The sequence below is a fragment of the Scandinavium sp. UTDF21-P1B genome (assembly GCF_040750395.1).
In the GTDB taxonomy this organism is placed as follows: Bacteria; Pseudomonadota; Gammaproteobacteria; order Enterobacterales; family Enterobacteriaceae; genus Scandinavium.
In genome coordinates, this window is the sequence record NZ_JBFLVD010000018.1 from 1 (window position 1) to 230,686 (window position 230,686).

Below are 230,686 nucleotides of genomic sequence, written 5' to 3' on the forward strand. Positions count from 1 at the left end.
CGTTTTGCAGGGATGCTTACAGCCAGTGCTTTTAGCGCCGCAGAGATATTCATCGTCATTTCTCCTTTAATATTCGATATGAACGATAATTTTTCTAATCCTTATATTGAGTTTATGATCGCTCAATGCCTACGAAATGATGATTAATGAATTAGAAAAACTAATTTATTTTTCTTTGCCTTAGAAAATCTCAATCGTGATCTTCCGCACAAATCGCTACTCTGCCGCCATCTGTGACGGGGGCAAGCATGCTGCTACATATTCTCTACTTAATTGGTATCACCGCCGAAGCGATGACCGGTGCGCTGGCCGCCGGACGCCGCCGGATGGACACCTTTGGCGTCATCATTATTGCGACTGCCACTGCGCTGGGCGGTGGCTCCGTTCGTGACATTCTGCTCGGTCACTATCCACTGGGCTGGGTGAAGAACCCTGAGTATGTCGTGATCGTCGCTGTCGCCGCTGTTGTTACTACCATTGTTGCTCCGGTGATGCCTCATCTGCGCCGCCTGTTTCTGGTTCTGGATGCTCTGGGCCTGGTCGTGTTCTCCATTATCGGTGCGCAGATTGCGCTGGATATGGGTGAAGGCCCGATTATCGCCTCTATCGCTGCGGTCGTTACCGGCGTCTTTGGCGGCGTGCTGCTAGACATGTTCTGTAAGCGTATCCCGCTGGTCTTCCAGAAAGAGCTGTATGCCGGCGTCTCTTTCGCTTCAGCAGTGCTCTACATCGCTTTACAGCATTACGTCAGCAGCCATGATGTTGTGGTGATTGCCACACTGCTGTTTGGTTTCACGATGCGTATGCTGGCGCTTCGCCTGAAGCTGGGTCTGCCTGTCTTTCACTACAAGCACAGCGCTCACTGATCCTGGAAGCCCGGCACGCCTTGTGCTGCCAGCCATCCCCCAAGCTCGCGAATCTGCGGATTGGCCAGCCAACGTAGCAGTTGGCTGGTTTTTGCTTTGCCCATTCCAGGCAGGGTTTGCCACTCCTGCTCTGACATTCTCAGAACCTGCGACCAGCGCTTCGCCGACAGCGCAGGAAATGCTTTTTGATTCAGCGGTATCGCCAGCGCCTTTAACCACTGAATAAACGGCTGCTGTTTTACAAGATCAAACTTATGCCACAACAGGTTCGCTCTTTCTGGCGAAATGCCTGGCGTTTGCCGCAGCTCCGTTTCGCTTAGCGTCATCCAGGAAAAAAGATGTTCTAAGCGGTGTGTTCGCATAAGCTGCCGCCACAGTGCTTCGCCAACGCCATTTATATGCAGCTGCTGACCTGCCCACATCAGCCGGGACAGAAACTGAGGCTGGCATGCAGGAGAAGCCCGGTAGCAGCTCAGCGTGTTATAGGAAACTTGTGGCGGTTCGGGTTTGACTCTCTTTGTGCTTCTCCAGGCGACATCATCAATGCGCGGAATGCCCTGACCGGCGAGGCTGATGTTCAGCCTGTCGCCCGGGACAATATCCAGCTCTTGCCAGCGCCTGATCGAACCCACATTGACCCGGCGAACCTGCTTATCATCCAGCATGACAGGCTCAAGCAGAGCCACGACGGCTATCTTACCGGTTCGCCCAACGGCGAACTCAATCGACTTCACTTCGGCAATCTGCGTGGCGGGAGGATATTTCCATGCTGCAACCCAGGTTCCCTCTCCCGGCTGCCAGTATTTACTCTCCGGCTCGCTGGCCGAACGTATGACCACGCCATCCGTTGCGAATGGTAAAGGCGTAGTGAACCAGCGCTGTCGCTGTTCTTCGACATCTGAAGGGCTGTTCACTGGGAGGGAGTACTGCGCCGCCAGAGGAAAGCCAGCCTTTTGCAATAAGGCCAGTTTTTGAGGAAAGGCTGCCGGGCCGTCTGGCCAACCCCAGACAAATAACCCGAGCGAGGCCAGCATTTCTGAGTCGGCTTTACGCAGTAAAGCCCCCGCGACTTTTGCTCGTGCGTTCATGCCGCCCATCTGCTTTTGAATATGTCCTTGTTCCTGAAGAAAAAGCTCACCCTGCAGGACACTGTTGGTCAGCAGGCCCTCAACGCGTTTTGGTACTGCGGGAATGCGCTTCACTTTTGCCGTCCAGTTTTCTCCGGAGAGGCCATTTCCGCGGCTGATCGCCTGCATCAGATTCCCGTCCCGGTAAACTAAAGTGACGGCCACGCCGTCTACTTTGGGTTGCACCCACAAATCCGTTTTTCCTGCCATCCACTGCGCCAGCGCCTGACGGTCTTTGAATTTACGAACTCCCGTGTGTGCCACCGGGTGCAGGGTTGATCCATTAAGTGCCGGGATAGGCGGTTCCGTAACATCCTGGCCAAAGCAGCGCTGCCAGGCTTTTAGCTGTTCTTTCAACTGATCGAATTCATCATCACTGACGCCGCTGCTCCCGGATTGCCAGTAGGCCATATTCCAGGTATCTGTCTGCTTTTGCAGTCTGGCAATTTCCTTGGCGGCTCTGGCTTCAGGCCATTCAGGACAATCGGCTTGGACTGAAAACGCCTGACATGCCAGCAATGCCGCAAAAATCCTTCTTATCCCTGTCATTTCGCTTCTCCTGCTTAATTGGGAGAGGTTGTAACGTGAAGATGAATCGTCTGCGAGGCGGCTTTTTGGGGATTGCGAAGCGTCTTCAGAGGAAAAGCGTTTGTTGCGGTAACTCAGCAAAAAATCGGGAAAGCAGTACGCAAAAGGGAAGAAACTGACGCAAAAAGTGTGACAAAGGCTACGTCACGCAGCGGCGACGTGTATAATAGGCTCGTATGTAGACTTTCTTTCGACTCACATACACAAGACTCTCATGGCTCAAGGCACGCTTTATATTGTTTCTGCCCCTAGTGGCGCGGGTAAATCCAGCCTGATTCAGGCATTGCTGAAAACCCAACCGTTGTATGACACCCAGGTTTCTGTTTCACACACCACGCGCGCGCCGCGTCCGGGTGAAGTGCACGGTGAACACTATTTCTTTGTCGATCATGCCGAATTCAAAACGATGATTGGCCGGGATGCGTTTCTTGAGCATGCGGAAGTTTTTGGAAATTATTACGGCACCTCTCGTGAAACCATCGAGCAGGTGCTGAAAACCGGTGTAGATGTGTTTCTCGACATCGACTGGCAGGGCGCGCAGCAAATCCGCAAAGCCATGCCGGAATCGCGCAGCATCTTTATTCTGCCGCCCTCGAAAGAGGAGCTCGACCGTCGTTTGCGCGGCCGTGGCCAGGACAGCGAAGAAGTCATCGCTAAACGTATGGCGCAGGCCGTTGCCGAAATGAGCCACTACGCCGAGTACAACTACCTGATTGTGAACGATGATTTTGATACCGCCCTCGGCGATTTGAAAACCATCATTCGGGCTGAACGTCTGCGCATGCGCCGCCAAATGCAGCGCCATGACGCTTTAATCAGCAAACTATTGGCAGACTGAACCCACATTCAGTATCATGCCCAGTCATTTCGTCACCTGTGGAGCTTTTGAAATATGGCACGCGTAACTGTTCAGGACGCTGTAGAGAAAATTGGTAACCGTTTTGACCTGGTACTGGTCGCCGCGCGTCGCGCTCGTCAGATGCAGGTAGGCGGTAAAGATCCGCTGGTTGCGGAAGAAAACGACAAAACTACCGTTATCGCTTTGCGCGAAATCGAAGAAGGTCTGATCAACAACCAGATCCTCGACGTGCGCGAGCGCCAGGAGCAGCAAGAGCAGGAAGCCGCAGAACTGCAGGCCGTTACCGCCATTGCTGAAGGTCGTCGTTAATTAACTCTGCGGGTCGCCCTTGTATCTGTTTGAGAGCCTGAATCAGCTGATTCAATCTTACCTGCCGGAAGACCAGATTAAGCGTCTCCAGCAGGCGTACCTCGTTGCACGTGATGCCCACGAGGGACAGGCACGTTCAAGCGGTGAACCCTATATCACGCACCCGGTTGCTGTTGCCTGCATTCTGGCCGAGATGAAACTCGACTACGAAACGCTGATGGCTGCGCTTCTGCATGATGTGATCGAAGATACCCCCGCCACCTATCAGGACATGGAACAGCTGTTTGGCAAAAGCGTTGCCGAGCTGGTGGAAGGGGTGTCGAAGCTTGATAAGCTCAAGTTCCGCGACAAGAAAGAGGCGCAGGCCGAAAACTTCCGCAAGATGATTATGGCGATGGTGCAGGATATCCGCGTCATTCTCATCAAACTTGCTGACCGTACCCACAACATGCGCACGCTGGGCTCGCTTCGCCCGGATAAACGTCGCCGCATTGCCCGTGAAACGCTGGAAATTTATAGCCCGCTGGCGCACCGTTTAGGTATTCACCACATCAAAACTGAGCTCGAAGAGCTGGGTTTTGAAGCGCTGTACCCGAACCGCTATCGCGTCATTAAAGAAGTGGTAAAAGCCGCGCGGGGCAACCGTAAAGAGATGATTCAGAAGATCCTCTCTGAAATTGACGGTCGTCTGCAGGAAGCGGGCATTCCAAGCCGCGTCAGCGGTCGGGAAAAACATCTTTACTCCATCTACTGCAAAATGGTGCTCAAAGAGCAGCGTTTTCACTCGATCATGGACATCTACGCGTTCCGCGTCATCGTTCATGATGTCGACACCTGCTATCGCGTGCTCGGGCAGATGCACAGCCTTTACAAGCCGCGTCCAGGGCGAGTGAAAGACTACATCGCCATTCCGAAAGCGAACGGCTATCAATCTTTGCACACCTCCATGATTGGTCCGCACGGCGTGCCTGTTGAAGTGCAGATTCGCACCGAAGACATGGACGTAATGGCGGAAATGGGTGTGGCTGCACACTGGGCTTACAAAGAGAACGGCGAAAGCAGCACCACGGCGCAAATCCGTGCCCAGCGCTGGATGCAGAGCCTGCTCGAACTCCAGCAGAGTGCCGGTAGCTCGTTTGAATTTATTGAGAGCGTAAAATCTGATCTCTTCCCGGATGAGATTTATGTTTTCACCCCGGAAGGCCGCATTGTCGAACTTCCCGCGGGCGCAACCCCCGTCGACTTCGCCTACGCCGTGCATACCGATATCGGCCATGCCTGCGTGGGCGCACGCGTCGACAGGCAGCCTTATCCGCTGTCGCAGCCGCTGACCAGCGGGCAAACGGTAGAAATCATTACCGCACCTGGTGCCCGTCCGAATGCCGCGTGGCTGAACTTTGTTGTCAGCTCCAAAGCGCGTGCTCGTATTCGCCAATTGCTGAAAAACCTGAAGCGCGATGACTCCGTGAGTCTTGGCCGTCGCCTGCTGAATCATGCACTGGGCGGAAGCCGAAAACTGGCTGAAATTCCTCAGGAAAACATCCACCGTGAGCTGGTGCGCATGAAGCTTGCCACGCTTGACGATCTGCTGGCCGAAATTGGTCTTGGCAACGCAATGAGCGTGGTGGTGGCGAAAAACCTTCAGCAGGGTGAAGCCGGTGCAGCACAGCCTCCGGTGCCTTCTGGTCACGGTCATCTGCCCATCAAAGGCGCAGACGGTGTGCTGATCACCTTCGCTAAATGCTGTCGCCCAATTCCTGGCGATCCGATCATCGCCCACGTCAGCCCGGGTAAAGGGCTGGTTATCCATCACGAGTCGTGCCGAAATATTCGCGGTTACCAGAAAGAGCCCGAAAAATTCATGGCCGTGGAGTGGGATAAAGAAACCGAACAGGAATTTATCACCGAAATTAAGGTGGATATGTTCAACCATCAGGGTGCGCTGGCGAACCTGACCGCCGCGATCAACACCGCCTCATCGAATATTCAGAGCCTGAATACGGAAGAGAAAGATGGCCGTGTCTACAGTGCCTTTATTCGTCTGACGGCACGCGATCGCGTTCATCTGGCCAACATCATGCGCAAAATTCGCGTTATGCCGGATGTGATTAAAGTCACCCGTAACAGAAACTAGTGTTATGAATTCACAGCGTTACGCGCGTATCTGTGAGATGCTCGCCAGGCGTCAGCCTGACCTGACGGTCTGCATGGAAGAAGTTCATAAGCCTCACAACGTCTCGGCAATTGTCCGCACGGCAGATGCCGTAGGCGTGCACGAAGTTCACGCTGTCTGGCCAAAAGGTGGCATGCGCACCATGGCCTCCACGGCTGCGGGCAGTAACAGCTGGGTCCAGGTTAAAACGCATCCAACCATCGGCGAAGCCGTCGCCATCCTTAAAGGCCGCGGCATGCAAATTCTTGCCACTCATCTCTCTGATAAAGCCGTTGATTTTCGCGATATCGACTACACGCGTCCGACCTGCATTTTGATGGGGCAGGAAAAAACCGGCATCACTCAGGAGGCGCTGGATCTGGCAGACCAGGACATCATTATCCCGATGACCGGCATGGTACAGTCGCTGAACGTCTCCGTGGCTTCTGCGCTTATTCTTTACGAAGCCCAGCGCCAGCGGCAGAACGCCGGAATGTATCAACGCGAAGAGAGCACGTTGCCCGTCGATGAACAGCAGCGTCTGCTGTTTGAGGGCGGTTATCCGGTTCTGGCGCATGTCGCCCGGCGTAAGCAGTTGCCTTATCCACCCGTCAACGAACGTGGCGAAATCGAGGCGGATGAAGCCTGGTGGGCCACCATGCAGGCGGCGAAGTAAGCCATGAAGGGCCGTCTGCTGGATGCTGTGCCGCTAAGTGCGCTCACGGGCGTTGGCGCGGCGCAGACCAGCAAACTGGCTAAAATCGGCCTGCATAACGTGCAGGATTTGCTGCTACACCTGCCGCTGCGCTACGAAGACCGAACCCATCTCTACCCAATCAACGACCTTCTGCCCGGCATTTACGCCACCGTAGAAGGCGAAGTCCTGAACTGCAACATCACCTTCGGTGGCCGCCGGATGATGACGTGCCAGATTAGTGATGGCACAGGCATCCTCACCATGCGCTTCTTTAACTTCAATGCGGCGATGAAAAACAGCCTCGCTACGGGCCGACGCGTGCTGGCCTATGGTGAAGCTAAACGCGGGAAGTATGGCGCGGAAATGATCCACCCGGAATATCGGGTTCAGGGTGACATGAGCGAGCCAGAGTTACAGGAAACGCTGACGCCCGCCTACCCGACGACCGAAGGCGTGCGTCAGGCCACGTTGCGCAAACTGACCGATCAGGCGCTCGATTTGCTCGACACCTGCGCTATCTCCGAATTGTTACCCCCTGAACTGGCACAAGGGCTGATGAGCCTGCCGGAAGCCCTGCGTACCTTGCACCGCCCACCGCCAACGTTACAGCTTGCGGATTTAGACAGCGGTCAGCACCCGGCGCAGCGCCGCCTGATAATGGAAGAGTTGTTAGCACACAATCTCAGCATGCTTGCCCTGCGTGCAGGTGCTCAGCGCTATCATGCTGAGCCGCTGGGTGCGAAAGATGAACTGAAAAACGGCCTGCTTGCGGCACTGCCGTTCAAGCCTACGGGTGCACAGGCACGCGTGGTGGCTGAAATCGAAAAAGACATGGCAAAGGACATTCCGATGATGCGCCTGGTTCAGGGCGACGTGGGTTCCGGGAAAACGCTGGTCGCAGCCCTTGCCGCTTTGCGCGCCATTGCGCACGGTAAGCAGGTCGGGCTGATGGCTCCGACGGAACTGCTGGCCGAACAGCATGCCAATAACTTCCGCAGCTGGTTTGCGCCGCTTGGCATTGAAGTGGGCTGGCTTGCCGGGAAGCAGAAAGGAAAAGCGCGCCAGGCCCAGCAGGAGGCCATCGCCAGCGGTCAGGTACAGATGGTGGTTGGTACGCACGCCATTTTCCAGGAACAGGTACAGTTTAACGGCCTGGCGCTGGTCATCATCGACGAACAGCACCGCTTCGGCGTCCATCAGCGCCTGGCGCTGTGGGAAAAAGGACAGCAGCAGGGCTTCCATCCGCACCAGCTGATCATGACCGCCACGCCCATCCCCCGCACGCTGGCAATGACCGCGTATGCCGATCTCGACACGTCCGTTATCGACGAACTGCCGCCGGGAAGAACGCCGGTTACGACAGTGGCCATTGGCGATACGCGGCGTCACGAAATTATCGATCGCGTGCGTAACGCCTGCACGCATGAAGGCCGCCAAGCATACTGGGTATGTACGCTGATTGAAGAGTCGGAATTACTGGAAGCGCAGGCGGCAGAAGCCACCTGGGAAGAGCTGAAAATCGCCTTGCCGGAGCTGAATATCGGCCTCGTTCACGGTCGAATGAAGCCCGCCGAGAAGCAGGCAGTCATGCAGGCGTTTAAGCGGGGGGAACTGCATTTGCTTATCGCGACGACGGTGATTGAAGTGGGCGTGGACGTACCCAACGCCAGCCTGATGATCATCGAAAACCCGGAGCGTCTGGGTCTGGCACAGCTACATCAGCTGCGCGGGCGCGTTGGGCGCGGGGCCGTTGCTTCCCACTGTGTACTACTCTATAAAGCACCGCTGTCGAAAACGGCACAAAAGCGCCTGCAGGTGCTTCGTGACAGCAATGACGGCTTTGTGATTGCGCAAAAGGATCTGGAAATTCGTGGTCCCGGCGAACTCCTTGGAACCCGCCAGACGGGGGCGGCGGAATTTAAGGTCGCGGATTTGCTGCGCGATCAGGCGATGATCCCGGACGTTCAGCGCATAGCCCGCCATATTCACGAAAAATACCCGCAGCAGGCGCAGGCGCTTATCGAGCGCTGGATGCCGGAAACCGAACGCTATTCCAACGCGTAGCCCTGCGGCTGCGCGCAATTTTATCTTCCACAATGAGTACGTTATGAGACGAGAACTTGCCATCGAATTTTCGCGTGTGACCGAGGCCGCAGCGCTTGCGGGTTACAAATGGCTGGGCCGTGGTGACAAAAACACCGCCGACGGCGCTGCGGTAAACGCGATGCGCATCATGCTGAACAAGGTCAATATCGACGGTACCATCGTCATTGGCGAAGGCGAAATTGATGAAGCACCGATGTTGTTTATCGGCGAGCAGGTTGGCACCGGCAATGGTGATGCGGTGGATATCGCAGTGGATCCCATTGAAGGCACCCGCATGACGGCAATGGGCCAGGCGAATGCGCTGGCCGTGCTGGCGGTGGGTGACAAAGGCTGCTTCCTGAACGCGCCGGATATGTACATGGAAAAGCTGATTGTTGGTCCGGGCGCGAAAGGCGCTATCGACCTGAATTTGCCGCTGGAAGAGAACCTGCGCAACGTTGCTAAGGCGCTGAATAAGCCTCTGACTGAGCTTACCGTCACCATTCTTGCTAAACCGCGCCACGATCGGGTCATTGCCGATATGCAAAAGCTTGGCGTGCGCGTCTTCGCTATTCCTGATGGCGACGTGGCGGCCTCTATTCTCACCTGTATGCCGGACAGCGAAGTGGACGTACTTTATGGCATCGGCGGCGCGCCGGAAGGCGTTGTTTCCGCTGCGGTTATCCGCGCGCTGGATGGCGATATGCAAGGGCGTCTGCTGGCGCGCCATGATGTCAAAGGCGATACGCCGGAGAACCGTCGCATTGGTGAGAATGAGCTTGAGCGCTGTGCGGCGATGGGCATCGAAGCCGGGAAAGTGCTGCGGCTGGATGAAATGGCGAAGAGCGATAACGTGATTTTCTCCGCCACCGGGATCACCAAAGGCGATCTGCTTGACGGCATTACCCGCAAAGGCAATATCGCCACCACTGAAACCCTGATGATTCGCGGTAAGTCACGTACCATTCGCCGGATTCAGTCCATTCATTATCTGGACCGTAAAGACCCGGAAATTCAGCGCCACATCCTGTAATACATTTGTCCACAAGAGCTTTCCAGCCGGTTAAGGGCTGGAAATCTTCCTCTCGCCTGGCGAAGATAGGCACATCAACGCAGCGAGGAGAAGATCATGGCGGATTGGGTTACAGGTAAAGTTACCAAAGTTGAGTACTGGACGGATGCCCTGTTCAGCCTCACCGTGCATGCCCCTGTTCATCCTTTTACGGCCGGCCAGTTCACCAAGCTTGGGCTGGAAATCGACGGCGAGCGCGTCCAGCGCGCCTATTCTTACGTCAATGCGCCGAATAATCCCGATCTTGAGTTTTACCTGGTCACCGTCCCTGAAGGCAAACTGAGCCCGCGCCTTGCGGCGCTGAAGCCGGGTGATGAGGTGCAGGTGGTCAGCGAAGCTGCCGGCTTCTTCGTTCTGGACGAAGTGCCGGACTGCGAGACGCTCTGGATGCTGGCAACCGGCACCGCGCTTGGGCCATATTTGTCGATTTTGCAGGAAGGTAAAGATCTGGCGCGCTTTAAAAACCTCGTGCTGGTTCACGCCGTGCGTTACGCCGCCGATTTAAGCTACCTGCCGCTGATGCTGGAGCTGCAAAAGCGCTACGAAGGGAAACTGAGGATTCAAACCGTCGTGAGCCGCGAAAGCGTACCAGGTTCGCTGACGGGCCGAGTGCCAGCGCTGATTGAAAGCGGGGAACTGGAAGCGGCAGCCGGTCTGACGATGACCACGGAAAACAGCCATGTGATGCTGTGTGGCAACCCGCAGATGGTGCGTGATACGCAGCAGTTACTGAAAGATTCCCGGCAGATGGCCAAACATTTACGCCGCCGACCGGGCCATATGACCGCTGAACACTACTGGTGATCAGCGGTATTTGACGTCCAGCGTCTCTTTGCCGTACTTGTTTTCTCCCTGGGTGCCAACGAACGCGCCCAGGTCAATCAGCATCATGACCATGATAATCGTCGGGAGCAGCCGCCCGACGGCCCACGACCAGACGCCCGGCAGAACGGACCAGTTTCCGGCCAGCAGCATCCACGCCAGAATCATTAGCAGCGCCCAAATGCCCGAGCGGCCCCGGTCGTGCAGGCGTTTTACGGTCACGGCCGCCGTGGGCCAGAGCAGGCACACCAGCGCAAAGGCGGCGGTTTGCAGATTCAGCCAGCCGTTTCCTGCCAGGGTAAACAGCACAATCATCGCCAGTACCCAAATGCCCATCCACATCCAGAAGTCGCGGCGCCCGATGCGCCCGTTAATTGAAAATAACCATTGCTGCAGGGTCATGGAAAATTCCTAATTGTCATCATGTCGCGTAGTTTACCCTGAAGTGGTCTCTTTTTGACAAGCGGGGCAGTTTACCGTTTTAATCGTCGTCGTATAACAATCTTAGGTAACAGACATGACAAAATGGCTGATGGTGTGTTTTCTTGGGCTGACTGCGCTTGTGGTCAGCCCATTTGTGCTTTCGGCTGAAACTACAGACGCCACCACCGCGCCTTATTTGCTGACAGGCTCGCCAACGTTTGATCTCTCCATCAGCCAGTTCCGCGAGAAATTTAACGCCGACAATCCCACGCTGCCGCTGAACGAATTTCGCTCCATCACCACCAACCGCGACCAGCTGACGCTGACCCGCGCCGCCAGCAAAATCAATGAAAACCTTTACGCTTCCACCGCGCTTGAGCGTGGCACGCTGAAAATCAAATCAATGCAGATAACCTGGCTGCCCATTCAGGGGCCGGAGCAGAAGGCCGCCAAAGCGAAGGCGCAGGAGTATATGAGCGCAGTTCTGCGGGTGTTTACCCCGGCCATTACCAAAGCGCAGAGCCTGCAGAAACTGCAAAAGCTGCTGGTGGCGGGTAAGAGCAAAAGCTATTACACCGTCAGTGAGGGTGCACTGCGCTATGTGGTGGCAGATAACGGTGAAAAGGGGCTGACCTTCGCTGTTGAACCGATTAAGCTGGCGCTATCTGAGACGCTGGAAAACAACAATAAATGACAAAAAGCAAAGCCTTTCCAGCGCCGAATCTCTATACTGTTTCACAGACCATGCCGCGCCTTACGGGCGGCCATCTTCCTTTATTCGCTTTTCAAAGCGTGGAGAATTCAAATGCGACATCCTTTAGTGATGGGTAACTGGAAACTGAACGGCAGCCGCCATATGGTAAACGAGCTGGTTGCGAACCTGCGTAAAGAGCTGACCGGCGTGACCGGCTGTGACGTAGCTATCGCCCCACCAGAAATGTACATCGACCTGGCAAAACAGGCCGCTGGCGGCAGCCATATCAACCTGGGCGCGCAGAACGTTGACCTGAACCTGTCCGGCGCATTCACCGGTGAAACCTCCGCAGAAATGCTCAAAGATATCGGCGCGAAATACATCATCATCGGCCACTCTGAGCGTCGTACCTATCACAAAGAATCCGACGAGCTGATCGCCAAAAAATTCGCCGTGCTGAAAGAGCAGGGCCTGATCCCGGTTCTGTGCATCGGTGAAACCGAAGCAGAAAACGAAGCGGGCAAAACTGAAGAAGTTTGCGCACGTCAGATCGATGCCGTTCTGAAAACCCAGGGCGCAGCCGCTTTTGAAGGCGTGGTTATCGCTTACGAACCAGTTTGGGCGATCGGTACCGGCAAATCTGCGACCCCAGCGCAGGCTCAGGCCGTTCACAAATTCATCCGTGAGCACATTGCTAAAGCCGACGCGAAAGTGGCTGAGCAGGTTATCATTCAGTACGGCGGTTCCGTGAACGCAGCTAACGCCGCTGAACTGTTCACCCAGCCGGACATCGATGGCGCGCTGGTTGGCGGTGCTTCCCTGAAAGCAGACGCTTTCGCGGTGATCGTGAAAGCAGCAGAAGCCGCTAAACAGGCTTAATTTCCCGCCATGCGAATAAAACCCGGACAGCGCCTGCGCTTCCGGGTTTTTTTATAGTTTCCCCAGCACCTGATACCACGCATAATCCAGCGGCACCAGCAGTAGATAGCTCGCCACCGCCAGCGTCAGACACAGCAGCATTCCGGCCCTGGCCGGCACTTTTCCCAACGCCATCGCGACCACAATCGGCGACGCCTGATAGGGCAACAGCGGCGTGGAGTACCCCAACACCTGAATCATGATGACGCTGAGCAGAGGAAAGCCCGTCGCATCGGCAAAGCTTTGCGCAAAGGTGGTGTAGAGCGCCGGTACGCCGTTGGCGGTCATAATGAAGTTCAGCGCGGTAGTGATGCCGGTCAGCGCCAGGAAACTGGTAAACGGGCGTTGTGCATCGAGCGGCATCACCTGCAACAGCGCCTTACCGACTGCACCACCAATGCCGGTTTGCGTCACGGTGATGGCGAGTCCCAGGATGCCCGCCACGTAAATACAGGTTCGGATATTCACACCCGCTGCAAACTCTTCACCGCTGATGAAGCCCACCCGTGGCAGAAGCGTTACGCAGGCCGCCGCTAAGCCCGTCCACGCCGGGCCAATGCCGTGCCAGCTTTCGCTAACCCATAGCCCCAGCACGACGGCCAACAGCCACGACAGGCGCTTCTCTGCCGCGCTCATCGGCGCTGGTGGAGTGACATCGCCCGGAGGATGTGGTTTACCGGGGAACAGCCAGCAAATCAGCGCCACCAGCAGCGCGCCTTTCAGCCAGCCAAGTACCGGCGTGTGCAGCAGCAGATAAGGCAGATAGTTCAGATGAATGCCATATGCGCCCTCTGCCGCGCCGCTCATCACCAGGTTTGGAACGTTGGCCGGTAAAATGGTGGCGGAGAGCTGAAAGGTGCCGAATCCCACGGCCAGCGCCAGGCCATACCAGGCGCGACTTCCTTCCGCTATACCTGCTCGTGATGCCATCGCCGCCACAATCGGCATCAGTAACGCAATGCGTCCCATGTTCGAGGGCATTACGAACGCCAGCGCATAGCTGAGCAGCACCACGCTTGCCACCATGTGAAACCATGAATCCGTTAGCTTCGCCGAAAGCGCGCGCGCAGCGCGGTCGGCAAGGCCCGTTTTGCGGATGGCGATGCCGAGTACAAATCCGCTGAACACCAGCCAGAATGCCGAAGAGGCGAAGCCGCCAAAGATAACGTCCGGTGGGGCGATTTTGGCCGCCATCGCCACGGTAAAAAACAGCAATGCGGTGATGAATTCTGGCAGAAGCGACGTTGCCCAGAGCACGATCGTGACGCCAACAATCAGCGAAGGCAGAAAAAGCGGGTGGGATAGCCAGAGCGACATACCTGTCTCCTGTCGTTTTTTTCAGCAAGTCTACGACGACAGGAGAGAGAGGTAAACGCCAGAAATGAGGGGGTTATTGCAGAATCGTGCAGCGATGATCCTGAATTTCCTCCGCAGAGGCGCGGTTTAAGGTCAGCAGATTGCGTTCCGTTGCCAGCAGGACGAACGTACCGTCATTCTGCTGCGCCATAGCCAGCGCGAAGCGGCCCATATGGTCGCGGGCTTCCGGTACTTCTTCGGCCAGCATCAGGAACGGACTTTTCTGCGCCAGCTCGTTTTCCGTCACGCGGCGGGCAAGATAGCGGTGATTACGCAGCCCGTCGGGTAGCGGCAGCCAGCGACTGCTGATCGAGGCCATGCTGGCATTAAGCTGTTCACGTACGTCCGGGCGCAGGCAAGAAATATGAATATGAAAATGATTCTGCGTACGGCCGGTGCGGGAATTTAGGGTCAGCGATACCGCTGAATCGGGCACAGGTGAACCGTGGCGGGAGCTCATCACCTGCCGGTTCTGCCAGGCCTGCCAGAAGAAGTTAGGCGTATGCGGGTTCAGCAACAGCGGACTTTCAGTGCCGTTAATACGATAAGTCGGCATTAGCAGGTATTGCAGCGGGCCGTTGCGGTCTTTAAACAGGACATAGCCGCCCTGCAGATTAACTGCTTCGCACGGCGCGGGGGACTGATTCTGCTGCTGGTTCGGCACGCACTGGTCAATAACAAAATGGCGCAACGCATTGGGATTGCCCGAATGCAGCCAGTACCAGCCTCCGGCAGCCGCTACCACGATAATGATTGTCAGAGTCAGATACTTGATGCGCTTCATTTTCGTTCCCTGTGAATGTTCGTGAGCGAAAGGTTAACGCAAAATGATGACCAAATAAAAACGGCCCCGCAGGGCCGATTTTATTAACGTGATTATCGCTGACTAATCTGATCGAAGGTGCCGCCGTTAGAGAAGTGCTCTTTCTGCGCTTTCGTCCAGCCGCCAAATTCCTGATCGATAGTGAACAGCTTCAGCTTCGGGAATTCGCTTTCGTATTTCTTCGCCACTTCTGCATCCCGCGGGCGGTAGTAGTTTTTCGCCACGATATCCTGGCCCTGTGGCGAATAGAGATACTTCAGATAGGCTTCTGCGACGGTGCGGGTGCCTTTCTTATCAACGACTTTGTCCACCACGGAAACGGTCGGTTCGGCCAGAATCGATTCGCTTGGGGTGACGATTTCAAACTTGTCTTTGCCCAGCTCGTTGGTGGCCAGCAGCGCTTCGTTTTCCCAGGCAATCAGCACGTCACCAATCCCGCGCTCCACGAAGGTATTGGTAGAGCCACGAGCGCCGGAATCCAGCACTTCGACGTTTTTATACAGAGCCTTCACGAAATCCTGTGCTTTAGCCTGATCGTTGTTGTTGTGATGCAGAGCGTAACCCCATGCCGCCAGATAGTTCCAGCGCGCGCCGCCGGAGCTTTTCGGATTCGGGGTGATCACCGACACGCCTGGTTTAACCAGATCGTTCCAGTCATGAATTTGTTTCGGATTGCCTTTGCGCACCAGGAATACGATGGTTGATGTGTACGGCGCGGAGTTATCCGGCAGGCGCTTGAGCCAGTCTTTATTAATGCGGCCACGTTCGGCGATGGCGTCTACGTCGTAGGCCAGCGCCAGCGTCACCACGTCGGCTTCGATACCGTTGATCACTGACGTGGCCTGCTTGCCGGAGCCGCCGTGCGACTGGCGGATGACGACATTGTCGCCGGTTTGCTGTTTCCAGTAGGCGCTGAAGGCCTTGTTATAGTTGTCATACAGTTCACGAGTGGGATCGTACGACACGTTAAGTAACTGAATATCTTTTGCCAGAACGCCGGCGGATGCCAGCAGAAGCGTTAACCCCAGGCCAAACTTGTTCATCGACCGCTCTCTTTTTTGTGGTGGTGTGATGCTGGTAGCCTGCCAGAAACCAAATCAATGATTAAAGAATAAAAAAAGATTGGTTATAACCATATGCAATAACACTCCTGCTGTTTCCCCCCGGAGATAAAGTTGAGAGAGGGCTGTGGTTGCCAGCTCTTCTTCAGAAAACTTTATATGTGATCGGACAGGCAGGGAAATTTCTTATTTTCGAGCCGTGCAATCATTCATGAAAGTTCGCAATGCATATCTCATGGTGAGTGGAAAAAACTTTTTTGAAAATAAAAGAGAATGAACGATCTGTGCTGTTTTTATTTTATCATTACTGATGAATATGACCCTTTCATCCTGCCTGTATTTTTAGGAAAATTCATATGAACTCGTTAAATTTCAGATCGAATGATGAAATTTCTTATTACCCTTTCATCATATAACCCTCCCCTTTTAATTTAGGAATATTCATGCGACTTTGTGAAAATTCAGATCGAATTATAGGGTTTCCCATTTGCAATGCATTAATAATGCTTCAACCGTAACGGTTAATTGCAAAAGGCTAATTGTCAGGTTATTCTAGCCGCGCTCGCTGCATGCAATACATTGCATGAAATAAATCGCAAGAAATACATGGCCTCAAGGGTTGGCTATGGCTTCAGGTCACTGAAAAATAATATTTTTTACTTCAACTTTCGCAGAAACAGCCTTCATGAAAGCACACTCTATATGTAACGACAGAATATGATGAAGAAATACCGAATTAAACAAGTCGTATCAGTATTATTTTCGCTATTGCTCGCGGGCTGCACGGTGATTCCAGGCCAGCATCTTAGCACCTCGGGGAAAGCACATATAGAGACGCCAGAAGGCCATTACGATATTAATAAACTGGTGAGCATTTACCCTTTGTCGCCTCAGCTTATCGAGCAGTTACGCTCTGCTCCCGTCATTTCGCGTCAAAACCCCGGGCTTGAATCGCTTATCGGGCGTTATGAATACCGTATTGGCGTGGGTGATGTGCTTATGGTTACCGTTTGGGACCATCCGGAGCTGACTACTCCTGCAGGGCAATATCGCAGCGGGAGCGATACGGGCAGCTGGGTGAAATCTGATGGCACTATTTTTTATCCCTACATTGGCAAAATAAAGGTTGCGGGGAAATCACTGGATGAAATTCGGGACCAAATAAGCCGTGGTCTGGATAAGGTTATCGAAAGCCCGCAGGTAGACGTCAGCGTCGCCTCGTTTCGTTCACAGAAAGCTTATGTTACCGGTGAAGTATCAAAGTCAGGCCAGCAGGCGATCACTAACGTTCCGCTTACGGTTATGGATGCCATCAATGCCGCCGGTGGTCTGACGGCCGACGCCGACTGGCGTAACGTCGTGCTCACCCACAACGGTACCGATACCCGAATTTCGCTGTATGCTCTCCTCCAGAAAGGTGATTTAACGCAAAACTACCTGCTTTATCCCGGAGACATCCTTTTCGTGCCGCGCAATGACGATCTCAAAGTCTTTGTTATGGGTGAGGTAGGTAAACAAAGCACGCTGAAAATGGACCGCAGCGGCATGACCCTCGCGGAGGCGCTGGGCAGCGCCGAAGGTATCAGCCAGAGCATGGCAGATGCTTCCGGGGTATTTGTAATTCGCCAGAAGAGCAAAAAGGATGACGGTAAAATCGCCAATATTTACCAGCTCAATGCGCAGGACGCTTCCGCCATGGTGCTGAGCACAGAATTCCAGCTTCAGCCCTACGACATCGTTTATGTCACTTCAGCGCCGCTGGTGAGGTGGAATCGCGTGGTATCTCAGCTGGTTCCCACCATCTCCGGCGTTCACGATCTGACCGAGACCGCCCGCTATTTCCGCACCTGGTAACGCCGATGCCGAGCAAAATTCTGGTGGTTTGTACGGGGAATATTTGCCGCTCGCCAATGGGAGAGCGGTTCTTCCGGGTTCTGCTACCGCATAAAAAGATTGATTCTGCCGGGACGGCCGCACTGATCAACCACGGTGCCGATGCAGACGCTCAGCGCATGGCAAAAAAATTCGGCATCTCGCTCGACGGGCACCGGGGGCGCCAGTTCACGCCGGAGCTCAGCGTCAGATATGACCTGATTCTGGTGATGGAAAAAGCGCACTTAAGACAGATCGCCCACATTGCGCCAGAGGCGAGAAGCAAAGCCATGCTGCTTGGATACTGGTTCAACCAAATGGACATTCCCGACCCCTGGCACAAAAGCGATGAAGCCTTCGACCATATCTTTCAGCTCATTGAGCGGTCATGCCAGGCCTGGGCCAGCAAATTCACCGGTTAACTTTAGGAAATCACTCGATGTCTTCTGCATCAACCGCAACCCAAAAGCCTCAGGAGAGCGTCCGGGAAATCGATCTGCTTGCTCTCTTAGCTGAACTTGCCGAACACTGGAAGTGTATTGCTTTCGTCACGGCTTTGTTCACGCTGGTTGCTCTGCTTTATGCCTTATCCGCAACGCCTCTCTACCAGGCCAATGCGCTCATTCAGATTGAACAAAAGCAGGGAAATGTGTTGTTGGGCAGCCTGAGCCAGATGCTGCCCGATAGCCAGCCGCAGTCAGCTCCCGAAATTACCCTGCTGCAGTCACGCATGCTGCTTGGCCAAACTGTCGATGCGCTGAATCTTCAGACGCAAATCATGCCGAGGCAGATGCCGATCGTCGGCAAAATAATGTCAAAAATCACGGCTGGTGAGCCAATGGAGATCAAAATTGCGGGATTTGAGCTGCCCATGACCAGTACAGGGAGTGCAACCGCAACGCTGAAAGTCATTTCAAAGCATGAGTATCTGCTCTCAGGTGAAGGGTTCGAGATTGCCGGCCAGACGGGAAAGCCGCTGCAAAAAGAGGGGGTTTCCCTTCTGGTGACGGCCATCAATGCTGAACCCGGATCCAGATTTACGCTCATCCGATACACCCGTCTGAAAGCCATTACCGATTTACAGAAAGCCTTTAGCGTCCAGGAACGAGGCAGAGATACCGGGATGCTCGACCTGACGATGGTCGGCGAAGATCCGGAGCTGATTACGGCGATTCTCAACAGCATCAGCGACAGCTATCTCGCACAGAATATCGCCCGCCAGGCCGCGCAGGACGCAAAGAGCCTTGAGTTTCTTGACTCGCAATTGCCGAAAATACGCAGCGATCTGAATAGTGCTGAAGACAAGCTCAACGAGTACCGCAAACAGAAGGATTCCGTTGACTTAAATATGGAAGCCCGGTCAGTACTTGAACAGATAGTCAACGCCGACAATCAGCTCAACGAGCTGACCTTCCGGGAAGCAGAAGTGTCGCAGCTGTACAAAAAGGATCACCCGACCTACCGGGCCTTAATGGAAAAGCGTCAAACGCTGCAAAACGAAAAAGTAAAGCTGAACAAGCGTATCAGCGCCATGCCAGCCACTCAGCAGGAAGTACTGCGCCTGAGCCGTGATGTCGATTCCGGCCGCGCCGTCTATTTACAGCTTCTGAATCGTCAGCAGGAACTGAACGTGGCTAAATCCAGCGCGATTGGCAACGTCAGGATCATTGATGACGCCATCACGTTACCTAGCCCTGTCAAACCGAAAAAGGCGCTTATTGTTCTTGTCGGTATGATGATGGGAGGCGCATTTTCCGTAGCGGGCATTCTGCTAAAAGCGGCGCTTCATCAGGGGCTGGAATCTCCTGAACAGCTCGAAGAGGGAGGGATTAGCGTTTACGCCTGCGTGCCTTACTCTGAATGGTTGGGCAAACATAGCGGCAGAAGCAAAAAGAGCACGCCCGATATCCTTCTGGCAACGCAAAATCCGGCAGATATTGCGATAGAGACTATCAGAGGTCTGCGTACCAGCCTGCACTTCACCATGATGGATGCGAGGAACAACCTGTTGATGATCTCCGGTGTAAGCCCGGGCTCAGGGAAAACCTTTATCAGCAGCAACCTGGCAACCGTGGTGGCGCAAACGCAAAAAAGGGTCTTACTGATTGATGCCGATATGCGAAAAGGTTATTTACATCAGCTGTTTGGCGTGGAAGAAACTCCCGGGCTTTCCGACATTCTCAATGGCAAAGCTACCTTTGCTCAGACCGTTGTCACCCTTCCGGAAGCGGACATCGACTTCATTACTCGCGGGCACACGCCTTCCAACCCGGCGGAACTGCTGATGAGTCCGGGCTTCAAAAGTTTACTCGATGAAGTGTCGCCTCTGTACGATCTGGTCATCATCGACACGCCGCCAGCGATGGCGGTGACAGATGCAACAGTGGTGGGCCGCTATACGGGCACCGTTTTGATGGTCGCGCGTTTTGAAGACAATACAGCCAAAGAAGTTATTGCCAGCACGCGCCGGTTTGAACAGGATGGCGTGTCAGTTGAAGGATGGATCCTGAACGGTATCCGCAAGAAAACCAGCGGCTATTATGCGTACGGTTACAGCCCCCATCCTTACGCTTATCACGATAAAAAATGAGTAAACGCTGGCAGCAAAACAAAACACCCTTCTGACGAAGGGTGTAGTGGGAAATCAGACTTCTTCCATGCGGCCCAGCAGCGCCTGTAAACGCTCCTGCCAGCCGTGCTGCTGTTCTTTCAGCTGGTTGTTTTCGCGTTCCAGATCTTCGCGGCTGTGCGCAGCGTTCTGCACTTCCTGAGCCAGCGTATTGTTCTTCTCTTTCAGCTCTTCGATTTCCATCTGCAGCAGGGTGATGGTATCAATCGCCTGCTGTACTTTAGATTCCAGTTTCTCAAACACTTCTAATGACATCGTCATACCTCTCCTGAATTTGCAAGGCGTTGATCTCGGCCCGGAACCCCGGCGACGCCTTAACGAAAATAAGCGCACTGCTGTGCCTCGATTGTATGGAGCGCCGTGCTCCCTGTCCAGCGCCGGGGCGCGCAGATTGCGGTTTGCAACACTTTTCAGCCTCGTCCTGGAACGTTCGCCGCAAAATCCCCTCAATTGTTAATCTGTTCGTTACATAAATGAGCCCGCTTGCGGATTGACAACGGTCAAAATGCGCACTTCATCGCGCGAAAACGCTCATTTTATTGACGAGTTACACAGATTTTGATTTCGATATTTCTCGTTTTTGTTCGTTAACGATAAATTAACACTATGCCTACATGGCAACATGGCCGTCTCCGACCTCCATGTTCACAATAATCATTAATCCATCAGTCTTCAGGATCCGATCATGAGTCAAACATCAACCTTAAAAGGCCAGTGCATTGCCGAGTTCCTTGGTACCGGGTTGTTGATCTTCTTCGGTGTTGGATGCGTGGCCGCGCTAAAAGTTGCAGGCGCGACCTTCGGTCAATGGGAAATCAGTATTATCTGGGGCTTAGGGGTGGCGATGGCCATTTACCTGACCGCAGGGGTTTCCGGCGCACACCTTAATCCGGCCGTTACCATTGCCCTCTGGCTGTTTGCCTGTTTCGACAGGCGTAAAGTTGTTCCCTTCATTGTTTCGCAATTTGCTGGCGCGTTTTGCGCAGCGGCGCTGGTTTACGGGCTTTATTACAATCTTTTCATCGACTTCGAACACTCGCACAATATGGTGCGCGGCAGCGTCGAAAGTCTGGATCTGGCAGGCATTTTCTCCACGTATCCCAATCCGCATATCAATTTTGTGCAGGCCTTCGCGGTAGAAATGGTCATTACCGCTATCCTGATGGGCGTTATTCTGGCGCTGACGGACGACGGCAACGGCGTACCGCGCGGACCGATGGCACCGCTGCTGATTGGTTTGCTGATTGCGGTTATTGGTGCATCCATGGGGCCGCTGACCGGCTTTGCGATGAACCCGGCGCGTGACCTTGGCCCGAAAACGTTCGCCTGGCTTGCCGGCTGGGGCGAAGTGGCCTTTACCGGCGGCAAAGACATTCCTTATTTTGTGGTGCCGCTGTTCGCACCGATTGTCGGCGCATCGCTCGGTGCCTTCGGCTATCGCAAGCTGATTGGCCGCCATTTACCGTGCGACGTCTGCGAGGTGGAAGAGAAAGAGACCACCGCCAGCACCACACAACAGAAAGCTTCGCTGTAATCTGACTACGGGACTTAGCATTATGACTGACAAAAAATACATCGTTGCGCTCGATCAGGGTACAACCAGCTCCCGCGCCGTTGTCATGGATCACGACGCCAATATCGTCAGCGTTTCGCAGCGCGAATTCGAACAAATTTATCCGAAGCCAGGCTGGGTTGAGCACGACCCGATGGAGATCTGGGCTTCGCAAAGCTCCACGCTGATTGAAGTGCTGGCGAAAGCCGATATCAGCTCCGACGAAGTGGCTGCCATCGGCATCACCAACCAGCGTGAAACCGCCATTGTCTGGGATAAAGAAACCGGCAAGCCGATTTATAACGCCATCGTCTGGCAGTGCCGTCGTACCGCTGATATCTGCGAGCAGCTCAAGCGTGATGGCATGGAAGAGTACGTGCGCAAAGCGACAGGTCTGGTGATCGACCCGTACTTCTCCGGTACCAAAGTGAAGTGGATACTCGACCACGTGGAAGGCGCTCGCGAGCGTGCCAAACGCGGTGAGCTGCTGTTCGGCACCGTCGACACATGGCTTATCTGGCGTATGACCCAGGGCCGCGTGCACGTTACTGACTACACCAACGCCTCGCGCACCATGCTGTTCAACATCCACGATCTCGACTGGGATGACAAAATGCTCGATGCGCTGGATATCCCGCGCGCCATGCTGCCGGACGTGCGCAAATCCTCCGAAGTCTATGGTCAGACCAACATCGGTGGTAAAGGCGGCACGCGTATTCCCATCGCCGGGATCGCCGGTGACCAGCAGGCGGCGCTGTTCGGCCAGCTGTGCGTTAAGGAAGGGATGGCGAAAAACACCTACGGCACCGGCTGCTTTATGCTGATGAACACCGGTGAAACGGCGGTGAAATCCGAGCATGGCCTGCTGACGACTATCGCCTGCGGTCCGGCCGGTGAAGTGAACTATGCGCTGGAAGGTGCGGTGTTCATGGCGGGCGCGTCCATTCAGTGGCTGCGCGACGAAATGAAGCTGATTAACGACGCGTTCGATTCCGAATATTTTGCTACCAAGGTGAACGACACCAACGGTGTGTACGTGGTTCCGGCCTTCACCGGTCTCGGCGCACCGTATTGGGATCCATACGCTCGCGGGGCAATCTTCGGCCTGACGCGTGGCGTGAACTCCAACCACATCATTCGTGCGACACTGGAATCCATCGCCTACCAGACGCGCGACGTGCTGGAAGCGATGCAGGCGGACTCGGGTATTCGACTGCACGCCCTGCGTGTGGACGGCGGCGCGGTTGCCAATAACTTCCTGATGCAGTTCCAGTCAGACATTCTCGGCACGCGCGTTGAGTGTCCGGAAGTGCGTGAAGTCACAGCGCTTGGCGCAGCGTATCTCGCCGGGCTGGCGGTTGGCTTCTGGCAGAATCTGGACGAGCTGAAGGAGAAAGCGGTGATTGAGCGTGAGTTCCGTCCGGGGATTGAAACCACCGAGCGCAACTACCGCTACAGCGGCTGGAAAAAAGCGGTTAAACGCGCGATGGCGTGGGAAGATCACGAGTAGCTGCAAGGGCTGAATGCCCGGTGGCGCTTGTGCTTACCGGGCCTGCAAAGCAGCACATCGCGTTGATATCGCAGGCCGGGCAAGCGTCAGCACCGCCCGGCTTTTTTATTAGCCAAACATCGACAGCATCAGTACAAAGCAGGTATAAGCCCTCAAAGCGGCGGCCCTTCGTCAGAACCTGAAAAAGCAGAATAAAGGACTGTAGGCTTATTCATCCTTAGTCTATTGAAGGCAACCGTTTGCTTTTGCCTGGCAGTCCGTTAAAATCCCCCCTTTTCCACCACGGGATTGCCTCTGAAAATGTCAGTGAACACCATCGAAGCTGAAAATGCGCAACCGATTGCGCAGAAAAATAACAGCGAGCTTATCTACCGTCTTGAAGACCGCCCACCGCTGCCACAGACGCTGTTTGCCGCCTTCCAGCACCTGCTGGCGATGTTTGTCGCGGTGATCACACCGGCGCTGCTGATTTGCCAGGCGCTCGGTTTACCGGCGCAGGATACGCAGCACATCATCAGCATGTCGCTGTTTGCTTCAGGCGTGGCGTCCATTATTCAGATCAAAGCCTGGGGGCCGGTGGGCTCCGGTCTGCTTTCCATTCAGGGCACCAGCTTTAACTTCGTCGCGCCGCTTATTATGGGTGGCACCGCGCTGAAAACCGGCGGTGCAGACGTACCGACGATGATGGCGGCGCTGTTCGGCACCCTGATGCTGGCGAGCTTCACCGAGATGGCGCTTTCCCGCGTGCTGCATCTGGCGCGCCGTATCATCACGCCGCTGGTGTCCGGCGTGGTGGTCATGATTATCGGCCTGTCGCTGATTCAGGTGGGGTTGACGTCTATCGGTGGTGGCTACGCCGCAATGGCCGATCACAGCTTCGGTGCGCCGAAAAACCTGCTGCTGGCGGGCATCGTGCTGGCCATTATCATTGTGCTGAACCGCCAGCGTAATCCGTACCTGCGCATCGCCTCGCTGGTGATCGCCATGGCAGCAGGCTATGCCGCCGCCTGGGTAATGGGTATGCTGCCGGAAACGGCGACGACCAACAGCCCGATGATAATGGTGCCGACGCCGCTCTATTATGGCCTCGGTATTGACTGGAACCTCCTGCTGCCGCTGATGCTGGTGTTTATGATCACCTCGCTGGAAACCATCGGCGACATTACCGCCACCTCCGACGTTTCCGAGCAGCCCGTCTCCGGCCCGGTCTATATGAAGCGCCTGAAAGGCGGCGTGCTGGCGAACGGCCTGAACTCCTGCGTTTCAGCCATCTTCAACACCTTCCCGAACTCCTGCTTCGGCCAGAACAACGGCGTGATCCAGCTGACCGGCGTTGCCAGCCGCTACGTGGGCTTTGTGGTGGCGCTGATGCTGATCGTACTCGGCCTGTTCCCGGCGGTGAGCGGCTTCGTGCAGCACATCCCTGAGCCCGTTCTTGGCGGCGCAACGCTGGTGATGTTTGGCACTATCGCCGCTTCCGGCGTGCGTATCGTTTCCCGCGAGCCGCTGAACCGTCGCGCAATCCTGATTATCGCGCTGTCGCTGGCCGTCGGCCTTGGCGTGTCTCAGCAGCCGATGATCCTGCAGTTCGCTCCGGACTGGCTGAAAAACCTGCTCTCCTCCGGCATCGCTGCGGGCGGTATTACCGCCATCATCCTGAACCTGGTCTTCCCGCCAGAGAAGAACTGACCTGCATCACGGCGGCGCTCTGCGGGCCGCCGTGAAACCTTCTTATACGAATCCCTCCTTGAGGATTGCGCACAAATCGTGCATAACTCCCTTATGTGCCCTTCACAGGATGGAAGACGATGAAATTTATCGGGAAGCTGCTGGTCTGGCTGCTTATCGCGCTGCTGCTGGTTGTGCTGGCGTTTTATTTTTTGCTTCAAACCCGCTGGGGGGCGCGTGAAGTCAGCGGCTGGATTTCGGCCAATACCGATTACCACATCGCCTTTGACGCGATGGATCATCGCTTCTCTTCTCCCTCGCACGTCCTGCTGAGAAACGTCACCTTTGGCCGAGACGGCAAACCCGCCACGCTGGTTGCCAAAACGGTGGATATTGGCCTCAGTAGCCGCCAGCTTACCGATCCGCTGCACGCCGACACTATCACCCTCCAGGACGGCACGCTGAACCTGTCGCCTTCTACCGCGCCGTTCCCGTTTGAAGCCGATACGCTGCAGCTCAGCAATATGGCGTTCAACAGCCCGGAAACCGGCTGGGCGCTGAGCGCGCAGCGCGTCACCGGCGGCGTCTCGCCGTGGGTACCGGAAGCGGGGAATGTGCTTGGCAAGCAAACGCAGATTCAGATGAGCGCAGGCTCGATGACCCTGAACGGTATTCCGGCGGAAAACGTGCTGATTCAGGGCAGCATCGATAATGGCGTGGTCACGCTTGGCACGATTGGCGCAGACATTGCGCGCGGCTCGCTCACCGGAAATGCAAAGCGCAACGCCGACGGCAGCTGGCTGGTCGACAGCCTCCGCCTGACCGACATCCGCATGCAGAGCGACAAATCCCTGAAAGATTTCTTTGCCCCGCTGACCACCGTCCCGTCGCTCACTATCGGCAGCCTGGAAGTGACGGACGCGCGCCTGCAAGGGCCGGACTGGGCAATTGCTGATTTAGATTTCAGCCTGCGCAACCTCACCCTGAGCCAGGGCGGCTGGAACAGCGACGGCGGGCGCCTGTCGATGAACGCCGACGAATTTATCTATGGCTCGCTGCATCTGCTTGATCCGATTTTCAACGCAGAGTTTTCGCCACAGGGCGTGGCGCTGCGCCAGTTTACCTCGCGCTGGGAAGGCGGCATGGTGCGCACCTCCGGAAACTGGTTACGCAACGGTAATGCGCTGGTGCTGGATGACACCGCTATCGCCGGGCTGGAATACACCCTGCCGTCGAACTGGAAAACATTGTGGATGGATCCGCTCCCCGCCTGGCTGCAAAGCGTGACGTTGAGCAAATTCACCGCCAGCCGCAACCTGGTGATCGACATCGACCCGGCCTTCCCGTGGCAGGTTACTTCTCTGGATGGCTACGGCGACAACCTGCAGATCGCGAAGAACGGAAGCTGGGGCGTGTGGAGCGGTAATGCTGCGCTGAACGCCGCCGCTGCTACTTTTAACCGTGTGGACGTGCGCCGTCCTTCGCTGAAGCTGGTCGCCAGCCCGTCTCAGGTGAACATCACCGAACTGAGCGCCTTCACCGAGAAAGGGATTCTGGAAGCCACGGCAGGCGTGTCGCAGCTGCCGCAGCGTGAAGCCGCCATCAGCCTCAACGGTCGCGGCGTGCCGCTGAATATTCTTGAAGCCTGGGGCTGGCCGGTGCTGCCGATTAGCGGCGACGGTAATCTTCAGCTGCGCGCCAGCGGGAAGGTGCAGGCCAGCACGCCGTTAAAACCGACCGTTAGCGGGCAGCTGCACGCGGTGAATATGAACAAGCAGGAAGTGACGCAAACCATGACCAACGGCGAAGTGACTACCGCGACGCCGGTTGTGCCAGCGCCTACGGAGGCGGCTCCGGTTCCCGCCGCTCCGGCACAGTAATTTCCCCCTCACCCTGACCCTCTCCCTCAGGGAGAGGGGATAAACCTGGTTTCGTCTTCGACTCCTGCTCCCATTCCCTCAGGTAAAACCGATTCCCGCTTCGACCCCTGTCGTCTTTTCTCCCTCGCCCCTGTGGGGAGAGGGCCGGGGTGAGGGGAACAGGCCGCACTTTCTTCTCCCTCTTCCCGCTGGGGAGGGTCCGCACCGATAGTTGCCAAAACGTTAAATGCGTCACAGTTAAAATGCTACACTGCGCAACTTTCCTTCCGAAATTGCGCAGGTGAACGATGAGCGAATGTACCGAAACCCTTCCTCGCAGTGAGGCGTTGACCCGCCCAAACTGGTCGGCGGTCTTTGCCGTCGCGTTTTGCGTTGCCTGCCTGATTACCGTTGAATTTCTGCCGGTGAGCCTGCTGACGCCGATGGCGCAGGATCTCGGTATTACCGAAGGTGTTGCGGGCCAGTCGGTCACCACCACCGCGTTCGTGGCGATGTTCGCTAGCCTGTTTGTCACGCATATCATTGGCCGCACCGACCGTCGCTATGTGGTGATCCTGTTCTCCGTGCTGCTGACGATATCCTGCCTGCTGGTGTCGTTTGCTTCCAGCTTCAGTCTGCTTCTGCTGGGCCGCGCCTGTCTGGGGCTGGCGCTCGGTGGCTTCTGGGCCATGTCTGCGTCACTGACGATGCGCCTGGTGCCCGCACGCCTCGTGCCGAAAGCGCTGTCGATTATTTTTGGTGCGGTGTCTATTGCGTTGGTGATCGCTGCCCCGCTCGGCAGTTTTTTAGGCGGCATCATCGGCTGGCGCAACGTCTTTAACGGTGCGGCTTTGATGGGCCTGCTATGTGTTCTCTGGGTATGGAAAGCGCTGCCGTCGCTGCCGGGAGAAAGTGGGCAAAAGGCCAATATGTTCGGGTTGTTAAAGCGTCCGGGCGTGCTGGCCGGGATGACGGCCATTTTCATGGCCTTCGCCGGGCAGTTTGCATTTTTCACCTACATTCGCCCGGTGTTTATGACCCTTGCCGGGTTTGATGTCGACGGCCTGACGCTGGTGCTGCTGAGCTTCGGGATTGCGAGCTTTGTTGGCACGTCGCTGTCCGCGCCGATCCTCAAATACTCGGTGAAAGCGGCGCTGGCCTGCGCACCGCTTATTCTTGCGGTGAGTGCAGCAGTGCTGATTTTGTGGGGAAGCGAGAAAGCCGTGGCGGCCACGGTAGCCATTGTCTGGGGCTTTGCCTTTGCGCTGGTGCCGGTTGGCTGGTCAACGTGGATCACCCGCTCGCTCTCGGACCAGGCAGAAAAGGCGGGGTCGATTCAGGTGGCGGTGATTCAGCTCGCCAACACCTGTGGGGCGGCGATTGGCGGCGTGGCGCTCGACCATTTCGGCCTGCTGTCACCGCTTATGCTTTCAGGTTCGCTGATGCTGCTCACCGCGCTGCTGGTGGCGACAAAAGTCCGGATGAAATAACCCTTTCTGCCCGGATCACATATCCGGGCACTGAATCTGCCCGATGGCATTCCAGTAGTTCTTCTGGTTATTCCGATCCAGCGCGATGGTCGCGTCGCGAACGTGCATTTTGTTCTCTTCACTGGCGAGAATTTTATTGCTGAAGTCAGCGTCGCTCATGTTTTTGCCCGGGGTGCAGGTTTTCTTCACGTCCTTCATCACCTGCTGCTTTTGCTGCTCAAACTGCAGGCTCTTCATCGGCGAATCGGCGAACGCCGCCGGGACGGCCAGCGTCGCCAGTAAACACAGAAATGTAACGGTTTTCATTACGTAGCCCTTCTTCTGCAGCATCATTCCTTAACTCTATATCCTCGCATCCTGATGCGCAAATTTTCGCCAGATAATTTATTTTTAAATCAGTGAATTAGGAAAATTATCGTCCAAAGGCATGATTGACAGCCTCTGCCGTCAACCAAGCCGGGCGTGACGACGCGAATCCAGCGAAATCAGGATAACCGAGGAGAGGATCAGCAGCGTGCCAATCCAGTCCGGCAGCGCGAAGCTGACGCCGAGCAGCAGCACCGATAAAAACGCGCTGCTCAGCGGTTCGGCACAGCTGAGGATGCTGGCTTTCGGACCACCGATCATCTGCGCGCCTTTCAGATAGAGACTGAACGTCAGCGACGTGCCAATCACCACCAGATAGAAAAACGCCAGTAGCAGGCTGCCGTTAATCACAAAATGCATCCCGTCGCCCGCATAAAACGGCAGCAAAAACGCCCCGCCGATAAGCATGCTCCAGCCAACGATCGGCAGCGTGCCATAGCGCGCGATAAGCGTCGAAGGATAGGTAGTATAGAAGGCGGCAGCGAAGGCCGACGCGATGCCCCAGAACACCGCAGCCGGAGAAACCGAAAGCGAAGTCGGATCGCCGTGGGTCACCAATAAAAATGTGCCGATAAGTGAGGTGAAAATGGCGGCAAACACCAGCCCGCCGGGGCGGGATTTCCGCGCGAGGGCGAACCAGGCCACGATGATCGTCGGCGACAGAAACTGAAGCACGGTCGCCGTCGCGGCGTTGGATTTTTCGATGGTCATCAGGAAAGTGAGCTGCACCGTCAGCGCGCCGACGAGGGAAAACAGCAGCAGGCTCAGCGCATCTTTGCGGTTTTTCAGGATGCGGAAAATGTTATCGCCGTGGACGAAGCCGAGCATCAGCAAAATCAGCCCCGCGAAAATCAGGCGCACCATCGTCAGGAACGGCGACGACATCTGACTCTGCTCCATAATGTACTGCGCACACACGCCTGAACTGCCCCAGAGTATGGCGGCGATCAGCACGTTCAGCATCCCTTTGCGGGTGGCTCCCATCTTGTCCTCAACAACCTGATAACGTTGCGGCGATGATAGCACAGGGTGGAGCGGACCGATTGCCGCCCTCTGATTTAGGGTAGTATGAGCTGTCGAAACCATGATGAGAGAGTGTGGCGATGAAAATCGAGGTAAAAGAGCAGATTACCCCTGAGGATCAGGAAGAATTACTGGATGGATTACGCGCCTTTAATCGTCAGTTTATCGATATCAGAGACTGGTACAGCCTCGGCGTCTACGCCCGCGATGATAACGGTGTGATGCTCGGCGGCCTGATTGGTAAACGCAAGGGCGACTGGCTGTGCATTGATTTTCTGTGGGTCAGCGAAGCGGCGCGCGGCACCGGCCTTGGCAGCGAGCTTATCCGTACTGCTGAAGCGCGCATTCTTGAATGGGGCTGTCGCCATATGCTGGTCGATACCGCCAGCTTCCAGGCGCTGCCGTTCTACCAGAAATGCGGCTTCACCCTGCACAACAGCATTCAGGACTTCCCGTATCAGGGCATGCAGCGCCACTACCTGACCAAATCGCTTTAACCGCCGATTCCCTGATCCATGATCGCCAGCGCATGGCGTACGATGGCGTCGGGGGAGATGTTTTTCATCCGCTCATCGGTGCGCAGCCGGGAGAACGGCACCAGCACCAGGCTAATCAGCGTGGTGATGAGCAGCTCCGGCGACAGCGAGCGATTCAGTTTCCCGCTCTCCTGCCAGCCGGTGATGATGCTCAGCATTTTGTGGAACTTCTCATCGCCGAAGCGGGCATGCATATGCTGACGCAGAATCGGCATCTCGCCAATCATCTCCTGCATCCACAGCGGTGCGAACCAGTCGTTTTGCTCCGCGAGCTCCGCCAGCACTCTCACCATCAGCGTTAGTGACCTTACCGGGTCGTCCGGATATTCGCTGAACGCCAGGCTAATACGATTGCGCAACGGCATAAAACGCTCTTCGAGCAGCCTGTCGACCAGCGCTTCTCGGGAGGTGAAATAGTAGTGCAGCATTGCCGGGGTGACGCCCGCCTCTTTGGCAATCGCGTTCAGCGACACGCGCGCGATGCCCTGGCGGGCAAACAGCATCAGCGCGATGTCCATCAGCTGTTCCCGGTTGTCGGCCCCGGCTTTCTTCCCGCGCGGGCGACCGGGACGGCGTGGATTATCGGATTGTTCTTTGTCTTTCTGTGCTGACATTCGCGGAGGATCCCTTGACCGGATTCATAACTTACATGAATATTAATTGTGCATTTAATTAATTTCAAGTGAGCCTTCTATGGCGTCTCAACCCATGACTCAATCCGGACACGTTCCGGCCACCGGCGTAAAATCCATTCGCCTGCTGTTCAGCGCCCTGCTGCTGGTGATGCTGCTTTCGGCGCTGGACCAGACCATTGTCTCGACCGCGCTGCCGACGATTGTTGGCGAACTCGGCGGCCTCGATAAGCTGTCGTGGGTGGTCACGGCCTACATTCTGACCTCCACCATCGTGGTGCCGCTGTACGGCAAGTTTGGCGATTTGTTTGGCCGCAAGCGGGTGCTGCAAATCGCCATCGTGCTGTTTCTGGCGGGCTCCGCGCTGTGCGGGTTGGCGCAGAACATGACGCAGCTGGTGCTGATGCGTGCGCTGCAAGGGCTGGGCGGCGGTGGCCTGATGGTGATCAGCATGGCGGCAGTGGCGGACGTGATCCCGCCCGCCGAGCGCGGGCGTTATCAGGGGCTGTTCGGCGGCGTGTTTGGCCTGGCGACGGTCATCGGCCCGCTTATTGGCGGCTTTATCGTTCAGCACACCTCCTGGCGCTGGATTTTCTACATCAACCTGCCGCTCGGCCTGTTCGCGCTGCTGGTTATTGGTGCGGTATTCCACAACACCGGTAAGCGCAGCGAGCACCAGATTGACTGGCTGGGCGCACTTTATCTCAGCATGGCGCTGCTGTGCATCACGCTGTTTACCACCGAAGGCGGCACGGTGCGCGAATGGAGCGACCCGCAGCTGTGGTGCATTCTGGCCTTCGGCCTGGTCGGTATCGCCGGGTTTATCTATGAAGAGCGCCTGGCGTATGAGCCGATCATCCCGCTCTCGCTGTTCCGCGACCGCAGCTTCCTGCTGTGCAGCCTGATTGGCTTTATCATCGGCATGTCGTTGTTTGGCTCCGTCACCTTCCTGCCGCTCTATTTGCAGGTGGTGAAAGACGCGACGCCGACCCAGGCAGGCTTGCAGCTGATCCCGCTGATGGGCGGCCTGCTGGTGACGTCGATTATCAGCGGGCGAATTATCAGCCGCACGGGGAAATATCGCCTGTTCCCGATCCTCGGTACGCTGCTCGGCTTCTGCGGTATGGTCTTGCTGACCCGCATCACTATCACCTCGCCAACGTGGCATCTGTATCTCTTCACCGGCGTGCTCGGCATGGGCCTTGGGCTGGTGATGCAGGTGCTGGTGCTGGCGGTGCAGAACTCCGTTGCGCCGAATCTTTACGGCGTGGCGACCTCCGGCGTAACGCTGTTCCGCTCGATTGGCGGCTCCATCGGCGTGGCGCTGTTTGGCGCGGTGTTTACCCACGTTTTGCAGTCGAACCTCTCGACGCTGCTGCCGGAAGGCGCAGAGATGCCGCGCGGGATGAACCCGGTTGCCGTACATCATCTGCCGGATGCGCTGCGCGCCGATTATCTGGATGCTTTCGGCGCGGCTATTCATGCTGCCTTCCTGATGGCTGCATGCATTATGGTGCTGGCGTTCGTGCTGTCGTGGTTCCTGCGGGAATCGCCGCTGCGGAAGTCGCACCACTGATCTCCGCCGGGAAGTTTCCTCTTCCCGGTTTCGTTTTCTCACGGTTGTGCCAGGATGAGGGAACATTATTGCCGGAGGATCACCATGCCTGAGTCACGTCCGCCTTTCCCCCCGTTTACCCTTGAATCTGCCATCCAGAAGGTCCGCGCCGCGGAAGACGGCTGGAACAGCCGCAATCCGGAAAAAGTCGCGCTGGCCTACACGCCGGACAGCAGCTGGCGCAACCGCAGCGAGTTTGTGGATGGTCGCGATGCCATCGTCGCGTTTCTCGACAGAAAATGGCGTAAGGAGCTGGAGTACCGCCTGATCAAAGAGCTGTGGGCATACACCGACAACCATATCGCCGTGCGTTTCGCCTACGAATGGCACGACGACAGCGGCAACTGGTTCCGCTCTTACGGAAATGAAAACTGGGAGTTTGACGACAACGGCCTGATGAGCAGGCGTTACGCCTGCATCAACGATATCCCGATTCAGGAGGGGGAACGCCTGTTCCACTGGCCTCAGGGGCGCCGTCCGGACGATCACCCTGGCCTCAGCGCGCTGGGGCTTTGAGGGAATGAGCGGGGGTTTTTCCCCCGCTAACTGACTGCACTTGCCGATATATCTCGCCTACAGTGGTGCCTGACATCTCATAATTCAAAACGATGAAAGGTACGTTTATGCGCAAAATGAACACGTCACTCTGTCTTCTCGCCCTTTGCCTGGGCTTCTCACTGCAGGCCAGCGCGGCTAACGACTGCGGCGTACCGCAGCTCACCACCTGCCCGGCGCCGGTGGATGCCAGTCTGCCAGACGTAAAAGATATGCTGACCTGGGACCAGCAGCAGCGCGTGATTGGTTTTCGTAACGACTATCGCTCCTACGCGGGCGACGTGTTTAAGGCCAGCAATCCGCAGCCAATCCCGGTGATGGCGCACTCGCTTAGCGGAGCCACCTATGAGTATCAGGGCCAGCGCTACGATCTTCAGGATTACATTAAGCGTAACGACGTGACCGGGATGATGGTTATCAAGGACGGCAAGGTGGCGTATCAGTATTATGGCCACGGCAATACGCCGACCACGCTGTGGACGTCGCGCTCAGTCGGGAAATCGGTCGTTTCTACGCTGGTGGGTGTGGCGGTAAAAGAGGGCAAAATTGCTTCGCTGGACGATGAAATCGTCAAATACAACCCGGACGTCAAAGGTACCGCGTGGGAACACGTGACCGTACGCCAGCTGATGCAGCACACCTCTGGCGTAACCTGGAATGAAGACTACACCAACCCGCAGTCTGACTTTGCGAAACTCACCCAGTGTGAGGCCAACAAAGATACCTACGACTGCGTGAACGCGCTGGTGAAAGATCCGAAACGTCCGGCGTATGCCAAACCGGGCGTAGCGTGGTCTTACTCCTCCGGCGGCGCATGGCTGCTCGGCGACACGCTGGAGAAAGCCACCGGTAAATCCCTTGCTCAGAACCTCCAGGAAAAAATCTGGCAGCCGTACGGCATGGTGCATGACGGCGTATGGCACAGCTACCAGCCGGGTAAACATGATGTGGGCGCGCACGGCTTCAACGCCACGCTGGAAGACTGGGGGAAATTCGGCTTGTTTATCATGAACAACGGCGTATTGCCGGACGGCAGCAAAACGCTGCCGGATAACTGGGTCAAAGATGCCAGAACCTGGAATAAAGCTGACAAATCCGTTTCCGCTGCGCACCCGGACGGCACTTACGGTTACCAGTGGTGGAACAACAGCGTGCCGGCCAACGCGAAAGACGTCAGTCCGAAAGAGGGCCTGGCAAGCCAGGATACCATGTGGGCGTTGGGCATCTTCGGCCAGGTGATTACGGTCAACCCGGCGCAAAAACTGGTGATCGTGCAGTGGTCCGCATGGCCGAAAGCGGAACCGTCCTTCAGCGCCCAGCCGCTGGAAGCGTCGCTGATGTTTAATGCGATAGCGAATACGCTGGCGAAATAATTTGGCCAGATACGTAGGCCGGACAAGCGTCAGCGCCATCCGGTATGCTTTCAGCCCGGCGGCGCATGGCTTGCCGGGCCTACAAACTGCACCAGGCAATTCCCTCTCCCTTTGGGAGAGGGCCGGGGAGAGGGGAAACACCTCACCTTATTCACCCGTTATCGCGTTTTCGTCTTAACCATTCCTTTTCGTTTTTATCCCCGCCGCAGCAAAATCGCTATAGTCATTTTTCATCCAGGAACACTTTATTAAACAAGGAACTCCGGCGTGAAACTCTCCCTTCCTCATTTTGGCGCACTGCTGCTGGCGGGCCTGCTGCTCGCGGGCTGCGACCAGAAAAGCGATAGCAGTAAACACATCAAAGTTGGCGTGATTAACGGCGCGGAACAGGACGTTGCCGAAGTGGCGAAGAAGGTCGCCAAAGATAAATATGGCCTCGACGTCGAGCTGGTTGGGTTCAGCGGCTCGCTGCTGCCAAACGACGCCACCAACGCCGGAGAGCTGGACGCCAACGTGTTCCAGCATCGCCCGTTCCTGGAACAGGACAATAAAGCGCACAACTTCCACCTGGTGGCGGTCGGCAACACCTTCGTCTTTCCGATGGCGGGCTATTCCCGCAAGATCAAAACCGTTTCGGAGCTGAAAGACGGCGCGACCATCGCCATTCCGAACGATCCGACCAACCTGGGCCGCGCGCTGTTGCTGCTGCAAAAAGAGAAGCTGATTACCCTTAAACCGGGCAAAGGCCTGCTGCCGACGTCGCTCGACATCAGCGACAACCCGCATAACCTGCAAATTATGGAGATGGAGGGCGCGCAGCTCCCGCGCGTGCTCGACGACCCGAAGGTAGATGTGGCGATCATCAGTACCACCTACATCCAGCAAACGGGCCTGTCGCCGGTGCATGACAGCGTGTTTATCGAAGGTAAAAATTCGCCTTATGTGAACATCATCGTTGCCCGTGAAGACAACAAAGACGCGGAGAACGTGAAGGAATTTATGCAATCGTATCAGTCGCCGGAAGTGGCAAAAGCGGCTGAAAAGATCTTTAACGGCGGGGCCGTGCCCGGCTGGGAATGAGTGAGTCATCTGTAGCGCAAAGGGCCGGCGGGATGCTGGCCCGCTTTTTTTTAACACTGGCGCGGATTTTGCAAAATCCTCAGGGCTAATTGTTAAAACCAGAAAGGACCGGAAGTTGAATATAACCGAACTTGGCACGAAATCGGATTTTATTGCCAGCAAACGTCAGCAGCTACAGATGCAATGGAAGCACTACCTGAATACGCTGATTCAGGGCATCACCCTGTCGAAAACCCCGCTGCACCTGACGATGGAGCATTCAGCAGAGAACGCGCTGCGCTTCACGCTGTTTGAGTACTATGCCCTCGAAATCCGCTTGGCACGCGGCTTCCACACGCAAACTGTGCAGTACACGTTCGAGCAGGAAAATGGCGAAGTGATCATGCTTGGTGAAGCCACGCTGACTGGAGAAGGGCTTATCAACGATCGGATCCACGTCCGCGACCGACAGAACGTGCTCGAGCATTATCTTGAGCTGATCGCCCCCGTCTATGACATGCTTTATCGCGCCACGCAGCCAGATGCCCCTGTCGAACGGCTTGCAGTAGATGTCGAAAACTGTCGAAACGCGTCGAATCTTGTGATGGGATGACGCTTTAACGTCAGCCGGGCCAGCATTCCGCTGACCCGGTTTCTGTTTTTACGAACACGTATAATTGTACGGCCCCGGCTGACAAGGGCGCAGCCACGACTGAATACGGTCCTGTTCAAAGGTGTACATCCCGCCGGAGAACGGATCGACAATCAGCCAGCCCGGCACGCCAAAGAAAATGATATTGCCGAAGGTGTACCAGTGGCTGAAGCGCATGCTCAGCGGCACGAGGGTTGAGTGATACCCTTCAGCTTTTACCGCCAGGCTGTATTCAATCTTCCCAAAGTAGCTGCCATCCGATTTTTTCAGCGTAACCGTCTGCGGCGTGGTGCCCGTCGCCACAATCTGCCCGTGATTATCGGTAATGGTGAAATACGCGCTGGAAGGGGTGCTCTCAACGGTGACCTGTTCCGTGCTGTTGCCGACCAGCGAGGCACAGCCGGTGAGTAGCGGAAGTAACAATAAGACGAGTAATTTTTTCATGCGGGCGCTCCATCGGTGAATATGGTTAAGAGCGACACAATGGGGTGGGGAGTTAAACCGGCAGCGCGGTCATTCTTTCTGCGCATGCGCTGCCGTTTATGTAAGAAATTACTTAACCGCAGCCAGCCTTTGTTGAATGTCCGCCAGAGCTCTGTTTGATTCGCGCAATTCTTCAATCAGCCTCTGTTCTTTCAGGCTGTCGGCCATCAGAACAATGCAGCCGTCCATCACTTTCGCCGCAATATGGTGCCCGATATTGAATCCTGCTTCGCGCATCCACTTGCCACAAATCACCAGATTCGGCGTAGTACGATCCTTACTTCGTGGGCGATATCCCACAATGAGCCTGCGTGTGGTTCCGATTACCGAACGGTCTGAGGTAGAATGCTTGTCAGCCATAATCAACTCCTTGATAGTTGGTGCGGTTAGATGCCTGACAGTGTTCCCGCACTGCCAGGCATCGACAAAAAAATAGATTTCATGTGGTAGGTACCACATGAATATAACCTACCCTAAGTGGTACCTACCATGCAAGAAAAAAAGAAAGCCGAATTCGACCGTAAAAAAAGCACCATGAAGAACATCCGCTTTGAAGATGAGCTTTTAGAGCAGATTGAGAAAGCAGCTGGAAAGGGAAATTTCAGTAAGTGGGTAAAAGAGGCTTGTATCGTGAGGCTTCGTAAGATTAAAGAATGCTGAGTGCACAACAGATGCACTCAGCGCTGGGTTAAAACTTATACTTAAGCCAATCATAAAAGCATATTAATTTCCTGAAGTAATATTTCTTGTTGCTACTCATTAGCCGTGTGTAATTGTCTACTATGTATTTTTCTAATAAATCAAGATCAACATTATCATGATATGGAGCAAGGGTAAGAAATGCTGATTCACTTGCTGCTTCAATAAATTCAGCAAAATCTAAATGTTGATACTTTTCGAAAGACTTAACTGCTCCAGAACTGAATACAGCTGGAACATTTCTTTTTAAGTAGAAATCTAAATCTAATCCTGACTCTTCATATTCACCAACTGATGTAACACCCATCTGGGAAATATATTTAAATATTGGAATGAAATGGCATTTAGTTCCAAGTTGTCGAACTGTTATCTTGAGAACTTTCTCGGGCGAGAAGTCTTTATTGTTATAAATTATATCTTCAAAGATATCAAGTAATGTAAAGGAACGATATCCAGTTTCCCCTACTTTACCTATTACTCCAAGACCAAAAACTATCTCTATATTTTTCTGGTCTTTAATATTGTCATAATCTATTACGGCTATTTTGCTTTGTGGATTTTGACTTTGAACGATTTCATAAACCTGCTCTCTGCAAAATCTCAAAACTCGGGCCGGAATCTTCCTCTCAAAATTATGAATTGAACGATATACAGAGGAGAAATCAGCAGTCTTTATTATTTTAACAGGAACTTGCACATTATTGAAATGCATGTAAGATGTTTCAATGGTAGGGCCGCTTGATGGTTCATTAATATCAAGAAAAATTAAGTTCTCTCTAAGCTTTTCTAATTTATCTGAACCAATACAAAGTGATATGGATTTTAATAAAGCGCGGATATTTTCATCTGAGATAGAATAACCAATAAATATAACGGGGTGCTCTACAAATATCGTTATTAACTTTGATGCTAGGTAAGCATTCTTGTTATTATAATCATCATAATCTTCGTTAGTTAAAATCAAACTTTCTGGTTTTGAACTACAACCATGGATTTTGTAAATCTCACCTATGTTATAGGTATTTGAGAATAGTAGCTCTTCTTGTCCGATGTATGTGGTATACCCGTCAAATATGTTTTCAATGAGCAGGTCCCAATTGGTAGTTATGATCCCATCTACATCGCAAGCCTTTAGTAATTAAATTTCCTGAGAGCTGTCTAGTGTGCCAAGACTTTCAGAAGTTTTATTCTTAAGATGCTTACTTATTTCATAGCGCAGCGGTGAGGTTTTATTCTTTACATAGGGAGCATAAATTTCCCGGCTAGTAGCATAGTCATCACTTGTCCACCATAAATCATGAAAGTCATCCGCTATGAGTTGTGCTGACAAAGGAATATCTCCATTTGCACTACTCTTATAATATGCATATGGTTTTCCCATGACACAGAATCGTTCTAATAAACCTTCCCAATCTTCCAACCCCATATATCGTCTGGAAAAGCCAGATCCAAGGAATAAAAATGGGCCAGATGTTCTGTGTGAGAATAAACTATTTAATTCTTCCTCAATGTTCATTATTAACTTCACCTTCATTAATGATCAGAAGTTTGAATTTTCCATGAGTGTTGAGATTATTCTATTTGGAGAGAGTTTTACAATATAATCTTAGAAATGCTATTAAAAAATAGGGAATTTTGGCGGAAGATCACAGGAGTCGAACCTGCCCGGGGCCGCTGGCGGTCCCATCTGGATTTGAAGTCCAGCCGCCTCACCGGAGACGACGACCTTCCGCGCCTCGATTGCTACATGGAGGCGGGCGCATTATAGCTACTTTCAGGCAGTTACCCCACTCTTTGATGTAAATATTTCGCCTGTCTGTGTAGCAAATCATCACCTCTGACATAAACCTCTACAAAATCCGCGAGTTACATTTTTACACATTCTTCGCATGAATCTTATCTGCCCGTTGCAGGCGTTCGACGTAGTCACAGTGCGACGTGCGCGAACGCATCTGGCTGCTGGATGCACCGCCGTTTACGCTGCGATTTGTCCTCTCGTGGGAGAAGGAGGGAGGAGAATATTCGCCAAACGGTTTTGCATGTTCCCCCTCACCCTAACCCTCTCCCCAAAGGGGCGAGGGGACAGATCGGAGAGGGTATAAAGTTGTGCAGCCAAGGGTTCTGACTCCCTCTCCCGTGGGAGAGGGTTGGGGAGAGGGCATCAGCCCGCGCGAAGGTTAAGCGGCATCCCCGCGCGCAACGGGTGCCAGTGAGGCGGCCAGATGCTTCGCCTCCTGTACCAGCGAATCCCGCGAGATTTCCCCGATGGATTTCGCGCCGGTGAGCGTCATGGCCACCTTCATCTCTTTCTCAATCAGGTCCAGCAGGTTGGTCACGCCCGCGCGGCCCTGGCTTGCCAGCGCATACAGGTACGCGCGGCCCAGCAGCACGCTGTCTGCGCCGAGCGCAATCATGCGCACCACGTCGAGGCCGTTTCGAATACCGCTGTCGGCGAGAATGGCGATATCACCTTTCACTGCGTCGGCGATGGCTGGCAGGGCGCGTGCGGAGGAGAGCACGCCGTCCAGCTGGCGGCCGCCGTGATTGGACACCACAATGCCGTCTGCGCCGAAGCGCACAGCATCGCGCGCATCTTCCGGGTCGAGGATCCCTTTGATCACCATCGGGCCATCCCAGAATTCACGGATCCATTCGAGGTCTTTCCAGGAAATCGACGGATCGAAGTTGTTCGCCAGCCAGCCGATGTAATCTTCCAGCCCCGTCGGTTTGCCGAGATAGGCGGAGATATTGCCTAAATCATGCGGGCGTCCGTTTACGCCAACGTCCCATGCCCACTGGGGATGCATCACCGACTGCCAGTAGCGGCGCAGTGCGGCGTTCGGGCCGCTCATCCCGGAATGGGCATCGCGGTAGCGCGCGCCCGGCGTGGGCATATCCACCGTAAAGACCAGCGTGGAGCAGCCCGCTGCTTTGGCGCGCTCCAGCGCGTTACGCATAAAGCCGCGGTCGCGCAGAACGTAGAGCTGGAACCACATCGGGCGTTTAATCGTCGGGGCGACTTCTTCAATCGGGCAGACGGAGACGGTGGAGAGCGTAAACGGAATGCCTTTGGCGTCCGCTGCGCCCGCGGCCTGCACTTCGCCGCGCCGGGCGTACATGCCGCACAGCCCGACAGGCGCCAGCGCAACCGGCATGGAGAGCGTCTCATTGAAGAGCTTCGTTTCGAGGCTCAGCTCAGACATGTTCTTCAGCACGCGCTGGCGCAGCGCCACCTCAGAAAGGTCGGCCACGTTGCGGCGCAGAGTGTGTTCGCTGTACGCGCCGCCGTCGATGTAGTGAAACAGGAACGGCGGCAGGATACGCTGGGCAGCGGCGCGGTAGTCGCTGGCGGCTGAAATGATCATCAGTGGTTCTCCCTTGAATTATGGTCGCCGGGCAGGCGAGTGATCCGCGCCTGGCGAGCCCGATCTTCATCAAACTGTTTAATGGTGGTGTGCACGAAGCCGAGGTGCGCCATCATCGCCTGGCGCGCCCCTTCGGCATCGCCCGCCAGAATGGCGTCCAGTACCGCCTGGTGCTGTTCGGTGAGCTTCGCGAAAACGGGCGGCACGAGATACATCCGCTGGCGGCTCTGCTTCACGGACGATTGCAGCAGGTCGAAGAACCCGCGCATGGTCTGGAGCAGCACCACGTTGTGTGAGGCTTCGGCGATGGCGAGGTGGAAGCGCACGTCGGCCTGAGAGGCCAGATCCGGATCGTCGCTCAGGGTGGCTTCAAAGCAGAGGCGGATTTTCTCTTTATCGGCTTCGGTGGCGCGCAGGGCAGCATGCCAGGCGGTGCTGGCCTCAATGGCGTGGCGGGCTTCGAGAATATCGAAGCTGTAGTCCGGGTCGTCGGCGAGGAGGCTTTTTAGCGGCTGGACGATGTTCTGTTCCGACCAGGGCTCGTGCTGCCAGCGCACGAAGGTCCCGCCGCCGCGACGGCTTATCAGCAGCCCTTCGCTGACCAGTTTCGCCAGCGCCTCCCGCAGCGAGTTGCGGGAGACGCCGAGCTGTTGTGCGAGCTGGCGCTCGGCGGGGAGTCGCATCCCCGCCTCCAGCCCTTGTTCTTCAATCAGCGTCCGCACACGGGTTGCAACCTCGTCTGACAGACGCCGGGGTATCACTATCATGGGATCATCCAGGTTAAGACGTAGGCCTGAAGCGTAGTAATCATGCCCACCATACAGGTGAAAATCAGGCTGTGTTTGACCGTGAAGCGGAACAGGTCAGACTCTTTCCCGACCAGCCCCACCGCCGCACAGGCAATGGCGATGGACTGCGGTGAAATCATCTTCCCGGTTACGCCGCCGGTGGTGTTTGCGGCAACCAGCAGCACGTCTGAAACGCCAATCTGCTGGGCGGCCGTCGCCTGAAGTGCGGCGAACAGCGCGTTCGATGAGGTATCAGACCCGGTCAGGAACACGCCGAGCCAGCCGAGGAACGGCGAGAAGAACGGGAACGCGCTGCCGGTATGGGCGAGTGCCAGCGCCAGCGTTGACGACAGCCCGGAATAGTTAGAGATGAACGCGAACGCCAGCACCATGCCAATGGAGTAAATCGGCAGCGCCAGGTCTTTCAGCGTGTGGCCAAAGGTGACCACCGCATCTTTCGGCTTCATGCGCAGCCAGACCACGGAGAGCAGTGCGGCGAACAGGATGGCGGTGCCGGTAGCGGAGAACCAGTCAAACTTATAGACGGCTGCATACGGCGTAGCTTCGTGAACCACCGGCGGCATGCGGGCGACCATTTTGTCGAGGAACGGGACGGAGATATTGACCACCCAGTCGTACAGCGCACCGCCCGGGGCGAACAGCGCTTTAAACGGTGGCACGCTCCAGATTGTCACCGTCGCGGTCAGGAACAGGAACGGCGACCAGGCGCGAATAATCTGCCCGGCGGTGTATTTTGTACGTGCCAGCGTCATGTCGACCTGCGAAGCGCCCACATCGCCGAAGCGGAAAATACGCACCGGCTGCCAGCGCTTGAGAAACAGCGTCAGGCACACCAGAGACACCAGCGAGGAGATAATGTCCGGCAGCTCCGGGCCGATGAAGTTAGAGCTGAGATACTGGGCAATGGCGAAGGAACTGCCCGCTACCATCACCGCAGGCCAGGTCTCCTTCACGCCGCGCCAGCCGTCCATAATCGCCATGATCCAGAACAGCACGATGATTGTCAGGAACGGCAGCTGGCGGCCCACCATCTGGCCGATTTCAAAGCTGTCGAGCCCCGTTACCTGGCCCGCGACCAGAATCGGAATGCCCATCGCGCCAAACGCGACCGGGGCGGTGTTCACAATCAGGCACAGGCCCGCGGCATAAAGCGGATTAAAACCAAGGCCGACCAACAGCGCAGCGGTGATCGCCACCGGTGCACCAAAGCCTGCGGCCCCTTCCAGAAACGCCCCGAAGGAAAAGCCAACGATCAGCATTTGCAGGCGCTGGTCCGGGGTTATCGACAGAATTGATGAGCGGATAATGTCGAACTGACCGGTCTTCACCGAGATTTTGTAGACGAAAACGGCGGCGATAATGATCCACGCGATTGGCCACAGCCCGTAGAAGAAGCCGTAAACCACGGAGGCCAGGGCATGATCCACCGGCATTTTGTAAAACAGCAGCGCGACAACCAGCGCGATGGCGACGGTATAGCTCGCGGCGACGTAGCCCTTCAGCTTGAGCTTAATCAGCGCGAAGAAGAAAAAGAGGATAGGCAGAGCGGCGATCAGGCTCGACAGCCAGATATTGCCCGCAGGGTCGTAGTTTTGTTGCCAGAGGTTCATGCAGGTCTCCTGAGAACCACTCAGCGTCGAGGCAGGTGAATCTGCGTTCAGCTCTGCGTCATACGTTATGTAAAAGTGGTCCTGCCAATATTGTGATGTGAGGGTAATGCCAACGAATGGTTAATCATATGTTGCGTTTAAGCAATGCATATGTTTCGTGAGTTGCGGGTTCTGTGAAGGGATGGGCAGATTAGGTTGGATTGGTAGGGCCAATTTGATGGGTGGTGAATGCCCTCTCCCGGAGGGAGAGGGAACCGTTCATCGCGTTGACTTTCGCCCGCAGGAAAGGGGGAGCGCTGAGATTTGTCTTTCTCCCTCTTGCCGGGAGAAGAGTCAGGTGCGGGATTTTGTCTTTCTTTCTCTTGTCGACATAAGCGTCAGATGCAGGGTTTTTGTCTTTCTCCCTCTCCCTTTGGGAGAGGGGAGGGGAGAGGGCATTCTCCAGCGAAAATCAGAACTCCGTCTTGGCAAACCCGGTCATTTCCTGCAGGCCCATCTCGCGGCCCAGGGCGGTCATCGGGTGAACCACCACCAGACCACGGACGGATTTCTTCAGCTTGCCCATATCGGCCTGCTCTTTTTTAGTGATGGCGCGGCGGAACGGCAGGTTGGCCAGCTTCTGCGCTTCTTTACTCAGCTTCTGAGTATGCACTTCGCGCAGGCGGGCGATTTCGGTTTCCAGCGTCTCTTTCTCTTTTTCGAGTTCGGCGTACTTCTCGGCATCATCAACCAGAGAAAGGGTTGGCTGCTGGTGGCGGATGGCGTCCAGGCGGTCGCTCAGGCGTTTGATTTCGTTCTTTTCGATTTCTTTCATGGTTGCGGTTTTAATCAGTAAAAGGGGTTCAATGCTCAATAGTATGCGCGGTGAGCGTCGTTCCTGATAGTCAATTATCGCTACTCGAACGATTACGCCGGGCTTTAATGCGCAAGCATCATGCATAATATATTGAAAAATAAGTTTAATTTGTGAAGTGTCTGCGCGATCGCATTTTTGCCTCTTAACCACACAAAAAAGCACATTTTCCCCAACGTCTGCGAGGGGGTTGCCCAGTCTTAAAGGAGACAACCGTAAAGGAGGTGTGTGATGGCTAAGTTGGGCGAGAACGTACCGGGAATCCTCGATAAAGCGGTGGATTTCATGGCCTCCAGCCAGGCGTTTATGGAGTACCTGAAAAAATCCCCACGCATTAACCGCATCCCTGAACAAATTCCGGAGGAAAAAGCCGCACTGTTTCGTGAACGACTGGACTATTACAGGAACCTGTATAAACCGATGTGCGAGCAGGAAGAGAGCGAAAGCGAGAGCTGAACGATTTACTTCTGAAAGGCTTTTTTCAGGCTGATCCGTGAAATCAGCTCTGTGAGGGAGAGCACCATCGTTGAGCGAACCATCTGCTGATAGCGTTGTTTTTGCATGGCGTAGAATTCGGCATCGCTGGTGTCAAAAACGGGCTGCGGCGGCAGGGCGCTAACGCAGTGCAGCTCGCCAAAGGGCCCCAGAATTTCATCGTCGGTGAAAGCGTATTCGCTGCCGTCGTGATTCAGCTCTTCGCGCAGCGCCATCAGCAGCTCGGCGTCTTCGTATTCCGCACGGCTTATCACGCCGAGGCCGTAGATAAGCTTCAGGCGCACCGACAGATCGCCCAGCGGACCTTCGCCGTCCAGCAACGGTTCCACTGCGTATTTCACCGCGTAATCGTCTTTGCGGAAGACCTGAAGCACCAGCATGTTCACCGCCTCGGTTAACAGCTCAACGGCGGCGATCAGAAAGCTTCGTACGGTTTTGCCAGCATTCAGACGCTCAAGCACACGGTTTTCAAAGGCTTGCGTTTGTTCCATTATTGCCTGCATATCTGACAATCTTTTGTTGAGGTGCTGCTCAATGAGCAGCACCGGGTCCTGCATCATGCGCTCGCTTTATAGGCCGCGACCGCCTGAGCGACCACATCGCTGTTGGCATCCAGCCCGGAGACCTGCGCCAGTGCGGCCTGTGGGCCTTTCTCGTCGATAAGCGCAGCCAGTTCCTGTGCCTGCGGATCCTGTTCGCTGCGATAGTGCATCGCGCTGGCAATGCCTTTCACCAGATTGTCGTGCGGCAGGCCGTATTCCAGCGTACCGAGCAGCGGCTTAATCAGGCGATCGCCCGCGCTCAGCTTACGCAGCGGCTGGCGGCCCACGCGCTCAACGTCATCTTTCAGATACGGGTTCTCAAAGCGACCGAGGATTTTCTGGATGTAGGCGGCATGTTTATCGGCATCAAAACCGTAACGCTTGATCAGCACCGCGCCGCTCTCGTCCATCGCGCCTTTCACTACGGCACGGATGTTGTTATCAAGAATGGCGTCGCGGATGGTCTGATGGCCCGCCTGCTTACCGAGGTACGCGGTTATAGCATGCCCGGTGTTCAGGGTGAAGAGCTTGCGTTCCACAAATGCCATCAGGTTATCCGTTAATTCCATGCCCGGGATGTTCGGCAGCGCGCCTTTGAACTGGCTCTTGTCGACAATCCATTCGCTGAAGGTTTCCACGGTCACTTCCAGCGGGTCGTTAGTGGCGGACTCTGACGGCGGCACGATGCGGTCAACGGCGGAGTCAACGAAGCCCACGTGCTCTGCAACCCACGCTTTATCTTCTTCTGCCAGTGCGGCTTCAACATGGCCCTTCAGCTGCGTGGTGCCGCGCACCATGTTTTCACAGGCGATGATGTTCAGCGGCGCGTCGTTGCCCGCGGCTTTACGTTTCGCCAGGCCTTTGGCAATCGCCGGCGCGATGCGCTCAAGCACAACCGGGCCGACGGCGGTGGTTACCAGGTCGACCTGGGCAATCAGATCAACCACATCGTCGCCGATGCTGCTGACCGCGTTCACGCCGGAGACGGTCTCCACCTGCTCGTTTTCACCGACCACATGCACCTGATAGCTATGACGCGCATTCAGGGCATCCAGCACCACCTGATTCACATCGGCGAACGTCAGCGTAATACCTGCATCGGCCAGCAGTTTGCCGATAAAGCCACGTCCGATATTACCTGCGCCAAAATGTAATGCTTTCATAGTGTTAACCTTCATCAATGTTTTTACCCGAGAGGGCTCGGGTGAGGGACGGCGAGTGATTCCCCTCACCCGAACCCTCTCCCCGCGCGGAGCACGAGAAGAGGGAGGGAGAACTTACCCGGCTTTGTTACCGGAAATCAGGGCCAGCACTTCTGCAACGCTGTTGGTGGTTGCCAGACGCTCAATAACGGATTCATCGTCCAGCGCGTTGGTCAGGCTGGTGATGACGTGGATGTGTTCGTTATTGCGGGCCGCGATACCAATGACCAGGCGGGCAATGTCGTCCGGCTCATCGCCAAATTTCACGCCATCCGGGTACTGGCAGAATACCACACCCGTTTTCAGCACACGGTCTTTGGCTTCGATGGTGCCGTGTGGAACCGCGATGGACTCACCCAGGTAGGTCGGGGTCAGTTTTTCACGCTCCAGCATTGCTTCCACGTATTCCGGCTCAACGTAGCCGCCTTTCACCAGTTGCTCACCGGCGAAGCGGATGGCTTCTTCTTTGCTGAAGGCTTTGCAGCCGAGGAAGATGTTTTCCGCGCCGAGCTTGAACAGATGACTGTCGTCCTGCTCGAAGCTGCCCTGCAGGGTTTCGCGCACTTTCACTTCGTTATCTTCATGACGCTGTGCCGCCACCAGACGCTCGGTCAGGCTGGTGTAGAGGCCGCTGTCGAGGAAGTTGGTCAGCGAGATGTGCTGAGCCTGCGGCACCTGGCGCATTGCACGCTCGGTCAGGTCGCGGTGAGTGATCACCAGGTCGACGTCCGGCGGCAGGTTGTTGATCGCGCTGTTGGTAACGGAGATGTTGGTGAGACCCGCATCCGCGACTTTCTTACGCAGCACGCCTGCACCCATTGCGCTGGAGCCCATACCGGCATCGCAGGCAACGATGATTTTGCGCACGTGGCTCAGATCGTTGGTCACATCGCCCGCCGTCAGCGGCGATGCTGCACCTTTAGACTCGGCTTTCATGTCCTGCATACGACGGGTTGCCGCTTCGATATCGTCTTCTTCTTTTACCTTGCTGGTTTTCAGCAGGATGGAAGAGACCACGAAGGAGACCGCCATGGCTGCAAAGATAGCCGCGATGTTGGCGAAGTATGCGCCTTTCGGGGTCATTGCCAGTACTGCCAGGATAGAACCTGGGGAAGCCGGAGACACCAGGCCACCGTTCAGCACGCTCAGGGTGAACACGCCGGTCATACCGCCGAGGATAACGGCCAGGATCAGACGTGGGTTCATCAGCACATAAGGGAAGTAAATTTCGTGGATACCGCCCAGGAAGTGGATGATAGCCGCGCCGCCTGCGGACTGTTTCGCGCTACCGCGACCGAAGAACATGTACGCCAGCAGGACGCCCATACCCGGACCCGGGTTCGCTTCAATCAGGAAGAAGATGGACTTGCCGAGGTCATGAGACTGCTGAATGCCCAGCGGCGAGAAGATACCGTGGTTGATGGCGTTGTTGAGGAACAGGATTTTCGCCGGTTCAACAAAGATGGATGCCAGCGGCAGCATGTCGTGGGCAACCATAAAGTTAACGCCCGCCGCCAGAATTTTGGACAGTACTTCAACCGCAGGACCAATGCCGAGGAACGCCAGAATGGCGAGGATCATCCCGATGATACCGGCGGAGAAGTTGTTCACCAGCATTTCGAAACCGGACTTGATCTTGCCGTCTACCCAGACGTCGAAGCGTTTAATCGCCCAGCCGCCCAGAGGACCGGCGATCATCGCGCCGAGGAACATCGGCATATCGGCGCCGACGATAACGCCCATGGTAGTAATCGCACCAACCACGCCACCGCGGTCACCGCCAACCAGACGACCACCGGTATAACCGATGAGCAGTGGCAGCAGATAGGTAATCATTGGGCCGACAAGCTTCGCCAGCGTTTCGTTTGGCAGCCACCCTGTTGGAATGAATAACGCGGTAATGATACCCCACGCGATAAACGCGCCGATATTTGGCATTACCATGTTGCTGAGGAAGCGACCAAAGCTTTGCACCTTGATCTTGAAATCGGATGACATAACAACACCCCTTCTTATGTGTTTGCTGACGCGCGGGAATGAAGCCCGAGGTTTCTTGTTAATTGGCGGCGGAAATAGCCGGACCCTGTAGATGATGCGAAATCTGGCACTGAATCGATAAACTGTCCAGCGCGCGCCCCTTGGTGTGATCTAAGTCACGTTAATATAGGGTGTCATGTCGTAATTGAAGTGATCATCGTCACAAAATGGGGGTGTAAAAAAAGTACTAAGCGCAAAAAATCGCCCCGACAAGGCTGTTAATGTGATGTTAATCACATTTATGCAGCGATGCTTTGTTGTTAATGTGTGACTGGCATCACAATATATTTTCATCCGGAGAACGCCGATTGTGACCCGGCGCAAACTCTTCTCCGCACCGGGCAACGCCTTGTAACTCCCTTACAGTGCCTCGTTTTTTATTCTTCACCCGATTGTTGGCATAAAGATGACAATTTCACTGCCAACCCGAACCTGCCAGGTCATACTGAAGGATTCTCTTTTTGTTGGCGAAAAGGACAGAGTGATGAAACTGATTGGCAGCTATACCAGCCCGTTTGTGCGCAAGATTTCCGTTCTCCTGCTGGAGAAGGGCATCGCGTTCGAGTTTATCAATGAGATGCCGTATAACGCGGTAAACGGCGTGGCGAAGTATAACCCGCTGGGGAAAGTCCCTGCGCTGGTCACCGACGACGGCGAATGCTGGTACGACTCACCGATCATTGCGCAATACATTGAGCTACTGGATATTGCGCCTGCGCTGGTGCCGCGCGATGCCAAAGCTGCGCTGCACGTGCGTCAGCTGGAGTCCCTTGCCGATGGCATTATGGACGCCGGGCTGGTTTCAGTGCGCGAACAGGCGCGCCCGGCGGCACAGCAATCCCCCGACGAGCTTCTTCGCCAGCGCGAGAAAATCAGCCGTGGTCTGGACGCGCTGGAAGGATTTGCCGCCGACGGTACGCTGAAGGCCGATGAGCTGAATCTGGCAACCATTGCCGTCGCCTGTGCCGTGGGATATCTCAATTTTCGTCATATCTCGCCGGGCTGGTGCGCCACTCGACCGCATCTGGTCAGGCTGGTGGAAGCCCTCTTCCAGCGCGACAGCTTTGCCCGCACCGAGCCGCCTAAAGCCTGAAGTGAAGGTTTCCCTCTCTTTCCGGAGAGGGAGCCAGCCCTCTTTTATATTCATAAAATGAATATAAACATTATTGTTTATGTATGATCTTTCTTAATGAAAACGCACCACGCAAGAATATATTTTCCCGGCTGATTGTCTTTTAAGGTGATTTCCCTTCGTTATATTGTGGGTGATTTTGCTTATATAAGAATTTTCATGCTCAATGGTTAAATATCACATTGCGAATAATCTTAAGGCTAAATGAGTTTGGCTTTTGGGCCTGTTTTAAAGCCGATAAAGATATTCCAAATAATGTCTGAGTGTGTTGAAATGTGCCGTGAGCGTACAAAATAAAAACAGCATAACAAAATACCTATCAGGATTTCAGGATGAAAGCGTTTCGCCTGCTGGGGGCTTTATTGGTCGTCAGCCAGCCCGTGTTTGCAGCCCCTTTGTCACCCGCTGACAGAGACACTATCGATCAACAGCAGCAGCAATTATTGCGGCAGAACCAGCAACAGCGAGAGTCGCTGGAGCGCGCCACGCCCATTGTCCGCCCGGCAGCGCCGGTACTGCCTGCCACGCCATCGGGGCCCTGTTTTACCATCCAGCGCATAGTGCTGGATGGCTCTACGCTGATAGACGAACGCCAGCAGCAAAAATTAGTGCAGCCCTGGCAAGGCCAGTGCCTGGATATGGCACGAATTAATGAACTCACTAATAACGTTTCCGACTGGTATATCAGCAGAGGATATATCACCAGCCGCGCTTTTCTGACCGAACAGGATTTACGCTCAGGGGAATTACGCTTAGCCATTCTGGAAGGAAAGCTTGAGAAGATCCGCATGGACGGCGCGCCAGAGCGCGAGCTGAAAATGGCCTTCCCGGGTCTCCAGGGCAAAATTCTTAACCTGCGTGATATTGAACAAGGCATGGAGCAAATTAACCGCACGCGCACCACGCCTGTTCAGATTGAAATATTGCCGGCTGATAAGCAGGGCTGGTCTGTGGTGCATCTGACCGCCACGCCGGAATTTCCCCTTTCGGCCTCCGTGAGCTTCGATAACAGTGGACAAAAAAGCACGGGCGTCGGGCAGATTAACGGCGGGCTAACCGGTAACAATTTGCTGGGTCTGGCCGACAGCTGGTTCGTCAGCGGCGGGCGCAGCAGCGCGTTTTCGCATTCAAAAGATGCACAAAATTTTGCGGCGGGCGTCAGCGTACCCTACGGCTACAGCCTGCTGGATTACAGCTACAGCTGGAATAACTACCTCAGCACTATCGATAACAACGGCTACCTCTGGCGCTCGAGCGGCGATACCGAAACGCACCGCGTGAATCTGTCGCACGTGCTGTTCCGTAACGGTGATATCAAAACGGGCGTCTCCCTGGGCTTAAGCCACCGCATCAACCGCAACTATCTCGACGATGTTCTGCTGGAAAGCAGCAGCCGCAAGCTCACCAGCCTGCTGTTTGGCATGAACCACACCCAGAAGATGTTCGGCGGCGTGGCAACCTTTAACCCGACCTTCAGCCGCGGTATGCCATGGTTGGGCGCTGAAAGCGACGGCAGCAAAAACGGTGATTTACCGAAAGCACAGTTCCGCAAATGGAGCCTGAACGCCAGCTTCCAGCGCCCGGTGGCTGACAATCTGTGGTGGCTGGCGAGCGCCTACGGGCAGTGGTCGCCGGACCGCCTCTACGGCAGTGAACGTATGACTATCGGCGGCGAAAGCTCGGTGCGCGGGTTTAAAGAGCAAACCATTTCCGGCGATAACGGTGCCTACTGGCGAAACGAGCTCAACTACACCCTGTTCACGCTGCCGGTCATCGGTCAGGTCAGCGCGCTGGCGGCCCTCGACGGCGGCTGGCTGCACTCTGACAGGCTGGATCGCTATTCCGCGGGCACCCTCTGGGGCTCGGCCGCCGGGCTCAGTACCGCCAACGGCCACGTTTCCAGCTCGTTCACCGTTGGGCTGCCTCTCGTTTACCCGGACTGGCTCGGCCCGGATCACGTCACTGTTTACTACCGCGTTGCCGTCGCGTTTTAAGGGATTATCGTCATGAATCAGCCTCCCGTTCGCTTAACTTACCGTCTGCTCAGCTACCTGGTGAGCGGCCTGCTCGCGACGCAGCCTTTGCTGCCCGCCGTTGCCGCCACGCTGACGCCAACGGGCAATACCTCCACGGATAAAGCGGCGAACGGCGTGCCGGTCGTGAACATTGCCACGCCGAACGGAGCCGGGATTTCGCACAACCAGTTTAAGGACTACAACGTCGGCAAAGAGGGGCTGATCCTCAATAACGCCACGGGCAAGCTCAACCAGACGCAGCTTGGCGGACTGATTAGCGGCAACGCTAACCTGAAGACGGGCAAGGAAGCGAAGGGCATCATCAACGAAGTGACCGGCGGCAACCGTTCACAGCTTCAGGGCTATACGGAAGTGGCGGGTAAAGCGGCGAACGTGATGGTCGCCAACCCGTACGGCATCACCTGTAACGGCTGCGGGTTTATCAACACTCCTCAGGCCACCCTGACCACGGGGAAACCTGTCTTTGACGCCAGCGGCAATTTACAGGCGCTGGACGTGAAAAAAGGCAGCATCACCATTGAGGGGCAAGGGCTGGATGCCAGCAGCAGCGATGCGCTGTCGATCATTTCCCGCGCAACGGAAGTGAACGCCGCCATTCATGCTAAGGATTTAAAAGTGGTTGCCGGGGCCAACCGTGTTGGCACAGACGGCAGCGTGCAGGCGCAGCAGGGCGAAGGCAACGCTCCCACGGTGGCGGTGGATACCGGCGCGCTGGGCGGGATGTATGCCAACCGCATTCATCTGGTGTCCAGCGAGAAAGGCGTCGGGGTTAACCTCGGCGACCTGAATGCCCGCCAGGGCGACATTACCCTCGATGCCAATGGCAAAATCACCGTGCACAACAGCCTCGTCAGCGGGGCGCTGTCCGCCAAAGGTGAAAGCCTCGCGCTGACGGGGGATCATAAAGCCGGTGGCACTATGTCGCTGAGCAGCCAGGGTGACATTGCCCTGAGCAACGGCTCGCTGAACAGCGACGGCGACCTCGTACTGAACGCTAACGGCACGATTTCGCACGCCAATGAAAAGCTGACCGCCGGACGCGATGCAACGCTTACCGCGAAAAACATCAGCCAGGATGCCGCCAGCCAGATTAACGCTGCCCGCGATATCGCGGCTAAAGCCAGCGATACGCTGCAAACGCAAGGGCAGATGACCGCCGGGCAAAACCTGACGATAAGCGGTAACACCCTGACCCAGGACGGCAAGCTGCTGGCGCATAACAGCGCTCAGCTGAATGTCGGCACGCTGAATAACAGCGGCTCCGTTCAGGGGGCTTCCCTGAGCGTGGGCAGCTCCATGCTCAGCAATTCGGGTTCCCTGCTGAGCGGCGGCAATCTGACCGTCAGTACGAAAGATTTTACCCAAAGCGGCAGCACCGGCGCGAAGGGCAAAGCGGACATCACCGCCAGCGGGAAGCTGACCAATACCGGCTCGCTGGTGAGCGACGATGCTCTGGTGCTGAAGGCGCAGGATGTCGCGCAGAACGGCGTGCTGTCCGGTGGTAAAGGGCTGACGGTCAATGCGCAGACCCTGGCCTCCGGCAAAAATTCGGTGACGCACAGCGACGCCGCCATGACGCTGAATACCGCCACGGCGACGCTGGACGGCGAAACCAGCGCGGGTGGCGATCTTCAGCTTCAGGGCGACAGGCTCACCACAGCGGCGAGCGCACAGCTTCAGAGTGGCAACAATCTTAGCCTCAGCGCGCGGGAAGCCACTCTGTCGGGAACGCATGCGGCACAAAAAGCCATGACGGTTAACGCCCGCGAAAAGCTCACCCACAGCGGCAAAAGCAGCGCGGCATCGCTCAGCCTTAATGCGCCAGAGCTGACCAACAGCGGCGTGCTCGTGGCATCCACCCTGAATACTCAGTCGCAAACTCTCACCAACAGCGGCCTGATGCAGGGCGACAGCGCCTTGCTGATTGGCACACAAAAGCTGGATAACCAGCAGAACGGCACCCTCTACAGCGCCGCAAATCTGACGCTGGAGATTCCGGACATCCGCAATAGCGGGCTTATCACCAGCGACAAGGGTTTAACGCTAAGCACAGGCTCTCTCAGCAACCCGGGCAAAATCATTGCTGACACGCTGAACGTCAAAGCGACCATGCTGAACGGCGACGGCCTGTTGCAGGGAACCGGGGCGCTGATGCTTGCCGGTGATACGCTCTCGCAGGGGAGCAACGGGCGCTGGCTGACGGCGGGCGATCTCTCCCTTAACGGCAAAACGCTGAATACTGCAGGGACCACGCAGGGGCAGAACCTCACCGCTCAGGCGGATAGCTGGACTAACAACGGCTCCGTGCTGGCAACCAGCAATCTCAACGCTACGCTGGGTGCCTCTCTGCTCAACAATGGCGATCTGATGAGCCAGGGCGATTTCGGGCTGAACGCGCCCCTGCTGACCAACCACGGCAGCATCCTCTCGTTAGGCGAAATGTCGCTCGCCGGAACAACCTTCACCAGCGACGGCGCGCTTCAGGGTAATACGCTTTCACTGCGGCAGAGCAGCATCGACAACAAAGGATCGGTTATTGGCCTGAACGGCCTGGCGTTAAACAGCACTGGCGCGTTGAACAACAGCGGAGACCTGCTGAGCCAGAAATCACTGACGCTGAACGCAGGAGACGTGACCAACAGCGGTCGGCTTCAGGGGCAGAACATCATCTTAGACGGCAGCAGCCTCAAGAACAGCGGTGCGATTCAGAGCGCACTCGATCTGGCCCTGACCCTGAGCGGCGACGTTATCGCCGCCACCGGCAGCAAAATCACCGCCCTGGGCGACGCCCGACTGACCGGCAAAGCGCTGAGCAACCAGGGATTAATCAGTGCGAAAACGCTGGAGGTGAAAGGCGATTCGCTCAGCAACGGCGGCGAAATCAGCGGCGTTAACGGCCTGAGCGTGACGCTCAGCGGTAACCTGCAACAGCAGGGCAAAATGCTGACCGGCGGGCTGCTTAACGTTAACGCGAAAGACATCAGCAACAGCGGGCAGCTTCAGGGGGCTGATACCCAAATCAGCGCCAGCTCGCTTACCAACAGCGGACGCGTGCAGGGCGACAGCGGCCTGAGGCTCACCCTGCTGAATGCCCTGACCAACCAGGCCAGCGGCGTGCTGCTCAGCCAGAACGCATTAAGCCTCACCGCGCCCGTGCTGACCAACGACGGCACCATTCAGGGCAACGGTAAAACCACCCTCAGCGCGGCAACGCAGGCCCGCAACGGCGGCAAAATTCTCTCCGGCGGCGATCTGACCTTCACCACGCCAGACTACAGCGGCAGCGGCTGGCTACAGGCCACGAACCTGGTGCTGAACATGGCGAAACTTGCCGGTAACGGCACCGTAATAGCAGCGAACCAGGCGATGCTCACCGGTAACAGTTTGACCAACGGCGGCACCTTCCAGGCCGCACAGCTGAACGTCAACGCGCAGACCATCACCAACACCGGCACGCTGCTGGGCAATCAGGGCCTGACGCTCAAGGGGAACAGCCTCAACAACGCGGGCGGGAAGGTGTTCAGCGGCGGGGATATGCTTGCCGAAATGGTCTCTCTCAGCGGCGCGGGCCAGCTGGTGGCGCTCGGCAACCTGACGCTGAAGCTTACTAACGGCTTTACCACCCAGGGCGTTATCGCCGCGAACAAGCAGCTCTCCATCAGCAGCCAGGGCGATATCACCAACGGAGCCACATTGCAGGGCAACGGCATCACGCTGAACGCGGCGGGCAAGCTGACCAACAACGGGCAGCTGACCGCAGGCAGCGGCACCACGGCGTTGAGCGGCAGCCAGATTGCGATGAACGCCAGCGGCAGCCTGCAGGCAGGCGGAGACGTCAGCCTGACCAGCCGGGGCAATATCACTCTCGGCGGTTTTACCGGCACGGCGGGCAGCCTGGCGTTAACGGCGGCCGGGTCGATCGTTAACACCGCGCTGCTGTATGCGGGCAACAACCTTTCGCTGTTTGCCAACAGTATCCAGAACCTGCGTGGCGATATGCTGGCGGGCAATAACCTGGTGATGCAGAAAGATGCGCAGGGAGCGACAAACTCGGAGATCATCAACCGTTCCGGCACGATTGAAACAATTCAGGGTGATATAACGATAAATACCTCACATCTGCTAAATGAACGTGACGGACTGGAGGTGACAGAAACCCATACAGATGGCTCAACAGCTATTGAGGGAATAGGTGATGAAGTCATCTATGTCGATATTAGCGAGCTTGAGGAAGGCAGCTATGGGCTGAATAAATATCGTGATTACTATGAAAGGTGTACTGGTGGAGCCAACGGTAACGACCACTGTGATACTCGTGAGTGGGATCAGTACTACTACGCTATGACCGAAACGTCGGCTAATCAGCGATTTATTCAGGATCAGCATCGTATTGATGTTACCAGCCGAGGAGGTGTTTCACGGATCTCAGCTGGACATGATCTGGTAGTAAATGCAGGGCGCCTGGATAACCTTGCCAGCTTGCTTATGGCGGGACGAAATGTAGCGCTTTCTGGTGATTTGTTGAACAATCAATCCTGGCAAGCGGGAACTGAAACAGTGTACTGGCAGTATAAATATGTTCCGTACACAACCTGGACAGAAAAAAGACCCGACTACGCGGATCCGTTGCTGGATTTGGCGGGTCCCATGCCCTGGACGGATGGATACAGCTCAGCAGAGGCTCCAACATCCTCCAGCATAAAATTCATTTTTCAGGGCAGGGAAACTGAAACGGCCTTAGGAGATATCTACCGGTCCGTTATCCAGGCTGGCGGCACTGTTAAAGCCACTTTCACCAGCGATATCAGTAACACCAATACAACCGCTAACGCCGGGCCGGTCAGCAACACCATCGTTGCTCCGAACCTCAACACGCCTTCAGCGCAAAACATCGGCGGCGGCGCGAGCCAGCAGGCGCTGGCGGATGCCGGAACCCAGGCCATTACCGGCCCTGACTGGAAAGACACCACCGCCAGCCAGGCTATCGGCGGCGGCACGGGGCTGGCTTCAGGCGGTATGGATGGCAACTATCCTCTGCCTTCCGGCAACAACGGCTACTTTGTGCCGTCCACCGATCCGGACAGCCCGTATCTGATCACCGTTAACCCAAAACTTGATGGTCTGGGTCAGCTCGATCCGTCGCTGTTTGGCGATCTGTATAAGCTGCTGGGCATGAGCCCGGGCGCGGCCCCACGTGAGACGGGCAGCCAGTACACCAACGTCAGTCAGTTCCTCGGTTCGTCGTACATGCTGGGCCGCCTCAGCCTGAACCCGGACAAAGACTATCGCTTCCTCGGCGATGCGGCGTTTGATACGCGCTATGTGTCCAACTATGTGCTGAATCAGACCGGGACGCGCTACATCAACGGCCTTGGCTCCGACCTCGACCAGATGCGCTACCTGATGGATAACGCCGCCGATGCACAGAGTTCGCTTGGCCTGAAGTTTGGCGTCGCGCTCACCGCCGACCAGGTGGCAGCGCTCGACCACAGTATCCTGTGGTATGAAACCGCGACCATTAACGGCCAGACCGTGATGGTGCCAAAAGTGTATCTGTCGCCAAAAGATGTGACGGTGCAGAGCGGCAGCGTGATCGGCGGCAACAACGTGCAGCTGGCGGGCGGCAACGTCACCAACAGCGGCAGCTCGCTGCTGGCGCAGAACGGTCTTACCATCGACAGCAGCAACAGCCTGAATAACCTTAACGCAGGGCTTATCAAAGCGGGCGGCGGGCTGGACCTGAGCGCGCTGGGCGATATCAACAACATCGGCTCGTCCATCAGCGGCAAAACCGTCCAGCTGGAAAGCGTGGGCGGCAGCATCAACAACATCACCCAAACGCAGCAGTGGAGCGTGGGCGATGACAGCCGTCGCGGCAGCGTGCATATCAGCGGTACCGACGTCGGACAAACCGCCTCCATCAGCGCCAGCGATGGCCTGTACATGGCGGCGGCAAACGACATCAACATTACCGGGGCGAAGGTGAGCGCGGGTGGTGACCTCGCCATGGGCGCAGGCAATAACATCAACATTGCCGCCAACCAGATAACCGATAACAGCAGCCGGTCGGGCTTCCGGAGTCAAAAAGACACGGCTTCGTCATCCACCTCAAACCAGGGCAGCAGCATTACGGCGGGCGGTAACGCAGTGATGCAGGCGGGCAACGACCTGAACGTCACGGCGAGCGCCATCGACGCAGGTAAAACCGCGCAGCTGGTGGCGGGTAATGACCTGAACCTGAACGCGGCGGGCAACGGACAGACCAGCCGCACGGGCGGCAGCGAAAGCCATCAGAGCAGCGCCGACAGAACCACCGTTTCAGCGGGCGACAACGTGACGCTGGTAGCCGGGCGGGACGTTACCAGCCAGGCGGCAGGCATCGCAGCGGAGGGGAACGTTGGCATCCAGGCCGGACGTGATGTGAACCTGCTGGCGGAAGCCACCACCACGGGCAGCAGCAGCCACAGCAGCAAGAAAACCGTTATCGACGAATCCGTGCGCCAGCAGGGCACCGAAATCGCAAGCTCCGGCAACACCACGATTATCGCCGGACGCGACGTAAACAGCGAAGCCGCACAGGTGACCGCCAGCGGTGATATCGGCGTGGCGGCAGGCCGCGACGTGAACCTGACCACGGCGACGGAAAGCGACTATCACTACAAGGAAGAGACGAAGACCAAAAAAGGATTCCTCAAAAAAACCACTACGCACACTATCGACGAAGAGAGTGCGACGTATGAGAAAGGATCATCACTCAGCGGAAATAACGTCTCTGTCACTGCCGGAAATGATGTGACGGTGAAGGGATCCTCGATCATTGGTGACGGCGATGTTGCCCTGAAAGCGGGCCATGATGTCAATGTTGTGGCAGCGACAGACGAGCAGTCTTCGTATCATCTGAAGGAGAAGAAAAAGAGTGGCCTGATGGGGAGCGGCGGTATTGGATTTACCATCGGAACTAACTCCACCCGCCACCAGGTCAACGAAGATGGCACGACGCAAAGCCAGAGCGTCAGTACCGTCGGCTCCACGGGTGGCAATGTCAGTATTATTGCAGACAGTAAAGCGCATATCAGTGGTGCAGATGTTATCGCGGCCAAAAACCTGAACGTTGTTGCCGGGGAAATTGCCGTTGACCCAGGCAATGACCTGCTTCGCCGTAAAGAAACGTATGAGCAAAAGCAAAGTGGCCTGACGCTGTCCGTTTCTTCCGCTATCACTGATGCGGCAATGGCGGCGAATAACGCCATCAGGCGTGGCAGCGAAGTGAGCGACGATCGTCTCAAGGCACTTTATGGCGTAAAAGCCGCGCAGGATATGTGGGTTGCTGGCTCGGGTGCGGCTTCTGTGGCGGGTGGTGCTGCCGGAGGAGACATGAATGCCGTCCGCGTGGAACTGAATGTCGGCTCCAGCAAAAGCACGTACACCTCTGAACTGAAGCAGAATGAAAGTCGTGGCAGTACCCTGACGGCAGGAGGCGACGTGAATATGGTCGCTACCGGGCAAAATGGGACCAGCGGCGATTTGCATATTACGGGCAGCGGCGTCACGGGGAATAACGTGACGCTGGTGGCACAGAATGACCTGTTGCTTGATGCAGCCTCTGACAATCGTGAGCAAAAAAGCTCAAACAACAGCAGCGGATGGGCTGCGGGAGTGCATGTCTCGGTTGGCAAGGAAACCGGGATTGGCGTTCAGGCTAGCGGCTATCAGTCTAAAGGCGGCGATGACGGGAAAACGACTGAGTACGTAAATACCCGTGTTAACGCCCGTGATGAACTGAGCATGAGCAGCGGACGCGACACGGTCATTGCCGGTGCGCAGGCGCTGGGCGACAAAATTACGGCCGATGTAGGCCGCGACCTGCTGGTGAGCAGCCTTCAGGATACCGATGACTACACCAGTTGGCAGAAGGACGTCAGTGGCGGAGCCAGCTTCACATTCGGCAGCATGTCGGGTTCCGCTTCACTCAGTATCAGCAACAGTAAAACCAAAAGTGAGTATGCGAGCGTCGGCGAGCAAAGCGGTCTGTTTGCAGGGGATAAAGGTTTTGATATCACCGTCGGCAAGCACACGCAGCTTGATGGTGCTGTTATCGCCAGCACGGCGACGGCAGATAAAAACTCGCTGGATACGGGCACGCTCGGCTGGCGTGATATCAATAACAGTGCCGAATACAGCTCAGACACAAAAGCCATCATCGGCGGGTACGCTGGCGACAAGAACGGAAGCGGCGGTGGCGCGATCCCGATTATCGGCATCGGGGCGCATGATGATGCGTCGGGTACGACCCGTTCGGCGATTGCAGATGGCACGATCACTGTTCGTGATAAGGAAAATCAGCAGCAGGATGTGGCTGATCTGAGTCGCGACACGGATAACGCCAACGGCCATATCGATAAGATCTTCGACAAAGAAAAAGTTCAGGAGCAGCAGGAGCTGGCTGGCCTGTTCGGGCAAATGGCGAACCAGGCTGCGGGCGATCTCGGCGCTGCAATGGGCTGGGGTGAGTACAGCGCAGAGAAAGCTGCGATTCACGGCGTTATTGGCGCGCTTCAGGCAAGCCTTGGCGGCGGTAATGCCCTGGCAGGCGGCATGGCAGGCCTCAGCAGCGAAGCCTTCGGCAAAATGGTCATGGATTACCTGGGCAGCCACACCTCACTCGGCGAAAGTGAGAAGGGCGCAATTGTTCAGTGGGCCGCAGTGGTAAGTGGTGCCGCCGTCGGTGGAGTTATTGCCGGAACGAACGGGGCACAGTCGGGTGCTGCGGTCTCGGTGGATTCGGTGCGCAACAACTTCCTGAAACATGGAGAGCCAGAGAAGTTCACCAAGCGGCTGGAAGAATGTAAAGGTGATGCAGACTGCGAGCAAAGTGTCAGAAAGGATATGGCGCAAACATCAGCGGATAATATTGCTGAGCTCAAAGGCTGTTGGGATTCCGGTGATCTGGCCTGTGTGGGGCAGATCCGCAGTGAAATTTCCCTGGACCCAGACACCTACACTCAGCTTCGTATACAGGATGTCATGGCTGGTCGAAGCTATGAAGATTCGGCGAAGTGGTATGCTGATATCGTTGATAATTGTGCCGGGAAATGTGGTTGGCTTGAAGCTTCTCTGCTAAAAACTGGAGCAGATGGATTAGGGAATTTAGCTTATGGGGCTTTGGGTACGGGGAGTGTATCGAAACCGAATCAAACAGTTAAACCAACTGATTCAACTAATACCCAAGGGATATCTGAACCTGTATCCCCGAAAGGTTATAGTGTTGACCCTAATAAGTTTGATTACTTTTTTGGTAAAGTAACTTCGGGAAATGCCCATAATATCGAGAGGTCTGCTCAGAACTTGAAAGATCTCACAACGCTGGGTATAAGTAATGAACAATCACTGATTAACGTTTTCAATAGAGCTGCGAGTGAAGGTGTTGTGGTTACTCAAAAAACTAATAATTTTGGAACAACTGTGACAAAAAGTATTACTGTTTCAGACAAAGGTGCTATTAATGTTAGTTTCTTCTATCCTGGAGGAGATCTAAGTGCTACACCTAAAATTACAACTTTAATTCCTAAGATCTCAGGGAAAGGAAAATGATTACAGTAGAATCAGTACCATTTGATGTTTTCATGAAAAGCAATGTTCCTGTTCTTTTCCATGATAAAGATTATGCAAGGCAATACTATTATATATTATTTAACAATGCTGAGGTTGGGAGGTTCTCTGCTCAAAGCGAAATCTCACCCATTGTAGAGTACTTGGAGGATGCTATCGCAATAGGTTGTGATCAATTCGTTATTTTTATCAATTGCAATGACTTTTCTTTATTGTCAGTAATGAATCTGCCAAGTTTTTTCTACTATTTTAAATTGTCAGGAGGCTATTTTTTTGTAATTTGTGAAGTTGATATCATCATGATCGAGCCTCCTAATTTTACCGAAGCTAAAACTTTTAACTTTGTAAGTTATATTGATCATGTAGATATTTGTGGTAAAAACATTACAGTATCTTTTCTTGATGGTTCGAAGGGTGTATTTATTATATGAAGTATTGCTAGCGTGGAGTAATGTTGGAGAATAATAATGATCCGGACCAACCACCTAGGAAAATGGAAACCTTTTCCCGAAAGATTTTAAAATTGACACATCTTGGATAAAAAAATTAACGAATGTAACTGGGAAGTGATTGATGGTTTTTCATCACCTTACGAATATAATCGATTTGTTATATGGATTGATGATCAAGTAAAAAATGGGACGGTAGCTCAGATTCCTGTTATGGAAAGCTATGCGGGGTCGGCTTTTGAAGAAAAGTGGTTCAAATGCTTGAGTTCATCTGATATATGGAGGCTGGTCGCACCTCAAGCTCCATTTCTGGGCTATTGGGGACCGATATAGAGGGTAATTATCAGATAGACCCGCCTTTCACTAAGGCGGGATATTATGGGGTTTATATCTTTTCAAGAGCTAACTTAGCCGCCACACCTTGCAGAAACAACATCACCTGCTGCTGTTCTTTTTCAGGTAAATGTGTGGTGCTGTTAAGCACTTTCATTAATGGCGTCGCAGTTGGGAGAGCAGTAATAACCAGGCAACCCGGCATTACCCGAACATCTAATTTTGTGCCTGTGGTAAACCCGGCTTCCTCCATCCAGGTGCCGTTCAGGCGCAGGCTGGCGCTTCGGGTGTAGCGTTTAGTTCGGTTAGTTTTGCGGTCGTAATGACGAACGCTGACGTAGCTGACCGTCATATTCCTTAATACCTTGGGCTCTGCTTTTCTGGGCAAGCTGCGATTGTTATTTTTGCGTACTGGTTCGTGTTTTTCTGTATTACCTGCCAAAAATTTCGAATGTGTTTTGGCAATAGTGATTACTGGTTTAGAATTGGTGTCAGCCATATTCAACTCTCCGTTAGTTGTCTGTGGTCAGCGACATGAAAGTGCTGGTAACACTTTCATGTCGCGCTTATTAATGATTGATATTCAGCCTTTAAATGCTTCTCTTTTATTACATGTATTAGATTTATTTGTGCCTATTATACCTTGCTGAATAAAAATACAGTACTGGCTTAATGAGCAAAGTTAATATCTGCGAGGCGGCTTCAGGAAATATTACTGATTAATGTAACGTTGCATTCTTAGTTGTTTCTGTAAATAAATGCCTAGGTGTTAAAAGACAGCATTGGGCAACCGTTGACCTGACGGAACATAACCCGTCAGACGGTGAACAGACGTACATGCCCCGTTTATCGTATGAAAAGTGAGCATGACAGCTGTAGTAATGGTGAGTATGATTAAATCCTACTTACTGGAGAAATGGATTACCAATGAGAACAACACAGCAGATGAGCATCACGCTGCCAAATGAAATGGCGGCGCAGGTGAAAGCTCGGGTTGCCAGCGGTGAATACGCCTCGGAAAGTGAAGTCATCCGTGAAGGGCTTCGCGCGCTAATGGCACGAGATAACGCAGTGGAAAAATGGCTGAATGAACAGGTCGTTCCCGCATGGGAAGCCCTGCAAAGCGGCGAAACAAAAGGCCTCAGTGGTGACGACATCAGGAGCAGACTTAAAGCCGAGCATAAGAGGGCTACCGGAGAGGAATAATGGATTACAGGGTGGTGTTCGCACCAGAGGCTGAAGAACAACTTGCTGAGTTGTACAGATATATAGCGAAAGAAGCCACACCCGATACTGCGCTGAGATATACAGAAAACGTTATTAGTTACTGTGAATCACTGGAGCGGTTCCCCCACAGGGGGAACAGGCGCGATGATATCCTGCAGGGACTCAGAGTCACGAACTACCGTAAAAAAACGGTCATAGCTTTCATCATCGATGATGAAAGAGTCACAGTGGCAGGTATATGGCACGGAGGGCAGAACTACGAGAACAACATGTCTTCTGATGAACCGAACTAAAGCACAGATGCTGGCTGAAAGGCCAGCCTGTGGCGCACAGCCAGGCTTCACCCAGCCCCCGCATTAAGCTGCCTGATATTTCCCTTTTCACCAAAACCCCGCGCCAGCGCATTGAGAGGCGCAGCATTCATCAATATGATTAAGCCAAAAGCTCCTCTCCCGTCGGGAGGCGGCAGACAACAGGCTTACTCATGAACACTGAAAACCCTTCGCTATTCAGTCAGATCCCGGCCACCGATCGCCTGCTGCGCGATCCTGCTTTTACCGTGCTGGTCGAACAGGCCGGGCACAGCCAGGTCGTGGCCGTGCTGCGTCAGATGCAGGACGAGGCCCGCGCGGCGATTCGCGAGAATGGTACGCTGCCGGACTGGTGTCAGAACTGGCCGCAGGCCGCCGCCTTGCGGCTGGCCGCTGATGCACAAACCCCGCTGCGTCCGGTGTTTAACCTCACGGGCACCGTTTTGCACACCAATCTCGGGCGTGCGCTTCAGGCTGAGGCCGCCGTCGAGGCCGTCGCCCAGGTGATGCGTTCTCCGGTGACGCTGGAATATTCGCTGGATGGCGCAGGGCGCGGGCATCGCGACAGCGCGCTGGCGGAGCTGCTCTGCCGCCTGACGGGCGCGGAAGACGCCTGTATCGTCAATAACAACGCTGCGGCGGTGCTGCTGATGCTGGCGGCGACGGCGGGCGGCAAAGAAGTGGTGGTTTCGCGCGGTGAGCTGGTGGAAATCGGCGGCGCGTTCCGCATCCCCGATGTGATGCGCCAGGCGGGCTGCGTGCTGCATGAAGTCGGCACCACCAACCGCACCCACGCGCGGGACTACCGCGCAGCCATTAATGAAAGCACCGCGCTGCTGATGAAGGTCCACACCAGCAACTACAGCGTCGAAGGCTTCACCAAAGCGGTGGACGAAGCGGAACTGGCGACCATCGGGCAGGAGCACGGCATTCCCGTGGTGGCCGATTTGGGCAGCGGTTCACTGGTAGATTTAAGCCAGTACGGCCTGCCGAAAGAGCCCATGCCGCAGGAGCTTATCGCCAGCGGCGTGAGCCTGGTGAGCTTCTCCGGCGACAAGCTGCTCGGTGGCCCGCAGGCGGGGATCATCGTCGGCAAGCGGGAGCTTATTGCGAAGCTGCAATCCCACCCGCTCAAGCGTGCGCTGCGGGCCGATAAAATGACCCTGGCGGCGCTGGAGGCCACGCTGCGCCTCTATCTGCACCCGGAAAAACTGGCTCAGGCGCTGCCAACGCTGCGTTTATTAACCCGCGCTGAAGATGAAATCCATGCCCTGGGTGAACGCCTTCTGCCTTCGCTTCAGGCGCAGCTTCCGGACTTTACCGTGCGGCTGGAGCCTTGCCTGTCGCAGATTGGCAGCGGCTCGCTGCCGGTCGATCGTTTACCTTCTCAGGCCCTGACGTTTACCCCCAATGACGGGCGCGGCGCGTCGCTTGAATCGCTTGCCGAACGCTGGCGTCGCCTGGCGCTTCCCGTCCTCGGGCGCATTTATGACGGGCGCCTGTGGCTCGACCTGCGCTGCCTTGAGGATGAACCGCGCTTTCTGGAGAACCTGCTGAAATGATTATCGCCACCGCCGGGCACGTCGACCACGGCAAAACCACGCTGCTGGAGGCCATCACCGGGGTGAACGCCTCGCACCTGCCCGAAGAGAAAGCCCGCGGCATGACCATCGATCTGGGCTACGCCTACTGGCCGCAGCCTGACGGGCGCGTGCCGGGGTTTATCGACGTGCCGGGCCACGAAAAGTTTCTGGCGAACATGCTGGCAGGCGTCGGCGGCATCGATCATGCCCTGCTGGTGGTGGCCTGCGACGACGGCGTGATGGCCCAGACCCGCGAGCATCTGGCCATTTTACAGCTGACGGGCAAGCCGACGCTGACCGTAGCAATGACCAAAACCGATCGCGTGGATGCGGCCCGTGTCGCCGAAGTTCGCCAGCAAATTCTGGATGTTTTGCGTGAATACGGGTTTGAGAACGTTTCGCTGTTTGAAACCGCCGCCACGCAAATGCAGGGCATTGATGAGCTGCGCGCCCATCTTTTACAGCTGGCCGAACGCCAGCACGTGGAGCATCAGCGCTTCCGGCTGGCGATTGACCGTGCCTTCACCGTAAAAGGCGCAGGCCTGGTGGTGACCGGTACTGCGCTGTCGGGTGAAGTGAATGTGGGCGATACGCTATGGCTGACGGGTGTGAACAAGCCGATGCGCGTACGAGGCCTGCACGCGCAGAACCAGCCGGTTGAACAGGCCCGCGCCGGGCAGCGTATTGCGCTGAATATTGCGGGCGATGCGCAGAAAGACGATCTGACGCGCGGCGACTGGCTGCTGGCGCAGCAGCCGCCTGAACCGATGGAACGCGTGATTGTCGAGCTGCACTGCCACACACCTCTGAGCCAGTGGCAGCCGCTGCATATCCACCACGCGGCGAGCCACATTACCGGGCGCGTTTCGCTGCTGGAGAACAACCTGGCGGAGCTGGTGTTCGACACGCCGCTGTGGCTGGCAGACAACGACCGCCTGGTGCTGCGCGATATCTCAGCCCGCGTGACGCTTGCGGGCGCACGGGTGGTGACGCTCAACCCGCCGCGTCGCGGCAAGCGCAAGCCGGAATATCTGAACTGGCTGGCAACGCTCGCCGATGCCGGAACCGATGCGCAGGCGCTGGAGATACATTTACAGCGCGATGCGGTTCGCCTGAGTGAGTTTGGCTGGGCGCGACAGCTTAACAACGAAGGTCTGACTGAAATGACCGCGAAGCCGGAATTGCTGCGCGCGGATGACAGTATTCTCAGCGCCACACTTGCCGCACGCTGGCAGGAGAAGCTGCTGAACGCGCTGACGATTTATCACGATCAGCATCGCGATGAGCCAGGCCCGGGCCGCGAACGCCTGCGCCGCATCGCATTGCCGATGGAGGATGAGGCGCTGGTGCTGGCGCTGCTGGAGCAAATGCGCGTGTCAGGTCTTATCGCCAGCCATCACGGCTGGCTGCATCTTCCGGATCACAAAGCCGGGTTCACCGACGAGCAGGCCGCGCTGTGGCACAAAGCCGGGCCGATGTTTGGTGACGAAGCGTGGTGGGTGCGTGATTTGGCGCAGCAGGTGGGTGCGGATGAGCAGGAGATGCGCGTCACGCTGCGGCAGGCCGCGCAGCAGGGCAAGATTACGGCGATCGTCAAAGATCGTTATTACCGAAACGATCGGATTGTGCAGTTTGCTGCACTGATCCGCAAACTGGATCAGGAACGCGGCTCAACCTGCGCGGCAGATTTCCGCGACAGCCTGAACGTCGGGCGCAAGCTGGCCATTCAGATCCTCGAGTATTTCGACCGCATCGGCTTCACGCGCCGTCGCGGCAACGATCATCTGCTGCGCGACGCGATGCTGTTCCCTGACGACGGTGACCGCTCTTAAAACCACGATGCCGGATGGCGCTTCGCTTATCCGGCCTACAGGTGTCGTGCTCTTGTAGGCCCGTGCAAGCGTTAGCGCCGCCGGGCAATCTCAGTTAATGCGCAGCCGTAGAAGCCCCCGGCGCACCCGCTCTCACAAACGGCGGGCGCGTAAACCAGATAATCACGATCAGCCCCATAAAGCCCCAGCCAAGGATCCAGAAGTAATCGATGGTCGACATCATGTAGGCCTGCTGGGTGAGGGTCTGGTCGATAATCGCAAAATGCTGCTGCGTGGGGCCACCCATCTTCTGCACGTAATCCACCGCTGCCGGGTTGTACTGCGATACGCTCTCCGTCAGGTTCGCGTGGTGGAAAATCTCCCGGCGCTGCCAGATCCACGTAGTGAGCGATGAAGCGAACGAACCGCCCAATACGCGGAAGAACGTTGCGAGCCCCGAGCCTTCCGCCACTTCGTTACCGTGCAGGTTCGACAATACGATCGTGGTCAGCGGCATAAAGAAGAACGCCACGCCAATCCCCATGAACATCTGCACGCCCGCGATGGTGCGGAAGTCTACGTCGGTGTTGAACTGCGCACGCATCAGGCACGAAACGCCCATCGTCAGGAATGAAATTGAACAGAGCAGGCGCAGGTCCACGCGCGTGGCGTAGCGGCCCACAATCGGCGTCAGCAGCAGCGGCAAGAAGCCCATCGGTGCGGCGGCAAGCCCGGCCCAGATGGCGGTATAGCCCATCTGCGTTTGCAGCCACTGCGGCAGAATAATGTTGATGGCGAAGAACGCCGCGTAACCGAGCATCAGCGCCAGCGTGCCGATGGCGAAGTTGCGGTCCTTAAACAGGCGCAGGTTGACGATTGGATGGCGTTCGCCCAGCTCCCACATCACGAAGCTGACCAGGCTGATGGCAGACACAATCGACATCACGATAATCGGCGTTGAAGAGAACCAGTCTTCGTCGTTGCCCTTATCCAGCACCACCTGCAGCAGCCCGATGCCGAGCACTAGCAGCATAATGCCGATGTAGTCGATGGGCGACGACTGGGTGGTTTCTTCACGCCCGCGCAGCTGCGTCCACACCACGATGGAGGCGAAAATCCCGATCGGCACGTTGATGTAGAAGATCCACGGCCAGGAGTAGTTGTCGGTGATCCAGCCGCCGGTAATCGGCCCGACAATCGGCGCGACGACCGTCACCATCGACAGCAGCGCCAGCGCCATGCTGCGCTTCATCGGCGGGAAAATCACCAGTAGCAGCGTCTGACACATCGGGAACATCGGCCCGGCGAAAAAGCCCTGCAGCGCGCGGAAGATAATCAGCTCCGTCATACTGTGGGCGAAACCGCACAGGAATGAGGTCAGCGTGAAAAACATCACCGAGGCGATAAACAGCCGCAGCTGGCCGAAGCGACGGGTAAACCAGCCGGTAAGCGGCAGGGCGATAGCGTTACACACCGCAAAGGAGGTAATAACCCACGTGCCCTGATCGGCGCTTACCCCGAGGTTGCCGGAAATGGTCGGCAGCGCCACGTTGGCGATGGTGGAGTCCAGCACCTGCATGAAGGTGGCCAGCGACAGCGCGAGCGTCGCCAGAAACAGGCTGGGCGGCGTAAAGGCCGCCTTAGGCTCTGACATAGCGTCTCTCTTAGCGCTGGGCTACAGCACTGCTGTTGTCATGCAAAATTTTGGCGACCAGCTTGTCGGCAGCGGTCATCGGCGTGTCGTATACGTCAGTGGTAAAGCGCGGTTTCTCCACCGTTTTCTGCGGCAGCAGATGACCGTCGGCGTCGCGGATATCCACCTTCACGTTCATCGACAGGCCGATACGCAGCGGGTGCTTCTGCATGTCGTGTTCATCAAGGGCAATACGTACCGGCAGACGCTGCACAATCTTGATCCAGTTACCGCTGGCGTTCTGGGCTGGCAGCAGCGAGAAGGCGCTGCCGGTGCCGATCCCCAGGCTCTCAATCACGCCGTGGTACTGCACGTCATCGCCGTACAGGTCGGCATTCAGCGTCACTTTCTGGCCAAGGCGCATGTCCTGCATCTGGCTCTCTTTGAAGTTCGCGTCCACCCACACTTCCTTCAGCGGCACGATGGCGAGCAGCGTGGTGCCTGAAGTGACCCGCATGCCGAGCTGTACCGCGCGTTTGGCGACGTAGCCGCTTACCGGCGCAACGATGGTGGCGCGGGAGTTATCGAGATAGCGCTGACGAAGCGTGGCAACGGCGGTTTTGATTTCCGGATGCTGGTCGATAACGGTGTTATCAATCATCGCCTGGTTCGTTTTCAGTGCCTGTTCGGTGGCCAGTAAATCGCTCTGCGCGCTGGTTACGGCATCGCGGTAGTGGGCCAGATCTTCCCTGGCAATTGCCCCGGAAGCGGCGATTTTCAACCGGCGGGCGTAGTCACTCTGCGCGGTTTGCAGGGCAACTTTTTTCGCGGCCACCTGCGCGCGGTAGTTATCCGCGGTGCTGTACAGGCCGCGAACCTGGCGCACGGTGCTGGCGAGATCGGCTTCGGCCTGCTGCAACGCAATTTCGGTGTCGCTCGGATCGAGCAGCACCAGCGGCTGGCCCTTCTGCACAAAATCCCCTTCATCGACGCTGACCTGGGTGACGGTGCCCGCAATCTGCGGCGTCAGCGTGACCTGGTTGCCGTTGACGTAGGCATCGTCAGTAGACTCGTAATAGCGGGCATAAAGCAGATACCAGGCGAGGCAACCTGCCGCCGCCAGCATCAGCACGAGGAACAGGATCGCAAAGTTGCGTTTGCGTTTACTCGGGCGTTTTTCAGGTGCCGGAGCGGTATTTTCCATAGACATAGCGTGTGGCCTTTATTAGCGATGGGGGGCCGTAAATTCATCCGGCAGCATTTTTATCAGCAGGTGAGTCAGCTGGTGCGATTCTTCCGTGGTCAGGCGAGCGGTTAACTCGCCCAGAATGGTTTTCAACGCCTCATTTTGAAAGGTTTCGCACAGCGCCTGGCCTTTGGCGGTCAGCGCCAGGATCACCTGACGTTTGTCCTGCGGGTTGGGGTGGCGCTCAATCAGATCGCTCTTCACCATCCGCTCTACCATCCGGCTCATGGCACCGGTATCCATTTGCAGGCTTTTGCAGATTTCTGCCGGGCTGGTATTACCTTTAAATATATTAATCAACACCTTAAATTGCGGAGCGGTAATGCCGCTGCCGGAAAAATAGTGGCCGATAAGCTGGTCTTTAAACTGGTTTGCCAAATGGAACAACAGGCCAAGGTGCAGGTTTTTGTCAGAAGAAGCGGTGGAAGAAGTCATGATAGCTGCCTGGTCAGTAATTAAAATAATGATTACTGCCTGGTCATGAATTGTCAAACAGCGTCAGCGTAAAGCACACAGATTGACAAACGGCCGCTGGAAGCGGAATTGCGGTGAGTGTCGGAAAATAGCGAGCGGGTTGCATTGCTGCACAGGTTGTTTGCGTGATGCTTTCAGGAATGAAAATTTGAAGGGATAAGGTGCCTGCCAAAATGCGTTATTGTGATGCCCTTAACTGATGTTGTGTATGGTGTGTATAATCATCTGAGGCAGGTAACGTGACCAGTGCAGAAGTCATCAGGATCCTGAAAAAGAACGGCTGGATAGCGTGCAGGACGAAAGGAAGCCATCATCAATTCCAGCATCCTGAACGGCCGGGTCTGGTCACGGTTCCACATCCGAGGAAAGACATCAAACCGGGTACGCTGGCGCAAATATGGCGTCAGGCCGGGCTTAAACACTAACGTTCAGGAGCAAAGCATGTTCTATCCGGCTTATATCCATTCTGATGCTGACGGTAGCGCCAGCGGATTCTTTCCCGATGTGCCGGGGTGCTATTTCGCGGGTGATTCGCTCGATGAAGCCTTTCAGGATGCAAGAAGCGCGCTGACCGCCCATTTCGAAACGCTGTGTGAGATGCAGCAAGATATCCCCGTACCCGGCGTGATGGAGGTACATCTGACCACGCGGCCAGAAGAGTTTCAGGGCGGGCAATGGCTGCTGGTGGACATCAACATGAACCAGTTCGACGGGCGCAGCGAGCGAATTAATATCACCCTGCCGCGCCGACTGTTGGTGAAAATTGACAGCTTCGTGGGCGAGCACCCAAATTTCAGCAACCGAAGCGCGTTTCTTGCCGAAGCCGCACGTCGGGTGTTGCTGGGGTAACTTACCCCTGTTCAACGGCGCCCGTACTGCTGACTGTCGGGCGAATCAGCGCAGATTGTTAAAGTTCCAGGTGACCGTCAGGCTGTAGCGCCAGTCGCGGCTGTGGTTGTCGGTCGGCACATCGCCGACCGGCTTTGCCGCTTCAACGGTCACGCTGTAGTGTCGGTTATCGCCAACCATGATCCCGGTGGCAATTGAGCCGAGGCGCTGGTGCGGCAAACCCGGTTGGTTAAACCAGGTTTGCGCCGTGTCCGCCAGCACATAGGGCTGCACCGTGGCGAGCCACGTGCTCTCTTTACGCATGTGCAGATAGCGCAGCTCCACCTGCCCGCCGTAGCCATAATCGCCGCTGGCTTCGCTGTCCTGATAGCCGCGCCCGAAGCGCTGCGCGCCAAAACTGACGCGCTCGGGTTCCGGCAGGTCATTGTCCGACCAGTCACCTTCCCATGAGGTGGAGAGTTTCCATTTTTCGCTTATCATCCAGGCCGTATCCACGTTCCCTTTCCATAGCGTGAAGTTCAGGTCAGTATTTTGCGCCGGGGCGGCGTCTGCACCGAGATCGTTAATACCCTGGCGTACCGCAAAGCGGCCGCTGAGGCTGGTGGTGGCGAACGCCTTCACGCCGTTGACGCCAAACTCCAGCGCCGGGTAGCGCACGTGCTGATGCTGCGCGTCGAGGCCATACTTCTGCCCGGCAATATTCGCCTGGAGATCGTAATCGTTGCGTTTGTCGGTGTAATCCATGCCTCCGGTCAGGTTGAGCTGCTCTTTACCGGTAAGGATCAGCGGGTAGCCAAAGCTCACGCCGCCGTTGTACTGCGTCGTTTTTTGCCGCGCGTTAATGGCGATGTCGTTGGGCAAATAGAGCAGCGGCGTGAAATCCCGCGGGTTCTCATGGTAGTAGCTGCCCTTCAGCTGCATGGTCAGCCCTTCGTCATTGAGAAACTGCTGCCAGTTCAGGCCGAGATAGGTTTTGCGGGTGTCCTTGTCGAGCGGGATCAGCGTGGCAACACCAAGCTGATCGCCGTAGCTCGTCAAATTACTCAGCGTGCCGTTAACCAGCGCCAGGTTCTGCCCTTTGCGCGTATCCAGCGTCGAGGAGATATCCCAGATATGCGGCTGTAGCCCGGTGACCTGCATGGCGGCGGCCCCGTAGATATTCTTCGGCAGCTGTGCGCTGGTATCGACGGGCACGCCGGGCGTGCGGGTCATCAGCTGGCTGTAGCGATCGAAGGTGTCCTGGGTCAGCGGCTTCTCCGCCAGCCGTTTCAGCCGTGCGGCGATATTCGGGTTGTTGGTGTTGATATCACTGTGGGCCACGTAACCTTCGACCAGCACAATTTTGATATTGCCGTTCTGAAAGTTGTTATCGGGCAAAAACGCATACGAAATCGGGTAGCCGTCGGCTTTATAGCGAGCGGTAATGTCATTCACCAGCCCAATGATGGTTTTCAGCGGTACGGTTTTTTGCGCGTAGGGACGGAAGGGATCCAGCAGTGATTTCAACGGATAAACGGTACCGCCGATAAACTGGATATGCCCGACCTGAATTGGTGTATCCGGCGTCAGCTTTGATTCTGGTTTTTGTATCGTGACTTTGGGTTCAGGGCGCGGTGCTGCGGGGGGCGCAACGTCGCGTGAGGCTTTCGCCGGGTTAGTGGGATCGATCAGTGCGGGCAAGGTATCGGCGCGGGCAAGGCTTAGCAGAAGCAGCCCGGGCAGCGCGTAATAAAGTTGCTGTTTCATGTGTGCAATCCCTGTTCTGAGCCCCGTCTGCGCGGGTCGTCACTGCTGTGAAATGTGCCCCCTTTGCGGGGGCACAGAACATCTGTCTTAGTTTTGTTTCGGTTTCAGGATCCCGCCGACAAGCGAGTTCAGGCCACCGAGCGGGTTGTTGTTGGTACTGCTCTGGCTGGTTGTGGTCGTTGTGCCTGCGTTAGCGGTCACGCCTGCGGTCAGGTTATTAACCGTGGTGTCGACGGTGGCAACCAGACCGTTGTTATTGGTATTAACCGAGGCGTTAGCTGAGACGTTGCCGCTGCCGGCCGGGGTGGTTGGTTTCACCAGGCCGCCGGTATCCGTTACCGTCTGACCGACGTTAGTGACGACCTGACCCACGCCGTTCAGCCCGGAATTGCTGGCGCTGACGTTGGTGCCGATCTGACCCACGCTCGTACCTACCTGAGTCAGCAAACCGTTCACCGGTGCGCCAAGTCCGGTCGTGGTGCCGACCTGTTGCGTCACGCCCTGCACGCCGCCGAGTGTTTTATTCACGGCGCTGGTTGCATCGGTGGTCACTTTGGTCACGCCCTGACTATCCACAACGTTGGTCAGGCCGGTGCCGGTGTTGCTCACCAGCTGCCCGTGCTGTTCACGACGTTGCCAGCCACGCCGGTTACGCCGCCAAGCGGTGTGCCGGAGGTTGAGCTTGCCAGATCCGTGCCGACGGTCGAGACGGTGTTACCCAGCGAGGTCACGGTTGTGGTGACGCCTTTGGTCGTGGTGCCCAGGCCGTTAGCATTGGCGGGGTTGCCAATGCCTGTCGTGACGCCCGTTCCGACGGTAGAGACCGCATTGCCTACGCCGCTAACCGTGGTGGAAACGGTTGAGGTGACCGGGTTATCCGTCGGCAACTGGCTGCCCAGGCTATCGACGGTGTTGCCGACCGAGGTGACGGTTTTGCCGGTATCGCTGAGCACGTTATTCAGCGCAGCTGTAGAGGTGCCGCCGGAGCCGTTGCCGGTTCCATTACCACCTCCTGCGCCTGTTCCGTCTCCGCCAGTGCCGGTTCCTCCGCCTCCGGTTCCTGTGCCACCACCACCAGTGCCTGTTCCTCCGCCTCCGGAGCCTCCGCCGCCGTTGTTGGCGGTTGTGCCACCACCGCTGCCGTCGTCAGAACCCGAGCCGCTGCTGCCGGTGGTGGGATTATTTTTCGCGGTGGAGTGTGAACCTCCGCCGCTGCCGCTGCAGGCAGAAAGAGAAAATGCGAGCAGTACCGCCACTGCGATAACGCTTAAGTGGCTAACGTTATTCGAGGCCATAACAATACTCCATTGATTAAAACGCCGGGCGGCGTATAGATCAGTGTAAGAGGAAATTAATGGGTTGTGCCTGTGAGGAGGGTGAAGACACGGATAATAGCAATGACGTTTTTTTATAAACCGGGAGAATAAAATGAATGCTTTTTATAGTGGTTGAAAATCAGCTGTTTAAATCATTGCGTTCATTTAAGTGCTGCTAAATTCATGTGTCGGAAATAAAGCGCTCATTAATTCATCGAATAATTTGAGATAATTCTTAATGGCGTGAAGGGAATATTGTTATCAGGATATATCCTTAATTAACGATATCGATCACGGAAAAAATGGGCTCCTGAAATTCGGAGCCCACTATTATTTAACATCCGCTTTCGGCCCAGGCTTTTTCTATTTCTTCGGCGAGAATTTTCACCCCGGCTTCGATTTTTTCCGTTTCCGGAACGTAATTCATACGCATGCACTGATGCGTATGTGGCCAGGGTTTGTCGAGACCCGGGAAGAAGAAATCACCCGGCACCATCAGCACGCCGCGTTTCTTCAGGCGCTGATAAAGAATTTCGGTGGTGATCGGCAGGTCCTTAAACCACAGCCAAAGGAAAATCGCACCTTCCGGTTTGTGGATCAGGCAGCGCTCTTCCGGAAGGTAGCGACGAATAATCGCAATGGTTTCCTGTACGCGCTGATAATAGAACGGCTTGATGACCGTCTCGGACAGGCGCAGCAGGTCTTTACGCTTGATCATCTCGCACATCATCGCCGGGCCGATGCCGCCTGGCGCAAGGCTGATAATGCCGTTCATGTTGCTGATGGCGCTGATGATTTTCTCGTTAGCAATGATGATGCCGCAGCGGCTGCCCGGCAGGCCAAGCTTGGAAAGGCTCATGCACAGCACGATGTTCGGGTTCCACAGCGGTCGTGCTTCGCTGAAGATGATGCCCGGGAACGGCACGCCGTAGGCATTATCAATGACCAGCGGAATACCGTGCTGATTGGCCAGCACGTCGAGCTTCATTAACTCTTCGTCGGTGATGACGTTGCCCGTCGGGTTAGTTGGACGGGAAACGCAGATCATCCCGGTTTCTTCGGTGACGTGCAGGTGCTCAAAATCAACGTGGTATTTAAACTGGCCCTCCGGCAGCAGCTCGATATTCGGACGCGCTGAGACAAACAGATCGTCTTCCAGACCGGAATCGGCATAGCCGATATACTCCGGCGTCAGCGGGAACAGCACTTTGCGCACGCTGCCGTCGGCGCGGCGACCTGCGAAGAGGTTAAACAAGTAGAAAAACGCGCTCTGACTGCCGTTAGTCAGTGCAATATTCTGTGGTCCGATATCCCAGCCGAGCTCTTCGCGCAGCATCTGTGCCAGCGCGGACAACAGTTCGGATTTCCCCTGCGGGCCGTCGTAGTTGCACAGCGCCTCGGTGGCTTTGCCGCTTTCCAGCATCTCTGCCAGCAGATTGTGGAAGTAGTCATTCATCTGCGGAATTTGCGCCGGGTTACCGCCGCCGAGCATGATGGCGCCTGGCGTGCGCAGACCATCGTTAAGATCTTCCATCAGGCGGGTGATACCGGAATGACGGGTGAATTTGTCGCCGAAAAGTGAAAAAGTCATATGCAGGTGTTCTGTCGATCTTCTGGGTAGGGGCTAACCATAACCCCTGCGACTGTGAGGTGCAAACGGGTGAATGGATTCAGTGCCGGTTATTTATCCTGCATACATATGTCAGGGTGGAATAACCCTCTGTTTTAACGCAGAGGGTAAATTCAGTCTGCTTTTCCCGCCCATACCACCATTATTTTGTCGTCGCCGTGTTGGCGAACGAAACCATAACCTTGCGGTAAGGAGAGTGTGGTCTGGCTGCCTGCCCCAACGGCGGGATGGCGGGCGCGGAACTGGCCAAGTTTCTGCCAGTGCGTCACCGTGGCGGCTTCTTTTCCGCTGACGTCCTGCCAGTTCATATCCGAACGCGTGCCCTGAAGCGGGTCGGAACCGGTCGGGCCAAACGGACGGGCGGATTCATCACCGTAAAAAATCTGCACGGCGCCTGGCGCCAGCAACAGCAGTTCGGCGGCTTTGCTGCCACCTTCGCGGAACAGGCGCGTATCGTGCGAGGAAAGATAGCTCAGGACGTTGAACTGTTGCAGCTTGTCGGCCATCTGCTGCCAGGTCAGGTCGATATTCGCCAGGCAGTCCACGGCTTTGGCGGCCTGATCCTGATAATCGAAGTTGATCATCGCGTCAAAACCGTGGCGGTAATACTCGCTCTGCATCACGCCGTGCCCCCACGCTTCGCCGGTCATCCAGAACGGGGCTGCGTCCAGAACTTTGTCGGGATTGGTTTTTTTCCACTCTGTCAGCGCCGTCGCGGCCTGGGTTTTCAACTGATCCCACGCCGGAAGCTCAACGTGTTTGGCGGTATCCACCCGGAAGCCATCAATGCCGTAATCGCGTACCCACTGGCTCAGCCAGTGGGTCAGGTAATCCCGGGGTGTGAAGCCTGCAATGACTCTGGCGGCGGTATCGGGTTTGTGCTGATAAAAAATGGGCAGGCCGGATGCCACGGTAGATTCGGTTTTGAGATCGGGAAGGAAGGCCAGCGACATGGTCAGATCGTCAAAGCCGGGATTGTCGTAATCGCCGATATCGGTACGGATCCACTTTTTCCCCCACCAGTTGGCCCACGCGGTTTTGTCGCTGAAGTTGATGTAGTCGTTGAAGCTGTGCCAGCTCTGGCCCGGTCCGGGCTTCCAGTCAGTCCAGCGCTTTCCGAGCGTCTTATTCAGCTCGTCACCCTTAAGGTAGAGCGCGCCAAACTGGTATTGCTGCATATCCGCGAGCGTGGCGTAGCCGGTGTGGTTCATCACGACGTCGAACAGAATGCGGATGCCGCGCTTGTGGGCCTCATCGACAAGGCGATGCAGGTCATCCTCCGTACCCATATTGGCGTCGAGCTTTGTCCAGTCCATCGGATAATAGCCGTGATAGGCATAATGCGGGAAATCACCCTTGGTACCGCCGCCCACCCAGCCGTGAATTTGCTCCAGCGGGGAGCTTATCCACAGCGCGTTCACCCCAAGCCGCTGGAGATAATCAAGCTTGCTGGTGAGGCCCGGCAAGTCGCCACCGTGGAAGGTGCCGATCTCCTGCAAACCATCCTTGTGGCGGCCATAGCTGCTGTCGTTCTGTGGGTTGCCGTTCACGTAGCGGTCGGTGAGCACAAAATAGACGGTGGCGTTGTGCCAGCTGAAAGGGGCAGGCTGGCTGGTTTGTGCATTTTCCAGCAGCAGAAGCCCGTTGCTGCTCTCCGCAGGCTGGAGCGTTATTTTGCCGCCGCTGACGGTGGCCGTCTGCCCGCTGTAAAAATCGCGGACTTTGCTGCCTTCTGCAAAGGTTTTGGCTACATCAAGCGTTAGCGGTTTGCCATTCCTGCGTGGGCACTGGCGAACCTCTACTTTTGCACTGTCGCTGGCCTCACTTTCGACGCTCAACATCAGCGTAGGCGTGCCGGAACGGGTGTCGATCGTCAGGGTGTAAACCCCATCGCGAAACAGTCGCCACTGTGGAGCGCCACCCTGACAAGGCTTAAGCGAGAGCATTTCATTGAGTTTTATCGCGGAAGCGGGCTGCCAGCACTGTTGGTCAAAATTTAATGTCAGAGGGCGCGTACCCTTCGCCAGCGATTTTTGACTGATGAATGTTCCGCTGCCTTCAGGCGTGAAAGCGGGAAAGTCCGGCGTGCTCCAGGCGGCAGCGGCTATGCCGGGCAGAAGCAGCAGGGTCAGAGCAGCAAGTTTCATTCCGTTCACCTGTGTCAGTTTTTGGGCATTTTGCCAGCCGGTACGATGCCATCACTCCTCCTTTGGCTGCATTTAGGGGGATGACGACGCAGGGTGAGCGATCGGGCTCTAATCAGCGCAAAAATTTCTGCGATAAAGCCTGCAATTTCAGCGCCGTGAGCCGAATGAGAGTCTTTTATGCGTGACATTGTTTCGGAATTAGACTATTTCTTGGGGTGCGCTCGCAGGGTATTTTTGGTACAATTCGCGATTCATTTCGCAGTTATGTGAATAATTCAAGACGTTGGACTGATTTAATCCGACCAGGAGACCTGATGATATCGACTCCCATTCGACGATATGGGGCCACGATACTCATGTTACTCACCTGTATATTTTCAGGTGGCGTGCTGGCAAAGACGCACACAGCAACAACGAGTCACAAAGCCCCGGTAATAAAGGCAAGCAGTAGTAGTAAGGTTAGCAGTAAACAAGAGTATTCTCGCAATAGTGCAAAGAGTAGTTCACTTCCTGATTTGCGAAAATACCCTTCCGGAACACCTCGTAAAAAAGCGTTTCTCCGGACCGTAATGCCTTATATCACCAGCCAAAATGCGGCTATCACCGCCGATCGTAACTGGCTTGTTTCCAAGCAGTATGACGCTCGCTGGTCGCCTTCTGAGCGTGCGCGCCTGAAGGATATTACTAAGCGCTATAAAATCAGCTGGTCCGGGAATACGCGTAAAGTGCCGTGGAACTCGCTGCTTGAGCGTGTGGATATTATCCCTGGCAGCATGGTTGCGACCATGGCCGCAGCCGAAAGCGGCTGGGGTACGTCGAAACTTGCCCGTGCCAACAATAATCTGTTCGGCATGAAGTGTGTCAAAGGCAAGTGCCAGGCGGGTAACGGGAAAGTGAAAGGGTACTCGCAGTTTGAATCGGTGAAAGAGTCGGTTGAAGCTTACGCGGTGAATCTCAACACCCATCCGGCCTACAACTCTTTCCGTAAGTCCCGTGCGCAGCTGCGCAAAACGGACCAGGAAGTGACCGCCAGCGCCATGATCCACAAGCTGAAAGGCTATTCAACGCGCGGTTCAAGCTACAACAACTACCTGTTCAGTATGTACCAGGATAACCAGCGTCTGATTGCCGCGCATATGTAAGGCGGAAAGATTGCCCGGCAGCACTCCGTTAGCACGGGCCTGTGAGAAGTCTTGTAGGCCGGGTCAGCGAAGCGCCACCCGGCATCAATCACCGCTCAGTATCCTGAAACGCCTTCCATCGGAAGGCGTTTTTGTTTTCTGACTTTTTGTTTTTTAAATAAGGGTTTCCCCAAAACGTTCCCGGTATTCCTTCGGCGTGGTGTCGTACTCTTTTTTAAATACCGAATAGAAATACTGTAGCGACGGATAGCCGCACATCTGCGAAATTTCGTTAATAGACAACGAAGTGGATACCAGCAGACTGCGTGCTTTTTCCAGTTTCTCACTGTGGATCACCGCGTGAATGGTTTCCCCCACCTCTTCCTTAAATCGTTTTTCCAGATTTGAGCGCGAAATCCCGACCGCATCCAGCACCTGCTCCACCTTAATACCCTTGCAGGCGTTGTTGCGGATGTAGTGCATGGCCTGAATCACCGCCGGGTCGTCAAGGGAACGGTAGTCCGTAGAGCGGCGTTCGATGACGCGCACTGGCGGCACCAGCAGCCGCTGGAGCGGCAGGCGTTCATTATCCAGCAGGCGATGCAGCAGTTTTGCCGCCTGATAGCCCATCTGGCGGGTGCCCTGCGCCACGGAGGAGAGCGCCACGCGTGACAGATAGCGGGTCAGCTCTTCGTTATCGATACCAATGACGCAGAGCTTCTCCGGCACCGGAATGTGCAGATGCTCGCAGGCCTGCAAAATATGGCGCGCACGGGCGTCGGTGACGGCGATTATCCCTGTTTGCGGCGGCAGCGTTTGCAGCCAGTCTGCCAGACGGTTCTGAGCATGCTGCCAGTTTTCCGGGGCCGTTTCCTGGCCCTGATACACCACGCCGCGGTATTTTTCCTTCGCCACTATCTGGCAGAACGCGTGCTCTCGCTCCACGGCCCAGCGCTTGCCGCTGGAGGCAGGCAGGCCGTAAAACGCAAAGCGATGCACGCCTTTTTCTTTCAGGTGCAAAAAGGCGCTCTCCACCAGGGCATGATTGTCCGTGGCGATATAATGCACCGCCGGGTAGCTGTCCGGATGGTGATAAGAGCCGCCAACGCCGACGATAGGGACGTCCACATCGGCGAGCATGGCCTCAATGATTGGGTCGTCAAAATCAGCAATCACGCCATCGCCGAGCCACTCTTTGATGTTTTCAGTACGGGCGCGAAAATCCTCTTCAATAAAAATGTCCCATTCCGACTGCGACGCCTGTAAATATTCCCCCACGCCCTCCACAACCTGGCGGTCGTAGGCTTTGTTGGCGTTGAATAACAGCGTGACCCGGTGGCGCTTTTCAAACATGTTTTGCTTTCCTGAAGAGGCAAGAATGGCGATACCCGCGGGTGTCGCCATGGTAGCGGAAATGGCTGCGATCAGGCTCGCCGCTTGGTGGCCGAGTCCATCCACACCGCCAGCAGCAAAATGGCGCCCTTAACGATATATTGCCAGAAAGTCGGTACGTCCATCATGCTCATTCCGTTGTCCAGCGCGGACATAATAAACGCCCCCATTACCGCACCCGCGACGCTGCCCACGCCACCCGCCAGGCTGGTGCCGCCAATGACGCAGGCGGCGATAGCATCCAGCTCGGCAATGTTCCCTGCCGAAGGCGAGCCTGCCCCCAGACGTGAGCTCAGGATCAGCCCGGCGATAGCCACCATCAGGCCGTTGATGGCGAAGACGGCGAGCTTCGTGCGCTCCACGTTAATGCCCGACAGGCGCGCTGCTTCAAGATTGCCGCCAATGGCATAGATGCGGCGGCCAAACGCCGTACGGGTTGCCATAAACATGCCCGCCAGCAGAAGCAGGGCGAGAATGAGCACCGGGGTGGGCACGCCGCGATAGTCGTTCAGCATCCAGATGGCCCCAAGGGCAATCACCGCAGTTAACGCCTGGCGACCCACGACGCCAGTGGACGCTGAATTCGTTAACCCCAGAGACTGGCGGCGCATGCGCCCACGCCACTGCCAGGCGACAAACGCCATCAGCCCGACAACGCCGATGATGAAGCCGACGCCGTCCGGCAGGTAGCTCTGACCAATTTGCGACATCGCCGGGCTGGTAGGGGAAACGGTGGTGCCGTTGGTGATACCAATCAGGATGCCGCGAAACGCCAGCATCCCGGCAAGCGTGACGATAAACGACGGGACTTTGCGGTAGGCGACCCACCATCCGTTCCATGCACCGAGCACCAGGCCCAGCGCCAGAGTGACGATAATCGTCAGCGGCAGAGGCCAGCCCAGCCAGACGTCAAAAATTGCCGCCGCGCCGCCGAGCAGGCCCATCATCGACCCGACCGACAGGTCGATTTCCGCCGAGATAATCACAAACACCATACCCACCGCCAGAATGCCGGTGATGGCAGTCTGGCGCAGCAGGTTCGAGACGTTACGTGCGCTGAGGTACGAGCCGTCGGTGGTCCAGGTAAAGAACAGCATGATGATAACGATCGCGGCGATCATCACAAATACCTGCAAATTAAGCGTCTTTAGCCCCGCAAAGGCGGCGGGCGCTGACGCATCCAGCTTCAGTTCAGACGGCGTGTTTTTCGACATGGCGTTCACTCCTCAGGGCCGCTTCCATCACTTGTTCCTGGGTCAACTGATGGTTGACCAGGTCCGCTTTCAGTTTGCCTTCGTGCATCACCAGCACGCGGTCGCTCAGGCCCAGCACTTCCGGCAGTTCGGAAGAGATGACGATCACCGCTATGCCCTGCTGCACCAGTTGATTAATCAGTTTGTAGATTTCGTATTTCGCGCCGATATCGATGCCGCGAGTGGGCTCGTCGAGGATCAGAATGCGGGGGTTAAGCAGCAGGCAGCGGGCTAAAATGGCCTTCTGCTGGTTCCCGCCGCTGAGGCGGCCAATCGCCAGCTCCGGTGAGGAGGTTTTCACCTTCAGCCGGGAAAGGGAGTTCAGGATGCAGTTTTGCTCTGCTGCATCGTCCAGTGCGCTAAGCGGCCCCGAAAACTGGTCGAGCGCGGCGAGGGTAATATTTTTCCCCACCGCCATCACCGGCACGATGCCGTCTTTTTTACGATCTTCTGGCACCATTGCGATGCCGTGGGCAATCGCCTGCTGACAGTTAGCGATGTTCACCGCTTTGCCGTCGATAAACACTTTGCCTTCCCAACGGCCACGCCAGACGCCAAACAGGCACTGTACGGCCTCAGTTCTCCCCGCACCGACAAGACCCGCGATACCCAGAATTTCTCCGCGCCGTAGTGAGAAGGAGATGTCATTGACCCGTTTAATATGACGATTTACCGGATGCCAGGCGGTGAGGTGCTCAATACGGAGGATTTCGTCCCCCGGCGTGTGAGGTTCGTTCGGGTAAAGGGCCGTCAGCTCACGGCCGACCATCATGGTGATGATGTCGTCTTCGCTCATGCCGGTGGCGTCCCGGGTGCCGATATGTTGGCCATCGCGGATCACGCAGATGGTATCGGAAATAGCCTTCACCTCGTTAAGCTTGTGGGAGATGTAGATGCAGGCGATGCCATGGTTTTGCAGGTCGCGAATAATATTCAGCAGCACAGCGGTTTCCTGCTCGGTGAGCGAGGCCGTGGGTTCATCCAGAATCAGCAGCCGGACCTGTTTGTTCAGCGCCTTGGCGATTTCGACCAGCTGCTGCTGCCCAAGCCCTAAATCACCGACGCGTGTGTCGGGCGAAATGGCAAGACTGACCTGGGCGAGCAGCTTTTCGCAGCGCAGGGTCATCTGATCGTAATCAAGAATCCCGTGGCGGGTGATCTCTGCGCCTAAAAAGATGTTTTCCAGCACGGTCAGATGCTTAACCAGCGCCAGCTCCTGGTGAATGATGGCAATGCCCCGGCGTTCAGTGTCGCGAATGTGCCCTGCCTCCAGCGGCTCCCCGGCAAAGATAATCTCACCTTCGAAGCTGCCGTGCGGGTAAATACCGCACAGCACTTTCATTAGCGTCGACTTGCCTGAACCGTTCTCGCCGCACAGGGAAACCACTTCCCCGGCGTTCAGGCGCAGGCTGACGTTGTCTATCGCCTTCACCACCCCGAAGGTTTTGGTGATGCTTTTCATTTCAAGTAAATAAGGCATGGCGGCTCCACGTCATGTTCCACGTTATAAGCAAATGCCCCTCCTGAGAGGGGCCGCGGAATTACAGTTCACTCTTTTTGTGGAAACCGTCTTTAATCACGGTGGCGTCAATATTGGTTTTATTGACCTCAATGGGTGTGAGCAGGCGCGCGGGCACTTCTTTCAGGCCATTGTTGAGCGTGGCGTCTGATTTCGGCTGCTGACCGTTGCCAAGCTCAACCGCAATTTCTGCGGCGGTGGTGGCAAGCTGAGTAATGGGTTTATATACGGTCATCGTCTGGGTGCCCGCAATAATGCGTTTTACGCCAGCCAGGTCGGCATCCTGGCCGGAAATGGCGACTTTCCCTGCCAGGCCCTGCGCGCTCAGCGCCTGGATTGCGCCCCCGGCAGTGGCATCGTTGGAGGCGACGACAGCATCAATTTTGTTGTTGTTGGCGGTCAGCGCATTTTCCATGATTTTTAGCGCGTTTTCCGGCAGCCAGCCGTCGGCCCACTGATCGCCCACGACTTTAATTTTGCCGTTGTCGATATACGGTTTTAAGACTTTCATTTGCCCGGCACGGAACAGCTTCGCATTGTTATCCACCGGTGATCCGCCCATCAGGAAGTAGTTACCTTCAGGGACTTTATTAATGAGGCTTTGTGCCTGCATTTCACCGACTTTTTCGTTATCAAAGGAAATATAGAAATCAATATCAGCATTATTAATCATACGGTCATAGGCCAGCACTTTAATGCCTTCCTGTTTTGCTTCTTTAATAACGTTGCTTAATGCCTGACCGTTGTAAGGAATAATGACTAATACATCCACGCCGCGGTTAATCATATTTTCAATCTGCGACATTTGCGTTTCTTCATTGCCGTTAGCAGATTGTACAAATACTTTTGCACCTAAAGATTCGGCTTTATTCACAAAGATATCACGATCTTTTTGCCAGCGTTCAAGACGCAGGTCGTCGATCGCCATGCCGATTTTGACTTCCTTAGCGATACCCGCAAAGCTTGTCAGCAGCAGCGAGGCGCAAAGCGTGAGGCAAAGTTTTTTCATTTTCATCATCGTAGGGCCTTTTGTCGGTACGTAGGGGTGATACTGGTGAAAAAAGAAACAAGCACGATGGACACGCTGCAAATTTTTAGCACGGTCGAGATTTATGGCAATTACAGATTTTTATCTTCTGATTACGATATTTGGTTTATTTTCCGAATTATGACCGCGATCGAATTTTAAATCGTTTCAGCCTTTTGTTGCATGGATGTATGGAAGCGCGATCGTAAAAGAAAAGCGTGGCGGATATTTTGCGAGCCAGCGCACGTTTGTGGATTCTCTTAATCGCAGTGTGAAATAACGTAATTGAGCAACCGCAAATCAGGTAACAGTATTACTGCACAACCTGGTATTCGCCGCGTCTAATGGAGTTCAATTATGCAAGCTTATTTCGACCAACTCGATCGTGTTCGTTATGAAGGCCCGACATCGCAAAATCCGCTGGCTTTTCGCCACTACAACCCGGACGAGCTGGTGCTCGGCAAGCGCATGGAAGATCACCTGCGGTTCGCGGCGTGCTACTGGCATACCTTCTGCTGGAATGGCGCAGATATGTTTGGCGTGGGCTCGTTTGACCGCCCGTGGCAGCAGCCCGGCGAAGCGCTGGCGCTGGCAAAGCGTAAGGCTGACGTGGCGTTTGAATTCTTCCTCAAGCTGAACGTGCCGTACTACTGCTTCCACGACGTAGACGTGTCGCCAGAGGGCGCCTCGCTGAAGGAATATCTTAATAACTTTGCGCAGATGGTCGACGTGCTGGCCGAAAAGCAGCAGCAAAGCGGCGTGAAGCTGCTGTGGGGTACCGCCAACTGCTTCACCCATCCGCGCTACGGCGCAGGCGCGGCCACCAATCCGGATCCGGAAGTGTTCAGCTGGGCCGCCACGCAGGTGGTGACGGCAATGAACGCCACCCATCAGCTCGGTGGCGAAAACTACGTCCTGTGGGGCGGGCGTGAAGGGTATGAAACGCTGCTGAATACCGACCTGCGCCAGGAGCGCGAACAGATTGGCCGCTTCATGCAGATGGTGGTTGAGCACAAACACAAAATTGGCTTCCGCGGCACGTTGCTTATTGAGCCGAAACCGCAGGAGCCGACCAAGCACCAGTACGACTATGATGCGGCGACCGTTTATGGCTTCCTGAAGCAGTTTGGTCTGGAAAAAGAGATTAAGCTCAATATCGAGGCCAACCACGCGACGCTCGCGGGCCATTCGTTCCACCATGAAATTGCCACGGCTATCGCGCTGGGGCTGTTCGGCTCAGTGGACGCCAACCGCGGCGATGCGCAGCTTGGCTGGGATACCGATCAGTTCCCGAACAGCGTGGAAGAAAATGCGCTGGTGATGTATGAAATTATCAAAGCGGGTGGTTTTACCACCGGCGGCCTGAACTTTGATGCCAAAGTGCGTCGCCAGAGCACAGATAAATATGATCTGTTCTACGGTCATATTGGTGCTATGGACACCATGGCGCTGGCGCTGAAGGTGGCGGCCCGCATGATTGAAGACGGTGAGCTGGATAAGCGCGTGGCGCGCCGCTATGCGGGCTGGAATGGTGAGCTGGGCCAGCAGATCCTGAAAGGGCAGATGTCGCTGACGGACATTGCAAAATACGCCGAGCAGCATAGTCTTGCTCCGCAGCACCATAGCGGGCACCAGGAGCTGCTGGAGAACCTGGTTAACCATTATCTGTTTGATAAGTAATACCCGATCGCCCGGTGGCGCGATGCTTACCGGGCCTACAAAATCTGTAGGCCGGTGCAAGCGTAGCGCCGCCCGGCACGTTGATTATGGAGAAGCCGCTATGTATATCGGGATCGACCTCGGCACATCCGGGGTAAAAGTCATTCTGCTCAGCGAGCAGGGTGATTTGTTGGCTACGCAGACGGAGAAGCTCACGGTCTCGCGTCCGTTTCCGCTGTGGTCGGAACAGGATCCTGAGAGCTGGTGGCGGGCTACGGATAGCGCAATGAAAGCGTTAGGCGCTCAGCATTCTCTCGCCGGAGTGAAAGCCCTGAGCATTGCCGGGCAAATGCATGGCGCAACGCTGCTTGATAAGCATCAGCGCGTGCTGCGTCCGGCCATTTTGTGGAACGACGGGCGCTGCGCTGAAGAGTGCGTCATGCTTGAAAAGGCTGTCCCTCGCTCGCGGGAAATTACCGGCAACCTGATGATGCCTGGCTTTACGGCACCGAAGCTGCTGTGGGTACAGCGCCATGAACCAGATGTGTTCCGCAAAGTGGATAAGGTGCTGTTGCCAAAAGATTATCTTCGTCTGCGCATGACCGGCGATTTCGCCAGCGATATGTCGGACGCGGCGGGCACGATGTGGATGGACGTGGCAAAGCGCGACTGGAGCGACGAGATGCTTCAGGCGTGCGGCTTAACGCGCGATAACATGCCTGCCTTGTTTGAGGGCTGCGACATCACCGGCGCGCTTTTGCCGTCGGTAGCCCAGGCCTGGAATATGCCTGCGGTGCCCGTTGTTGCAGGCGGTGGCGATAATGCTGCGGGTGCAGTTGGCGTCGGCATGGTCGACGCGGGCCAGGCCATGTTATCGCTGGGTACGTCGGGGGTTTATTTTGCCGTCAGCAACGGTTTTCTCAGCAAGCCTGAGAGCGCGGTGCACAGCTTCTGCCACGCCTTGCCCGGCCGATGGCATCTGATGTCGGTGATGCTAAGTGCAGCCTCATGCCTTGACTGGGCCGCGAAACTGACCGGGATCGGCGACGTTCCTGCACTGCTGGCTGCCGCACAAACGGCAGATAAAAATGCCGATCCGGTGTGGTTTTTACCGTACCTGTCCGGCGAGCGCACGCCACACAACAACCCGAATGCGAAGGGCGTCTTTTTCGGTCTGACCCATCAACATGGCCCGGCGGAGCTGGCGCTGGCAGTACTGGAAGGTGTGGGCTTTGCGCTGGCGGACGGTATGGATGTTGTTCACGACTGCGGCATTAAGCCAGACAGCGTGACGCTGATTGGCGGCGGTGCCCGCAGTGCCTACTGGCGGCAAATGCTGGCGGATATCAGCGGTATCGCGCTGGAATACCGTACCGGTGGCGACGTGGGGCCCGCACTGGGTGCCGCGCGCCTTGCTCAGCTTGCCCTGCATTCCGGTAAACCGTATACCGACCTGCTGCCGCAGCTCACGCTGGAGCAGACGCATCAGCCTGATGCGCCGCAGCATGCCGCCTATGCGCCACGTCGCGAAACCTTCCGCCAGCTTTATCGGCAGCTCAAGCCGCTGATGTCCTGAAGCAGCGTTTAGCTGTCCTTTTTTGACCTTATCAGGCCGCCTGTTCGTGTCCACAATGGCTCTACACCGACACGAACAGGAGTCTGACTATGTCCCGCACCGCATTAATTAACATTGATACCCAGCAGTCCTTCGAGCATCGCGCCTTCTGGCAAACCGCCGATTTTCCTGCCTTCCAGGCGTCAATGCTGGCGCTGATTGCAGGCTGTCAGCAGCGTAACGTGCCCGTTGTGGATATCTTCCACGTTGACGATCGGGGTGTCTTCTCGCTTGAGAGTGGTTTCGTTAAGCCGATGTCCTTTTTACGTCATCAGCCTGATGTGGTTTTCCACAAACACGTCCATAATGCTTTTACCGATACCGGGCTGGATTTCTGGTTACGCAGCCGCGACATCAATCATCTGATCATCTGCGGCATGCGCACCGAACAGTGCTGTGAAACCACCACGCGCGTGGCTTCCGATCTGGGCTACGAGGTGACCTTTGTTACCGAAGCGACGCTGACCTTCCCGATGACCCACAAAGGCGTTACGCTGGATGTTGAAACGTTGCGCCACCGCACTGAAACCGTGCTGGCCGGGCGCTTTGCCACCCCCAAAACCGTTGCGGAGACGCTTGAATCGCTATGACCACTGACGTCTGGTTCGTGATGCTGCCCGGAGTGCTGTCGCTGGATATGACCGGCCCGGCAGAAACGTTCGTGCTGGCGGGGGAGGCGTTTCGCCTGCACTACATCGGGCCAGACGTGGAAGTACCCACCTCCATCGGCATGACGATGGGCAATATTCAGCCGCTGCCGGACAGGCTTCCGCCGGGCAGCCTGCTGGTGCTGCCCGGCGTCTGCGATTCAAACCACTTCTTTTCCACGCCGCAGGCAGAGCTGGCCCGCCGTTGGCTGACGCGCCAGCAGCCGCAGCTGCATGCGCGGGAGATCGCGCTGATGTGCGTCTGTTCCGGCTCGCTGCTGGCGGCGAAAGCCGGACTGCTGCACGGCGTGCAGTGCACCACCCATCATGATGTGATTTCACGCCTGAAGGCTGCGGCACCAGGGGCGATCGTTAAAGAGAACCGCATTTTTATTGAGGATAAAGGCATCTGGACCAGCGCCGGGATCACCTCCGGTATCGATCTGGCGCTGCATCTTATCAACCGGTTATACGGCCCGGAACGAGCAATGGCGGTGGCGCGGGAGATGGTGGTGTGGTTTCGTCGCTCCGGGGATGACCCGCAGCTTTCGCCCTGGCTGCGCTACCGTAACCACCTGCATCCGGCCATTCACCGTGCGCAGGATGCATTAACCGCAGCTCCACAACGTGCCTGGCCGCTGGTGGACATTGCCGGGCAGGCGCACGTCACGCCGCGCCATCTGACGCGGTTGTTCAGGCAGCATCTGGGCATCAGCGTGCGGGATTATCTGGAGCAGCTCCGGCTGGCGCTCGCTGAACAGCAGCTGTTGCAGGGGCGCGGTATGGAACAGGCGGCGCTGGCGGCAGGGTTCACCTCGGCACGCCAGCTGCATCGCGCCCGTTCCCGGGCGTCAGCTCACCAACCGACGAGCGTCGAGCCGCTGCACCAGCATTGAGAGCAGCAGGCTGCCCGCCACCGTGGCGCAGAAAATCCACAGGATATCGAGCAGCGGCCAGCTTTTCAGCTCAATGCCGCCTGAACGCAGCGCGTGGATGATCAGCGCATGGAAGCCGTAAATCCCCAGAGAATGCTGCGAAATGAGGCTTAATCCGGGCAGTTCGCGGCTGTCCAGCGTGTTTTTCACAAAGGTGAATAACGTGACGGCGCAAATAAACACCATCGGCCCGGCGTAGAGATACCAGGTATCGGCGAAATTGCCACGCCATTTCAGCTCGTGCAGCGTACCGCGTGAAATAATCCAGACCGATGCGACAAACAGGCCCGCGCAAAGCAGCGTCAGCGGCTTTTTATCGGTGTTCATCATCCCCAGCGCACGGCCTAAGAGGCCATAGAGCACGTAGTAAAACGTGTCGCCGTCGATATACAAATTGACCGGCAGCCATTCAAATCCGCCCGTTTTCACCGGCACCGTGTTGGGGTTAGCGACCACGCCGAGCACGACCATCAATGCCATCAGCATCCAGCCGTTGACGCTTTTCACCTGAATTAAGGGAGAAAGTAGGTAAATCACGAAAATTGCGAAGAAAAACCACAGATGATAGAACACGGGCTTTTGCAGCAGATGCTTCAGCGACAGCTCCGCGTTGATGTGGGTGAACAGCAGGATGTAAGCCAGCGCGATGGCGCTGTAAAACAGCAGGCACAGGCCGATACGCAGGAAGTGACGCGGCGCGGCGCTGCGTTCACCAAAAAACAGGTAGCCGGAAATCATGAAAAAGAGCGGCACGCTGACGCGGGAGGCGGAGTTAAGCAGATTGGCGATATCCCAGTTGAGCAGGCTGGTGCTGTGGGCGTTGGTGACATACCAGGTGGTGGTATGGATCATCACTACCATCAGGCAGGCAATCCCTCGCAGGTTGTTAATCCAGCTAATCTTTCCTGACATCGGTTCCTCAGTTCGGTGCTAAAAAAAGTCTGACCGGCGCGTCCGGCCATTGTCCCTCTGGAAAAATCTGAGTTTACCGCGGATGGCTTGTCGACCAGGGAACGGATTCGCAGAATGCAGAGTCAGAAAAACACTCTAGTCTTAAAAGTGACAATAACAGGCAAAGAATAAGGCCGTAACGAAAAATGATGATGAAGTATTTCCTGGCGCTGCTGATGGCTGCGCTACTTGCAGGGTGTAGCGCGCCAAAAGCGCCGGAGCAAAAAGCGCAAAGGGCGAAAATCGATTCGACCCGTTCGCTGAATATGGAACAGCTTTGCAAAGACAAAGCGGCAGAACGCTATAACACGGGGGCACAAAAGGTTGACGTCACCGGCTTCGAGCAGTTTCAGGGCAGCTACGAGCTTAAAGGCTATACGCCGAAGAATGAGAGCTTCGTCTGCTCTTTTGATGCTGATGGCCAATTTTTGCACCTTTCGATGCGCTAAGCAGCGAGGATGCAGGAGGGAAATGCCCGTCATTTCCCCACTATTCCCTCAATTTTCCTGCAACAACTGTCATTCATACTGTATATCTCGCAGCCAGCGGGTATACTTGACCCTTCCTTAATTCCACACGTATCCAGCACGAAAAATATGCAAAAGTTTGATACCAGGACTTTCCAGGGCCTGATCCTGACCTTACAGGATTACTGGGCTCGTCAGGGCTGCACCATTGTTCAACCACTGGACATGGAAGTCGGCGCTGGCACCTCCCATCCGATGACCTGTCTGCGCGCGCTCGGCCCGGAGCCGATGGCGACTGCTTACGTGCAGCCGTCCCGCCGCCCGACCGATGGTCGCTATGGCGAAAACCCGAACCGTTTACAGCACTACTATCAGTTCCAGGTGGTGATTAAGCCATCGCCGGACAACATTCAGGAGCTGTACCTCGGATCCCTGAAAGAGCTGGGTATGGACCCGACCATCCACGACATCCGCTTCGTGGAAGATAACTGGGAAAACCCAACGCTGGGCGCCTGGGGTCTGGGCTGGGAAGTGTGGCTGAACGGCATGGAAGTGACGCAGTTCACCTACTTCCAGCAGGTTGGCGGCCTGGAGTGTAAGCCGGTGACCGGCGAAATCACCTACGGTCTGGAGCGTCTGGCAATGTACATTCAGGGCGTAGACAGCGTTTACGACCTCGTCTGGAGCGACGGCCCGCTGGGTAAAACCACCTACGGCGACGTGTTCCATCAGAACGAAGTGGAGCAGTCCACCTATAACTTCGAATACGCCGACGTCGACTTCCTGTTCTCCTGCTTCGAGCAGTACGAGAAGGAAGCACAGCAGCTGCTGGCGCTGGAAAACCCGCTGCCGCTGCCTGCCTATGAGCGTATTCTGAAGGCCGCGCACAGCTTCAATCTGCTCGACGCGCGTAAAGCCATCTCCGTCACCGAGCGTCAGCGCTATATTCTGCGCATTCGCACCCTGACCAAAGCCGTGGCAGAAGCCTATTACGCTTCCCGTGAAGCCCTTGGCTTCCCGATGTGCAACAAGAATAAATAAGAGGCGGCCATGTCTGAAAAAACTTTCCTGGTGGAAATCGGCACCGAAGAGCTGCCACCAAAAGCCCTGCGCAGCCTGGCGGAATCCTTTGCTGCGAACTTCACTGCTGAGCTGGATAACGCCGGTCTTGCCCGCGGCAACGTTGAGTGGTTCGCTGCTCCTCGCCGTCTGGCGCTGAAGGTCGCTGGCCTTGCGGCGGCGCAGCCCGATCGCGAAGTTGAAAAACGCGGCCCGGCGGTTTCTGCGGCGTTTGATGCCGAAGGCAAACCGAGCAAAGCGGCTGAAGGCTGGGCGCGCGGCTGCGGCATCACCGTAGACCAGGCCGAGCGCATGGCAACCGACAAAGGTGAATGGCTGCTGTATCGCGCCCATGTTAAAGGCGAAAGCGCAGAAGCGCTGCTGCCGAACATGGTAGCGACGTCGCTGGCGAAGCTGCCTATTCCGAAACTGATGCGCTGGGGCGCGTCCGACGTGCAGTTCGTGCGTCCGGTTCACACCGTGACCCTGCTGCTGGGCGATAAAGTTGTTCCGGCAACGATTCTCGGCATCGACTCCGATCGCGTGATCCGCGGCCATCGCTTTATGGGCGAGCCGGAATTCACCATCGATAACGCCGATCAGTACCCGCAAATTCTGCTGGAGCGCGGCAAAGTTATTGCTGACTACGAAGCGCGTAAAGCCACCATCAAAGCGGATGCTGAAGCCGCAGCACGCAAAATCGGCGGCAACGCCGATCTGAGCGAAAGCCTGCTGGAAGAAGTGACCTCGCTGGTGGAATGGCCGGTTGTGCTGACCGCGAAGTTCGAAGAGAAATTCCTCGCGGTGCCTGCGGAAGCGCTGGTCTACACCATGAAAGGTGACCAGAAGTACTTCCCGGTCTACGGCAACGACGGCAAGCTGCTGCCAAACTTCATCTTCGTGTCGAACATCGAATCCAAAGATCCGATCCAGATTATCTCCGGTAACGAGAAAGTGGTTCGTCCACGCCTGGCGGATGCGGAGTTCTTCTTCAACACCGACCGTAAAAAGCGTCTGGAAGACAACCTGCCGCGCCTGCAAACCGTGCTGTTCCAGCAGCAGCTCGGCACCCTGCGTGACAAAACTGACCGCATTCAGGCCCTGGCGGGCTGGATTGCCGGGCAGATTGGCGCAGATGTGAATCATGCAACCCGTGCAGGTCTGCTCTCCAAGTGCGACCTGATGACCAACATGGTGTTCGAATTTACCGACACTCAGGGCATCATGGGCATGCACTATGCGCGTCACGACGGCGAAGCCGAAGACGTGGCCGTTGCGCTGAACGAGCAGTATCAGCCGCGCTTCGCGGGTGACGATCTGCCGTCTAATCCGGTTGCGTGCGCTGTCGCGATTGCCGACAAAATGGATACCCTCGCGGGCATCTTCGGCATTGGCCAGCATCCGAAAGGCGATAAAGACCCGTTTGCGCTGCGTCGTGCCGCGCTTGGCGTACTGCGTATCATCGTTGAGAAGAACCTGAACCTCGATCTGCAAACGCTGACCGAAGAAGCGGTGCGTCTGTACGGCGACAAGCTGACCAACGCGAAGGTTGTGGATGAGGTCATCGACTTTATGCTGGGCCGCTTCCGTGCCTGGTATCAGGACGAAGGCTTCAGCGTCGATACCATCCAGGCCGTGCTGGCGCGTCGTCCGACTCGCCCGGCAGACTTCGATGCGCGCATGAAGGCGGTTTCGCACTTCCGTACGCTGGAAGAAGCGGCGGCGCTGGCGGCAGCCAACAAGCGCGTGTCCAACATTCTCGCAAAATCCGAAGAGACGCTGAACGATACCGTTCATGCCTCCGTGCTGAAAGAAGCCGCAGAGATCAAGCTGGCGACCCATCTGGTTGTCCTGCGCGATAAACTGCAGCCGTTCTTCGCCGAAGGCCGCTATCAGGAAGCGCTGGTTGAGCTGGCCGCCCTGCGTGAGCCGGTGGACGAGTTCTTCGAGAACGTGATGGTGAATGCCGAAGATAAAGACGTGCGTATCAACCGCCTGACGCTGCTGACTAAGCTGCGTGAACTGTTCCTGCAGGTTGCGGATATTTCGCTGCTTCAGTAATTGGTTTTCCGCATGTCAGAAACCCGCCACTCGGCGGGTTTTTTTATGACTGGGGTTTTACGACAACGCGGGGGAATATTCGTGTTTTTACGAGCCTCCACGCAGATTCTCTCTGGCGACAGCATACTGTGTATGCCTGCGTGTTAGCATGAGCTGGCATTGTTGCTCAACTGTCCTTTCACTGCGGTGGAATGGTTATGTGAGCAAATTTTGCTCATAATGACAGGTGCAGTTTACACGTGTAATAAGGGGGGCCGGTATGCCAGTCGTGCATGTTCGACATAAAAAAACGGTGAGCGTCACGCTTGAACCTGGATTACTTCAGCAGGCGCGCGATGCGGGACTCAATCTCTCAGCGGTGCTGACTGACGCGTTGAAGCAGGCGATTGATGCCTCAGGGAATGAACGCTGGAAACAGGAAAATCGGGCCGGGCTGCAGGAGCTCAACCTGATTTCCGATGAGCATGAGCTCCTGTCCGATGATTTCAGGACGTTTTAGCGATGCAGTACGTTGTCTATCGTAATAACGGGAATCGTCAGGCCTACCCTTATTTGCTGGATGTTCAAAGCGACATCATTGAAGAACTTAACACCCGCATCGTGATCCCTCTGTATCCGGTGAGCAGGTTAACCGCACCGCCTGTCCGGCGCTTAACGCCCATTCTGAACGTTGAAGGGACAGACTATCTGGTGATGACCCATGAAATGGCCAGCGTGCGGATGGCCCAGATTGGGGATCAAGTGATGAATGCGCGCCCCTGGCGGCAGAACATTAAAAATGCGCTGGATTTTGTTTTTGATGATTTTTGAACGATTCCTGCCAGCGTATTTGCTGACGGAAAACAAAAACCCCCGTACTGGCGGGGGCTGATAAAGCGGTAATGCTTTCAGACGGGCTGTTTACTACCGGCAAGATTTGCCTGAATTAAGCGCATCAGCATCAGTTCGGAGGCCGTCGGCTTTTCTCGTCTTGATTCCCACTCCTGCACCATGCTCACGCTGACGCCCATTGCGCGGGCGAAATCATCAATCTTTAAACCGGAGCCTTTACGCAGTTGCTCAAACTCGGTAAAGGCAGTGGGCTTTTGTGTCAGGGTAATACGTTGTGAATCGTCTTTAAAAACAATGTTTTCCAGACTACTCAGCAGTTCAGACATCGGATCTTTATATTCCATTGAGAACTCCTCTGGAGGGCCTAATGAGATTGTTATTTTTGGCAAGCTCATTAAGCGTAGTCAGTAAAAAGGATGAGGTGTTGTCACGGGAGTGATTATTCGTGCGATATATTTTCCCTGACGCGTTTCAGCCAGATGTCCGCCAGAACTAATTATCTGATAAAGAAACGGGAAAGTTGTTCAGCACTTTTTTTGTAAATCGACAGTAAAAAAACGCAAAAGGGCGGGCGTGATGTCCCGTGTCCGCGATCAGGCTTTTGCGTTGCCTTTGGTCGTAGAGCGTTGTTCAACAACGTGCTGGTCGGGGGATGCGTACGATTATCGTACCGCGTGGGGAAGAAACAGCCATGGTACTGCATAAACGGCCATTAATTCATGGCGTTATCTAATGCATGTTGAGGAAGAGAAATCTTATAAATTGTGATGAAGGCAATAAATAACTAACCTTTTCCGCGATGATGACAGGCCGGTGACTTTTCCCTCCAGGAATGCAGGAAAGAGTATCCTGTAAGGCTTACCTCGACTATCCTTGTCAGCGTCAGGCACGTGTGTGCCAGTTTGCGCTTTTTTGGCTGAAGGAGTATGAAAATGGCGACAGGAAAGTCCTGCTCTCGCTGGTTTGCGTCCGTGGTGGCGTTATTGATGGTAGTTAGCCTGAGTGGGTGTTTCGATAAAGAAGGCGATCAGCGCAAAGCGTTTATCGACTTCCTGCAAAATTCCGCGATGCGGAGTGGGGAACGTCTGCCGACGCTGACCACCGATCAGAAAAAGCAGTTTGGTCCGTTCGTCTCCGATTATGCGGTGATCTACGGCTATTCACAGCAGGTGAGCCAGGCGATGGATGCAGGTCTGCGTCCGGTTGTCGACAGCGTGAACGCCATCCGCGTGCCGCAGGATTACATGACTCAGCGCGAGCCGCTGCGTCAGGCGAACGGTGCACTCGGCGTCCTGAGCCAGCAGCTTGAAAACGCCAAAATGCAGGCCGATGCCGCACACTCTGCCCTGAAGCAGAGCGACGATCTGAAACCTGTGTTTGACCAGGTGTACAACAAGGTGGTGACCCAGCCTGCGACTGCGATGCAGCCGCTGATCCCGGCCGCACAGATCTTCACCCAGCAGCTGGTGCAGGTGGGCGATTTTGTCGCACAGCAGGGCACGCAGGTGAGCTTTGTGGCGAACGGCATTCAGTTCCCGACCTCGCAGCAGGCAAGCCAGTACAACTCGCTGATTGGCCCACTGGCTTCCCAGCATCAGGCGTTTAACCAGGCCTGGACCGCGGCGGTTAACGCCACGCGTTAATGTGCCGATAGTGCCCGGTGGCGCTGTGCTTACCGGGCCGACAAACTTATCCGGCCTACGCGTAGGCCCGGCAAACGCAGTGCCGCCGGGCAATTCCCTCTTAAAGCACCTGCGGATTGACGCAGTTCGTCTCCACTTTTCCGTTCAGCGCATTAATCAGGTTATCCACCGCCGTTTTCGCCATCGCATAACGCGTTTCATGCGTGGCAGAGCCGATATGCGGCAGCGCCACTACGTTTGGCAGCTTCAGCAGTTCTGAAGAGACCGGCAGAGGTTCCTGCTCGAATACGTCCAGCCCTGCGGCATGAATGTCGCCGTTTTTTAGCGCGCCGATCAGCGCTTGTTCGTCCACCACCGGGCCGCGGCCTGCGTTGATGAAAATCGCCGTTGGCTTCATCTGCCTGAACTGCTTCGTGCCGAACAGGTGACGGGTTTCTTCGGTCAGCGGCAGAATCGAGCAGACAAAATCCGCTTCCTGCAGCAGCGTGTCGAGGTCGCAATGGCGAGCGTTGAAACGTTCCTCAGCCTCTTTATGCTGGCGACGGGCGTTGTAGAGCACCGGCATGCCGAAGCCAAAATGCGCGCGCTGCGCCAGCGCCAGGCCAATACGCCCCATGCCGACGATGCCGATGGTTTTATGGTGTACGTCAGTGCCGAACCAGTCCGGGCCGATGCCCTTTGTCCACTCACCTGCTTTGACGCGTTCGGCCACTTCAACAACTCTGCGGGCGCTGCTCAGGATCAGCGCCATCAGCGTGTCGGCAACGGTTTCGGTCAGCGCGGTCGGCGTGTGCATCAGCAGGACCTTGCGGGCATTTAGCGCGTCGACATCGAAATTGTCATAGCCCACGGAAATGGTGGAAGTGGCGCGCAGCGCGGGCATTTTTTCCAGCAGCTCAGCCCCCACTTTTTCGCTTGAGCCGAGCAGGCCCACGGCGTTTTTAAACGCGTCGGCATGCTGGTTAACGGTCTCTATGCTGAGATTTGGAACCCTGATAACCGTAAAGTTTTCCTCAAGGCGGTGTTGCAGATCGTCAGGTAATGACTTGTAGAGAATGACGGATGGTTTCATTTCTCTCTCCATTTTAAAGGGTTCAGGCGTGGCGTGCGCCGACGGGGATTTTTTGATTATTAGCAGGCTTAACAATTAAAGTCAGCCACACGGAGACGAAAAGCGCTACCCCCATAAAAATGTAGGAGGCAGACGGCGAGCCGGTTGCGCCGTTGAGATAGCCGACAAACCACGAGCCGAAAAAGGAGCCCAGTGCGCCCATGCTGTTGATAAGCGCCATCGCACCTCCGGCGACGTTGCGCGGCAGCATCTCCGGCACAATGGCGAAGAACGGTCCGTACGGGGCATACATGGCGGCACCGGCAATCACCAGCAGGCTGTAAGAGATCCAGAAGTGATCGGCCCCTACGGCCCAGGAGCCGATGAAGGCGAGGCCGCCAATCAGCAGCAGCGGCCAGACAAACAGCTTACGATTCTGCAGTTTGTCAGACGCCCAGGACGCGAGGATCATTGCAACGGTCGCCGCCAGATAAGGCACGGCGGAGAGCCAGCCCACTTCAACCATGCCTAAGTTTTCCCCGCCGCTGCGAATAATGGACGGCAGCCACAGCACAAACCCGTACACCCCGATGCTCCAGGCGAAATATTGAATGCACAGCAAAATCACGTTGCGCGAGCGGAAGGCCTCGCCATAGTTACGTACCGCTTTGATACCCTGCTGCTCGCGGTCAAGCTGTGCCTGTAGTTCGGTTTTCTCTGCCTCTGACAGCCAACCAACCTGCGTTGGTTTGTCTTTGACCAGCACCCACCAGCAGAAGGCCCAAATCACCGCCGGAATGCCCTCGAAGATAAACATTTCACGCCAACCGAAGGACTGAATCAGGTAGCCGGAGACCACTGACATCCACAGCACCGTCACGGGATTGCCGAGGATCAGGAAAGTGTTGGCTCGCGAGCGCTCCGAGCGGGTAAACCAGTTGCTGATGTAAATCAGCATCGCAGGCATCACGGCGGCCTCGACGATCCCCAGAATGAAGCGGATCGCGGCCAGCATCGGGATGTTGCTGACCATGCCGGTCAGCGAGGCGCAGCCGCCCCATAAGATCAGGCAGACGAAAATCAGTTTGCGCACGCTGCGGCGTTCGGCGTACACCGCACCGGGGATCTGGAAGAAGAAGTAGCCGAGGAAGAACAGCGCCCCAAGCAGGGAGGAGACGCCTTTGGTGATGCCGAGATCGTTGTTGATGCCGGCGGCGGAGGCAAAACTGAAGTTTGCGCGGTCGAGGTACGCCAGGCTGTAGGTGATAAACACGATAGGCATGATGTACAACCAGCGTTTCGTTGCATGGCTTGAACGGTTCATATGCGAGCCTCTGTTGTTGAGGTAGGTGCCACCGCCGTTTGTAGGGGACAGGGTAGCGTTTTTTTTCGTTTTACGGCCAGATTGCAGTCTGGTTATGCCTCGCCGAGCGCTTCCCGGGTGGGCAGGCCTTCGCTGTCGCCCTGTACCTGAATTGCCAACGAGCCAATTTTGTTGCCGCGAGTGACGGCCTGCGGCAGCGTTTTGCCTTCTAGCAGTGCGCTGATGACGCCGACGGCAAAACCATCGCCAGCGCCGACGGTATCGACGACGTTCTCTACTTTCAACGCCGCTACGGCACCACGTTCGCCGTCCTGGCTCTGATACCATGCGCCGTCAGCGCCGGTTTTGATGATGACTGCCTTCACGCCGCGGCTCAGGTAAAACTCAGCAATCCCTTCCGGCGTGCGTTCCCCGGTGAGGATCGAGCCTTCTTTCAAACCGGGTAGAACCCAGTCCGCTTTGCAGGCCAGCCGATTAAGCTTCTCGCGCATCTCGCTTTCACTGCGCCAGAGCACCGGACGAAGGTTGGGATCGAAGGAGATCGTTTTCCCCTCCCGTTTCATCTCGCTGGCGGCATGATCCAGCAGCGCATAAGCGCTGTCTGACAGACCGGCGGCGACGCCGCTAAGGTGCAGATGGCGGGCACGGGCGAAATGTGAAAGGGTAAAATCTTCCCGGCTGAGATGGCTGGCAGCCGAACCTTTGCGGAAGTATTCCACGATGGGATCGGTTCCATTTTCAGCTTTCGATTTGAGCTGGAAACCGGTCGGATAGCGTTCATCCATCGTTACCCCCTCCCGGTTGATTCCTTCCTGTTGCAGCGAATCCAGCACGAACTGTCCGAAGCTGTCCGTGCCGACGCGGCTCACCCAGCTGACGTTTAGCCCCAGGCGTGCCAGGCCGATGGCCACGTTCAGTTCAGCTCCGGCCACGCGTTTAATAAAGCGATCAACCTGGTGCAGCTCGCCGGTGTTCTGGGCGACAAACATCGCCATGGCTTCGCCGATGGTGATGACATCCAGTACCTGTTTCATGGTTTACTCCTCGCGCAGCCAGCGGACATAGTGACGGGTGACGGCGACCAAATCGTCGCCTTCCAACGGAAACTCAATGCCGCGTGGAACGTCGCCCGGCAGGCTATCGAGCAGCGCCGCCCAGCGTGGATCGCGGTCCGGTACGTCAGCGCGCCAGCTGGTGTGATGGGGTTCAGCGGCTTTAACATGCACGTAGCCCACACCGGGAGCTAACAGGCGAGAGGCCTGTTCAGGCGACTCACCCAGCCATATCCAGTTGCCCATATCAAACGTCAGCCTGACGGGCAGGCTATGCACGCCAACCGCCGCCAGGAAGCGCTGCATTGGCGCCAGTCTGCCGTGCTCGCTTTGGTCATTTTCGATAACCAGCGGCACCGGGCTTTCGGCCAGCAGCGTGCGCAATGAGGTCAGTTCATCTGTCTTTCTGAAATGGCCGAGTGAAAGCTTCAGCCACAGTGCGTTCAGGGCGTGGGCTTCATCAAGCAGAGCGGGAAGGTGGGGGTTAAGGCTACCGTCATCGGTAAACAGCGCCTCTGGGGCGGAGTAGCAGGCCAGCAGGTTGTGGTGCGCTATTGCCGTTGCCAGCGGTGGCAGGCGGTCAATATCCTGCGGGCTCAACAGCTCACGGCGGATTTCGACGCCATCGGCACCGGCCGCGGCAATAATGGGCAGCACGGCGGCTTGCCCGCCCAGGGACCTGATTCGGTCATGGCCATAGGCGGCAGTGACGACGATGATTTTTCTTGTCATCCGGTAACTCCAAAGCGTATTGAGCGGGGTTTCTCTTTACTACGCTAGATGGAACCGGTTCCAAAGAAAAGTCAGGGCTGGCTGTTTTATGATCGCCATCACAAGGGAATTAGCGGCGGGTGGATCCGCGCACGATCAACTCGCCGGAGAATACCTGCTCGCGGATCGGTTCGTTGCTGCCTTCGATCCGCCGTACCACCTGTTCTACGGCGGCATGGCCAATTTTCCAGGTCGGCTGTTTGAGGGTGGTAATGCCGACGCCCGCCAGTTCAGCCCACTCCAGCTCATCAAAGCCCAGCAGACCGATGTCGCTTCCCCAGTGCAGGCCGAGACGTTTAAGGGAGCGCGCCACCAGCAGCGTCAGCGCGCCGTTGGCGGAGATCACGGCTTTACGCATTCCGCGATGAGCGGCGTGGAACTGGCGCAGGGCGTTATCAATCAGCGCGCCATCATTCAGCGGCACTTCCACATTCTCGGCTCTGATATCCGGATAGCGGGCAAGCGTGGCGCGAAACGCGGCCAGGCGCTCCCGGCGTGTGTTGACGCTTCCGAGCGGTTCGCTGATGAACAGCAGTGCTTCAAACCCTTGTTCAACAAGGTGTTCGGTAGCCGTGGTGGCGGCCTGGTTGTTATCCAGTCCCACCACGTCGCAGGCGAAATCAGGAATTTTTCTGTCGATGAGTACCATCGGCAGCGCTGACTGTTGCAGGCGGTTCAGCCCCTCTTCATGCATGCCCACGGCGTTCACCACGATCCCTTCCACCTGGTAGCTGCGCAGCAGGTCGAGGTAATGCCGCTCCTGGTCAACTTCGTTATTGGTGTTGCAGACCAGAGGCGTAAAGCCCTGCTCGCGGCAGGCGGCTTCAATACCGCTCAGCACGTTGACGGAGTAAGGGTTGGTGATATCGGCGATGATCAGGCCAATCAGCCGGGTTCGGCCATGCTTCAGGCCGCGCGCCATCAGGCTCGGACGGTAATCGAGAGCGGCAATTGCGGTTTCAATACGTGCCAGCAGGGCATCGGACAGCAGATGTTTTTCGCCGTTGAGGTAGCGTGACACGCTGGTTTTGCCCGTTTTTGCAGCTTTTGCCACGTCGCTGATGGTCGCTCGCGCCTTGTTCGCCATGAGGGGTTCCTTCGCCTGAATGTGTGAACACCTTAGCGTGAAAATGGGCGATGGCAAGCGGTTAATGCCGGGGGGAACTGGGGGAAACGTAAGCCGGGGGCGATTGCCTCGCCGCCCGACATAATGGTTACTGTAACGGACTCAGCGTAATCTCTACGCGACGGTTCTGGGCTTTGCCTTCCGCCGTGCCGTTGCTGGCGATCGGATTCGCCGGGCCCATTCCGCTGGTGCGGATGCGGTTAGCCACAACGCCCTGAGTGATCAACGCGCTTGCAACGGAGTCTGCACGCTGCTGAGACAGGCGCATGTTCAGATCCTGGCTACCGGTGCTGTCGGTGTAGCCGACCACGTTGACGGCCGTCTTTTGATACTCTTTGAGCACCATTGCCACGCCGGTAAGGGTGTTGGCACCCGCCGGTTTCAGGTTGGCGCTGCTGCTGTCGAAGGTGACGTTATTGGGCATATTCAGCACGATGTTGTCGCCGTTACGGGTGACGCTGACGCCGGTGCCCTGCATTTTTTCGCGCAGTTTCGCTTCCTGCACATCCATGTAATACCCTGCGCCGCCGCCGACGGCAGCACCTGCTGCGGCACCAATCAGCGCACCTTTGCCGCGGTCTTTCTTCGACGACGACAGCATGCCGATACCCGCCCCCGCCAGCGCGCCAATGCCTGCGCCAATACCGGATTTGCCCGCTTCGCGCTCGCCGGTATAAGGGTTGGTGGTACAGCCGGAAAGGGCCAGTGCGCCGCTGACCATAGCAGCAATCACGATTACGCGTTTTTTCATCTTATTTCCTTAATCCTTTTTATTCTTTGCCACGACGAACGTGGCGGTTGATTATGACGCGGGATTGCGAGGAAAATTCCCGGAGCAATCCTGAAATATGTAAATAAATGGAACGCTGATGAAAAAATTGGCGTCGCAACACCTGCATTCGTAAACCAGGAGCCTGTTTTGGCCAACTCATCCGCAACAAAAACCGTTCTGACCGCCGCCCACTGGGGGCCGATGCTGGTCGACACCGACGGCGACACCGTACTGGCCTCGCGCGGCGCGCTTTCCGGCACGTTTGAAAACTCCCTGCAAAGCGTGGTGCGGGATCAGGTGCACAGTAAAACGCGCGTCCGTTACCCGATGGTGCGCAAAGGATTTCTGGCTTCGCCAGAAAATCCGCAGGGCGTGCGCGGAGAGGATGAGTTTGTTCGGGTGAGCTGGGATGAGGCCCTGGATCTGATCCACACGCAGCATAAAAGAATTCGTGAAACCTACGGCCCGGCGTCGATTTTCGCGGGCTCCTACGGCTGGCGTTCGAACGGGGTGTTACACAAAGCCGCCACGCTGCTGCAGCGCTATATGAGCCTGGCGGGTGGTTATACCGGGCATTTGGGGGATTACTCCACCGGGGCGGCGCAGGCGATTATGCCTTACGTCGTTGGCGGCAATGAGGTCTATCAGCAGCAGACCAGCTGGCCGATGATTCTGGAACATACCGACGTGGTGGTGCTGTGGAGCGCCAACCCGCTCAATACGCTTAAGATTGCCTGGAACGCCTCCGATGAGCAGGGCATTACCTTCTTCGACAGGCTGCGGAGCAGCGGCAAACGGCTGATCTGCATCGATCCGATGCGATCGGAAACCGTCGATTTCTTCGGGGAGTCGGTGGAGTGGATTGCCCCGCATATGGGCACCGACGTGGCGCTGATGCTCGGAATAGCGCATACGCTGGTGGAAAACGGCTGGCATGATACGGCGTTCCTGGAACGCTGCACTACGGGCTATGAACAGTTTGCGCTTTACCTGACGGGTGAGCGCGACGGCGTGGCGAAAACCGCCGAGTGGGCGGAAGAAGTTTGCGGCGTAAAGGCAGCCAAAATCCGCGAACTGGCGAAGCTGTTCCATGAAAATACCACCATGCTGATGTCCGGCTGGGGCATGCAGCGTCAGCAGTTTGGTGAGCAAAAGCACTGGATGCTGGTCACGCTGGCGGCGATGCTCGGGCAAATCGGCACGCCGGGAGGTGGTTTTGGGCTTTCGTACCACTTTGCCAACGGCGGCAACCCGACGCGTCGTGCGGCGGTGCTGGCCTCAATGCAGGGCTGCGTGAAAGGCGGAACGGATGCCGTCGATAAAATCCCGGTGGCGCGCATTGTGGAAGCGCTGGAAAACCCGGGTGCGCCCTACCAGCACAACGGCATGGACCGCCATTTCCCGGATATTCGTTTCGTCTGGTGGTGCGGCGGGGCCAACTTTACCCATCATCAGGATACCAACCGCCTGATTCGCGCCTGGCAAAAACCGGAGCTGGTGGTCATTTCCGAATGCTTCTGGACCGCGGCCGCGCGCCATGCGGATATCGTTTTACCGGCGACGACCTCGTTCGAGCGCAATGATTTGACCATGACCGGCGACTACAGCAACCAGCATCTGGTGCCGATGAAGCGCGTGGTGCCACCGCGCGACGAGGCGCGGGATGATTTAGAGGTGTTTGCCGAACTCAGCGAGCGCTGGGAAGCGGGCGGCCGCGAACGTTTTACCGAAGGGAAAAGCGATCTCGAATGGTTAGAGACCTTCTATGAGATAGCCGGACAGCGCGGTGCCAGCCAACAGGTGACGCTGCCGCCGTTCCGTGAATTCTGGGAAGCGAATGCGCTTATTGAAATGCCGGAGAGCGAACAGAGCGCGCAGTTCATCCGCTTCGCGGCCTTCCGCAAGGATCCTCAGGCCAACCCGCTGAAAACAGACAGCGGCAGGATTGAAATCTATTCGCAGCGCATCGCCGGATTCGGCTATGCCGACTGTCCGGGGCACCCGACGTGGCTTGAGCCTGACGAGTGGCACGGCAATGCGCAGCCCGGCCAGCTTCAGCTGTTGTCTGCACATCCGGCGCACCGTTTGCACAGCCAGCTCAATCACACCTCCCTGCGTGAGAAGTATGCCGTGGCGGGGCGCGAGCCTTTGACGTTAAATCCTGAAGACGCCAGGGCGCGCGGCATCAGCGATGGCGATCTGGTGCGCGTCTGGAACTCACGCGGGCAGGTGCTGGCCGGAGCGGTGGTGTCCGGGGGGATCCGACCGGGCGTGATTTGCCTGCACGAAGGCGCGTGGCCGGATCTGGATCGTGAGGCCGGTGGCATCTGCAAAAACGGCGCGGTGAACGTGCTGACCAAAGACATCCCCAGCTCGAAGCTGGGGAACGGCTGTGCGGGGAATACGGCGCTGGTGTGGCTGGAGAAATACCACGGGCCGTGGCTTCCGCTTACGGCATTCGATCCGCCTGCCAGCGCATAAGCCAGGTCGGCTGCTGAGTGTCATCCTGCCATGCGCTGTCTTCAATACGAAAGCCCTGCGCATGGTAGAAATTCACTGCCCGGCTGTTCTTCTGGTACACCTCAAGGCTTAAATCCGGGTAGCGGTCGCAGATAAATGCGAGTAGCGCCCGGCCAATGCCGCGCCCGATGCTGTCAGGGGCGACAAACAGCGCCCCAATAAAGCGCTGATCCATCACGCTGATGAAGCCTTTCACGTTGCCTTCCTCTTCCCAGACCCACGTGTGCGAGGCGGGAAAATAGACGTCGCGCACCAGCGGCTCGCTGTCATGCCAGTAGCTTTCTTCAATAAACGGATGGGCATAGATGGTGCTTTCGAGCCACAGCGCCAGCAAAGGGCTGCGATCGTTATTTTGCCATTTGCGGATCATCATCGCCTCCGGGATAGCAGAAGCAGCCGGTAATATGGTCGTTGACCAGTCCGCAGGCCTGCATAAAGGAGTAGCAAATCGTGGTGCCGACAAATTTGAAGCCGCGCTTTTTCAGCGCCTTCGACAGCGCATCCGAGGCGGGCGTGCTGGTGGGGATTTCAGCGAGGCTGGCGGCATGGCTCACCTGCGCGTGGTTATCGACAAATGACCAGACGAAATCCGCGAAGTCTTCGCCGTTGGCCTGCATCGCCAGATAAGCGCGGGCGTTGCCGATAATGGCCTGAATTTTCCCGCGGTGGCGAATGATACCCGCGTTGAGCACCAGTTTCTCTACGTCGGCTTCGTCCATAGCGGCGACTTTTACCGGATCAAAGTGGTGGAATGCTTCGCGGTAGTTTTCACGCTTTTTCAGCACCGTTATCCACGAAAGCCCGGCCTGCTGGCCTTCAAGGCAGATCATTTCAAACAGCTTTTGGTTATCCCTCTGAGCTACGCCCCATTCGCTATCGTGGTAAGCCATGTAAAGCGGGTCTGTACTTACCCAACCGCAACGTTCCATCTGATTCTCCCACTTTTTTGATGTCTCTGAAGAAATGTACAACCTGCCTTGACGACAGAAATAAAATGGCAATATTTAGTAATACGCAGTTGCGAAAAAAATCATAACAACAATGCCGGGTTCGGCTCTTTCGGAGTCGCAAAAATGATCGTTAAGAATTGCAATGGCTTTCGGGGTTGTGTCTACCCGGCTTCTGTTTTTGTGTGGATGTCTTTTGTGACATCGGCATTCGCCTGGCAACAGGAATATATCGTTTCTGACCCGCAAAGTAATACGCCTGAACGCTATACCTGGGATAGCGATCACCAACCGCGTTATGACGACATTCTCGCGGAACGCATCAGCGCCGCGCAAATGCAGCCTGGCGTTGCCGTGAATCATCCTGATGAGACTCCGCTGGACGCCACGCGCACGTTAAGCGTGGGCTGGAATATTCCCTTAAGCGCGATGTTCACCACCGGCCCGGTGGCAAGCTGGCATTATGACGGCTCGGCGACTTCTGTCTGGAATGAATTTGGCGACAGCGATACCAGCACCACGGCGCTGACCGATCCGATGTGGCACGCCAGCATCAGCACGCTCGGCTGGCGCTTTGACTCGCAGCCGCTGTGGGGCGTGCATCCCTGGGCGCAAATTAGCTACAACCAGCAGTTTGGCGAGAACCAGTGGAAGTCGCAATCGGGCCTGAACCGGACGCCTACTTCCACGCAGGACGGCAACTGGGTTGACGTTACGGTTGGGGCCGATATGCTTTTAAATCAGAACGTTGCAGCCTATGCTGCCTTATCTCAGGCGGATAACATGAGCGTCAGCGCCAACTATCTCTACGTTATGGGCGTCAGCGCTCGTTTCTAACATTTCATAAACGCTTTTAGCACACTTTTATTCCCATCTTATTACAATGATGACGCGCTTTAGCGTGATAGTGACCGCTCACGTTCGTACTTTTTTCTTTTCGGCAATGTCATTCATTCTGCATTCAGTGCATTTCATTCCGCGCTGGCGGCAGTTCATGCCTTTTTTAACCTGCCATGAAGTGCACTTCGTTATTTTAAGCAGCAGTTAATCTTCATAAGGCAACTCTGCGATGAACGCTGCAATCCGTCCTTCTACCCGCTGGCTGACGCTGATCGGGACCATCATCACCCAGTTTGCGCTGGGGTCAGTTTATACCTGGAGCCTGTTTAACGGCGCGCTGTCCACCAAGCTGGATGAACCGGTAAGCCAGGTGGCGTTTTCCTTCGGTCTGCTGAGCCTGGGTCTGGCGATTTCGTCCTCCGTGGCCGGTAAGTTACAGGAACGATTTGGCGTGAAGCGTGTGACCATGGCGTCCGGCATTCTACTTGGCGTCGGTTTCTTCCTCACCGCCCATGCCAATAACCTGATGATGCTGTGGCTGAGCGCCGGTGTGTTGGTGGGGCTGGCGGACGGAGCAGGGTATCTGCTGACGCTCTCCAACTGCGTTAAGTGGTTCCCGGAGCGCAAAGGGCTGATTTCGGCGTTCTCCATCGGCGCCTATGGCCTCGGTAGCCTCGGCTTCAAGTTTATCGACAGCCAGCTGCTGGCAAGCGTTGGTCTTGAGAAGACCTTTATGATCTGGGGCGCAATTGTGCTGGTGATGATTGTCTTCGGCGCGACGCTGATGAAAGACGCCCCGCTGCAGGAAGTGAAAACCCATAACGGCGTAGTAGATAACGACTTCACGCTGGCACAGTCGATGCGTAAACCGCAGTACTGGATGCTGGCGGTAATGTTCCTGACTGCCTGCATGAGCGGCCTGTACGTGATTGGCGTGGCGAAAGATATTGCGCAGAGCATGGTCCATCTCGACGTGATGACCGCGGCAAATGCGGTGACGGTGATTTCCATCGCTAACCTGAGCGGCCGTCTGGTGCTCGGTATTCTTTCCGATAAAATCGCCCGCATTCGTGTGATTACAATTGGTCAGGTGATTTCGCTGGTGGGTATGGCGGCGCTGCTGTTCGCTCCGCTGAATGCCGTGAGCTTCTTTGCCGCGATTGCCTGCGTGGCATTTAACTTTGGCGGCACCATTACCGTGTTCCCGTCGCTGGTCAGCGAATTCTTCGGTCTGAACAATCTGGCAAAAAACTATGGCGTGATTTATCTCGGTTTCGGGATTGGCAGCATCTGTGGTTCCATCATCGCGTCGCTGTTCGGTGGGTTCTACGTGACGTTCTGCGTGATCTTCGCGCTGCTGATTCTGTCTCTGGCGCTGTCCAGCACCATTCGTCAGCCAAACCGTGAGACGCTGCAGGAGGCGCACGCCTGATTTCACCGCTTTTTATCCGCGAGTAATACATTCACGGAATAAATCTTCCCTCGGGGGGCAATTATTTTTGTAAATATTGCCCCCGATCGCATTTCCTGATGACACTTTTCCCGCATGTCATGGTCTACTTGTTGCGCTTATAGACGTTTCTCATAACTGTTTCTTACGCGATTCCTTAATCTGCTTACCGTCATGCCGACGGCTAAGTCGGTTTTTTATACCCCTTTTCCCAGGGTTTGCTTGCATGAATTACATTAAATCGTTAACGCAACAGCGGCTGTGCTTGTTCCTGGCGCTGTATATCGGCCTGTTCCTGAACGGTGCCGTGCTCATCAGACGCCTGATGGGCTACCTTGAAGATCTGACGGTCAGAAATGGGATTTTTGCCGTCATCGAAATCTTTGGTTCGGTTCTCGCTACCTTCTTCCTGTTACGACTGCTCTCGCTTTTTGGCCGCCGTCCCTGGAAGGTGCTGGCCTCGCTTGTGGTGGTGATTTCCGCCGCCGCCAGCTACTACATGACGTTTATGAACGTGGTGATTGGCTACGGTATCGTTGCTTCTGTCATGACTACCGACATCGATTTGTCCAAAGAAGTGGTAGGGCGCGGCCTGATGATGTGGACCGTGCTGGCAAGCCTGCCGCCGCTGTTCTTCATCTGGAGCAACCGCTGCCGTTACACGCTGCTGCGTCAGCTTCGCACCCGCGGTCAGCGCCTGCGGAATATCGCCGTGGTGGTGATGGCAGGGCTGCTGGTCTGGGCACCGATTCGGGTCATGGAGCAGCAGCAGAAGAAAATCGAAAAAGCCACCGGCGTGGATATGCCAAGCTACGGCGGCGTAGTGGCGAACTCTTATTTGCCCTCGAACTGGCTCTCAGCACTGGGCCTGTATGCCTGGGCACAGGTGGATGAATCTACGGATAACAAATCCCTGATCAACCCGGCGAAGAAATTCACCTATGTGGCGCCGGGCCATGAGCTGGATGACACCTATGTGGTGTTTATCATCGGCGAAACCACCCGCTGGGATCACATGGGGATTCTGGGTTATGACCGGAACACCACGCCAAAATTAGCGCAGGAGAAAAACCTGGTCGCCTATCGCGGCTACTCCTGCGATACCGCAACGAAGCTCTCTTTACGCTGTATGTTTGTCCGTCAGGGCGGCGCGGATGATAATCCACAGCGAACCCTGAAAGAGCAGAATGTCTTTGCCGTTCTGAAGCAGCTTGGTTTCAGTTCCGACTTGTTCGCGATGCAGAGTGAGATGTGGTTCTACAGTAATACCATGGCCGATAACATTGCCTACCGCGAGCAGATCGGCGCCGAGCCGCGCAACCGTGGCAAAGATGTGGACGACATGCTGTTGCTGAACGAGATGTCCCGCTCGCTGGAAGGGCATCCTAAAGGTAAGCATTTGATAATCCTGCACACTAAAGGATCTCACTACAGCTACTATCAGCGCTACACCCGTGATTTCGCTAAATGGGGGCCTGAGTGCGTGGGGATTAACAAAAACTGCAGCAAGCAGGAGCTGATGAACGCCTACGACAACTCGGTGCTGTATATCGATACCTTTATCAGTCGTGTGTTTGACCAACTGCGGGATAAAAAGGCGATCGTGTTCTATGCCGCCGACCATGGTGAATCCATCAACGAGCAGGAGCATCTGCACGGTACGCCGCGCAAGCTCGCGCCGCCGGAGCAGTTCCGCGTGCCGATGCTGGTCTGGATGTCGGATAAGTATCGTGAAAACCCGGCGAATGAACAGGCGTTCCAGCATCTGAAAGCGCAGGCTGAAATGAAGGTTCCGCGTCGCCATGTGGAGCTTTACGACACCATAATGGGCTGCCTCGGATACACCTCGCCGGACGGCGGTATCAACGAAAACAGCAACTGGTGCCGCGTTCCGGCAGGCGGGAAATAGCGGGCTGGCGAGTTTCTCGCCGATCGACCTGGCTTTTGGCGAAAAGGGATTGACGGGGTAGCATCGCAGCAGTAAGATGCGCTCCGCATTCGGCGAGTAGCGCAGCTTGGTAGCGCAACTGGTTTGGGACCAGTGGGTCGGAGGTTCGAATCCTCTCTCGCCGACCACATTTGAAAAGCCGCTCTTTTGAGCGGCTTTTTTACAACTGTAGCTTGACGAGGATGAGAAGCTCCGGGGCTATCGTCGGGTGGCGGCTTCGCCTTACCCGACCTACGAAACTGCGGCCTTTGTAGGCCCGTGCAAACGCAGTGCCGCCGGGCAATATGAGCAGAATAGCAAAAACCCCCTGTTCACCCCACATCCCGCCGTCAGCTCACCGTTTTGTGACATATTCCATTGTATTTTTTTATATTTGATAAGCTCAAATCTTGCGTTACTTATGGATAAGCTCAGCATTTTCACCTGTGCGTTTTAACGTTCACGCTATTAATCGCTCAGATAATCGCCATTCTGCCAGAAATTTTTAGTATTTCGCGCAATTGTTAATCACTGGTTATTGCAAGGTGTGAAGATGATTGTGCTGCTGTTAAGCGCGTAGCATAAATTTCCCTGCTGAAAATACCCTGTCGAAGTTTTTTTAATCTTTGTCAGTGGTTTCTCACCGCTGATGTAAATCCCGGTTACCTGTATTGACGTTTGCACATCTTGTTGACAGATTGTAGGGCATGAGGGGCATTTCAGGGAGAATCTGCGCTGCTACTCAGCCGCTCTTCTGAAAGGAATCTCCAACCCTTTTAACGCCTTCGGGCACTACCGACCAGACCGGGTAAAAAATAAATAAAGGCCTGGCGGAAATACACAACAAACAAACATCACATTTGGAGCAGAATAATGAGTATTTCCTTGAAAAAGTCAGGGATGCTGAAGCTTGGTCTCAGCCTGGTGGCTTTGACCGTTGCGGCAAGCGTGCAGGCCAAAACCCTGGTTTACTGTTCTGAAGGCTCGCCGGAAGGCTTTAACCCACAGCTGTTCACCTCTGGTACGACTTACGATGCGAGTTCTGTACCGATCTATAACCGTCTGGTCGAATTCAAAACCGGTACCACCGAAATCGTCCCGGGTCTGGCTGAGAAGTGGGACGTCAGCGCCGACGGCAAAACCTACACTTTCCACCTGCGTCAGGGCGTGAAGTGGCAGGACAACAAAGATTTTAAACCGACCCGCGACATGAACGCGGACGACATCGTCTTCTCCTTCGATCGTCAGAAAAACGACAAAAACCCGTACCACAAAGTCTCTGGCGGCAGCTACGAATACTTTGAAGGCATGGGCCTGCCGGATCTGATCAGCGAAGTGAAGAAAGTGGACGACAACACCGTTCAGTTCGTGCTGACTCGTCCGGAGTCTCCGTTCCTCGCGGATCTGGCAATGGACTTTGCGTCCATTCTCTCCAAAGAATACGCAGACAACATGCTGAAAGCCGGTACGCCGGAGAAAGTAGACCTGAACCCAATCGGTACTGGTCCGTTCCAGCTGCTGCAGTACCAGAAAGACTCCCGTATTCTGTACAAAGCGTTCCCGGGCTACTGGGGCACCAAGCCGCAGATCGACCGTCTGGTCTTCTCCATCACGCCTGATGCATCCGTGCGTTATGCCAAACTGCAGAAAAACGAGTGCCAGGTTATGCCGTACCCGAACCCGGCTGACATTGCTCGCATGAAGCAGGACAAAAACATCAACCTGCTGTCTCAGGCTGGCCTGAACGTGGGCTATCTCTCCTTCAACACCGAGAAGAAACCGCTGGATGAAGTCAAAGTTCGTCAGGCGCTGACCTACGCGGTGAACAAAGAGGCGATCATCAAAGCCGTTTATCAGGGCGCTGGCGTTGCCGCGAAGAACCTGATCCCACCAACCATGTGGGGCTATAACGACGACGTTAAGGATTACACCTACGATCCGGAAAAAGCGAAAGAACTGCTGAAAGAAGCGGGCCACGCCGATGGCTTCACCATCGACCTGTGGGCGATGCCGGTTCAGCGTCCATACAACCCGAACGCTCGCCGTATGGCTGAGATGATTCAGGCTGACTGGGCGAAAGTAGGCGTGAAAGCCAACATCGTGACCTACGAGTGGGGCGAGTACCTGAAGCGTGCGAAAGCCGGTGAGCATCAGTCTGTGATGATGGGCTGGACCGGTGATAATGGGGATCCGGACAACTTCTTCGCGACCCTGTTCAGCTGTGCGGCAGCGAAAGACGGCTCCAACTACTCCCGCTGGTGCTACAAGCCGTTTGAAGACCTGATTCAGCCAGCGCGTGCGACCGACGATCACAACAAGCGTATTGAACTGTACAAGCAGGCTCAGGTTGTCATGCATGACCAGGCTCCGGCGCTGATCATCGCTCACTCCACCGTGTACGAGCCAGTGCGTAAAGAAGTCAAAGGCTATGTGGTTGATCCGCTTGGCAAGCACCACTTCGAAAACGTCTCTGTCGAATAATAAGTACCTTGCCTGATTCCCTCTCCCCCTTGGGGGAGGGAACGGGCTTCTTCTCTCCAAATTGGGGAGAGTCTGATGAGCAATACGACGTACCGTCGCCAGGCTGTACGTTATGAGAGAGAGTACGTGTTATGTTGCAGTTCATCCTCCGACGTCTGGGATTAGTCATCCCGACCTTTATCGGTATTACCCTGCTCACCTTTGCCTTTGTCCATATGATCCCCGGCGACCCGGTGATGATTATGGCGGGCGAGCGCGGTATTTCCCCTGAGCGTCACGCCCAGCTTCTGGCCGCATTGGGTCTTGATAAGCCGATGTGGCAGCAGTATCTCAACTATATCTGGGGCGTTCTGCACGGCGATTTAGGCATTTCGCTGAAAAGCCGCCTGCCGGTGTGGGACGAGTTCGTTCCACGTTTCAAAGCTACGCTGGAACTTGGCGTGTGCGCGATGATTTTCGCCGTGGCCGTGGGCATTCCCGTCGGCGTGCTGGCTGCCGTTAAGCGTGGATCCATATTTGACCATACCGCCGTGGGCCTCGCGCTGACTGGCTACTCCATGCCTATCTTCTGGTGGGGCATGATGCTGATCATGCTGGTGTCGGTGCAGCTGAACCTCGCGCCGGTATCCGGGCGTATCAGCGACTCGGTGTTCCTCGACGATACGCTGCCGTTGACGGGCTTCATGCTGATTGATACCGCCATCTGGGGCGAGCCGGGCGACTTTATCGACGCGCTGGCACACATGGTGCTGCCTGCGGTGGTGCTCGGCACCATCCCGCTGGCGGTCATCGTGCGTATGACCCGTTCGGCGATGCTGGAAGTGCTCGGTGAAGACTACATCCGTACCGCGCGCGCCAAAGGCCTGACCCGTATGCGCGTCATCATCGTTCATGCGCTGCGTAACGCGATGCTGCCGGTGGTTACCGTTATCGGCCTGCAGGTCGGCACGCTGCTGGCCGGCGCCATCCTGACCGAAACGATTTTCTCCTGGCCGGGCCTTGGGCGCTGGCTGATTGATGCCCTGCAGCGCCGTGATTACCCGGTCGTTCAGGGCGGCGTCCTGCTGGTGGCGACGATGATTATCCTCGTTAACCTGCTGGTCGACCTGCTGTACGGCGTGGTGAACCCGCGTATTCGTCATCGGAAGTAAGGGGCCATCATGTCACAAGTCACTGAATCTAAAGTTGCTGCACCGGTGCCTATGACCCCGTTGCAGGAGTTCTGGCACTACTTTAAACGTAATAAAGGCGCAGTCATCGGGCTGGTGTATGTCGTCGTGGTGATGTTTATCGCGATCTTCGCCAACTGGCTGTCGCCGTACAACCCGGCGGATCAGTTCCGTGATTCGCTGCTGGCTCCGCCGTTCTGGCAGGAAGGCGGCAGCTTCGCGCATCTGCTGGGCACCGATGACGTGGGTCGCGACGTGCTCTCGCGTCTGATGTACGGCGCCCGCCTGTCGCTGCTGGTGGGTTGTCTGGTGGTGGTGCTGTCGCTGGTGCTGGGGATTGTCCTCGGTCTGGTGGCGGGCTACTTCGGCGGCATCGTCGATAACATCATCATGCGTGTCGTCGACATCATGCTGGCGCTGCCGAGCCTGCTGCTGGCGCTGGTATTGGTGGCGATTTTCGGCCCGTCCATCGGCAACGCCGCGCTGGCGCTGACCTTCGTGGCCCTTCCTCACTACGTGCGCTTGACGCGTGCCGCAGTGCTGGTGGAAGTGAACCGCGACTACGTCACCGCTTCCCGCGTGGCGGGCGCCGGCGCAATGCGCCAGATGTTCGTCAATATTTTCCCAAACTGCCTCGCGCCGCTGATTGTTCAGGCGTCGCTCGGCTTCTCGAACGCCATTCTCGATATGGCCGCTCTTGGCTTCCTTGGCATGGGTGCGCAGCCGCCAACACCGGAGTGGGGCACCATGCTCTCCGATGTGTTGCAGTTCGCGCAAAGCGCCTGGTGGGTCGTGACCTTCCCGGGTCTCGCTATCCTGCTGACGGTGCTGGCATTTAACCTGATGGGCGACGGTCTGCGTGACGCGCTGGATCCCAAACTGAAGCAGTAAGAGGCACGAGATGGCGTTATTAAATGTAGATAAATTATCGGTGCACTTCGGTGACGAAGGCACCCCGTTTCGCGCCGTGGACCGCATCAGCTATAGCGTAAAGCAGGGCGAAGTGGTCGGTATCGTGGGTGAATCCGGCTCCGGTAAATCCGTCAGCTCGCTGGCGATCATGGGGCTGATTGATTACCCGGGCCGCGTGATGGCGGAAAAACTGGAGTTTAACGGTCGCGACCTGAAGCGCATTTCCGAAAAAGAGCGCCGTCAGCTGGTGGGCGCGGAAGTGGCGATGATCTTCCAGGACCCGATGACCAGCCTGAACCCGTGCTACACCGTCGGCTACCAGATTATGGAAGCCATCAAGGTACACCAGGGCGGCAATAAGAAAACGCGCCGTCAGCGGGCCATCGATCTGCTGAATCAGGTCGGTATTCCCGATCCGGCATCGCGCCTGGACGTTTATCCGCACCAGCTTTCCGGCGGGATGAGCCAGCGCGTAATGATCGCGATGGCGATTGCCTGTCGGCCAAAGCTGCTGATCGCCGATGAGCCGACGACGGCGCTCGACGTGACCATTCAGGCGCAGATCATCGAGCTGCTGCTGGAGCTTCAGCAGAAAGAGAACATGGCGCTGGTGCTGATCACTCATGACCTGGCGCTGGTAGCGGAAGCGGCACACAAAATCATCGTGATGTACGCAGGCCAGGTAGTGGAAACCGGGGCCGCGCAGGATATCTTCCGCGCGCCGCGGCATCCATACACCCAGGCGCTGCTGCGCGCGCTGCCGGAATTTGCGCAGGACAAAGCCCGTCTGGCCTCGCTGCCGGGCGTGGTGCCGGGCAAGTATGACCGCCCGAACGGCTGCCTGCTTAACCCGCGTTGCCCGTATGCGACAGACAAATGCCGCACGGTAGAACCTGAACTGAATCTGGTGGACAACGGTCGCCAGTCGAAATGCCACTTCCCACTCGATGATGCCGGGAGGCCAACCCTATGAGTACGCACGAGGCCACCTCGCAGCAGCCGCTGTTGCAGGCTATCGACCTGAAAAAACACTATCCGGTGAAGAAGGGCATGTTTGCTCCGGAGCGCCTGGTAAAAGCCCTTGATGGGGTTTCATTCACCCTTGAGCGCGGGAAAACGCTGGCGGTGGTCGGGGAATCCGGCTGTGGGAAATCCACGCTGGGTCGTCTGCTGACGATGATTGAAGTCCCGACCGGCGGCGAGCTCTACTATCAGGGCCAGGATCTGCTGCAGCACGATCCGCACGCCCAGAAGCTGCGCCGCCAGAAAATCCAGATTGTCTTCCAGAACCCGTACGGTTCGCTGAACCCGCGTAAGAAGGTGAGCCAGATTCTGGAAGAGCCGCTGCAAATCAACACTACGCTCAGCAAAGCGGAGCGCCGGGAAAAAGTGCTGGAGATGATGGCGAAAGTCGGCCTGAAAACGGAGCACTACGATCGCTATCCGCACATGTTCTCAGGCGGCCAGCGTCAGCGTATCGCCATCGCGCGTGGTCTGATGCTCGATCCGGACGTGGTGATCGCCGACGAACCCGTGTCTGCGCTCGACGTTTCCGTGCGTGCACAGGTGCTGAACCTGATGATGGATTTGCAGCAGGATATGGGGCTGTCTTACGTCTTCATCTCTCACGATTTGTCGGTGGTGGAACACATCGCCGATGAAGTGATGGTGATGTACCTGGGCCGCTGCGTGGAGAAGGGCACCAAGGATCAGATCTTCAACAATCCTCAGCATCCGTACACTCAGGCGCTGCTGTCCGCGACGCCGCGTCTGAACCCGGACGAGCGCCGCGAACGCATTAAGCTGACCGGCGAGCTGCCAAGCCCGCTGAATCCGCCGCCGGGCTGTGCGTTTAACGCGCGCTGCCGTCGTCGTTTCGGGCCGTGCACGCAGCTTCAGCCACAGCTGAAAGACTACGGCGGCCAGCTGGTGGCTTGTTTTGCTGTGGATCAGGATCAAAACGCCGAGAAGCCGCTGGTGTAGCGATTCAGGCTAAAGAAAAAAAACCGGAGCCATGTCATGCGCTCCGGTTTTTTTATGCTTCATGATTACTGCGGATAAGGCACCCAGTCGCCGCCGTTCAGGCGCACGTACGGTTTGCCCTGATACTGAATCACCACGGCGTTGGAGTTCTCCGATACCGGCGCGGTTTGCGGCAGGTTACTGGTGTATTCATCCCAGTTCACGCTGTCGGCGGTAAACATCTTGCCGTCGACGGCACGGGCTACCAGTTCCGACACCGCCAGCAGGCTGCTTGGCTGATCGATTTCAATCGCCGCGCCCTGATGCGGTGCCTTCAGGCCGAAGAATTTAATGGCCGTTGGCACGTTGGTGATGTGCGGGCTTGGGATATCACGCAGGCCGGAAACCTGCATTTTATCGCCCTTCAGCGCGCCACCGTGTTCCGGCACTATCACTACCATCACTTTGCGGCCCGACTTTTCCAGCTCGTTAAAGAAGGTATTCAGTTCATCGAACATCTTCTGGGCACGCACTTTATAGTCTGCGGTTTTGCTTTGTCCTGCGAAGTGGTTGCCGTCATGCAGCGGCAGAGTGTTGTAGAAGGTCGCGGTGCGGGCACCTGGTTCCTTCAGCTCTCCCTCATTCCAGTGCTGCAATACGGCGAGATCGTCATAGACCGGCGAGCCGTCGAAGGCGACAAGGCTCTGCTGCAAGCCTTTCTGATCCATCAGCGGAGCCTGCATATCGCCGTAGTTGCGCATCTCTTTCAGGAAGTCGCCGAACACGCCGTTGTGGCCGAGCATCAGCTGCGTTTTAAAGCCCAGCGCCGCGAGGTTATCGAACAGGTAGCACTGCTTGCTCGCCGGAGAGTAGAGATCGGTATGCGACGCCTGACCGCAGCTTGCGCGCAGCAGACGAATCGCCGCCGGGCCGCTGTAGGAGGTCGCAGAGTTAAAGTTTTTGAATACGATATCGAAGTGCGACCACAGCGGGTGCTGCATCAGGCCTGCGGCTTCGATGTCATCCCAGGAGAGGGAGCAGATGTTAATCACCAGCAGCTCAAAGGGTTGCGCATCGGCGGGCAGCGAGGCCGGGAAGGGGGTCTGCCGCTTCTGCTCTGCCGCATAGAAGCTCGAAAGCCAGGCGTTCAGGTTAGCTGACGTTGGCGGGGCGGTTTGCGCCGGGATATCGCCAACCACCGGTTTGGCGTTGGCCGTTGCGACGGTGGCTGCCGCGGTCGCGCCTGAGGTCGTTACGGTGCCGGTTGGTTGACCCCCGGGGAACAGCGTAAAGCTCGGGCCGACAAGCGTGATGAAGTTAAGCCAGACCATGATCAGCACGGTAAACACCGTGACGCGCACCCACTGGGATAAAAACAGCCAGGCGACCAGCAGTACGAAGAACAGCCCGACCATCTGCCAGTTGATAAAGCGAGTCACCAGATCAACGAGATACCCCATGCTGAAGCCCGCGACCTCCGAACCCTGGCTCAGGATACTTTCCGGGCCGGGCAGCCAGGTGTCATGCCAGAAGAGGGCGAAGCCTATCGGAATGGCAATCCAGTGGCGGAGCTTGTGCAGCTTGCTGTTGGGGATTGGCAGCAGCAGGAACGCCATAAATACCAGGTTCTGCATGGCGTGAAAATTGAGATAGCCCGCCCACAGCAGGCCGAACTTTGCCAGAAAGTAGAAGTTCCAGCCGGAAAGGCCGCGCCAGTATTGCCAGAATGACGACGGGGAAACGGCGGTGTGAGTTGGGTTAGTCATCGTTTTGTTTTGCCTTGGCGTTTACTTCCCGGCGCAAAATGCCTGCCGGTTTAACGTAACGGGGTCTGAAAAATATCAACCGGAGGGTGGTTTCAATGCGACGCAGGAAATGACGTGCCATATATCCCAGCGGGAAAAAGATCAGAGCGCATAATATAACCAATTGAATAATATCAGTAATTGACATCATATGGGCTCTTCTCCTTGCGCATCAGCCAGGCGTCGTGGTTCCGGATAGCGCCGCCAGCTGCGGCCATTGTGGATGGCATTCACTACGGTGTTCTTTTTGGTTGTTAGCGGCAGCGGCGCAGTCCAGCGATCGGCAGTGACCGCCTGCATCTGAACAATTTCTGCGGTGATCTGTTTATCCTCGAACCAGATCACGCGATTGGAGAAAATATCGCCCGTCGGCAAGGGGAAAATGTGGTTCAGGGCGGTGTCCAGATCGTTAATGCGGCAGAAGGTTAAGAACATCACCAGCCGGTTGTCGCCAATGGTCATGATGTCGCCGACGCGGTTGGGGCGGCATAGCGTCAGCGCCTGTTCGACGCGCAGGCCCGGCACGGGGCGCAGCGCCACCATCACCCCTTTATTATCGGCAGGCAACAGTGGATTGTTCATGATGTTGTGCACGGCCTGGCAGAAGGTGTCCCATTTTTGATAGCCACGCAGTTTCAGCGGCTGAGTCATTGCCAGCAGCGTGCTGATTTCGTCCGGTACGTGGCGCTGGAACTGCTGCTTCTGCACGCTTTCAATCAGCGTCAGGCAGCGCGAGAGAGGGGCGTTCCAGGGGATGACCAGGTTTGCGCCGCAGCCAAGCAGCAGGCGTTCATCCGTAGCGCGCAGGCTTGCGGTAATTTCTCGCACCACAATTTTCATGGCGCTGCCGCGCTGGCGGCGCAGGGTGTGAATATCGTGCGCCAGCTGTTCTATCTGGCTGGTCTGCTCCACGGTGAAAATGACGGTAGCGGCCTGAGCGGAGCGGGCGGCGTTGAAGACGGCATCGTTGGTGTCAAAGACGGACCAGTATTCGGACAGCGGCGGTGCGCCTTCGAGCGCGCTATTGGTCGAGAGCACATCTTTCTCATCGCTGCGTGGCTGAACGACGGCCTCTTGCTGTTCCGCCAGCTGCCAGGTGTTTCCCTTATAGCTCACCTCAAGCTGCTGGCGAGCACTGACGCCTTTTTCATTGGTCCAGAAAGCGATGTCGAAAAGATGGCTGTCGCCCTGAAAACGCAGACTGGCGAGACCGGCGAGAGATTGATATTCCGCCATCAATAGTGAAAGTTGTGAGTCTGTATTGTTACCGGGATTTAAAAGAAGTAACGAGCAACGATAGTATTTGGCCCAGCTCTGGGCATTATTTAGCCATTTCTTGATTTTCTCTGCCCCGATATTCTGCCAGACATCATTGGAGCACAGAAGGATAAATAAATATCCTGTCGGATCTAATGAACAAAGTAGATCCCGGCGTAGCGAGTATAGACCACTTTCATTTTTTGGCATGTTGAAAAGACGTATTTTTTCAGGACCGTGAGATGCATTTAGTTTTACTATCTTGTGCGGCTTTTCTCCCATTGTAATCGCGGCGATTTTGGCGGCAGAAGGCTGTGCCGAAATCGTCTGATTCATCAGGCTCACGGCATCTTCGCGACGTTCAACATTAATCCACCACACGCCACCCAGCGGCATATGACTGACTTCGTCCCATAAGGACTGGATTCCAAGTGAAAATACAGGGTCCACGGTGTCCCTCGTGTGCAAATATGGCTATCTATTAGTTTACTAGCAAAAGGGTCAGATTAAACCTAACATTGAAATTAAAGAGTAACAGATTTAGCATGTAAACGAATTTCCTGGTCGGACATAGTGTATCTAAAAGGTGAACTCGTGTTTTGGTTTCTTGAGTCCGGGAAATGTCCGCCACGTTTATCCAAGTACTGTCCGATAAAGGGTCAATGATATGTCTGAAAATGAACTCCGGACACCGTCAGATACTACGCCTGGTTACACCTTCCAAAATGATTTTTTGGCTTTAAGTCGGGCATTTTCATTGCCTGAAATAGATTACACCGATATTTCCCAACGCGAGCACCTCACCGCCGCATTCAAGCGTTGGCCATTGCTGGCAGAGTTTGCGGAACAAAAATAAGGAAGCCAGAATGGCCATTTTGGGTTTGCAGGGCCTGCGAGGCGGCACGGGAACGACGTCGCTGACCGCCGCGCTTGGCTGGGCACTACAGATGCTTGGCGAGTCCGTCATCGTGATGGATGCCTGCCCGGACAACATGCTGCGCTTTTTTTTCAACGATGATATTGCCCATCGCGACGGCTGGGCGCGTGCGCTTTTAGACAATAAAGAGTGGCGTGATACGGGGATGGGGTACACTTCTCAGCTCGATTTTCTCCCTTTTGGTCAGCTATCTGTTACGGAACGCGTAAATATCCCTCTTTTGTCCCCGCTGAACCAGGCTGCAGAGATTGTGCGGACGCTGCAAAAACAGCGCCCGCATCAGTGGTTACTCATCGACCTGCCTCATGAAGTGACGCCATGGACGCAGCCGCTCGTCGAAGCCTGCCAGCACGTACTGACGATCGTTAATCCAGATGCCAACGCCCATATTCGCCTGCATCAGCAGGCGTTACCTAAACACGGGCACATTCTTATCAACGATTTGCGTATCGGTAGCCATATTCAGGACGATCTTTATCGCATCTGGCTTAAGAGCATGCCGCGCATGTTGCCGGTGGTCGTTCATCGGGATGAAGCCATTGCCGAATGCCTGGCTGCGAAGCAGCCGCTGGGTGAATATCGCAGCGATGCTCTGGCGGCGGAAGAGGTCGTCACACTCGCTAACTGGTGCCTGATGCACTATGCCGGCATGCATGCAGGCGTGGAGCAGACAACATGATTCGCCTCACCGCTCTGCTGCTGGCCCCTGAAGCCGGGGCGCGGTTGCGTGCGCGTTACCTTGACTACCGTCAACATAAAGCCTCGTGGCTCGCGGCGACGATGGGCTGCCTGTGGGTGGCACTGGCCTGGATCTTCCTCCCCCTGGAACTCCCGCGCTGGCAGCGCATTCGTGCAAACCATGCCGCATTTTATCCGCACATTAACGCCCATCGCCCGCGGCCTCTCGACCCGCTGCGCTATCTGTTGCAAAGCCTGTGGCTGGTGGTGACCCGGCCCGTTGACGAGAAGAAAAATGTCGACTGGAAAAGGCTGAAAACCATGACCAGCGCGCGTGGGCGCTACCATCAATGGATGGAAGATTTGCCTGAAAGGATGAGCAAGAAAACTGCCCACCTTGACCATAAAAAAGAGCTGGCGCACGTCAACCCAAAAACGCGAAAAATCATTCTTGGGGTTGTGGTGTTCTGTTCACTGCTGCTGGCGTTGGTCTGCGTGACGCAGCCGTTTAACCCGCTGTCGCAGTTTATCTTCCTGCTGCTGCTGTGGGGCGTGGCGCTGCTGGTACGCCGGATGCCGGGGCGCTTCTCGGCGCTGATGTTGGTGGTGCTGTCGCTTACAGTCTCCTGCCGCTACATCTGGTGGCGCTACACCTCGACGCTGAACTGGAATGACCCCGTGAGCCTGGTGTGCGGCCTGACTCTGCTGTTCGCCGAGGCTTACGCCTGGATAGTGCTGGTGCTCGGGTATTTCCAGGTTATCTGGCCGCTGAACCGCATGCCGGTGCCGCTGCCGAAAGACATGGCGCTTTGGCCGTCGGTGGATATCTTCATCCCGACCTATAACGAAGACCTGAACGTGGTGAAAAACACCGTGTACGCGTCGCTCGGGATTGACTGGCCGAAAGACAAACTCAAAATCTGGATCCTCGATGACGGTGGGCGCGAAGAGTTTCGCCAGTTTGCCAAAGACGTTGAAGTGGAATACGTTGCGCGAACGACCCATGAGCATGCAAAAGCAGGCAACATCAATAACGCGCTGAAGCTGGCGAAAGGGGAGCTTGTTTCCATCTTCGACTGTGACCACGTGCCGACGCGCTCCTTCCTGCAAATGACCGTCGGCTGGTTCCTGAAGGACAAAAAACTGGGCGTCATGCAGACGCCGCATCACTTTTTCTCTCCCGATCCGTTTGAACGTAACCTCGGGCGCTTCCGTAAAACGCCCAACGAAGGCACGTTGTTCTACGGTCTGGTGCAGGACGGCAATGACATGTGGGATGCGACGTTCTTCTGCGGTTCCTGCGCGGTGATCCGCCGTGGGCCGCTGGATGAAGTCGGTGGTATCGCCGTGGAGACTGTTACCGAAGATGCGCACACGTCGCTGCGCTTACACCGTCGTGGCTATACCTCTGCCTACATGCGTATTCCACAGGCGGCGGGGCTGGCGACAGAAAGCCTGTCAGCACACATTGGGCAGCGTATTCGCTGGGCGCGCGGGATGGTGCAAATTTTCCGTATGGATAACCCGCTGTTTGGTAAAGGCCTGAAGTGGCCACAGCGCCTCTGCTATGCCAACGCCATGCTCCACTTCCTCTCCGGCGTGCCGCGGCTTATCTTCCTGACCGCGCCGCTGGCGTTTCTGCTGCTGCATGCCTACATCATTTACGCACCGGCGCTGATGATTGCTCTTTTCGTCCTGCCGCACATGATTCATGCGAGCCTCACCAACTCGAAGATTCAGGGCAAATACCGCCACTCGTTCTGGAGTGAAATCTACGAAACCGTACTGGCCTGGTACATCGCGCCGCCGACCATTGTGGCGTTGATTAACCCGAAAATCGGCACTTTTAACGTGACGGCGAAGGGCGGCCTGGTGAAAGAGGAGTATGTCGACTGGGTGATTTCACGGCCCTATCTCCTGCTGGTTATCCTCAACCTGGTTGGCGTAGCCATGGGCATCTGGCGTTATTTTACCGGCCCTGAGAATGAAATTTTGACCGTCTGGGTCAGTATCGTGTGGGTGTTCTATAACCTGATTATCCTCGGCGGCGCGGTGGCGGTGTCCGTGGAAAGCAAACAGGTGCGTCGTTCCCACCGCGTCGAGATGAGAATGCCGGCGGCGATTGCCCGCGAAGACGGACATCTCTTCTCCTGTACGCTGCATGATTTTTCTGACGGCGGCGTCGGCCTGAAAATTAACGGTAAGGCGCAGGTGCTGGAAGGACAGAACGTCAGCCTGCTGCTCAAACGCGGCCAGCAGGAGTACGCCTTCCCGATGCAGGTCACTCGTGTATTCGGTAGCGAAGTTGGCCTGAAGCTGCTGCCGATGTCGACGCAGCAGCATATTGATTTTGTTCAGTGTACGTTCGCCCGCGCCGATACCTGGGCGCTGTGGCAGGACAGCTATCCGGAAGACAAACCGCTGGAAAGCATGCTGGACATTTTGAAACTGGGGTTCCGTGGCTATCGCCACCTTGCGGAGTTCGCGCCGCCTTCGGTGAAATTTATCTTCCGATCGCTTCTCTCTCTCGTCGCCTGGATTGTCTCTTTCATACCGCGTCGCCCGGAGCGCAGCGCGGTAACGACACTCCGTGAACCGGCACTGGCTCAACAATGATGACTATACGATGAAAAGAAAACTTTCCTGGATGTGCGCAGCGGCTGTGGGCATGAGCGCTTTGGTCCCCGTGACCACCTTCTCTGAAACTACGGTGGCGACCCCCGCGACGGTCGACCCCACCATTACCGACCCTGCGGCGGTCAATGCTGACGCCGCTACCGCACCTGCGGTGGTTGAAAGCTCTCCGTCGCGGGACGTGAAGCTCAGCTTTGCGCAGATTGCGCCCGCGCCGGGCAGCATGGTGCTGAGAGGCTCAAATCCAACCGGTTCGGTGCAGTTTGGCACCCGCAGCGATGAGGTGGTGTCGAAAGCGCTGCTGAACCTCGTCTATACGCCATCGCCATCGCTGCTGCCGGTGCAGTCGCAGCTGAAGGTTTATCTCAACGAAGAGTTGATGGGCGTCCTGCCTGTCACCAAAGAGCAGCTGGGCAAAAAAGTGATGGCTCAGGTGCCGGTCGATCCGCTCTACATTACCGACCTGAACACCGTGCGGCTGGAGTTTGTCGGCCACTACCGCGACGTATGTGAAAACCCGGCCAGCACCACGCTGTGGCTGGATGTGGCGCGTAACACCTCGCTGGATTTGACCCTCCAGCAGCTGGACGTGAAAAACGACCTGTCCCACTTCCCGATCCCGTTTTTCGACGCCCGCGACAATCGCCAGCTCAATCTCCCGATGGTCTTTGCAGGCGCGCCTGACAGCACTCAGCAAAAAGCCGCGGCGGTCATCGCCTCCTGGTTTGGCGCACGAGCAGGCTGGCGCGGGCAGACATTCCCGGCGCTGTATAACCAGCTGCCGGACAGAAACGCCATCGTCTTCGCCACCAACGATAAGCGCCCGGACTTCCTGCGTGATTATCCGCAGGTGCAGGCTCCAACCATCCAGATGATTAACAACCCTGAAAAGCCATATCTGAAGCTGCTGGTGATTTTCGGGCGTGACGACAAAGACCTGCTCCAGGCGGCGGAAGGTATTGCGGCGGGCAATATTCTGTTCCGTGGCGACACCGTCACCGTCGACGAAGTGAAGTCGCTGCTGGCGCGTAAACCCTACGATGCGCCGAACTGGGTGCGCACCGACCGCCCGGTCACCTTCGGCGAACTGAAAACTTACGATCAGCAGCTGCAGTCCAGCGGGCTTGAACCGGCGTCGATCACCCTGTCGTTAAATCTGCCACCGGATCTCTATCTGATGCGCAGCAACGGCATCGATATGGATCTGAAATATCGCTACACCCAGCCGGCTATCAAAGACAGCTCGCGGATGGATATCAACCTCAATAACCAGTTCCTGCAGTCGTATAACCTGAGCAGCAGCGATGAAACGAAGGGCCTGCTGCTGCGTCTGCCGATTGTGCAGGGGCTGCTGGACGGCAAAAATGAAGTATCGATTCCGGCGCTGCGCCTGGGGGCCGCCAACCAGCTGCGCTTCGACTTCCAGTACATGAACCCGATGCCCGGCGGAACCATTGAGAACTGTATAACCTTCCAGCCGGTGAAAAATAACGTAGTAATTGGTGACGATTCCACGATCGATTTTTCTGACTACTATCACTTCCTGGCGATGCCGGATCTGCGTTCGTTTGCCAACGCGGGCTTCCCGTTCAGCCGCATGGCGGATCTCTCCGATACGCTCATCGTGATGCCGAAGGATCCGACGCAGGGCCAGGTCAGCACGATGCTGGACACCGTAGCAACCATCGGTGGCCAGGTCGGTCTGACCGGCGCAAACCTGAAGCTGACCGACGATCCTGTCGAGATGCAAAAGCATGATGCAGACATCCTGCTCATCGGTAAGATCCCGGAAAAACTGAAAGACGACCGCCATATCGACCTGCTGGTCAATGCTACCCAGAGCTGGGTGAAAACGCCGCAGCGGCATAACGAGCTGGCCTCGGTAAGGCTCGACGATGACGAACGTCAGCCGATGGCGCAGGCTACCGTCAGTTCGAAAGGCCCGATGGCCGCGATCGTTGGCTTCCAGTCGCCGTACCACGATCAGCGCAGCGTCATCGCCCTGATGGCCGACAGCCCGCGCGGCTTTGAGCTGCTGAACGATGCACTGAACGACAGCGGCAAGCGTGCGGCGATGTTTGGCTCCGTTTCGGTGATTCGTGAGTCCGGTGTGAACAGTCTGCGCGTGGGCGATGTCTATTACGTTGGCCATCTGCCGTGGTATGAGCGCGTGTGGTTTGCGCTCTCCAACCACCCGATTTTATTGTCCATTCTTGCGGCGCTGAGCGTTGTGCTGCTGGCGTGGGTGCTGTGGCGACTGCTGCGTATCCTGAGCCGCCGCCGCCTGGATCCGGATGATGAGTAAAAGATGATGAAAGGCGTACGCCAGGGATCCCTCGCGCTACTTCTGCTGGCTACGTTGCAGGCCTCAGCCGCCTGCGACTGGCCCGCGTGGCAGCAGTTTAAACAGGATTATATCAGCGACGGCGGCCGGGTGATTGACCCGAGCGACGCCCGCAAAATTACCACTTCGGAAGGGCAGAGCTACGCGCTGTTCTTTGCCCTGGCCGCCAACGATCGTGAGGCGTTCGCCTCGCTGTTCAACTGGACGCAGAACAATCTGGCGGAGGGCGATTTAAAAGCGCGTCTGCCCGGCTGGCTGTGGGGCAAAAAAGGGAACGACAGCTGGACGGTGCTCGACGGCAATTCCGCGTCTGACGCCGACGTCTGGATTGCCTGGTCGCTGCTGGAAGCAGGCCGCCTGTGGAAGATGCCGGACTACACCGCGACCGGCAAAGCGCTGCTGTCGCGTATTGCCAGTGAAGAAGTGGTGAAGGTGCCGGGGCTGGGTTCAATGCTGCTGCCGGGCAAGGTCGGCTTCGCGGATGACGCGGGCTGGCGCTTCAATCCCAGCTATCTTCCGCCGCAGCTTGCCAGCTACTTCGTACGCTTCGGCGCGCCGTGGAATGCGCTGCAGGCCACCAATTTACGCCTGCTGCTGGAAACCGCACCGAAAGGCTACTCGCCCAACTGGGTGCGCTTTGACAAGAAAAAAGGCTGGCAGCTGAAGCAGGACAAGACGCTTGTTGGCAGCTATGACGCCATCCGCGTTTATCTGTGGACCGGCATGCTTAATGATGCCGATCCGCACAAGGCGCGGCTGCTGGCGAAGTTCAGGCCGATGGCGACCCAAACAGAAAAGGCGGGGCTACCGCCTGAAAAAATTGATATTGCCACCGGGAAGGTGGAGGGCAACGGCCCGGTGGGCTTCTCTGCCTCGCTGCTGCCGTTTCTGCAAAATCGCGATGCCCAGGCGGTACAACGCCAGCGTGTCGCCGATCGTTTCCCCGGCAATGACGCCTATTACAGCTATGTTCTGACCCTGTTCGGGCAAGGATGGGATCAACATCGTTTTCGTTTCACCGCCCGCGGTGAACTTCTACCTGACTGGGGCCAGGAATGCGTAAGTTCTCATTAAGTTTACTCAGCCTTTCGCTCGGCATGACGCTGATGCCCCTGGCGCACGCCGATTCGTCGGCGCAACAGCAGCTGCTGAACCAGGTACGTCTTGGCGAGGCGGCTAAACGTGACGATTTGGTGCGCCAGTCGCTCTACCGTCTTGAGCTGATTGCGCCGGATGACCCGCAGGTGATTGCCGCCCGCATGCGCTATGAGCTGCGCCAGGGCGATACCGCGGGCGCGAAAAAGCAGCTCGATCGTCTCAAAACCCTCGCGCCGGATTCTGATGCCTATAAAACCTCGCTGAGCGAGATGCAGATATCCAGCGGCGATGGCCGTCAGGCGCTGCAGCAGGCGCGTTTGCAGGTCACAACCGGGCATATCCCTGAGGGGATCGCGCTGTATGACAAGCTGTTCAACGGCACGCCGCCGGACGGCGATTTGGCCGTTGAGTACTGGACGGCGGTGGCGGGTTTGCCGGCCCGCCATAACGAAGCGGTCAATAAACTCAAAGCCCTGAATGCCCGATCGCCGGGCAACGTCCAGCTACAGACGACGCTTGCCAAAATGCTGTTCAGATATAATCGCAACGACGAAGGCTACGCGATGCTTGAGCAGATGGCGAAGTCTAACGCCGGGCGCGGCACGGCGGCAGACATCTGGTACGATCAAATCAAAAACCAGCCGGTCAGCGACGCCAGCGTGAAATCCCTCCAGCGTTTTCTGACGCTCTTCACCACCGGCGACCTGGCCGACGAAGCGCGCGGGCAGCTTGCGAATCAGCAAAAACAGCTCGCCGATCCGGTATTCCATGCCAAAGCGCAGCAGCAGGCGAAAGCCGCAGAAGTGGCGAAAGTGGATGCCAGCAAGCCGCAGGCCTGGCAAATCGTCTGGCCGCTGATTCGCAAAGGCGATGCGGCGCTCAAAACAAATCATCTCGATCAGGCACAGCGTTTTTATCAGCAGGCGCAGCGCGTGGACGGCAGCAACAGCTACGCGGTGCTGGGGCTTGGCGATGTGGCGATGGCGCGCAAAGACAGCGCTTCGGCCGAGCGCTACTACCAGCAGGCTTTGCGCCTGGACCGTACCAACAGCAGCGCGGTGCGTGGCCTGGCGAATATTTATCGCGGCGAGTCGCCGGAAAAGGCGACGGCGTTTATTAACGGACTTTCCGCCAGCGAGCGTAAAAGCATTGACGATATCGAGCGCAGCCTCACTAATGACCGCCTGTCGCAGCAGGCTGAAGCGCTGGAAAGCCAGGGACGCTGGGCGCAGGCGGCGGAAATTCAGCGTCGTCGGCTGGCCCTCAACCCCGGCGATGTGTGGGTAACGTATCGCCTGGCAAAAGATCTCGCCAGCGCCGGGCAGCGCAGCGAAGCGGATAATTTAATGCTGAATCTGGCGAGGCAGAAATCGGGCGATCCGGATCAGGTCTATGCGTACAGCCTGTATCTTTCCGGCAACGGGCAGGATATGGCTGCGCTGTCGCATCTCAACCGGCTTCCGAAGAGCCAGTGGAACGATAACATTCGGGAGCTGGACAACCGGTTACAGGCCGATCGGATCCTGCAAAAAGCCAATCTGCTGAGGGATAACGGTCATGAAGAGCGGGCGATTGCTCTGCTGAAACAGCAGCCTCCGTCCACGCGGTTTGATTTGACGCTGGCGGACTGGGCGCAGCAGCGCGGCGATACGGGCACCGCCGTCACTCAGTACAGCGCGGTACTGGCGAAAGAGGCCACTAACGACGATGCTCGTCTTGGCCTTGCAGAAGTGTATGCCGCCGATGGCAATCAGGCTGCGGCTCGTGAACAACTGGCCCAGGTTAAAACCCCTGCCGCGAATGAGACGCCGTCGCTGAATACGCAGCGCCGCATGGCAATGGTGAATGCCAGCGTTGGCGATAATGCGAAAGCACAGCAAATCTTCAACAGCATTGTGCCGCAGGCCAAAGCGCAACCCGCCTCCATGGAGAGTGCGCTGGTGCTGCGCGATAATGCGCGTTTCCAGGTCGGGAGCGGCGATCCTCAGCGGGCGCTGGAAGGCTATAAAGATGCAATGGTTGCCGCTGGCATCACGCCAACCCGACCTCAGGATAACGACAGCTTTACCCGCCTGACCCGCAACGACCCAAAAGACGACTGGCTTAAGCGCGGCGTGCGCAGCGATGCCGCCGATCTCTATCGTCAGCAGGACGTGAACGTGACCCTGGAGCACAACTATTGGGGCTCCAGCGGTACCGGCGGCTATTCGGATCTCAAAGCGCACACCACCCTGCTTCAGGTGGACGCGCCGCTGGCGGATGGCCGGATGTTCTTCCGCAGCGATTACGTCAACATGAACGCCGGGAATTTCTCTACCGAAAGCGGCGGCGGCTATTCGCCGAAGTGGGGTACCTGTTCTGAACTGACCTGTTTTGGCGGCGACAAGAGCCAGAGCGACAGGGGCGCGAGCGTTGCAGTAGGCTGGCGCAACGATACCTGGAACATGGATATCGGCACCACGCCGATGGGCTTCGACGTGGTCGATGTGGTCGGCGGCCTGAGCTACAGCGACAGCATTGGCTCCCTCGGCTATACGCTGGAAGGCCACCGCCGTCCGATCTCCAGCTCGCTGCTGGCGTTTGGCGGGCAGAAAGATCCTAATACCGGCACTACCTGGGGCGGCGTGCGCGCCAATGGCGGCGGCGTCAGCCTGAGCTACGACAAAGGCGAAGCCAACGGCGTCTGGGCTTCCTTAAGCGCCGACACGCTGACCGGTAAAAACGTGGAAGATAACTGGCGCGCTCGCTGGATGGCGGGGTATTACTACAAAGTCATCAACGAAAACGATCGCCGGGTCACCGTCGGCCTGAGCAACATGATCTGGCACTACGACAAAGACCTCAGCGGCTACACGCTCGGCCAGGGTGGGTATTACAGCCCGCAGCAGTATCTGTCGTTTGCGGTACCGGTGAACTGGCGTCAGCGTACGGAAAACTGGTCCTGGGAGCTTGGCGGTTCGGTATCATGGTCACACTCGAAGACCAACGCCCAGGCGCGTTATCCGCTGCAAAACCTGCTGCCCGCCAATTTTGAAGGCGGCAGCATCGTTGATGAAGGCAGCAGCAGTAGCGGCACCGGCTACACGGCCCACGCGCTTATCGAGCGGCGCGTGACGTCGAACTGGTTTGTCGGCGCGGCGATAGATATTCAGCAGGCGAAGGATTACACCCCAAGCCATGCGTTACTGTATGTGCGTTATTCTGCCGCGGGCTGGCAGGGGGATATGGATCTCCCACCGCAGCCGTTAATCCCTTACGCGGACTGGTAAACAGATTCGCCTTAAATACGTTTTCTGCCATCCCGATGAGCAGTCTCTTAGCGTATAATGTGCCGAAAATCACGTAACGCCGGGCTTAACTATGCTAACCCGGCGTTATCGTGATGCGCCTGAGGGCGTGGTTTTACTCTGGGGAGAGTTCATTTGCGCGTCAGTCGCTCACTCACAATTAAACAAATGGCCATGGTGGCAGCTGTCACCATGGTGTTCGTGTTCGTCTTTTGTTCCATTTTGATGTTCCATTTTGTGCAACAAAACCGTTATGCCACTGCCACTCAGCTGGAAAGCGTCGCCCGCGCCGTCCGCGAGCCGCTCTCGGCCGCCATCCTGAAAGGCGAGATCCCCGAAGCCGAAATGATTTTGGGCCGAATTAAGCCCGCCGGGATCGTGAGCCGCGCCGACGTCGTGCTGCCGAACCAGTTCCAGGCGCTGCGGATGCGCTTTATGGAAGAGCGCCCGGTGCCGGTGATGGTGACTCGCCTGTTCGAGCTGCCGGTGCAAATTTCTCTGCCCCTCTATTCGCTGGAGCGCCCGGCCAACCCGCAGCCGCTGGCCTATCTGGTGCTACAGTCGGACTCTTATCGCTCTTACAAATTCGTCATGAGCGCCCTTGCGACGTTAGTGACTGCTTACTTACTTTTAGTGTTGATGTTGACCGTGGCCATCACCTGGTGCATCAACCGGCTAATCGTAAGGCCACTGCGTGCGCTGGCCCGCGAGCTGAATGATGTTCCGCCGCAGGAGCGTGTCAGTCATCAGCTGACGGTGCCGCGCCTGCATCATGATGATGAGCTGGGCATGCTGGCGCGCAGCTATAACCGCAATCAGCAAATCATTCTGCGACAGCACGAAGAGCTGCTCAGTCATTCCACTCGCTCTCCGGTTTCGCATCTGCCGAACAAAGCGTTTTTGCTGGCGCTGCTTGAGCAGACAGTCGCTCATAAAGAAACTACTGCGCTGATGATCGTTGCCTGTGAAACCTTGCAGGACACCGCGGGCGTGCTGCAGGAGAGCCAGCGCGAGATGCTGCTGCTGACGCTGGCGGAAAAACTTAAATCAGTGATTTCGCCGCGCATGGTGCTGGCGCAGGTCAGCGCCTATGACTTCGCGATTCTGGCGCACGGCGTGAAAGAACCCTGGCATGCGATTACATTAGGTCAGCAAGTACTCACTATCGTAAATGAGCGTCTGCCGTTACAGGGCATTCAGCTGCGCCCAAGCGCCAGCATCGGGATCGCGTTGTTTCACGGCGACCTGAGCGCTGAGCAGCTCTATCGTCGGGCCATTTCTGCCGCCTTTACCGCCCGTCGCAAGGGTAAAAATCAAATTGAATTTTTCGATCCCGCGCAGATGGAAAAAGCGCAGCAGCGGCTGACCGAAGAGAGCGATATTCTTTCCGCCCTCGACAATCAGCAGTTCGCCGTGTGGCTGCAGCCGCAGATTGATATCACCAGCGGCAAGGTGTCCAGCGCCGAAGCGCTGCTGCGTCTGCGCCAGGCGGACGGCAGCTGGGAACTCCCGCCCGATTTGATTGAGCGCATCGAATCCTGTGGACTGATGGTCACCATCGGCTACTGGGTGCTGGAAGAGGCGTGCCGCCAGCTGGCAGCGTGGCAGAGCCGCGGCATTATGCTGCCGCTGTCGGTGAACCTCTCGGCCCTGCAGCTGCTGCATCAGGATATGGTAGCCGATATGCTTGAGCTGCTGAATCGCTATCGCATCGCGCGAGGCACCCTGGTGCTTGAAGTCACTGAAAGCCGTCGTATTGACGACCCGAAAGCTGCCGTTGCCATTCTGCGCCCGCTGCGAAACGCCGGGGTGCGGATTGCGCTGGATGATTTTGGCATGGGCTACGCGGGGCTGCGCCATCTTCAGCATATGAAGTCGCTGCCGGTGGATATCCTCAAAATCGATAAAATCTTCGTTGAGTCGCTGCCGGATGACACCAGCATGGTATCGGCAATTATTCAACTGGCCCGTAGCCTGAATCTGAGTATTGTGGCGGAAGGTGTGGAAACGCAGGCCCAGCTGGCGTGGCTGAAGTCGGCCGGCGTGGACGTTGCTCAGGGCTTCCTGTTTGGCCGCGCAACGGCGCCGGATGTGTTTGAAGAGACCTGGCTCTCATCTTTCCGGACGGATGATGCAAGCGCGTAATTGCGTTGCGCGCTTGCGCGAGCCAGCTCAAAGTTTTTAACATTTTCTGCATGATTTGTTTCTGCATTGTTTACTGGATGTTATTTTAAAGCCGCAGGCGAATAAAAACCCTACGTAGCCTGTGGTTTTATCTTAAGGACATCCTATGAAAACCTCTCTGTTTAAAAGCCTCTATTTCCAGGTCCTGACGGCGATTGCAATCGGTATTCTGCTCGGCCACTACTACCCGGAACTGGGCGCGCAAATGAAGCCGCTTGGCGACGCCTTCGTTAAGCTCATCAAAATGGTTATCGCTCCCGTTATCTTCTGTACCGTCGTCACCGGCATTGCAGGGATGGAGAGCATGAAAGCCGTCGGCCGTACCGGCGCGGTGGCACTGCTCTATTTTGAAGTGGTCAGCACGCTGGCGCTGATTATCGGCCTGATTATCGTCAACGTCGTGCAGCCGGGTGCGGGCATGAACGTCGACCCGGCGACGCTGGATGCGCATGCGGTGGCGGTCTACGCCGAGCAGGCAAAAGATCAGGGCGTCGTCGCCTTCCTGCTGGATGTGATCCCGTCGAGCGTGATCGGTGCGTTTGCCAGCGGCAATATCCTTCAGGTCCTGCTGTTTGCGGTGATGTTCGGCTTTGCCCTGCATCGTCTGGGCAACAAAGGCCAGCTGATTTTCAACGTGATTGAAAGCTTCTCGCAGGTCATCTTCGGCATCATCAACATGATTATGCGTCTGGCCCCGATTGGCGCTTTTGGCGCGATGGCGTTCACCATCGGCAAATATGGCGTCGGCACGCTGGTGCAGCTCGGCCAGCTGATTATCTGCTTCTATATCACCTGTATCCTGTTCGTGGTGCTGGTGCTGGGTTCCATTGCCCGGGCGACCGGCTTTAACATCTTTAAGTTCATCCGCTACATCCGCGAAGAGCTCCTGATCGTGCTGGGTACGTCCTCTTCCGAATCTGCGCTGCCGCGCATGCTTGATAAGATGGAAAAGCTGGGCTGCCGTAAATCGGTAGTCGGGCTGGTGATCCCGACGGGTTACTCGTTCAACCTCGACGGAACCTCTATCTACCTGACGATGGCGGCGGTGTTTATCGCCCAGGCCACCAACAGCCACATGGATATTTTCCATCAGATCACGCTGCTTGTGGTGCTCCTGCTCTCTTCTAAGGGGGCCGCCGGAGTGACGGGCAGCGGCTTTATCGTGCTGGCCGCGACGATTTCCGCAGTGGGCCATCTGCCGGTGGCGGGCCTGGCGTTGATTCTGGGCATTGACCGATTCATGTCAGAAGCGCGCGCGCTGACCAACCTGGTCGGCAATGGCGTGGCGACTATTGTGGTGGCCAAATGGGTGAAAGAGCTGGATTCGAAGAAGCTGGACGACACGCTCAATAACCGCATTCCCGCTGAGAAAGCACAAGAAATTTCCCAATAATCCCGCAACTTATCCCTCATATCTGCCCGTAGTCACTTGATGGACTACGGGCTCCTGCGCATAATTGACCATATTTTTCGTAGAACGTGTGACATTTCATCTTTTACACGGTCTAAACGACGTATTTAGCTCATCAAGATGCGCATGAGTTTTTTTATTACCCGAGATCGTTCGGGTATATAACCAGGATTGTTGATTCAGGGGTTTACATGCAGGGCACAAAAATTCGACTCATAGCGGGCGGTATGCTGATGATGGCTGCCGCGGGCTATGCGCAAGCAGAAGCGCTCCAGCCGGACCCGGCATGGCAACAGGGAACACTGGCGAACGGTTTTCAGTGGCAGGTTTTAGCCACGCCGCAGCGCCCGAGTGACAGAATTGAAGTCCGTCTCCAGGTGAACAACGGTTCACTGAGCGAAATGACGCCGCAGGCGGGCTACAGCCACTTTATCCCGCGTCTTGCGCTGACGCAGAGCGGCAGTTTGCCGACGATGCAGGCTCGTTCGCTGTGGCAGCAGGGCATCGATCCCCAGCATCCGATGCCGCCCGCCATCGTCTCTTACGATTACACCCTTTTCAGCCTGAGCCTGCCGAACAATCGCAATGACCTGCTGAAAGAGGCGCTGACCTGGCTCTCTGACGCCAGCGGCAAACTCAATATCACCCCGGAAGCGGTGAACCATGCGCTCGGCGGTGAAGATATGGTGGTGACCTGGCCGCAGGATCCGAAAGAGGGCTGGTGGCGCTATCGCCTGAAGGGGTCAACGATGCTTGGCCACGATCCGTCTGAGCCGATGAAGCAGCCCGTCGATGCCGAACAGCTGAAAAGTTTCTACCAAAAATGGTACACGCCGGATGCGATGACGCTGATCATCGTCGGCAACGTTGACAGCCGCACCGTGGGCGAACAAATCAATAAAATTTTCGGTGAGCTGAAAGGCAAACGTGAAACGCCTGCGGTGGTACCGACGCTGGCGCCGCTGCCGACGAAAGCCGTCAGCATCATGACCGACGCGGTGCAGCAGGACAGACTGGCCATCATGTGGGACACCTCGTGGGCACCCATTCGTGAATCCGCTGCGCTGCAGCGCTACTGGCGTGCCGATCTGGCCCGCGAAGCGCTGTTCTGGCACGTGCAGCAGAACCTGAGCAAAAGCAACGTCAAGGATATCGGCATCGGGTTTGACTGCCGCGTACTCTATCTGCGCGCCCAGTGCGCGATCAACGTTGATTCCCCGAACGATAAGCTGAACGCGAACCTTGGCCTGGTGGCTCGGGAGCTCGCGAAAGTGCGTGAAGAAGGGCTGACGAAAGAAGAGTTTGATGCCCTGATTGCGCAGAAAAATCTGGAGCTGCAAAAGCTGTTTGCGACCTATGCCCGTACCGACACCAATTTGCTGATTAGCCAGCGCATGCGTGCTTTGCAGAACCAGGTCGTGGATATCGCACCGGAGCAGTATCAGAAGCTGCGCCAGGAGTTCCTGAACTCACTGACGGTGGAGAGCCTGAACCAGGATCTGCGCCAGCAGCTGTCGCAGGATATGGCGCTCATCCTCCAGCAGCCGAAAGGCGAGCCGGAATACAGCATGAAAGAGTTGCAGGCGACGTGGGATAAGCTGATGGTGCCACCCGCGGCTCCGGCCACCTCGGCGGCTGAAGATCGTCAGGACGTGACGGATATTCCGCCGGCTCAGTAAGTCAGTAATGCCCGGTGGCGCTAACGCCGACCGGGCCTACGAGCTATTGTAGGCCGGGCAAACGCAGTACCGCCCGGCAAAATGCCGCAATCAGACAGGCATTGCCTCACGAGGAATGATCGCCCCGCGATACTGGATCACTGTGCTGGCGGTCAGGTGCCCACGTTGTGCGGCGGCTTCTGCATCACCGCCGGTCAGGCGTACCGCCAGATACCCTGCGCTAAAGGAGTCGCCCGCTGCGGTGGTATCCACGACTTTTTCTTTTGGCAATTTCACCGCCGGAACTTCCACCACGCTTTCGCCCGCCAGCGATACCAGGCAAGACTCTGCGCCGCGCTTAACCACAACTTCGCTCACGCCAGCTTCGTGCGTACGGGCAATCACTTCATCGACCGGCTTCTCGCCCCACAGCGCGTCTTCGTCATCCAGCGTCAGGAAGGCGATATCGGTGCAGGCCAGCATCTGCTGATAGGTCTGCTGAGTCTCTTCACGACTGGCCCACAGGCGAGGACGATAGTTGTTATCAAAAATGACCTTTCCGCCGTTGGCGCGGCATTCGTGCAGCAGGGAGAACAGCTTCGCACGGCTGGCAGGGCTCAGAATCGCCAGGCTGATGCCGCTCAGATAGAGGTAATCAAAGGTCGCCAGCTCTTCGCAGATCGCCGCCGACTGTTCGCTTTCGAGCCAGAATTTCGCCGCCGCTTCGTTGCGCCAGTAGTAGAACGTGCGCTCACCGGTGTCATCGGTTTCGATGTAGTAGAGGCCCGGCATGCGGTCGGCCATGCGCTGAATCAAATGTGTGTCGACGCTTTCATTTTCCCACGCTTCCAGCATCTGCTGGCTGAAGCTGTCGGTGCCGAGCGCGGTGACATAACTCACCTGTAAATCAGCCTGCGCGACCTGGCGGGCAATGTATACGGAGGTATTAAGCGTATCGCCGCCAAATCCACGGTTTACCCGCGAGCCCTTCTCTGACAGCTCAATCATGCATTCGCCAATGACGGCAATTTTTTCAGACATAGTCGTCAAGCCTTATCGAAATCGAAAAATTAGCGGTAGTGTGCGCTGCGGCTGCGGAGGGGTCAACTATATTAAAACAACGTTCCATTATTTTTTTGAACTGACGCCGGTTCTGCTCCAATCCTCCGCGTACAGAAATGCAAAATGCCAAAGGTGAACATAAAGTTCTCACTTTAAGCGCCGATAACCCAATGACGAGTTCCGATAGATTTCCCTTTTACAGGACAGCTGAGATGAAGTTAAAGCAGGTTATCCAGCGGCTAAGCATTCCCGATGCAGGCATTGAAGGCCTCCAGGAGCGGCGCTATTGGCTGGAGTGTGAGCGTGCTTATACTTACCAGCCCATCTACAAAACCGATGGCTCTCTGATGGCGGTCGAAGTACTGACCGTGGTGACCCACCCGGATCACCCCAGCCAACGTATCGCGCCGGACCGCTATTTTGCAGAGGTGGCTGTGCGTCAGCGTATCGACGTTATCAAAGAGCAATTGGCGGTGCTGACGGCAAAACGTACCTTCTTCACCGATAACGGGATCCTGGCATCGGTGAACGTTGACGGCCCGACGCTGCTGGCGATGCGTCAGGATCCGTCGCTGATGGCGCAAATTGAAGGGATCCCGTGGCTGCGCTTTGAGCTGGTGGAGCACATCCGGCTGCCGCAGGATTCCTCTTTTGCTTCACTGTGCGAGTTTGGTCCGCTGTGGCTTGATGATTTCGGTACCGGTATGGCGAACTTCTCGGCGCTAAGTGAAGTGCGGTATGACTACATCAAAGTTGCCCGCGATCTCTTCATCATGCTGCGCAAAACCCCGGAAGGACGCAATCTGTTCGAGCTGCTGATTCAGCTGATGAACCGCTATTGCCAGGGCGTGATTGTGGAAGGGGTTGAAACCCTGGAGGAGTGGCGTGACGTCCAGCAATCCCCGGCACACGCGGCACAGGGCTATTTCCTGTCCCGTCCCGTCCCGCTGTCCACCCTCGAAGAAGTGATGCTTAATCTGGCCTGATCTGCCGTCCTTTCTGTCAGCCTCAGCTATAGTCATGAAAGGTGAGGCAAAACAGGAGCGTTTACGGCATGACAAAAACCAGAAAGGTTTTAACCATCACTTTGGCGACGATAGTTCTGCTGATCGTCGTGCTCTGGATAATCATTGCGACCTTCGACTGGAATCGCCTGAAGCCCACCATCAATCAGAAAGTGTCGGCTGAGCTGAACCGACCCTTCGCCATTCGCGGCGATTTAGGCGTGGTCTGGGAGCGGCAGCCTGGCGAAACCGGCTGGCGAAGCTGGGTGCCCTGGCCGCATGTTCATGCAGACGACGTTATTCTTGGCAACCCACCTGATATTCCTGAGATAACCATGGTGCATCTGCCGCGCGTGGAAGCCACTTTGGCCCCCCTGGCGCTGCTTACCAAAACCGTCTACCTGCCCTGGATCAAGCTCGTGCAGCCGGATGCCCGCATTATTCGCCTGTCGGAAAAAACCAATAACTGGACGTTCAACCTTGCTTCCGCCAGCGACAAGCAAAGCAACGCCCAGCCTTCGTCCTGGTCCTTCCGGCTCGATAACATTTTGTTCGATCGCGGGCGGATCAAAGTGGACGATAAAGTGACCCGGGCGGACATTGAGATCTTCGTCGATCCGCTTGGCAAACCGCTGGCATTCAGCGAAGTGACCGGTGAGAAAGGTAAAAGCGACGGGCCGAAGCCGGGCGACTATGTGTTTGGCCTTAAGGCCGATGGGCGCTACAACGGTCAGCCGCTAACCGGCACAGGGAAAATTGGTGGGATGCTGGCGCTGAAAAGCGAAGGCACGCCCTTCCCGGTGCAGGCGGATGTCCACTCCGGCAATACGCGGGTGGCGTTCAGCGGCACGATTAACGATCCGATGAAAATGGGCGGCGTGGATTTGCGCCTGAAATTCTCCGGCGATTCACTTGGCCAGCTGTACGACCTGACGGGTATCTTGTTGCCGGACACGCCGCCGTTCGAAACGGACGGCCATCTGGTGGCAAAAATCGACACTGAGAAAGGCTCGGTATTTGACTACCGAAACTTCAACGGGCGCATTGGCGACAGTGATATTCACGGCACGCTGAAGTACAGCATGACCAAACCAAGGCCGAAGCTGGAAGGCGATATGGAGTCGAAGCAGCTACGGCTTGCCGATTTAGGTCCGCTGATTGGCGTGGATTCGGGCAAGGGCACCAAAAAGAAAGAGGTGCAGAAAGATCCCCAGCCCGCCGGGAAAGTCCTGCCATACGAGCGATTCGAAACGGATAAATGGGACGTGATGGACGCCGATGTACGCTTTAAGGGCGGCAGAATCGAACACGGTGGGACTTTGCCGCTCAGCGATCTCTCCACCCACGTGATCCTTGAGCGCGGCGATTTGCGCCTGCAGCCGCTGAAGTTCGGCATGGCCAACGGCAGCATTAACGCCAGGATCCACCTGGCAGGGAATAAAAAACCCATGCAGGGCGAAGCGGATATTCAGGCCCGGCGGCTGCGGCTGAAAGAGCTGATGCCGAACGTCGAGCTGATGCAGAAGACCCTGGGTGAAATGAACGGGGATGCGCAGCTGCGCGGCACGGGGAATTCCGTGGCGGCGCTGCTGGGTTCCAGTAATGGTAACCTGAAGCTGCTGATGAACGACGGCGTGGTCAGCCGCAACCTGATGGAAATCCTTGGCCTGAACGTCGGTAACTTCATCGTCGGGCAGATATTTGGCGACGACGAAGTGCGTGTGAACTGCGCGGCGGCAAACGTGGATATCCGCAACGGCGTGGCGCGACCGCAAATACTGGCGTTTGATACGGAAAACGCGCTGATTAACGTTACCGGCACCGCGAGCTTTGCGACAGAGCAGATGGATTTGACCATCGATCCGGAGAGTAAGGGGATTCGTATCATCACGCTGCGTTCACCGCTGTACGTACGCGGCACCTTCAAAAATCCGGATTACGGCGTGAAGCCCGGCCCGCTGATTGTACGCGGTGCGGTGGCGGCCGCGCTGGCAACTCTGGTGACGCCTGCGGCGGCGCTGCTGGCGCTGATTTCCCCGTCAGAAGGCGATGCGAATCAGTGCCATGTGATTTTGTCGCAGATGCGGAAGTAGCGGTTTCCCTCTCCCTGAGGGAGAGGGGGAATAAAGGGTAGGCCGGGTAAGCGTTCGCGCCACCCGGCACAAAGGCACTTAAAGCGACTGATGCTTTGTCTCGTGCGTCAACACCAGCGCGATCAGCGTCAGGGCTGCCATTGAGGCCAGATAGTAGCCCACATACGCCAGGCCATAAGCGCCGGTCAGCCAGGCGGCGATGTACGGCGCCACGGATGCTCCCAGAATCGACGACACGTTATAGGAGAAAGATGCCCCGGTGTAACGCACTTCGGTCGGGAACAGCTCCGGCAGCAGCGCGCCCATCGGGCCGAAGGTCAGGCCCATCAGGCTCAGGCCAATCAGCAGGTAGGCCATAATCAGCGCAGGATCGCCGGAGCCCAGCAGCGGCTGGAACACGAACAGGCCAAACAGAATAATCAACGAGGTGATGGTAATCATGCTCCTGCGGCGGCCAAAGCGGTCGGCGAGCAGACCTGCAATCGGCACCATCACGCCAAAGCCAATCACCGCCATCATCAGCATCCACAGCACTTCGTTACGGGGTAAGCCCAGACCATGCGGCACCACCGCGGTGCTGTAGGTCATGGAATAGACGGTCATGATGTAGAACAACGTGTAGGTTGCCAGCATGATGAAGGTGCCGAGAATGGTGACGCGCAGGTGCTTGCTGAGCAGCGTGCCCATCGGCACTTTCACCTGTTTTTTCGCAGCGGCAACTTTGGCAAACACCGGTGTCTCATGCAGCGAAACCCGAACGTACAGGCCGATGATCACCAGCACCGCAGAGAAGATAAACGGTACGCGCCAGCCCCAGCTCATGAACTGTTCGTCGGTCAGCAGCCAGGAGAGCAGCAGGAACGTGCCGTTGGCGAAGAAGAAGCCGATTGGCGCCCCAAGCTGCGGGAATGAGCCATACAGCGCACGCTTTTTCGGTGGGGCGTTTTCCGTCGCCAGCAGCGCCGCGCCGCCCCATTCACCGCCAAGCCCTAAACCCTGACCAAAACGCGCCAGCGCCAGCAGCATCGGCGCCAGAATGCCGATGGTCTCATAGCCCGGCAGCAGGCCGATAACGACCGTAGAAATACCCATTGTCAGCAGAGACGCTACCAGCGTCACTTTACGACCCACGCGGTCGCCAAAGTGACCAAACAGCGCAGAGCCAATCGGACGCGCGACGAAGGCGATAGCGAAGGTCGCCAGAGACTGCAGCGTGGCGGCGGTTGGGTCGCCCTGCGGGAAGAAGATATGCGGGAAAACGATCACCGCGGCGGTGGCATAAATATAGAAGTCAAAGAACTCGATGGCGGTGCCAATCAGCGAGGCGACCACGACTTTATTGCGTGAATTGACCGGCGCGATGTCCTGTGAATTTTCGAGTGTTGTGGTGGCAGCATTTTGCATAGCATTTTCTTATTTTTGGCGAACGAACGGCCATATTACGCATAGCAAAAGCCGCATTTCAATGTGTAACAAAGCGAGGGGGAGGGTGAAAAATCGGCAAAAAGCGGATAATTTTCAGGCTGGCAGATTCACATCTATGAAATGCTTCACATAAATAATTAATTAGCAGATAAAACCAGTTTTTGGTTAAAGAAAAGTTACCGTCTGGATTTATCTGCTAATAAGGTGCATTGGGGTGAAATTTCACCCCAATGTGAGGTTCAGCGATGGGTTTTGCCCGGCATTCGCGGGTCGTCTTTGTATTCGGCGGTAGCAATCCAGGCGGCGCAGAATAGCGTCAGGCGGGCGAAGAAATAAAAGAACGCCATCAGCCCCAGTACTGAGCCAAAGGCCGCACCAGACGGTGACTTGACCAGCGCGGGCAGCGTCCAGGTCATGATGATTTTGATCACCTCAAAGCCGATTGCCGCAATAAACGTCCCGCGAATCAGCGCCTTTTTGCGCGGGCGGTGGCGAGGCAGACGCCAGAATATCCAGAAGAACAGCAGATAGTTGGCGAAAATAGAGATAGCCAGGCCAATCAACCGCCAGGCGGGCTTCAGCCACTCAATGTAGTCGAGATAGAGCGCCGAGATGATCATCTGCTGGGCTGCCCCGGAAATGGAGGTGATCGAGAGCGTGACGATCAGCGCCACCAGCAGACCAAGCAATGAGATGAAATCGCGGAAGTACTTCACCCAGATTTTTTCCTGGTCCTGGGGCGTACGCTCCCAGACATCGCGCGACTGGGCGCGGATAGCCTCGCGCAGGTTGCCCATCCAGTTAATCCCGGAGTAGAGCGCCACCAGCAGGCCGACGATGCCGACGGTGGTACGCTGCTGCACGGCGGTGTTGATGGTGTTTTTCAGGGTTGCAGCGAGCGTCGGGTCGCTGACGTTAGTCAGGATCTTGTCGAAGATGTCCTGAAGCAGCGTCGGGTGTGAGGCGAGAATAAACCCGCCTGCGGCAAAGGACACCATCAGAATCGGAATCATCGACAGGAAAGAAAAGTAGGTGATGGCTGCACCAAACTGGTTGCCAAGCCTGTCGTTGAAGCGTTCTGCGGCGCGAATCAGGTGAGCAATAATGGGCTGGCGCTGTACTTTTTGCGCGGTGCCCGTCGCTTTGTTCAGCGCACCGGCGGCACGCTGTTTGAGGCCGCTATCAACGGGCTCTTCGGTGTCCATTTTCCTGACGGGATCGTAATCAAGATCCTGCGTGGGGCGTTTTGCGTCGTTATCCGGCGTCATCAGGTGCGTATTCCTTTCTTTTACAACAAAATGAAATTATAGCCGATGAGGTGCTGATCATTTTCTGAAAGCTCACGGATGTCAGTCCACGTAGCTTTTGAGGATCTCCGTCAGCCACTCCATAAACAGATGAACGCGGCGAGAAAGGTTGCGGCGGTGCGGATAAATCAGCGAGACCGGCATCGGCTCAGCGCGGTGCTGCGACAGAATCTCCACCAGCTTGCCGCTGCGCAACGCTTCTTTCACACCGATGCGCGGGACCTGAATAATTCCCAGCCCCGCCAGGCAGGCCGCGTGATAGGTTTCGGTGCTGTTCACCGTCAGTATGCCGCCTGTTTTCAGCCAGCGCGTTTGATTGTCCACGCTGATTTCAAAACCCTGCGGGCGTACGCCCAGGTTGGTGGAGTAATGGACCAGCGCGTGGCTTGCCAGATCGTCAAGCGTTTCCGGATAACCAAAACGCGCCAGATAGTCCGGACTGGCGCAGTTGACGACGGTCAGTTTGCCAATGGGGCGTGCCACTAATCCGGAATCTTTTAGTATGCCCACCCGCACCACGCAGTCGAATCCTTCCCGAATCACATCCACCAGGCGGTCGCTGCTGCTGAGCTCCAGTTCGATGCCCGGATACTGCTGTAAAAAAGCGGGCAGTTTGGGAATGACTAAATTTCGCGCAACGCCAACGGGCATGTCCACGCGCAGTCGTCCGCTGATGCTGGTGGGGTCGTGCTGGAACATACCGTCAAGTTCGTCGAGGTTGCTCAGCAAATCTTTTGCCCGCTCGTAATAGACCATGCCGTCCTGCGTGAGCTGGACGCGGCGCGTTGTGCGGTGCAGCAGGCGGATCCCGAGCAGGTTTTCCAGCGCCTGAACCTGACGCGATACGCTACCCTTTGGCAGGCCCAGCGTATCCGCAGCGCGGGAAAAACTCTCCAGCTCCGCAACGCGAATGAACAGTTGCATTGCGTGTATTTTATCCAAAGCAAACGCCTTTTGTTGTTATCAGCGAAACAATGAAACGTATTTTGCTCTCTTTATTGATTATACATCACCTAATAAGCTTCTTCTCACTGTTCACCTGTCTGAAATGAGGTTGGTTATGACACAACGTATTGCTTTAATCACCGGCGGCAGCCGCGGTCTGGGGAAAAATGCGGCGCTGAAGCTGGCGGCGAAAGGAATTCATGTTCTGCTGACGTACAACAGTAATCAGCAGGAAGCACAAAAAGTTGTCGCTGAAATCGAACAATTTGGCGTGAAAGCGGCGGCATTGCAGCTGAACGTCGCCGATAGCGCAAGTTTCGAAAAATTTGCTGAACAGGTGCAGCAGCAGCTACAGCACACCTGGCAGCGCAGCACGTTTGATTATTTAGTAAACAATGCGGGCATCGGTCTGTACGGCTCCTTCGCCGAGACCAGCGAAGCGGTGTTTGATGAGTTGATGAATATCCATTTCAAAGGTCCGTTCTTCCTCACCCAGCGCCTGCTGCCGATGATTCAGGACGGCGGCCGTATCCTGAACGTCTCTTCCGGGCTGGCTCGTTTTGCTCTGCCGGGCTTTGCGGCCTACGCCTCAATGAAAGGGGCGATGGAAGTGCTGACGCGCTATCAGGCCAAAGAGCTGGGCGCGCGCGGTATTTCGGTCAACATTATCGCGCCAGGCGCAATTGAGACGGACTTCGGCGGCGGCCGCGTGCGGGATAACGCCGAGATGAATCAGCATATTGCTGCGCAAACAGCGCTTGGTCGCACGGGCCTGCCGGATGATATCGGCGGAGCGATTGCGGCGCTGCTGAGCGATGAACTGGGCTGGATGAACGCCCAGCGTATTGAAGTCTCCGGCGGGATGTTCCTGTAACGCATGTTGTTTGTGCCGGGTGGCGCTGACGCTTACCCGGCCTACGTTGCTGGCGTTTTTGTACCGGGGGGTGCCGACGCTTACCCGGCCTACGCGGTGGGTGTTGTTGTTGCCGAACGGTGCTAAGGTTTAACCGGCCTGCCTGGTTTGGTTTTTGTTTAACGTTCATATTCGCGCCGTAATAACCCCATCAGCCAGTCATTGTGCCATTCCCCGCTGAGCCAGTAGCTCTCACGCAGCTCGCCTTCCAGCACAAAACCCATTTTCTCCAGCACCCGGCGCGATGCCCAATTTCCGGCTGTGACGGTCGCCGTCAGCCGTCTGAAGTCACCTTCACTAAAGGCATAATCACACACCGTCCGCAGCGACTCGGTGGCGTAACCTTTACCCTGCGCGCCAGGCGCAAAGAGAAAACCAATCTCCGCCATGGTTCTCTCGCGCTGAATAAAACCCGTTAATCCCAGCGGCTCGTGGGTGCCGGCGTCACGCACTATCAGGCAAAGCCAGTGCTCTGCTCCTGGCGACCAGGGCGTAAGGCGCACGTCAAAGGCCTCGCGAATCTCCGCTTCGCTTAGTGCGTCCATGACCTTGCGCATCACCACTCTGTCATCTGATAAAGCGACAGAAAGAAAGGCCAGTCCGCTTCTTTCAACATTTCACAGCGTAGCCGTGGCGTGGTGAGGATTATCATCGTGTTTACTCCGGGGCTTTTTATCGGTTTATAGGCGGATTAGCCCTGCCTGTTGTGCGGTAAGCTACTTTGTAACCGTCTAAAAATAAAAATAAAACCCTGTATCTGGCAGGGATACCTTAAGCCTTGAGAAGGAAAACAGATGCACACGGCATCGCACTACTCTGGTGATCAGTTTGAACACTGCCTGGGCGTGATTCGTCAGGCGGCCACTGAGATTCTGTCGCTGCTTAACGTCCATGGCGCGGAGGCAAAGGATCCTCGCTGGTTTCTGGAGCAGCTTGAACAGGCGCGCCTGAACCTCGGCGGCTGGGCAAACGTGGCCCGACGGCTCAAACTCAACGACGCCCAAATCAGCGATTTCACCCTGCAGCTGCGCCATTTGCAGCAAATCGTGCCGGTTTATGAGCGCGGACAGGCGGTGACGGACAACCAGCTGATTGCTGCGCTACGGTTCGTGGCGGCGCTGGAGTTTGTGCGCCAGCAGCAGCCTCTTCTGACGTTTCCCTCGCTGCCGGGCGAAGACGGTAGCGACCGTCAGGAGCAGGCCCAGCGGCAGATGCGGGCGATGACCCTGACGCTGAAGGCGCTTATCGGCCAGGCCTTTCCCGATGCGATGAGGCTGAATGACTCGCTGAAGCTGCAATTTGGCGCGGACAGCGTGCGACGCTGGCTGGCAAACGGTGATACCGGGGATATCCTCTCCGGGATGTTGTTCAGCGAGCTTGCCCTGCTCATCGTGGATAAAAAGGCGTTTGCCCGCCACTATTCGCCTTTGTTTAATTCTGCCGCTGCGCTGACGTTGTTTGCTGAGCAGCGCGTTACGCTGCATGCGTTTCTGGAGGATTGCCGGGTGATGCGCAACGCCATTCTCGCCCGGCGCTCGCTGACCACCACGGAAATGGCGCTGATCGACAATTACCTGCATCAGATTACCGGCCCGGTTCTGCATGCGTTTGAACAGGGCAGAACGCGGGTCAATCCGATGGCCTTTACTGCGGTCGACAGCAATGAGCTCAATCATTTCTGGGAGAATGCACGCAGCCGTGACCGTGCCCTGGGCGGCGACAACCAGCCGGTGCGTGAAAGCATCGAGCCGCCGAAAAAAATTCAGGTGCGAAACCCGCAAGAGCGGCACCAGATGATTTCCACCGTACTGTGGGGGGCGGTCGGCGTGGCGATGCTGGGAATGGCGTTTGCCGCGCTGTGGCTGTTTAACAGCACCGCCCCTGTAGAACAGGCAGCGCAGGCCAGCGAATCTTTGGTGGATGCCCCGGAACGGGAAACGCCGTCGCCGCGTGAAAAGCTGGCGAATATGGGCATTACCTGGGATGTGAACAGCCTGCGTTCGGCCATCGATCGCAATGATACGCGAGTCACAACGCTGTTTTTACAGGGCGGAATGACGTGGCAGCTGGCATGGACGGAACAGGCGCAGTCTTTCCGCTACGATGAAGTGCTGGAGCTGCTGCTGCGCTATCGCCTGCAGATGGATGAACCGAAGCCCTGCCGCCGGTTTATCAACACGCTCGGTCACGCTATGGCGAGCGGCGAACCGCTCACTTCTGTGCGCAAATCGTATTTGCAGGCCTTCTGCGCGACGCCCGCAGTGGTGGAGCGCCAGCGCTATAACGTGTCTCAGGCAAAGCTGCGCGCCGATGCGACGCCGGATGCGCAGCATAAAAAATGGCTGAGCATACAGTCAGCCATTTACGATGCGATTGATTAATTCACTCACGGTTCGCCATAGAGGCCCATCAGGCGGCGCACCACGCCGTTGGTCCAGCCGAAGCCGTCCTGCAGCGGGTATTCCCCACCGCCCCCTTCGCGGGGCGTGCTGCTGGCGATGTGATATTTCTCAATCAGCTTATGATGGCGCTGATAAAAATGGTTCACGGTGGTCAGCCAGCTGCGGGCAATCTCATTGCCTAAAGCGTCGTTGCCGTAGAGCTTAAAGCCCTGAATGGCCATCCACTGCAGCGGCGCCCAGCCGTTGGGGAAATCCCACTGTTCGCCGCTCTCGTACTCGGTGGCGAGGATCCCGCCCTGCGTCAGCAGGCGCGTGCGCACTGCTGTATCCAGCTTATCGGCCTGCTCATGCGTCGCCATGCCGACATACAGCGGCACCACGCTGGCAGCAGAGAACAGCCCTAATTGTTCGCGCCGCCAGTCGTAATCACGATAGCAGCCTTGCTCGTCATCCCACAGATAGCGGGTCACCGCCGCCCGGCGCTCGCTGGCTTTATGGCGGAATTCCGCCTCGGTTTCACGGTCGCCTTTCGCACCGGAAATGTTGGCAATCGTATTTTCAAGCTTGAACAAAAACGCGTTCAGATCGATGGGAATGAACTGCGTGGTGCGGATACTGGCAAGCCTTGTGCTGTCGCGTAGCCAGCGGGAGGAGTAGTCCCAGCCGGATTCCGCACCTGCACGGAGATCGCGATAGACCTCGTTCGGTGGGCGACCAGAATGGCGGGCGGTTTCAACGTCCTCAGCCCAGGACTCGTCGCGCGGCGTGTCGCGGTCGTCCCAGTAGCGGTTAAGCAGCGAGCCGTCCGGCATGCGCACCACGTGGCGCCAGGCCTGGTTCGGTAGCAGGTTACCTGCTCCGTCCATCCAGAACTCATACTCCATCTTCAGGTGGTCCAGATACCGCTTCGCCCCGCGCACGCCGTCCTCTTCAAACAGCTCCACCATCAGGGCAAACACCGGTGGCTGCGAGCGGCTGAGATAGTAAGTACGGTTTCCGTTAGGAATATGACCGTAGCGCTCGATCATCCAGGCGAAGTTATCTGCCATGCACTTAAGCAGATCTTCGCGGCCGCTTTCCGCCAGTCCGAGCATGGTGAAGTAGGAATCCCAGTAATAGGTTTCGCTGAAGCGTCCGCCCGGGACGATATAGGCCTGGGGCAGCGCCAGCAGGGAAGACCACGGAATATGATCCTGCGGCTCTCGGGTCAGCACTGACCAGAGCGTGTCGATGTGCTCTTTCAGCGTGCTGTTGGGATTGGAGACGTACAGATCGCCGTCCGTCGCCGGCAGCCAGAAATGCTCCTCAACAAACGCCCGCAGATCAAAACCGGGCTGGCGTTTCCGTTGGCGAAAGCGGATCAGAACGTCCAGCGGATCCATTTTCGGCGCGCAGTCGGGGAAGGTTTTGCTGTCAGTGAAGATCCGCGCTTTCTGCACGCGTTCAAACAGCTCAAGGTAACGGTCGGCGGGCGTCAGCGCATCGGAGGCGGGCATCCCCTCTATCATCTCCGGTTCGGGCTCGACCTCGGATATGTCATCCAGTTTTAACTCGCACGGATCCGTGAGATAGCTGAGCTCAGGCTCGATGGCCTGCACTTCGTCGGTGTCCGGGTTACGTAATTTCTGGTTGAGCATAGCGATAAAAACCTCCGGATAACGTCAAAACTAAGGTGCCATAATATTGGTGCTTAATTAAGCGTAGTCATTCGCTTCGGTCTCAGGAGGGAAAAGCGTGCTCTTAGTCACGTTTATGTGCTTTTTTTCTCAGCACTTGTTTCCGATAACGCGCCGTTTTTTAAGAAAAAATCGGTGAAACGGTTGCGAAAAGCCGCCCTCTCACTTTCAGAGCTTTCACTTTGCAACAAAGCGTGAATATCGATAAGGTCTGCCCTCCACAGACCAGCGCACATGATGCCTTTGACTCAACGGGAAGGTTCGCATTGAAAGGGTTATTACTCCCTGGGCTGATGACGTGCGTTTTGCTCTCCGGCTGCTCCGGCACGCTGTCGCAAATGAACATGCCTTCCAGCGAAGTGAAGCAGCTTGCGCAAAATGGCCGGGCGCTGTCCGTTGACGAACTTGTTGGCGAATATATGCGCAGCAAACAGGTGTCCGGGATGGTGGTGACGGTGATTGAGCACAACGGCCCGGCTACCTTCTGAAATATCAGACCGGGCAATCCATAGACGCGTTAGCCGCGCAAAAGATCTTCCAGCCGCTCGGCATGAGGAATGCCAGTTTTCGCCCCGAAACCCTGCGCGCCTTCCCGCTGCGGGCATTGGGGCACGCCGGAGATCAGCCGAAGTTCATTCCTCGCGGTGCGTTAACCCCGGACTGGCAGTTCAGCAATAATATGGTTGGTGCGGCGAGTCTTTATAGCGATGCGCGCGATCTGATTGAATATACCCGGGCTCATTTCTCGCCGACGAAAGATGCGACACTCAATAAAGCCTTCCGCGACGTCACCGTCGATTATTTCCCACGCGAAAAAGAAGCCGCCAATATTGCCTGGATAACCGACACCCACGGGCAACAAAAAAATCACTTATCAGGTCGGTTATATCGGCGGTTATTCCAGCTATATCGGTTTTGATAAGGCCAACCAGAACGCGGTGGTGGTTTTACAGAACGGCTTTAACTGGAGTAATTACGTTGGGCACGCGATGCTCAAACATCTTGTGCCCTGATAATCGCCTAATTTTTTCTCGTTATTAGTACCGGTACGCTTTTATAAGCTGGCGTCATGCTTTGCTCATCCACCGCATCCAGCGAGAGCAAAATATTGGCTTCAGGAAGATAAGCCGCTATGGAGCCCACCGCCATGGAGACAATATGCACGGTCTGGTCAGGCAGCGTTCGCTCTTCGCTGATTTCACCTTTTTCGTTTAAGGCCGCCACATTGACGACATCCCCTTGTTTGAGCCCGCGTACACGAGCCTCATTGACGCTGAGGAAAACCACATCCCGTCGACCGGTGACGCCACGGTAACGGTCGTTCATTCCGTAGATGGTTGTGTTGTACTGGTCGTGACTGCGGATGGTGGCCAGTACCAGGTGCTCCGGAGGTAATCCCTGGTCATCAATGGCTTCCGTGGTACACGGAATAAACATGGCTTTACCTGTCGCGGTGCGATATTCACCGCGTGAAGCCGGGTTATCCAGACGGAAGCCGCCGGGCGCTTCAATGCGCTGATTGTAGTCATAAAACTCGGGGATCACTGCCTCAATAGCGTTGCGAATCAGACGATAATCGCCTGACAGCGCTTTCCAGTTAATCGGGCTCTGCGGCAGCGTGGCTTTGGCAAGGCCCGCGACAATCGCCGGTTCGGACATTAGCCATGGAGAGGCTGGCTTCAGGGAGCCGGTAGAGGCGTGGACCATGCTCATGGAATCTTCCACTGTAACCGACTGAATGCCCGCCTGCTGTATGTCGCGTTCCGTGCGCCCCAGCGCCGGCAGCAGATAGCTGTTTTTGGCGGCCAGCAGATGTGAGCGGTTGAGCTTGGTCGCCACATGGACCTGAAGCTCGAGCTTACGGATTGCCGGGAAGGTACGCAGCGGATCGGGCATCGCGACCGCAAGGTTGCCGCCCATGCAGATCAGCGCGCGCGAGTCTCCACGTTCAAAGGCCCGGATGCTGTCCACTGACGAATGGCCGTGCTTGCGCGGTACTTTAATCCCGAAATGCTTTTCCAGGCTGAGGTTAAAATCTTCACTCGGCTCTTCATTGATGCCGACGCTTCGGTCGCCCTGCACGTTGGAGTGGCCGCGCAGCGGACAAATACCTGCGCCTTCCCGGCCCATATTGCCGCGTAACAGCAGCAGATTAATCAGCTGCTGAACATTTTGCGTGCCGTTGCGATGCTGGGTGATCCCAAGGCCATAGCAGACAATCACCTTTTGGTGAGCGGTGTAGATCTCCGCAAAATGGACGATCTCTTCCCGGGTTACGCCCGCGCCTGACTCGATTTGTGACCACTCCAGCGCATCGATGCTCTCACGGAGTGCTTCATAGCCGAGGGTCTGGGCGGCGATAAATCCATGATCGATAATCTCCGGCGTTCCATTTTTCTGGCTCTCATCGTCATGCTCTATCATTGCTTTCATTACGCCGCGGAAGAACCAGGCATCGCCACCGATACGGATCTGGAAATGGTCATTGGAAATCTCCGTTGACCCGCCAAGCAGCATATCGGTAGGGGACTGCGGGAAGCTGAAACGCTCGAGGCCGCGTTCACGCAGGGGATTCACCGAGATAATTTTCCCGCCTCGCCGTGCCACTTCACGCAGCGTTGCCAGCATACGAGGGTGATTGGTGCCGGGGTTGTGGCCCACGCAAATCACCAGATCGGCGGCTTCAAAGTCGCTTAGCTCAACCGTGCCTTTGCCGATGCCGATTGACTCGCCTAATCCCTTGCCGGTAGGGCTATGGCACATGTTGGAACAGTCGGGAAAATTGTTGGTGCCGTATTCGCGGGCAAAGAGCTGGTAGAGGAACGCGGCTTCGTTGGAGGTGCGCCCGGAGGTATAAAATTCAACCTGTTCCGGCTGAAGCTGGCGCAGCGTCTTGCCAATTTCGTTAAAAGCCGTTTCCCAGTCGATGGGCTGCCAGGTGTCGGTGGTAATGTCGTACTTCATCGGATGCGTCAGGCGTCCGTGTTGCTCAAGCTCATAATCGCTTTGTTTCCAGAGCGCCTGCACCGGATGAGCTGCAAAAAATTCAGGTGTTACTTTTTTGCTGGTGGTTTCCCACGAGACGGCTTTCACGCCATTTTCGCACAGCTCCATAGGCGAGCGATGGTCCGGATCGGGCCAGGCGCATCCGGGGCAGTCAAACCCCTTCACCTGGTTCATTTTAAAGAGGGCAATGGTGTCTCTGACGGGGGCTTTCTGGCTTATTACCTGAGTGGCACAGGCGATAACCGCACCCCAACCGCCGGCAGCGCCGTCATAATGACTAAGACGTTGTTTATTTTCTTTCATTTATTTTACCACCTAAGAGTAATAAGCCCTTGCCGCGCCGGGATTAGGGCAAAGGAAATAACCGTCCACCGATATTTGGGCGCAGAAAGCCTTGCCGAAGAGGGGATATCTTCAGCCATGTGAGTCACGATGATTTATAATTCTGGCGTCCGGATGATTACATCCGGATACAATTCACTGCATGTGTCAGAAATAACAAACTAACTAATAAGGATTCTGACAAAATAGGGTCGGTTTTATTTATCACAAATAAATCCTTAATGCAGAAATGGCAGCATTTCTGTTATACCCAACCGGAGGTAGACTCTTTGGCTTACAGGCTTACAATTCGGGGTTGGGGAAGTTTATTTTCAGGCCATGACAAGCATGCAGGTCTGTGCCAGAGGACAGTAATTTATATCGCAATGCGATATAAAATCAACGTTACGGTGAGTTAAATATGGGAAAACGGGAAATGACAGAAACGGACTATGTCGCGCTGGCGGACTTCCGGGCCACCTTAAGACAGTTTCTGGCGTTCAGTGAAAGGGAAGCAAAACAGGCTGGCCTGACCCCGCAGCAGCATCAGGCGCTGCTGGCGATTAAAGGGGCCGAGGCCGGGAAAATGACCATTGGTCTTTTGGCGGAAAGGCTTATTTTACAGCCGCACAGTACGTCCGGGCTGGTAAAGCGCCTGGAAGAGCTCAATCTGATTTACCGTATCGATTGTGCGGAAGATCAGCGAAAAATGGCGTTGGGGCTGACGGAACAGGCAGAGAAGCTACTGTCAGTGCTGAGCTCAGCGCATCTGGATGAACTGCGTCGGGTCGGGCCACTTCTTTCTGAATTGATGGCCCGTTTTCACTCTGAATGAAGGCGGTGCAGGGTCATCAGCAATAAAAAAGCCAGCATACGCTGGCTTTTTTGACTCCAGGAGATGCGCAACTTAACGCATCGTCACAAACTCTTCCGCTGCGGTCGGGTGGATCGCCACGGTGTTGTCGAAGTCTTTCTTGGTTGCACCCATTTTGAGTGCTACGGCGAAGCCCTGCAGGATCTCATCCATGCCAAAGCCGATGCCATGAATGCCGACGATTTTCTCTTCCGGGCCCACGCACACCAGCTTCATACGGCACGGCTGGCGGTGAGAGGTCACAGCGGTATACATCGCGGTGAAGGAAGATTTATAAACCTTCACGGCGTCATCGCCATACTGCTCGCGCGCCTGCGGTTCGGTCAGACCTACGGTGCCAATTGGCGGGTGGCTGAACACGACGGTCGGGATGTTGCTGTAGTCGAGATGCTCGTCCGGCTTGTTGTTAAACAGACGCTCGGACAGGCGACGGCCAGCGGCAACCGCTACCGGAGTCAATTCCACCGCACCGGTGTTATCGCCCACGGCGTAGATACCCGGCACGCTGGTGTTCTGGAACTTATCGACAACAATGTAACCTTTGTCGTTGGTTTTCACGCCGGTGACGCCGAGGTTGAAGTTGTTGGTTTCCGGCTCGCGGCCAATCGCCCAGATCAGGCAATCGACTTCAAACGTTTTGCCGTCTTCCAGGGTCAGCGTCAGGCTGCCGTCGGCGTTTTTCACCACGGATTTCGGCACCGCATGGGTGTGCAGCTGCGGACCTTCGGCGTTCATCACCTCAACCAGCGTTTCGACAATCAGAGGATCGAAGCTGCGCAGCGGCGCATGCTTACGCACGAACAGGTGCGTTTCCGCGCCCAGACCGTTGATCACCCCCGCCAGTTCGACGGCGATATAGCCTGCGCCAACGACGGCAACGCGTTTTGGCAGAGCAGGCAGCTCGAAGAAGCCATCAGAGTCGATACCGTATTCCACGCCCGGAATGTCCGGGTGGCTCGGACGGCCGCCGGTGGCGATCAGGATATAGTCTGCGGTCAGGGTTTCACCGTTTACTTCGATGGTTTTAGCATCCACGAAACGGGCGAAGCCTTTGATCACGTCCACTTTATTTTTACCCAGCACGTTGTCGTACGAGGTGTGGATGCGGTCGATATAGGCGCTGCGGCTGGAGACCAGCTTGTTCCAGTCGAAGTGATTAAGGGTGGTATCGAAGCCGTAGTCCGGGCCATACATATGGATGGCTTCGCGGATCTGCGCGGCATGCCACATCACCTTTTTCGGTACGCAGCCAACGTTTACGCAGGTGCCGCCGAGCTCTTTGGCTTCAATCAGCGCACACTTCTGGCCGTACATGGCCGCACGGTTGATTGAGGCGATACCGCCGCTGCCGCCGCCGATGGCGATGTAGTCGTAATGCTTAGTCATAGCTTCTTCCTTAATCGTTGATTGCCGCGATTGTATACCTGGAATCCATAGGTTCCACCGATGGTTGCGATTACTCCGGCACAATCCAGCTGACGGTGGCGTGACCCGTGGCGGCCGGCACCAGCTTTTTGTGCAGCCACGGCAGCACGTTGTTCATCTGCTGTTCGAGCTTCCACGGCGGGTTGATGACAATCATGCCCGAAGCGGTCATGCCGCGCTGGTCGCTGTCCGGACGCACCGCCAGTTCAATTTGCAGAATACGGCGAATGCCGGTGGCTTCGAGATCTTTGATCATGCGTTTGATTTGCGCACGCAGAACGACCGGGTACCACAGCGCATAGGTGCCGGTGGCGAAGCGCTTGTAACCTTCGCTGATGCCGGAGACCACCGCCTGATAGTCGGTTTTCATTTCATACGGCGGGTCGATCAGAATCAGGCCGCGGCGCGAAGCTGGCGGCAGCTTAGCTTTCAGCTGCTGATAGCCATCGGCTTTTGCCACGCGGGCGCGATCGTCTTTCTGGAACTCAGAGCGCAGCAGCGGGAAGTCGCTCGGGTGCAGTTCGGTCAGTTCCAGGCTGTCCTGCTCGCGCATCAGCTGACGCGCAATCAGCGGTGAACCCGGGTAGTAGCGCAGCTGGCCGCTGCGGTTGAAGTGCTGCACCACGCCGATGTACGGCTCTAATTCAGCCGGTAAATCGTCCTGCTGCCAGATGCGGGCGATGCCTTCCATGTATTCGCCAGTGCGCTCGGCATGTTCGCTGCTCAGCTGATAACGCCCGGCGCCAGCGTGGGTATCGAGATAGAGAAACGGTTTTTCTTTCTCTTTCAGCGATTCAATGATCAGGCTCTGGACGGTGTGTTTGAGGACGTCGGCATGGTTGCCGGCGTGGAAGCTGTGGCGATAACTGAGCATGGAGGCGGATGTTCCGAAATAATAAACGATGCCGACAGTTTACCGCAGATTGCGGTGGATTACCGCTGATGCTGAAGGTGGCGGTGACCGGGGCTGTCATAAAGGTGTCAAACGGATGCGCTAGCGTCGGGTAATCGATTGAATCCAGGATAAAAACATGAAATCACGTTACTCATTTTTGGCTCTGGCGATGCTAATTTCCCTGCCGGTACTGGCAAAAGAAGTGATGCCAGATGTCGCCGCGCAGCTTGCCGACTCCGTGACGCCCGCGGCCAACAGCCAGGCGTTCGATGCGCTGGAAAGTCAGTCGCTTGCGGCCCTGCGTAATGCGCTGAAGGGCAGTGCGCCTGAGTTAAATCGCGACGAGCTGGAAAAGGCGAAGCAGTCCGCCACGCAGGTGGATATCGCCTGGCTCAAGGCCAGCGGCTACGATTTCCAGACTAAAGCCCGCCAGCAGGCCGGTATTGCGCTGCTTTCAGCGTTCAGCTCGCTACCTGACTCAACGCTTGCCGCCAGCCTGCAAACGGTGACTGAAATTAATCGCGATGCACCCGCCGCCACAAGGCATCAGGCGCTGGCTGATGCGGAAGGGATTAGCTATCTCTATTTCCTCAGCGATGCGCTGGGACCGAGCCTGGGCAAAGCGTTTCTCGCGGCCTATGACAAAGGTGAACTGAGCAAAGCGGCAGCGCTGATCAAGGCCAGCGAAGTGAGTACCGGCGAGGCGAAAAAACACTTTAACTACGCGCGACCTTTCCTCGTGCAGGGGAATACGATTCACCTGGTACCGGACGATACCGTGGTGAAAGACAATAAGCCCTATACCGCTGACGGCGGCTCGTTCCCGAGCGGGCACACCAACACCGGTGTGACCGATGCGCTGCTGCTGGCGCAGATGCTGCCGGAGCGCTATGACGCGCTGGTGATACGCGGGGCGCGCTACGGCTATTCCCGCATCGTGCTGGGCGTGCACTATCCACTGGATATCATGGGCTCGCGAATGGTTGCCCAGAGCAACGTGGCGTTTTATCTCAATGACGTAAAATACAGGGCGCTGTTCAATGAGGCACGCGATCAGCTGCGCGCCGCGCTGGCCAAAGAGTGCGGTATTTCGCTTGCTGAATGCGCGAAAAAGGACGGCAAGGACGATCCGTACCGTGACCCGGCGATGCAGCGTTTTTATCGCTTCACGATGACGTATGATTTGCCGCAGCAAAAAGGAGAGGGCCCTTTGCTGAGGGTCCCGCAGGGCGCGGAAGTGCTGCTGGAAAGCGCGCTGCCGAAGCTGTCAGCAGAACAACGACGCACGCTGATGGTGAAAACGGCGCTGCCTGCCGGGTATCCGCTCTCTGGCCTGACGCCTGAACAGCAGTTCTGGCAGCGCGTGGATTTACCTGCGGCGTACGCGGCGGGGTACCGGATGCGTTAAATGCGTGCCGGGTGGCGCGGACGCTAACCCGGCAGTGCCCGATGCGCTTCGCTTATCGTGCCTACAATCTACAGTTGCTTGTTGCTGGCGAGTAGGCCCGTGCAAGCGAAGCGCCGCCGGGCGTGTTGTCAGTAGCGTATCGCAGCGATAGTGCTTTCCGTCTCTTTGATCATTGAAATCCTCTACACTTAACCCCATTCTGAAATGATATCGACAGCGCCGGAACGTGCGCTCATTTACCGTTTTTCAACAGGACAGCGCTTATGACCAATCCATTATTAAAGCCCTTCGAACTGCCACCGTTTTCGAAAATCCAGCCTGAGCATGTGATACCCGCCGTGACTAAGGCGCTGGATGACTGCCGCTCGGCGGTGGAAAGCGTTGTGGCGCAGGGTGCGCCGTACAGTTGGGAAAGCCTCTGCCAGCCGCTGGCGGAAGTGGACGACGTGCTGGGCCGTATTTTCTCGCCGGTCAGCCACCTGAACTCCGTTAAAAACAGCCCGGAGCTGCGCGAAGCCTATGAGCAGACGCTGCCGCTGCTGTCCGAGTACAGCACCTGGGTTGGCCAGCACGAAGGGCTGTATCAGGCTTATCGCGATCTGCGGGATGGCGACCACTATGCAAGCCTGAACACCGCGCAGAAAAAAGCGGTGGATAACGCGCTACGCGACTTTGAGCTTTCCGGGATTGGCCTGTCGAAAGAAAAGCAGAAACGCTACGGTGAAATTGCCGCGCGTCTGTCTGAGTTAGGCAACCAGTACAGCAACAACGTGCTTGATGCGACCATGGGCTGGAACAAGCTGGTGACTGATGAAGCCGAGCTTGCCGGGATGCCGGAAAGCGCGCTGGCCGCAGCAAAAGCGCAGGCTGAAGCGAAAGAGCAGGAAGGTTACCTGCTGACGCTGGACATTCCGAGCTACCTGCCGGTAATGACCTATTGCGATAACCAGGCGCTGCGTGAAGAGATGTATCGCGCTTACACCACTCGTGCTTCCGATCAGGGGCCAAACGCCGGGAAATGGGATAACAGCCCGGTGATGGAAGAGATCCTCGCGCTGCGCCACGAGCTGGCACAGCTGCTGGGCTTTGAAAGCTACGCCTTTAAATCCCTCGCCACCAAAATGGCGGAAAACCCCCAGCAGGTGCTCGACTTCCTGACCGATCTGGCAAAACGAGCCCGTCCTCAGGGGGAGAAAGAGCTGGCCCAGCTGCGCGCCTACGCGAAAGCTGAATTCGGCGTGGATGAACTCCAGCCGTGGGATATCGCGTACTACAGCGAAAAACAGAAGCAGCATTTATACAGCATCAGCGATGAACAACTTCGCCCGTATTTCCCGGAGAACAAAGCCGTTAACGGCTTGTTCGAAGTGGTTCAGCGCATTTATGGTATTACCGCCAAAGAGCGCAAAGACGTGGACGTCTGGAACCCGGAAGTGCGCTTCTTTGAGCTGTACGATGACAAGAACGAGCTGCGTGGTAGCTTCTACCTCGACCTCTACGCCCGTGAGCATAAGCGTGGCGGCGCGTGGATGGACGACTGCGTAGGGCAAATGCGCAAAGCAGACGGTACTTTGCAAAAGCCGGTGGCCTATCTCACCTGTAATTTCAACCGTCCGGTAAACGGCAAACCTGCGCTGTTCACCCACGATGAAGTGATCACCCTGTTCCATGAGTTTGGTCACGGTCTGCACCATATGCTGACCCGCATTGAAACTGCAGGCGTGTCTGGCATCAGCGGGGTGCCGTGGGATGCGGTCGAACTGCCAAGCCAGTTTATGGAAAACTGGTGCTGGGAGCCGGACGCGCTGGCGTTTATCTCCGGCCACTACGAAACTGGCGAGCCGCTCCCGCAAGCGCTGCTGGAGAAAATGCTGGCGGCGAAAAACTACCAGGCGGCGATGTTTGTTCTGCGCCAGCTGGAGTTCGGCCTGTTCGATTTCCGTCTGCACGCCGAGTTCAACCCGGCGCAGGGCGCGAAAATTCTCGACACCCTGGCAGAAATCAAGAAACAGGTTTCCGTCGTTCCTGGGCCGACGTGGGGCCGCTTCCCGCACGCCTTCAGCCATATCTTTGCCGGTGGTTATGCGGCAGGTTACTACAGCTATCTGTGGGCCGATGTGCTGGCCGCCGATGCGTTCTCGCGCTTCGAAGAAGAGGGGATTTTCAACCGCGAAACCGGGCAGTCGTTCCTCGACAATATCCTGAGCCGCGGTGGCTCTGAGGAACCGATGACCCTGTTCAAACGCTTCCGTGGCCGCGAACCGCAGCTCGATGCGATGCTTGAGCATTACGGCATCAAGGGCTAATACGTTCGTGAAAATCTGCTTAGTGGATGAATCAGGCGCCAGCGATGGCGCCTTATCTGTTCTTGCGACCCGCTGGGGGCTGGAGCACGATGCCGAAAACCTGATGGCGCTGGTGCTCACGCCGGACCATCTGGAACTGCGTAAGCGCGATGAGCCAAAGCTCGGCGGTATCTTCGTGGATTTTGTCGGCGGCGCGATGGCGCACCGGCGCAAGTTCGGCGGCGGTCGTGGGGAAGCCGTTGCGAAAGCGGTTGGTATTAAGGGCAACTATCTGCCGGATGTGGTGGACGCCACGGCAGGGCTTGGGCGCGATGCGTTTGTGCTGGCGTCAGTGGGCTGCCGGGTACGAATGCTGGAGCGTAATCCCGCTGTGGCGGCGTTGCTGGACGATGGTCTTGCCCGTGGCTACGCCGACCCGGAAATTGGCGGCTGGCTGCAGGAGCGCCTGCAGCTGATTCACGCCTCCAGCCTGAACGCGCTCACCGACATCACGCCGCGGCCGCAGGTTGTCTATCTCGACCCAATGTTCCCGCATAAGCAAAAAAGCGCGCTGGTGAAAAAGGAGATGCGGGTGTTTCAGTCGCTGGTAGGGCCGGATTTAGATGCCGATGGCCTGCTGGCGCCTGCGCGAGAGCTTGCGACAAAACGCGTAGTGGTGAAGCGACCTGATTATGCGCCGCCGCTGGCGGACGTCGCGACAGCCAATGCGGTGACCACCAAGGGACACCGGTTTGATATTTATCCGGGAACGCCGGAATAAAAAAGCCGGGTAACGGCTCTGCCTTACCCGGCCTACAGTTCGCTCTGTTTGCCAGGCCCGGTAAGGCGTAGCCGCCACCGGGCACTCCGTCACCGGCGCCTCTATCAGTTACTCGTCTTCTTCATCACGCAGCGGAACAATCAGCATATCCACGTGCACGGTGTTAATCAGCTGGCGAGCCGAGGACATCAGCTTGCTCCAGAAATCCTGATGATGACCGCAAACGACCAAATCCATATCGTATTTCTTAATGGCATCGACCAGCACCTGGCCGAGATCGCCGCTGCCGCTCAGGGTTTCGGTGATCGGATAGCCTGCATTGGTGGAAAGCTCGGTCAGCGCATGGTGGGTTTCTTCAGAAATGCGTTTCTGCATATCACCCAGATTGACATCAATCAGGCCGGTGTAGAGATCGGAGTAGTTCACATCGACATGAATCAGGGAAACTTTCGCGTTATACGGGCGCGCCATGGAGACTGCTTTGTCGACCAGCACTTTGCTTTCCGGGGAGAGATCGACCGCGATAAGAATGTGTTTGTAAGCCATAGTGTTACTCCTTCCTTAAGTGGTTAATGACTGTAAGTGTAGACAACTCAACCTTAAAACGAGCCTCAAGTAACGTCAATGTCCCTTGATCACCAATCAGTTAAACAAATCTTTCACGTTTCTCTATTGATAGGGGTTAAGGATGTGGCAAAAAAATCAGCTGATCTCCTACACTATTTAAAGGGCTGGTTCGCTTATGTAACGTGACCAGTCTCTCACTCTTTCACTGACTGTCTGTCGAGTTTCGGGGTGCGGTAGTCCCGGAGGGGTTCTCCGTGGGCGGGTCGCCGGGGAGGAGGTATGGTAAGCACTGTCGCGCTGTTTTGGGCTTTGTGCATCGTGTGTGTGGTGAATATGGCGCGCTATTTCTCATCGTTGCGCGCGCTGCTGGTGGTGCTGCGTGGTTGCGATCCCTTACTGTATCAGTACGTGGATGGCGGAGGTTTTTTTACCTCCCACGGTCAGCCTGGCAAACAGGTGCGTCTGGTGTGGTATATCTACGCGCAGCGTTATCGCGATCATCATGATGATGAGTTTATTCGCCGCTGCGAGCGCGTTCGCGGTCAGTTTGTATTAACCAGCGCGCTGTGCGGGCTGGTGATTATCAGCATGATTGCTTTGATGATTTGGCATTAAGTACCGACATAAAAAAAGCGGGTCAGTTACCTGGCCCGCTTTTTTGTCGTTTCCGAAAAGGCTTAAATAAGCTGCAGGCTCAGCCAGTACAGCGCGCCGGACAGGATAATCGCCGCTGGCAGGGTCAGTACCCACGCCATCAGGATATTGGTCACGGTTTTACGCTGCAGGCCGCCACCGTCAACGATCATCGTACCCGCAACGGAGGACGACAGAACGTGAGTGGTGGATACCGGCATCCCGGTGTAGCTTGCCAGGCCGATAGAGACCGCTGCGGTCATCTGCGCGGACATCCCCTGGGCATAGGTCATGCCTTTCTTACCGATTTTCTCACCGATAGTGGTCGCCACGCGACGCCAGCCGATCATCGTACCAATGCCCAGCGCCAGCGCGACGGCCATGATAATCCAGATTGGGGCATACTCGATGGTGCTCAGCATGTCGGTTTTCAGTTTCTTCAGCAGACGCTGGTCGTCAGCATTGACGTCCGGCAGCTTCGCCACTTTATCGGTGGTGTCGGAGATGCACAGCATGATGCGACGCATCTGGCTGCGCTGATCGACGCTCAGCTTGTCGTAGCTCTCAATGTTTTCCAGCATGCCCTTCACGCGGTTCAGCGCGTTAATGGTGTTTGCCGGATGGCAGTGGAACTCCGCAGGCTGGGTTGCGCCTGGCTCCGGAGAAGGGATCAGCTGATCGGCGCCGGTCACTTTTTTCAGCAGGTCAGGATGCTGCTGGAAATAGGTTTCCACGTTGTTGACGGCATCACGGGTACGGGTAATTTCGTAGCCGGAGGCATTCATATTCACCACGAAGCCCGCAGGCGCTACGCCAATCAGCACCAGCATCACCAAACCAATGCCTTTCTGACCGTCGTTCGCGCCGTGAGAGAATGCCACGCCGATTGCGGAGATGATCAGGGCGATACGCGTCCAAAACGGCGGCTTTTTCTTCCCGTCTTTCTTTTCACGCTCGGCTGGCGTCAGGTGAATACGCGCCTTTTTCTTGGTGTTGCTCCAGTAGCGGCGCAGGATGAATATCAGGCCGCCCGCAATCACCAGACCGACGATAGGGGAGATGATAAGCGAACCGAAGATCCCCATGACTTTCGGGATATTCAGCGCATCCACTACCGAGGTGCCGGTCATCAGGGCATTGGTTAAACCAATCCCGATAATGGCGCCAATCAGGGTGTGCGAACTGGATGCCGGCAGGCCGAAATACCAGGTACCGAGGTTCCAGATAATCGCCGCTAACAGCATGGAGAAGACCATGGCGAGACCATGAGCAGAGCCCATGTTCAGCAGCAAATCCGTTGGCAGCATATGCACGATCGCATAGGCTACGCTCAGACCGCCTAACAGCACGCCAAAGAAGTTGAAGATGGCCGCCATCGCCACCGCCAATTGCGAACGCATTGCGCGGGTGTAGATCACGGTCGCTACTGCGTTTGCGGTGTCGTGGAAGCCGTTAATCGCTTCGTAGAACAACACAAATCCCAGAGCAAGCAATAACAAAAGCCCGGTATGCAAATCCAGGCCAGCAAACAAATGTAGCATAGGACGTTACGCCATTTTGAGGACATGAACGCGGCGCATTATCCAGGACAAACGCAGCGTGGGCAAAGAGAAATATAGACTTTTATTGATATTTGTTCACGACGGTAAAAATAGTGTTTGGAATTATCCTATATGTTTCAACGGCATGAATGACCATCAAAAAAATCTTACTGGTCGTACCGCAGGGGAAAATTTACAATTCCCGACATTCAAAATGAGAGGACAGACGTGTGGAAAGGTTTGATGCCATTGTTGTCGGCGCAGGCGCGGCGGGAATGTTTTGTGCAGCGCAGGCGGGGCAAGCCGGGGCGCGAGTGCTGCTTCTGGATAACGGCAAAAAGCCGGGCCGCAAGATTTTAATGTCCGGCGGCGGGCGCTGTAACTTCACCAATATGTACGTGGAGCCCGCGGCTTACCTCAGCCAGAACCCCCATTTTTGCAAATCTGCGCTGGCGCGCTATACCCAATGGGATTTTATCGATCTGGTCGGGAAATACGGCATCGCGTGGCATGAGAAAACCCTCGGTCAGCTGTTCTGCGACGAATCCGCCGAGCAGATTGTCGCCATGCTGGTGGCAGAATGCGAAAAGGGGGGCGTGATGACACGCTTGCGCACGGAAATCCTCAGCGTCGAGCAGGATGACGAAGGTTACGTATTGCAGCTTAACGGTGAAACGGTCTCGGCGAAAAAACTGGTGATCGCCAGCGGCGGACTGTCGATGCCGGGCCTCGGCGCCTCGCCGTTTGGCTATAAAATCGCTGAGCAGTTTGGCCTGAACGTTCTGCCGACCCGAGCGGGGCTGGTGCCGTTTACGCTGCATAAGCCGCTGCTCGAACAGCTTCAGGTGCTCTCCGGCGTTTCCGTGCCGTCGGTGATTACCGCCAACGACGGCACCGTGTTCCGCGAAAACCTGCTGTTTACCCACCGTGGCCTGTCCGGCCCGGCGGTATTGCAAATTTCCAGCTACTGGCAGTCGGGTGAGTTCGTTGATATCAATCTGGTACCGGAGTGCGATCTGGAAAGTTTCCTCGATGAGCAGCGCAACGCGCATCCGAATCAAAGCCTGAAAAACACCCTGGCGATGCAGCTGCCGAAGCGCCTGGTGGAATGCCTGCAACAACTTGGGCAAATCCCGGACGTGCAGCTCAAGCAGCTCAACAGCAAAGAACAGGCGCAGCTGGTGGAAACATTGACCCACTGGCGCGTGCAGCCGAACGGTACCGAAGGCTACCGCACGGCGGAAGTGACCCTTGGCGGTGTCGATACCAACGAGCTCTCTTCACGCACCATGGAAGCGCGCAAAGCACCGGGTCTCTATTTTATCGGCGAAGTGATGGACGTTACCGGCTGGCTCGGTGGCTATAACTTCCAGTGGGCATGGGCTTCCGCATGGGCCTGCGCGCAGGCGCTGGTCGAAAGCTGATTCACCGCAGCGCCTTGCCAAACGCGCTTCGCAGGTTCACACTTATCCGATAAGGTGATGGCGTTCCACCTTTCCCAACCGCTTCCCTGAGAAGCTGATGACGCCTGACGATGTCTCTTTTAACCGAGGCATGTCAGGCGTATCTGAATACTCCCGCCCGACATGCCTTCCCAACCCGGGCCAACGATGATGATTGATTTTATTCCCTCAGAAGAGAGCGGGACTCAGCTGTTCTTCCGGCACCTGCTGGTGCTGATCGAAAGCGCAGAAGATGGCGCAACACTTGTGACGCACGCCGTGCAGATTGCCAAAGCGCATCCCAGCGGCGTGAAGATCACGCTTGCCCACCTCAACGAAGACTATCGGGCGATGAACTACATCGCCGATTGCCTGATGGACGATTCCGTGGCGGAAGACGTGATTAAAGCCAAAGCGCTGTTCAGCAAGCTGGTGCAACTGACCGTATTTCCGCTGAACACGCGCCAGCTGGTCACGATTCATCGCTTTGAAGATGTTGAGAAATGCGTAGCCGATCTGCAGATTGACCTGGTGATTGTCGGCCATCGCAACCGCCTGTTCGGCACCTGGTCTTCCCGGTCGGTCGGTTTTATCAACCGCCTGAGCGTCGACATTCTGATCCACCATATTTCCGCAGATATGACTAAGTGAGCGCCTGATGCTGAAATCGTTACTGGCTGTGATTGTGGGCGGCTCTGCCGGGTGTGTGATTCGCTGGGTGCTGTCGATGCGTCTGAATACGCTGTGGCCGGATTTACCGCCGGGTACGCTTCTGGTGAATTTGCTGGGTGGGCTGATTATTGGCGCGGCGCTGGCCTTTTTCCTGCGTCAGCCGCAGCTGGATCCGGCCTGGAAGCTGCTGATCACCACCGGCCTGTGCGGTGGGATGACCACCTTTTCCACGTTTTCTGCCGAGGTATACGCGCTGCTACAGGCGCAGAACTACCTTTGGGCTGCGGCATCGGTCGCCATTCACGTTATAGGCTCGCTGCTGATGACCGCCGCAGGCTTTGCGCTGGTAACGCTGCTGGCCTGAAAAAGGAGCCAGCGGTTTGGCTGGCTCTCTTTCTCTATGCCGGGTTACTCAAGGCCCAGGAAAAGCTGCGCTATCTTGAAATAGATGATCAGTCCGGTGCCGTCGATAAGCGTGGCGATGAACGGTGCTGAGACCACGGCCGGATCGATCCCCAGACGCTTAAGCACCATCGGGATCACCGACGATACCAGTGCGCTCCACAGCGTGATGCACACCAGCGTGATGCTGACGATCAGCGTAATCTCCGGGCCAATCCCCATCATCCATGCCCGGATACAGCCTGCCGTACCGAGCGTCAGGGCAATCAACAGAGAAGTGGAAACTTCTTTGCGGATGACTCGTCCCATATCGCGCAGATGCACTTCACCGAGCGCCATGGCGCGCACAAGCGTGGAGGTGATCTGCGTGCCGCTGTTGCCGCCGGTACCAATCAGCAGCGGGATGAAGAAAGCCAGAGCGATGGCCGATTCCAGCGCTTCCTCAAAATGCTGAATGACGCTGCTGGTGTAGGCTTCTGCGACGAACAGCAGCAGCAGCCAGACGGATCGCTTCTTCCACAGGGCAAGCGGGCTGGTGTCCAGATAAGGCTTTTCCAGCGGCAGCGTGGCGCCCTGGCGTTGCACATCTTCGGTGACGTCATCGGCCAGCAGACGATCAATCTCTTTTTCCATCAGCCCGCCGACCAGCACGCCCTGGTCAATAACCGGTACGACGCTGAACTGACGATCCGCCAGCCGGGCGGCGGCCTGCTGGCGTTCATCCTGCGGCGTTACGTGAAAAACGCAGCTGTCCATCAGCGTGCAGATGGACTGGCCGGTATCGCTTTCCTGTAACAATTTTCGCACGGACAAAATGCCCCGTAGTTTATTTCCTGCCACCACAAAAGCATGGCCGGGAATATCGTTGTCTTTGAGCTGCGATAAAAAAGATTCACGCGCTTCGTGCACGCAGAAATGGTCCGGCAGCGCAATGTATTGCGCAGACACATAATGGGCAATGGTATCGCCGTCAAATGAGGCTGAAGCTGGCGAAAGCGCCGGGAGCTGGAGGTGTGACATTTTACATTCCCTATAAAAAATATCTCATAGGGGCGAACAAGACAGGAACAGCAAACTGAGCAGATCCCCACGTCCTGGATTTAGCACTGTACAACGTATCTGTCCGGTATATATCACCGGCAGAAGTTATCTTGGCAACACCTTGATTCGATGGATGCCTGTATTTCCCTGTGGGGTCTCTCTCGATACCGTCAGGGCGATAACTTATATTTGTACAGGAGCCTCGCCATAACGAGATCGTTAAAAGAGCGGCCATTATATTCAGGCCGGGCGATTAAACGAGCAGGGAATGCGTATGGTTGAGGCTGTATTTAGAATTATCTTGTGGCGGTATCAGGCAGGACCTGGCGCATGGCCAGTAAACGGTGATTCCAGTAAGGATCGTTTAACTGCGAGATGGTCACGCCTTTGCGACGTGAGGCATGAATAAAGCGGTTTTCGCCAATATAAATACCGACGTGCTTCTGCGCTCGCCCGGTTTTGAAAAACACCAGATCGCCAACGCGTGCCGTGCCGGGTTTTGTTCTCTTGCCTCTTCTTAATTGCTCGCCGGTGGTTCTTGGCAAACTGACGGCGAACGCCTCCTGATAAAGACGACGCGTCAGCGCGGAGCAATCAATCGCCCTGTGGGAATTCGCGCCGAGACGATAGCGGGTCCCTTTCCACTGCTGGTATTCACGCATCAGGCGTTTACGGCGTTTGATATTGCTGCTGGCTTTGATCGGCTTGACCGCCACTTCTTTGTGCTTCGGGCGATGGGTCAGGTGAGCACGTGCAGCCTGCGCGGTGCAGTGGATGGAAAACAGCAGGCAGAGCAGCAGAGCAAGACGCAGAGGCATAGTCGTTTCGGGTAGCGGCAGTCAATAAGCATAAAATGATAAGTGCGGGCATGCTACGTTTTTTGGCGATGATGAGCAATGCACAAAAACCATTATTACGCTCTACTCTCACCGCGATCACATTTTTATGTCAAAACGATGAGGAAACGGTGGAATAATTTACAAACGGAAACATTCGCCGCAGGGAGAATAGCCTCCCTGTGAAGTAAATGTATAGAAAATTGTCATTAGCCATGGTTGGCGATTAGCCCATGTAGCTGAGCGCCGCTGCTGCGGGAAATAGCCGTTTTAATATGTAACGTTGCTAACGTATTTTTCGATTTCATTTCCATGGCCGCTCATGCACATAAAGGTCATTTTGAATTGAATGGGCATGTTGTCGGTCTAAAAATGAGTTACCAGTGGCTGGTATGGGGGATAGTCACAACATGGCTTGATGTTTACCTTTTGCCATCTTCTTATTTTTCCTGGATAAAGTATAAAAACGCTGAAACGTGAAGGATGTCGTGAAAATCTGCGGGGATATATTCTTTGTTTAAGTTTCATTGAAGTTATTAACAATGTGGCGAGGTGACATTTTTATTAAGACTGGATGAAAATTTGTTTTTTCTTACTCTGTGAGGTGCGCATTTAATTCTTTTAAAAACAAATGGTTAAATTTAACCTCCAAGCTTTAACCTCATTCTTAATATTATCCTAATGTACGTTGGCTAATTTTAATTGTGTTGAGCTGGCGTTTATCTACCAGTCATTTTGATTATTACTTCGTTTAACTCTGCGAGCGCACGATGGTTTAGACGCAACCCCAACGTTCAGGGTAAGGAAAAATAATGAGTGAATTTTTGCCTTTCTCACGCCCGTCTATGGGAGATGAGGAGTTTGCCGCACTGAAAGAGGTGCTGCAGTCCGGCTGGATCACCACTGGGCCGAAGAATGCGCAGCTTGAGGAGGCATTCTGTCTGCTTACCGGCAATCGTCATGCTATTGCCGTCAGCTCCGCAACGGGCGGAATGCATGTCACTTTGATGGCACTCGACATCGGGCCGGGCGACGAAGTGATTACACCTTCTCAGACCTGGGTTTCCACGCTCAATATGATTGAGCTGCTGGGCGCAACTCCGGTCATGATTGACGTTGACCACGACACGTTAATGATCACACCTGAAGCTGTTGCTGCCGCCATCACCCCGCGCACCAAAGCCATTATTCCTGTCCACTACGCGGGCGCGCCGTTCGACATCGACGGCATTTATGCCATTGCGCAGCAGCACGGTATTCCGGTGATTGAAGATGCCGCCCATGCAGCAGGCACGTATTACAAAGGCCACCACGTTGGCGGCAAAGGCACCGCGATTTTCTCCTTCCACGCGATCAAAAACATGACCAGCGCCGAAGGTGGGCTGGTTGTTACCGACAACGACCAGCTTGCGCAGCGTATTCGCAGCCTGAAGTTTCACGGTCTTGGCGTCGATGCCTATGACCGCCAGACGCATGGCCGTGCACCGCAGGCGGAGGTGATCTCTCCTGGCTTTAAATACAACCTTGCCGATATCAATGCCGCGCTGGCGCTGGTGCAGCTGGGCAAGCTACCGCAGGCAAATCTGAAGCGTGCTGAAATTGCGCAGCGTTATCTTACGGAGCTCGCCAACACGCCTTTCCAGCCGCTGGCAATCCCTGAGTGGCCGCATCAGCACGCGTGGCACCTGTTTATTATTCGCGTTGATGAAGCCCGCTGTGGCATCAGCCGTGACGGCCTGATGGAGCAGCTGAAAGCGCAGGGCATTGGTACAGGCCTGCACTTTCGCGCCGCGCACACGCAAAAATATTATCGCGAACGCTACCCAAACCTCTCCTTACCGAATACGGAGTGGAACAGCGCCCGCATCTGTTCTCTGCCTCTTTTCCCGGATATGACCCATGACGACACAACCCGCGTCATTACTGCGCTCCGTCAGCTTGCAGGACATTGATATGTTTGAAGCCCCGAAAGTGAAAAAAGTGTCGGTGGTGATCCCTGTTTATAACGAACAGGAGAGCCTGCCGGAGCTGATCCGTCGCACCGATGCGGCCTGCGCCACGCTCAATCGTGATTACGAAATTCTGCTGGTCGATGACGGCAGCAGCGATGATTCCGCCCGTATGCTGGTGCTGGCTGCCGAAGCGCCGGGCAGCCACATTGTGGCGGTGCTGCTGAACCGCAACTACGGCCAGCACTCAGCGATTATGGCTGGATTCAGCCACGTGACCGGCGACCTGATCATCACCCTGGACGCTGACCTGCAAAATCCGCCGGAAGAGATCTCACGCCTGGTCGATAAGGCTGATGAAGGCTACGACGTTGTGGGCACCGTGCGCCAGAACCGCCAGGACAGCGTCTTCCGTAAATCGGCGTCGAAGATGATTAACCGCCTGATTCAGCGCACCACCGGCAAAGCGATGGGCGACTACGGCTGCATGCTGCGCGCCTACCGTCGCCACATTGTTGACGCGATGCTGAACTGCCACGAGCGCAGCACCTTTATTCCGATTCTTGCCAATACCTTTGCGCGCCGGGCGGTGGAAATCCCTGTGCTGCATGCTGAGCGTGAGTTTGGCGACTCCAAATACAGCTTCATGCGCCTCATCAACCTGATGTACGACCTGGTGACCTGCCTGACGACTACGCCGCTGCGCCTGTTAAGCGTTGTGGGAAGCGTGGTGGCGCTGGCCGGTTTTGCCTTCGCCATTCTGCTGGTGATTTTGCGCCTGGCGTTCGGCGCGGACTGGGCCGGTGATGGTCTGTTCCTGCTGTTTGCGGTGCTGTTTATGTTTATCGGCGCGCAGTTCGTCGGTATGGGGCTTCTTGGAGAGTATATCGGGCGCATCTATAACGATGTTCGCGCCCGCCCCCGCTACTTTATTCAACGTGTTGTCCGTCAGGAAGGCCTGACGACTGAAGAGGAAGATCGTTCATGAAAGCTGTCGTATTTGCCTATCACGATATGGGTTGCACAGGGATTCAGGCCTTGCTGGACGCCGGATATGAGATTTCGGCCATCTTCACCCATCCGGATAACGCCGGTGAAAACCACTTCTTTGGGTCGGTAGCACGCCTGGCCGCTGAACAGGGCATTACCGTCTACGCGCCGGAAGACGTGAACCACCCGCTGTGGGTCGATCGCATTCGTGACATGAATCCGGACGTGATTTTCTCCTTCTACTATCGCAACCTGCTGGGCGAAGAGATCCTGAACGCCGCTCGTCATGGCGCTTATAACCTGCACGGTTCTCTGCTGCCGAAATACCGTGGCCGCGCGCCGCTGAACTGGGTGCTGGTGAACGGTGAAAAAGAAACCGGCGTTACGCTGCACCGCATGATCAATCGCGCCGATGCCGGCAACATTGTGGCGCAGGCAACGGTCGCCATTGACGAAAACGACGTCGCGCTGACGCTGCACCGTAAACTCTGTTCTTCTGCACAATCTCTGCTGCGCGACGCGCTGCCGCTGATTGCCACAGGCAAAACCACGGAAACCGTGCAGGACGAAAGCCAGGCGAGCGTTGTAGGCCGTCGCACGCCGGAAGATGGTCGTCTTATCTGGGAGCAGCCTGCTGAAACCCTGCACAACCTGGTGCGCGCGGTGTCCGATCCGTGGCCAGGCGCGTTTAGCTTTGTCGGCACCAATAAATTTATCGTCTGGAAATCCCGCGTGCGTCACGACGTGGCGGCGGCGAAGCCGGGCACGGTGATCTCTGCCTCTCCGCTTATCGTAGCCTGCGGCAGCGGCGCGCTGGAAATCGTCACCGGCCAGAGCGACAAAGGCGTTTACATGCAGGGCACTCAGCTGGCACAGGCGCTGGGCCTGGTCACTGGCGCGTTGCTGTCGAGCTATCCTTTCGTGGCGGTGAAGCGTCGCACCCGCGTGCTGATCCTCGGCGTGAACGGTTTTATCGGTAACCACCTGACCGACCGCCTGCTTAAGGACGACAACTACGAAATTTATGGTCTGGATATTGGCTCTGATGCCATCAGCCGCTTCCTCGACAATCCGCGCTTCCACTTTGTTGAAGGCGACATCAGCATTCACTCCGAGTGGATCGAATATCACATCAAGAAGTGCGATGTGGTGCTGCCGCTGGTGGCGATTGCGACCCCAATCGAATACACCCGCAACCCGCTGCGCGTGTTCGAGCTCGATTTCGAAGAGAACCTGAAGATCATCCGCGACTGCGTGAAGTACAACAAGCGCATCATCTTCCCGTCGACATCCGAAGTGTACGGCATGTGTACCGACAAGAACTTCGATGAAGACAATTCGAACCTGGTTGTCGGGCCAATCAACAAACAACGCTGGATTTATTCCGTTTCCAAACAGCTTCTTGACCGCGTCATCTGGGCCTACGGCGATAAAGCGGGTCTCAAATTCACCCTGTTCCGTCCGTTTAACTGGATGGGACCGCGCCTGGACAGCCTCAATTCTGCGCGTATCGGCAGCTCTCGTGCGATTACGCAGCTGATTCTGAACCTGGTGGAAGGATCACCGATTAAACTGATTGAAGGCGGCAAGCAGAAGCGCTGCTTCACTGACATCAGCGACGGTATCGAAGCGCTGTTCCGCATCATCGAGAATAAAGAAGGCCGCTGCGACGGGCAGATCGTTAACATCGGTAACCCGGACAACGAAGCGAGCATCAAGGAGCTTGCCGAAATGCTGCTCGACTGTTTCGAACGCCATCCACTGCGTAACCAGTTCCCGCCGTTTGCCGGTTTCCGCGACGTAGAGAGCAGCGATTACTACGGTAAAGGCTATCAGGACGTTGAGCACCGCAAGCCGAGCATCCGGAATGCTAAACGTTGCCTCGACTGGCAGCCGACGGTAGAGATGCAGCAGACCGTCGAGGAAACCCTGGACTTCTTCCTGCGCACGGTTGAGTTAACGGAAAGCAAAAAATGATGAGAAAAGTTGGCTTACGCGTGGATGTGGACACCTTTCGCGGCACCCGCGAAGGCGTGCCGCGCCTGCTGGAGATCCTCCAGAAGCACGATATTCAGGCCAGCTTTTTTTTCAGCGTCGGACCGGACAACATGGGGCGCCACCTGTGGCGTCTGCTGAAGCCGAAATTTCTGTGGAAGATGCTGCGCTCACGCGCGGCATCGCTGTATGGCTGGGATATTTTGCTGGCGGGCACCGCCTGGCCGGGAAAAAGGATCGGTGAAGCCAACGCAGAGATTATCCGCGCTACGGCGAAAGTGCACGAGGTCGGGCTGCACGCCTGGGATCATCATCGCTGGCAGATGTGGAGCGGCGTCTGGGATCAGGCGAACCTTGAAGCGGAAATAGCCCGGGGGTTGCAGGCGCTGGAAGCCCTCATCGGCTCCCCCGTCACCTGTTCTGCCGTTGCTGGCTGGCGGGCAGACGGGCGAGTCGTGCGGGCGAAAGAGCGCTTTGAGTTTCTCTACAACAGCGACTGTCGCGGCACGCGCCCGTTCCTGCCGGTGCTGGGCGAGGACATTACGGGTACGGTACAAATTCCGGTTACTTTACCGACCTGGGATGAAGCTGTGGGCAGCAACGTCAGCGCTGAAGGTTTTAACGATTGGCTGATTGAGCGTATCCACAAAGACAGAGGCGTGCCGGTGTACACCATCCACGCTGAAGTGGAAGGAATTGTGGGTGCAGAGCAGTTTGACAACCTGCTGTGGCAGGCGGCAGAGGAGGGCATCACCTTTTGCCCTCTGAGTCAGCTGCTGCCGGAGGACTTCAGAACGCTGCCGAAAGGAAACGTGGTGCGCGGCGAACTGGCGGGCCGGGAAGGCTGGTTAGGACAAGAGCAATTACTGGGTTAAACACTGATGAAATCCCTACGTTTAAGCGCATCGCTGCTGTTTTTGTTCGCGCTCTATTATGTTTTACCTTTGAATTTCCGCTTGTTATGGCAGCCGGATGAGACCCGCTATGCGGAGATCAGCCGTGAAATGCTGGCCTCTGGCGACTGGATTGTGCCGCATTTCCTCGGCCTGCGTTATTTTGAAAAACCGATTGCCGGATACTGGTTTAACAGCATCGGACAATGGCTCTTTGGTCATACCAATTTTTCGGTGCGGTTTGGAGTGGTCTTTTCCACCGCCTGTACCGCGCTGCTGGTGGCCTGGCTCGCGTGGAAGCTGTGGCAGGATAAACGCACGGCCATTCTTTCGGCGGTTATTTTCCTGACCGCCTTCCTGGTTTATGGCATTGGCACCTACGCGGTGCTCGATCCGATGATTGCTCTGTGGCTGATGCTGGCGATGTGCAGCTTCTGGGGGGCGACGCAGGCGAAAACCAGCAGCGGTAAACTCGGCGGCTATGTGCTGTTAGGTATTGCCTGCGGCATGGGCGTGATGACCAAAGGTTTTCTTGCGCTGGCGGTGCCTGTTATTGGCGTGCTGCCCTGGGTTATCGTGCAGAAGCGCTGGAAGGAAGTGCTGCCGTGGGGCTGGGTTGCGGTGCTGATGTGCGTACTCACGGTGCTGCCGTGGGGGCTTGCGATAGCTCATCGTGAACCCGATTTCTGGCGTTATTTCTTCTGGGTCGAACACGTCCAGCGCTTCGCGCAGAGCGATGCACAGCACAAGGCGCCATTCTGGTACTACATTCCGTTCCTGATTGCCGGTAGCCTGCCGTGGCTGGGGCTGCTGCCGGGGGCGCTCGCATCGGGCTGGAAAGCGCGCGATGAGCAGCGCGGCGCGTTTTACCTGCTGGGCTGGGTGGTGATGCCGTTCCTGTTCTTCAGTATCGCCAAAGGCAAGCTGCCGACCTATATTCTGCCGTGCTTTGCGCCGCTGGCGATCCTGATGGCGCGCTATGCCATTGAGGCCGCAGACAAGGGCGCGAAGGCGCTGCGCGTCAACGGGTTTATCAACATCGCCTTCGGTCTGATTGGGCTGGTGGCGGTGCTGGTGGTTTCGCCGTGGGGCCCGATGCAGAAGCCCGTTTGGAACAACATTGAGCTGTATAAGTGTCTGCTGGCGGCGGTGGCGTTTGCCGCCTGGGCGCTGGGGGGCTGGCTGTCGATTCGCGATGGAGTGAAGCGTTGGGCGCTGGCAGCCTGCTGCCCGCTCGGGCTGGCGCTGTTGGTGGGGTTTGCTATCCCGGACAAAGTCATCGACAGCAAACAGCCGCAGTTCATCACCGATATCGTCAGCGAACAGCTTACGCCGAGCCGCTATGTGCTCACCAACAGCGTGGGCGTAGCCGCGGGACTGGCGTGGGAGCTCAGGCGTAGCGACATTATCATGTTCGGCCAGCAGGGCGAGCTGAAGTATGGCCTGGCGTACCCCGACGCGAAGAGGAGCTTCGTTGGCAGTGACCAGTTTGATGGCTGGCTTGCGGCGCACCGCGCAGAAGGCCCGGTATCGCTGGTGCTACAGTTAAATAAAGGCCAAAAGCTCGAGGAACTTGGTTTGCCGAAACCCGATAACGTCTATGAGATGAGCCGTATGGTCTTCGTTCAGTACCTGCCGGAATGATCACCGCGCTCTCGCTGCTGCTGGCCAGCCTGCTGAGCTGCGCCGGGCAGCTGTGCCAGAAGCAGGCCACCCGCCCGGCAAAATTCGGGCGGCGAGGGTTGCATATCGGCCTGTGGCTGGGGCTTGCGTTGCTCGCGCTCGGCTGCGGCATGGCCTTGTGGCTGGTGGTGCTGCAACGTCTGCCCGTGGGCATCGCTTACCCGATGCTCAGCCTGAACTTTGTCTGGGTGACGCTGGCGGCTAAGTTTGTCTGGAAAGAGTCGGTCTCCGGCCGCCACTGGTTGGGCGTGAGCCTGATCGTTCTTGGCATCATCGTACTCGGAGGGAGCCGCTGATGGGGATTCTCTGGGCGCTGGTCAGCGTGGTGCTGGTCAGCGGTGCGCAGCTGCTGCTGCGGGCTGCTATGCTGTCGCTGCCGCCGGTGGCGGATGTTACGGCGCTATTCTGGCATCTTATTCAGTTCAAGCCGGGCACCGGTTTGCTGTTCCTTGGGCTATGCGGCTATGTCGCTTCCATGGCGTGCTGGTTTTGTGCTCTCAAGCGTATTCCACTGGCAAAAGCCTATGCGCTGCTGAGCCTGAGCTACATCACCGTCTGGGTCGCGGCGCTGCTGTTGCAGAATGAAGCGTTTTCCTGGACGGGGCTGGCAGGCGTCTTGCTGGTGATGGCGGGTGTGACGACCATTTTTGCGCCGGTGCGGCGATAGCCAGTCACAGAAACGAAAAAGGCAGCCATCGGGCTGCCTTTTTTATGCCTGCGCGAGGAGAAGCTTACGCTTCGATCGCCATACGCAGTTTTTTCATCGCGTTCTTTTCGAGCTGACGCACGCGCTCGGCGGAAACGCCATAACGGTCGGCGAGTTCCTGCAGCGTGGACTTGTTGTCTTCGTCCAGCCAGCGGGCGCGGATGATATCCTGGCTACGCTCGTCCAGGCCTTCCATCGCATGAGTCAGCTTGTTGGCGGCCTGATCTTCCCAGTTGTCGTCTTCAATGCTGTCAGCAAAGTTAGAAGACTTATCCTGAAGATAGAGCACCGGAGCAACGGTATTGCTTTCCGAGTCATCGTCGGCAGACATATCGAACGCCATATCCTGAGCGGACATTCGCGATTCCATCTCACGCACGTCTTTGCTGGAAACGCCCAGCTCACGCGCCACCATTTCGACTTCGTCCTGGTTGAACCAGCCCAGACGCTGCTTGGTTTTACGCAGGTTAAAGAACAGCTTACGCTGTGCTTTGGTGGTCGCGACCTTCACGATACGCCAGTTGCGCAGCACGTATTCGTGGATTTCAGCTTTGATCCAGTGCACGGCGAAGGAGACAAGGCGCACGCCCACTTCCGGGTTGAAGCGGCGCACGGCTTTCATCAGGCCGATGTTGCCTTCCTGAATCAAATCCGCCTGCGGCAGGCCGTAGCCCGAGTAGTTACGAGCAACGTGAACAACAAAGCGCAGGTGAGACAGGATCAGCGTTTTCGCTGCTTCCAGATCGCCCTGGTAATGCAGCTTCTCCGCCAGCGCCCGCTCTTCATCAGCCGATAACATCGGCCATGCGTTTGCCGCCCGGATGTAGGAATCCAGGTTGCCAACAGGGGCTAAAGCTAAAGTTTGCATGTCTTTGGTCATTCAAATCCTCTCAATTCTTTCTTTTCCGCTGCCGTGTCCCTCACAGAGGCAACAAGCATGCCAGAAATTTTTGAGCAACGAGATTAGCACTCACTCTTTTATCAGACAGTGATGTTATCCACAAGTTCCATGCAACGCTGTGAATAGATTACGCACAAAATGTGACACCACGATGATATGACTTGAGGGCAGGGAAGGCAGAAGGTTTCTGAAGCTCTCCCTGCGAACTGGAAATCTTGCAGCAGGGAGAGAGTATATCAGACTTTTTTTATTCCGGCGTAAAGTGGCGTAAATGTTGAACCGTGGCAAGCCAGGCGGCCACCCAGCCAATCATCGAGCAGACAATCAGCATCAGCAGGCACTCATCGAGGCCCAGGCCGGTGAGCTCAAACTGGGTACCGAACACTTTAGCGACTTCCGTGACCGCCGACGACAGGCGCAGCACGAGGATCTCAGAAAGTATCAATGATAAAAATGCGCCAGAAAATCCGAGCAGCGCGCCGCCGTAAAGGAACGGACGCAGAATGAAGCCGTCCGTTGCGCCGATAAGCTTCTGCACGTTGATGGTATCGCGACGGGCAAAAATGCTCAGACGCACGCTGTTACCGATGACGAGGAATACGGCCGCAACCATCAGCACGCCAATCATTGCCGAGACGCGTCCGACTAACCCGGTAATCGAAGAAAGACGGGCAAACCAGCTGTCGTCCATGCGCACTTCGTCGATGCCCTGAATTTTCGCCACGCGGTCACGCAGCGTGTTCAGCGAATCGGTGCCCTGAAAATCGAGCTTCGGAATGACGATAGCCACCGCAGGCAGCGGATTCTCTTCCAGCATGTCCAGCGCGCCGCCGAAGCCTGACCAGTTGCGGAACTCGCCCAGCGCTTCATCGCGGGAAAGGTAATTCACCTTCTCCACGCCCTGCTCCGCCTGAAGCTGCCCGACGACTTTTGCCGCGGCGTCGTCGTCCAGCGTTTTTTCCAGATAGACGGTGATTTGCGGCGACGGATAATACTGTGAGGCCGCCGTGTTGACGTTCTTGTAAACCATGTAGCAGACGCTTGGCAGCGTCAGGGAAATGGCAATGACCATCACCGTCAGGAAGGTCGCCAGCGGTTTGCTTTTGAGATCCTGTAGCGCGCCGTGAAAGGCGTAGCGCACCTGTTCGTTAAAAACGTTGGTTTTGCGGGAGTTCGGTTTGGGCGCGGCCTTCGGGCGCTTCGGCGCATTGCCGCCGCCGTTTCCACCGCCGGTTGCCGAGTTGCGCAGCCGGTCAAAGCGGTTGCCGAACTGGCGAATGTGGTTCATTGCTTCGCGTTTATCCACCGTAGCCTCCGTGCAAGTGACCGTCGCTCAGCGTCAGCATCCGGTAGGAACGGCTGGAGATGAGACCCAGGTCGTGGGTAGCCATCAGCACCGTAACGCCGACGCGGTTGAACTCTTCGAACAGGCGCAGAATACCTTCCGACAGCGCTTCGTCGAGGTTACCGGTCGGTTCATCCGCCAGCAGCACCGCCGGTTTGTTCACCACCGCACGGGCAATGCCCACGCGCTGCTGTTCACCGCCGGAGAGCTGAATCGGGAAGTTTTTCGCTTTGTCGAGCAGCCCGACCTTATCCAGCGCCGCCGACACGCGACGGCGAATGTCATCGAAGCTGGCGCCTGCGATGATCAGCGGGATCGCCACGTTATCAAATACGGTTCTGTCCATCAGAAGATGGTGATCCTGGAAAATCATGCCGATCTGACGACGCAGGAACGGCACTTCGCGGTTCTTCAGGCGGCTAATTTCGTGCCCGCTGAACCAGATTTTCCCGGTACTCGGGCGTTCGATGCCGCAGATGAGCTTGAGCAGGGTACTTTTCCCCGCGCCGGAGTGGCCGGTCAGAAAGGCCATCTCGCCCGGCTGCAGCTGGAAGTTAATCCCCTGCAGCGCTTGTCTCCCACCGAGATAGGCTTTGCTGACTTGTTCAAAGCGAATCATTGTTAATCCTCTCGGGCAAAAAGTGCCTCAATAAAATCGTCCGATTTAAACGGACGCAAATCTTCGATACGTTCGCCGACGCCAATGTAGCGGATCGGAATGCCGAACTGATCGGCCACCGAGAAGATCACGCCACCCTTGGCGGTCCCGTCCAGTTTAGTCAATGTAATGCCCGTCAGCCCAACGGCTTCGTGGAACAGTTTCGCCTGGCTGATGGCGTTCTGTCCGGTGCTGGCGTCAATCGTCAGCATAATTTCATGCGGGGCGTCTTCGTCGAGCTTTTTCATTACGCGGACAATTTTCTTCAGCTCTTCCATCAGGTGCGATTTGTTCTGCAAGCGTCCTGCGGTGTCGGCAATCAACACGTCGACGTTACGCGCTTTCGCAGCCTGAATCGCATCGAAAATGACCGAGGCGGAATCCGCGCCCGTGTGCTGGGCAATCACCGGAATGTCGTTGCGCTGGCCCCACACCTGAAGCTGTTCAACCGCTGCGGCGCGGAAGGTATCACCTGCCGCCAGCATCACGGATTTGCCCTGCTGCTCAAACTGGCGCGCCAGCTTGCCGATGGTGGTGGTTTTGCCGACGCCATTGACGCCAACCATCAGGATAACGAACGGGGTTTTGCCTTCAATATTAAGCGGTTCGTCGACTTTAGCGAGAATATCGCCCATTTCGTCCTTCAGCAGGCCGTACAGCGCTTCCGCATCGCGAAGCTGTTTGCGGCTCGCGCCTTCGGTCAGACTCGCGATAATTTTGCGGGTTGTATCCACACCGACGTCGGCAATCAGCAGCTGCTCTTCCAGCTCTTCAAACAGATCATCGTCAATTTTTTTGCCACGGAACAGACTGATAAATCCGGAACCCAGATTCTCTTTAGTTTTCAGCAGGCTGCGTTTGAGGCGAGCGAAGAAACCTTCTTTAGTTGGCTTTTCCTGCTCCTGAACGACGGCATCCTGCTCAGGCTCTTCAGCAATTTCTTCCGGCTCATCGACGGCGGCCAACGCTTGGGCTTCGAGCTCTTCGTCGGTCAGTTCGTCTTCAGCGATATCTTCAACAACGTCTTCCTGGGCGGCTTCGACGTGGACGACAGCCGCTTCTTCTTCGATGACTGCCGCAGGCTCTTCTTCTGCAATCTCTTCCGCCAGTGGCAGCGTTTCATGTTCGATTTCAGCAACCGGCTCAGCTTCGATGTGGATTTCTTCGACAACGTCTGGTTCAGGCGCAACGTCGGCGATGGCTTCAGAAACGGTCTCTGTTGCGGGTTCCGGTTCTACTGGCTGCGGTTTTTCGCTTTCCACCACCTCTTCGGTGACCTCAACCACGTCATCGGCAAAGGCTTTCACCTCTTCGTGACTGTGTGCGGTGGCTTCCGCTTCCGGCTCAGCAATGTGCTCAACGGCCTCTTCAACAACCGGCGCTACGGCCGTTTGCTCCACGTCGGTTGACTGCTGTTCAACGTCCTGCTGCGGCTGTTCCTGCTCTTTCTGACCGAAGCCAAGCCAGGAAAAAAAGCCCTTCTTTTTGTTCTTTGCCATCTGCGACCACACTCTTCGCTGTTGATTCCCGGCACCGCGTCGCCGCTATGTACATGGAAGCTAAAAAAATGATGAAATAGTCTATCACTTAACTTAACGCGCATCACCGCCTGGAAGCGTAATCCGGCATTGAGCAGAGCAAAGAAATGAAAAAACCAAACCACGCCGGAAGCGGTCAAATTCGCATTATAGGCGGGCAGTGGCGGGGCCGTAAGCTCCCGGTGCCCGACAGCCCGGGCCTGCGGCCGACCACCGATCGGGTTCGCGAGACGTTGTTTAACTGGCTTGCGCCGCACATGGTGGATGCCAGATGCTTGGACTGTTTCGCCGGAAGCGGCGCGCTGGGGCTTGAGGCGCTGTCGCGCTATGCTGGCAGCGCGACCTTGCTGGAGATGGAGCGCCACGTCGCTCAACAGCTGCAAAAAAACCTCGCCACGCTCAACGCCCGTAACGCGCAGGTGGTGAACACCAATAGCCTGACGTTTCTCGCCCAGGCTGGCACACCGCACGATGTGGTCTTTATTGACCCGCCGTTTCGCAAAGGCCTGCTGGAAGAGACGCTCGCGCTGCTCGAAAACAACGGTTGGCTGGCGGACGATGCGCTAATCTACGTCGAAAGCGAAGTGGAAAACGGCCTGCCGCCGGTGCCGGCGCACTGGGATTTACACCGCGAAAAGGTGGCCGGGCAGGTTGCTTATCGCCTCTATCACCGTGAAGCACAAGGAAATAACGATGCTGCTTAATATTGGACGTCTGCTGATGCTCTGCGTCTGGGCCTTTCTGGTGCTGAACGTCATTCACCCGTTCCGCTACCCGGTGAATATCTTCGTTAACGTGGCGCTGATTTTCATGATCCTGATGCACGGTCTGCAAATGACCCTGCTGAAGGCGACGCTGCCGAAAGATGGGCCACAGATGACGCGCAGCGAACAGATCCGCGTTTTCCTGTTCGGGGTGTTTGAGCTGATAGCCTGGCAGAAGAAGCTCACGCCGAAGAAGAAGTAAATTGTGGTATCGGAGTGCTGATTGTCGGGTGGCGCTGATGCTTACCCGACCTACAAATTCGGGTCACGCAGCTGTAGGCCGGGCAAACGAACGCGCCGCCCGGCAATCTTATTCGGCACGAAACTCGACGAACCGCGATCCCTTGTAGCTCAGCGTGCCTTTATCGCCCACGCTCAACTGATGATACTGTTTTTCATCCACGCGATAAGTCACCTCCATGCCGCCATTCTGCGGCTTAACGCTCACTTCGAAGCGTACGTCGCTGCCCGCTGGTGCCGTCTGGCGCTGAGGGGAAGGGCGGAAACCGGGCACGTATTCACGTTTATTGCTCACCACCATCTGTTTTTGCTGTAACGGCGCGGCGTCATTATCCATCCTTTCGCGGCGCTGCTGGACGAAGCGAAACGAGGCGGCAATGATGATGATCGCCACCACCACCACGAAGAAAAGCGGCATTTTACTCACTGGACTGTCCCCTCAGAATTGGCGCAAAACAGGATACCCTGCCCGCCGTGGCATTGCCATCTGCCCACCTGCGCCACTACACTGAAGCAAAGAGTGCTTATCAGACAATACAAGGATTTACTATGCTTTGGTCGTTCATTGCAGTCTGTCTGTCCGGTTGGTTGTACGTCGATGCGTCCTACCGCGGCCCGGCATGGCAACGCTGGGTTTTCAAGCCCGTCACGCTGATCCTGCTGCTGCTGCTTGCCTGGCAGGCACCGATGTTCAACGCCATCAGCTATCTGGTGCTGGCAGGGCTGTGCGCCTCCCTGATTGGCGATGCGCTGACGCTGCTGTCGCGTGAACGCCTGCTCTACGCGATTGGCGCCTTTTTCCTGTCTCACCTGCTGTATACGATTTGGTTCGCCAGCCAGATGACGCTGTCTTTCTTCTGGCCGCTGCCGCTGGTGCTGCTGGTGATTGGCGCGCTGCTGATTGCCGTCATCTGGTCCCGCCTCGAAGAGTTACGCCTGCCGGTGTGCACGTTTATTGCGATGACGCTGGTCATGGTCTGGCTCGCCGGTGAGCTGTGGTTCTTCCGCCCGGTGAGTACCGCGCTGTCCGGCTTCCTCGGTGCCGCGCTGCTGCTGCTTGGCAATATCGTCTGGCTGGTCAGCCACTATCGCCGCCGCTTCCGTGCCGATAACGCCATCTCGTCGGCCTGCTACTTCGCCGGGCATTTTTTAATCGTGCGCGCGCTGTATCTTTAGAAAAGAGTCTTGACTCTGGAGTCGACTCCAAAGTGTATGCTCTGCGTTAGTGAGAAAATTATCATTAACAGGAGAGTGCCATGTCGACTCCAGACGCCGGCAGCAAAAAAGCCCCACGCTTCACCTCGTTCCAGCTGACGTCCGCCAACGACGAGGCGACACCCTGCGGCTGCGATGACGCATGCGCATCCTCTGAACAGCCTGCCGAATCACTGAGCGCCAGCCGCTTTAGCTGGAAAGTCAGCGGAATGGACTGCGCCGCCTGCGCGCGAAAAGTTGAAAACGCCGTGCGTCAGATTGCCGGCGTCCAACAGGTGCAGGTGCTGTTCACAACCGAAAAACTGCTGGTGGATGCAGACAGCGACATCTCTGCACAAGTGGAAGCGGCGGTGACTAAAGCGGGCTATGCGCTTCGCAGCGAAGAGGCCCCGGAACCCGAAGAGCCGTCCCGCCTGCGTGAAAACCTGCCGTTGATCCTGCTGATTGTCCTGATGGCCGCAAGCTGGGGGCTGGAGCACGTGAATCACCCGCTTGGCAATTTCGCGTTTATCGCCACGACGCTGGTCGGTCTCTTCCCGATTGCCCGCCAGGCGCTCAGACTCATCAAAAGCGGCAGCTGGTTTGCCATTGAAACGCTAATGAGCGTGGCGGCCATCGGTGCGCTCATTATCGGCGCGACGGCGGAAGCGGCGATGGTGCTGCTGCTGTTTATCATCGGCGAACGCCTTGAAGGCTGGGCTGCGAGCCGCGCGCGCCAGGGCGTGAGTGCGCTGATGGCGTTAAAACCTGATACCGCCATTCGCCTGCGCGATGGCCAGCGTGAAACCGTTGCTCAGCGCGATTTGCGTCCCGGCGACGTGATTGAAGTTGCCGCCGGAGGCCGCCTGCCCGCTGACTGTCAGCTGATTTCAGCTTTCGCGAGCTTTGATGAAAGCGCGCTTACCGGGGAATCCGTGCCCGTTGAAAGGGCCGAAGGTGAAGCGGTGCCAGCAGGCGCAACCAGCGTTGACCGTCTGGTGCAGCTTCGGGTGGTCTCCGAACCGGGCGACAGCGCCATCGACCGTATTCTGCGCCTGATTGAAGATGCCGAAGAGCGCCGCGCGCCGATTGAACGCTTTATCGACCGCTTTAGCCGGATTTACACGCCCGCCATTATGCTGGTGGCGCTGCTGATTGCCGTTGTGCCGCCGCTGCTGATGGGCGCGGAATGGCAGCCCTGGATCTACAAAGGCCTGACGCTGCTGCTGATTGGCTGCCCGTGTGCGCTGGTGATTTCCACTCCGGCGGCTATTACGTCGGGACTGGCTGCAGCGGCCCGTCGCGGTGCGCTGATCAAAGGGGGCGCGGCGCTTGAGCAGCTCGGCAGCATTGAACATGTTGCGTTCGATAAAACCGGCACGCTGACCGTCGGTAAACCGCGGGTCACCGCTATCCAGCCTCTGAATGGTGAAACGAAAAACGCTTTGCTCGCGCTCGCCGCGGCGGTGGAGCAGGGCTCAAGCCACCCGCTGGCGACGGCGATCGTGAAGGAGGCGCAAAACCGTAACCTTCTCCTGCCGCAGGCGACCTCGCAGCGCGCACTGGCTGGTTCAGGCATTGAAGCGCTGGTGGACGGGCAGCGTGTGCTGATTTGCGCCGCCGGGAAGTTTGAGGCGGCAGGGTTTGCTGAACACATTGAGCAACTTGAAAGCGCCGGACAAACCGTCGTGTTAGTCGTTCGCAACGATGAGCTGCTGGGCATTCTCGCCCTGCGAGACACGCTGCGGGAAGACGCCCGCGAAGCCGTCGATGCCCTGCATCAGCTGGGCGTACAGGGCGTGATCCTGACGGGTGATAACCCACGAGCCGCCGCCGCTATCGCGAGTGAATTAGGGCTGGACTACCGCGCCGGTTTGCTGCCTGAAGACAAAGTTACCGCAGTCACCGCGCTAAATGCTAAAGCGCCGCTGGCAATGGTGGGCGATGGCATTAACGATGCACCTGCGATGAAAGCTTCGACCATTGGCATCGCGATGGGCAGCGGCACCGACGTAGCGCTGGAAACTGCTGATGCGGCGCTGACGGGCAACCGCCTGACCGGGCTGGCGCAAATGATTAGCCTGGCCCGCGCCACGCGTGCCAATATTCGCCAGAATATTACGATGGCGCTGGGCCTGAAGGGGATTTTCCTTATCACCACGCTGCTTGGCATTACCGGCCTGTGGCTGGCGGTGCTGGCAGATACGGGTGCGACGGTGCTGGTGACGGCGAATGCTTTGCGGCTGTTGAATAAGAAATAATGCTAATGCCCGGTAGCGCTGCGCTACCGGGCAATTAACGGCTACATACCTAACGCATGCGGTAGCCAGAGAGAAATGGCCGGAATGTAGGTCACCATCGCCAGTACAATCAACAATATTCCGTAGAACGGCAGCATGGCTTTCACCACCGTTTCTATCTTCTGCTTGCTCACCGCGCTGGCAACGAACAGTACCGAACCCACCGGCGGGGTAATCAGGCCGATCCCCAGGTTGACCATCATGATCATCCCGAAATGGACCGGATCGATCCCCAGTGCGTTGGTTACCGGCAGCAGCACCGGCGTCAGGATCAGGATGATTGGCGCCATATCCATCAGCGTGCCAATCAGCAGTAGCATGATATTCAGGTACATCAGAATGACGTATTTGTTGCTGGACAGCGAGGTGAAAAATTCCGTGATGCGCATAGGCAGCTGCATGTAGGTCATCACCGCGCCAAACGCCGCTGCAAAACCAATCAGGATCATTACGATGCTAACCGTTTTCACCGTGCGGTACATTAGCTTTGGCAGCTCGCTCCACTGGTAGTCACGATAGATGAACATGGTGACGAAGAAGGCCCAAAGGCAGGCTACTGCCGCTGATTCTGTTGCGGTAAAAATGCCTGAGAGAATGCCTCCCAGGATGATCACCACCGTCATCAACCCCCACAGCGCATCGACAAAAATCTTCACTGCCTGTTTAAACGGGATCGCTTCGCCTTTAGGGTAGCCACGCTTACGGGCAAAGCCGAGACACATCACCATCAGGCTCAGACCCAGCAGCAGCCCTGGCAGCACCCCCGCAATAAACAGTGTGGCGATAGATACCGTGCCGCCCGCCGCCAGGGAGTATATGACCGAGTTATGGCTCGGCGGGATCAGTATCGCCTGCACCGAACCGCTGGCGGTCACCGCCGCCGCGTATTCACGTGGATAACCCTTTTTTTCCATCTCCGGGATCATTACGCTGCCGATCGACGCCGTGTCCGCCACGGAAGAGCCGGAAATTGCGCCGAAAAACGTAGAGGCCACGATGTTCACCAGCGATAGCCCACCGCGAATAAAGCCGACGAACAGATAGGCAAAATTGACCAGACGACGGGCAATGCCGCCTTCCGCCATAATTGCTCCGGCGAGAATAAAGAACGGGATCGCCAGCAGGGTAAATTTATTCACCCCGCTGGTTATCTGGATCATTAGCGCTTCCAGCGGCAAATCTATCCACAGTGCGCCTGCTACGGCGCTCAACCCCACGGCAAAAGCTACCGGCATGCCAATTGCCAGCAGGATGGCGAGGGTAAAAAGCAGAATAAATGCATCCATTGAACAACCCTTAACCGTGGTTACCGATTAGCACCACCGGACGATTCTCCTGAGAGCCGAACAGCAGACGTTCGATGACGAATAAAATCAGCACCGTCGAGCCGATTGGCAACGGCAGATACGTCTCCCCGGAGGTCATCAGCGGAAACTCGGCCACCGGCTGCTCCCAAAGATCGAGGCACAGTCCGTAGCTGTACCAGAGCATCAGCCCGGTAATCAGGAGCATCATCAAATCGACCAGCCGGGCAGCAGTACGTTGCAGCCCTGTGGGAAGACGGTCCGTCAGCATGTTGACCGCAATGTGCGACCCCGCGCGGTATCCCACCGCAGCGCCGATAAAGGTGAAGGTCACCATACACAGAATGGCCACCGGCTCGGGCCAGGACTCGCCCCGGTTGAGCACGTAGCGGGAAAAAATCCCAATCGGGATAACGATGGTCATCAGCAGCAGCGACAGACCAGCTACCCACATCGCCAGCATATACAGCTTGTCCATCAATTTTGGAAAGGACTCAGACATAGCGCCTCCTGCTCCGGAACGGTTACTGCACGTCGGCAATGGCTTTCATCAGAGCCTGATGTTTTTCGCCATAGGCTTTACGTACCGGCTCCGTCGCCTGGACGAAGTATGCTTTGTCAATTTCGTTGAACTGCACGCCTCCGGCCTTCATTTTCTCCAGCGCCTGCTGGTTGTAGGCATTCCACAGCTGACGCTGCTCCATCTGTGCCTCACGGGCCAGGGTAAGGATTTTTTGCTGCTGGTCGGCGCTGAGCTTGTCCCACTTCACTTTTGAATAGAGCAACATTTCCGGGGTGATGAAGTGGCCGCTGAGAGTGTAGTTTTTAGCAACCGGCATGTAGTTGTGTGCGATGAAGGTCGGCGGATTGTTCTCTGCGCCGTCAATCACCCCGGTCTGCATCCCGCTGTATACTTCGCTCACGCCCATCGCCACGGCGTTTGCGCCCATGTCTTTAAGGGTATCAATGGCGACCGGACTCCCCTGCACGCGAATTTTCATCCCTTTCAGATCTTCAGGTTTCGCCACCGGCTGTTTGGTAATGAGGTTACGTGTGCCGGAGTCCATCCAGCCAAGGAACACCAGCTTCGATTTCGGGTTGCTGGTCAGCTTGTCGCCAATCTGTTTGCCGATATCTCCGTCAATAACCTTGTGCATATGATCTTCATCGCGAAAAACGTAGGGCAGAGTAAAGGCTTCAACGTCCGGCAGGATCGCCGCCACGGGAGCCATCGACACGCGGATCATATCAATTGCCCCCATCTGCGCCTGCTCGATCATTTGCTTTTCATCGCCCAGCACACCGCCCGGGAAGACTTTAATGTCCAGTTCGCCGTTGGTCTGCTGTTTGAGCTTTTCCCCCATGTGCTGCACCGCGACAACGTTCGGATAACCTTCCGGGTGAACGTCGGCGGCACGGATGGTTTGTGCGAGAAGAAAAGGGGAAAAAATGAGGGTGGCGGTGGACAGGCAAAGGGCGGCCACAAATGGCCTTACAGTCATTTTCATCGGTCGTCTCCAGGGTATTTAATAAAACGTTGTTTTAATTTTGCGTTTAAAAACTAGCCTGGTGTCAGGAAAACGACGGTGAGACGCCTCACAAAAGCTACAATTGTGAAACGTTGGTTTAATGTTTTGATAACAATATTTCAGAGCGGATCACAATTTCCGCCCTGAGGAATCAATGGCCTTTTCGAATCAAATACTGATAAGGCAGACTTTCGGTTTGCTGAGCAATCAGCTCATGTTCCATAAAGCGGCAGAAGCCGGGGATGTCACGGGTGGTTGCCGGATCGTCGGCGATAATCAGCAGCGTTTCGCCCACGGGCATTGTACGCACGGTTTTACGCACCATCATTACTGGCTCCGGGCAGCGCAGGCCTTGTGCGTCCAGGGTGTGGTCAGCGGCAGAAAAAAGATCGCTCATGGTTCACTCAGTCAGTCAAAAACCGCATTAGTTTACGCGCACTTTTTTGTGGCGCAAGGCAGGTTAACGATTGCGCGAAAATTAGCCGTTGCAAAGCGCAACGAACGCAGTATCATGCGGCGGTTTTCATTGGGTTCCCTCACCCCAACCACTAAAAAGGTCACAATATGACGATGTTTTCTCAGGCCCAGCGCGTAAAAGCGTTGTTCTGGCTTTCGCTTTTTCATCTGCTGGTGATCACGTCCAGCAACTATCTGGTGCAGCTTCCGGTCTCCGTTTTTGGTTTTCACACCACCTGGGGCGCCTTCAGCTTTCCGTTTATTTTCCTCGCCACGGATTTAACCGTGCGTATTTTTGGCGCGCCGCTGGCCCGCTGGATTATTTTTGCGGTGATGGTGCCGGCTTTGCTGATTTCCTATGTCATCTCTTCGCTATTTTATATGGGCGAGTGGCAGGGCTTCGCCGCCCTCGGCAGCTTCAACCTGTTCGTGGCGCGCATCGCCGCCGCCAGCTTTATGGCCTATGCGCTGGGGCAGATCCTTGATGTAGGCGTCTTTAACCGCCTGCGTAAAAGCCGCCACTGGTGGCTTGCACCGACGGCCTCGACGCTGTTTGGCAATATCAGCGATACCGTCGCCTTCTTCTTCATTGCCTTCTGGCGCAGCACGGACCCGTTTATGGCCAGCCACTGGCAGGAAATCGCGCTGGTCGACTACAGCTTCAAGTTGCTCATCAGTATCGTATTCTTCCTGCCGATGTACGGCGTATTGCTGAATATGCTGTTGAAAAGGCTCGCAGATAAATCTGAAATCCCCGCTTTTCAGCACGGGTAAGCGTGCATTTCACGGGTTGTGATAAGATACGTGGATGTGCCGTTAATGGCCGTATATCAAAAGGAAGATGTCAATGCGCAAATTGGTTAAATACGCCGGTATTGGCCTGCTGGTAATGGGTCTTGCGGCCTGTGATAACAGTGACAGCAAAGCCCCTGCCCAGGGAGCATCCGCCGAAAGCAACGCGGCTGCCCAGTCCGTTAAATTACTGGACGGCAAACTCAGTTTCTCTCTGCCGGGTGATATGACCGATCAGAGCGGCAAATTGGGAACTCAGGCCAATAACATGCACGTTTATTCTGACGCCACAGGCCAGAAAGCCGTGATCGTGATTGTGGGCGACAACACCAGTGAAGACTTGGGCGTGCTGGCTTCCCGTCTGGAAGAGCAGCAGCGCGGCCGTGACCCGCAGCTGCAGGTCGTAACCAACAAATCCATCGAGCTGAAGGGTCATACCCTGCAGCAGCTCGACAGCATCATCTCTGCAAAAGGTCAGACCGCGTACTCTTCCGTGGTGCTGGGCAAAGTGGATGACAAACTGCTGACCCTGCAAATCACCCTGCCTGCTGACAATCAGCAAAAAGCGCAGACCCAGGCTGAAGACATTATTAACACCATCGTCATCAACTAAATTAGCCCGCTGACGGACAAGCTCTGGTTTTGCGACCGGGGCTTTTTTTTGCCCCGCTTTCAGACGATTAACCCGCCGCAACGCACTACACTTAATGCCGATAGCTTATTAAGGAAAATACCATGACCACACCTGCCGCGGATAAAGCGGGTTTACACATTCTGTTAAAGCTGGCGTCTCTGGTGATCATTCTTGCCGGGATCCACGCCGCAGCAGACATCATCGTTCAGCTCCTGCTAGCGCTCTTTTTCGCCATTGTTCTCAATCCGCTGGTCACCTGGTTTATTCGCCGCGGCGTAAAGCGGCCGATAGCCATCTCGATCGTGGTGTTTGTGATGCTTTGTGTGCTTACTGCGCTGGTTGGCCTGCTGGCAGCCTCGGGCAATGAATTCGTCGCCATGTTGCCGAAATACAATAAAGAGCTGACCCACAAGCTGCTGGCCTTACAGGATTCACTGCCGTTTTTACATATGCACATGTCGCTGGAGCGCATGCTGCAAGGCGTGGATTCCGACAAGATGATGACCTTCGCCACCACGATGATGACCGGGCTTTCCGGGGCGATGGCCAGCATTGTGCTACTGGTGATGACCGTGGTGTTTATGCTGTTTGAAGTGCGCCACGTACCGTACAAACTGCGTTTCGCATTGGTCAATCCGCAGATCCATATCGCCGGGCTGCACCGCGCGCTGAAAGGCGTTTCACATTATCTGGCGCTGAAAACATTTATCAGCCTGCTGACCGGCATCATCGTCTGGATTGGTCTGCTGTTGATGGGCGTACAGTTTGCGCTGATGTGGGGCGTGCTGGCGTTTCTGCTCAACTACGTGCCCAATATCGGGTCGGTGATTTCTGCTATTCCGCCCATGCTTCAGGCGCTGCTGTTCAATGGCTGGTACGAGTGTGTGCTGGTGGGTGTCCTGTTCCTGGCGGTGCATATGGTGCTCGGCAATATTCTGGAGCCACGCCTGATGGGCCATCGTCTGGGAATGTCGACGCTGGTGGTCTTTTTGTCTTTACTGGTTTGGGGATGGCTGCTCGGCCCGGTCGGGATGCTGCTGTCGGTGCCGCTCACCAGCGTCTGCAAGATTTGGATGGAAACCACCAAAGGCGGCAGCAAGCTGGCGATCCTGCTGGGACCAGGGCGACCCAAAAGTCGGCTTCCCGGATAGCGCCGTTGCCAGTGAATAAAACTACCCTTTTGGGTAGTTTTATTTTTATTCGCCAGAATATTACTATCAGCCTAACTAAAATTCTGCCAGAATAATTCAGAAATGCACACGATATTAATGGCGATAAATATTATCAGCGTATTAACAATGCTTACAGTTGCAGCCATTGCGTCACTCCTTTATCATTTTACAAACCGTCGTTATTAGCAACTGTGCTTAATTCGTCGTTCACTTTTAACGTTTAAATAACGCAAAGTGAATGGCCGAGTGGCCAGAATAACAATTTCACTTTACGTTGATATACGGTTTGAATATCGCTTGTTTTAATCACGCATTGCTTTACGTATTGAATGGAGTTATTGATGAAAAAGTTAGTGAGATGGTTTGCCGCCGCTGCCGTTGTGGGCGTGCTGGCCGGGTGCGTGTCCCGTACCGCACCGATTGAAACAGTTCAGAGTCCTGTTGCCGCGGGTCACACCGAAGCTCAGGTGCGAAATGCTATTTTAAAAGCTGGCCTGAATCGCCAGTGGATTATGACCGACGCTGGCCCGGGCGTGATTAAAGGCCGCCAGCAGGCACGCGACCATATCGCCAATATTCTCGTGCAGTATTCCGCCAGCAGCTACATCATCAAATATGATGGCAGTACCAACCTGATGGCGTCCGGTGGTAAAATTCATAAAAACTACAATCGTTGGGTGCATAACCTGGATAAAGATATTCAGATTAGCCTTTCCAGCGCGGCCCAGCAGTAATCGTTGTTGCGGGATATTAGCCTGAAACGGGCTGATATCCCGGCGGCGGTTTTCGCCATCGGGAGAAAAGTCTCAATTTAAGAGCACTCTGCCTTACAGGTATTCGCCAGCCTGCCGACAACATTGTAGGATGTGAGCGAAAACAGCGGCCCCAGCGATTGCCGCGTGAATAAAACGATAACTGATGGCATAACGTCTTAAAAGTCCCGACAGACCAGGCTGCACTGATGAATTTTGCATTACACCTTACCGACTGGCAGGCCCGCGCGCCTGGCCTTAGCGACGTCACGCAGTGGTTCGACTGGGCGGACCACGCGCGCGCCATTGACCCGCAAGCCCCGCAGGCGAAACTCACGACGTTGCCGATGATGACCGCGCGTCGACTCAGCTCCGGCAGCAGGCTTGCCGTGGAATGCGGAATGTCGATGCTGCAAAAACACGCCATTGATGCCGTGCTCTACACCAGTCGGCACGGTGAGCTGGAGCGTAATTACCGTATTCTCGAAGCGCTGGCCACCGGGCAGGCCGTTTCACCTACCGATTTCGCCCTCTCCGTGCACAATTCCGCCGTCGGCAACCTGACCATCGCGGCGAAGCAGCCTGTTGTCTCCTCCTCGCTTGCCGCCGGAAAAGACACCTTCCAGCAGGGGCTGTGCGAAGTTACCAGCCTGCTGCAGGCGGGCTATCAGCGGGTGCTGATGGTCGATTTTGACGGTTCCTTACCCGCGTTTTATCACGCCAGCGTACCCGCCGACATGCCAGCCTGGGCCTACGCCTGTGCGATGGTATTTGAAGCGGGAGCAACGTTCAGTTGCACCACGCAGCCGGGCGGCAGCGAAGAGGAAAATAGTCTGCCGCAAAGCCTGATATTTTTGCGCCACTACCTGAATGGCGACCGTGAATTTGCCATCGACGGCGAAGTGGCTCGCTGGTGCTGGAGCCGCCAATGAGCCGTGCCAGTTCGCAACTCAACCGCCTGTGGCGCATCTTCGCGACCGGATTCTGCTTCTCGCTGTTCGGCATTGGCGGCCTGCTGCTGTCGCTCATCTGGTTTAATATTTTGTTGGTTTGCGTGCGCAATGCCGCGCGCCGCCGTCATATCGCCCGGCGCAGCATCTCGCAAAGTTTCCGCTTTTTTCTGTGGGTCACCCGCGTGATGGGGGTGCTGGATTACCGCGTGCACGGCGAAGCCGTCTTACGCGATGAAAAGGGCTGCCTTGTGGTTGCCAACCACCCGTCGTTGCTCGATTACGTGATGCTGGCCTCCGTCATGCCGGAAACTGACTGCATGGTCAAAGCGTCGCTTCTGCACAATCCTTTTATGAGCGGCGTCATTCGCAGCGCGGATTATCTGATTAACAGCCAGGCCGAAAGCCTGTTGCCCGCCTGCCAGCAGCGTCTGGCAAACGGCGATACCCTTCTGATTTTCCCGGAAGGCACCCGCACCCGCTACGGTGAGCCCATGACGCTCCAGCGCGGTGCCGCAAATATTGCCGTGCGTTGCGCAAGCGATGTGCGAATTGTGACAATCCGCTGCAGCGAACGCATGCTTGATAAACAGAGCAAGTGGTATGATGTGCCGCCGGTGAAGCCAATATTCGATGTGAATGTGGGCCAGCGCCTCGCCTTCACCGACTTTTATGATGCAAACTTACAAGAACCGGCACTGGCCGCACGCCAGCTCAACCGGCTATTTTTGTCGCAGTTACAGCAGTCCCACCCGGAAACCTGACCGGGAAAGATCTCTTTTGGCAGGAATTAATGATGCAAGCCCTTTATTCAGAAATAAAAAACCTCATTATTCAGACCCTGAATCTTGACGAGTTATCAGCGGATGATATCGACACCGATGCCCCTCTCTTTGGCGACGGCTTAGGCCTGGATTCCATCGATGCGCTGGAGCTGGGGCTGGCGGTAAAAAATCAGTACGGCGTGGTGCTTTCAGCCGAAAGCGAAGAGATGCGCCAGCATTTCTATTCCGTCGCTACACTGGCGTCCTTTATTCACGCCCAACGCGCGTAAAGACGAGTCCGTTATGACTGAACAAGAAACCATTTTTCAGGAAGTCACCGAACTTCTGCACAAGCTCTTTGAAATCGACCCTCAGGGCATCACGCCTGAATCCCGCCTGTATGAAGATCTGGAGCTGGACAGTATCGACGCCGTCGACATGGTCGTCCACCTACAGAAAAAAACCGGTAAGAAAATTAAACCCGAAGAGTTTAAGTCCGTCCGCACCGTTCAGGATGTGGTCGATGCCGTCAGCCGTCTGCTGCGCGACGAGTAATCTGCGTGTCCGGCTTTCGTTCGCTGCCGTTAATGCGGCTGGCGACAGGTACCATCGTTCTGGCCTGGCCGCTGCTGGTCGGGTTTGGGTTGGCGCATAACGGCCTGCACTGGCTGCTGCCGGTGATGGCGGTGCTGCTGCTTCTGCGTTTGTTCCAGGTGCGTAAGCAGGCCGGGCCAATGCGGCGGGTGCTACAAAGCGTGGCGCTGGCAGGCATTGCGCTGTGCGTTGCCAGCAGCGTGCTCAAAGCGCACCAGCTGCTGCTGTTCTATCCGGTGGTGGTGAACCTGGTGATGCTGGCCGTGTTTGGCGGATCGCTGTGGAGCGCTATGCCGCTGGTAGAACGCCTGGCCCGGCTGCGTGAACCGAATCTGCCACCGGAAGGCGTGCGCTATACCCGACAGGTGACCCGCATCTGGTGTCTGTTTTTTATCGTGAACGGCTCGGTAGCGCTGTTCACCGCTCTGCATGGCGATATGCGGCTGTGGACCGCGTGGAATGGCGTTATCGCCTATTTGCTGATGGGTATCCTGATGGCTGGTGAATGGCTGGTTCGCCGACGTTTGATGAAAAGAGTACAACCATGACACACCCCCTTCCGCTGTCGCAGTGGCTCAATCCTTTACGCCCTGACGATACCCGTATCGCGTGGCTCGGCGCACGTGAATGGCAGCTAGGCGACCTGCGACATGACGTCGGGTCGCTGTTCCAGGCGCTGGAAAAGCAGCCCGGCGAGCGCTGGGCACTCTGTTTCGAAAACAGCTATCTGTTTGTCGTGGCGCTGCTGGCGACGCTGCACGCGGGCAAAATTCCGGTGATTCCAGGCCATTGTCGCGCCTCGCTGCTCGGCGAACAGCAGGAGCTGTTCGACGGTATCCTCAGCGAAAATCCGCTTGCCTGCGACAGCCCACAGATTGTGGTCGCTGCCGCTGAAAACGTTTCTCACAGCAACATCACGCTGCCGCCGGTTCCTGCGGACAGCTACGTGGAGCTCTTTACGTCCGGCTCAACCGGCCTGCCGAAGAAAATCATTAAGCCCGTCGCTCTGCTCGATGCCGAAGCGTGCATGCTGTATGCGCGATTTGAGCAGCGTCTTGAAGGCTGTCGGGTGGTGGCGTCTGTGGTGCCCCAGCATCTCTATGGCCTGACGTTCCGCATCTTTTTACCGATGGCCTGCGGGCTGCCTTTGCATGCGTCGATGCTTTATTACGCCGAACAGCTGAGCGCACTGCCGCCAGAGCATCGCTATGTGTTTATCAGCAGCCCGGCGTTTCTTAAACGCCTCGACCCGAATCTTTCGCCGCCGCCGGTCGGGATGATCCTTTCCGCAGGCGGCATGCTGCCATGGAAAGAGGTGAAAGAGACGCAGAGCTGGCTCAACGTCTGGCCGGATGAAATCTACGGCAGCACGGAAACCGGCATTGTTGCCTGGCGTCAGCGCATCGACAACGGCACCTCCTGGCAGCTTTTCCCGGGCATAACGCTGCGGGCGGAAGGTGAGGAGTGGCGCTTGCTTTCACCGCTGCTGCACGACGAAGCGGGCCTGCTGCTGGACGACATGATTGAGCTGGTTGACGACGGTTTTCGCCTTGCGGGTCGCCGTGGGCGGGTGGTGAAAATTGAAGAGAAGCGCGTGTCGCTGAGCGAAGTGGAAAGACGGCTGATGGCGCTGGAAGGGATTGTTGATGCGGCCGCGCTCCCCGTTTCGCGCGGAGGGCGTCAGGGCATCGGCGTGGTGCTGGTGCTCACCGAAAGCGCACGTGAACAGTGGCACTCCAGCGGCGGAAAAGCGCAGGAGCAGGCCTGGCGTCGGGCGCTGCAGCCGTGGCTGGAATCCGTTGCCGTGCCGCGCTACTGGCGCGTGGTGGATGACATCCCGGTCAACAGCATGAACAAGCGTGTTTACGCGCAGTTGCAGGAGCTGTTTTCATGAAGCCTCGCGAAATTGAACGTCAGCAGACACAGCCGCAGTCGTTATCTCTGACGCTGCATCTGGACCCGGAGCTGTTCTGGTTTCAGGGGCATTTTGACGTCCAGCCGCTGCTGCCTGGTGTGGCGCAACTGGACTGGGTAATGCATTACGCCATCACGCTTTTGGCCCCCGACTATCGCTTTCACAGCATTCAGAACGTGAAGTTTCAGGCGCCGCTGCTGCCGGAAACCACCGTTACGCTCCGGCTTACCTGGCTGGCGGAAAAGCAGATCCTGACCTTCAGCTACGAGCGCCATGACGGCGAAGCACGGTATACCGCCAGTAGCGGAAAGATCCGGTTATGTCGGTAACCTTTACCCCCTGCATTCTGATCCCCTGCTATAACCACGGTGCGATGATGGCGAGCGTGCTTGCCCGGCTGTCTGCGTTTCAGATGCCGTGCATTATCGTGGATGACGGCAGCGAGAGCGCCACACGCGAGATGCTTGAAGCCCTCGCGGCAGACCATGAACACATTACGCTGGTGCGCCTGCCCGAAAACGCGGGCAAAGGGGCCGCCGTTATTCGAGGGCTGGAAGAGGCGCAGCGTGCGGGCTTCAGCCATGCGGTGCAGGTCGACGCAGACGGTCAGCACGCCATTGAGGATATTCCTCGCCTGCTCACGCTTGCCGAAAAACACCCGGACGCGCTGATTTCCGGGCGGCCGGTTTACGATGATTCCGTGCCGCGCTCGCGCCTTTACGGGCGCTACGTCACGCACGTCTGGGTATGGATTGAGACGCTTTCTCTCCAGCTTAAAGACAGCATGTGCGGTTTTCGCGTTTACCCGGTAGCACCGACGCTGCAGCTCGCCCGCCGCGTGCCGCTCGGTAATCGCATGGATTTTGATACCGAAGTGATGGTGCGCCTCTACTGGCAGGGCAACACCAGCTATTTTGTGCCGACCCGTGTGACCTATCCGCAGGACGGCCTGTCGCACTTCGACGCGCTGAAGGACAACCTGCGCATTTCGTGGATGCATACGCGCCTGTTCTTCGGCATGCTGCCGCGTATTCCCTCTTTGCTTATGCGCCGTCGCACGCAGCACTGGGCGAAGCAGCCCGAAGCGAAAGGCTTATGGGGCATGCGCCTGATGATTTGGGTGTGGAGAACCTTCGGTCGTGGTGCGTTTTCTCTATTGCTGTGGCCGGTAATCGCCGTATTCTGGCTCACCGCAAGCGCTCCGCGCCGTGCGTCGCAGCAGTGGATTGCCGTCACGAAACGTGAACTGGCTGCCCGTAACCTGCCGCAGCCCGCCCGCTGTAACAGCTTTCACCACTTTATGCGCTTTGGTCACGCCATTCTCGACAAAATCGCCAGCTGGCGCGGCGAACTGAAGCCGGGGCGGGATATCGTTTTTGCGTCCGGAGCACAGGCCGCGCTGGATATGTCAGCGCCGCAAGGCAAGCTGCTGTTAGCCTCGCACCTCGGGGATGTCGAAGCCTGTCGCGCGCTCTCCACTCGTACCATCAACGCGCTGGTGTTTAATGAGAACGCTCAGCGCTTCAAGCAGGTGATGGAAGAGAACGCCCCGCAGTCGGGCATCAACCTGATTTCCGTTACCGACGTGGGGCCGGACACCGCGATGCTGCTGAAAGAGAAGCTTGATCAGGGCGAATGGGTGGCGATCGTCGGCGACAGAATTGCGGTCAACCCGCAGCGCGGCGGCGACTGGCGCGTTATCTGGAGCGAGTTTATGGGGCAACCCGCGCCGTTCCCGCAGGGGCCCTTTATTCTGGCTTCGGTGCTGAAATGCCCGGTGCTGATGATTTTTGCTCTTAAGCAGCAGGGCAAACTGCACGTTCACTGCGAGCCTTTTGCCGACCCGCTGGTGTTGCCGCGCGGTGAGCGCCAGCAGGCTTTGCAGAATGCCGTCGACCGCTACGCGCAGCGCCTGGAGCATTACGCGCTCTCGTCGCCGCTCGACTGGTTTAACTTTTTTGATTTCTGGCAGCTGCCGGACGCGACCGAGAAGGAGTAACGGGTGCTCAACGATCCCCGCTTTACCACCGAAGTTGAAATCACCGTGCCGTTTCACGACGTCGATATGATGGGCGTGGTGTGGCACGGCAACTATTTCCGCTATTTCGAAATCGCCCGCGAGGCGCTGCTCAACCAGTTCGACTATGGCTATCGCCAGATGAAAGCATCCGGCTACGTCTGGCCCGTTGTGGATACGCGCGTGAAGTACCGCGACGTGGTGACCTTCGAGCAAACCATCCGCGTACGCGCGAAGCTCGAAGAGTATGAAAACCGCCTGCGCATCGGCTATGAAATCTTCGACGCGGCCAGCGGAAAACGCACCACCACCGGCTACACCATTCAGGTGGCGGTAGAGGAGAAAAGCAAAGAGCTGTGCTTCGTCAGCCCGGCGGTTCTGTTTGAACGTATGGGAGTGGCATCATGAAGCTCTGGCCTTTCGTCATTCTGCCGCTGTCCCCGTTCACGCATGCCGTCACGCTGGACGAACTCCAGCAGCGCTTTACCGAACAGCCGCTGGTGCGTGCCCATTTCGACCAGACGCGCACCATCAAAGAGATGCCGCAGCCGCTGCGCTCGCAGGGTGAAATGCTGATCGCCCGCGACACCGGGCTGCTGTGGGATCAGACCTCGCCGTTCCCGATGCGCCTGATGCTCAATGACACGCGGATGGTGCAGATCATCAACGGCCAGCCGCCGCAGACCATTACCGCCGACAACAATCCGCAGATGTTCCAGTTTAACCACCTGCTGCGCGCGCTGTTTCAGGCCGACCGCAAAGTGCTGGAGCAGAACTTCCGCATCGATTTTCAGGACAAGGGCAGCGACCGCTGGACGCTGAAGCTGACGCCCGTCGTCACGCCGCTGGATAAGATTTTTACTTCCATCGATTTGAGCGGCAAGACGTATCTGGAAACGATCCAACTGAACGATAAGCAGGGCGATCTTACGGACATCACTTTAAGCCACCAACGCCTGACGCCAGCGACTTTGACCGATGACGAACGTAAGCGCTTTGCCGCCGAGTAACGCCCGCCGCGCCGCCTTCGGCTGGCTGGTACTGTGCCTTATTCTGCTTGTCGCCCTGGTGCTGATGCTGCCGCGTGCGCGTCTGAACAGCAGCGTACTGGCGATGCTGCCCTCACAAAGCCTGGGCACCATTCCGCCTGCGCTGAGTGACGGCTTTATTCAGCGCCTGGATAGCCAACTGGTGTGGATGGTCAGCCCCGGCAAAACCGCCGACCCGGCGGTTGCGGTACGCTGGCAGGTGCTGCTGGCAAACTCCGGCGCGCTGAGTGAAGTTAAAGGCCAGATGGATGCCAAAAGCCAGCAGGCATGGGGCACGTTTTTCTTTCAGCATCGCAACGGCCTGATCGACCCGGCAACGCGTGCGCGCCTGCAACAGGGCGGCGAAGCCCAGGCGCAGTGGATTTTGTCGCAGCTTTACTCGGCGTTTTCTGGCGTCAGCGGTAAAGAGCTCAATAACGATCCGCTGATGCTGATGCGTGGCTCACAGCTGGCGCTGGCGCAGAACGGCCAAAAGCTTCGGCTGATGGACGGCTGGCTGGTGGCGCAAGATGAAGCTGGAAATTACTGGTATCTGCTGCACGGTGAGCTGAAAGGGTCGTCGTTCGACATGCAGCAAACCCACCAGCGCGTGACGCAGCTGGCGGCGCTGGAAGCGGAGCTGAAAGCGCAGTTCCCGCAGGCGAAGGTGCTGTCGCGCGGCACGATGTTCTACAGCGACTACGCCAGCCAGCAGGCGAAGCATGACGTTTCTACGCTGGGCGTGGCGACGATTCTGGGGGTGATCCTGCTGATTGTGCTGGTCTTCCGCTCGCTGCGGCCGCTGCTGCTGTGCCTGATTTCCATCGGCATTGGCGCCGCCGCAGGTACGGTGATGACGCTGCTGCTGTTCGGCGAGCTGCACCTGATGACGCTGGTGATGAGCATGAGCATCATCGGCATTTCCGCCGACTACACGCTTTACTACCTGACTGAAAGGATGGTGCACGGTGAGCAAAGCTCAACCTGGGAAAGCCTGCTCAAGGTGCGCAATGCGCTGCTGCTGGCGTTGCTGACCACGGTTGCTGCCTACCTCATCATGATGCTTGCCCCGTTCCCCGGCATTCGCCAGATGGCAGTATTTGCCGCAGCAGGCCTGAGCGCCTCCTGCCTGACGGTGATTTTCTGGCATCCGTGGCTGTGCCGCGGCCTGCCGGTACGACCGGTGCCGATGATGGCACTGATGCTGCGCTGGCTGGCGGCGTGGCGGCGCAATAAAAAGCTCTCCGTTGGCCTGCCGCTCGTGCTGGCGCTGTTTGCGCTGGCGGGGCTTTCACAGCTGCGCGTGAATGACGATATTTCGCAGCTTCAGGCGCTGCCGCAGCACCTGTTGATGCAGGAGAAAAAGATTACTGCGCTCACCGGACAAAGCGTCGATCAGAAATGGTTCGTGGTGTACGGCGATACGGCTCAGCAGACGCTGGAGCGGCTGGAGGCCTTCACGCCGCAGCTTGAAAAAGCGCGTGTCGCCGGTGATTTTGCTCAGTTCCGTACGCTGCCGCTCAATTCCGTCGCGCGCCAGCAGCAGGATTTAGCTCTGCTGAAGCAGGCTGCACCAGCGGTGGTAAAAGCGCTGAACACCGCCGGATTGCAGACCGTGACCCCTGATTTATCATCGATGCCGGTGAGCGTTGAGGCGTGGCTGAAGAGCCCGGCCAGCGAAGGCTGGCGTCTGCTCTGGCTGACCTTGGCTGACGCTAAAAGTGGCGTGCTGGTGCCGGTAGACGGCGTGAAGGACAGCGCTGCGCTGCAACGTCTGGCCGATAACACTGAAGGCGTGGCGTGGAACGACCGTAAAGCCTCATTCGACGCTCTGTTTATGCTGTATCGCACCATTTTAACGGCGCTGCTCGGCGTGGCGCTGGTGGTGATCGCTGTTGGCGCAATGCTGCGCCTGGGCTGGCGTAAAGGGTTGATAAGCCTGGTGCCGTCGGTGCTGTCGCTTGGCTGCGGGCTGGCGGTGCTGGCGTTTAGCGGCCACACGGTGAACCTGTTCTCCCTGCTGGCGCTGGTTCTGGTGCTCGGCATTGGCATCAACTACACCCTGTTTTTCAGCAACCCGCGCGGTACGCCGCTGACGTCGCTATTGGCGATTACTTTGGCCATGATCACCACGCTCCTGACGCTCGGCATGCTGGTGTTCAGCGCCACCCAGGCCATAAGCAGCTTCGGCATCGTGCTGGTGAGCGGGATTTTCACCGCGTTTCTGCTGTCGCCGCTGGCGATGTCGGGCAAAAAAAGAAAAAGGTCATGAAACTCGCCCGGCGGCGCTGCGCTTGCACGGGCCTACAAACACATATGTCAACCGGGCTTGTAGGCCGGGTAAGCGTTAGCGCCACCCGGCAATCGCACCACCCGGTAGATTTTGAGGTATTAATGATGATGCGTATATTCTGGCTCGCTGCTGTGTTGATACTGACCGGCTGTAGCCATTCATCCCGGAATGAAAATGGTCGCCCCCAGGCGTGGCTTCAGCCTGGCACGCAGGTCACGCTGCCGGCGCCCGGTATTACGCCAGCGGTCAGTTCACAGCAGCTGCTGACCGGCACGTTCAACGGCAAAACTCAGTCGCTGCTGGTGATGCTGAACGCTGATGATAAAAAGCTGACGCTGGCAGGGCTGTCGTCCGTCGGCATTCGTCTCTTCCTCGTCACCTATGATGAACAGGGGATTCACACCGAGCAGTCCATCGTAGTGCCACAGCTGCCACCCGCAAGCCAGGTGCTGGCCGACGTGATGCTGAGTCACTGGCCGCTGAGCGCCTGGACGCCGCAGTTGCCGAAGGGCTGGACGCTGACGGATCGTGGGGATAAACGTGAGCTTCGCAACGCGGGCGGCAAGCTGGTGACCGAAATCACTTACCTGCAGCGTAAGGGCAAGCGTGAGCCGATCAGCATCGAACAGCTCGTCTTTAACTACCACATCACCATTCAATACCTGGGTGACTGAGATGATCTACATAGCTGCCGCAGGCATGATTAACGCGCTGGGCAACACGCCGGACGAGATTGCCGCTAACCTCTGTGCAGGCACTGCACCGGGGATGCGCGAGCGTGAGGGCTGGTTGCAGGGCGACGTGGCCGCCGTACTTGGCGGCGTCGATGGCGAGCTGCCTGTGATTCCCGATGCCTTTGCCGCGCACCGCTCCCGCAATAACCAGCTGCTGCTGGCGGCGCTGGCGCAAATTCAGCCGCAGGTGGACGACGCCATCGCCCGCTTTGGCCGCGACCGCGTGGCGGTGATCATGGGCACCAGCACCTCCGGGCTGGATGAAGGCGACATCCATGCGGACATGACGCTGAACGGCAAAGAGAGCCCTGACTGGCGCTACGCACAGCAGGAGCTTGGCGACCCGTCGCGTTTCCTGCGCAACTGGCTGAAGCTGGAAGGCCCGGCCTATACGCTTTCCACTGCCTGTTCATCCAGTGCGCGCGCAATGATCAGCGGTCGTCGGCTGATTGACGCGGGCCTGGTCGATGTGGCGCTTGTCGGCGGTGCCGACACGCTCAGCCGCATGCCGGTTAACGGTTTCAATAGTTTAGAGTCGCTCTCGACCACGCTGTGCCAGCCGTTTGGCCGCGACCGCTGTGGCATCACCATTGGCGAAGGCGCTGCGCTGATGCTGCTGACCCGCGAACCTCAGCCCGTGGCGCTGCTGGGCGTGGGCGAATCCAGCGATGCACACCATATTTCTGCGCCGCATCCTGAGGGCTCAGGCGCCATTCGCGCCATTCAGCAGGCGCTGGCCGATGCGAACCTGCAACCGCAGGATGTGGGGTATATCAATCTGCATGGCACCGCAACGCCGCTGAATGACCAGGTGGAATCTGCCGTCGTTCACGCGCTGTTTGGCGAAAGCGTGCCGTGCAGCTCTACGAAACATCTGACCGGGCACACGCTGGGCGCGGCGGGCATTACCGAAGCGGCGCTGAGCTGGCTGATCTTAACGCGTGACCTGCCGCTTCCGGCGCAGGACTTCAGTCAGGCACCCGCCGACCCTCAGCTTCCGCCCTGCGGCATTCTTAGTGCGCCGCAGCCGCTGGTGCGGCCGGTTATTCTGTCGAATTCATTCGCCTTTGGCGGCAACAACGCCAGCATCCTGCTGGGGAGAAGGGCATGAGCCACTATTTCTCACCGGGCGCTTATCTGCCCCACGACGCGCCGATGCTGCTGCTCGAAACCGTGCTGAGCGTTACCGAAGAGCAGGCCGTCTGCCAGGTTGTGGTGAACCGCCGCGGCGTGCTTGCGCCGTTCCTCGACGCCAACGGCAACCTGCCGGGCTGGTACGCGATGGAGTTAATGGCGCAGACCGTCGGCGTCTGGTCCGGCTGGCATCGCCAGCAGCGCGGTGAGGCGCAAATTAGCCTCGGCATGGTGCTGGGCGCGCGCGAGCTGAAGTGCGCTAACGGCGAACTGGCTGCCGAAAGCCAGCTCGATATCACCGTTACTCTGCTGATGCAGGACGAGCGTTTCGGCAGCTTTGAGTGTGCCATTACCGCAGGCGGCGAAACGCTTGCCAGCGGACGCGTCAATACCTTCCAGCCCTCACAGGAAGAATTAACCACGTTGTTTCAACAGGGAGCGTCATCATGAGTCGTTCAGTTCTGGTCACCGGGGCCAGTAAAGGCATTGGCCGCGCGATCGCGCTGAAGCTTGCCGCCGATGGTTTTACCGTTGGCGTGCATTACCACAGCGATCGGCAGGGCGCGCAGGATACCCTCGACGCCATTGAGCGCGCGGGGGGGACAGGCCGCCTGTTACAGTTCGACGTGGGCAATCGCGAGCAGTGCCGCGAAGTGCTGGAAGCCGATATCGAACAGCACGGCGCGTGGTATGGCGTGGTCAGCAACGCGGGTATCACCCGCGACGGCGCGTTCCCGGCGCTGAGCGAGGATGACTGGGACCGCGTGATCCACACCAACCTCGACAGCTTCTACAACGTGATTCATCCGTGCATTATGCCGATGATTTCGACCCGCAAAGGCGGGCGCATCATTACGCTCTCCTCGGTGTCCGGCGTGATGGGCAACCGCGGCCAGGTAAACTACAGCGCGGCGAAAGCGGGGATTATTGGTGCGACCAAAGCGCTGGCCATTGAGCTTGCGAAGCGCAAAATTACCGTCAATTGCATCGCGCCGGGGCTTATTGACACCGGAATGATCGAGATGGAAGAGGCCGCGCTGAAAGAAGCGATGAATATTATTCCGATGAAACGTATGGGCCAGGCTGATGAAGTCGCAGGTCTTGCGAGCTATTTAATGTCCGACATTGCGGGCTACGTCACCCGTCAGGTGATTTCCATTAACGGAGGCATGTTATGACCCGTCGCGTCGTCATTACCGGCATGGGCGGCGTGACCGCCTTTGGCGAAAGCTGGGATGCGGTGTCCGCGCGTCTGCGCAGCTATCAGAATGCGGTACGCAAAATGCCGGAGTGGCAGGTTTACGACGGGCTGCATACGCTGCTCGGCGCGCCAATTGATGATTTCACGCTGCCTGCGCACTATACCCGCAAGCGTATCCGCGCGATGGGTCGCGTGTCGCTGATGTCCACCCGCGCAAGCGAACTGGCGCTGGAGCAGGCAGGGCTTATCGACAACCCGGTACTGACCAACGGTGAAACCGGTATTGCCTATGGTTCGTCAACCGGCAGCACCGGGCCGGTGAGCGAGTTCGCCACGATGCTGACCGAAAAGCACACCAACAACATTACCGGCACCACCTACGTGCAGATGATGCCGCACACCACCGCCGTCAACACCGGGCTGTTCTTCGGCCTGCGCGGGCGCGTGATCCCGACCTCCAGCGCCTGCACCTCCGGCAGTCAGGCGATTGGCTATGCGTACGAAGCCATTCGTCACGGCTACCAGACCGTGATGGTCGCGGGCGGGGCAGAGGAGCTTTGCCCCTCTGAAGCGGCGGTGTTCGACACGCTGTTCGCCACCAGCCAGCGCAACGATGCGCCCGCTACCACGCCCTCTCCGTTTGACGTTAACCGTGACGGGCTGGTGATTGGCGAAGGCGCAGGCACGCTGGTGCTGGAAGAACTGGAGCATGCGAAAGCGCGCGGAGCGACCATCTATGGCGAAATCATCGGTTTTGCGACCAACTGCGACGCGGCGCATATCACCCAGCCGCAGAAGGAAACGATGCAGGTTTGCATGGAGCAGTCGCTGGGCCAGGCGGGACTTGCGCCGTCGGACATCGGTTATATTTCCGCGCACGGCACGGCTACTGACCGCGGTGATATCGCGGAAAGTCAGGCCACGGCTGCGGTGTTTGGTAACCGTACGCCAATCTCATCGCTGAAAAGTTACTTCGGGCATACGCTCGGGGCCTGCGGCGCGTTAGAAGCCTGGATGAGCCTGCAAATGCTGCGTGAAGGCTGGTTTGCGCCCACGCTTAACCTGCAGCAGCCGGACGAACAATGTGGCGATCTGGACTACATTATGGGAGAGTCACGGGCTATCGACTGTGAGTTTTTGCAGAGCAACAACTTCGCCTTCGGCGGGATCAACACTTCGATTGTCATTAAACGCTGGGAGTAACGATGTATCGGCTGTTCCTCGGGAAAATTTCGACCCTCAGTCTGACGACGCTGCCGCAGGTGCTTGCTGAACAGGCGCCGGAAGGAAAGCGTCGCAGCGCCTGGCTTGCCGGACGTGCGCTGCTGTGTCATGCGGTGTCACCGCTGCCGGAAATTCACTTCGGTGAACAGGGCAAGCCGGGGTTCGATGAACGCCATACGCTGTGGTTTAACCTGAGCCACAGCGGCGACGACATTGCCTTGTTGCTCAGCGATGAGGGCGAAGTAGGCTGCGATATCGAAACGCTTCGTCCACGCCTGCAGTGGCAGCAGTTATCCAACGCGACGTTTACCGGCAACGAGCATATTGAGATTGAGCGTGAATCTGAAGAGCAGCGCCTGACGGCGTTCTGGCGCATCTGGACGCGCAAAGAAGCGATGGTCAAGCAGCGCGGCGGCAGCGCCTGGCAGATTGTCAGCTATGACAGCACCGCGCCGCTGAACCAGCACCTCAGCGATTTGCAGCATCAAGGCTTAAGCCTGGCGGTATGCACGCCAACGTCGTTTACGGTGAGTACAGCGGTGATTGAGCGGGTAGGGTGAGATCGACAAGCGTCTTCCAAAAGGAAGCGAGGTCTGACACAAAAGCGGCAACCAGAAGGTTGCCGTTTTGCTTTTACTTAACCCTTCATCCACACCCGAATGCCATCGAGGAACATCTGCGTGGCGAGCATGACCAGGATCAGCCCCATCAGGCGCTCCAGCGCGTTCACGCCTTTCTCGCCGAGCAGGCGCAAAAACAGCCCCGACTGCAGCAGTATCACAAACGTGCCGCCCCAGGCGAGCATCAGCGCGATAATCAAATGCCCCATCTGGTTCGGATACTGGTGCGACAGCAGCATTAACGTTGCCAGCAATGATGGCCCGGCCACCAGTGGAATGGCCAGCGGTACGATAAAGGGTTCTTCACCGGCCGGTAACCCATTGCTGCCGCCCTCGTTGCCGGGAAAAATCATCTTTATGGCAATCAGGAACAGAATAATGCCTCCGGAGATAGAAACGGTCTCCGCGCTCAGATTCAGGAAGGCGAGGATTTTCTCTCCGGCGAAGAGGAAAATGAGCATTATCACCAGTGCGATCAACAGCTCACGTATCATGATCGCCCTGCGGCGCCTGGGTTCCGTGTGTTTCAGCACCGACATAAAAATCGGCAAATTTCCCAGCGGATCCATAATCAGGATCAATAAAACCGCGGCAGAAAGAATTTCACTCATGACATTGTTCCCTGATAATGACTTTTCACGCTCCGAATAATGAGCGTGTCAAATAAGCTGCTTTACTTAATGATGACGAATCATTGAATTTTTTCACTTGCGACTTTGGCTGCATTTTGTAATGTGGTGAGGCCCCTGCGTCCAGTGACGGAAAACGGGGTCAGCACAACAGCACACACCTCTGCAGGAAAACACGTTATGAAAAATGTTGGTTTTATCGGCTGGCGCGGAATGGTCGGCTCTGTACTCATGCAACGCATGGTAGAAGAGCGCGATTTCGACGCTATCCGCCCGGTCTTCTTCTCCACCTCCCAGCTTGGTCAGGCTGCGCCCGCGTTTGGCACCCATAGCGGTGGCACATTGCAGGACGCCTTCGATCTGGAGGCGTTAAAGGCACTCGACATTATTGTCACCTGCCAGGGCGGCGATTATACCAACGAAATCTATCCAAAGCTGCGTGAAAGCGGCTGGCAGGGTTACTGGATTGATGCGGCCTCGTCGCTGCGCATGAAAGATGACGCCATCATCATTCTGGATCCGGTGAACCAGGCTGTCATTACCGACGGTCTCAACAAAGGCGTCAAAACCTTCGTCGGCGGCAACTGCACCGTCAGCCTGATGCTGATGTCGCTGGGCGGCCTGTTCGCTAACGATCTGGTTGAGTGGGCGTCTGTGGCAACCTATCAGGCGGCCTCCGGCGGCGGCGCACGCCATATGCGTGAACTGCTGAGCCAGATGGGCGGCCTGTATAACTACGTTGCGGACGAGCTGGCGAACCCGGCTTCGGCCATTCTCGACATCGAACGCAAGGTCACCCAACTGACCCGCAGCGGCGATCTGCCGGTCGATAACTTTGGCGTACCGCTGGCCGGTAGCCTGATTCCGTGGATCGACAAACAGCTCGACAACGGCCAGAGCCGCGAAGAGTGGAAGGGCCAGGCGGAAACCAACAAAATTCTCGCAACTCATGACGTCATCCCGGTTGACGGTCTGTGCGTGCGCATCGGCGCGCTGCGCTGCCACAGCCAGGCGTTCACCCTGAAGCTGAAAAAGGACGTGTCGGTCCAGACCATCGAAGAGATGCTGGCCGCGCACAACCCGTGGGCCAAGGTGGTGCCAAACGATCGCGAAATCACCATGCGCGAGCTGACGCCTGCGGCGGTCACCGGCACGTTGACCACGCCGGTCGGGCGTTTGCGTAAGCTGAATATGGGGCCGGAGTACCTCTCGGCCTTCACCGTCGGCGATCAGCTCCTCTGGGGCGCCGCCGAGCCGCTACGTCGCATGCTGCGACAATTAGCGTAACAAAATGAAAGAAGGGGTGCTGAGTCACCCCTTTTTTACGCCTGTCACTTTATACGTAGAACAAGGAGTCATTGCGTATGGATCAATTTTTACCAGGAGTCAGATAAAGCCTTGGCTATGCTTTAAGGGAGAGGTTTGCCCCGAAGGTGGGATGGCGCGAAAAGGAAGCGGGTTTTTACCGCGCCGTTCAGGTCAAAAAAGTCGCTACAGAGAAACAAAACAGCGACACTTATAACAGGATGAATAGCATGTCCGAACGTATCGACAGAGACGTGGTTAATGCTCTGATTGCCGGCCATTTTGCGGATCCCTTTTCCGTGCTTGGCATGCACTGCACCGAGGCGGGGCTGGAAGTCCGCGCACTGTTACCTGACGCGACCGAAGTGTGGGTCATTGAACCGAAAACCGGGCGTAAAGTCGGCCAGCTCGACTGCCTCGACTCGCGCGGTTTCTTTTGCGGCGTCATGCCGCGGCGTAAAAATCCTTTCCGCTACCAGCTGGCCGTACTCTGGCATGGGCAGCAAAATCTGATTGACGATCCTTACCGTTTTGGCCCGCTGCTGCAGGAGATGGACGCCTGGCTGCTGTCGGAAGGTACGCACCTGCGCCCCTATGAAACGCTGGGAGCACACGCCGATACGATGGATGGCGTAACGGGAACGCGCTTTTCCGTCTGGGCACCAAACGCCCGCCGCGTGTCGGTGGTCGGGCAGTTCAACTACTGGGACGGCCGCCGCCATCCGATGCGCCTGCGGGCGGAATCGGGCATCTGGGAGCTTTTTGTTCCCGGTGCGCACAACGGTCAGCTCTATAAATTCGAAATGATCGATGCCCACGGCAAGCTGCGGATCAAGGCAGACCCGTACGCCTTTGAAGCGCAGATGCGCCCTGATACGGCGTCGCTGATTTGCGGACTGCCGGAAAAAATCGAGCAGCCGGAGTCGCGTAAGCAGGCGAATAATTTCGATGCGCCCATTGCGATTTACGAAGTGCATCTTGGCTCCTGGCGCCGCCACACCGACAACAACTTCTGGCTGAGCTATCGCGAGCTGGCAGACCAGCTGGTGCCGTACGCCAAATGGATGGGCTTCACCCACCTTGAGCTGCTGCCCATTAATGAGCATCCGTTCGACGGCAGCTGGGGCTATCAGCCGACGGGGCTTTACGCGCCGACGCGCCGCTTCGGCACCCGCGAAGATTTCCGCTATTTCATTAATGCTGTGCACAACGCCGGGCTGAACGTCATCCTCGACTGGGTGCCGGGCCACTTCCCGTCAGATGACTTTGCTTTGGCGAAGTTTGACGGCACGGAGCTCTACGAGCACAGCGATCCGCGTGAAGGCTACCATCAGGACTGGAATACCCTGATTTACAACTATGGTCGCCGTGAAGTACAGAACTATCTGGTCGGCAACGCGCTGTACTGGATTGAGCGCTTCGGCATTGACGCCCTGCGCGTGGATGCGGTGGCATCGATGATCTACCGCGACTACAGCCGCAAAGCGGGTGAGTGGGTGCCGAACGAGCACGGCGGGCGCGAAAACCTGGAAGCGATAGAGTTCCTGCGCAGCACCAACCGCATTCTCGGCGAGCAGGTGCCGGGCGCGGTCAGCATGGCGGAAGAGTCGACTGATTTCCCCGGCGTTTCAAGGCCGCCGGAGATGGGGGGGCTCGGGTTCTGGTACAAGTGGAATCTGGGCTGGATGCACGACACCCTCGACTATTTCAAGCTCGATCCGGTTTATCGCCAGTACCATCATGACAAGCTGACCTTCGGCATGCTTTACAACGGCACCGAAAACTTCGTGCTGCCGTTGTCGCACGACGAAGTGGTGCACGGCAAAAAATCCCTCCTCGACAGGATGCCCGGCGACGCCTGGCAGAAGTTTGCCAACCTGCGCGCCTACTACGGCTGGCTGTACGCCTTCCCTGGCAAAAAGCTGCTGTTTATGGGCAACGAATTTGCCCAGGGCCGTGAGTGGAACCACGACACCAGCCTCGACTGGCACCTGCTGAGCGGCGGCGATAACTGGCACCACGGCGTGCAGCGCCTGGTGCGCGATCTCAACCTGACCTATCGCCATCACAAAGCGATGCATGAGCTGGATTACGATCCCTACGGCTTCGAATGGCTGGTGGTCGACGATCGCGAGCGCTCGGTGTTTATCTTTGTGCGCCGCGATCGCCAGGGCAACGAAATCATCGTCGCCAGCAACTTCACGCCGGTGCCGCGTGAGCATTATCGCTTTGGCATCAATCAGGCGGGCCGCTGGCGCGAAATCCTCAATACCGACTCCATGCACTATCACGGCAGCAATGCCGGGAACGGTGGGGCGGTTCATAGCGATGCCATCGAGAGCCACGGACGTCCGAATTCGCTCTCCATCACGCTGCCGCCGCTGTCGACCATCTGGCTGGTTCGGGAGGGGGAATGAGTAAACTCACGGCAGGGAAACCCGCGCCGCTCGGCGCAAGCTATGACGGTAAAGGCGTGAACTTCACCCTTTTCTCCGCCCATGCGGAGCGGGTTGAACTCTGTGTGTTTGACAAGCAGGGCAACGAGCGCCGTACAGATTTGCCAGCACGTACCGGTGACGTGTGGCACGGCTATCTGCCAGAAGCACGTCCGGGACTGCGCTATGGTTATCGCGTGCACGGGCCGTGGGATCCGTATCAGGGGCATCGCTACAACCCGGCGAAGCTGCTGCTCGATCCCTGCGCTCACCGCGTTGATGGCGAGGAAGTTGACGATCCCATTCTGCACAGCGGCCACGACAGCCCCGACGATCGCGACAGCGCCGCCGTTGCACCGCGCTCGGTGGTGGTGGATCTGCACTATGACTGGGAAGACGACGAGCCGCCGCGCACGCCGTGGAGCAAGACGATCATCTACGAAGCGCACGTCAAGGGGCTGACGTATCTGCACCCCGGTATTCCGAAAGACCTGGTTGGAACCTACGGAGCCCTGGCGCATCCGTTGATGATCTCTTACTTCCAAAAGCTGGGTATTACGGCGCTGGAGCTGCTGCCCGTTGCGCAGTTTGCCAGCGAGCCGCGCCTGCAAAGGCTGGGGCTTACGAACTACTGGGGCTACAACCCGCTGGCAATGTTTGCCGTCGAGCCGCGTTATGCCACGTCGCCGAAAACGGCGCTCAAGGAGTTTCGTGATGCGGTGAAGGCGCTGCATGCGGCGGGCATTGAGGTGATTCTCGACATCGTGCTGAACCACAGCGCGGAAATTGACCTCGACGGCCCGACCTTCTCCCTGCGCGGAATCGACAACCGTAGCTATTATTGGATAAGGGACGACGGCGATTACCACAACTGGACCGGCTGCGGTAACACTCTGAATCTCAGCACGCCAGGTTCGGTGGAATACGCCCGTCAGTGCCTGCGTTTCTGGGTTGATGAGTGCCACGTGGACGGTTTCCGCTTTGATTTGGCCTCGGTAATGGGGCGCACGCCGGAGTTTCGTCAGGACGCGCCGCTGTTTGAGGCAATTAAAAACGATCCTCACCTCAGCGCGGTAAAGCTGATTGCGGAACCCTGGGATATTGGTGACGGTGGCTACCAGGTCGGCAACTTCCCGCCGCTGTTTGCCGAATGGAACGATCACTTTCGCGATGCCACGCGCCGCTTCTGGCTCCAGCAAAGCCTGTCGCTTGGTGAATTTGCCCGTCGTTTTGCGGGCTCCAGCGACGTGTACCACTACAACGGACGCCTGCCGTCGGCGTCGGTAAATCTGGTGACGGCGCACGATGGTTTTACCCTGCAGGACTGCGTCAGTTTCAATCAGAAACACAATGAGGCCAACGGTGAAGAAAACCGCGACGGCACTAACAATAACCACAGTTTCAACCATGGTATAGAAGGGTTAGACGGCAGTCTCGATGTGATTGAGCGGCGACGCGCCAGCGTCCATGCCCTGCTGACCACGCTGCTTTTGTCGCAGGGGACGCCGATGTTGCTGGCCGGGGATGAACACGGTCATAGCCAGCATGGTAACAACAATGCTTATTGTCAGGACAACGCCCTCACCTGGCTCGACTGGGAAAAGGCCAATGCTGGCCTGACGGCATTTACCGCAGCACTTATTCGCCTGCGCCAGCAGATCCCGGCTTTGACCGAAGACTGCTGGTGGCAGGAGGGTGACGGTCGCGTTTGCTGGCTGAACGAGAACGCGCAGCCTCTGAGCTTTGAAGCGTGGCAGCAGGGCAGTCCCCGAATGCAAATTCTGCTTTCAGGCACCTGGCTTATCACCTTAAACGGCTCGCAGGACGTCGCAGATATGGCATTACCTGAAGGGGAGTGGCGCGCCATTCCTCCATTCGCCGGAGAGGATAATCCGGTCATCCTGGCTGTCTGGCATGGGCCCGCGCACGGAGTGTGCGTTTTCGAAAAGGTCCGCTCGGACGTGTAACGAGCGAGAAAAGGAGTTAATCATGGTTAGACTTGAAAAGAACGATCCTCTGATGTTAGCGCGCCAGTTACCGATTAAATCGGTGGCGCTGATCCTCGCCGGTGGGCGCGGAACCCGACTGAAAGACCTGACCACCACTCGCGCAAAACCGGCGGTGCACTTTGGTGGCAAATTCCGCATTATCGATTTCGCCCTTTCTAACTGCATTAACTCAGGCATCCGCCGTATCGGCGTCATCACGCAGTATCAGTCTCATACGCTGGTGCAGCATATTCAGCGCGGCTGGTCGTTCTTCAGCGAAGAGATGAACGAGTTCGTCGACCTGCTGCCCGCGCAGCAGCGCGTCAGCGGCGAAAACTGGTATCGCGGCACCGCCGATGCGGTTACGCAAAACCTCGACGTTATTCGCCGCTACAAGGCCGAATATATCGTGATCCTCGCCGGTGATCATATCTACAAGCAGGACTACTCGCGCATGCTTATCGATCACGTCGAAAAAGGCGCACGTTGCACCGTGGCCTGCATGCCGGTGCCCGTTGAGGAGGCAAAGGCGTTTGGCGTGATGGCAGTGGATAATGAAGAAAAGATTATCGATTTCGTCGAAAAACCGGCGAAGCCGCCGACCATGCCGGGCGATGACAGCAAATCCCTCGCCAGCATGGGCATCTATATCTTTGATGCGGATTACCTTTATGAGCTGCTGGCGGAAGATGACGCCGAGGCGAACTCCAGCCACGACTTCAGCAAGGATATCATCCCGAAAATCGTGAAAGCTGGCATGGCCTATGCACATCCGTTCCCGTTGTCCTGCGTTCAGTCCGATCCTGAGGCCGAACCTTACTGGCGCGACGTGGGGACGCTGGAAGCGTACTGGAAGGCGAATCTTGATCTGGCCTCCGTTACGCCTGAGCTGGACATGTATGACCAGAACTGGCCGATTCGCACCCATATGGAATCGCTGCCGCCCGCGAAGTTTGTGCAGGATCGTTCGGGCAGTCACGGGATGACCCTGAACTCGCTGGTCTCCGGCGGATGCATCATCTCCGGCTCCGTGGTGGTGCAGTCGGTGCTTTTCCCGCGCGTGCGGATTAACTCGTTCTGTAACATTGATTCGGCAGTGTTATTGCCGGACGTCTGGGTTGGACGTTCGTGTCGCCTGCGTCGCTGCGTTATCGACCGTGCCTGCGTGATTCCGGAAGGCATGGTCATTGGGGAGAATGCGGAAGAGGACGCGCGTCGTTTCTACCGTTCTGAGGAAGGTATTGTGCTGGTCACGCGTGAAATGCTGCGCAAACTGCAGGGCTGACAGGAGCGATAATGCAGGTCTTACATGTATGTTCAGAGATGTTCCCGCTGTTGAAAACCGGCGGTCTGGCAGATGTGATTGGTGCGTTACCGGCGGCGCAAATTGCCGATGGGGTGGATACGCGCGTCTTGCTGCCCGCGTTTCCGGATCTTCGCCGCGGAGTGACGGATGCGCAGGTCGTGACCCGTCGTGACACCTTCGCCGGCCCCATTACGCTGCTGTTCGGTCGCTACAACGGGGTGGGCATCTATCTGATTGATGCCCCCCACCTTTATGACCGCCCAGGGAGCCCGTATCACGACACGAACCAGTTCGCCTACACCGACAACGTCAAGCGCTTTGCGCTGCTTGGCTGGGTGGGCGCGGAAATGGCCGTTGGGCTGGATCCCTTCTGGCGCCCGGAAATTGTGCATGCCCACGACTGGCACGCGGGGCTTGCCCCCGCGTATCTTGCGGCGCGTGGACACCCGGCAAAGTCGGTCTTTACGGTACATAACCTGGCCTATCAGGGCTTGTTTTACGCCCACCACATGAATGAGATTGACCTGCCATGGTCGTTCTACAACATGCACGGGCTTGAGTTTAACGGGCAGATTTCGTTCCTGAAGGCCGGACTCTATTACGCCGATCACATTACGGCGGTAAGCCCGACCTACGCTCGTGAAATCACCGAGCCACAGTTCGCCTATGGCATGGAGGGCTTACTGCGCCAGCGCCATCAGGAAGGACGACTCTCCGGCATTCTGAACGGCGTGGATGCGCAGATCTGGAGCCCGGAAAACGACCTGCTGCTGGCGACGCGCTATGACCGCGAGAAGCTGGAAGAGAAGGCGGAGAACAAGCGCCAGCTGCAGATTGCGATGGGGCTGAAGGTCAATGACAAAGTGCCGCTGTTTGCGGTGGTGAGTCGACTGACCCATCAGAAGGGCCTGGATTTGGTGCTTGAGGCGCTGCCGGGGCTGCTCGAACAGGGCGGTCAGCTGGCCCTGCTGGGGGCGGGCGATCCGGTGTTGCAGGAAGGATTCCTTGCCGCCGCAGCCGAGCATCCCGGGCAGGTTGGGGTGCAGATTGGCTATCACGAAGCCTTCTCGCACCGCATCATGGGCGGCGCGGATGTGATTCTGGTGCCATCGCGCTTTGAGCCGTGCGGCTTAACGCAGCTGTATGGCCTGAAATATGGCACGCTGCCGCTGGTGCGCCGCACCGGGGGGCTGGCGGACACCGTTTCCGATAGCTCGCTGGAAAACCTGGCTGACGGCGTCGCCAGCGGTTTTGTGTTTGAAGACAGTAATGCCTGGTCGCTGCTGAGAGCTATCCGGCGTGCTTTCGTGTTGTGGTCTCGCCCCTCGCTCTGGCGCTACGTTCAGCGCCAGGCGATGAGCATGGATTTTAGCTGGCAAGTCGCGGCGACGTCCTACCGCGAGCTTTATCAACGCTTGATGTAATCACAGGAACCATTTCTATGAATGCACCGTTTACCTATGCATCGCCGACACTCAGCGTTGAGGCACTGAAACACTCGATTGCCTATAAGCTGATGTTTACCATCGGGAAAGATCCGGCCATTGCCAACAAGCATGAATGGCTGAACGCCACGCTGTTTGCGGTGCGTGACCGTCTGGTGGAGCGCTGGCTGCGCTCTAACCGCGCCCAGCTGTCGCAGGAAGGCCGTCAGGTTTATTACCTGTCGATGGAGTTTTTGATTGGCCGCACCCTTTCCAATGCGCTGTTATCACTCGGTATTTATGAGGATGTCAAAAACGCGCTGGAAGGGATGGGGCTTGAGCTTGAAGAGCTGATTGACGAAGAGAATGACCCTGGCCTTGGCAACGGTGGCCTGGGGCGTCTGGCGGCCTGCTTCCTTGACTCACTGGCTACGCTCGGCCTGCCGGGGCGCGGCTACGGCATCCGCTACGACTACGGCATGTTCAAGCAGAACATCGTCGACGGGCGGCAGAAGGAGTCGCCGGACTACTGGCTGGAGTACGGTAACCCGTGGGAGTTTAAGCGTCACAACACCCGCTATGCGGTTCGCTTCGGCGGACGCATTCAGCAGGAAGGCAAGAAATCCCGCTGGGTGGAAACCGAAGAGATCCTGGCGGTGGCTTACGATCAAATTATTCCAGGCTATGACACCGACGCCACCAACACGCTGCGTCTGTGGAATGCGCAGGCCAGCAGCGAAATCAACCTTGGGAAGTTCAACCAGGGCGACTACTTCGCGGCGGTGGAGGATAAAAACCACTCCGAGAACGTTTCCCGCGTCCTGTACCCGGACGACTCGACCTATTCCGGGCGCGAGCTGCGCCTGCGCCAGGAGTATTTCCTGGTTTCAGCGACCGTGCAGGATATTCTCAGTCGTCACTACCAGCAGCATAAAACCTACAGCAACCTGGCGGCTAAAATCGCCATTCACCTCAACGATACGCACCCGGTGCTGTCGATTCCTGAGCTGATGCGTTTGCTGATCGACGAACACAAGTTTAGCTGGGATGAGGCGTTCGAGGTGACCTGCCAGGTCTTCTCCTACACCAACCACACGCTGATGAGTGAAGCGCTGGAAACCTGGCCGGTGGATATGCTCGGCAAAATTCTGCCGCGCCATCTGCAAATCATTTTTGAGATCAACGATTACTTCCTGAAGACGCTTCAGGAGCAGTATCCGAATGACACCGGCCTGCTGAGCCGCACGTCGATCATCGACGAATCCAATGGCCGTCGGGTGCGCATGGCGTGGCTGGCGGTGGTGATTAGTCACAAGGTCAACGGCGTGTCGGAGCTGCACTCGAACCTGATGGTGCAGTCGTTGTTTGCCGACTTTGCGAAGATATTCCCGATGCGTTTCACCAACGTGACCAACGGCGTGACGCCGCGCCGCTGGCTGGCGCTGGCCAACCCGTCGCTTTCTGACGTGCTGGATGAAAACATTGGTCGAACCTGGCGCACCGATTTGAGCCAGCTTAGCGAACTGGAGCAGCATCTTGATTACCCGCTGGTGAATCAGGCTGTCCACCACGCCAAGCTTGAGAACAAAAAGCGGCTGGCGGAGTACATCGCCCAGCAGCTCAACGTGGTGGTGAGTCCGAAGTCATTGTTTGACGTGCAGATTAAACGTATCCACGAGTACAAGCGTCAGCTGATGAACGTGCTGCATGTGATCACCCGCTACAACCGCATCAAGGCCGATCCGAACGCCGACTGGGTGCCACGCGTAAACATCTTCGCCGGGAAAGCCGCATCGGCGTACTACATGGCGAAGCACATTATTCATCTCATCAACGATGTGGCGAAGGTCATCAATAACGACCCGCAGATTGGCGACAAGCTGAAGGTGGTGTTTATCCCGAACTACAGCGTGAGTCTGGCGCAGGTGATCATTCCGGCGGCGGATCTCTCCGAGCAGATTTCACTGGCGGGAACGGAGGCCTCTGGCACCAGTAACATGAAGTTTGCCCTCAACGGCGCGCTGACCATCGGCACGCTGGACGGCGCGAACGTCGAGATGCTGGAACACGTCGGTGCGGAGAATATCTTTATCTTCGGTAACACGGCGGAAGAGGTTGAAGCGCTGCGCGCTCAGGGCTACAAGCCGCGGGATTACTATGATAAGGATGAAGAGCTGCATCAGGTGCTGACGCAAATCGCGACTGGCCTGTTCAGCCCTGAAGAGCCGGGCCGCTACCGTGACCTGGTGGATTCGCTGATTAACTTTGGCGATCACTATCAGGTGCTGGCGGATTACCGCAGCTACGTGGACTGTCAGGACAGCGTTGATGAGCTGTACCGCAACCCGGAAGAGTGGACCACCAAAGCGATGCGTAATATCGCCAACATGGGCTACTTCTCGTCGGACCGCACCATTCAGGAGTATGCGGATCACATCTGGCATATCGATCCGGTGAGATTGTAAAAAAATGCCCGGTGGCGGCTTCGCCTTACCGGGCCTACGGGATTCGCACAATGCTTTGATTATGTGGGTTTTGTAGGCCCGGCAAGCATTAGCGCCGCCGGGCATTTCGTCGACTACGACGCTAACGACAGATTACGCTTTCCCTCGTGCTGTACCAGCCATTGCGTAATGCGGGATTGCTCTTCGGCATTCAGCCACATGCCCTGTTTTGTGCGACGCCAGATAGCATCGTCGAGGCGACGCACCCATTCATGTTCTACCAGATAGCGCAGCTCGGCTTCGTAAAACTCATGTCCGAAATGCTCGCCTAAATCGGTAATCTCTTTCGCCTCACCCAGAATCCATTCGCTGTTGCTGCCGTAAGTGCGGGCAAAGTGGCGCGCCATGCCTTCGCTGATAAACGGATAGCGACGGCGGAGCTTCGCCGCGTAATCGTCGCGGTCACCTTCAATCTCGCCGCCAGGCAATACCGAGCCTTTCGTCCACGCCGGGCCGATGCCTTTGTAATACGGCGTCAGTTTTTCCAGCGCGTGCTCGGCGAGCTTACGGTAGGTCGTGAGCTTGCCGCCAAACACCGACAGCAGCGGCGCCTGACCGTTTACGTCGTGGATATCGAGCGTGTAGTCGCGGGTAATAGCCTGCGGGGAATCAGACTCGTCATCGCACAGCGGACGCACGCCGGAGTATGTCCAGACAATGTCATCGCGTCCAAGCTGCTTTTTAAAGTGGGCGTTATGTACCTTCAGCAGGTAGTTAATTTCGCTTTCGTCGATTTCGACATGCTTCGGATCGCCTTTGTATTCGACATCGGTGGTGCCGATAATCGAGAACTCATCCATCCACGGAATCACAAACACGATGCGTTTATCTTCGTTTTGCAGGATGTAGGCCTGTTTCTGGGTGTGCACGCGCGGGACCACGATGTGGCTGCCTTTGATCAGGCGAATGCCGTACGGTGATGGCAGATGCATCCCGTCGTCGAAGAACTGTTTCACCCACGGGCCGGTGGCATTCACCAGGCCGCGCGCCTGCCAGCTGAATTTCTCGCCGGTATCAATGTCTTCTGCCTCGACAATCCACAGGCCGTTTTCACGGCGCGCGGAAGTGGCGCGAGTGCGGGTTAATACTTCACCGCCTTTTTTCACCACCATTTGCGCGTTAGCAAGTACCAGGCGGGCATCGTCTACCCAACAGTCGGAATATTCGAAACCGCGCACGATTTCCGGCTTCAATACTGAATCGGCGCCAAAACGCAGCCCGGCTGATCCCGGCAGGCTGGTGCGTTTGCCGAGGTGATCGTACATCAGGCTGGTGCGTTTGCCGAGGTGATCGTACATAAAGAGGCCGATACGAATCATCCACGCCGGGCGCAGATGCGGACGGTGCGGCAAACGAAAGCGCATCGGGAAAGCGATATGTGGCGCCATCTTCAGCAGCACTTCACGCTCGGCCAGCGCTTCGCTCACCAGGCGGAATTCGTAGTGCTCCAGGTAGCGCAGCCCGCCGTGGATGAGCTTAGAGCTGGCGCTGGAGGTGGCACAGGCTAAATCCTGCGCCTCCAGCATCAGCACGGATAAACCACGCCCTGCGGCGTCTGCCGCGATACCGGCACCGTTGATGCCACCGCCTATCACAATCAGATCTTTGGTTTCCATGCTGCGCCCTCGTGCACTTTCGTTAAAGTTCATAAATGTTCGTTATCGCTCAATATAGCAAACAAACGCGCACTTGGTAACATCAAAAAAACATTTCAGGGTGATGCGTGTAACAAATTAGCGTTTCCCTGCCTCGGCGACGTACACTACGGAGTAAAATGTTTCCCTCTCCCTGGCCCTCTTCCAAAGGGAGAGGGAAACACACCGCACAATGACAAAAGAAAGAGAGCACCATGGATCAATTTGAATGTATCAACGTAGAAGAAGCGCACCAGAAGCTGCATCAGGGGCAGGCGGTAATGGTGGATATTCGCGATCCGCAGAGCTACGCAATGGGCCACACGCCGGATGCGTTTCATCTGACTAACGATACGCTCAACGCATTTATGCAGGACGTTGATTTCGACACCCCGGTGATGGTGATGTGCTATCACGGCAACAGCAGCAAAGGCGCGGCGCAGTATCTGCTGACGCAGGGTTACGATCGGGTTTACAGCGTGGACGGCGGTTTTGACGCCTGGCATCGCCATTTCCCGGCCGAAGTGGCGCACGGGAGCTGAGCAGGTATACTGTCCCCTTTTGTGTGGAATAAGCGACGTCCCGTATGCTGATGATTACCTCTTTTACCAACCCGCGCGTCGCCCAGGCGTTTGTTGACTACATGGCAACGCAGGGCATTATCCTGACGATTCAGCAACATACCCAAACGGACGTCTGGCTTGCCGACGAAAGTCAGGCGGCGAGGGTCGAGGCTGAGCTGGCCCGCTTTCTGGAGAACCCGGCCGATCCTCGCTATCTGGCCGCGAGCTGGCAGTCAGGCCACACCAACAGCGGCCTGCACTACCAGCGCTACCCTTTTCTGGCAACGCTGAAAAACAATGCCGGGCCGTTGACCTGGCTCATTCTCTGCGCCTGCATTCTGGTGTTTATTGTGATGAACGTGGCGGGCGATCAGGCGGTCATGCTGTGGCTGGCCTGGCCGTACGATGCATCTCAGCAGTTTGAATTCTGGCGCTATTTCACCCATGCCTTCATGCACTTCTCGCTGATGCATATCCTCTTCAACCTGCTATGGTGGTGGTATCTCGGCGGGATGGTGGAAAAGCGGGTTGGCAGCGGCAAACTGCTGGTGATTACGGTCATCAGTGTGCTGCTGAGCGGGTATGTACAACACAAGTTCAGCGGCCCGTGGTTCGGCGGTTTGTCGGGCGTGGTATACGCCCTGATGGGCTATGCATGGCTACGAGGTGAGCGCGATCCGCAAAGCGGCATTTACCTCCAGCGCGGTCTGATTATTTTCTCGCTGCTGTGGCTGGTGGTCGGCTGGCTGGATCTTTTCGGGATGTCGATTGCCAATGGCGCTCACGTCGCGGGCCTGGCCGTCGGGCTGGTGATGGCGTTCGCCGACACGCAGAATGTGCGAAAACGAACATAGCTATTGATTTAACGGATTCCAGGGATCTTGCATGAAACAAACACAACGTCATGACGCGATTATTGAACTGGTAAAAAAACAGGGTTATGTCAGCACGGAAGAGCTGGTGGAGCAGTTTTCCGTCAGCCCGCAAACCATTCGCCGCGATCTCAACGACCTCGCCGAACAGAAGATGATCCTGCGCCATCACGGCGGCGCGGCGCTGCCATCGAGCGCGGTCAACACCTCGTGGCAGGACAGGCGAACGACGCAGGCGGCGGAGAAAGAGCGAATTGCCCGCAAAGTGGCAAGCCAGATCCCCAACGGTGCCGCGCTGTTTATTGATATTGGCACCACGCCGGAAGCGGTGGCGCACGCGCTGCTGGAGCATTCGGATCTGCGTATCGTCACCAATAATCTCAATGTCGCCAATACGCTAATGGCGAAAGAGGATTTCCGCGTGATTCTGGCAGGCGGCGAGCTGCGCAGCCGCGATGGCGGCATTATCGGCGAAGCTACCCTCGATTTTATCTCCCAGTTCCGCCTGGACTACGGCATTCTCGGCATCAGCGGGATCGACAGCGACGGCTCGCTGCTGGAGTTTGACTATCACGAAGTGCGCACCAAACGGGCGATCATTGAAAACTCGCGCCACGTGATGCTGGTGGTGGATCACTCCAAGTTTGGCCGGAACGCGATGGTGAACATGGGCAGCATTAGCATGGTTGACGCGGTGTACACCGACGTGATGCCGCCTGCGGGCGTGATGCAGGTGATTGCAGAGAATAATATTCAGCTGGAGCTGTGCTGATTAACAGAATGTCGGGTGGCGGCTACGCCTTGCCCGACCTGGCGTGAGCAGGCCCGGCAAGCGCAGCGCCGCCGGGAAATGCCTTAAGAATTAAACCCCATATCCCATCATTTTCAGCAGCTGTTGGGCATGCTGTACGGCATCCTGGCGGTGCGCCACGCCGAGCTTCTGATACAGGTTACGGATATGCGTCTTAATGGTTGTGGCGGCCACGTCCAGCTCGCCTGCAATCTGATCGTTGCTGTAGCCGGAATAAATTAGCCCCAGGACCTGCCACTCGCGCTGAGTCAGCGGGCTGGTGCGAATCAGCTCCGGCACTTCCGGATGCGTTAACAGCCGTTCGACGAAGTTTTCGTCAAAATGCGCAAACTTATGCCGGTGATGCTGGTTGATCTCACGCAGAATGCGCTGGGCGCGATGCTGCTCCAGCTCCGGTAACGTGTTGAGCTGCAGCAGCTGACGCAGCTGCTGTGCCATCGCCTCGCCTTCAATCACAAAGTGGCTGATAAACCCGGTGCGGTTGGAAAGCGTTAGCGCCTCTATCAGTGCGAGCTGGGCGTCATTCTTCCTGTCTGCCTGCCAGTAGAGCTGGTTAAGCAGCAGCAGGTTGCGGTTGAGATCGCTCATCAGCCGCAGCGAGCGGGCGTTCTCATTCAGTTCTTCCAGCACCATTTCCGCCGACTCAAATTCGCCGAGCAGGATCTGTGCACGGGCAATGTTGCGCCACTGGCTTTGCAGGAAGTGGTTGTTGGCGAAGGCGGGTTTTGGCGTCTGGCGCAGCCAGTTGGCGGCGGATTTCTTATCGCCAATCATCTGCCAGTAAATCACCCGTACCTTATCGGCGTTGGACACCCAGTCGCTGTGGTACTGGCCGTTGCCGAGCAGGTTTTCCAGTCTATTCAGGTGGTTGCGGGCGTTATCAAGATCGCCACGCGCCAGTGAGCTTTGTACCAGCAGCGCCAGGCACTGCAGCTGCTGCTGTGGCTGATAGGTGGCGAGCACGTCCATACCATGGCGCGCGCTCAGCTCCGCTTCATCAAGACGAGCCCAGGCCCAGAGTAGCTGTGCGCGGATGCGCAGCAGGAATTCGTGCATTGGCAGCTGTTCGAGATGCTGCTCGCGAATGAGCTGGAACGCTTTTTCCTGAGTTTCCCAGGCGGCCTGCAGGAAGCCCTGCGCGAACAGGATTTCGCTTTGTTGAATCAGACTCCAGAGCGCGTAATGCCATACTTCATGGCGGCGCGCCATCTGCTCGGTTTGCTGCATGACCGCCAGAGATTTGCTGAGCTTGCCCTGGCAGTGCAGGACTTCGCCGTGAACGGAGGTCGCGACAATACGGCTGTAGAAGCTGGCGAGCGGCAGTTCATCGAGAGCGACCATGGCAAGACGTTCAGCTTCTTCAGCATCGCCGTCGTTAATGGCCACCTGTGCGCGCAGGGCATTGAAATCGCCGTGCAGGGTAGCATCCATCTCGCCGCTGACTTCTTCTTCCACGCGAGCGAGCAGGGTATTTACCTCGCTGTAGCGGTGCTGACTTTGCATCAGCCAGGCCTGCAACAGCACCAGCCGTGGGTTTTCCAGCAGGCTGTCCCACGGCAGGGCCGCCAGCGACTCTTCAAGCAGCGTCAGCTCGCTATGGTGGAACAGGCCCCAGGCATGATTAAGCAGGATATCGCGCAGCATGCTGGCGTCACCCGCCGACAGCGCGTGATGAATGGCTTCGCTCGGGAAGCCCTGCGCCATCCAGCTTTCCGCGGCGGCGCGATGGATATCCGGTAGTTCAGTCGCCAGCTCCCACTGACAGCGCTGGCGCAGGAAGCTACCGAACAGCGGGTGGAAGCTGAACCATTCGCCGGTGTTGTCCATGCGTTGCAGGAACAGACCCTGGCGTTCGATCTCTTCGAGCCGCATCTGGCCGTTCTCTTCGTTGGTAACCCGAACGATCAGCGCATCGTTCATTGAACGCAGCAGCGAGCTTTTCAGCAGGAAATGGCGGGTGGGAAGATCAACGTTATCCAGCACTTCATCCACCAGATAATCGGAGAGATGGCTGGCGTTGATGCCCGAGAGGCGACGTGCGGAGTGATGCGCAGCGCTGGTGTTTTGTCGCGCGGAGAGCGCAATCAGCTGAAGCGCGGTGGCCCAGCCCGCGACGTCGTCGCATATCCTGCTGCTTTCAGTGGCTTCAATCGGGGAAGTCAGGCGACAGTCAAAAAACTGCTTCGCTTCCTGATGGTTAAACGCCAGCTGCTGGCTGCCGATTTCCAGCAGCTCATCGCGCACCCGTAAATTAGCGATGCCAAGCTGTGGCAGGTTGCGCGACAGGACGACCAGCGTCATGTTTTCCGGCTGATGTCGCAGGAAGAAGCGCATGGCGTCGTGGATGACCGGGTTCGTGATGAGATGGTAGTCATCAATCACCAGCAGCAGCGGACGCTGCCAGGCGTTAAGCTCGATAAACAGCTGTGCAAACAGCGAGGTGAGGCTGGCGTATTGTCGCTTCTGCACCATGGTTTCGCTGGCGGCACAATGACCGTCCGTTGCCTGCTGGATTGCGGCAATCAGATAGCTGGCAAAACGTTCCTGCTGGTTATCCCCCTCATCGAGAGAAAACCATCCCAGATCGCTTTTCCCTGCTGCCCACTGTGAAATGAGTGTGGTTTTTCCGTAACCTGCCGGGCTGGTTACCAGCGCGAGACGGTAATTGTTCGCGCCGGAAAGTTTCGCCAGTAGCCGGTCGCGAACCACGGTGTGTTCAAGACGGACGGGACGACTTAATTTAGACGGAATCAACATAGGATTATCACTTCACTGTGCGAGTAAGAGTTTGTTTTTTTTCGCGCTTCGTAATTAATGTCTGTTAAGGTCAGGCATATGCTTAATTATTGCAAGTTATGTCCGATTTTTATGCTTATGATTTTGCACTCTGTCACAAATATCAATGAAGCATAAACGGTATCGCTGAAACCGGTGCCAGTGCGCATGAATGCTGGTTTCGTGAAATTGTTAAAGTGTGCGTTTCATCTATTTTTTAGGAACACGCAGAATCTTATTTTTCTTTTTTTCAGCAAAACATTTGTCGGTAAATACGCTTTTCAAATGAAAGGGATTCACGAATTGTTATTACGCGTAAGTAATGATTTCCCCGCCTTCCTGTATTTTACAAAACGTCTTTTCAATTTCACTTACGGGACGGGTATAAAGTGAGCAGAAACGCCGTTAACGGCTAACGTTATAGTGGCAACGATCACACTTTTTGCTCATCCCTGCTACTCCTCCCCGGCTAATCCCTGGCGGGATGAGGACGGTAAACAGGCTCCCCGGCACACTAGCGCCAACGTTTTAGCTAACAGGACTGGAATCCTTATGTCACAGCCGACCTTCGATAAAGCACAGTTTCAGGCAGCCCTGACGCGTCAGTGGCAGCGTATTGGCCTGCAGGCCGCAAACGACATGACCCCACATCAGTGGTGGCAGGCGGTGAGCGGTGCGTTGGCCGAACTGCTGGCGGCTCAACCGGTGGCGAAGCCGGAAAAAGGGCTGCGCCACGTGAACTACATTTCAATGGAGTTCCTGATTGGCCGTCTGACCGGTAATAACCTGCTGAACCTCGGCTGGTATCAGGAAGTGAGCGACGTGCTGAAGGCGCATGATGTTTCCCTGACGGACCTACTGGAACAGGAGCGTGACCCCGGGCTTGGAAATGGCGGTCTGGGGCGTCTGGCGGCCTGTTTCCTCGATTCGATGGCGACAGTTGGACAGGCAGGCATTGGCTATGGCCTCAATTATCAGTACGGCCTGTTCCGTCAGACCTTTGAGGACGGCCAGCAAATCGAAGCGCCGGACGACTGGCACCGCGGCAGCTATCCGTGGTTCCGCCACAATGAAGCGCTGGATGTGCAGGTCGGTATCGGCGGCAAAGTGGTAAAAGGTGACTGGCAACCTGCGTTCACGATGGTCGGTCAGGCCTGGGATTTGCCGGTGCTCGGCTACCGCAACGGCGTGGCGCAGCCGCTGCGCCTGTGGCAGGCGACCCACGCGCATCCGTTCAACCTGACCAAATTCAACGACGGCGATTTCCTGCGTGCCGAACAGCAGGGCATCGATGCCGACAAGCTGACCAAAGTGCTTTACCCGAACGACAACCATCTGGCGGGTAAAAAGCTGCGCCTGATGCAGCAGTATTTCCAGTGTGCCTGCTCGGTAGCGGATATTCTGCGTCGCCATCATCTGGCGGGCCGCAAGCTGGCGGAGTTGCCAAAGTTCGAAGTCATTCAGCTTAACGATACTCACCCGACTATTGCCATTCCTGAACTGCTGCGCGTGCTGCTCGATGAGCACCAGCTAAGCTGGGACGACGCCTGGGCCATCACCAGCAAAACCTTCGCCTACACCAACCACACCCTGATGCCGGAAGCGCTTGAGTGCTGGGATGAGAAGCTGGTGAAGGTGCTGCTGCCGCGCCATATGCAGATCATCAACGAAATCAACAAGCGCTTTAAAGTGCTGGTCGACAAAACCTGGCCGGGTGACGAAGCCGTTTGGGCGAAACTGGCGGTGGTGCACGATAAACAAGTACGTATGGCGAACATGTGTGTGGTGAGCGGCTTTGCAGTGAACGGCGTGGCCGCGCTCCATTCCGATCTGGTGGTGAAAGATCTGTTCCCGGAATATCACCAGCTTTGGCCGAACAAGTTCCACAACGTCACCAACGGCATCACGCCGCGCCGCTGGATCAAACAATGTAACCCGCAGCTTGCAGCGCTGTTCGACAAGACGCTGAAAAAAGAGTGGGCCAACGATCTCGACCAGCTGATTAAGCTTGAAAAACACGCCGACGATGCGAAGTTCCGTAAAACCTGGCGCGACATTAAGCTTGCCAACAAGCAGCGCCTGGCGGCGTTTGTGAAGCAGCGCACCGGTATTGATATCAACCCGGAAGCCATTTTCGATATTCAGATTAAACGCCTGCACGAGTACAAACGCCAGCACCTGAACCTGCTGCATATTCTCGCGCTTTACAAAGAGATCCGCGAGAACCCGAAAGCGGATCGCGTACCGCGCGTGTTCCTGTTTGGCGCGAAAGCCGCACCGGGCTATTACCTGGCGAAGAACATCATTTTTGCTATCAACAAAGTGGCGGAAGCGATCAACAACGATCCGAAGGTGGGTGACAAGCTGAAGGTGGTGTTCCTGCCGGACTACTGCGTATCGGCGGCAGAGCTGCTGATCCCGGCGGTGGATGTTTCCGAACAGATTTCAACGGCGGGGAAAGAAGCCTCCGGCACCGGCAACATGAAGCTCGCGCTGAACGGCGCCCTGACGGTCGGCACGCTCGACGGCGCTAACGTCGAAATCGCTGAGCAGGTTGGCGATGAGAACATCTTCATCTTCGGCCATACCGTGGAAGAGGTTAAGGCGCTGAAAGCTAAAGGCTACGACCCGGTGAAATGGCGCAAGAAAGACAAAGTGCTGGATGCGGTGCTGAAGGAGCTGGAAAGCGGCAAATACAGCGGCGGCGACAAGCACGCGTTTGACCAGATGCTGCACAGCATCGGTAAGCAGGGCGGCGACCCGTATCTGGTGCTGGCGGACTTCGCGGCCTACGTGGAAGCGCAGAAGCAGGTGGACGTGCTGTACCGTGACCAGGAAGCCTGGACCCGCGCGGCGATCCTCAACAGCGCGCGCTGCGGTATGTTCAGCTCGGACCGTTCAATCCGCGATTATCAGAGCCGTATCTGGCAGGAAAAACGTTAAGGGAGTGCTATGGAGAGCAAACGTCTGGACGCTGCCGCGCAGGCGGCGGGCATCAGTCCAAGCTACATCAATGCCCACGGCAAACCACAGTCTATTGGTGCTGACACCAAGCGGCGTTTGCTGGATGCAATGCATCACACGGCCACGAAAGTGGCCGTCACGCCGGTGCCGAACGTGCTGGTCTTCACCCACGGTAAAAAAATGTCGTTTCCGGTGGAAGGCCGCGGTGAGTTTCACTGGATGCTGACGACCGAAGAGGGTGCGCAGCATCAGGGGAATGCGACGGCAGGCAAAGCGCTGAATTTACCTTCGCGTCTTCCGGAGGGTTATCACACTCTGACGCTGACGCAGAGCGACCATCGCTGGCATTGCCGGGTGATTATTGCCCCCGAACGTTGCTACGAGCCGCAGGCGCTGAAGCAGGGAAAAAAGCTGTGGGGCAGCTGCGTGCAGCTCTACACCCTGCGTTCCAAAAATAACTGGGGCATCGGCGATTTCGGCGATCTGCAGGCGATGCTACCGGAAATCGCCCGTCGCGGCGGATCGTTTATCGGTCTGAACCCGATTCATGCGCTTTACCCGGCGAACCCGGAGAGCGCCAGCCCGTATAGCCCGTCTTCCCGCCGCTGGCTGAACGTGATTTATATCGACGTGACTGCGGTGGAAGATTTTAGCCTCAGTAAAGAGGCGCAGGCGTGGTGGAAGCTATCCACCACACAGCAGGCGCTAAAATCGGCACGCGATGCTGAATGGGTCGACTATGCGACCGTTACCGCGCTGAAAATGACCGCGCTGCGCATGGCATGGAAAGGTTTCTCGCAGCGTGATGACGACCGGATGGCGGCGTTTCGCCAGTTCGCGCTCAACGAGGGTGAAAGCCTGTACTGGCAGGCGGCGTTTGATGCCCTGCACGCGTATCAGGTGAAAGAGGACGAAATGCGCTGGGGCTGGCCGGCCTGGCCGGAGGCGTACCAGACTATCGACAGTCCGGAAGTGAAGGCGTTTTGCCAGAAGCATGCAGACGAAGTGGATTTCTTCCTCTGGCTGCAATGGCTGGCGTATTGCCAGTTCGCGGCCTGCTGGAACGTCTGTCAGCAGTACGAAATGCCGATTGGCCTGTATCGTGACCTGGCGGTAGGCGTCGCTGAGGGCGGTTCCGAGACCTGGTGCGATCGCGAACTCTATTGCCTGAAGGCCTCCGTGGGGGCACCGCCGGATATTCTGGGGCCGCTGGGGCAAAACTGGGGCCTGCCGCCGATGGATCCGCACATCATTGCCGCGCGAGCCTACGAACCCTTTATCGAGTTGCTGCGCGCCAATATGCAAAACTGCGGCGCGCTGCGTATCGACCACGTGATGTCGGTCCTGCGCCTGTGGTGGATCCCATACGGCGAAACGGCGGATCACGGTGCTTATGTGTACTATCCGGTAGACGATCTGCTGTCGATTCTGGCGCTGGAGAGTAAGCGTCACCAGTGCATGGTAATCGGCGAAGATCTGGGGACGGTGCCGGTAGAAATCGTCGGCAAATTGCGCAAAAGCGGCGTGTACTCTTACAAGGTGCTCTATTTCGAAAGCGATCATGAGAAGACCTTCCGCGCGCCAAAGGCATATCCGGAACAGTCGATGGCGGTTGCCACTACTCACGATCTGCCCACGCTGCGTGGCTACTGGGAAAGCGGCGATTTGACGCTTGGCAAAACGCTGGGCTTGTACCCTGACGAGGTGATTCTGCGCGGCCTGTATCAGGATCGTGAACTGGCGAAACAAGGGCTGCTGGACGCCCTGCATAACTATGGCTGTCTGCCAAAGCGTGCCGGACATAAGGCGTCGCTGATGAGCATGACCAGCACGCTGAGCCGTGGGATGCAGCGCTATATTGCCGACAGCCATAGCGCGCTGCTTGGCCTGCAGCCGGAAGACTGGCTGGATATGGCTGCCCCGGTGAACATCCCGGGCACCAGCTATCAGTACAAAAACTGGCGGCGCAAGCTCTCCACTTCGCTTGAGGCGATGTTTGCCGATAAAACCGTGAACAAGCTGATTAAAGATCTGGATAAGCGCAGGAAAGCGGCGGGGAAACAGAAGTAAAACGAACCTGGGGGCGCTTTGCCCGCAAGGCTCGTTCATTTATTTTGCCGGATGGCGGTGTAAACACCTTATCCGGCCTACAAAATTTACCCATCCCTCAGGCCTGATTTGTAGGCCAGGTAAGGCATCAGCCGTCACCTGGCAATCAGCGCTTAAACCACCATGCCGAGCAGCAGACAGCCGATGAGGCCGCAGACGGAGATAATGGTTTCCAGCATCGACCAGGATTTGATGGTCTCGCCGATGGTCAGGTTGAAGTACTCTTTGAACAGCCAGAAGCCCGGATCGTTCACGTGAGAGAAGATAACGCTGCCGGAGCCGACAGCGATAACCATCAGCTCAGGGCTGACGCCGGTCGTGGCGATAAGCGGTGCTACGATACCACCCGCCGTGATCGCCGCCACCGTCGCTGAACCGAGTGCGATACGCAGAACAGCAGCAATCGACCAGGCCATGAAGATGGGGGAGACGTTGGTTTCATGCATCATGGAGGCGATGTATTTATCCACGCCGCTGTCGACCAGAACCTGCTTGAAGGCGCCGCCGCCGCCGATGATCAGCAGCATCATCGCAATGATTTTAATCGCTGAAGTCAGAGTATCGTTAATCTGATCCATAGAGCGACCGCGGTTCAGACCAAAGGTGAACAGGGCAATCAGCACCGCGATGAGCGTTGCCATGACCGGGTCGCCAAGGAATTCCGCTACCGGCAGGAAGGCGTGGCCTTGTGGCAGCACCATTTCTGCAATGGCACGCATCGCCATCAGCACTACCGGCACCAGGGAAGTCCAGACGCTGACGCCGAAGCTCGGCATCTCTTCTTCCGTAAAGGTCTTCGCGTTGTAGAGGCCTTCCGGGATCGGCTTGTCGATGCCCTTCAGGCAGCGGGCAAATACCGGCCCGGCGAGGATCACGGTCGGGATGGCCAGAATAGTGCCGAACAGCAGGGTTTTCCCCATATCAGCGTGGAAGATGGTGGCAATAGCGGTTGGGCCCGGATGCGGCGGCAGGAAGCCGTGGGTCACGGAGAGTGCAGCCGCCATCGGCACGCCGACATACAGCAGCGGAATATTGGCCGCAGCGGCAATGGTGAACACCAGAGGCAGCATCAGCACAAAGCCCACTTCATAGAACAGCGCAAAGCCAACGGTGAAGCCGGTTAACACCACCGCCCACTGAATGTGCTTTTTACCAAACTTCGCGATAAGCGTCGTGGCGATGCGCTGAGCGCCGCCGCAGTCTGCCAGCATTTTGCCGAGCATTGCGCCGAAGCCCATGATCAGCGCCAGGCTGCCGAGCGTACCGCCCACGCCGGTTTTGATAGAGCCGATGACTTTAACTAACGGCATGCCCTGCATCAGACCGACTGCAAGCGCGACCAGTACCAGAGCGATAAATCCGTTCAGCTTGAAGCGGATCATCAGGAGCAGTAATAACGCAACACCGATAGCGACAATGACTAATGGCATGATTTATCTGACCTTTTATTTGTTATGGGTAACGTTGTAATGCCAACGTTTCTGTTAGCTTGTCCCTGGCCGGGAACAGAGATATTACGGCACTGTGAACGTTGAGGGTTTTCCTGAACCAGGATAGCTGACCTTAATTATGGCAGCAGTGCTTGCCGGTGATGATACGGGTAACATTGCCAGAATGAGAATCACCTGAAGTGTGAAAATTTCAATTGTGAGACTTAAGTCATACTCTTTGGGTGGGAATGGCAGGGTAAGGGCAGAAGAACGTGAGGATTATCGGCGCGTGCGTGGGGGAGGAAATATCGGCCCGACGAGCGGGCCGGAGGAAATCAGTAGTAGGAGTGCTCGCCGCGCTGGTGTTCGGTCAGATCGCGAACGCCTTTCAGCTCAGGGAATTCGTTCAGCAGCTGCTTCTCGATCCCTTCTTTCAGCGTCACGTCTACCATTGAACAACCGTTACAGCCGCCGCCAAACTGCAGAATGGCGAGGCCGTCTTCGGTGATTTCCATCAGCGATACGCGACCGCCGTGGCCGGCGAGCTGAGGGTTAATCTGCGACTGTAGCAGATATTCCACGCGTTCCATCAGCGGCGCATCGTCAGAGACTTTACGCATTTTGGCGTTCGGCGCTTTCAGCGTCAGCTGGGAACCTAACTGATCGGTCACAAAGTCGATTTCCGCATCATCCAGATAGGGCGCGCTTAGCTCATCGACATACGCGGTCAGCAGGTCAAATTTCAGGGCAGTGTCACTGGCTTCCACCGCATCCGGCGGGCAGTAAGATACGCCACATTCAGCATTTGGGGTGCCCGGGTTAATCACAAATACGCGGATTTGTGTCCCTTCTTCCTGATTTGCCAGCAGTTTGGCAAAGTGCGCTTGTGCAGCATCGGAAATACGGATCATAGCTTTGGCCTAATAGTTGACTACTTTAGTCGGTTATAATACGCCCATCACAGAGGGTCTACAAGGTGCGACACAGGCACCATACCTGAACTGATGCCGCGCCGTTTCGCAAAAGCAGGCGGGAAAGTTCGGCTACGGTACTGCCGGTCGTGAC

General features: G+C 56.6%; 195 protein-coding genes, 2 tRNA genes, 2 pseudogenes and 2 riboswitches (1 of these 201 cut by a window edge). Of the genes and pseudogenes, 124 read left to right on the plus strand and 75 right to left on the minus strand.

Annotation, left to right across the window (positions count from 1 at the left end):
- Positions 1 to 248 precede the first annotated feature (248 nt).
- A complete protein-coding gene (locus AB1287_RS15200; protein ID WP_435618305.1) occupies positions 249 to 866 on the plus strand; it encodes a trimeric intracellular cation channel family protein in 618 nt (205 codons plus the stop codon).
- On the opposite strand, the gene ligB is transcribed toward AB1287_RS15200, so the two are convergent.
- The gene (gene ligB / locus AB1287_RS15205; RefSeq protein ID WP_435618306.1) at positions 860 to 2,542 is read right to left on the minus strand and encodes an NAD-dependent DNA ligase LigB; all 1,683 of its coding nucleotides are present in this window, start codon (positions 2,540 to 2,542) and stop codon (positions 860 to 862) included. The genes AB1287_RS15200 and ligB overlap by 7 nt on opposite strands.
- Before the next feature lie 253 nt (positions 2,543 to 2,795).
- On the opposite strand from ligB, the gene gmk reads away from it, so the two are divergent.
- The 7 genes from gmk to fpr all read left to right on the plus strand — a co-directional run bounded on the left by gmk (position 2,796) and on the right by fpr (position 10,559).
- Positions 2,796 to 3,419: a guanylate kinase gene (gene gmk / locus AB1287_RS15210; protein WP_435618307.1), complete on the plus strand. Its 624-nt coding sequence runs from the start codon at positions 2,796 to 2,798 to the stop codon at positions 3,417 to 3,419.
- 54 nt (positions 3,420 to 3,473) lie between these two features.
- Positions 3,474 to 3,749, plus strand: coding sequence for a DNA-directed RNA polymerase subunit omega (gene rpoZ, locus AB1287_RS15215; protein ID WP_031523238.1), 276 nt, complete (start codon positions 3,474 to 3,476; stop codon positions 3,747 to 3,749).
- Between the two features lie 19 nt (positions 3,750 to 3,768).
- Positions 3,769 to 5,883, plus strand: a complete 2,115-nt coding sequence (spoT, locus tag AB1287_RS15220; RefSeq protein WP_312627934.1) for a bifunctional GTP diphosphokinase/guanosine-3',5'-bis pyrophosphate 3'-pyrophosphohydrolase — start codon at positions 3,769 to 3,771, stop codon at positions 5,881 to 5,883.
- Between the two features lie 4 nt (positions 5,884 to 5,887).
- The gene (trmH, locus tag AB1287_RS15225; RefSeq protein WP_312627932.1) at positions 5,888 to 6,577 is read left to right on the plus strand and encodes a tRNA (guanosine(18)-2'-O)-methyltransferase TrmH; all 690 of its coding nucleotides are present in this window, start codon (positions 5,888 to 5,890) and stop codon (positions 6,575 to 6,577) included.
- Between the two features lie 3 nt (positions 6,578 to 6,580).
- Positions 6,581 to 8,662: an ATP-dependent DNA helicase RecG gene (gene recG / locus AB1287_RS15230; RefSeq protein WP_435618308.1), complete on the plus strand. Its 2,082-nt coding sequence runs from the start codon at positions 6,581 to 6,583 to the stop codon at positions 8,660 to 8,662.
- A 43-nt stretch (positions 8,663 to 8,705) separates the two neighbouring features.
- Positions 8,706 to 9,716, plus strand: a complete 1,011-nt coding sequence (gene glpX / locus AB1287_RS15235) for a class II fructose-bisphosphatase (protein ID WP_312627929.1) — start codon at positions 8,706 to 8,708, stop codon at positions 9,714 to 9,716.
- Between the two features lie 96 nt (positions 9,717 to 9,812).
- Positions 9,813 to 10,559 carry a ferredoxin--NADP(+) reductase gene (gene fpr, locus AB1287_RS15240; protein ID WP_435618309.1) on the plus strand — a complete coding sequence of 249 codons (747 nt, stop codon included), beginning with the start codon at positions 9,813 to 9,815 and terminating at the stop codon, positions 10,557 to 10,559.
- Here fpr and AB1287_RS15245 read toward each other — a convergent pair whose 3' ends face one another.
- On the minus strand, positions 10,560 to 10,979 hold the full coding sequence (locus AB1287_RS15245; RefSeq protein WP_312627926.1) for a DUF805 domain-containing protein: 420 nt from the start codon (positions 10,977 to 10,979) through the stop codon (positions 10,560 to 10,562).
- 115 nt (positions 10,980 to 11,094) lie between these two features.
- Here AB1287_RS15245 and AB1287_RS15250 point away from each other — a divergent pair, with 115 nt between their 5' ends.
- Positions 11,095 to 11,694 carry a DUF1454 family protein gene (locus AB1287_RS15250; RefSeq protein WP_435618310.1) on the plus strand — a complete coding sequence of 200 codons (600 nt, stop codon included), beginning with the start codon at positions 11,095 to 11,097 and terminating at the stop codon, positions 11,692 to 11,694.
- 111 nt (positions 11,695 to 11,805) lie between these two features.
- Positions 11,806 to 12,573, plus strand: a complete 768-nt coding sequence (tpiA, locus tag AB1287_RS15255) for a triose-phosphate isomerase (RefSeq protein WP_435618311.1) — start codon at positions 11,806 to 11,808, stop codon at positions 12,571 to 12,573.
- 51 nt (positions 12,574 to 12,624) lie between these two features.
- On the opposite strand, the gene AB1287_RS15260 is transcribed toward tpiA, so the two are convergent.
- The 3 genes from AB1287_RS15260 to AB1287_RS15270 form a co-directional block, all read right to left on the minus strand.
- A complete protein-coding gene (locus tag AB1287_RS15260) occupies positions 12,625 to 13,929 on the minus strand; it encodes an SLC13 family permease (RefSeq protein ID WP_312629532.1) in 1,305 nt (434 codons plus the stop codon).
- 73 nt (positions 13,930 to 14,002) lie between these two features.
- Entirely contained in the window at positions 14,003 to 14,752 is a 750-nt protein-coding gene (locus tag AB1287_RS15265; RefSeq protein WP_312629531.1) for a CDP-diacylglycerol diphosphatase, read from the minus strand.
- A gap of 92 nt (positions 14,753 to 14,844) precedes the next feature.
- Positions 14,845 to 15,834, minus strand: coding sequence for a sulfate ABC transporter substrate-binding protein (locus AB1287_RS15270; RefSeq protein ID WP_312629530.1), 990 nt, complete (start codon positions 15,832 to 15,834; stop codon positions 14,845 to 14,847).
- A gap of 738 nt (positions 15,835 to 16,572) precedes the next feature.
- On the opposite strand from AB1287_RS15270, the gene AB1287_RS15275 reads away from it, so the two are divergent.
- Genes AB1287_RS15275 through AB1287_RS15285 form a run of 3 tightly spaced genes read left to right on the plus strand, consistent with a single transcriptional unit; the run spans position 16,573 to position 20,314 of the window.
- Positions 16,573 to 17,706, plus strand: coding sequence for a polysaccharide export protein (locus AB1287_RS15275; protein ID WP_435618467.1), 1,134 nt, complete (start codon positions 16,573 to 16,575; stop codon positions 17,704 to 17,706).
- A 5-nt stretch (positions 17,707 to 17,711) separates the two neighbouring features.
- The gene (locus tag AB1287_RS15280; RefSeq protein ID WP_435618312.1) at positions 17,712 to 18,146 is read left to right on the plus strand and encodes a low molecular weight protein-tyrosine-phosphatase; all 435 of its coding nucleotides are present in this window, start codon (positions 17,712 to 17,714) and stop codon (positions 18,144 to 18,146) included.
- 17 nt (positions 18,147 to 18,163) lie between these two features.
- Positions 18,164 to 20,314 (plus strand): polysaccharide biosynthesis tyrosine autokinase, encoded by a 2,151-nt coding sequence (locus tag AB1287_RS15285; RefSeq protein WP_435618313.1) that lies wholly within the window; start codon positions 18,164 to 18,166, stop codon positions 20,312 to 20,314.
- A gap of 54 nt (positions 20,315 to 20,368) precedes the next feature.
- Here AB1287_RS15285 and zapB read toward each other — a convergent pair whose 3' ends face one another.
- Positions 20,369 to 20,614, minus strand: coding sequence for a septal ring assembly protein ZapB (zapB, locus tag AB1287_RS15290; protein ID WP_312629526.1), 246 nt, complete (start codon positions 20,612 to 20,614; stop codon positions 20,369 to 20,371).
- Between the two features lie 424 nt (positions 20,615 to 21,038).
- Here zapB and AB1287_RS15295 point away from each other — a divergent pair, with 424 nt between their 5' ends.
- The 5 genes from AB1287_RS15295 (at position 21,039) to nepI (ending at position 28,432) form a co-directional block, all read left to right on the plus strand.
- Positions 21,039 to 21,887: an MIP/aquaporin family protein gene (locus tag AB1287_RS15295; RefSeq protein ID WP_435618314.1), complete on the plus strand. Its 849-nt coding sequence runs from the start codon at positions 21,039 to 21,041 to the stop codon at positions 21,885 to 21,887.
- Between the two features lie 22 nt (positions 21,888 to 21,909).
- On the plus strand, positions 21,910 to 23,415 hold the full coding sequence (glpK, locus tag AB1287_RS15300; RefSeq protein WP_435618315.1) for a glycerol kinase GlpK: 1,506 nt from the start codon (positions 21,910 to 21,912) through the stop codon (positions 23,413 to 23,415).
- A 300-nt stretch (positions 23,416 to 23,715) separates the two neighbouring features.
- On the plus strand, positions 23,716 to 25,104 hold the full coding sequence (locus AB1287_RS15305) for an NCS2 family protein (RefSeq protein ID WP_435618316.1): 1,389 nt from the start codon (positions 23,716 to 23,718) through the stop codon (positions 25,102 to 25,104).
- Positions 25,105 to 25,223: 119 nt separating this feature from the next.
- The gene (locus AB1287_RS15310; protein ID WP_435618317.1) at positions 25,224 to 26,963 is read left to right on the plus strand and encodes an AsmA family protein; all 1,740 of its coding nucleotides are present in this window, start codon (positions 25,224 to 25,226) and stop codon (positions 26,961 to 26,963) included.
- Between the two features lie 287 nt (positions 26,964 to 27,250).
- Positions 27,251 to 28,432 carry a purine ribonucleoside efflux pump NepI gene (gene nepI, locus AB1287_RS15315; RefSeq protein WP_312629520.1) on the plus strand — a complete coding sequence of 394 codons (1,182 nt, stop codon included), beginning with the start codon at positions 27,251 to 27,253 and terminating at the stop codon, positions 28,430 to 28,432.
- A 15-nt stretch (positions 28,433 to 28,447) separates the two neighbouring features.
- Here the strand turns inward: nepI and AB1287_RS15320 are convergent, their stop codons facing one another.
- Both AB1287_RS15320 and AB1287_RS15325 read right to left on the minus strand, forming a co-directional pair.
- Positions 28,448 to 28,738: a YicS family protein gene (locus tag AB1287_RS15320; protein ID WP_435618318.1), complete on the minus strand. Its 291-nt coding sequence runs from the start codon at positions 28,736 to 28,738 to the stop codon at positions 28,448 to 28,450.
- Positions 28,739 to 28,879: 141 nt separating this feature from the next.
- On the minus strand, positions 28,880 to 29,782 hold the full coding sequence (locus AB1287_RS15325; RefSeq protein WP_435618319.1) for a DMT family transporter: 903 nt from the start codon (positions 29,780 to 29,782) through the stop codon (positions 28,880 to 28,882).
- A gap of 119 nt (positions 29,783 to 29,901) precedes the next feature.
- Here AB1287_RS15325 and AB1287_RS15330 point away from each other — a divergent pair, with 119 nt between their 5' ends.
- The gene (locus AB1287_RS15330; RefSeq protein WP_435618320.1) at positions 29,902 to 30,318 is read left to right on the plus strand and encodes a GNAT family N-acetyltransferase; all 417 of its coding nucleotides are present in this window, start codon (positions 29,902 to 29,904) and stop codon (positions 30,316 to 30,318) included.
- Here AB1287_RS15330 and AB1287_RS15335 read toward each other — a convergent pair.
- The gene (locus AB1287_RS15335; RefSeq protein WP_435618321.1) at positions 30,315 to 30,971 is read right to left on the minus strand and encodes a TetR/AcrR family transcriptional regulator; all 657 of its coding nucleotides are present in this window, start codon (positions 30,969 to 30,971) and stop codon (positions 30,315 to 30,317) included. The genes AB1287_RS15330 and AB1287_RS15335 overlap by 4 nt on opposite strands.
- A gap of 79 nt (positions 30,972 to 31,050) precedes the next feature.
- Between AB1287_RS15335 and AB1287_RS15340 the strand changes: the two genes are divergently transcribed.
- The 5 genes from AB1287_RS15340 to AB1287_RS15360 all read left to right on the plus strand — a co-directional run bounded on the left by AB1287_RS15340 (position 31,051) and on the right by AB1287_RS15360 (position 36,204).
- Positions 31,051 to 32,565, plus strand: a complete 1,515-nt coding sequence (locus AB1287_RS15340; protein WP_312629514.1) for an MDR family MFS transporter — start codon at positions 31,051 to 31,053, stop codon at positions 32,563 to 32,565.
- Between the two features lie 84 nt (positions 32,566 to 32,649).
- Positions 32,650 to 33,120, plus strand: a complete 471-nt coding sequence (locus tag AB1287_RS15345) for a DUF1348 family protein (RefSeq protein WP_435618323.1) — start codon at positions 32,650 to 32,652, stop codon at positions 33,118 to 33,120.
- 107 nt (positions 33,121 to 33,227) lie between these two features.
- A complete protein-coding gene (locus AB1287_RS15350) occupies positions 33,228 to 34,532 on the plus strand; it encodes a serine hydrolase domain-containing protein (RefSeq protein ID WP_435618324.1) in 1,305 nt (434 codons plus the stop codon).
- 267 nt (positions 34,533 to 34,799) lie between these two features.
- Positions 34,800 to 35,612 carry a lipoprotein NlpA gene (nlpA, locus tag AB1287_RS15355; RefSeq protein ID WP_435618325.1) on the plus strand — a complete coding sequence of 271 codons (813 nt, stop codon included), beginning with the start codon at positions 34,800 to 34,802 and terminating at the stop codon, positions 35,610 to 35,612.
- A 115-nt stretch (positions 35,613 to 35,727) separates the two neighbouring features.
- Positions 35,728 to 36,204, plus strand: coding sequence for a transcriptional regulator (locus AB1287_RS15360; RefSeq protein ID WP_435618326.1), 477 nt, complete (start codon positions 35,728 to 35,730; stop codon positions 36,202 to 36,204).
- Between the two features lie 48 nt (positions 36,205 to 36,252).
- Here AB1287_RS15360 and AB1287_RS15365 read toward each other — a convergent pair whose 3' ends face one another.
- Positions 36,253 to 36,687 carry a hypothetical protein gene (locus AB1287_RS15365; RefSeq protein ID WP_312629508.1) on the minus strand — a complete coding sequence of 145 codons (435 nt, stop codon included), beginning with the start codon at positions 36,685 to 36,687 and terminating at the stop codon, positions 36,253 to 36,255.
- Between the two features lie 108 nt (positions 36,688 to 36,795).
- Positions 36,796 to 37,086, minus strand: a complete 291-nt coding sequence (locus AB1287_RS15370) for a SymE family type I addiction module toxin (RefSeq protein ID WP_435618327.1) — start codon at positions 37,084 to 37,086, stop codon at positions 36,796 to 36,798.
- 129 nt (positions 37,087 to 37,215) lie between these two features.
- On the opposite strand from AB1287_RS15370, the gene AB1287_RS15375 reads away from it, so the two are divergent.
- Complete coding sequence (locus AB1287_RS15375) at positions 37,216 to 37,386, plus strand: YlcI/YnfO family protein (RefSeq protein ID WP_435618328.1); 171 nt, start codon at positions 37,216 to 37,218, stop codon at positions 37,384 to 37,386.
- Positions 37,387 to 37,414: 28 nt separating this feature from the next.
- On the opposite strand, the gene AB1287_RS15380 is transcribed toward AB1287_RS15375, so the two are convergent.
- The 7 genes from AB1287_RS15380 to AB1287_RS15410 form a co-directional block, all read right to left on the minus strand.
- A complete protein-coding gene (locus AB1287_RS15380) occupies positions 37,415 to 38,536 on the minus strand; it encodes an SIR2 family protein (protein WP_435618468.1) in 1,122 nt (373 codons plus the stop codon).
- A gap of 27 nt (positions 38,537 to 38,563) precedes the next feature.
- Positions 38,564 to 38,941, minus strand: a complete 378-nt coding sequence (locus AB1287_RS15385; protein WP_435618329.1) for a hypothetical protein — start codon at positions 38,939 to 38,941, stop codon at positions 38,564 to 38,566.
- Positions 38,942 to 39,061: 120 nt separating this feature from the next.
- A tRNA-Sec gene (locus AB1287_RS15390) sits at positions 39,062 to 39,156 on the minus strand.
- A 446-nt stretch (positions 39,157 to 39,602) separates the two neighbouring features.
- Complete coding sequence (gene lldD / locus AB1287_RS15395; RefSeq protein ID WP_435618330.1) at positions 39,603 to 40,790, minus strand: FMN-dependent L-lactate dehydrogenase LldD; 1,188 nt, start codon at positions 40,788 to 40,790, stop codon at positions 39,603 to 39,605.
- Entirely contained in the window at positions 40,790 to 41,557 is a 768-nt protein-coding gene (lldR, locus tag AB1287_RS15400; RefSeq protein ID WP_312629499.1) for a transcriptional regulator LldR, read from the minus strand. The genes lldD and lldR overlap by 1 nt, the downstream gene beginning before the upstream one ends.
- Positions 41,554 to 43,209, minus strand: coding sequence for an L-lactate permease (gene lldP / locus AB1287_RS15405; RefSeq protein WP_435618331.1), 1,656 nt, complete (start codon positions 43,207 to 43,209; stop codon positions 41,554 to 41,556). Before lldP ends, lldR begins: the two co-directional genes overlap by 4 nt.
- A gap of 451 nt (positions 43,210 to 43,660) precedes the next feature.
- Entirely contained in the window at positions 43,661 to 44,023 is a 363-nt protein-coding gene (locus AB1287_RS15410) for a YibL family ribosome-associated protein (protein ID WP_435618332.1), read from the minus strand.
- A gap of 270 nt (positions 44,024 to 44,293) precedes the next feature.
- Between AB1287_RS15410 and AB1287_RS15415 the strand changes: the two genes are divergently transcribed.
- Entirely contained in the window at positions 44,294 to 44,518 is a 225-nt protein-coding gene (locus AB1287_RS15415; RefSeq protein ID WP_435618333.1) for a hypothetical protein, read from the plus strand.
- 5 nt (positions 44,519 to 44,523) lie between these two features.
- Here AB1287_RS15415 and mtlR read toward each other — a convergent pair whose 3' ends face one another.
- From mtlR to AB1287_RS15430, 3 genes are all read right to left on the minus strand, one after another.
- Positions 44,524 to 45,114, minus strand: a complete 591-nt coding sequence (mtlR, locus tag AB1287_RS15420; protein WP_312629534.1) for a mannitol operon repressor MtlR — start codon at positions 45,112 to 45,114, stop codon at positions 44,524 to 44,526.
- Complete coding sequence (mtlD, locus tag AB1287_RS15425) at positions 45,114 to 46,262, minus strand: mannitol-1-phosphate 5-dehydrogenase (RefSeq protein ID WP_435618334.1); 1,149 nt, start codon at positions 46,260 to 46,262, stop codon at positions 45,114 to 45,116. Before mtlD ends, mtlR begins: the two co-directional genes overlap by 1 nt.
- Positions 46,263 to 46,376: 114 nt before the next feature.
- Complete coding sequence (locus AB1287_RS15430) at positions 46,377 to 48,299, minus strand: PTS mannitol transporter subunit IICBA (protein WP_435618335.1); 1,923 nt, start codon at positions 48,297 to 48,299, stop codon at positions 46,377 to 46,379.
- A gap of 523 nt (positions 48,300 to 48,822) precedes the next feature.
- Here AB1287_RS15430 and AB1287_RS15435 point away from each other — a divergent pair.
- The 5 genes from AB1287_RS15435 to AB1287_RS15455 all read left to right on the plus strand — a co-directional run bounded on the left by AB1287_RS15435 (position 48,823) and on the right by AB1287_RS15455 (position 61,897).
- A complete protein-coding gene (locus tag AB1287_RS15435) occupies positions 48,823 to 49,431 on the plus strand; it encodes a glutathione S-transferase (RefSeq protein WP_312629491.1) in 609 nt (202 codons plus the stop codon).
- A gap of 371 nt (positions 49,432 to 49,802) precedes the next feature.
- Positions 49,803 to 51,464: a ShlB/FhaC/HecB family hemolysin secretion/activation protein gene (locus AB1287_RS15440; RefSeq protein WP_435618336.1), complete on the plus strand. Its 1,662-nt coding sequence runs from the start codon at positions 49,803 to 49,805 to the stop codon at positions 51,462 to 51,464.
- Positions 51,465 to 51,476: 12 nt separating this feature from the next.
- Positions 51,477 to 61,097 (plus strand): hemagglutinin repeat-containing protein, encoded by a 9,621-nt coding sequence (locus AB1287_RS15445; protein ID WP_435618337.1) that lies wholly within the window; start codon positions 51,477 to 51,479, stop codon positions 61,095 to 61,097.
- Positions 61,094 to 61,546 carry a hypothetical protein gene (locus AB1287_RS15450; RefSeq protein ID WP_435618338.1) on the plus strand — a complete coding sequence of 151 codons (453 nt, stop codon included), beginning with the start codon at positions 61,094 to 61,096 and terminating at the stop codon, positions 61,544 to 61,546. The genes AB1287_RS15445 and AB1287_RS15450 overlap by 4 nt, the downstream gene beginning before the upstream one ends.
- A gap of 102 nt (positions 61,547 to 61,648) precedes the next feature.
- Positions 61,649 to 61,897 (plus strand): hypothetical protein, encoded by a 249-nt coding sequence (locus AB1287_RS15455; RefSeq protein ID WP_435618339.1) that lies wholly within the window; start codon positions 61,649 to 61,651, stop codon positions 61,895 to 61,897.
- A gap of 52 nt (positions 61,898 to 61,949) precedes the next feature.
- Here AB1287_RS15455 and AB1287_RS15460 read toward each other — a convergent pair whose 3' ends face one another.
- Positions 61,950 to 62,396, minus strand: coding sequence for a SymE family type I addiction module toxin (locus AB1287_RS15460; protein ID WP_435618340.1), 447 nt, complete (start codon positions 62,394 to 62,396; stop codon positions 61,950 to 61,952).
- A gap of 428 nt (positions 62,397 to 62,824) precedes the next feature.
- On the opposite strand from AB1287_RS15460, the gene AB1287_RS15465 reads away from it, so the two are divergent.
- The 4 genes from AB1287_RS15465 (at position 62,825) to selB (ending at position 66,850) form a co-directional block, all read left to right on the plus strand.
- The gene (locus AB1287_RS15465; protein WP_435618341.1) at positions 62,825 to 63,103 is read left to right on the plus strand and encodes a type II toxin-antitoxin system ParD family antitoxin; all 279 of its coding nucleotides are present in this window, start codon (positions 62,825 to 62,827) and stop codon (positions 63,101 to 63,103) included.
- Positions 63,103 to 63,417, plus strand: coding sequence for a type II toxin-antitoxin system RelE/ParE family toxin (locus tag AB1287_RS15470; protein WP_435618342.1), 315 nt, complete (start codon positions 63,103 to 63,105; stop codon positions 63,415 to 63,417). The genes AB1287_RS15465 and AB1287_RS15470 overlap by 1 nt, the downstream gene beginning before the upstream one ends.
- A gap of 191 nt (positions 63,418 to 63,608) precedes the next feature.
- Positions 63,609 to 64,997, plus strand: coding sequence for an L-seryl-tRNA(Sec) selenium transferase (selA, locus tag AB1287_RS15475; protein WP_435618343.1), 1,389 nt, complete (start codon positions 63,609 to 63,611; stop codon positions 64,995 to 64,997).
- Entirely contained in the window at positions 64,994 to 66,850 is a 1,857-nt protein-coding gene (gene selB / locus AB1287_RS15480) for a selenocysteine-specific translation elongation factor (RefSeq protein ID WP_435618344.1), read from the plus strand. Before selA ends, selB begins: the two co-directional genes overlap by 4 nt.
- A 94-nt stretch (positions 66,851 to 66,944) precedes the next feature.
- Here the strand turns inward: selB and AB1287_RS15485 are convergent, their stop codons facing one another.
- Genes AB1287_RS15485 through AB1287_RS15495 form a run of 3 tightly spaced genes read right to left on the minus strand, consistent with a single transcriptional unit; the run spans position 66,945 to position 70,143 of the window.
- Positions 66,945 to 68,483, minus strand: a complete 1,539-nt coding sequence (locus AB1287_RS15485) for a DHA2 family efflux MFS transporter permease subunit (RefSeq protein ID WP_435618345.1) — start codon at positions 68,481 to 68,483, stop codon at positions 66,945 to 66,947.
- 10 nt (positions 68,484 to 68,493) lie between these two features.
- Complete coding sequence (locus tag AB1287_RS15490) at positions 68,494 to 69,672, minus strand: efflux RND transporter periplasmic adaptor subunit (RefSeq protein ID WP_435618346.1); 1,179 nt, start codon at positions 69,670 to 69,672, stop codon at positions 68,494 to 68,496.
- Between the two features lie 15 nt (positions 69,673 to 69,687).
- The gene (locus tag AB1287_RS15495) at positions 69,688 to 70,143 is read right to left on the minus strand and encodes a MarR family transcriptional regulator (RefSeq protein WP_312626804.1); all 456 of its coding nucleotides are present in this window, start codon (positions 70,141 to 70,143) and stop codon (positions 69,688 to 69,690) included.
- A 278-nt stretch (positions 70,144 to 70,421) separates the two neighbouring features.
- On the opposite strand from AB1287_RS15495, the gene AB1287_RS15500 reads away from it, so the two are divergent.
- Positions 70,422 to 70,607, plus strand: a complete 186-nt coding sequence (locus AB1287_RS15500) for a type II toxin-antitoxin system HicA family toxin (protein WP_435618347.1) — start codon at positions 70,422 to 70,424, stop codon at positions 70,605 to 70,607.
- Between the two features lie 16 nt (positions 70,608 to 70,623).
- Entirely contained in the window at positions 70,624 to 71,031 is a 408-nt protein-coding gene (locus tag AB1287_RS15505) for a type II toxin-antitoxin system HicB family antitoxin (protein ID WP_435618348.1), read from the plus strand.
- Positions 71,032 to 71,076: 45 nt separating this feature from the next.
- Here the strand turns inward: AB1287_RS15505 and AB1287_RS15510 are convergent, their stop codons facing one another.
- The 5 genes from AB1287_RS15510 to AB1287_RS15530 form a co-directional block, all read right to left on the minus strand.
- Positions 71,077 to 72,777, minus strand: a complete 1,701-nt coding sequence (locus AB1287_RS15510) for a ShlB/FhaC/HecB family hemolysin secretion/activation protein (RefSeq protein WP_435618349.1) — start codon at positions 72,775 to 72,777, stop codon at positions 71,077 to 71,079.
- Positions 72,778 to 72,864: 87 nt separating this feature from the next.
- On the minus strand, positions 72,865 to 73,386 hold the full coding sequence (locus tag AB1287_RS15515; RefSeq protein WP_435618350.1) for a collagen-like triple helix repeat-containing protein: 522 nt from the start codon (positions 73,384 to 73,386) through the stop codon (positions 72,865 to 72,867).
- Entirely contained in the window at positions 73,383 to 74,072 is a 690-nt protein-coding gene (locus tag AB1287_RS15520; RefSeq protein WP_435618351.1) for a hypothetical protein, read from the minus strand. Before AB1287_RS15520 ends, AB1287_RS15515 begins: the two co-directional genes overlap by 4 nt.
- A 355-nt stretch (positions 74,073 to 74,427) precedes the next feature.
- Complete coding sequence (avtA, locus tag AB1287_RS15525) at positions 74,428 to 75,684, minus strand: valine--pyruvate transaminase (RefSeq protein WP_435618352.1); 1,257 nt, start codon at positions 75,682 to 75,684, stop codon at positions 74,428 to 74,430.
- 152 nt (positions 75,685 to 75,836) lie between these two features.
- Entirely contained in the window at positions 75,837 to 77,870 is a 2,034-nt protein-coding gene (locus AB1287_RS15530) for an alpha-amylase (RefSeq protein ID WP_435618353.1), read from the minus strand.
- A gap of 314 nt (positions 77,871 to 78,184) precedes the next feature.
- Here AB1287_RS15530 and AB1287_RS15535 point away from each other — a divergent pair, with 314 nt between their 5' ends.
- Positions 78,185 to 79,012: a protein bax gene (locus tag AB1287_RS15535; RefSeq protein WP_312626811.1), complete on the plus strand. Its 828-nt coding sequence runs from the start codon at positions 78,185 to 78,187 to the stop codon at positions 79,010 to 79,012.
- Positions 79,013 to 79,165: 153 nt separating this feature from the next.
- Here AB1287_RS15535 and xylR read toward each other — a convergent pair whose 3' ends face one another.
- The 4 genes from xylR to xylF form a co-directional block, all read right to left on the minus strand.
- Positions 79,166 to 80,344, minus strand: a complete 1,179-nt coding sequence (gene xylR / locus AB1287_RS15540) for a D-xylose utilization transcriptional activator XylR (RefSeq protein ID WP_312626813.1) — start codon at positions 80,342 to 80,344, stop codon at positions 79,166 to 79,168.
- A gap of 71 nt (positions 80,345 to 80,415) precedes the next feature.
- Complete coding sequence (xylH, locus tag AB1287_RS15545) at positions 80,416 to 81,597, minus strand: xylose ABC transporter permease XylH (RefSeq protein WP_435618354.1); 1,182 nt, start codon at positions 81,595 to 81,597, stop codon at positions 80,416 to 80,418.
- Positions 81,575 to 83,116 carry a xylose ABC transporter ATP-binding protein gene (locus AB1287_RS15550; protein WP_435618355.1) on the minus strand — a complete coding sequence of 514 codons (1,542 nt, stop codon included), beginning with the start codon at positions 83,114 to 83,116 and terminating at the stop codon, positions 81,575 to 81,577. The genes xylH and AB1287_RS15550 overlap by 23 nt, the downstream gene beginning before the upstream one ends.
- Before the next feature lie 61 nt (positions 83,117 to 83,177).
- Positions 83,178 to 84,170: a D-xylose ABC transporter substrate-binding protein gene (gene xylF / locus AB1287_RS15555; protein WP_435618469.1), complete on the minus strand. Its 993-nt coding sequence runs from the start codon at positions 84,168 to 84,170 to the stop codon at positions 83,178 to 83,180.
- 369 nt (positions 84,171 to 84,539) lie between these two features.
- On the opposite strand from xylF, the gene xylA reads away from it, so the two are divergent.
- From xylA to AB1287_RS15575, 4 genes are all read left to right on the plus strand, one after another.
- On the plus strand, positions 84,540 to 85,862 hold the full coding sequence (gene xylA, locus AB1287_RS15560; protein WP_435618356.1) for a xylose isomerase: 1,323 nt from the start codon (positions 84,540 to 84,542) through the stop codon (positions 85,860 to 85,862).
- Between the two features lie 100 nt (positions 85,863 to 85,962).
- Entirely contained in the window at positions 85,963 to 87,417 is a 1,455-nt protein-coding gene (xylB, locus tag AB1287_RS15565) for a xylulokinase (RefSeq protein ID WP_435618357.1), read from the plus strand.
- 89 nt (positions 87,418 to 87,506) lie between these two features.
- A complete protein-coding gene (locus AB1287_RS15570) occupies positions 87,507 to 88,046 on the plus strand; it encodes an isochorismatase family protein (RefSeq protein ID WP_435618358.1) in 540 nt (179 codons plus the stop codon).
- Entirely contained in the window at positions 88,043 to 88,999 is a 957-nt protein-coding gene (locus tag AB1287_RS15575; protein ID WP_435618359.1) for a GlxA family transcriptional regulator, read from the plus strand. Before AB1287_RS15570 ends, AB1287_RS15575 begins: the two co-directional genes overlap by 4 nt.
- Here the strand turns inward: AB1287_RS15575 and AB1287_RS15580 are convergent.
- Complete coding sequence (locus tag AB1287_RS15580; RefSeq protein ID WP_435618360.1) at positions 88,955 to 89,950, minus strand: acyltransferase; 996 nt, start codon at positions 89,948 to 89,950, stop codon at positions 88,955 to 88,957. The two genes, AB1287_RS15575 and AB1287_RS15580, sit on opposite strands and share 45 nt — an antisense overlap.
- Positions 89,951 to 90,135: 185 nt before the next feature.
- Between AB1287_RS15580 and AB1287_RS15585 the strand changes: the two genes are divergently transcribed.
- From AB1287_RS15585 to AB1287_RS15605, 5 genes are all read left to right on the plus strand, one after another.
- On the plus strand, positions 90,136 to 90,438 hold the full coding sequence (locus tag AB1287_RS15585) for a YsaB family lipoprotein (RefSeq protein WP_312626822.1): 303 nt from the start codon (positions 90,136 to 90,138) through the stop codon (positions 90,436 to 90,438).
- Positions 90,439 to 90,585: 147 nt separating this feature from the next.
- The gene (gene glyQ / locus AB1287_RS15590) at positions 90,586 to 91,497 is read left to right on the plus strand and encodes a glycine--tRNA ligase subunit alpha (protein WP_004126458.1); all 912 of its coding nucleotides are present in this window, start codon (positions 90,586 to 90,588) and stop codon (positions 91,495 to 91,497) included.
- A gap of 9 nt (positions 91,498 to 91,506) precedes the next feature.
- On the plus strand, positions 91,507 to 93,576 hold the full coding sequence (glyS, locus tag AB1287_RS15595; RefSeq protein WP_435618361.1) for a glycine--tRNA ligase subunit beta: 2,070 nt from the start codon (positions 91,507 to 91,509) through the stop codon (positions 93,574 to 93,576).
- Positions 93,577 to 93,835: 259 nt separating this feature from the next.
- Positions 93,836 to 94,075 carry a type II toxin-antitoxin system CcdA family antitoxin gene (locus AB1287_RS15600; protein ID WP_435618362.1) on the plus strand — a complete coding sequence of 80 codons (240 nt, stop codon included), beginning with the start codon at positions 93,836 to 93,838 and terminating at the stop codon, positions 94,073 to 94,075.
- A gap of 2 nt (positions 94,076 to 94,077) precedes the next feature.
- Entirely contained in the window at positions 94,078 to 94,386 is a 309-nt protein-coding gene (locus tag AB1287_RS15605; protein WP_435618363.1) for a CcdB family protein, read from the plus strand.
- A 77-nt stretch (positions 94,387 to 94,463) separates the two neighbouring features.
- Here the strand turns inward: AB1287_RS15605 and AB1287_RS15610 are convergent, their stop codons facing one another.
- Positions 94,464 to 94,751 (minus strand): HTH-type transcriptional regulator, encoded by a 288-nt coding sequence (locus AB1287_RS15610; RefSeq protein WP_312626826.1) that lies wholly within the window; start codon positions 94,749 to 94,751, stop codon positions 94,464 to 94,466.
- A 588-nt stretch (positions 94,752 to 95,339) separates the two neighbouring features.
- On the opposite strand from AB1287_RS15610, the gene AB1287_RS15615 reads away from it, so the two are divergent.
- Positions 95,340 to 96,050 (plus strand): DUF3053 domain-containing protein, encoded by a 711-nt coding sequence (locus tag AB1287_RS15615; protein WP_312626827.1) that lies wholly within the window; start codon positions 95,340 to 95,342, stop codon positions 96,048 to 96,050.
- Between the two features lie 100 nt (positions 96,051 to 96,150).
- Here the strand turns inward: AB1287_RS15615 and ghrB are convergent, their stop codons facing one another.
- The 6 genes from ghrB to AB1287_RS15645 form a co-directional block, all read right to left on the minus strand.
- Positions 96,151 to 97,122, minus strand: a complete 972-nt coding sequence (ghrB, locus tag AB1287_RS15620; protein ID WP_435618364.1) for a glyoxylate/hydroxypyruvate reductase GhrB — start codon at positions 97,120 to 97,122, stop codon at positions 96,151 to 96,153.
- A 22-nt stretch (positions 97,123 to 97,144) separates the two neighbouring features.
- On the minus strand, positions 97,145 to 98,425 hold the full coding sequence (locus tag AB1287_RS15625) for an MFS transporter (protein ID WP_435618365.1): 1,281 nt from the start codon (positions 98,423 to 98,425) through the stop codon (positions 97,145 to 97,147).
- 92 nt (positions 98,426 to 98,517) lie between these two features.
- Positions 98,518 to 99,459 carry a sugar kinase gene (locus AB1287_RS15630; protein ID WP_435618366.1) on the minus strand — a complete coding sequence of 314 codons (942 nt, stop codon included), beginning with the start codon at positions 99,457 to 99,459 and terminating at the stop codon, positions 98,518 to 98,520.
- Between the two features lie 3 nt (positions 99,460 to 99,462).
- Positions 99,463 to 100,209 (minus strand): sugar phosphate isomerase/epimerase family protein, encoded by a 747-nt coding sequence (locus tag AB1287_RS15635; protein WP_435618367.1) that lies wholly within the window; start codon positions 100,207 to 100,209, stop codon positions 99,463 to 99,465.
- A 109-nt stretch (positions 100,210 to 100,318) separates the two neighbouring features.
- Positions 100,319 to 101,335 (minus strand): LacI family DNA-binding transcriptional regulator, encoded by a 1,017-nt coding sequence (locus AB1287_RS15640; protein WP_435618368.1) that lies wholly within the window; start codon positions 101,333 to 101,335, stop codon positions 100,319 to 100,321.
- A 127-nt stretch (positions 101,336 to 101,462) separates the two neighbouring features.
- On the minus strand, positions 101,463 to 102,125 hold the full coding sequence (locus AB1287_RS15645) for an OmpA family lipoprotein (RefSeq protein ID WP_435618369.1): 663 nt from the start codon (positions 102,123 to 102,125) through the stop codon (positions 101,463 to 101,465).
- Positions 102,126 to 102,293: 168 nt separating this feature from the next.
- On the opposite strand from AB1287_RS15645, the gene AB1287_RS15650 reads away from it, so the two are divergent.
- The gene (locus AB1287_RS15650) at positions 102,294 to 104,627 is read left to right on the plus strand and encodes a molybdopterin guanine dinucleotide-containing S/N-oxide reductase (protein ID WP_435618370.1); all 2,334 of its coding nucleotides are present in this window, start codon (positions 102,294 to 102,296) and stop codon (positions 104,625 to 104,627) included.
- Here AB1287_RS15650 and AB1287_RS15655 read toward each other — a convergent pair.
- Positions 104,596 to 105,036 carry an N-acetyltransferase gene (locus AB1287_RS15655; protein ID WP_435618470.1) on the minus strand — a complete coding sequence of 147 codons (441 nt, stop codon included), beginning with the start codon at positions 105,034 to 105,036 and terminating at the stop codon, positions 104,596 to 104,598. The two genes, AB1287_RS15650 and AB1287_RS15655, sit on opposite strands and share 32 nt — an antisense overlap.
- Positions 105,014 to 105,595 carry a DNA-3-methyladenine glycosylase I gene (gene tag / locus AB1287_RS15660; protein WP_312626836.1) on the minus strand — a complete coding sequence of 194 codons (582 nt, stop codon included), beginning with the start codon at positions 105,593 to 105,595 and terminating at the stop codon, positions 105,014 to 105,016. The genes AB1287_RS15655 and tag overlap by 23 nt, the downstream gene beginning before the upstream one ends.
- 144 nt (positions 105,596 to 105,739) lie before the next feature.
- Here tag and AB1287_RS15665 point away from each other — a divergent pair, with 144 nt between their 5' ends.
- The 9 genes from AB1287_RS15665 to dppF all read left to right on the plus strand — a co-directional run bounded on the left by AB1287_RS15665 (position 105,740) and on the right by dppF (position 116,375).
- Positions 105,740 to 106,450, plus strand: coding sequence for an autotransporter domain-containing protein (locus AB1287_RS15665; RefSeq protein WP_435618371.1), 711 nt, complete (start codon positions 105,740 to 105,742; stop codon positions 106,448 to 106,450).
- A gap of 232 nt (positions 106,451 to 106,682) precedes the next feature.
- Entirely contained in the window at positions 106,683 to 107,885 is a 1,203-nt protein-coding gene (locus AB1287_RS15670) for an L-lactate MFS transporter (protein WP_312626838.1), read from the plus strand.
- Between the two features lie 244 nt (positions 107,886 to 108,129).
- On the plus strand, positions 108,130 to 109,812 hold the full coding sequence (eptB, locus tag AB1287_RS15675; RefSeq protein ID WP_435618372.1) for a kdo(2)-lipid A phosphoethanolamine 7''-transferase: 1,683 nt from the start codon (positions 108,130 to 108,132) through the stop codon (positions 109,810 to 109,812).
- 90 nt (positions 109,813 to 109,902) lie between these two features.
- A tRNA-Pro gene (locus tag AB1287_RS15680) sits at positions 109,903 to 109,979 on the plus strand.
- A gap of 724 nt (positions 109,980 to 110,703) precedes the next feature.
- Complete coding sequence (gene dppA / locus AB1287_RS15685) at positions 110,704 to 112,311, plus strand: dipeptide ABC transporter periplasmic-binding protein DppA (RefSeq protein ID WP_312626840.1); 1,608 nt, start codon at positions 110,704 to 110,706, stop codon at positions 112,309 to 112,311.
- 131 nt (positions 112,312 to 112,442) lie between these two features.
- Entirely contained in the window at positions 112,443 to 113,462 is a 1,020-nt protein-coding gene (gene dppB / locus AB1287_RS15690; protein ID WP_312626842.1) for a dipeptide ABC transporter permease DppB, read from the plus strand.
- 9 nt (positions 113,463 to 113,471) lie between these two features.
- Positions 113,472 to 114,371: a dipeptide ABC transporter permease DppC gene (gene dppC, locus AB1287_RS15695; RefSeq protein ID WP_312626843.1), complete on the plus strand. Its 900-nt coding sequence runs from the start codon at positions 113,472 to 113,474 to the stop codon at positions 114,369 to 114,371.
- Positions 114,372 to 114,381: 10 nt separating this feature from the next.
- Positions 114,382 to 115,365, plus strand: a complete 984-nt coding sequence (gene dppD, locus AB1287_RS15700; RefSeq protein WP_312626844.1) for a dipeptide ABC transporter ATP-binding protein — start codon at positions 114,382 to 114,384, stop codon at positions 115,363 to 115,365.
- Positions 115,362 to 116,375, plus strand: coding sequence for a dipeptide ABC transporter ATP-binding subunit DppF (dppF, locus tag AB1287_RS15705; protein ID WP_312626845.1), 1,014 nt, complete (start codon positions 115,362 to 115,364; stop codon positions 116,373 to 116,375). The genes dppD and dppF overlap by 4 nt, the downstream gene beginning before the upstream one ends.
- 65 nt (positions 116,376 to 116,440) lie before the next feature.
- Here the strand turns inward: dppF and bcsG are convergent, their stop codons facing one another.
- The 3 genes from bcsG to bcsE are packed head-to-tail and all read right to left on the minus strand — an operon-like array spanning position 116,441 to position 119,866.
- Complete coding sequence (gene bcsG, locus AB1287_RS15710) at positions 116,441 to 118,120, minus strand: cellulose biosynthesis protein BcsG (RefSeq protein ID WP_435618373.1); 1,680 nt, start codon at positions 118,118 to 118,120, stop codon at positions 116,441 to 116,443.
- The gene (bcsF, locus tag AB1287_RS15715) at positions 118,113 to 118,310 is read right to left on the minus strand and encodes a cellulose biosynthesis protein BcsF (protein ID WP_435618374.1); all 198 of its coding nucleotides are present in this window, start codon (positions 118,308 to 118,310) and stop codon (positions 118,113 to 118,115) included. The genes bcsG and bcsF overlap by 8 nt, the downstream gene beginning before the upstream one ends.
- On the minus strand, positions 118,307 to 119,866 hold the full coding sequence (gene bcsE, locus AB1287_RS15720) for a cellulose biosynthesis protein BcsE (RefSeq protein WP_435618375.1): 1,560 nt from the start codon (positions 119,864 to 119,866) through the stop codon (positions 118,307 to 118,309). The genes bcsF and bcsE overlap by 4 nt, the downstream gene beginning before the upstream one ends.
- A 217-nt stretch (positions 119,867 to 120,083) precedes the next feature.
- On the opposite strand from bcsE, the gene bcsR reads away from it, so the two are divergent.
- The 9 genes from bcsR (at position 120,084) to AB1287_RS15765 (ending at position 135,668) form a co-directional block, all read left to right on the plus strand.
- Positions 120,084 to 120,272 carry a cellulose biosynthesis protein BcsR gene (gene bcsR / locus AB1287_RS15725; RefSeq protein ID WP_435618376.1) on the plus strand — a complete coding sequence of 63 codons (189 nt, stop codon included), beginning with the start codon at positions 120,084 to 120,086 and terminating at the stop codon, positions 120,270 to 120,272.
- Between the two features lie 10 nt (positions 120,273 to 120,282).
- Positions 120,283 to 121,032 carry a cellulose biosynthesis protein BcsQ gene (gene bcsQ / locus AB1287_RS15730; RefSeq protein ID WP_435618377.1) on the plus strand — a complete coding sequence of 250 codons (750 nt, stop codon included), beginning with the start codon at positions 120,283 to 120,285 and terminating at the stop codon, positions 121,030 to 121,032.
- Entirely contained in the window at positions 121,029 to 123,647 is a 2,619-nt protein-coding gene (bcsA, locus tag AB1287_RS15735) for a UDP-forming cellulose synthase catalytic subunit (RefSeq protein ID WP_435618378.1), read from the plus strand. The genes bcsQ and bcsA overlap by 4 nt, the downstream gene beginning before the upstream one ends.
- 10 nt (positions 123,648 to 123,657) lie before the next feature.
- On the plus strand, positions 123,658 to 125,970 hold the full coding sequence (gene bcsB / locus AB1287_RS15740; RefSeq protein ID WP_435618379.1) for a cellulose biosynthesis cyclic di-GMP-binding regulatory protein BcsB: 2,313 nt from the start codon (positions 123,658 to 123,660) through the stop codon (positions 125,968 to 125,970).
- 6 nt (positions 125,971 to 125,976) lie between these two features.
- Positions 125,977 to 127,083, plus strand: coding sequence for a cellulose synthase complex periplasmic endoglucanase BcsZ (gene bcsZ / locus AB1287_RS15745; protein ID WP_435618471.1), 1,107 nt, complete (start codon positions 125,977 to 125,979; stop codon positions 127,081 to 127,083).
- The gene (bcsC, locus tag AB1287_RS15750) at positions 127,065 to 130,376 is read left to right on the plus strand and encodes a cellulose synthase complex outer membrane protein BcsC (protein ID WP_435618380.1); all 3,312 of its coding nucleotides are present in this window, start codon (positions 127,065 to 127,067) and stop codon (positions 130,374 to 130,376) included. Before bcsZ ends, bcsC begins: the two co-directional genes overlap by 19 nt.
- A 153-nt stretch (positions 130,377 to 130,529) precedes the next feature.
- Positions 130,530 to 132,539: a biofilm formation regulator HmsP gene (gene hmsP / locus AB1287_RS15755; RefSeq protein ID WP_435618381.1), complete on the plus strand. Its 2,010-nt coding sequence runs from the start codon at positions 130,530 to 130,532 to the stop codon at positions 132,537 to 132,539.
- Positions 132,540 to 132,684: 145 nt separating this feature from the next.
- Entirely contained in the window at positions 132,685 to 133,971 is a 1,287-nt protein-coding gene (locus AB1287_RS15760; RefSeq protein WP_312626856.1) for a dicarboxylate/amino acid:cation symporter, read from the plus strand.
- A 209-nt stretch (positions 133,972 to 134,180) separates the two neighbouring features.
- The gene (locus tag AB1287_RS15765; protein ID WP_435618382.1) at positions 134,181 to 135,668 is read left to right on the plus strand and encodes a M16 family metallopeptidase; all 1,488 of its coding nucleotides are present in this window, start codon (positions 134,181 to 134,183) and stop codon (positions 135,666 to 135,668) included.
- A gap of 90 nt (positions 135,669 to 135,758) precedes the next feature.
- On the opposite strand, the gene AB1287_RS15770 is transcribed toward AB1287_RS15765, so the two are convergent.
- Positions 135,759 to 136,688 carry a sugar kinase gene (locus AB1287_RS15770; RefSeq protein ID WP_312626858.1) on the minus strand — a complete coding sequence of 310 codons (930 nt, stop codon included), beginning with the start codon at positions 136,686 to 136,688 and terminating at the stop codon, positions 135,759 to 135,761.
- 233 nt (positions 136,689 to 136,921) lie between these two features.
- On the opposite strand from AB1287_RS15770, the gene pdeH reads away from it, so the two are divergent.
- Both pdeH and AB1287_RS15780 read left to right on the plus strand, forming a co-directional pair.
- Positions 136,922 to 137,695, plus strand: a complete 774-nt coding sequence (gene pdeH / locus AB1287_RS15775) for a cyclic-guanylate-specific phosphodiesterase (protein WP_435618383.1) — start codon at positions 136,922 to 136,924, stop codon at positions 137,693 to 137,695.
- Positions 137,696 to 137,763: 68 nt separating this feature from the next.
- Positions 137,764 to 139,806, plus strand: a complete 2,043-nt coding sequence (locus AB1287_RS15780) for an AsmA family protein (protein ID WP_435618384.1) — start codon at positions 137,764 to 137,766, stop codon at positions 139,804 to 139,806.
- 78 nt (positions 139,807 to 139,884) lie between these two features.
- On the opposite strand, the gene AB1287_RS15785 is transcribed toward AB1287_RS15780, so the two are convergent.
- The 3 genes from AB1287_RS15785 to AB1287_RS15795 all read right to left on the minus strand — a co-directional run bounded on the left by AB1287_RS15785 (position 139,885) and on the right by AB1287_RS15795 (position 143,480).
- Positions 139,885 to 141,210: an MFS transporter gene (locus AB1287_RS15785; RefSeq protein WP_435618385.1), complete on the minus strand. Its 1,326-nt coding sequence runs from the start codon at positions 141,208 to 141,210 to the stop codon at positions 139,885 to 139,887.
- Between the two features lie 260 nt (positions 141,211 to 141,470).
- Positions 141,471 to 142,499, minus strand: coding sequence for an inner membrane protein YhjD (gene yhjD, locus AB1287_RS15790; protein ID WP_435618386.1), 1,029 nt, complete (start codon positions 142,497 to 142,499; stop codon positions 141,471 to 141,473).
- Between the two features lie 81 nt (positions 142,500 to 142,580).
- Complete coding sequence (locus tag AB1287_RS15795) at positions 142,581 to 143,480, minus strand: LysR family transcriptional regulator (RefSeq protein WP_312626863.1); 900 nt, start codon at positions 143,478 to 143,480, stop codon at positions 142,581 to 142,583.
- Positions 143,481 to 143,598: 118 nt separating this feature from the next.
- Here AB1287_RS15795 and AB1287_RS15800 point away from each other — a divergent pair, with 118 nt between their 5' ends.
- On the plus strand, positions 143,599 to 144,357 hold the full coding sequence (locus AB1287_RS15800) for an SDR family NAD(P)-dependent oxidoreductase (protein ID WP_312626864.1): 759 nt from the start codon (positions 143,599 to 143,601) through the stop codon (positions 144,355 to 144,357).
- A 158-nt stretch (positions 144,358 to 144,515) separates the two neighbouring features.
- Here AB1287_RS15800 and AB1287_RS15805 read toward each other — a convergent pair.
- Positions 144,516 to 145,048, minus strand: a pseudogene (locus AB1287_RS15805) (GNAT family N-acetyltransferase).
- Positions 145,049 to 145,190: 142 nt separating this feature from the next.
- Between AB1287_RS15805 and AB1287_RS15810 the strand changes: the two are divergent.
- Complete coding sequence (locus AB1287_RS15810) at positions 145,191 to 146,777, plus strand: STY4199 family HEPN domain-containing protein (protein ID WP_435618387.1); 1,587 nt, start codon at positions 145,191 to 145,193, stop codon at positions 146,775 to 146,777.
- Positions 146,778 to 146,782: 5 nt separating this feature from the next.
- On the opposite strand, the gene AB1287_RS15815 is transcribed toward AB1287_RS15810, so the two are convergent.
- Positions 146,783 to 148,435 (minus strand): alpha,alpha-trehalase, encoded by a 1,653-nt coding sequence (locus AB1287_RS15815; protein WP_312626867.1) that lies wholly within the window; start codon positions 148,433 to 148,435, stop codon positions 146,783 to 146,785.
- Between the two features lie 332 nt (positions 148,436 to 148,767).
- Here AB1287_RS15815 and AB1287_RS15820 point away from each other — a divergent pair, with 332 nt between their 5' ends.
- Positions 148,768 to 148,962 (plus strand): hypothetical protein, encoded by a 195-nt coding sequence (locus AB1287_RS15820; protein WP_312626868.1) that lies wholly within the window; start codon positions 148,768 to 148,770, stop codon positions 148,960 to 148,962.
- A pseudogene (locus AB1287_RS15825) lies at positions 148,950 to 149,487 on the plus strand (serine hydrolase); the annotation flags it as partial. The gene AB1287_RS15820 and the pseudogene AB1287_RS15825, both read left to right, overlap by 13 nt.
- Positions 149,488 to 149,494: 7 nt before the next feature.
- On the opposite strand, the gene AB1287_RS15830 reads toward AB1287_RS15825, so the two are convergent.
- Positions 149,495 to 151,783, minus strand: coding sequence for an FdhF/YdeP family oxidoreductase (locus tag AB1287_RS15830; RefSeq protein ID WP_435618388.1), 2,289 nt, complete (start codon positions 151,781 to 151,783; stop codon positions 149,495 to 149,497).
- 454 nt (positions 151,784 to 152,237) lie between these two features.
- On the opposite strand from AB1287_RS15830, the gene AB1287_RS15835 reads away from it, so the two are divergent.
- Positions 152,238 to 152,636 (plus strand): MarR family winged helix-turn-helix transcriptional regulator, encoded by a 399-nt coding sequence (locus AB1287_RS15835; RefSeq protein WP_435618389.1) that lies wholly within the window; start codon positions 152,238 to 152,240, stop codon positions 152,634 to 152,636.
- Positions 152,637 to 152,708: 72 nt separating this feature from the next.
- On the opposite strand, the gene gorA is transcribed toward AB1287_RS15835, so the two are convergent.
- Positions 152,709 to 154,061, minus strand: coding sequence for a glutathione-disulfide reductase (gene gorA, locus AB1287_RS15840; protein ID WP_435618390.1), 1,353 nt, complete (start codon positions 154,059 to 154,061; stop codon positions 152,709 to 152,711).
- Between the two features lie 70 nt (positions 154,062 to 154,131).
- Positions 154,132 to 154,974, minus strand: coding sequence for a 23S rRNA (adenine(2030)-N(6))-methyltransferase RlmJ (locus tag AB1287_RS15845; RefSeq protein WP_435618391.1), 843 nt, complete (start codon positions 154,972 to 154,974; stop codon positions 154,132 to 154,134).
- A 157-nt stretch (positions 154,975 to 155,131) separates the two neighbouring features.
- Between AB1287_RS15845 and AB1287_RS15850 the strand changes: the two genes are divergently transcribed.
- From AB1287_RS15850 to rsmJ, 3 genes are all read left to right on the plus strand, one after another.
- Entirely contained in the window at positions 155,132 to 156,403 is a 1,272-nt protein-coding gene (locus AB1287_RS15850; RefSeq protein ID WP_435618392.1) for a phosphatase PAP2 family protein, read from the plus strand.
- A gap of 263 nt (positions 156,404 to 156,666) precedes the next feature.
- A complete protein-coding gene (gene prlC / locus AB1287_RS15855; RefSeq protein ID WP_435618393.1) occupies positions 156,667 to 158,709 on the plus strand; it encodes an oligopeptidase A in 2,043 nt (680 codons plus the stop codon).
- A gap of 7 nt (positions 158,710 to 158,716) precedes the next feature.
- Positions 158,717 to 159,469, plus strand: a complete 753-nt coding sequence (rsmJ, locus tag AB1287_RS15860; protein ID WP_435618394.1) for a 16S rRNA (guanine(1516)-N(2))-methyltransferase RsmJ — start codon at positions 158,717 to 158,719, stop codon at positions 159,467 to 159,469.
- A 108-nt stretch (positions 159,470 to 159,577) separates the two neighbouring features.
- Here rsmJ and uspA read toward each other — a convergent pair whose 3' ends face one another.
- Positions 159,578 to 160,015, minus strand: coding sequence for a universal stress protein UspA (gene uspA, locus AB1287_RS15865; protein WP_049848808.1), 438 nt, complete (start codon positions 160,013 to 160,015; stop codon positions 159,578 to 159,580).
- Positions 160,016 to 160,315: 300 nt separating this feature from the next.
- Here uspA and uspB point away from each other — a divergent pair, with 300 nt between their 5' ends.
- Positions 160,316 to 160,651: a universal stress protein UspB gene (gene uspB / locus AB1287_RS15870; protein ID WP_312626876.1), complete on the plus strand. Its 336-nt coding sequence runs from the start codon at positions 160,316 to 160,318 to the stop codon at positions 160,649 to 160,651.
- Positions 160,652 to 160,713: 62 nt separating this feature from the next.
- On the opposite strand, the gene pitA is transcribed toward uspB, so the two are convergent.
- Positions 160,714 to 162,210, minus strand: a complete 1,497-nt coding sequence (gene pitA / locus AB1287_RS15875; RefSeq protein ID WP_435618395.1) for an inorganic phosphate transporter PitA — start codon at positions 162,208 to 162,210, stop codon at positions 160,714 to 160,716.
- Positions 162,211 to 162,440: 230 nt separating this feature from the next.
- Between pitA and AB1287_RS15880 the strand changes: the two genes are divergently transcribed.
- From AB1287_RS15880 to crcB, 3 genes are all read left to right on the plus strand, one after another.
- The gene (locus AB1287_RS15880) at positions 162,441 to 163,634 is read left to right on the plus strand and encodes an NAD(P)/FAD-dependent oxidoreductase (RefSeq protein WP_435618396.1); all 1,194 of its coding nucleotides are present in this window, start codon (positions 162,441 to 162,443) and stop codon (positions 163,632 to 163,634) included.
- A gap of 44 nt (positions 163,635 to 163,678) precedes the next feature.
- A riboswitch (Fluoride riboswitch) is annotated at positions 163,679 to 163,748 on the plus strand.
- 72 nt (positions 163,749 to 163,820) lie between these two features.
- Entirely contained in the window at positions 163,821 to 164,303 is a 483-nt protein-coding gene (locus AB1287_RS15885; protein WP_312626879.1) for a universal stress protein, read from the plus strand.
- Positions 164,304 to 164,310: 7 nt separating this feature from the next.
- The gene (gene crcB / locus AB1287_RS15890) at positions 164,311 to 164,688 is read left to right on the plus strand and encodes a fluoride efflux transporter CrcB (protein ID WP_435618397.1); all 378 of its coding nucleotides are present in this window, start codon (positions 164,311 to 164,313) and stop codon (positions 164,686 to 164,688) included.
- Positions 164,689 to 164,732: 44 nt separating this feature from the next.
- Here the strand turns inward: crcB and AB1287_RS15895 are convergent, their stop codons facing one another.
- Positions 164,733 to 165,746, minus strand: coding sequence for a magnesium transporter (locus AB1287_RS15895; protein ID WP_435618398.1), 1,014 nt, complete (start codon positions 165,744 to 165,746; stop codon positions 164,733 to 164,735).
- Between the two features lie 58 nt (positions 165,747 to 165,804).
- Positions 165,805 to 165,989: riboswitch (M-box (ykoK) riboswitch) on the minus strand.
- A gap of 74 nt (positions 165,990 to 166,063) precedes the next feature.
- A complete protein-coding gene (locus tag AB1287_RS15900; protein WP_312626883.1) occupies positions 166,064 to 166,585 on the minus strand; it encodes an NlpC/P60 family protein in 522 nt (173 codons plus the stop codon).
- A gap of 830 nt (positions 166,586 to 167,415) precedes the next feature.
- Between AB1287_RS15900 and arnB the strand changes: the two genes are divergently transcribed.
- Genes arnB through arnF form a run of 7 tightly spaced genes read left to right on the plus strand, consistent with a single transcriptional unit; the run spans position 167,416 to position 174,780 of the window.
- Positions 167,416 to 168,555, plus strand: a complete 1,140-nt coding sequence (gene arnB, locus AB1287_RS15905; RefSeq protein WP_312626885.1) for a UDP-4-amino-4-deoxy-L-arabinose aminotransferase — start codon at positions 167,416 to 167,418, stop codon at positions 168,553 to 168,555.
- A 1-nt stretch (position 168,556) separates the two neighbouring features.
- Positions 168,557 to 169,540 carry an undecaprenyl-phosphate 4-deoxy-4-formamido-L-arabinose transferase gene (arnC, locus tag AB1287_RS15910; RefSeq protein WP_435618473.1) on the plus strand — a complete coding sequence of 328 codons (984 nt, stop codon included), beginning with the start codon at positions 168,557 to 168,559 and terminating at the stop codon, positions 169,538 to 169,540.
- Complete coding sequence (gene arnA / locus AB1287_RS15915) at positions 169,537 to 171,519, plus strand: bifunctional UDP-4-amino-4-deoxy-L-arabinose formyltransferase/UDP-glucuronic acid oxidase ArnA (RefSeq protein WP_435618399.1); 1,983 nt, start codon at positions 169,537 to 169,539, stop codon at positions 171,517 to 171,519. Before arnC ends, arnA begins: the two co-directional genes overlap by 4 nt.
- On the plus strand, positions 171,519 to 172,412 hold the full coding sequence (gene arnD, locus AB1287_RS15920) for a 4-deoxy-4-formamido-L-arabinose-phosphoundecaprenol deformylase (RefSeq protein WP_435618474.1): 894 nt from the start codon (positions 171,519 to 171,521) through the stop codon (positions 172,410 to 172,412). Before arnA ends, arnD begins: the two co-directional genes overlap by 1 nt.
- Before the next feature lie 6 nt (positions 172,413 to 172,418).
- The gene (gene arnT, locus AB1287_RS15925; protein WP_435618400.1) at positions 172,419 to 174,074 is read left to right on the plus strand and encodes a lipid IV(A) 4-amino-4-deoxy-L-arabinosyltransferase; all 1,656 of its coding nucleotides are present in this window, start codon (positions 172,419 to 172,421) and stop codon (positions 174,072 to 174,074) included.
- The gene (gene arnE / locus AB1287_RS15930; RefSeq protein WP_435618401.1) at positions 174,071 to 174,409 is read left to right on the plus strand and encodes a 4-amino-4-deoxy-L-arabinose-phosphoundecaprenol flippase subunit ArnE; all 339 of its coding nucleotides are present in this window, start codon (positions 174,071 to 174,073) and stop codon (positions 174,407 to 174,409) included. Before arnT ends, arnE begins: the two co-directional genes overlap by 4 nt.
- Complete coding sequence (arnF, locus tag AB1287_RS15935; RefSeq protein WP_435618402.1) at positions 174,409 to 174,780, plus strand: 4-amino-4-deoxy-L-arabinose-phosphoundecaprenol flippase subunit ArnF; 372 nt, start codon at positions 174,409 to 174,411, stop codon at positions 174,778 to 174,780. Before arnE ends, arnF begins: the two co-directional genes overlap by 1 nt.
- Positions 174,781 to 174,844: 64 nt before the next feature.
- On the opposite strand, the gene rpoH is transcribed toward arnF, so the two are convergent.
- The 4 genes from rpoH to ftsY all read right to left on the minus strand — a co-directional run bounded on the left by rpoH (position 174,845) and on the right by ftsY (position 179,222).
- Complete coding sequence (rpoH, locus tag AB1287_RS15940; protein WP_312626890.1) at positions 174,845 to 175,699, minus strand: RNA polymerase sigma factor RpoH; 855 nt, start codon at positions 175,697 to 175,699, stop codon at positions 174,845 to 174,847.
- Between the two features lie 268 nt (positions 175,700 to 175,967).
- Complete coding sequence (gene ftsX / locus AB1287_RS15945) at positions 175,968 to 177,026, minus strand: permease-like cell division protein FtsX (protein ID WP_435618403.1); 1,059 nt, start codon at positions 177,024 to 177,026, stop codon at positions 175,968 to 175,970.
- On the minus strand, positions 177,019 to 177,684 hold the full coding sequence (gene ftsE / locus AB1287_RS15950; protein ID WP_312626892.1) for a cell division ATP-binding protein FtsE: 666 nt from the start codon (positions 177,682 to 177,684) through the stop codon (positions 177,019 to 177,021). Before ftsE ends, ftsX begins: the two co-directional genes overlap by 8 nt.
- 2 nt (positions 177,685 to 177,686) lie before the next feature.
- Positions 177,687 to 179,222: a signal recognition particle-docking protein FtsY gene (ftsY, locus tag AB1287_RS15955; protein WP_312626894.1), complete on the minus strand. Its 1,536-nt coding sequence runs from the start codon at positions 179,220 to 179,222 to the stop codon at positions 177,687 to 177,689.
- A gap of 146 nt (positions 179,223 to 179,368) precedes the next feature.
- On the opposite strand from ftsY, the gene rsmD reads away from it, so the two are divergent.
- Together rsmD and AB1287_RS15965 are read left to right on the plus strand one after the other, a co-directional pair.
- Positions 179,369 to 179,965 carry a 16S rRNA (guanine(966)-N(2))-methyltransferase gene (rsmD, locus tag AB1287_RS15960; RefSeq protein ID WP_312626896.1) on the plus strand — a complete coding sequence of 199 codons (597 nt, stop codon included), beginning with the start codon at positions 179,369 to 179,371 and terminating at the stop codon, positions 179,963 to 179,965.
- Positions 179,955 to 180,227, plus strand: coding sequence for a DUF1145 family protein (locus AB1287_RS15965; protein ID WP_312626897.1), 273 nt, complete (start codon positions 179,955 to 179,957; stop codon positions 180,225 to 180,227). Before rsmD ends, AB1287_RS15965 begins: the two co-directional genes overlap by 11 nt.
- A gap of 108 nt (positions 180,228 to 180,335) precedes the next feature.
- Here the strand turns inward: AB1287_RS15965 and AB1287_RS15970 are convergent, their stop codons facing one another.
- Complete coding sequence (locus AB1287_RS15970; RefSeq protein WP_435618404.1) at positions 180,336 to 180,692, minus strand: DUF2500 domain-containing protein; 357 nt, start codon at positions 180,690 to 180,692, stop codon at positions 180,336 to 180,338.
- Positions 180,693 to 180,814: 122 nt separating this feature from the next.
- Here AB1287_RS15970 and AB1287_RS15975 point away from each other — a divergent pair, with 122 nt between their 5' ends.
- The gene (locus tag AB1287_RS15975; protein WP_312626899.1) at positions 180,815 to 181,441 is read left to right on the plus strand and encodes a lysoplasmalogenase; all 627 of its coding nucleotides are present in this window, start codon (positions 180,815 to 180,817) and stop codon (positions 181,439 to 181,441) included.
- A gap of 80 nt (positions 181,442 to 181,521) precedes the next feature.
- Entirely contained in the window at positions 181,522 to 183,720 is a 2,199-nt protein-coding gene (gene zntA, locus AB1287_RS15980) for a Zn(II)/Cd(II)/Pb(II) translocating P-type ATPase ZntA (RefSeq protein WP_435618405.1), read from the plus strand.
- 41 nt (positions 183,721 to 183,761) lie between these two features.
- On the opposite strand, the gene AB1287_RS15985 is transcribed toward zntA, so the two are convergent.
- The 4 genes from AB1287_RS15985 to tusA all read right to left on the minus strand — a co-directional run bounded on the left by AB1287_RS15985 (position 183,762) and on the right by tusA (position 186,989).
- Entirely contained in the window at positions 183,762 to 185,045 is a 1,284-nt protein-coding gene (locus AB1287_RS15985; protein ID WP_435618406.1) for a TRAP transporter large permease, read from the minus strand.
- A 10-nt stretch (positions 185,046 to 185,055) separates the two neighbouring features.
- Entirely contained in the window at positions 185,056 to 185,565 is a 510-nt protein-coding gene (locus AB1287_RS15990) for a TRAP transporter small permease (protein ID WP_435618407.1), read from the minus strand.
- A 22-nt stretch (positions 185,566 to 185,587) separates the two neighbouring features.
- Positions 185,588 to 186,571 (minus strand): TRAP transporter substrate-binding protein, encoded by a 984-nt coding sequence (locus AB1287_RS15995; RefSeq protein WP_435618408.1) that lies wholly within the window; start codon positions 186,569 to 186,571, stop codon positions 185,588 to 185,590.
- Positions 186,572 to 186,743: 172 nt separating this feature from the next.
- On the minus strand, positions 186,744 to 186,989 hold the full coding sequence (tusA, locus tag AB1287_RS16000; protein ID WP_097163379.1) for a sulfurtransferase TusA: 246 nt from the start codon (positions 186,987 to 186,989) through the stop codon (positions 186,744 to 186,746).
- A 167-nt stretch (positions 186,990 to 187,156) separates the two neighbouring features.
- On the opposite strand from tusA, the gene AB1287_RS16005 reads away from it, so the two are divergent.
- The 21 genes from AB1287_RS16005 (at position 187,157) to acpT (ending at position 204,812) form a co-directional block, all read left to right on the plus strand.
- A complete protein-coding gene (locus tag AB1287_RS16005) occupies positions 187,157 to 187,822 on the plus strand; it encodes a 7-cyano-7-deazaguanine/7-aminomethyl-7-deazaguanine transporter (protein WP_435618409.1) in 666 nt (221 codons plus the stop codon).
- A 73-nt stretch (positions 187,823 to 187,895) separates the two neighbouring features.
- The gene (locus AB1287_RS16010; RefSeq protein ID WP_312626908.1) at positions 187,896 to 188,453 is read left to right on the plus strand and encodes a DcrB family lipoprotein; all 558 of its coding nucleotides are present in this window, start codon (positions 187,896 to 187,898) and stop codon (positions 188,451 to 188,453) included.
- Positions 188,454 to 188,575: 122 nt separating this feature from the next.
- Positions 188,576 to 189,625, plus strand: a complete 1,050-nt coding sequence (locus AB1287_RS16015) for an AI-2E family transporter (protein ID WP_312626910.1) — start codon at positions 188,576 to 188,578, stop codon at positions 189,623 to 189,625.
- A 362-nt stretch (positions 189,626 to 189,987) separates the two neighbouring features.
- Positions 189,988 to 190,380, plus strand: a complete 393-nt coding sequence (locus AB1287_RS16020; RefSeq protein ID WP_312626911.1) for a hypothetical protein — start codon at positions 189,988 to 189,990, stop codon at positions 190,378 to 190,380.
- A 227-nt stretch (positions 190,381 to 190,607) separates the two neighbouring features.
- Positions 190,608 to 191,330, plus strand: a complete 723-nt coding sequence (locus tag AB1287_RS16025) for a beta-ketoacyl synthase chain length factor (RefSeq protein ID WP_435618410.1) — start codon at positions 190,608 to 190,610, stop codon at positions 191,328 to 191,330.
- Positions 191,309 to 192,112 (plus strand): lysophospholipid acyltransferase family protein, encoded by an 804-nt coding sequence (locus AB1287_RS16030; RefSeq protein ID WP_312626962.1) that lies wholly within the window; start codon positions 191,309 to 191,311, stop codon positions 192,110 to 192,112. Before AB1287_RS16025 ends, AB1287_RS16030 begins: the two co-directional genes overlap by 22 nt.
- A gap of 32 nt (positions 192,113 to 192,144) precedes the next feature.
- A complete protein-coding gene (locus AB1287_RS16035; protein WP_312626963.1) occupies positions 192,145 to 192,402 on the plus strand; it encodes a phosphopantetheine-binding protein in 258 nt (85 codons plus the stop codon).
- 13 nt (positions 192,403 to 192,415) lie between these two features.
- On the plus strand, positions 192,416 to 192,667 hold the full coding sequence (locus AB1287_RS16040) for an acyl carrier protein (RefSeq protein WP_312626913.1): 252 nt from the start codon (positions 192,416 to 192,418) through the stop codon (positions 192,665 to 192,667).
- Positions 192,668 to 192,672: 5 nt separating this feature from the next.
- Positions 192,673 to 193,254 (plus strand): hypothetical protein, encoded by a 582-nt coding sequence (locus AB1287_RS16045; RefSeq protein WP_435618411.1) that lies wholly within the window; start codon positions 192,673 to 192,675, stop codon positions 193,252 to 193,254.
- On the plus strand, positions 193,251 to 194,600 hold the full coding sequence (locus AB1287_RS16050) for an AMP-binding protein (RefSeq protein ID WP_435618412.1): 1,350 nt from the start codon (positions 193,251 to 193,253) through the stop codon (positions 194,598 to 194,600). The genes AB1287_RS16045 and AB1287_RS16050 overlap by 4 nt, the downstream gene beginning before the upstream one ends.
- A complete protein-coding gene (locus AB1287_RS16055) occupies positions 194,597 to 194,950 on the plus strand; it encodes an ApeI family dehydratase (protein WP_312626919.1) in 354 nt (117 codons plus the stop codon). Before AB1287_RS16050 ends, AB1287_RS16055 begins: the two co-directional genes overlap by 4 nt.
- On the plus strand, positions 194,941 to 196,620 hold the full coding sequence (locus AB1287_RS16060) for a glycosyltransferase (protein ID WP_435618413.1): 1,680 nt from the start codon (positions 194,941 to 194,943) through the stop codon (positions 196,618 to 196,620). Before AB1287_RS16055 ends, AB1287_RS16060 begins: the two co-directional genes overlap by 10 nt.
- A gap of 3 nt (positions 196,621 to 196,623) precedes the next feature.
- Positions 196,624 to 197,046, plus strand: a complete 423-nt coding sequence (locus tag AB1287_RS16065; protein ID WP_312626923.1) for an acyl-CoA thioesterase — start codon at positions 196,624 to 196,626, stop codon at positions 197,044 to 197,046.
- Positions 197,043 to 197,648 carry an outer membrane lipoprotein carrier protein LolA gene (locus tag AB1287_RS16070; RefSeq protein WP_435618414.1) on the plus strand — a complete coding sequence of 202 codons (606 nt, stop codon included), beginning with the start codon at positions 197,043 to 197,045 and terminating at the stop codon, positions 197,646 to 197,648. The genes AB1287_RS16065 and AB1287_RS16070 overlap by 4 nt, the downstream gene beginning before the upstream one ends.
- Positions 197,617 to 199,938, plus strand: coding sequence for an MMPL family transporter (locus tag AB1287_RS16075; RefSeq protein ID WP_435618415.1), 2,322 nt, complete (start codon positions 197,617 to 197,619; stop codon positions 199,936 to 199,938). The genes AB1287_RS16070 and AB1287_RS16075 overlap by 32 nt, the downstream gene beginning before the upstream one ends.
- 122 nt (positions 199,939 to 200,060) lie before the next feature.
- The gene (locus AB1287_RS16080) at positions 200,061 to 200,633 is read left to right on the plus strand and encodes a DUF3261 domain-containing protein (RefSeq protein WP_435618416.1); all 573 of its coding nucleotides are present in this window, start codon (positions 200,061 to 200,063) and stop codon (positions 200,631 to 200,633) included.
- 1 nt (position 200,634) lies between these two features.
- A complete protein-coding gene (locus tag AB1287_RS16085) occupies positions 200,635 to 201,804 on the plus strand; it encodes a beta-ketoacyl-[acyl-carrier-protein] synthase family protein (RefSeq protein ID WP_435618417.1) in 1,170 nt (389 codons plus the stop codon).
- Positions 201,801 to 202,277 (plus strand): ApeP family dehydratase, encoded by a 477-nt coding sequence (locus AB1287_RS16090; RefSeq protein WP_435618418.1) that lies wholly within the window; start codon positions 201,801 to 201,803, stop codon positions 202,275 to 202,277. Before AB1287_RS16085 ends, AB1287_RS16090 begins: the two co-directional genes overlap by 4 nt.
- Positions 202,274 to 203,005, plus strand: a complete 732-nt coding sequence (locus AB1287_RS16095; protein ID WP_312626935.1) for a 3-ketoacyl-ACP reductase FabG2 — start codon at positions 202,274 to 202,276, stop codon at positions 203,003 to 203,005. The genes AB1287_RS16090 and AB1287_RS16095 overlap by 4 nt, the downstream gene beginning before the upstream one ends.
- Positions 203,002 to 204,231 (plus strand): beta-ketoacyl-ACP synthase, encoded by a 1,230-nt coding sequence (locus tag AB1287_RS16100; RefSeq protein WP_435618419.1) that lies wholly within the window; start codon positions 203,002 to 203,004, stop codon positions 204,229 to 204,231. Before AB1287_RS16095 ends, AB1287_RS16100 begins: the two co-directional genes overlap by 4 nt.
- Positions 204,232 to 204,233: 2 nt before the next feature.
- Entirely contained in the window at positions 204,234 to 204,812 is a 579-nt protein-coding gene (gene acpT, locus AB1287_RS16105) for a 4'-phosphopantetheinyl transferase AcpT (protein WP_435618420.1), read from the plus strand.
- A 77-nt stretch (positions 204,813 to 204,889) separates the two neighbouring features.
- Here acpT and AB1287_RS16110 read toward each other — a convergent pair whose 3' ends face one another.
- The gene (locus AB1287_RS16110) at positions 204,890 to 205,483 is read right to left on the minus strand and encodes a YhgN family NAAT transporter (protein WP_312626949.1); all 594 of its coding nucleotides are present in this window, start codon (positions 205,481 to 205,483) and stop codon (positions 204,890 to 204,892) included.
- Positions 205,484 to 205,681: 198 nt separating this feature from the next.
- Between AB1287_RS16110 and asd the strand changes: the two genes are divergently transcribed.
- From asd to glgP, 6 genes are all read left to right on the plus strand, one after another.
- Positions 205,682 to 206,788, plus strand: a complete 1,107-nt coding sequence (gene asd / locus AB1287_RS16115) for an aspartate-semialdehyde dehydrogenase (protein ID WP_435618421.1) — start codon at positions 205,682 to 205,684, stop codon at positions 206,786 to 206,788.
- 248 nt (positions 206,789 to 207,036) lie between these two features.
- Entirely contained in the window at positions 207,037 to 209,223 is a 2,187-nt protein-coding gene (glgB, locus tag AB1287_RS16120) for a 1,4-alpha-glucan branching enzyme (protein WP_312629609.1), read from the plus strand.
- Positions 209,220 to 211,208, plus strand: coding sequence for a glycogen debranching protein GlgX (gene glgX / locus AB1287_RS16125; protein ID WP_435618422.1), 1,989 nt, complete (start codon positions 209,220 to 209,222; stop codon positions 211,206 to 211,208). The genes glgB and glgX overlap by 4 nt, the downstream gene beginning before the upstream one ends.
- 22 nt (positions 211,209 to 211,230) lie before the next feature.
- A complete protein-coding gene (gene glgC, locus AB1287_RS16130; RefSeq protein WP_435618423.1) occupies positions 211,231 to 212,514 on the plus strand; it encodes a glucose-1-phosphate adenylyltransferase in 1,284 nt (427 codons plus the stop codon).
- A gap of 11 nt (positions 212,515 to 212,525) precedes the next feature.
- A complete protein-coding gene (gene glgA, locus AB1287_RS16135; protein WP_312629615.1) occupies positions 212,526 to 213,959 on the plus strand; it encodes a glycogen synthase GlgA in 1,434 nt (477 codons plus the stop codon).
- A gap of 17 nt (positions 213,960 to 213,976) precedes the next feature.
- Complete coding sequence (gene glgP / locus AB1287_RS16140) at positions 213,977 to 216,424, plus strand: glycogen phosphorylase (RefSeq protein ID WP_435618424.1); 2,448 nt, start codon at positions 213,977 to 213,979, stop codon at positions 216,422 to 216,424.
- A gap of 113 nt (positions 216,425 to 216,537) precedes the next feature.
- Here glgP and glpD read toward each other — a convergent pair whose 3' ends face one another.
- Complete coding sequence (gene glpD, locus AB1287_RS16145; protein WP_435618475.1) at positions 216,538 to 218,079, minus strand: glycerol-3-phosphate dehydrogenase; 1,542 nt, start codon at positions 218,077 to 218,079, stop codon at positions 216,538 to 216,540.
- Between the two features lie 233 nt (positions 218,080 to 218,312).
- Between glpD and glpE the strand changes: the two genes are divergently transcribed.
- Genes glpE through AB1287_RS16160 form a run of 3 tightly spaced genes read left to right on the plus strand, consistent with a single transcriptional unit; the run spans position 218,313 to position 220,304 of the window.
- Positions 218,313 to 218,639, plus strand: coding sequence for a thiosulfate sulfurtransferase GlpE (glpE, locus tag AB1287_RS16150; protein ID WP_312629619.1), 327 nt, complete (start codon positions 218,313 to 218,315; stop codon positions 218,637 to 218,639).
- Positions 218,640 to 218,683: 44 nt separating this feature from the next.
- On the plus strand, positions 218,684 to 219,514 hold the full coding sequence (gene glpG / locus AB1287_RS16155) for a rhomboid family intramembrane serine protease GlpG (RefSeq protein ID WP_435618425.1): 831 nt from the start codon (positions 218,684 to 218,686) through the stop codon (positions 219,512 to 219,514).
- Positions 219,515 to 219,545: 31 nt separating this feature from the next.
- Positions 219,546 to 220,304, plus strand: coding sequence for a DeoR/GlpR family transcriptional regulator (locus AB1287_RS16160; protein WP_312629623.1), 759 nt, complete (start codon positions 219,546 to 219,548; stop codon positions 220,302 to 220,304).
- 90 nt (positions 220,305 to 220,394) lie between these two features.
- Here the strand turns inward: AB1287_RS16160 and malT are convergent, their stop codons facing one another.
- Complete coding sequence (gene malT, locus AB1287_RS16165; RefSeq protein ID WP_435618426.1) at positions 220,395 to 223,100, minus strand: HTH-type transcriptional regulator MalT; 2,706 nt, start codon at positions 223,098 to 223,100, stop codon at positions 220,395 to 220,397.
- Positions 223,101 to 223,670: 570 nt separating this feature from the next.
- Between malT and malP the strand changes: the two genes are divergently transcribed.
- Both malP and malQ read left to right on the plus strand, forming a co-directional pair.
- The gene (gene malP, locus AB1287_RS16170) at positions 223,671 to 226,061 is read left to right on the plus strand and encodes a maltodextrin phosphorylase (protein ID WP_435618427.1); all 2,391 of its coding nucleotides are present in this window, start codon (positions 223,671 to 223,673) and stop codon (positions 226,059 to 226,061) included.
- Between the two features lie 9 nt (positions 226,062 to 226,070).
- Positions 226,071 to 228,152, plus strand: coding sequence for a 4-alpha-glucanotransferase (gene malQ / locus AB1287_RS16175; RefSeq protein WP_435618428.1), 2,082 nt, complete (start codon positions 226,071 to 226,073; stop codon positions 228,150 to 228,152).
- 152 nt (positions 228,153 to 228,304) lie between these two features.
- Here the strand turns inward: malQ and gntT are convergent, their stop codons facing one another.
- From gntT to gntX, 3 genes are all read right to left on the minus strand, one after another.
- A complete protein-coding gene (gene gntT, locus AB1287_RS16180) occupies positions 228,305 to 229,621 on the minus strand; it encodes a gluconate transporter (protein ID WP_312629631.1) in 1,317 nt (438 codons plus the stop codon).
- 335 nt (positions 229,622 to 229,956) lie between these two features.
- Complete coding sequence (gene nfuA, locus AB1287_RS16185) at positions 229,957 to 230,532, minus strand: Fe-S biogenesis protein NfuA (protein ID WP_312629633.1); 576 nt, start codon at positions 230,530 to 230,532, stop codon at positions 229,957 to 229,959.
- Positions 230,533 to 230,590: 58 nt separating this feature from the next.
- Positions 230,591 to 230,686: the 3' portion of a DNA utilization protein GntX gene (gntX, locus tag AB1287_RS16190; protein WP_435618429.1), read on the minus strand. 579 nt of this gene lie beyond the right edge of the window; the window shows 96 of its 675 coding nt (coding positions 580-675); the start codon falls outside the window, past its right edge; it ends in the stop codon at positions 230,591 to 230,593.

Bases quoted from the DNA above. Each gene is read 5' to 3' on its own strand.
- AB1287_RS15200 (WP_435618305.1), top strand. From the start codon at position 249: ATGCTGCTACATATTCTCTACTTAATTGGTATCACCGCCGAAGCGATG.
- ligB (WP_435618306.1), bottom strand. From the start codon at position 2,542: ATGACAGGGATAAGAAGGATTTTTGCGGCATTGCTGGCATGTCAGGCG.
- gmk (WP_435618307.1), top strand. From the start codon at position 2,796: ATGGCTCAAGGCACGCTTTATATTGTTTCTGCCCCTAGTGGCGCGGGT.
- rpoZ (WP_031523238.1), top strand. From the start codon at position 3,474: ATGGCACGCGTAACTGTTCAGGACGCTGTAGAGAAAATTGGTAACCGT.
- trmH (WP_312627932.1), top strand. From the start codon at position 5,888: ATGAATTCACAGCGTTACGCGCGTATCTGTGAGATGCTCGCCAGGCGT.
- recG (WP_435618308.1), top strand. From the start codon at position 6,581: ATGAAGGGCCGTCTGCTGGATGCTGTGCCGCTAAGTGCGCTCACGGGC.
- glpX (WP_312627929.1), top strand. From the start codon at position 8,706: ATGAGACGAGAACTTGCCATCGAATTTTCGCGTGTGACCGAGGCCGCA.
- fpr (WP_435618309.1), top strand. From the start codon at position 9,813: ATGGCGGATTGGGTTACAGGTAAAGTTACCAAAGTTGAGTACTGGACG.
- AB1287_RS15245 (WP_312627926.1), bottom strand. From the start codon at position 10,979: ATGACCCTGCAGCAATGGTTATTTTCAATTAACGGGCGCATCGGGCGC.
- AB1287_RS15250 (WP_435618310.1), top strand. From the start codon at position 11,095: ATGACAAAATGGCTGATGGTGTGTTTTCTTGGGCTGACTGCGCTTGTG.
- tpiA (WP_435618311.1), top strand. From the start codon at position 11,806: ATGCGACATCCTTTAGTGATGGGTAACTGGAAACTGAACGGCAGCCGC.
- AB1287_RS15260 (WP_312629532.1), bottom strand. From the start codon at position 13,929: ATGTCGCTCTGGCTATCCCACCCGCTTTTTCTGCCTTCGCTGATTGTT.
- AB1287_RS15265 (WP_312629531.1), bottom strand. From the start codon at position 14,752: ATGAAGCGCATCAAGTATCTGACTCTGACAATCATTATCGTGGTAGCG.
- AB1287_RS15270 (WP_312629530.1), bottom strand. From the start codon at position 15,834: ATGAACAAGTTTGGCCTGGGGTTAACGCTTCTGCTGGCATCCGCCGGC.
- AB1287_RS15275 (WP_435618467.1), top strand. From the start codon at position 16,573: ATGAAGAAATACCGAATTAAACAAGTCGTATCAGTATTATTTTCGCTA.
- AB1287_RS15280 (WP_435618312.1), top strand. From the start codon at position 17,712: ATGCCGAGCAAAATTCTGGTGGTTTGTACGGGGAATATTTGCCGCTCG.
- AB1287_RS15285 (WP_435618313.1), top strand. From the start codon at position 18,164: ATGTCTTCTGCATCAACCGCAACCCAAAAGCCTCAGGAGAGCGTCCGG.
- zapB (WP_312629526.1), bottom strand. From the start codon at position 20,614: ATGACGATGTCATTAGAAGTGTTTGAGAAACTGGAATCTAAAGTACAG.
- AB1287_RS15295 (WP_435618314.1), top strand. From the start codon at position 21,039: ATGAGTCAAACATCAACCTTAAAAGGCCAGTGCATTGCCGAGTTCCTT.
- glpK (WP_435618315.1), top strand. From the start codon at position 21,910: ATGACTGACAAAAAATACATCGTTGCGCTCGATCAGGGTACAACCAGC.
- AB1287_RS15305 (WP_435618316.1), top strand. From the start codon at position 23,716: ATGTCAGTGAACACCATCGAAGCTGAAAATGCGCAACCGATTGCGCAG.
- AB1287_RS15310 (WP_435618317.1), top strand. From the start codon at position 25,224: ATGAAATTTATCGGGAAGCTGCTGGTCTGGCTGCTTATCGCGCTGCTG.
- nepI (WP_312629520.1), top strand. From the start codon at position 27,251: ATGAGCGAATGTACCGAAACCCTTCCTCGCAGTGAGGCGTTGACCCGC.
- AB1287_RS15320 (WP_435618318.1), bottom strand. From the start codon at position 28,738: ATGAAAACCGTTACATTTCTGTGTTTACTGGCGACGCTGGCCGTCCCG.
- AB1287_RS15325 (WP_435618319.1), bottom strand. From the start codon at position 29,782: ATGGGAGCCACCCGCAAAGGGATGCTGAACGTGCTGATCGCCGCCATA.
- AB1287_RS15330 (WP_435618320.1), top strand. From the start codon at position 29,902: ATGAAAATCGAGGTAAAAGAGCAGATTACCCCTGAGGATCAGGAAGAA.
- AB1287_RS15335 (WP_435618321.1), bottom strand. From the start codon at position 30,971: ATGTCAGCACAGAAAGACAAAGAACAATCCGATAATCCACGCCGTCCC.
- AB1287_RS15340 (WP_312629514.1), top strand. From the start codon at position 31,051: ATGGCGTCTCAACCCATGACTCAATCCGGACACGTTCCGGCCACCGGC.
- AB1287_RS15345 (WP_435618323.1), top strand. From the start codon at position 32,650: ATGCCTGAGTCACGTCCGCCTTTCCCCCCGTTTACCCTTGAATCTGCC.
- AB1287_RS15350 (WP_435618324.1), top strand. From the start codon at position 33,228: ATGCGCAAAATGAACACGTCACTCTGTCTTCTCGCCCTTTGCCTGGGC.
- AB1287_RS15365 (WP_312629508.1), bottom strand. From the start codon at position 36,687: ATGAAAAAATTACTCGTCTTATTGTTACTTCCGCTACTCACCGGCTGT.
- AB1287_RS15370 (WP_435618327.1), bottom strand. From the start codon at position 37,086: ATGGCTGACAAGCATTCTACCTCAGACCGTTCGGTAATCGGAACCACA.
- AB1287_RS15375 (WP_435618328.1), top strand. From the start codon at position 37,216: ATGCAAGAAAAAAAGAAAGCCGAATTCGACCGTAAAAAAAGCACCATG.
- AB1287_RS15385 (WP_435618329.1), bottom strand. From the start codon at position 38,941: ATGAACATTGAGGAAGAATTAAATAGTTTATTCTCACACAGAACATCT.
- lldD (WP_435618330.1), bottom strand. From the start codon at position 40,790: ATGATCATTTCAGCCGCCAGCGACTACCGCGCCGCTGCCCAGCGTATC.
- lldR (WP_312629499.1), bottom strand. From the start codon at position 41,557: ATGATAGTGATACCCCGGCGTCTGTCAGACGAGGTTGCAACCCGTGTG.
- lldP (WP_435618331.1), bottom strand. From the start codon at position 43,209: ATGAACCTCTGGCAACAAAACTACGACCCTGCGGGCAATATCTGGCTG.
- AB1287_RS15410 (WP_435618332.1), bottom strand. From the start codon at position 44,023: ATGAAAGAAATCGAAAAGAACGAAATCAAACGCCTGAGCGACCGCCTG.
- AB1287_RS15415 (WP_435618333.1), top strand. From the start codon at position 44,294: ATGGCTAAGTTGGGCGAGAACGTACCGGGAATCCTCGATAAAGCGGTG.
- mtlR (WP_312629534.1), bottom strand. From the start codon at position 45,114: ATGCAGGACCCGGTGCTGCTCATTGAGCAGCACCTCAACAAAAGATTG.
- mtlD (WP_435618334.1), bottom strand. From the start codon at position 46,262: ATGAAAGCATTACATTTTGGCGCAGGTAATATCGGACGTGGCTTTATC.
- AB1287_RS15430 (WP_435618335.1), bottom strand. From the start codon at position 48,299: ATGTCATCCGATTTCAAGATCAAGGTGCAAAGCTTTGGTCGCTTCCTC.
- AB1287_RS15435 (WP_312629491.1), top strand. From the start codon at position 48,823: ATGAAACTGATTGGCAGCTATACCAGCCCGTTTGTGCGCAAGATTTCC.
- AB1287_RS15440 (WP_435618336.1), top strand. From the start codon at position 49,803: ATGAAAGCGTTTCGCCTGCTGGGGGCTTTATTGGTCGTCAGCCAGCCC.
- AB1287_RS15445 (WP_435618337.1), top strand. From the start codon at position 51,477: ATGAATCAGCCTCCCGTTCGCTTAACTTACCGTCTGCTCAGCTACCTG.
- AB1287_RS15450 (WP_435618338.1), top strand. From the start codon at position 61,094: ATGATTACAGTAGAATCAGTACCATTTGATGTTTTCATGAAAAGCAAT.
- AB1287_RS15460 (WP_435618340.1), bottom strand. From the start codon at position 62,396: ATGGCTGACACCAATTCTAAACCAGTAATCACTATTGCCAAAACACAT.
- AB1287_RS15465 (WP_435618341.1), top strand. From the start codon at position 62,825: ATGAGAACAACACAGCAGATGAGCATCACGCTGCCAAATGAAATGGCG.
- AB1287_RS15470 (WP_435618342.1), top strand. From the start codon at position 63,103: ATGGATTACAGGGTGGTGTTCGCACCAGAGGCTGAAGAACAACTTGCT.
- selA (WP_435618343.1), top strand. From the start codon at position 63,609: ATGAACACTGAAAACCCTTCGCTATTCAGTCAGATCCCGGCCACCGAT.
- selB (WP_435618344.1), top strand. From the start codon at position 64,994: ATGATTATCGCCACCGCCGGGCACGTCGACCACGGCAAAACCACGCTG.
- AB1287_RS15485 (WP_435618345.1), bottom strand. From the start codon at position 68,483: ATGTCAGAGCCTAAGGCGGCCTTTACGCCGCCCAGCCTGTTTCTGGCG.
- AB1287_RS15490 (WP_435618346.1), bottom strand. From the start codon at position 69,672: ATGTCTATGGAAAATACCGCTCCGGCACCTGAAAAACGCCCGAGTAAA.
- AB1287_RS15495 (WP_312626804.1), bottom strand. From the start codon at position 70,143: ATGACTTCTTCCACCGCTTCTTCTGACAAAAACCTGCACCTTGGCCTG.
- AB1287_RS15505 (WP_435618348.1), top strand. From the start codon at position 70,624: ATGTTCTATCCGGCTTATATCCATTCTGATGCTGACGGTAGCGCCAGC.
- AB1287_RS15510 (WP_435618349.1), bottom strand. From the start codon at position 72,777: ATGAAACAGCAACTTTATTACGCGCTGCCCGGGCTGCTTCTGCTAAGC.
- AB1287_RS15520 (WP_435618351.1), bottom strand. From the start codon at position 74,072: ATGGCCTCGAATAACGTTAGCCACTTAAGCGTTATCGCAGTGGCGGTA.
- avtA (WP_435618352.1), bottom strand. From the start codon at position 75,684: ATGACTTTTTCACTTTTCGGCGACAAATTCACCCGTCATTCCGGTATC.
- AB1287_RS15530 (WP_435618353.1), bottom strand. From the start codon at position 77,870: ATGAAACTTGCTGCTCTGACCCTGCTGCTTCTGCCCGGCATAGCCGCT.
- AB1287_RS15535 (WP_312626811.1), top strand. From the start codon at position 78,185: ATGATATCGACTCCCATTCGACGATATGGGGCCACGATACTCATGTTA.
- xylR (WP_312626813.1), bottom strand. From the start codon at position 80,344: ATGTTTGAAAAGCGCCACCGGGTCACGCTGTTATTCAACGCCAACAAA.
- xylH (WP_435618354.1), bottom strand. From the start codon at position 81,597: ATGTCGAAAAACACGCCGTCTGAACTGAAGCTGGATGCGTCAGCGCCC.
- AB1287_RS15550 (WP_435618355.1), bottom strand. From the start codon at position 83,116: ATGCCTTATTTACTTGAAATGAAAAGCATCACCAAAACCTTCGGGGTG.
- xylF (WP_435618469.1), bottom strand. From the start codon at position 84,170: ATGAAAATGAAAAAACTTTGCCTCACGCTTTGCGCCTCGCTGCTGCTG.
- xylA (WP_435618356.1), top strand. From the start codon at position 84,540: ATGCAAGCTTATTTCGACCAACTCGATCGTGTTCGTTATGAAGGCCCG.
- xylB (WP_435618357.1), top strand. From the start codon at position 85,963: ATGTATATCGGGATCGACCTCGGCACATCCGGGGTAAAAGTCATTCTG.
- AB1287_RS15570 (WP_435618358.1), top strand. From the start codon at position 87,507: ATGTCCCGCACCGCATTAATTAACATTGATACCCAGCAGTCCTTCGAG.
- AB1287_RS15575 (WP_435618359.1), top strand. From the start codon at position 88,043: ATGACCACTGACGTCTGGTTCGTGATGCTGCCCGGAGTGCTGTCGCTG.
- AB1287_RS15580 (WP_435618360.1), bottom strand. From the start codon at position 89,950: ATGTCAGGAAAGATTAGCTGGATTAACAACCTGCGAGGGATTGCCTGC.
- AB1287_RS15585 (WP_312626822.1), top strand. From the start codon at position 90,136: ATGATGATGAAGTATTTCCTGGCGCTGCTGATGGCTGCGCTACTTGCA.
- glyQ (WP_004126458.1), top strand. From the start codon at position 90,586: ATGCAAAAGTTTGATACCAGGACTTTCCAGGGCCTGATCCTGACCTTA.
- glyS (WP_435618361.1), top strand. From the start codon at position 91,507: ATGTCTGAAAAAACTTTCCTGGTGGAAATCGGCACCGAAGAGCTGCCA.
- AB1287_RS15600 (WP_435618362.1), top strand. From the start codon at position 93,836: ATGCCAGTCGTGCATGTTCGACATAAAAAAACGGTGAGCGTCACGCTT.
- AB1287_RS15605 (WP_435618363.1), top strand. From the start codon at position 94,078: ATGCAGTACGTTGTCTATCGTAATAACGGGAATCGTCAGGCCTACCCT.
- AB1287_RS15610 (WP_312626826.1), bottom strand. From the start codon at position 94,751: ATGGAATATAAAGATCCGATGTCTGAACTGCTGAGTAGTCTGGAAAAC.
- AB1287_RS15615 (WP_312626827.1), top strand. From the start codon at position 95,340: ATGGCGACAGGAAAGTCCTGCTCTCGCTGGTTTGCGTCCGTGGTGGCG.
- ghrB (WP_435618364.1), bottom strand. From the start codon at position 97,122: ATGAAACCATCCGTCATTCTCTACAAGTCATTACCTGACGATCTGCAA.
- AB1287_RS15625 (WP_435618365.1), bottom strand. From the start codon at position 98,425: ATGAACCGTTCAAGCCATGCAACGAAACGCTGGTTGTACATCATGCCT.
- AB1287_RS15630 (WP_435618366.1), bottom strand. From the start codon at position 99,459: ATGAAACAGGTACTGGATGTCATCACCATCGGCGAAGCCATGGCGATG.
- AB1287_RS15635 (WP_435618367.1), bottom strand. From the start codon at position 100,209: ATGACAAGAAAAATCATCGTCGTCACTGCCGCCTATGGCCATGACCGA.
- AB1287_RS15640 (WP_435618368.1), bottom strand. From the start codon at position 101,335: ATGGCGAACAAGGCGCGAGCGACCATCAGCGACGTGGCAAAAGCTGCA.
- AB1287_RS15645 (WP_435618369.1), bottom strand. From the start codon at position 102,125: ATGAAAAAACGCGTAATCGTGATTGCTGCTATGGTCAGCGGCGCACTG.
- AB1287_RS15655 (WP_435618470.1), bottom strand. From the start codon at position 105,036: ATGATCCGCAAATGGCAAAATAACGATCGCAGCCCTTTGCTGGCGCTG.
- tag (WP_312626836.1), bottom strand. From the start codon at position 105,595: ATGGAACGTTGCGGTTGGGTAAGTACAGACCCGCTTTACATGGCTTAC.
- AB1287_RS15665 (WP_435618371.1), top strand. From the start codon at position 105,740: ATGATCGTTAAGAATTGCAATGGCTTTCGGGGTTGTGTCTACCCGGCT.
- AB1287_RS15670 (WP_312626838.1), top strand. From the start codon at position 106,683: ATGAACGCTGCAATCCGTCCTTCTACCCGCTGGCTGACGCTGATCGGG.
- eptB (WP_435618372.1), top strand. From the start codon at position 108,130: ATGAATTACATTAAATCGTTAACGCAACAGCGGCTGTGCTTGTTCCTG.
- dppA (WP_312626840.1), top strand. From the start codon at position 110,704: ATGAGTATTTCCTTGAAAAAGTCAGGGATGCTGAAGCTTGGTCTCAGC.
- dppB (WP_312626842.1), top strand. From the start codon at position 112,443: ATGTTGCAGTTCATCCTCCGACGTCTGGGATTAGTCATCCCGACCTTT.
- dppC (WP_312626843.1), top strand. From the start codon at position 113,472: ATGTCACAAGTCACTGAATCTAAAGTTGCTGCACCGGTGCCTATGACC.
- dppD (WP_312626844.1), top strand. From the start codon at position 114,382: ATGGCGTTATTAAATGTAGATAAATTATCGGTGCACTTCGGTGACGAA.
- dppF (WP_312626845.1), top strand. From the start codon at position 115,362: ATGAGTACGCACGAGGCCACCTCGCAGCAGCCGCTGTTGCAGGCTATC.
- bcsG (WP_435618373.1), bottom strand. From the start codon at position 118,120: ATGACTAACCCAACTCACACCGCCGTTTCCCCGTCGTCATTCTGGCAA.
- bcsF (WP_435618374.1), bottom strand. From the start codon at position 118,310: ATGATGTCAATTACTGATATTATTCAATTGGTTATATTATGCGCTCTG.
- bcsR (WP_435618376.1), top strand. From the start codon at position 120,084: ATGTCTGAAAATGAACTCCGGACACCGTCAGATACTACGCCTGGTTAC.
- bcsQ (WP_435618377.1), top strand. From the start codon at position 120,283: ATGGCCATTTTGGGTTTGCAGGGCCTGCGAGGCGGCACGGGAACGACG.
- bcsA (WP_435618378.1), top strand. From the start codon at position 121,029: ATGATTCGCCTCACCGCTCTGCTGCTGGCCCCTGAAGCCGGGGCGCGG.
- bcsB (WP_435618379.1), top strand. From the start codon at position 123,658: ATGAAAAGAAAACTTTCCTGGATGTGCGCAGCGGCTGTGGGCATGAGC.
- bcsZ (WP_435618471.1), top strand. From the start codon at position 125,977: ATGAAAGGCGTACGCCAGGGATCCCTCGCGCTACTTCTGCTGGCTACG.
- bcsC (WP_435618380.1), top strand. From the start codon at position 127,065: ATGCGTAAGTTCTCATTAAGTTTACTCAGCCTTTCGCTCGGCATGACG.
- AB1287_RS15760 (WP_312626856.1), top strand. From the start codon at position 132,685: ATGAAAACCTCTCTGTTTAAAAGCCTCTATTTCCAGGTCCTGACGGCG.
- AB1287_RS15765 (WP_435618382.1), top strand. From the start codon at position 134,181: ATGCAGGGCACAAAAATTCGACTCATAGCGGGCGGTATGCTGATGATG.
- AB1287_RS15770 (WP_312626858.1), bottom strand. From the start codon at position 136,688: ATGTCTGAAAAAATTGCCGTCATTGGCGAATGCATGATTGAGCTGTCA.
- pdeH (WP_435618383.1), top strand. From the start codon at position 136,922: ATGAAGTTAAAGCAGGTTATCCAGCGGCTAAGCATTCCCGATGCAGGC.
- AB1287_RS15780 (WP_435618384.1), top strand. From the start codon at position 137,764: ATGACAAAAACCAGAAAGGTTTTAACCATCACTTTGGCGACGATAGTT.
- AB1287_RS15785 (WP_435618385.1), bottom strand. From the start codon at position 141,210: ATGCAAAATGCTGCCACCACAACACTCGAAAATTCACAGGACATCGCG.
- yhjD (WP_435618386.1), bottom strand. From the start codon at position 142,499: ATGACGCCGGATAACGACGCAAAACGCCCCACGCAGGATCTTGATTAC.
- AB1287_RS15800 (WP_312626864.1), top strand. From the start codon at position 143,599: ATGACACAACGTATTGCTTTAATCACCGGCGGCAGCCGCGGTCTGGGG.
- AB1287_RS15810 (WP_435618387.1), top strand. From the start codon at position 145,191: ATGCACACGGCATCGCACTACTCTGGTGATCAGTTTGAACACTGCCTG.
- AB1287_RS15815 (WP_312626867.1), bottom strand. From the start codon at position 148,435: ATGCTCAACCAGAAATTACGTAACCCGGACACCGACGAAGTGCAGGCC.
- AB1287_RS15820 (WP_312626868.1), top strand. From the start codon at position 148,768: ATGACGTGCGTTTTGCTCTCCGGCTGCTCCGGCACGCTGTCGCAAATG.
- AB1287_RS15830 (WP_435618388.1), bottom strand. From the start codon at position 151,783: ATGAAAGAAAATAAACAACGTCTTAGTCATTATGACGGCGCTGCCGGC.
- AB1287_RS15835 (WP_435618389.1), top strand. From the start codon at position 152,238: ATGACAGAAACGGACTATGTCGCGCTGGCGGACTTCCGGGCCACCTTA.
- gorA (WP_435618390.1), bottom strand. From the start codon at position 154,061: ATGACTAAGCATTACGACTACATCGCCATCGGCGGCGGCAGCGGCGGT.
- AB1287_RS15845 (WP_435618391.1), bottom strand. From the start codon at position 154,974: ATGCTCAGTTATCGCCACAGCTTCCACGCCGGCAACCATGCCGACGTC.
- AB1287_RS15850 (WP_435618392.1), top strand. From the start codon at position 155,132: ATGAAATCACGTTACTCATTTTTGGCTCTGGCGATGCTAATTTCCCTG.
- prlC (WP_435618393.1), top strand. From the start codon at position 156,667: ATGACCAATCCATTATTAAAGCCCTTCGAACTGCCACCGTTTTCGAAA.
- uspA (WP_049848808.1), bottom strand. From the start codon at position 160,015: ATGGCTTACAAACACATTCTTATCGCGGTCGATCTCTCCCCGGAAAGC.
- uspB (WP_312626876.1), top strand. From the start codon at position 160,316: ATGGTAAGCACTGTCGCGCTGTTTTGGGCTTTGTGCATCGTGTGTGTG.
- pitA (WP_435618395.1), bottom strand. From the start codon at position 162,210: ATGCTACATTTGTTTGCTGGCCTGGATTTGCATACCGGGCTTTTGTTA.
- AB1287_RS15885 (WP_312626879.1), top strand. From the start codon at position 163,821: ATGATGATTGATTTTATTCCCTCAGAAGAGAGCGGGACTCAGCTGTTC.
- crcB (WP_435618397.1), top strand. From the start codon at position 164,311: ATGCTGAAATCGTTACTGGCTGTGATTGTGGGCGGCTCTGCCGGGTGT.
- AB1287_RS15895 (WP_435618398.1), bottom strand. From the start codon at position 165,746: ATGTCACACCTCCAGCTCCCGGCGCTTTCGCCAGCTTCAGCCTCATTT.
- AB1287_RS15900 (WP_312626883.1), bottom strand. From the start codon at position 166,585: ATGCCTCTGCGTCTTGCTCTGCTGCTCTGCCTGCTGTTTTCCATCCAC.
- arnB (WP_312626885.1), top strand. From the start codon at position 167,416: ATGAGTGAATTTTTGCCTTTCTCACGCCCGTCTATGGGAGATGAGGAG.
- arnC (WP_435618473.1), top strand. From the start codon at position 168,557: ATGTTTGAAGCCCCGAAAGTGAAAAAAGTGTCGGTGGTGATCCCTGTT.
- arnA (WP_435618399.1), top strand. From the start codon at position 169,537: ATGAAAGCTGTCGTATTTGCCTATCACGATATGGGTTGCACAGGGATT.
- arnD (WP_435618474.1), top strand. From the start codon at position 171,519: ATGAGAAAAGTTGGCTTACGCGTGGATGTGGACACCTTTCGCGGCACC.
- arnT (WP_435618400.1), top strand. From the start codon at position 172,419: ATGAAATCCCTACGTTTAAGCGCATCGCTGCTGTTTTTGTTCGCGCTC.
- arnE (WP_435618401.1), top strand. From the start codon at position 174,071: ATGATCACCGCGCTCTCGCTGCTGCTGGCCAGCCTGCTGAGCTGCGCC.
- arnF (WP_435618402.1), top strand. From the start codon at position 174,409: ATGGGGATTCTCTGGGCGCTGGTCAGCGTGGTGCTGGTCAGCGGTGCG.
- rpoH (WP_312626890.1), bottom strand. From the start codon at position 175,699: ATGACCAAAGACATGCAAACTTTAGCTTTAGCCCCTGTTGGCAACCTG.
- ftsE (WP_312626892.1), bottom strand. From the start codon at position 177,684: ATGATTCGCTTTGAACAAGTCAGCAAAGCCTATCTCGGTGGGAGACAA.
- ftsY (WP_312626894.1), bottom strand. From the start codon at position 179,222: ATGGCAAAGAACAAAAAGAAGGGCTTTTTTTCCTGGCTTGGCTTCGGT.
- rsmD (WP_312626896.1), top strand. From the start codon at position 179,369: ATGAAAAAACCAAACCACGCCGGAAGCGGTCAAATTCGCATTATAGGC.
- AB1287_RS15965 (WP_312626897.1), top strand. From the start codon at position 179,955: ATGCTGCTTAATATTGGACGTCTGCTGATGCTCTGCGTCTGGGCCTTT.
- AB1287_RS15975 (WP_312626899.1), top strand. From the start codon at position 180,815: ATGCTTTGGTCGTTCATTGCAGTCTGTCTGTCCGGTTGGTTGTACGTC.
- zntA (WP_435618405.1), top strand. From the start codon at position 181,522: ATGTCGACTCCAGACGCCGGCAGCAAAAAAGCCCCACGCTTCACCTCG.
- AB1287_RS15985 (WP_435618406.1), bottom strand. From the start codon at position 185,045: ATGGATGCATTTATTCTGCTTTTTACCCTCGCCATCCTGCTGGCAATT.
- AB1287_RS15990 (WP_435618407.1), bottom strand. From the start codon at position 185,565: ATGTCTGAGTCCTTTCCAAAATTGATGGACAAGCTGTATATGCTGGCG.
- AB1287_RS15995 (WP_435618408.1), bottom strand. From the start codon at position 186,571: ATGAAAATGACTGTAAGGCCATTTGTGGCCGCCCTTTGCCTGTCCACC.
- tusA (WP_097163379.1), bottom strand. From the start codon at position 186,989: ATGAGCGATCTTTTTTCTGCCGCTGACCACACCCTGGACGCACAAGGC.
- AB1287_RS16005 (WP_435618409.1), top strand. From the start codon at position 187,157: ATGACGATGTTTTCTCAGGCCCAGCGCGTAAAAGCGTTGTTCTGGCTT.
- AB1287_RS16010 (WP_312626908.1), top strand. From the start codon at position 187,896: ATGCGCAAATTGGTTAAATACGCCGGTATTGGCCTGCTGGTAATGGGT.
- AB1287_RS16015 (WP_312626910.1), top strand. From the start codon at position 188,576: ATGACCACACCTGCCGCGGATAAAGCGGGTTTACACATTCTGTTAAAG.
- AB1287_RS16020 (WP_312626911.1), top strand. From the start codon at position 189,988: ATGAAAAAGTTAGTGAGATGGTTTGCCGCCGCTGCCGTTGTGGGCGTG.
- AB1287_RS16025 (WP_435618410.1), top strand. From the start codon at position 190,608: ATGAATTTTGCATTACACCTTACCGACTGGCAGGCCCGCGCGCCTGGC.
- AB1287_RS16035 (WP_312626963.1), top strand. From the start codon at position 192,145: ATGCAAGCCCTTTATTCAGAAATAAAAAACCTCATTATTCAGACCCTG.
- AB1287_RS16040 (WP_312626913.1), top strand. From the start codon at position 192,416: ATGACTGAACAAGAAACCATTTTTCAGGAAGTCACCGAACTTCTGCAC.
- AB1287_RS16050 (WP_435618412.1), top strand. From the start codon at position 193,251: ATGACACACCCCCTTCCGCTGTCGCAGTGGCTCAATCCTTTACGCCCT.
- AB1287_RS16055 (WP_312626919.1), top strand. From the start codon at position 194,597: ATGAAGCCTCGCGAAATTGAACGTCAGCAGACACAGCCGCAGTCGTTA.
- AB1287_RS16060 (WP_435618413.1), top strand. From the start codon at position 194,941: ATGTCGGTAACCTTTACCCCCTGCATTCTGATCCCCTGCTATAACCAC.
- AB1287_RS16070 (WP_435618414.1), top strand. From the start codon at position 197,043: ATGAAGCTCTGGCCTTTCGTCATTCTGCCGCTGTCCCCGTTCACGCAT.
- AB1287_RS16075 (WP_435618415.1), top strand. From the start codon at position 197,617: ATGACGAACGTAAGCGCTTTGCCGCCGAGTAACGCCCGCCGCGCCGCC.
- AB1287_RS16080 (WP_435618416.1), top strand. From the start codon at position 200,061: ATGATGATGCGTATATTCTGGCTCGCTGCTGTGTTGATACTGACCGGC.
- AB1287_RS16085 (WP_435618417.1), top strand. From the start codon at position 200,635: ATGATCTACATAGCTGCCGCAGGCATGATTAACGCGCTGGGCAACACG.
- AB1287_RS16090 (WP_435618418.1), top strand. From the start codon at position 201,801: ATGAGCCACTATTTCTCACCGGGCGCTTATCTGCCCCACGACGCGCCG.
- AB1287_RS16095 (WP_312626935.1), top strand. From the start codon at position 202,274: ATGAGTCGTTCAGTTCTGGTCACCGGGGCCAGTAAAGGCATTGGCCGC.
- AB1287_RS16100 (WP_435618419.1), top strand. From the start codon at position 203,002: ATGACCCGTCGCGTCGTCATTACCGGCATGGGCGGCGTGACCGCCTTT.
- acpT (WP_435618420.1), top strand. From the start codon at position 204,234: ATGTATCGGCTGTTCCTCGGGAAAATTTCGACCCTCAGTCTGACGACG.
- AB1287_RS16110 (WP_312626949.1), bottom strand. From the start codon at position 205,483: ATGAGTGAAATTCTTTCTGCCGCGGTTTTATTGATCCTGATTATGGAT.
- asd (WP_435618421.1), top strand. From the start codon at position 205,682: ATGAAAAATGTTGGTTTTATCGGCTGGCGCGGAATGGTCGGCTCTGTA.
- glgB (WP_312629609.1), top strand. From the start codon at position 207,037: ATGTCCGAACGTATCGACAGAGACGTGGTTAATGCTCTGATTGCCGGC.
- glgX (WP_435618422.1), top strand. From the start codon at position 209,220: ATGAGTAAACTCACGGCAGGGAAACCCGCGCCGCTCGGCGCAAGCTAT.
- glgC (WP_435618423.1), top strand. From the start codon at position 211,231: ATGGTTAGACTTGAAAAGAACGATCCTCTGATGTTAGCGCGCCAGTTA.
- glgA (WP_312629615.1), top strand. From the start codon at position 212,526: ATGCAGGTCTTACATGTATGTTCAGAGATGTTCCCGCTGTTGAAAACC.
- glgP (WP_435618424.1), top strand. From the start codon at position 213,977: ATGAATGCACCGTTTACCTATGCATCGCCGACACTCAGCGTTGAGGCA.
- glpD (WP_435618475.1), bottom strand. From the start codon at position 218,079: ATGGAAACCAAAGATCTGATTGTGATAGGCGGTGGCATCAACGGTGCC.
- glpE (WP_312629619.1), top strand. From the start codon at position 218,313: ATGGATCAATTTGAATGTATCAACGTAGAAGAAGCGCACCAGAAGCTG.
- glpG (WP_435618425.1), top strand. From the start codon at position 218,684: ATGCTGATGATTACCTCTTTTACCAACCCGCGCGTCGCCCAGGCGTTT.
- AB1287_RS16160 (WP_312629623.1), top strand. From the start codon at position 219,546: ATGAAACAAACACAACGTCATGACGCGATTATTGAACTGGTAAAAAAA.
- malT (WP_435618426.1), bottom strand. From the start codon at position 223,100: ATGTTGATTCCGTCTAAATTAAGTCGTCCCGTCCGTCTTGAACACACC.
- malP (WP_435618427.1), top strand. From the start codon at position 223,671: ATGTCACAGCCGACCTTCGATAAAGCACAGTTTCAGGCAGCCCTGACG.
- malQ (WP_435618428.1), top strand. From the start codon at position 226,071: ATGGAGAGCAAACGTCTGGACGCTGCCGCGCAGGCGGCGGGCATCAGT.
- gntT (WP_312629631.1), bottom strand. From the start codon at position 229,621: ATGCCATTAGTCATTGTCGCTATCGGTGTTGCGTTATTACTGCTCCTG.
- nfuA (WP_312629633.1), bottom strand. From the start codon at position 230,532: ATGATCCGTATTTCCGATGCTGCACAAGCGCACTTTGCCAAACTGCTG.